This window comes from Paenibacillus alkalitolerans (genome assembly GCF_016482785.1).
Classification (GTDB): domain Bacteria; phylum Bacillota; class Bacilli; order Paenibacillales; family YIM-B00363; genus Paenibacillus_AE; species Paenibacillus_AE alkalitolerans.
In genome coordinates this window covers 115,344-343,224 of sequence record NZ_JAEMXM010000004.1, presented here as the reverse complement: position 1 = coordinate 343,224, position 227,881 = coordinate 115,344, and the positions used below count along the sequence as shown (strand labels likewise).

Annotated in this window: 242 protein-coding genes, 1 tRNA gene, 4 pseudogenes and 4 riboswitches (2 of these 251 only partly in view); of the genes and pseudogenes, 59 read left to right on the top strand and 188 right to left on the bottom strand. The window is 52.5% G+C overall.

The annotated features are described in order from the left end of the window. The 6 genes from JET16_RS10220 to JET16_RS10195 form a co-directional block, all read right to left on the bottom strand. Nucleotides 1-1,009: the 5' portion of a tripartite tricarboxylate transporter permease gene (locus tag JET16_RS10220; RefSeq protein ID WP_199615724.1), read on the bottom strand. Its footprint begins 518 nt before the window's first position; only the first 1,009 of its 1,527 coding nucleotides appear in the window; the start codon lies at nt 1,007-1,009; the stop codon falls past the left edge of the window. Nucleotides 1,010-1,039: 30 nt separating this feature from the next. Beyond that, the gene (locus JET16_RS10215) at nt 1,040-1,495 is read right to left on the bottom strand and encodes a tripartite tricarboxylate transporter TctB family protein (RefSeq protein WP_199615723.1); all 456 of its coding nucleotides are present in this window, start codon (nt 1,493-1,495) and stop codon (nt 1,040-1,042) included. 63 nt (nt 1,496-1,558) lie between these two features. Then, nucleotides 1,559-2,584 (bottom strand): Bug family tripartite tricarboxylate transporter substrate binding protein, encoded by a 1,026-nt coding sequence (locus tag JET16_RS10210; protein ID WP_199615722.1) that lies wholly within the window; start codon nt 2,582-2,584, stop codon nt 1,559-1,561. Between the two features lie 263 nt (nt 2,585-2,847). Then, nucleotides 2,848-4,341: a cardiolipin synthase gene (gene cls / locus JET16_RS10205; protein WP_325176662.1), complete on the bottom strand. Its 1,494-nt coding sequence runs from the start codon at nt 4,339-4,341 to the stop codon at nt 2,848-2,850. Nucleotides 4,342-4,432: 91 nt separating this feature from the next. Then, nucleotides 4,433-4,909 (bottom strand): DinB family protein, encoded by a 477-nt coding sequence (locus JET16_RS10200; RefSeq protein ID WP_199615721.1) that lies wholly within the window; start codon nt 4,907-4,909, stop codon nt 4,433-4,435. Between the two features lie 524 nt (nt 4,910-5,433). After that, nucleotides 5,434-7,029 (bottom strand): alkaline phosphatase family protein, encoded by a 1,596-nt coding sequence (locus JET16_RS10195; RefSeq protein WP_325176661.1) that lies wholly within the window; start codon nt 7,027-7,029, stop codon nt 5,434-5,436. Nucleotides 7,030-7,130: 101 nt separating this feature from the next. Beyond that, a riboswitch (cyclic di-AMP (ydaO/yuaA leader) is annotated at nt 7,131-7,298 on the top strand. A gap of 5 nt (nt 7,299-7,303) precedes the next feature. Between JET16_RS10195 and JET16_RS10190 the strand changes: the two genes are divergently transcribed. Further along, nucleotides 7,304-7,840, top strand: a complete 537-nt coding sequence (locus tag JET16_RS10190; RefSeq protein WP_407673114.1) for a C40 family peptidase — start codon at nt 7,304-7,306, stop codon at nt 7,838-7,840. Between the two features lie 29 nt (nt 7,841-7,869). Here JET16_RS10190 and JET16_RS10185 read toward each other — a convergent pair whose 3' ends face one another. From JET16_RS10185 to JET16_RS10170, 4 genes are all read right to left on the bottom strand, one after another. Then, nucleotides 7,870-8,958, bottom strand: coding sequence for a GerAB/ArcD/ProY family transporter (locus JET16_RS10185; protein ID WP_199615720.1), 1,089 nt, complete (start codon nt 8,956-8,958; stop codon nt 7,870-7,872). A gap of 60 nt (nt 8,959-9,018) precedes the next feature. Next, nucleotides 9,019-10,233 (bottom strand): Ger(x)C family spore germination protein, encoded by a 1,215-nt coding sequence (locus JET16_RS10180; protein WP_199615719.1) that lies wholly within the window; start codon nt 10,231-10,233, stop codon nt 9,019-9,021. 44 nt (nt 10,234-10,277) lie between these two features. Next, nucleotides 10,278-11,813: a spore germination protein gene (locus JET16_RS10175; RefSeq protein ID WP_199615718.1), complete on the bottom strand. Its 1,536-nt coding sequence runs from the start codon at nt 11,811-11,813 to the stop codon at nt 10,278-10,280. A 120-nt stretch (nt 11,814-11,933) separates the two neighbouring features. Then, nucleotides 11,934-13,430 carry a DHA2 family efflux MFS transporter permease subunit gene (locus JET16_RS10170; RefSeq protein ID WP_233531323.1) on the bottom strand — a complete coding sequence of 499 codons (1,497 nt, stop codon included), beginning with the start codon at nt 13,428-13,430 and terminating at the stop codon, nt 11,934-11,936. Nucleotides 13,431-13,627: 197 nt separating this feature from the next. On the opposite strand from JET16_RS10170, the gene JET16_RS10165 reads away from it, so the two are divergent. The 3 genes from JET16_RS10165 (at nt 13,628) to JET16_RS10155 (ending at nt 16,549) form a co-directional block, all read left to right on the top strand. Further along, nucleotides 13,628-14,230 carry a TetR/AcrR family transcriptional regulator gene (locus JET16_RS10165; RefSeq protein WP_233531321.1) on the top strand — a complete coding sequence of 201 codons (603 nt, stop codon included), beginning with the start codon at nt 13,628-13,630 and terminating at the stop codon, nt 14,228-14,230. A gap of 109 nt (nt 14,231-14,339) precedes the next feature. Further along, nucleotides 14,340-15,596: a methyl-accepting chemotaxis protein gene (locus tag JET16_RS10160; protein ID WP_199615717.1), complete on the top strand. Its 1,257-nt coding sequence runs from the start codon at nt 14,340-14,342 to the stop codon at nt 15,594-15,596. Nucleotides 15,597-16,084: 488 nt separating this feature from the next. After that, a complete protein-coding gene (locus JET16_RS10155; RefSeq protein WP_199615716.1) occupies nt 16,085-16,549 on the top strand; it encodes a DUF6147 family protein in 465 nt (154 codons plus the stop codon). 37 nt (nt 16,550-16,586) lie between these two features. Here the strand turns inward: JET16_RS10155 and JET16_RS10150 are convergent, their stop codons facing one another. Together JET16_RS10150 and JET16_RS10145 are read right to left on the bottom strand one after the other, a co-directional pair. Further along, nucleotides 16,587-17,345, bottom strand: a complete 759-nt coding sequence (locus JET16_RS10150) for a DUF4367 domain-containing protein (protein ID WP_199615715.1) — start codon at nt 17,343-17,345, stop codon at nt 16,587-16,589. Next, nucleotides 17,338-17,916, bottom strand: coding sequence for an RNA polymerase sigma factor (locus JET16_RS10145; RefSeq protein ID WP_199615714.1), 579 nt, complete (start codon nt 17,914-17,916; stop codon nt 17,338-17,340). Before JET16_RS10145 ends, JET16_RS10150 begins: the two co-directional genes overlap by 8 nt. A 177-nt stretch (nt 17,917-18,093) precedes the next feature. Between JET16_RS10145 and JET16_RS10140 the strand changes: the two genes are divergently transcribed. From JET16_RS10140 to JET16_RS10125, 4 genes are read left to right on the top strand one after another with little or no spacing between them, the layout of a single operon-like run. After that, complete coding sequence (locus tag JET16_RS10140; RefSeq protein ID WP_199615713.1) at nt 18,094-19,149, top strand: SIS domain-containing protein; 1,056 nt, start codon at nt 18,094-18,096, stop codon at nt 19,147-19,149. Continuing rightward, nucleotides 19,149-19,928 carry a DeoR/GlpR family DNA-binding transcription regulator gene (locus tag JET16_RS10135; RefSeq protein WP_325176660.1) on the top strand — a complete coding sequence of 260 codons (780 nt, stop codon included), beginning with the start codon at nt 19,149-19,151 and terminating at the stop codon, nt 19,926-19,928. Before JET16_RS10140 ends, JET16_RS10135 begins: the two co-directional genes overlap by 1 nt. Before the next feature lie 39 nt (nt 19,929-19,967). Continuing rightward, a complete protein-coding gene (gene fba, locus JET16_RS10130) occupies nt 19,968-20,834 on the top strand; it encodes a class II fructose-1,6-bisphosphate aldolase (protein WP_199615712.1) in 867 nt (288 codons plus the stop codon). 4 nt (nt 20,835-20,838) lie between these two features. Then, complete coding sequence (locus tag JET16_RS10125; protein ID WP_199615711.1) at nt 20,839-21,771, top strand: 1-phosphofructokinase family hexose kinase; 933 nt, start codon at nt 20,839-20,841, stop codon at nt 21,769-21,771. Here the strand turns inward: JET16_RS10125 and JET16_RS10120 are convergent. The 6 genes from JET16_RS10120 to JET16_RS10095 form a co-directional block, all read right to left on the bottom strand. After that, on the bottom strand, nt 21,739-22,611 hold the full coding sequence (locus tag JET16_RS10120; RefSeq protein WP_199615710.1) for an alpha/beta hydrolase: 873 nt from the start codon (nt 22,609-22,611) through the stop codon (nt 21,739-21,741). The genes JET16_RS10125 and JET16_RS10120 overlap by 33 nt on opposite strands. 112 nt (nt 22,612-22,723) lie before the next feature. Next, on the bottom strand, nt 22,724-22,972 hold the full coding sequence (locus tag JET16_RS10115) for a hypothetical protein (RefSeq protein WP_199615709.1): 249 nt from the start codon (nt 22,970-22,972) through the stop codon (nt 22,724-22,726). A 69-nt stretch (nt 22,973-23,041) separates the two neighbouring features. Further along, a complete protein-coding gene (locus JET16_RS10110) occupies nt 23,042-23,455 on the bottom strand; it encodes an EamA family transporter (protein WP_199615708.1) in 414 nt (137 codons plus the stop codon). Between the two features lie 388 nt (nt 23,456-23,843). After that, nucleotides 23,844-24,554: a response regulator transcription factor gene (locus JET16_RS10105; RefSeq protein WP_199615707.1), complete on the bottom strand. Its 711-nt coding sequence runs from the start codon at nt 24,552-24,554 to the stop codon at nt 23,844-23,846. Between the two features lie 65 nt (nt 24,555-24,619). Next, nucleotides 24,620-26,431, bottom strand: a complete 1,812-nt coding sequence (pnpS, locus tag JET16_RS10100; RefSeq protein ID WP_199615706.1) for a two-component system histidine kinase PnpS — start codon at nt 26,429-26,431, stop codon at nt 24,620-24,622. A gap of 1 nt (nt 26,432) precedes the next feature. Then, complete coding sequence (locus JET16_RS10095; protein WP_199615705.1) at nt 26,433-27,971, bottom strand: fumarate hydratase; 1,539 nt, start codon at nt 27,969-27,971, stop codon at nt 26,433-26,435. A 129-nt stretch (nt 27,972-28,100) separates the two neighbouring features. Here JET16_RS10095 and yfbR point away from each other — a divergent pair, with 129 nt between their 5' ends. After that, nucleotides 28,101-28,688, top strand: a complete 588-nt coding sequence (gene yfbR / locus JET16_RS10090) for a 5'-deoxynucleotidase (RefSeq protein ID WP_199615704.1) — start codon at nt 28,101-28,103, stop codon at nt 28,686-28,688. A gap of 338 nt (nt 28,689-29,026) precedes the next feature. On the opposite strand, the gene JET16_RS10085 is transcribed toward yfbR, so the two are convergent. From JET16_RS10085 to citZ, 4 genes are all read right to left on the bottom strand, one after another. After that, the gene (locus tag JET16_RS10085) at nt 29,027-29,455 is read right to left on the bottom strand and encodes a hypothetical protein (RefSeq protein WP_199615703.1); all 429 of its coding nucleotides are present in this window, start codon (nt 29,453-29,455) and stop codon (nt 29,027-29,029) included. 852 nt (nt 29,456-30,307) lie between these two features. Next, complete coding sequence (gene mdh, locus JET16_RS10080) at nt 30,308-31,249, bottom strand: malate dehydrogenase (RefSeq protein ID WP_199615702.1); 942 nt, start codon at nt 31,247-31,249, stop codon at nt 30,308-30,310. 38 nt (nt 31,250-31,287) lie between these two features. Beyond that, the gene (gene icd / locus JET16_RS10075; protein ID WP_199615701.1) at nt 31,288-32,589 is read right to left on the bottom strand and encodes an NADP-dependent isocitrate dehydrogenase; all 1,302 of its coding nucleotides are present in this window, start codon (nt 32,587-32,589) and stop codon (nt 31,288-31,290) included. 169 nt (nt 32,590-32,758) lie between these two features. Next, a complete protein-coding gene (gene citZ / locus JET16_RS10070) occupies nt 32,759-33,874 on the bottom strand; it encodes a citrate synthase (RefSeq protein WP_199615700.1) in 1,116 nt (371 codons plus the stop codon). A 208-nt stretch (nt 33,875-34,082) separates the two neighbouring features. Between citZ and JET16_RS10065 the strand changes: the two genes are divergently transcribed. Next, on the top strand, nt 34,083-35,606 hold the full coding sequence (locus tag JET16_RS10065) for a Ppx/GppA phosphatase family protein (protein ID WP_199615699.1): 1,524 nt from the start codon (nt 34,083-34,085) through the stop codon (nt 35,604-35,606). A 61-nt stretch (nt 35,607-35,667) separates the two neighbouring features. After that, on the top strand, nt 35,668-36,342 hold the full coding sequence (locus JET16_RS10060) for a BsuPI-related putative proteinase inhibitor (RefSeq protein WP_199615698.1): 675 nt from the start codon (nt 35,668-35,670) through the stop codon (nt 36,340-36,342). Between the two features lie 72 nt (nt 36,343-36,414). Here JET16_RS10060 and ppk1 read toward each other — a convergent pair whose 3' ends face one another. The 9 genes from ppk1 to JET16_RS10015 form a co-directional block, all read right to left on the bottom strand. Further along, the gene (gene ppk1, locus JET16_RS10055) at nt 36,415-38,514 is read right to left on the bottom strand and encodes a polyphosphate kinase 1 (protein WP_199615697.1); all 2,100 of its coding nucleotides are present in this window, start codon (nt 38,512-38,514) and stop codon (nt 36,415-36,417) included. Between the two features lie 103 nt (nt 38,515-38,617). Further along, a complete protein-coding gene (locus JET16_RS10050) occupies nt 38,618-39,013 on the bottom strand; it encodes an FxsA family protein (protein WP_199615696.1) in 396 nt (131 codons plus the stop codon). 22 nt (nt 39,014-39,035) lie between these two features. Continuing rightward, nucleotides 39,036-39,476, bottom strand: coding sequence for an acyl-CoA thioesterase (locus JET16_RS10045; RefSeq protein ID WP_199615695.1), 441 nt, complete (start codon nt 39,474-39,476; stop codon nt 39,036-39,038). A gap of 77 nt (nt 39,477-39,553) precedes the next feature. Further along, a complete protein-coding gene (pyk, locus tag JET16_RS10040; protein ID WP_199615694.1) occupies nt 39,554-41,308 on the bottom strand; it encodes a pyruvate kinase in 1,755 nt (584 codons plus the stop codon). A gap of 116 nt (nt 41,309-41,424) precedes the next feature. Next, nucleotides 41,425-42,390, bottom strand: coding sequence for an acetyl-CoA carboxylase carboxyltransferase subunit alpha (locus tag JET16_RS10035; RefSeq protein WP_199615693.1), 966 nt, complete (start codon nt 42,388-42,390; stop codon nt 41,425-41,427). Further along, nucleotides 42,353-43,249, bottom strand: a complete 897-nt coding sequence (accD, locus tag JET16_RS10030) for an acetyl-CoA carboxylase, carboxyltransferase subunit beta (RefSeq protein WP_199615692.1) — start codon at nt 43,247-43,249, stop codon at nt 42,353-42,355. Before accD ends, JET16_RS10035 begins: the two co-directional genes overlap by 38 nt. A 93-nt stretch (nt 43,250-43,342) precedes the next feature. Continuing rightward, on the bottom strand, nt 43,343-43,531 hold the full coding sequence (locus JET16_RS10025) for a glutamate decarboxylase (RefSeq protein ID WP_199615691.1): 189 nt from the start codon (nt 43,529-43,531) through the stop codon (nt 43,343-43,345). Nucleotides 43,532-43,723: 192 nt separating this feature from the next. Beyond that, the gene (locus tag JET16_RS10020) at nt 43,724-44,209 is read right to left on the bottom strand and encodes a phosphatidylglycerophosphatase A family protein (RefSeq protein ID WP_199615690.1); all 486 of its coding nucleotides are present in this window, start codon (nt 44,207-44,209) and stop codon (nt 43,724-43,726) included. Nucleotides 44,210-44,326: 117 nt separating this feature from the next. Then, entirely contained in the window at nt 44,327-47,941 is a 3,615-nt protein-coding gene (locus JET16_RS10015; protein WP_199615689.1) for a DNA polymerase III subunit alpha, read from the bottom strand. A 138-nt stretch (nt 47,942-48,079) separates the two neighbouring features. On the opposite strand from JET16_RS10015, the gene JET16_RS10010 reads away from it, so the two are divergent. The 3 genes from JET16_RS10010 (at nt 48,080) to JET16_RS10000 (ending at nt 49,267) form a co-directional block, all read left to right on the top strand. Beyond that, nucleotides 48,080-48,409 (top strand): YtrH family sporulation protein, encoded by a 330-nt coding sequence (locus tag JET16_RS10010; protein ID WP_199615757.1) that lies wholly within the window; start codon nt 48,080-48,082, stop codon nt 48,407-48,409. Between the two features lie 6 nt (nt 48,410-48,415). Beyond that, nucleotides 48,416-48,892, top strand: coding sequence for a hypothetical protein (locus tag JET16_RS10005; RefSeq protein ID WP_199615688.1), 477 nt, complete (start codon nt 48,416-48,418; stop codon nt 48,890-48,892). Nucleotides 48,893-48,958: 66 nt separating this feature from the next. Beyond that, a complete protein-coding gene (locus JET16_RS10000; RefSeq protein WP_199615687.1) occupies nt 48,959-49,267 on the top strand; it encodes a YtpI family protein in 309 nt (102 codons plus the stop codon). On the opposite strand, the gene JET16_RS09995 is transcribed toward JET16_RS10000, so the two are convergent. From JET16_RS09995 to JET16_RS09985, 3 genes are all read right to left on the bottom strand, one after another. Beyond that, nucleotides 49,251-50,588, bottom strand: coding sequence for a DRTGG domain-containing protein (locus JET16_RS09995; protein WP_199615686.1), 1,338 nt, complete (start codon nt 50,586-50,588; stop codon nt 49,251-49,253). The two genes, JET16_RS10000 and JET16_RS09995, sit on opposite strands and share 17 nt — an antisense overlap. 89 nt (nt 50,589-50,677) lie before the next feature. Continuing rightward, nucleotides 50,678-51,661: a hypothetical protein gene (locus JET16_RS09990; protein WP_199615685.1), complete on the bottom strand. Its 984-nt coding sequence runs from the start codon at nt 51,659-51,661 to the stop codon at nt 50,678-50,680. 383 nt (nt 51,662-52,044) lie between these two features. Continuing rightward, entirely contained in the window at nt 52,045-52,317 is a 273-nt protein-coding gene (locus tag JET16_RS09985) for a hypothetical protein (RefSeq protein WP_325176659.1), read from the bottom strand. A gap of 193 nt (nt 52,318-52,510) precedes the next feature. Between JET16_RS09985 and JET16_RS09980 the strand changes: the two genes are divergently transcribed. Genes JET16_RS09980 through JET16_RS09960 form a run of 5 tightly spaced genes read left to right on the top strand, consistent with a single transcriptional unit; the run spans nt 52,511 to nt 58,708 of the window. Then, nucleotides 52,511-53,881 carry a YheC/YheD family endospore coat-associated protein gene (locus tag JET16_RS09980; protein WP_199615684.1) on the top strand — a complete coding sequence of 457 codons (1,371 nt, stop codon included), beginning with the start codon at nt 52,511-52,513 and terminating at the stop codon, nt 53,879-53,881. A gap of 23 nt (nt 53,882-53,904) precedes the next feature. Further along, nucleotides 53,905-55,035, top strand: a complete 1,131-nt coding sequence (locus JET16_RS09975) for a YheC/YheD family endospore coat-associated protein (protein WP_199615683.1) — start codon at nt 53,905-53,907, stop codon at nt 55,033-55,035. Beyond that, nucleotides 55,032-56,402, top strand: a complete 1,371-nt coding sequence (locus tag JET16_RS09970; protein ID WP_199615682.1) for a YheC/YheD family endospore coat-associated protein — start codon at nt 55,032-55,034, stop codon at nt 56,400-56,402. The genes JET16_RS09975 and JET16_RS09970 overlap by 4 nt, the downstream gene beginning before the upstream one ends. Further along, nucleotides 56,403-57,596 carry a YheC/YheD family endospore coat-associated protein gene (locus JET16_RS09965; RefSeq protein ID WP_199615681.1) on the top strand — a complete coding sequence of 398 codons (1,194 nt, stop codon included), beginning with the start codon at nt 56,403-56,405 and terminating at the stop codon, nt 57,594-57,596. Beyond that, a complete protein-coding gene (locus JET16_RS09960) occupies nt 57,596-58,708 on the top strand; it encodes a YheC/YheD family endospore coat-associated protein (RefSeq protein WP_199615680.1) in 1,113 nt (370 codons plus the stop codon). Before JET16_RS09965 ends, JET16_RS09960 begins: the two co-directional genes overlap by 1 nt. 13 nt (nt 58,709-58,721) lie before the next feature. Here JET16_RS09960 and JET16_RS09955 read toward each other — a convergent pair whose 3' ends face one another. Genes JET16_RS09955 through moaA form a run of 5 tightly spaced genes read right to left on the bottom strand, consistent with a single transcriptional unit; the run spans nt 58,722 to nt 64,145 of the window. Next, on the bottom strand, nt 58,722-59,423 hold the full coding sequence (locus tag JET16_RS09955; RefSeq protein WP_199615679.1) for an HAD family hydrolase: 702 nt from the start codon (nt 59,421-59,423) through the stop codon (nt 58,722-58,724). Nucleotides 59,424-59,440: 17 nt separating this feature from the next. After that, a complete protein-coding gene (gene ytvI, locus JET16_RS09950; RefSeq protein ID WP_199615678.1) occupies nt 59,441-60,466 on the bottom strand; it encodes a sporulation integral membrane protein YtvI in 1,026 nt (341 codons plus the stop codon). A gap of 12 nt (nt 60,467-60,478) precedes the next feature. Next, entirely contained in the window at nt 60,479-61,576 is a 1,098-nt protein-coding gene (gene yfkAB, locus JET16_RS09945; protein WP_199615677.1) for a radical SAM/CxCxxxxC motif protein YfkAB, read from the bottom strand. A 59-nt stretch (nt 61,577-61,635) separates the two neighbouring features. Beyond that, a complete protein-coding gene (locus JET16_RS09940) occupies nt 61,636-63,117 on the bottom strand; it encodes a bifunctional metallophosphatase/5'-nucleotidase (RefSeq protein ID WP_199615676.1) in 1,482 nt (493 codons plus the stop codon). Between the two features lie 23 nt (nt 63,118-63,140). Further along, complete coding sequence (gene moaA / locus JET16_RS09935) at nt 63,141-64,145, bottom strand: GTP 3',8-cyclase MoaA (RefSeq protein ID WP_199615675.1); 1,005 nt, start codon at nt 64,143-64,145, stop codon at nt 63,141-63,143. A gap of 176 nt (nt 64,146-64,321) precedes the next feature. Between moaA and JET16_RS09930 the strand changes: the two are divergent. Beyond that, a pseudogene (locus JET16_RS09930) lies at nt 64,322-64,753 on the top strand (molybdenum cofactor biosynthesis protein MoaE); the annotation flags it as partial. A 56-nt stretch (nt 64,754-64,809) separates the two neighbouring features. Here the strand turns inward: JET16_RS09930 and JET16_RS09925 are convergent. Then, nucleotides 64,810-65,985, bottom strand: a complete 1,176-nt coding sequence (locus JET16_RS09925) for a C40 family peptidase (RefSeq protein ID WP_233531319.1) — start codon at nt 65,983-65,985, stop codon at nt 64,810-64,812. Between the two features lie 147 nt (nt 65,986-66,132). On the opposite strand from JET16_RS09925, the gene JET16_RS09920 reads away from it, so the two are divergent. Together JET16_RS09920 and JET16_RS09915 are read left to right on the top strand one after the other, a co-directional pair. Further along, on the top strand, nt 66,133-66,387 hold the full coding sequence (locus tag JET16_RS09920) for a hypothetical protein (RefSeq protein ID WP_199615674.1): 255 nt from the start codon (nt 66,133-66,135) through the stop codon (nt 66,385-66,387). Nucleotides 66,388-66,426: 39 nt separating this feature from the next. Next, nucleotides 66,427-66,795, top strand: a complete 369-nt coding sequence (locus JET16_RS09915) for a hypothetical protein (RefSeq protein ID WP_199615673.1) — start codon at nt 66,427-66,429, stop codon at nt 66,793-66,795. A 114-nt stretch (nt 66,796-66,909) separates the two neighbouring features. Here the strand turns inward: JET16_RS09915 and sufB are convergent, their stop codons facing one another. The 7 genes from sufB to JET16_RS09880 all read right to left on the bottom strand — a co-directional run bounded on the left by sufB (nt 66,910) and on the right by JET16_RS09880 (nt 73,535). After that, the gene (gene sufB, locus JET16_RS09910; RefSeq protein ID WP_199615672.1) at nt 66,910-68,307 is read right to left on the bottom strand and encodes a Fe-S cluster assembly protein SufB; all 1,398 of its coding nucleotides are present in this window, start codon (nt 68,305-68,307) and stop codon (nt 66,910-66,912) included. 42 nt (nt 68,308-68,349) lie between these two features. After that, nucleotides 68,350-68,778, bottom strand: a complete 429-nt coding sequence (gene sufU, locus JET16_RS09905) for a Fe-S cluster assembly sulfur transfer protein SufU (RefSeq protein WP_199615671.1) — start codon at nt 68,776-68,778, stop codon at nt 68,350-68,352. Beyond that, nucleotides 68,765-69,997: a cysteine desulfurase gene (locus JET16_RS09900; protein WP_199615670.1), complete on the bottom strand. Its 1,233-nt coding sequence runs from the start codon at nt 69,995-69,997 to the stop codon at nt 68,765-68,767. The genes sufU and JET16_RS09900 overlap by 14 nt, the downstream gene beginning before the upstream one ends. After that, nucleotides 69,994-71,295 carry a Fe-S cluster assembly protein SufD gene (gene sufD, locus JET16_RS09895; RefSeq protein WP_199615669.1) on the bottom strand — a complete coding sequence of 434 codons (1,302 nt, stop codon included), beginning with the start codon at nt 71,293-71,295 and terminating at the stop codon, nt 69,994-69,996. Before sufD ends, JET16_RS09900 begins: the two co-directional genes overlap by 4 nt. A gap of 13 nt (nt 71,296-71,308) precedes the next feature. Continuing rightward, complete coding sequence (gene sufC, locus JET16_RS09890) at nt 71,309-72,145, bottom strand: Fe-S cluster assembly ATPase SufC (protein WP_199615668.1); 837 nt, start codon at nt 72,143-72,145, stop codon at nt 71,309-71,311. A gap of 141 nt (nt 72,146-72,286) precedes the next feature. Then, entirely contained in the window at nt 72,287-72,874 is a 588-nt protein-coding gene (locus tag JET16_RS09885; RefSeq protein WP_199615667.1) for a DUF1802 family protein, read from the bottom strand. Nucleotides 72,875-73,061: 187 nt separating this feature from the next. After that, the gene (locus JET16_RS09880) at nt 73,062-73,535 is read right to left on the bottom strand and encodes a Dps family protein (RefSeq protein ID WP_199615666.1); all 474 of its coding nucleotides are present in this window, start codon (nt 73,533-73,535) and stop codon (nt 73,062-73,064) included. A 211-nt stretch (nt 73,536-73,746) separates the two neighbouring features. On the opposite strand from JET16_RS09880, the gene mtnK reads away from it, so the two are divergent. Both mtnK and mtnA read left to right on the top strand, forming a co-directional pair. Beyond that, on the top strand, nt 73,747-74,967 hold the full coding sequence (mtnK, locus tag JET16_RS09875; protein ID WP_199615753.1) for an S-methyl-5-thioribose kinase: 1,221 nt from the start codon (nt 73,747-73,749) through the stop codon (nt 74,965-74,967). Nucleotides 74,968-74,971: 4 nt separating this feature from the next. Continuing rightward, nucleotides 74,972-76,021, top strand: a complete 1,050-nt coding sequence (mtnA, locus tag JET16_RS09870) for an S-methyl-5-thioribose-1-phosphate isomerase (protein WP_199615665.1) — start codon at nt 74,972-74,974, stop codon at nt 76,019-76,021. A gap of 50 nt (nt 76,022-76,071) precedes the next feature. Here mtnA and JET16_RS09865 read toward each other — a convergent pair whose 3' ends face one another. Then, nucleotides 76,072-76,374: a YunC family protein gene (locus JET16_RS09865; protein ID WP_199615752.1), complete on the bottom strand. Its 303-nt coding sequence runs from the start codon at nt 76,372-76,374 to the stop codon at nt 76,072-76,074. 203 nt (nt 76,375-76,577) lie between these two features. Between JET16_RS09865 and JET16_RS09860 the strand changes: the two genes are divergently transcribed. Next, the gene (locus JET16_RS09860; protein ID WP_199615664.1) at nt 76,578-76,883 is read left to right on the top strand and encodes a hypothetical protein; all 306 of its coding nucleotides are present in this window, start codon (nt 76,578-76,580) and stop codon (nt 76,881-76,883) included. A 56-nt stretch (nt 76,884-76,939) separates the two neighbouring features. Here the strand turns inward: JET16_RS09860 and JET16_RS09855 are convergent, their stop codons facing one another. Together JET16_RS09855 and JET16_RS09850 are read right to left on the bottom strand one after the other, a co-directional pair. After that, on the bottom strand, nt 76,940-78,829 hold the full coding sequence (locus JET16_RS09855) for a putative bifunctional diguanylate cyclase/phosphodiesterase (RefSeq protein WP_199615663.1): 1,890 nt from the start codon (nt 78,827-78,829) through the stop codon (nt 76,940-76,942). Nucleotides 78,830-78,975: 146 nt separating this feature from the next. Then, a complete protein-coding gene (locus tag JET16_RS09850; protein ID WP_199615751.1) occupies nt 78,976-79,338 on the bottom strand; it encodes a DUF423 domain-containing protein in 363 nt (120 codons plus the stop codon). A 116-nt stretch (nt 79,339-79,454) separates the two neighbouring features. Between JET16_RS09850 and JET16_RS09845 the strand changes: the two genes are divergently transcribed. The 4 genes from JET16_RS09845 to JET16_RS09830 all read left to right on the top strand — a co-directional run bounded on the left by JET16_RS09845 (nt 79,455) and on the right by JET16_RS09830 (nt 83,118). After that, a complete protein-coding gene (locus JET16_RS09845; RefSeq protein ID WP_199615662.1) occupies nt 79,455-79,916 on the top strand; it encodes a hypothetical protein in 462 nt (153 codons plus the stop codon). A 208-nt stretch (nt 79,917-80,124) separates the two neighbouring features. Further along, nucleotides 80,125-81,270 carry a sporulation protein YhbH gene (yhbH, locus tag JET16_RS09840; protein WP_199615661.1) on the top strand — a complete coding sequence of 382 codons (1,146 nt, stop codon included), beginning with the start codon at nt 80,125-80,127 and terminating at the stop codon, nt 81,268-81,270. Between the two features lie 19 nt (nt 81,271-81,289). Next, on the top strand, nt 81,290-82,669 hold the full coding sequence (locus JET16_RS09835) for a SpoVR family protein (RefSeq protein WP_199615660.1): 1,380 nt from the start codon (nt 81,290-81,292) through the stop codon (nt 82,667-82,669). Nucleotides 82,670-82,947: 278 nt separating this feature from the next. Beyond that, nucleotides 82,948-83,118: a hypothetical protein gene (locus JET16_RS09830; protein WP_199615659.1), complete on the top strand. Its 171-nt coding sequence runs from the start codon at nt 82,948-82,950 to the stop codon at nt 83,116-83,118. A 429-nt stretch (nt 83,119-83,547) separates the two neighbouring features. Here JET16_RS09830 and JET16_RS09825 read toward each other — a convergent pair whose 3' ends face one another. The 4 genes from JET16_RS09825 to JET16_RS09810 all read right to left on the bottom strand — a co-directional run bounded on the left by JET16_RS09825 (nt 83,548) and on the right by JET16_RS09810 (nt 91,172). After that, nucleotides 83,548-85,182 (bottom strand): 2-hydroxyglutaryl-CoA dehydratase, encoded by a 1,635-nt coding sequence (locus tag JET16_RS09825; RefSeq protein WP_199615658.1) that lies wholly within the window; start codon nt 85,180-85,182, stop codon nt 83,548-83,550. Nucleotides 85,183-85,208: 26 nt separating this feature from the next. Next, on the bottom strand, nt 85,209-88,682 hold the full coding sequence (locus tag JET16_RS09820) for a BadF/BadG/BcrA/BcrD ATPase family protein (protein WP_199615657.1): 3,474 nt from the start codon (nt 88,680-88,682) through the stop codon (nt 85,209-85,211). Nucleotides 88,683-88,885: 203 nt separating this feature from the next. Then, entirely contained in the window at nt 88,886-90,367 is a 1,482-nt protein-coding gene (locus JET16_RS09815) for an alkaline phosphatase family protein (RefSeq protein ID WP_199615656.1), read from the bottom strand. Nucleotides 90,368-90,431: 64 nt separating this feature from the next. After that, nucleotides 90,432-91,172 carry an endonuclease/exonuclease/phosphatase family protein gene (locus tag JET16_RS09810; RefSeq protein ID WP_199615655.1) on the bottom strand — a complete coding sequence of 247 codons (741 nt, stop codon included), beginning with the start codon at nt 91,170-91,172 and terminating at the stop codon, nt 90,432-90,434. Nucleotides 91,173-91,332: 160 nt separating this feature from the next. Here JET16_RS09810 and speD point away from each other — a divergent pair, with 160 nt between their 5' ends. Then, on the top strand, nt 91,333-91,722 hold the full coding sequence (speD, locus tag JET16_RS09805; RefSeq protein WP_199615654.1) for an adenosylmethionine decarboxylase: 390 nt from the start codon (nt 91,333-91,335) through the stop codon (nt 91,720-91,722). 413 nt (nt 91,723-92,135) lie between these two features. On the opposite strand, the gene JET16_RS09800 is transcribed toward speD, so the two are convergent. The 4 genes from JET16_RS09800 to JET16_RS09785 all read right to left on the bottom strand — a co-directional run bounded on the left by JET16_RS09800 (nt 92,136) and on the right by JET16_RS09785 (nt 96,040). Further along, complete coding sequence (locus JET16_RS09800) at nt 92,136-92,858, bottom strand: amino acid ABC transporter ATP-binding protein (protein ID WP_199615653.1); 723 nt, start codon at nt 92,856-92,858, stop codon at nt 92,136-92,138. Further along, nucleotides 92,851-93,537: an amino acid ABC transporter permease gene (locus JET16_RS09795; RefSeq protein ID WP_233531311.1), complete on the bottom strand. Its 687-nt coding sequence runs from the start codon at nt 93,535-93,537 to the stop codon at nt 92,851-92,853. The genes JET16_RS09800 and JET16_RS09795 overlap by 8 nt, the downstream gene beginning before the upstream one ends. A 126-nt stretch (nt 93,538-93,663) precedes the next feature. After that, nucleotides 93,664-94,563, bottom strand: a complete 900-nt coding sequence (locus JET16_RS09790; protein ID WP_325176658.1) for an ABC transporter substrate-binding protein — start codon at nt 94,561-94,563, stop codon at nt 93,664-93,666. 118 nt (nt 94,564-94,681) lie between these two features. Further along, a complete protein-coding gene (locus JET16_RS09785; protein WP_199615652.1) occupies nt 94,682-96,040 on the bottom strand; it encodes an MATE family efflux transporter in 1,359 nt (452 codons plus the stop codon). 116 nt (nt 96,041-96,156) lie between these two features. Here JET16_RS09785 and JET16_RS09780 point away from each other — a divergent pair, with 116 nt between their 5' ends. Together JET16_RS09780 and JET16_RS09775 are read left to right on the top strand one after the other, a co-directional pair. Continuing rightward, the gene (locus JET16_RS09780; protein ID WP_199615651.1) at nt 96,157-96,909 is read left to right on the top strand and encodes a M15 family metallopeptidase; all 753 of its coding nucleotides are present in this window, start codon (nt 96,157-96,159) and stop codon (nt 96,907-96,909) included. Nucleotides 96,910-96,993: 84 nt separating this feature from the next. Next, nucleotides 96,994-97,368 (top strand): hypothetical protein, encoded by a 375-nt coding sequence (locus JET16_RS09775; RefSeq protein WP_199615650.1) that lies wholly within the window; start codon nt 96,994-96,996, stop codon nt 97,366-97,368. A 74-nt stretch (nt 97,369-97,442) separates the two neighbouring features. On the opposite strand, the gene JET16_RS09770 is transcribed toward JET16_RS09775, so the two are convergent. Continuing rightward, the gene (locus tag JET16_RS09770) at nt 97,443-99,338 is read right to left on the bottom strand and encodes a PrkA family serine protein kinase (protein ID WP_199615649.1); all 1,896 of its coding nucleotides are present in this window, start codon (nt 99,336-99,338) and stop codon (nt 97,443-97,445) included. 407 nt (nt 99,339-99,745) lie between these two features. On the opposite strand from JET16_RS09770, the gene JET16_RS09765 reads away from it, so the two are divergent. Further along, nucleotides 99,746-100,522: a DUF2161 family putative PD-(D/E)XK-type phosphodiesterase gene (locus tag JET16_RS09765; protein WP_233531310.1), complete on the top strand. Its 777-nt coding sequence runs from the start codon at nt 99,746-99,748 to the stop codon at nt 100,520-100,522. Nucleotides 100,523-100,532: 10 nt separating this feature from the next. Here JET16_RS09765 and JET16_RS09760 read toward each other — a convergent pair whose 3' ends face one another. The 3 genes from JET16_RS09760 to JET16_RS09750 are packed head-to-tail and all read right to left on the bottom strand — an operon-like array spanning nt 100,533 to nt 102,499. Beyond that, on the bottom strand, nt 100,533-100,706 hold the full coding sequence (locus JET16_RS09760) for a hypothetical protein (protein WP_199615648.1): 174 nt from the start codon (nt 100,704-100,706) through the stop codon (nt 100,533-100,535). A 57-nt stretch (nt 100,707-100,763) separates the two neighbouring features. Next, complete coding sequence (locus JET16_RS09755; RefSeq protein WP_199615647.1) at nt 100,764-101,687, bottom strand: NAD(P)/FAD-dependent oxidoreductase; 924 nt, start codon at nt 101,685-101,687, stop codon at nt 100,764-100,766. A gap of 47 nt (nt 101,688-101,734) precedes the next feature. Beyond that, a complete protein-coding gene (locus JET16_RS09750; RefSeq protein ID WP_199615646.1) occupies nt 101,735-102,499 on the bottom strand; it encodes a sulfite exporter TauE/SafE family protein in 765 nt (254 codons plus the stop codon). Nucleotides 102,500-102,975: 476 nt separating this feature from the next. Here JET16_RS09750 and JET16_RS09745 point away from each other — a divergent pair, with 476 nt between their 5' ends. Next, entirely contained in the window at nt 102,976-104,307 is a 1,332-nt protein-coding gene (locus JET16_RS09745; protein WP_199615645.1) for an FAD-binding oxidoreductase, read from the top strand. Between the two features lie 52 nt (nt 104,308-104,359). On the opposite strand, the gene JET16_RS09740 is transcribed toward JET16_RS09745, so the two are convergent. Continuing rightward, a complete protein-coding gene (locus JET16_RS09740) occupies nt 104,360-104,650 on the bottom strand; it encodes a nucleoside phosphorylase-I family protein (protein ID WP_199615644.1) in 291 nt (96 codons plus the stop codon). A gap of 42 nt (nt 104,651-104,692) precedes the next feature. Beyond that, nucleotides 104,693-105,157, bottom strand: a complete 465-nt coding sequence (trmL, locus tag JET16_RS09735; protein WP_199615643.1) for a tRNA (uridine(34)/cytosine(34)/5-carboxymethylaminomethyluridine(34)-2'-O)-methyltransferase TrmL — start codon at nt 105,155-105,157, stop codon at nt 104,693-104,695. Nucleotides 105,158-105,286: 129 nt separating this feature from the next. Here trmL and JET16_RS09730 point away from each other — a divergent pair, with 129 nt between their 5' ends. After that, entirely contained in the window at nt 105,287-106,003 is a 717-nt protein-coding gene (locus tag JET16_RS09730; protein ID WP_199615642.1) for a response regulator transcription factor, read from the top strand. A 135-nt stretch (nt 106,004-106,138) separates the two neighbouring features. Here JET16_RS09730 and serC read toward each other — a convergent pair whose 3' ends face one another. The 18 genes and pseudogenes from serC to metA all read right to left on the bottom strand — a co-directional run bounded on the left by serC (nt 106,139) and on the right by metA (nt 127,282). Further along, a complete protein-coding gene (gene serC / locus JET16_RS09725; protein ID WP_199615641.1) occupies nt 106,139-107,227 on the bottom strand; it encodes a 3-phosphoserine/phosphohydroxythreonine transaminase in 1,089 nt (362 codons plus the stop codon). A gap of 61 nt (nt 107,228-107,288) precedes the next feature. Next, a complete protein-coding gene (locus JET16_RS09720) occupies nt 107,289-108,095 on the bottom strand; it encodes a pyruvate, water dikinase regulatory protein (protein ID WP_199615640.1) in 807 nt (268 codons plus the stop codon). A 148-nt stretch (nt 108,096-108,243) separates the two neighbouring features. Continuing rightward, on the bottom strand, nt 108,244-109,668 hold the full coding sequence (gene glnA, locus JET16_RS09715) for a type I glutamate--ammonia ligase (protein WP_199615639.1): 1,425 nt from the start codon (nt 109,666-109,668) through the stop codon (nt 108,244-108,246). A 225-nt stretch (nt 109,669-109,893) separates the two neighbouring features. Beyond that, on the bottom strand, nt 109,894-110,940 hold the full coding sequence (aroF, locus tag JET16_RS09710) for a 3-deoxy-7-phosphoheptulonate synthase (protein WP_199615638.1): 1,047 nt from the start codon (nt 110,938-110,940) through the stop codon (nt 109,894-109,896). Nucleotides 110,941-112,579: 1,639 nt separating this feature from the next. Beyond that, a complete protein-coding gene (locus JET16_RS09705; protein ID WP_199615637.1) occupies nt 112,580-113,524 on the bottom strand; it encodes a 4-hydroxy-3-methylbut-2-enyl diphosphate reductase in 945 nt (314 codons plus the stop codon). A 74-nt stretch (nt 113,525-113,598) separates the two neighbouring features. Beyond that, nucleotides 113,599-115,050: a sensor histidine kinase gene (locus JET16_RS09700; RefSeq protein ID WP_199615636.1), complete on the bottom strand. Its 1,452-nt coding sequence runs from the start codon at nt 115,048-115,050 to the stop codon at nt 113,599-113,601. Beyond that, a complete protein-coding gene (locus JET16_RS09695; RefSeq protein WP_199615747.1) occupies nt 115,047-115,751 on the bottom strand; it encodes a response regulator transcription factor in 705 nt (234 codons plus the stop codon). Before JET16_RS09695 ends, JET16_RS09700 begins: the two co-directional genes overlap by 4 nt. Nucleotides 115,752-115,889: 138 nt before the next feature. Then, nucleotides 115,890-117,359 (bottom strand): S1C family serine protease, encoded by a 1,470-nt coding sequence (locus JET16_RS09690; protein WP_199615635.1) that lies wholly within the window; start codon nt 117,357-117,359, stop codon nt 115,890-115,892. 95 nt (nt 117,360-117,454) lie between these two features. Beyond that, on the bottom strand, nt 117,455-117,880 hold the full coding sequence (locus JET16_RS09685) for a YugN family protein (protein ID WP_199615634.1): 426 nt from the start codon (nt 117,878-117,880) through the stop codon (nt 117,455-117,457). A 104-nt stretch (nt 117,881-117,984) separates the two neighbouring features. Continuing rightward, nucleotides 117,985-118,164: a hypothetical protein gene (locus JET16_RS09680; protein ID WP_199615633.1), complete on the bottom strand. Its 180-nt coding sequence runs from the start codon at nt 118,162-118,164 to the stop codon at nt 117,985-117,987. Nucleotides 118,165-118,200: 36 nt separating this feature from the next. Then, nucleotides 118,201-118,584, bottom strand: a pseudogene (locus tag JET16_RS31095) (3D domain-containing protein); the annotation flags it as partial. A gap of 481 nt (nt 118,585-119,065) precedes the next feature. Then, the gene (thrS, locus tag JET16_RS09670; RefSeq protein WP_199615632.1) at nt 119,066-121,006 is read right to left on the bottom strand and encodes a threonine--tRNA ligase; all 1,941 of its coding nucleotides are present in this window, start codon (nt 121,004-121,006) and stop codon (nt 119,066-119,068) included. Between the two features lie 444 nt (nt 121,007-121,450). Further along, nucleotides 121,451-122,350 carry a putative sporulation protein YtxC gene (gene ytxC, locus JET16_RS09665; protein WP_199615631.1) on the bottom strand — a complete coding sequence of 300 codons (900 nt, stop codon included), beginning with the start codon at nt 122,348-122,350 and terminating at the stop codon, nt 121,451-121,453. 222 nt (nt 122,351-122,572) lie between these two features. After that, nucleotides 122,573-123,235 carry a nitroreductase family protein gene (locus JET16_RS09660; RefSeq protein ID WP_199615630.1) on the bottom strand — a complete coding sequence of 221 codons (663 nt, stop codon included), beginning with the start codon at nt 123,233-123,235 and terminating at the stop codon, nt 122,573-122,575. Between the two features lie 183 nt (nt 123,236-123,418). After that, a complete protein-coding gene (locus tag JET16_RS09655; RefSeq protein ID WP_199615629.1) occupies nt 123,419-123,877 on the bottom strand; it encodes an RrF2 family transcriptional regulator in 459 nt (152 codons plus the stop codon). A gap of 42 nt (nt 123,878-123,919) precedes the next feature. Further along, nucleotides 123,920-125,056, bottom strand: a complete 1,137-nt coding sequence (mqnC, locus tag JET16_RS09650; protein ID WP_199615628.1) for a cyclic dehypoxanthinyl futalosine synthase — start codon at nt 125,054-125,056, stop codon at nt 123,920-123,922. Nucleotides 125,057-125,146: 90 nt separating this feature from the next. Then, nucleotides 125,147-126,307, bottom strand: a complete 1,161-nt coding sequence (locus JET16_RS09645) for a PLP-dependent transferase (RefSeq protein ID WP_199615627.1) — start codon at nt 126,305-126,307, stop codon at nt 125,147-125,149. A gap of 21 nt (nt 126,308-126,328) precedes the next feature. After that, nucleotides 126,329-127,282, bottom strand: coding sequence for a homoserine O-acetyltransferase MetA (metA, locus tag JET16_RS09640; protein WP_199615626.1), 954 nt, complete (start codon nt 127,280-127,282; stop codon nt 126,329-126,331). Nucleotides 127,283-127,372: 90 nt separating this feature from the next. After that, nucleotides 127,373-127,491: riboswitch (SAM riboswitch) on the bottom strand. A gap of 332 nt (nt 127,492-127,823) precedes the next feature. Between metA and corA the strand changes: the two genes are divergently transcribed. After that, on the top strand, nt 127,824-128,759 hold the full coding sequence (corA, locus tag JET16_RS09635) for a magnesium/cobalt transporter CorA (RefSeq protein WP_199615625.1): 936 nt from the start codon (nt 127,824-127,826) through the stop codon (nt 128,757-128,759). Nucleotides 128,760-128,816: 57 nt separating this feature from the next. Here the strand turns inward: corA and JET16_RS09630 are convergent, their stop codons facing one another. Both JET16_RS09630 and JET16_RS09625 read right to left on the bottom strand, forming a co-directional pair. Next, on the bottom strand, nt 128,817-129,815 hold the full coding sequence (locus JET16_RS09630; RefSeq protein ID WP_325176665.1) for an HRDC domain-containing protein: 999 nt from the start codon (nt 129,813-129,815) through the stop codon (nt 128,817-128,819). Between the two features lie 161 nt (nt 129,816-129,976). Beyond that, the gene (locus JET16_RS09625; RefSeq protein ID WP_199615623.1) at nt 129,977-130,189 is read right to left on the bottom strand and encodes a hypothetical protein; all 213 of its coding nucleotides are present in this window, start codon (nt 130,187-130,189) and stop codon (nt 129,977-129,979) included. Nucleotides 130,190-130,342: 153 nt separating this feature from the next. Here JET16_RS09625 and JET16_RS09620 point away from each other — a divergent pair, with 153 nt between their 5' ends. Next, nucleotides 130,343-130,639, top strand: coding sequence for a DUF3055 domain-containing protein (locus JET16_RS09620; protein ID WP_199615622.1), 297 nt, complete (start codon nt 130,343-130,345; stop codon nt 130,637-130,639). Between the two features lie 63 nt (nt 130,640-130,702). Beyond that, on the top strand, nt 130,703-130,978 hold the full coding sequence (locus JET16_RS09615) for a hypothetical protein (protein WP_233531308.1): 276 nt from the start codon (nt 130,703-130,705) through the stop codon (nt 130,976-130,978). 6 nt (nt 130,979-130,984) lie between these two features. On the opposite strand, the gene JET16_RS09610 is transcribed toward JET16_RS09615, so the two are convergent. The 19 genes from JET16_RS09610 to JET16_RS09520 form a co-directional block, all read right to left on the bottom strand. Then, the gene (locus JET16_RS09610; protein ID WP_199615744.1) at nt 130,985-131,833 is read right to left on the bottom strand and encodes a 5'-3' exonuclease; all 849 of its coding nucleotides are present in this window, start codon (nt 131,831-131,833) and stop codon (nt 130,985-130,987) included. A 371-nt stretch (nt 131,834-132,204) separates the two neighbouring features. After that, nucleotides 132,205-132,645, bottom strand: coding sequence for a hypothetical protein (locus JET16_RS09605; protein ID WP_199615621.1), 441 nt, complete (start codon nt 132,643-132,645; stop codon nt 132,205-132,207). A 71-nt stretch (nt 132,646-132,716) separates the two neighbouring features. Continuing rightward, nucleotides 132,717-133,907 (bottom strand): aminotransferase class I/II-fold pyridoxal phosphate-dependent enzyme, encoded by a 1,191-nt coding sequence (locus JET16_RS09600; RefSeq protein ID WP_199615620.1) that lies wholly within the window; start codon nt 133,905-133,907, stop codon nt 132,717-132,719. Next, on the bottom strand, nt 133,907-134,260 hold the full coding sequence (locus tag JET16_RS09595) for an arsenate reductase family protein (RefSeq protein WP_199615619.1): 354 nt from the start codon (nt 134,258-134,260) through the stop codon (nt 133,907-133,909). Before JET16_RS09595 ends, JET16_RS09600 begins: the two co-directional genes overlap by 1 nt. 85 nt (nt 134,261-134,345) lie before the next feature. Continuing rightward, nucleotides 134,346-135,290 carry an RluA family pseudouridine synthase gene (locus tag JET16_RS09590; RefSeq protein ID WP_199615618.1) on the bottom strand — a complete coding sequence of 315 codons (945 nt, stop codon included), beginning with the start codon at nt 135,288-135,290 and terminating at the stop codon, nt 134,346-134,348. Then, the gene (locus JET16_RS09585) at nt 135,287-135,862 is read right to left on the bottom strand and encodes a cob(I)yrinic acid a,c-diamide adenosyltransferase (protein ID WP_199615617.1); all 576 of its coding nucleotides are present in this window, start codon (nt 135,860-135,862) and stop codon (nt 135,287-135,289) included. The genes JET16_RS09590 and JET16_RS09585 overlap by 4 nt, the downstream gene beginning before the upstream one ends. A gap of 26 nt (nt 135,863-135,888) precedes the next feature. Next, nucleotides 135,889-137,445, bottom strand: coding sequence for a cobyric acid synthase (locus JET16_RS09580; RefSeq protein ID WP_199615616.1), 1,557 nt, complete (start codon nt 137,443-137,445; stop codon nt 135,889-135,891). Beyond that, nucleotides 137,429-138,532 (bottom strand): threonine-phosphate decarboxylase CobD, encoded by a 1,104-nt coding sequence (gene cobD, locus JET16_RS09575; protein WP_199615615.1) that lies wholly within the window; start codon nt 138,530-138,532, stop codon nt 137,429-137,431. Before cobD ends, JET16_RS09580 begins: the two co-directional genes overlap by 17 nt. A 97-nt stretch (nt 138,533-138,629) precedes the next feature. Beyond that, entirely contained in the window at nt 138,630-139,457 is an 828-nt protein-coding gene (cobS, locus tag JET16_RS09570; protein ID WP_233531305.1) for an adenosylcobinamide-GDP ribazoletransferase, read from the bottom strand. Continuing rightward, entirely contained in the window at nt 139,418-140,404 is a 987-nt protein-coding gene (gene cbiB, locus JET16_RS09565; protein WP_199615614.1) for an adenosylcobinamide-phosphate synthase CbiB, read from the bottom strand. Before cbiB ends, cobS begins: the two co-directional genes overlap by 40 nt. 6 nt (nt 140,405-140,410) lie before the next feature. Further along, nucleotides 140,411-140,983: a bifunctional adenosylcobinamide kinase/adenosylcobinamide-phosphate guanylyltransferase gene (gene cobU, locus JET16_RS09560; RefSeq protein WP_199615613.1), complete on the bottom strand. Its 573-nt coding sequence runs from the start codon at nt 140,981-140,983 to the stop codon at nt 140,411-140,413. After that, entirely contained in the window at nt 140,980-142,050 is a 1,071-nt protein-coding gene (gene cobT, locus JET16_RS09555; protein ID WP_199615612.1) for a nicotinate-nucleotide--dimethylbenzimidazole phosphoribosyltransferase, read from the bottom strand. The genes cobU and cobT overlap by 4 nt, the downstream gene beginning before the upstream one ends. Nucleotides 142,051-142,102: 52 nt before the next feature. Beyond that, nucleotides 142,103-142,897 carry an ABC transporter ATP-binding protein gene (locus JET16_RS09550; RefSeq protein ID WP_199615611.1) on the bottom strand — a complete coding sequence of 265 codons (795 nt, stop codon included), beginning with the start codon at nt 142,895-142,897 and terminating at the stop codon, nt 142,103-142,105. Continuing rightward, a complete protein-coding gene (locus JET16_RS09545) occupies nt 142,894-143,940 on the bottom strand; it encodes a FecCD family ABC transporter permease (RefSeq protein ID WP_199615610.1) in 1,047 nt (348 codons plus the stop codon). Before JET16_RS09545 ends, JET16_RS09550 begins: the two co-directional genes overlap by 4 nt. Before the next feature lie 3 nt (nt 143,941-143,943). Then, a complete protein-coding gene (locus tag JET16_RS09540) occupies nt 143,944-144,972 on the bottom strand; it encodes an ABC transporter substrate-binding protein (protein WP_199615609.1) in 1,029 nt (342 codons plus the stop codon). 209 nt (nt 144,973-145,181) lie between these two features. Continuing rightward, nucleotides 145,182-145,392, bottom strand: a riboswitch (cobalamin riboswitch). 392 nt (nt 145,393-145,784) lie between these two features. Then, nucleotides 145,785-146,339, bottom strand: a complete 555-nt coding sequence (locus JET16_RS09535) for a hypothetical protein (RefSeq protein WP_199615608.1) — start codon at nt 146,337-146,339, stop codon at nt 145,785-145,787. A gap of 23 nt (nt 146,340-146,362) precedes the next feature. Beyond that, nucleotides 146,363-147,529 carry an aminotransferase class I/II-fold pyridoxal phosphate-dependent enzyme gene (locus JET16_RS09530; RefSeq protein WP_199615607.1) on the bottom strand — a complete coding sequence of 389 codons (1,167 nt, stop codon included), beginning with the start codon at nt 147,527-147,529 and terminating at the stop codon, nt 146,363-146,365. 24 nt (nt 147,530-147,553) lie between these two features. Further along, nucleotides 147,554-148,045, bottom strand: coding sequence for an Lrp/AsnC family transcriptional regulator (locus tag JET16_RS09525; RefSeq protein ID WP_199615606.1), 492 nt, complete (start codon nt 148,043-148,045; stop codon nt 147,554-147,556). A 210-nt stretch (nt 148,046-148,255) separates the two neighbouring features. Beyond that, complete coding sequence (locus JET16_RS09520) at nt 148,256-148,696, bottom strand: hypothetical protein (RefSeq protein WP_199615605.1); 441 nt, start codon at nt 148,694-148,696, stop codon at nt 148,256-148,258. A 243-nt stretch (nt 148,697-148,939) separates the two neighbouring features. Here JET16_RS09520 and JET16_RS09515 point away from each other — a divergent pair, with 243 nt between their 5' ends. Next, nucleotides 148,940-149,287 carry a winged helix-turn-helix transcriptional regulator gene (locus tag JET16_RS09515; RefSeq protein WP_199615742.1) on the top strand — a complete coding sequence of 116 codons (348 nt, stop codon included), beginning with the start codon at nt 148,940-148,942 and terminating at the stop codon, nt 149,285-149,287. Between the two features lie 87 nt (nt 149,288-149,374). Here JET16_RS09515 and JET16_RS09510 read toward each other — a convergent pair whose 3' ends face one another. The 4 genes from JET16_RS09510 to JET16_RS09495 all read right to left on the bottom strand — a co-directional run bounded on the left by JET16_RS09510 (nt 149,375) and on the right by JET16_RS09495 (nt 152,492). After that, a complete protein-coding gene (locus tag JET16_RS09510; RefSeq protein ID WP_199615604.1) occupies nt 149,375-149,653 on the bottom strand; it encodes a hypothetical protein in 279 nt (92 codons plus the stop codon). Between the two features lie 87 nt (nt 149,654-149,740). Continuing rightward, a complete protein-coding gene (gene cysK, locus JET16_RS09505; RefSeq protein WP_199615603.1) occupies nt 149,741-150,664 on the bottom strand; it encodes a cysteine synthase A in 924 nt (307 codons plus the stop codon). 37 nt (nt 150,665-150,701) lie between these two features. Then, entirely contained in the window at nt 150,702-151,931 is a 1,230-nt protein-coding gene (locus JET16_RS09500; RefSeq protein ID WP_199615602.1) for an MFS transporter, read from the bottom strand. A 102-nt stretch (nt 151,932-152,033) separates the two neighbouring features. Beyond that, a complete protein-coding gene (locus JET16_RS09495) occupies nt 152,034-152,492 on the bottom strand; it encodes a hypothetical protein (protein WP_199615601.1) in 459 nt (152 codons plus the stop codon). 203 nt (nt 152,493-152,695) lie between these two features. On the opposite strand from JET16_RS09495, the gene JET16_RS09490 reads away from it, so the two are divergent. Continuing rightward, entirely contained in the window at nt 152,696-153,619 is a 924-nt protein-coding gene (locus tag JET16_RS09490; RefSeq protein ID WP_199615600.1) for an NAD-dependent epimerase/dehydratase family protein, read from the top strand. Here the strand turns inward: JET16_RS09490 and JET16_RS09485 are convergent. Further along, nucleotides 153,612-155,966, bottom strand: a complete 2,355-nt coding sequence (locus JET16_RS09485; protein WP_199615599.1) for an endonuclease MutS2 — start codon at nt 155,964-155,966, stop codon at nt 153,612-153,614. The two genes, JET16_RS09490 and JET16_RS09485, sit on opposite strands and share 8 nt — an antisense overlap. A 181-nt stretch (nt 155,967-156,147) precedes the next feature. On the opposite strand from JET16_RS09485, the gene JET16_RS09480 reads away from it, so the two are divergent. The 3 genes from JET16_RS09480 (at nt 156,148) to JET16_RS09470 (ending at nt 157,890) form a co-directional block, all read left to right on the top strand. Continuing rightward, nucleotides 156,148-156,510: a phage holin family protein gene (locus tag JET16_RS09480; protein WP_199615598.1), complete on the top strand. Its 363-nt coding sequence runs from the start codon at nt 156,148-156,150 to the stop codon at nt 156,508-156,510. Nucleotides 156,511-156,690: 180 nt separating this feature from the next. Further along, complete coding sequence (locus tag JET16_RS09475) at nt 156,691-157,089, top strand: cupredoxin domain-containing protein (protein WP_199615597.1); 399 nt, start codon at nt 156,691-156,693, stop codon at nt 157,087-157,089. A gap of 162 nt (nt 157,090-157,251) precedes the next feature. After that, entirely contained in the window at nt 157,252-157,890 is a 639-nt protein-coding gene (locus JET16_RS09470) for an SDR family NAD(P)-dependent oxidoreductase (protein WP_199615596.1), read from the top strand. Nucleotides 157,891-157,911: 21 nt separating this feature from the next. On the opposite strand, the gene zapA is transcribed toward JET16_RS09470, so the two are convergent. From zapA to JET16_RS09440, 6 genes are all read right to left on the bottom strand, one after another. Then, on the bottom strand, nt 157,912-158,628 hold the full coding sequence (gene zapA, locus JET16_RS09465; protein WP_199615595.1) for a cell division protein ZapA: 717 nt from the start codon (nt 158,626-158,628) through the stop codon (nt 157,912-157,914). A 122-nt stretch (nt 158,629-158,750) separates the two neighbouring features. Then, the gene (gene pheT / locus JET16_RS09460; protein WP_199615594.1) at nt 158,751-161,198 is read right to left on the bottom strand and encodes a phenylalanine--tRNA ligase subunit beta; all 2,448 of its coding nucleotides are present in this window, start codon (nt 161,196-161,198) and stop codon (nt 158,751-158,753) included. Between the two features lie 16 nt (nt 161,199-161,214). After that, nucleotides 161,215-162,249: a phenylalanine--tRNA ligase subunit alpha gene (pheS, locus tag JET16_RS09455; protein ID WP_199615593.1), complete on the bottom strand. Its 1,035-nt coding sequence runs from the start codon at nt 162,247-162,249 to the stop codon at nt 161,215-161,217. Nucleotides 162,250-162,335: 86 nt separating this feature from the next. After that, on the bottom strand, nt 162,336-162,548 hold the full coding sequence (locus JET16_RS09450; protein ID WP_199615592.1) for a hypothetical protein: 213 nt from the start codon (nt 162,546-162,548) through the stop codon (nt 162,336-162,338). Between the two features lie 55 nt (nt 162,549-162,603). Beyond that, a complete protein-coding gene (locus JET16_RS09445) occupies nt 162,604-163,365 on the bottom strand; it encodes a sulfite exporter TauE/SafE family protein (protein ID WP_199615591.1) in 762 nt (253 codons plus the stop codon). A gap of 248 nt (nt 163,366-163,613) precedes the next feature. Continuing rightward, nucleotides 163,614-164,471, bottom strand: coding sequence for an ATP-dependent DNA ligase (locus JET16_RS09440; protein ID WP_199615590.1), 858 nt, complete (start codon nt 164,469-164,471; stop codon nt 163,614-163,616). A gap of 139 nt (nt 164,472-164,610) precedes the next feature. Here JET16_RS09440 and JET16_RS09435 point away from each other — a divergent pair, with 139 nt between their 5' ends. After that, a complete protein-coding gene (locus JET16_RS09435) occupies nt 164,611-164,823 on the top strand; it encodes an alpha/beta-type small acid-soluble spore protein (RefSeq protein WP_199615589.1) in 213 nt (70 codons plus the stop codon). Nucleotides 164,824-165,007: 184 nt separating this feature from the next. Here the strand turns inward: JET16_RS09435 and JET16_RS09430 are convergent, their stop codons facing one another. Further along, a complete protein-coding gene (locus tag JET16_RS09430; protein WP_199615588.1) occupies nt 165,008-165,295 on the bottom strand; it encodes a hypothetical protein in 288 nt (95 codons plus the stop codon). Nucleotides 165,296-165,355: 60 nt separating this feature from the next. Beyond that, nucleotides 165,356-165,586 (bottom strand): hypothetical protein, encoded by a 231-nt coding sequence (locus JET16_RS09425; protein WP_199615587.1) that lies wholly within the window; start codon nt 165,584-165,586, stop codon nt 165,356-165,358. Nucleotides 165,587-165,822: 236 nt separating this feature from the next. Between JET16_RS09425 and JET16_RS09420 the strand changes: the two genes are divergently transcribed. Further along, nucleotides 165,823-166,272 carry a hypothetical protein gene (locus JET16_RS09420; RefSeq protein ID WP_199615586.1) on the top strand — a complete coding sequence of 150 codons (450 nt, stop codon included), beginning with the start codon at nt 165,823-165,825 and terminating at the stop codon, nt 166,270-166,272. Nucleotides 166,273-166,506: 234 nt separating this feature from the next. Here the strand turns inward: JET16_RS09420 and JET16_RS31090 are convergent, their stop codons facing one another. Beyond that, nucleotides 166,507-166,755, bottom strand: coding sequence for a S24 family peptidase (locus tag JET16_RS31090; protein WP_199615585.1), 249 nt, complete (start codon nt 166,753-166,755; stop codon nt 166,507-166,509). Nucleotides 166,756-166,846: 91 nt separating this feature from the next. Between JET16_RS31090 and JET16_RS31085 the strand changes: the two genes are divergently transcribed. Beyond that, nucleotides 166,847-167,056: a helix-turn-helix transcriptional regulator gene (locus JET16_RS31085; protein WP_199615584.1), complete on the top strand. Its 210-nt coding sequence runs from the start codon at nt 166,847-166,849 to the stop codon at nt 167,054-167,056. A 104-nt stretch (nt 167,057-167,160) separates the two neighbouring features. Further along, nucleotides 167,161-167,243: riboswitch (cyclic di-GMP riboswitch) on the bottom strand. A 92-nt stretch (nt 167,244-167,335) separates the two neighbouring features. Here the strand turns inward: JET16_RS31085 and JET16_RS09405 are convergent. Continuing rightward, nucleotides 167,336-167,635 (bottom strand): DUF7667 family protein, encoded by a 300-nt coding sequence (locus JET16_RS09405; protein WP_199615583.1) that lies wholly within the window; start codon nt 167,633-167,635, stop codon nt 167,336-167,338. Then, on the bottom strand, nt 167,626-167,748 hold the full coding sequence (locus JET16_RS30545) for a hypothetical protein (protein ID WP_267908674.1): 123 nt from the start codon (nt 167,746-167,748) through the stop codon (nt 167,626-167,628). Before JET16_RS30545 ends, JET16_RS09405 begins: the two co-directional genes overlap by 10 nt. 441 nt (nt 167,749-168,189) lie before the next feature. On the opposite strand from JET16_RS30545, the gene JET16_RS09400 reads away from it, so the two are divergent. Beyond that, nucleotides 168,190-168,450: a hypothetical protein gene (locus JET16_RS09400; protein ID WP_199615582.1), complete on the top strand. Its 261-nt coding sequence runs from the start codon at nt 168,190-168,192 to the stop codon at nt 168,448-168,450. Between the two features lie 20 nt (nt 168,451-168,470). Here the strand turns inward: JET16_RS09400 and JET16_RS09395 are convergent, their stop codons facing one another. The 5 genes from JET16_RS09395 to JET16_RS09375 form a co-directional block, all read right to left on the bottom strand. Beyond that, a complete protein-coding gene (locus JET16_RS09395) occupies nt 168,471-168,755 on the bottom strand; it encodes a YolD-like family protein (RefSeq protein ID WP_199615581.1) in 285 nt (94 codons plus the stop codon). Nucleotides 168,756-168,805: 50 nt separating this feature from the next. Beyond that, complete coding sequence (locus tag JET16_RS09390; protein WP_199615580.1) at nt 168,806-169,015, bottom strand: WYL domain-containing protein; 210 nt, start codon at nt 169,013-169,015, stop codon at nt 168,806-168,808. Between the two features lie 161 nt (nt 169,016-169,176). After that, entirely contained in the window at nt 169,177-169,959 is a 783-nt protein-coding gene (locus tag JET16_RS09385) for a hypothetical protein (RefSeq protein ID WP_199615579.1), read from the bottom strand. Between the two features lie 255 nt (nt 169,960-170,214). Next, nucleotides 170,215-171,477: a hypothetical protein gene (locus JET16_RS09380; protein WP_199615577.1), complete on the bottom strand. Its 1,263-nt coding sequence runs from the start codon at nt 171,475-171,477 to the stop codon at nt 170,215-170,217. Between the two features lie 137 nt (nt 171,478-171,614). Then, nucleotides 171,615-171,830, bottom strand: a complete 216-nt coding sequence (locus JET16_RS09375; RefSeq protein WP_199615575.1) for a helix-turn-helix domain-containing protein — start codon at nt 171,828-171,830, stop codon at nt 171,615-171,617. Nucleotides 171,831-171,976: 146 nt separating this feature from the next. Here JET16_RS09375 and JET16_RS09370 point away from each other — a divergent pair, with 146 nt between their 5' ends. From JET16_RS09370 to JET16_RS09350, 6 genes and pseudogenes are all read left to right on the top strand, one after another. Beyond that, nucleotides 171,977-172,429, top strand: a complete 453-nt coding sequence (locus tag JET16_RS09370; RefSeq protein ID WP_199615573.1) for a JAB domain-containing protein — start codon at nt 171,977-171,979, stop codon at nt 172,427-172,429. Nucleotides 172,430-172,523: 94 nt separating this feature from the next. Beyond that, on the top strand, nt 172,524-172,805 hold the full coding sequence (locus JET16_RS09365) for a hypothetical protein (protein ID WP_199615571.1): 282 nt from the start codon (nt 172,524-172,526) through the stop codon (nt 172,803-172,805). A gap of 19 nt (nt 172,806-172,824) precedes the next feature. Beyond that, a complete protein-coding gene (locus tag JET16_RS09360; RefSeq protein WP_199615570.1) occupies nt 172,825-173,040 on the top strand; it encodes a hypothetical protein in 216 nt (71 codons plus the stop codon). A gap of 146 nt (nt 173,041-173,186) precedes the next feature. After that, nucleotides 173,187-173,933: pseudogene (locus tag JET16_RS31080) on the top strand (stalk domain-containing protein); the annotation flags it as partial. Further along, nucleotides 173,928-174,125, top strand: a complete 198-nt coding sequence (locus JET16_RS30800; RefSeq protein ID WP_325176664.1) for an excalibur calcium-binding domain-containing protein — start codon at nt 173,928-173,930, stop codon at nt 174,123-174,125. The pseudogene JET16_RS31080 and the gene JET16_RS30800, both read left to right, overlap by 6 nt. Nucleotides 174,126-174,157: 32 nt before the next feature. Continuing rightward, nucleotides 174,158-174,742: a YHYH domain-containing protein gene (locus JET16_RS09350; protein ID WP_325176656.1), complete on the top strand. Its 585-nt coding sequence runs from the start codon at nt 174,158-174,160 to the stop codon at nt 174,740-174,742. A gap of 58 nt (nt 174,743-174,800) precedes the next feature. On the opposite strand, the gene JET16_RS09345 is transcribed toward JET16_RS09350, so the two are convergent. The 35 genes from JET16_RS09345 to JET16_RS09175 all read right to left on the bottom strand — a co-directional run bounded on the left by JET16_RS09345 (nt 174,801) and on the right by JET16_RS09175 (nt 203,896). Further along, nucleotides 174,801-175,511 carry a peptidoglycan recognition protein family protein gene (locus JET16_RS09345; protein WP_199615566.1) on the bottom strand — a complete coding sequence of 237 codons (711 nt, stop codon included), beginning with the start codon at nt 175,509-175,511 and terminating at the stop codon, nt 174,801-174,803. Then, nucleotides 175,495-175,911 carry a phage holin family protein gene (locus tag JET16_RS09340; protein WP_199615565.1) on the bottom strand — a complete coding sequence of 139 codons (417 nt, stop codon included), beginning with the start codon at nt 175,909-175,911 and terminating at the stop codon, nt 175,495-175,497. Before JET16_RS09340 ends, JET16_RS09345 begins: the two co-directional genes overlap by 17 nt. Before the next feature lie 114 nt (nt 175,912-176,025). Further along, nucleotides 176,026-177,543: a hypothetical protein gene (locus tag JET16_RS09335; protein WP_199615564.1), complete on the bottom strand. Its 1,518-nt coding sequence runs from the start codon at nt 177,541-177,543 to the stop codon at nt 176,026-176,028. A 179-nt stretch (nt 177,544-177,722) separates the two neighbouring features. After that, on the bottom strand, nt 177,723-178,979 hold the full coding sequence (locus JET16_RS09330; RefSeq protein WP_199615563.1) for an SGNH/GDSL hydrolase family protein: 1,257 nt from the start codon (nt 178,977-178,979) through the stop codon (nt 177,723-177,725). A gap of 104 nt (nt 178,980-179,083) precedes the next feature. After that, on the bottom strand, nt 179,084-180,577 hold the full coding sequence (locus JET16_RS09325; RefSeq protein ID WP_199615562.1) for a GDSL-type esterase/lipase family protein: 1,494 nt from the start codon (nt 180,575-180,577) through the stop codon (nt 179,084-179,086). Nucleotides 180,578-180,706: 129 nt separating this feature from the next. Then, a complete protein-coding gene (locus tag JET16_RS09320; protein ID WP_199615561.1) occupies nt 180,707-181,591 on the bottom strand; it encodes a hypothetical protein in 885 nt (294 codons plus the stop codon). Next, nucleotides 181,591-182,160: a YmfQ family protein gene (locus JET16_RS09315; protein ID WP_199615559.1), complete on the bottom strand. Its 570-nt coding sequence runs from the start codon at nt 182,158-182,160 to the stop codon at nt 181,591-181,593. Before JET16_RS09315 ends, JET16_RS09320 begins: the two co-directional genes overlap by 1 nt. After that, nucleotides 182,157-183,671, bottom strand: a complete 1,515-nt coding sequence (locus JET16_RS09310; RefSeq protein WP_199615557.1) for a baseplate J/gp47 family protein — start codon at nt 183,669-183,671, stop codon at nt 182,157-182,159. Before JET16_RS09310 ends, JET16_RS09315 begins: the two co-directional genes overlap by 4 nt. A 64-nt stretch (nt 183,672-183,735) precedes the next feature. Then, nucleotides 183,736-184,173, bottom strand: a complete 438-nt coding sequence (locus JET16_RS09305) for a DUF2634 domain-containing protein (RefSeq protein WP_199615555.1) — start codon at nt 184,171-184,173, stop codon at nt 183,736-183,738. A 1-nt stretch (nt 184,174) separates the two neighbouring features. Beyond that, nucleotides 184,175-184,411: a hypothetical protein gene (locus JET16_RS09300; protein WP_199615554.1), complete on the bottom strand. Its 237-nt coding sequence runs from the start codon at nt 184,409-184,411 to the stop codon at nt 184,175-184,177. Nucleotides 184,412-184,509: 98 nt separating this feature from the next. Further along, nucleotides 184,510-185,499: an XkdQ/YqbQ family protein gene (locus JET16_RS09295; protein ID WP_199615552.1), complete on the bottom strand. Its 990-nt coding sequence runs from the start codon at nt 185,497-185,499 to the stop codon at nt 184,510-184,512. Further along, entirely contained in the window at nt 185,496-186,149 is a 654-nt protein-coding gene (locus JET16_RS09290) for a LysM peptidoglycan-binding domain-containing protein (RefSeq protein ID WP_199615551.1), read from the bottom strand. Before JET16_RS09290 ends, JET16_RS09295 begins: the two co-directional genes overlap by 4 nt. A 28-nt stretch (nt 186,150-186,177) precedes the next feature. Beyond that, a complete protein-coding gene (locus JET16_RS09285; RefSeq protein WP_199615550.1) occupies nt 186,178-188,508 on the bottom strand; it encodes a tape measure protein in 2,331 nt (776 codons plus the stop codon). 156 nt (nt 188,509-188,664) lie between these two features. After that, the gene (locus JET16_RS09280; protein ID WP_199615549.1) at nt 188,665-189,135 is read right to left on the bottom strand and encodes a phage tail assembly chaperone; all 471 of its coding nucleotides are present in this window, start codon (nt 189,133-189,135) and stop codon (nt 188,665-188,667) included. Between the two features lie 41 nt (nt 189,136-189,176). Continuing rightward, entirely contained in the window at nt 189,177-189,614 is a 438-nt protein-coding gene (locus JET16_RS09275; protein WP_199615548.1) for an endoglucanase, read from the bottom strand. A gap of 19 nt (nt 189,615-189,633) precedes the next feature. Continuing rightward, entirely contained in the window at nt 189,634-191,052 is a 1,419-nt protein-coding gene (locus JET16_RS09270; protein ID WP_199615547.1) for a phage tail sheath subtilisin-like domain-containing protein, read from the bottom strand. A gap of 14 nt (nt 191,053-191,066) precedes the next feature. Further along, the gene (locus JET16_RS09265) at nt 191,067-191,252 is read right to left on the bottom strand and encodes an oligoribonuclease (RefSeq protein WP_233531304.1); all 186 of its coding nucleotides are present in this window, start codon (nt 191,250-191,252) and stop codon (nt 191,067-191,069) included. A gap of 14 nt (nt 191,253-191,266) precedes the next feature. After that, on the bottom strand, nt 191,267-192,190 hold the full coding sequence (locus JET16_RS09260; protein ID WP_199615541.1) for a hypothetical protein: 924 nt from the start codon (nt 192,188-192,190) through the stop codon (nt 191,267-191,269). Nucleotides 192,191-192,515: 325 nt separating this feature from the next. Next, on the bottom strand, nt 192,516-192,851 hold the full coding sequence (locus JET16_RS09255; RefSeq protein WP_199615540.1) for a phage head closure protein: 336 nt from the start codon (nt 192,849-192,851) through the stop codon (nt 192,516-192,518). A 12-nt stretch (nt 192,852-192,863) separates the two neighbouring features. Beyond that, nucleotides 192,864-193,388: a head-tail connector protein gene (locus tag JET16_RS09250; protein WP_199615539.1), complete on the bottom strand. Its 525-nt coding sequence runs from the start codon at nt 193,386-193,388 to the stop codon at nt 192,864-192,866. A gap of 45 nt (nt 193,389-193,433) precedes the next feature. Beyond that, nucleotides 193,434-193,880 (bottom strand): hypothetical protein, encoded by a 447-nt coding sequence (locus JET16_RS09245; protein WP_199615538.1) that lies wholly within the window; start codon nt 193,878-193,880, stop codon nt 193,434-193,436. Between the two features lie 115 nt (nt 193,881-193,995). After that, on the bottom strand, nt 193,996-195,315 hold the full coding sequence (locus JET16_RS09240) for a phage major capsid protein (protein WP_199615537.1): 1,320 nt from the start codon (nt 195,313-195,315) through the stop codon (nt 193,996-193,998). Between the two features lie 12 nt (nt 195,316-195,327). Further along, the gene (locus JET16_RS09235; RefSeq protein WP_199615536.1) at nt 195,328-195,984 is read right to left on the bottom strand and encodes an HK97 family phage prohead protease; all 657 of its coding nucleotides are present in this window, start codon (nt 195,982-195,984) and stop codon (nt 195,328-195,330) included. After that, the gene (locus JET16_RS09230; protein ID WP_199615535.1) at nt 195,968-197,206 is read right to left on the bottom strand and encodes a phage portal protein; all 1,239 of its coding nucleotides are present in this window, start codon (nt 197,204-197,206) and stop codon (nt 195,968-195,970) included. The genes JET16_RS09235 and JET16_RS09230 overlap by 17 nt, the downstream gene beginning before the upstream one ends. Nucleotides 197,207-197,210: 4 nt before the next feature. Then, a complete protein-coding gene (locus JET16_RS09225) occupies nt 197,211-198,923 on the bottom strand; it encodes a terminase large subunit (RefSeq protein ID WP_199615534.1) in 1,713 nt (570 codons plus the stop codon). After that, entirely contained in the window at nt 198,920-199,276 is a 357-nt protein-coding gene (locus JET16_RS09220; RefSeq protein ID WP_199615533.1) for a hypothetical protein, read from the bottom strand. The genes JET16_RS09225 and JET16_RS09220 overlap by 4 nt, the downstream gene beginning before the upstream one ends. A gap of 212 nt (nt 199,277-199,488) precedes the next feature. Continuing rightward, the gene (locus JET16_RS30035; RefSeq protein WP_233531303.1) at nt 199,489-199,980 is read right to left on the bottom strand and encodes an Acb2/Tad1 domain-containing protein; all 492 of its coding nucleotides are present in this window, start codon (nt 199,978-199,980) and stop codon (nt 199,489-199,491) included. Between the two features lie 219 nt (nt 199,981-200,199). Then, the gene (locus tag JET16_RS09210) at nt 200,200-200,556 is read right to left on the bottom strand and encodes a hypothetical protein (protein WP_199615532.1); all 357 of its coding nucleotides are present in this window, start codon (nt 200,554-200,556) and stop codon (nt 200,200-200,202) included. Between the two features lie 64 nt (nt 200,557-200,620). Then, on the bottom strand, nt 200,621-200,767 hold the full coding sequence (locus tag JET16_RS09205) for a hypothetical protein (RefSeq protein ID WP_199615531.1): 147 nt from the start codon (nt 200,765-200,767) through the stop codon (nt 200,621-200,623). 215 nt (nt 200,768-200,982) lie between these two features. Beyond that, nucleotides 200,983-201,663, bottom strand: a complete 681-nt coding sequence (locus tag JET16_RS09200) for a hypothetical protein (RefSeq protein ID WP_199615530.1) — start codon at nt 201,661-201,663, stop codon at nt 200,983-200,985. Between the two features lie 2 nt (nt 201,664-201,665). Further along, nucleotides 201,666-201,983: a phBC6A51 family helix-turn-helix protein gene (locus JET16_RS09195; protein ID WP_325176655.1), complete on the bottom strand. Its 318-nt coding sequence runs from the start codon at nt 201,981-201,983 to the stop codon at nt 201,666-201,668. Next, nucleotides 201,973-202,539, bottom strand: coding sequence for a putative metallopeptidase (locus tag JET16_RS09190; RefSeq protein WP_199615528.1), 567 nt, complete (start codon nt 202,537-202,539; stop codon nt 201,973-201,975). Before JET16_RS09190 ends, JET16_RS09195 begins: the two co-directional genes overlap by 11 nt. Beyond that, nucleotides 202,511-202,831, bottom strand: a complete 321-nt coding sequence (locus tag JET16_RS09185) for a hypothetical protein (protein WP_199615527.1) — start codon at nt 202,829-202,831, stop codon at nt 202,511-202,513. The genes JET16_RS09190 and JET16_RS09185 overlap by 29 nt, the downstream gene beginning before the upstream one ends. 66 nt (nt 202,832-202,897) lie before the next feature. Beyond that, complete coding sequence (locus JET16_RS09180; protein WP_199615526.1) at nt 202,898-203,122, bottom strand: hypothetical protein; 225 nt, start codon at nt 203,120-203,122, stop codon at nt 202,898-202,900. Nucleotides 203,123-203,290: 168 nt separating this feature from the next. Beyond that, entirely contained in the window at nt 203,291-203,896 is a 606-nt protein-coding gene (locus JET16_RS09175; protein ID WP_325176654.1) for a sigma factor-like helix-turn-helix DNA-binding protein, read from the bottom strand. Between the two features lie 45 nt (nt 203,897-203,941). Here JET16_RS09175 and JET16_RS09170 point away from each other — a divergent pair, with 45 nt between their 5' ends. Next, entirely contained in the window at nt 203,942-204,151 is a 210-nt protein-coding gene (locus JET16_RS09170) for a hypothetical protein (protein WP_199615525.1), read from the top strand. On the opposite strand, the gene JET16_RS09165 is transcribed toward JET16_RS09170, so the two are convergent. The 23 genes and pseudogenes from JET16_RS09165 to JET16_RS09065 form a co-directional block, all read right to left on the bottom strand. Further along, a complete protein-coding gene (locus JET16_RS09165; protein WP_199615524.1) occupies nt 204,145-204,423 on the bottom strand; it encodes a hypothetical protein in 279 nt (92 codons plus the stop codon). The genes JET16_RS09170 and JET16_RS09165 overlap by 7 nt on opposite strands. A gap of 18 nt (nt 204,424-204,441) precedes the next feature. Beyond that, a complete protein-coding gene (locus JET16_RS30540) occupies nt 204,442-204,564 on the bottom strand; it encodes a hypothetical protein (protein ID WP_267908673.1) in 123 nt (40 codons plus the stop codon). After that, complete coding sequence (locus tag JET16_RS09160) at nt 204,542-205,219, bottom strand: hypothetical protein (RefSeq protein WP_199615523.1); 678 nt, start codon at nt 205,217-205,219, stop codon at nt 204,542-204,544. Before JET16_RS09160 ends, JET16_RS30540 begins: the two co-directional genes overlap by 23 nt. Beyond that, nucleotides 205,216-205,893 (bottom strand): hypothetical protein, encoded by a 678-nt coding sequence (locus tag JET16_RS09155; RefSeq protein ID WP_233531302.1) that lies wholly within the window; start codon nt 205,891-205,893, stop codon nt 205,216-205,218. The genes JET16_RS09160 and JET16_RS09155 overlap by 4 nt, the downstream gene beginning before the upstream one ends. Nucleotides 205,894-205,986: 93 nt before the next feature. Further along, nucleotides 205,987-206,142: pseudogene (locus JET16_RS31075) on the bottom strand (zinc-finger domain-containing protein); the annotation flags it as partial. A 231-nt stretch (nt 206,143-206,373) separates the two neighbouring features. After that, nucleotides 206,374-208,368 (bottom strand): phage/plasmid primase, P4 family, encoded by a 1,995-nt coding sequence (locus JET16_RS09150; protein ID WP_199615521.1) that lies wholly within the window; start codon nt 208,366-208,368, stop codon nt 206,374-206,376. 226 nt (nt 208,369-208,594) lie between these two features. Next, nucleotides 208,595-209,077, bottom strand: a complete 483-nt coding sequence (locus JET16_RS09145) for a hypothetical protein (protein ID WP_199615520.1) — start codon at nt 209,075-209,077, stop codon at nt 208,595-208,597. Continuing rightward, a complete protein-coding gene (locus JET16_RS09140) occupies nt 209,074-210,132 on the bottom strand; it encodes a hypothetical protein (protein ID WP_199615519.1) in 1,059 nt (352 codons plus the stop codon). The genes JET16_RS09145 and JET16_RS09140 overlap by 4 nt, the downstream gene beginning before the upstream one ends. Before the next feature lie 8 nt (nt 210,133-210,140). Continuing rightward, on the bottom strand, nt 210,141-212,651 hold the full coding sequence (locus tag JET16_RS09135) for an ERF family protein (RefSeq protein ID WP_199615518.1): 2,511 nt from the start codon (nt 212,649-212,651) through the stop codon (nt 210,141-210,143). Then, entirely contained in the window at nt 212,644-213,543 is a 900-nt protein-coding gene (locus JET16_RS09130; protein WP_199615517.1) for a hypothetical protein, read from the bottom strand. The genes JET16_RS09135 and JET16_RS09130 overlap by 8 nt, the downstream gene beginning before the upstream one ends. A gap of 334 nt (nt 213,544-213,877) precedes the next feature. Next, nucleotides 213,878-215,194 carry a DEAD/DEAH box helicase gene (locus tag JET16_RS09125; RefSeq protein ID WP_199615516.1) on the bottom strand — a complete coding sequence of 439 codons (1,317 nt, stop codon included), beginning with the start codon at nt 215,192-215,194 and terminating at the stop codon, nt 213,878-213,880. Nucleotides 215,195-215,198: 4 nt separating this feature from the next. Then, a complete protein-coding gene (locus JET16_RS09120) occupies nt 215,199-215,492 on the bottom strand; it encodes a hypothetical protein (RefSeq protein ID WP_199615515.1) in 294 nt (97 codons plus the stop codon). A 558-nt stretch (nt 215,493-216,050) separates the two neighbouring features. Next, nucleotides 216,051-216,311: a hypothetical protein gene (locus JET16_RS09115; RefSeq protein ID WP_199615514.1), complete on the bottom strand. Its 261-nt coding sequence runs from the start codon at nt 216,309-216,311 to the stop codon at nt 216,051-216,053. Nucleotides 216,312-216,468: 157 nt separating this feature from the next. Continuing rightward, nucleotides 216,469-216,732, bottom strand: coding sequence for an AbrB/MazE/SpoVT family DNA-binding domain-containing protein (locus tag JET16_RS09110; protein ID WP_199615513.1), 264 nt, complete (start codon nt 216,730-216,732; stop codon nt 216,469-216,471). Nucleotides 216,733-216,781: 49 nt separating this feature from the next. After that, on the bottom strand, nt 216,782-217,078 hold the full coding sequence (locus JET16_RS09105; RefSeq protein WP_199615512.1) for a hypothetical protein: 297 nt from the start codon (nt 217,076-217,078) through the stop codon (nt 216,782-216,784). Nucleotides 217,079-217,192: 114 nt separating this feature from the next. After that, nucleotides 217,193-217,360 (bottom strand): hypothetical protein, encoded by a 168-nt coding sequence (locus JET16_RS09100; RefSeq protein ID WP_199615511.1) that lies wholly within the window; start codon nt 217,358-217,360, stop codon nt 217,193-217,195. Between the two features lie 6 nt (nt 217,361-217,366). Further along, nucleotides 217,367-217,870, bottom strand: a complete 504-nt coding sequence (locus JET16_RS09095; protein WP_199615510.1) for a hypothetical protein — start codon at nt 217,868-217,870, stop codon at nt 217,367-217,369. Continuing rightward, nucleotides 217,867-218,106 (bottom strand): hypothetical protein, encoded by a 240-nt coding sequence (locus tag JET16_RS09090; protein WP_199615509.1) that lies wholly within the window; start codon nt 218,104-218,106, stop codon nt 217,867-217,869. The genes JET16_RS09095 and JET16_RS09090 overlap by 4 nt, the downstream gene beginning before the upstream one ends. Next, entirely contained in the window at nt 218,103-218,279 is a 177-nt protein-coding gene (locus JET16_RS09085) for a hypothetical protein (RefSeq protein WP_199615508.1), read from the bottom strand. Before JET16_RS09085 ends, JET16_RS09090 begins: the two co-directional genes overlap by 4 nt. Continuing rightward, on the bottom strand, nt 218,272-218,466 hold the full coding sequence (locus JET16_RS09080) for a hypothetical protein (RefSeq protein ID WP_199615507.1): 195 nt from the start codon (nt 218,464-218,466) through the stop codon (nt 218,272-218,274). The genes JET16_RS09085 and JET16_RS09080 overlap by 8 nt, the downstream gene beginning before the upstream one ends. 147 nt (nt 218,467-218,613) lie before the next feature. Next, a complete protein-coding gene (locus JET16_RS09075; RefSeq protein ID WP_199615506.1) occupies nt 218,614-218,967 on the bottom strand; it encodes a hypothetical protein in 354 nt (117 codons plus the stop codon). Continuing rightward, nucleotides 218,964-219,260, bottom strand: coding sequence for a helix-turn-helix domain-containing protein (locus JET16_RS09070; protein ID WP_199615505.1), 297 nt, complete (start codon nt 219,258-219,260; stop codon nt 218,964-218,966). The genes JET16_RS09075 and JET16_RS09070 overlap by 4 nt, the downstream gene beginning before the upstream one ends. A 15-nt stretch (nt 219,261-219,275) precedes the next feature. Further along, complete coding sequence (locus JET16_RS09065) at nt 219,276-219,524, bottom strand: helix-turn-helix domain-containing protein (RefSeq protein ID WP_199615504.1); 249 nt, start codon at nt 219,522-219,524, stop codon at nt 219,276-219,278. 170 nt (nt 219,525-219,694) lie between these two features. On the opposite strand from JET16_RS09065, the gene JET16_RS09060 reads away from it, so the two are divergent. The 3 genes from JET16_RS09060 to JET16_RS09050 all read left to right on the top strand — a co-directional run bounded on the left by JET16_RS09060 (nt 219,695) and on the right by JET16_RS09050 (nt 222,006). Beyond that, a complete protein-coding gene (locus tag JET16_RS09060; RefSeq protein ID WP_233531301.1) occupies nt 219,695-220,354 on the top strand; it encodes a LexA family protein in 660 nt (219 codons plus the stop codon). A gap of 210 nt (nt 220,355-220,564) precedes the next feature. Continuing rightward, nucleotides 220,565-220,741: a hypothetical protein gene (locus JET16_RS09055; protein WP_199615503.1), complete on the top strand. Its 177-nt coding sequence runs from the start codon at nt 220,565-220,567 to the stop codon at nt 220,739-220,741. 23 nt (nt 220,742-220,764) lie between these two features. Then, nucleotides 220,765-222,006 (top strand): tyrosine-type recombinase/integrase, encoded by a 1,242-nt coding sequence (locus JET16_RS09050; protein ID WP_199615502.1) that lies wholly within the window; start codon nt 220,765-220,767, stop codon nt 222,004-222,006. 53 nt (nt 222,007-222,059) lie between these two features. Here the strand turns inward: JET16_RS09050 and JET16_RS09045 are convergent. Continuing rightward, a tRNA-Gly gene (locus JET16_RS09045) sits at nt 222,060-222,130 on the bottom strand. 163 nt (nt 222,131-222,293) lie between these two features. On the opposite strand from JET16_RS09045, the gene JET16_RS09040 reads away from it, so the two are divergent. Beyond that, nucleotides 222,294-223,226: an aldo/keto reductase gene (locus JET16_RS09040; RefSeq protein ID WP_199615737.1), complete on the top strand. Its 933-nt coding sequence runs from the start codon at nt 222,294-222,296 to the stop codon at nt 223,224-223,226. A 35-nt stretch (nt 223,227-223,261) separates the two neighbouring features. Here JET16_RS09040 and JET16_RS09035 read toward each other — a convergent pair whose 3' ends face one another. The 3 genes from JET16_RS09035 to JET16_RS09025 all read right to left on the bottom strand — a co-directional run bounded on the left by JET16_RS09035 (nt 223,262) and on the right by JET16_RS09025 (nt 226,431). After that, a complete protein-coding gene (locus JET16_RS09035) occupies nt 223,262-224,158 on the bottom strand; it encodes an SDR family oxidoreductase (RefSeq protein ID WP_199615736.1) in 897 nt (298 codons plus the stop codon). A gap of 141 nt (nt 224,159-224,299) precedes the next feature. Beyond that, a complete protein-coding gene (locus JET16_RS09030; RefSeq protein ID WP_199615501.1) occupies nt 224,300-226,021 on the bottom strand; it encodes a copper resistance CopC/CopD family protein in 1,722 nt (573 codons plus the stop codon). Beyond that, the gene (locus JET16_RS09025; protein WP_199615500.1) at nt 226,018-226,431 is read right to left on the bottom strand and encodes a DUF2203 domain-containing protein; all 414 of its coding nucleotides are present in this window, start codon (nt 226,429-226,431) and stop codon (nt 226,018-226,020) included. The genes JET16_RS09030 and JET16_RS09025 overlap by 4 nt, the downstream gene beginning before the upstream one ends. Nucleotides 226,432-226,571: 140 nt before the next feature. Here JET16_RS09025 and JET16_RS09020 point away from each other — a divergent pair, with 140 nt between their 5' ends. After that, nucleotides 226,572-227,456 carry a PhzF family phenazine biosynthesis protein gene (locus tag JET16_RS09020; protein ID WP_199615499.1) on the top strand — a complete coding sequence of 295 codons (885 nt, stop codon included), beginning with the start codon at nt 226,572-226,574 and terminating at the stop codon, nt 227,454-227,456. 2 nt (nt 227,457-227,458) lie between these two features. Here JET16_RS09020 and JET16_RS09015 read toward each other — a convergent pair whose 3' ends face one another. Both JET16_RS09015 and JET16_RS09010 read right to left on the bottom strand, forming a co-directional pair. Continuing rightward, nucleotides 227,459-227,839 (bottom strand): gamma-glutamylcyclotransferase family protein, encoded by a 381-nt coding sequence (locus JET16_RS09015; protein ID WP_199615498.1) that lies wholly within the window; start codon nt 227,837-227,839, stop codon nt 227,459-227,461. Nucleotides 227,840-227,852: 13 nt separating this feature from the next. Further along, a protein-coding gene (locus JET16_RS09010; RefSeq protein WP_199615497.1) for a WYL domain-containing protein crosses the window boundary here: on the bottom strand, nt 227,853-227,881 show its end. The gene runs 190 nt beyond the window's last position; only the last 29 of its 219 coding nucleotides appear in the window; its start codon lies off the right edge, out of view — the gene reads right to left on this strand; the stop codon is at nt 227,853-227,855.

The following is a 227,881-nucleotide window of genomic DNA, read 5'->3' as shown; positions in this document are numbered from 1 at the left end:
TCGTTCCCGATCCCGGGATGCCCAAGGTCAGCAGCGGAATCATCGCTCCGCCCGATGCGCCGTTGTTTGCCGATTCCGGACCGGCAACGCCCTCAATCGCACCTTGACCGAACTTGCTTGGATTTTTGTTGATTTTCTTCTCCATGATATAGGAAAAGAATGACGCGAGCGTCGCTCCCGCTCCCGGCAAAACGCCGATAAGAAAACCGAACAGCGAGCCTCTCATAATGGGACCCGAGCTTTCTTTCAAATCTTTCTTTGTGGGCAAAATGCGTCCGACTTTCGCAATCGATCCGCCTTCCGCATCCTTATCTAAAATCGTCTTGAACACTTCCCCAAGCGCGAACAAACCTACAGCCACAGTTAAAAATTCCAAACCGGAATACAACACCGGAATATCGTAAGTAAACCGCGCTACGCCGGATACGTTATCGATACCGATGGTAGCGAGCAGCAATCCGAATACGGTCATCATCAACGCCTTCGTCATCGACTTTCCGGCCAGCCCGCTAACCGCGCATAATCCCAATATCATTAATGAAAAATATTCCGCGGGACCAAAGGAAAGAGCTACTTCCGCCAGCGGATTGGCAAGCAAAACGAGCCCGATCAACGAGATGATGCCCGCTACGAAAGATCCGATCGCGGCTATCGAAAGCGCAGCTCCGGCACGCCCTTGCCGCGCCATCTGATACCCGTCCAAAGCGGTTACCACCGACGACGATTCGCCCGGCGTATTCAACAGAATCGATGTCGTGGAGCCTCCGTACATGGCGCCGTAATATACCCCGGCGAGCAGAATAATTGCGCTTACCGCAGCCGATTCCGGATCTTGTCCGCCCGTCATCGAGGCCGTCACCGGGATCAACAGCGCTACGCCGCTCATCGGCCCGATGCCCGGCAGCACGCCGACGGCCGTTCCGATCAATACGCCGACAAATGCGAAAGCCAAGTTATGCCACTGCAGCGCCTCCGCAAAGCCGTTCATCAAAAATTGCAACGTTTCCATGATGTATTAACTCACCTCCCGCTGTCTGTTTTATCGAAACCATACCGGCAGCCCCGGAAGCGATCCTTGGAGCACTTCTACGAACAAATAGTATACTCCGATGGAAAAGGCGCCGGAGATAACAAGCGTTTTCCACCACCCGCCTCGTTCCATAACTTGAAACGACAATGCGAGGAAAGCAAATGTAGTAATGACATAACCGATCGGTTCGAGCAGCAGAGCATATGCGACGGCGGCGCCGAGAATGATGAAGAACCGTTTATAATCAAGCCCTTCCTTCTTATTAGCCTTATCGGGGTAACGGAATGTTTCGTAGAATAACCTTGCGCTTAGCAGCAGCAAAATGATCCCAAGCCCCAGCGGAAATATATTCGGACCGACGTTGCTGCCGTAAGCGCTCGTGGAGATATTTCTGCTCTCCATAACGAACGCCGCCCCAACGATGAACATCGCCACGCTGGCGTATCTGTCGAATGTTTTGTTCATACGTGGTCCTCCTTTCTAGTGAACGAGGGAGAAGAGACTTCTCTTCTCCCCGCTGTCAAATCATTATTTCGCCATTCCCAGCGCAGTCAGCAATTCGATAATCAACTTGTCTTGCTCAGCCAAGAATGCGCTGAACTGCTCCGAAGCCTTATACTCGCTTTCCCAAGCGTTCGCTTGAAGCTCGGTTTTCCACGCGTCGTTCTCCGAAAGCTCCTTCAACTTCGCATCCCAAAATTTCTTCGCGTCTTCAGACATTTCTTTCGGACCGAACACGCCGCGCCAAATCGTGAATTCCGCATCGACGTCTTGCTCTTTGAACGTCGGAAGGTCTTTGAAATCGCCGCTCAGACGTTCGCTTGCGCTAATTCCGAGAACCTTCACTTTGCCCGCTTTGAGGAATTCGCCAACACCGGAAACGTCCGTCGCGATGACGTCGGCCGATCCGCCGAGCAGAGCGGCTACCGCTTCCCCGCCTCCGTCATACGATACGTACTTCACTTGTTTCGGATCGATCCCGTATTTAAATGCGGGAAGAACGGCCAGCAAGTGGTCCATGGAACCCGGAGCGGAACCGCCGGCTACCGTAATCTTGGAAGGGTCGGCTTTGATCGCATCCAACAAGCTCTTTAAATCGTTGTATTGAGAGTCCGCTTTTACGACGATCGCGCCGTAGTCTTTCGTCAATTGCGCAAGCGGCGTAGTGTCTTTGTACCCGTAAGGGCTGTTGCCTTCTTTCTTGCCGTTGTTGATCAGAATCGGAGGAGAGCTGACGAACAATTTGTAATCGTTCTTCTTATCCTGAGTTACATACTCGGCCAAAAATACCGCCCCGCCGCCGCCCGGTTTATTCTCCACAGTGATGGACTTCTCCACCAGCTTCGTCTCGCTCATCACCTTCGCAAGCGATCTGGCGGTCTTATCCCAGCCGCCGCCCGCTCCGGACGGAGCCACTACCGTAATCGCTTTCTCCGGATACGACGATGCGGCGGCTTCCGGCTCGCTTCCGCCGGCGCTTTGCTTCCCGGTCGAACATGCAGCCAATGAAACGGCTAGAACGCTTGCAAGGATTACTGCCGAAATCTTTTTCATATTTTTGAAATCCCCCTATGAGCTAAAATGATTGCGCTTTCTTGTAAGCGCTATCTCACTGTAACAAAAAAAAAAGACCGCTCCTAGTTTGCGGTCATAAATTGACTAAACGTTATATTAATCATTTTGTTCATAAAATTTACGGCCGTTATAAGAAAAACTTCTTCGAAGTAATTCAAGGAAGCCAGACCGCGATTAGAGGAAGTTTTTCTTGAAACATAAGAATTTACCTTTTCATTCCTGAAAAATTACAAATTCTTATGTTATAAAATCGGCGAGAGCAGCCGGGTGCACGATTCCCTGAATTTATGAATCCGGGGTCTCGCTTGATAATCTTTATACGTCAGTTGACGGCTGTCCGCCATATCCGCTTCGAAAACCGACTTCAATCGGGCGGCGGTCTCCGTATTGTAAATTACGGCGTTCACTTCGAAATCCAGTCTAAAACTGCGAATATCGATATTGGCCGTTCCGACGGAAGCCGCTTTGCCGTCCACTACAATCGTCTTCGCGTGAAGGAAGCCTTTTTCATACAAATAACATTTCATTCCGACGCGCAGCAATTCGCCGAGATAAGAATACGACGCCCAATACACCAGCTTGTAATCCGGTTTCTTCGGGATCATCAACCGAACGTCCACACCCGACAGCACAGCCATCTTCAAAGCCGTCAACACGCTGTCATCCGGAATAAAATAAGGCGTCTGTATATAGATGCTTTCTTTGGCGGAATGAATCAACTTGATATACGCGTTCCGGATATGCTCCACCGGATCGTTAGGGCCGCTCGATATGATTTGGACACCCACATTCCCGATAAAATCTTCCGCAGGAAACAAGCTCGGATCCCATTCCATCATAACAGTCGACGCCAAATTCCAATCCGACATAAATCGCATCTGCATCTGATGAACCGCACGACCCGTGATCCGAAGATGCGTGTCCCTCCAATAGCCGAACCTTGGGCTCAATCCGAGATATTCGTCTCCGACATTAAACCCGCCCACATATCCGTATTTTCCGTCAACAATGACTAATTTACGATGGTTCCGGTAGTTCAGCCGCATGTTCAAATACCGGATTTTGGACGGAAAGAAGGCGGCGGCTTGGCCGCCCGCTTCAATGAAATTTTTGAAGAAGCTTTTATCCAGCGAGGAGCTTCCGATATGGTCGTATAGAAACCGGACCTGTACCCCTTCTCTTGCCTTCTCGGTCAACACCCGCATCAGACGGTTCCCCAGACGGTCGTTCCGGACAATGAAATACATCAGATGAACGTGCCGTTCCGCCTGAATTATCGTTCGGATCAGCGATTCGAACTTTTCATTCCCGTCCGTAAATATTTCAACATCGTTGTCCTGCGTAAAGAGCGCGGAGCCGCTCGTCAAATTCATATAGATCATGTCCCGGTATTGAACGGTGGAGGGGTCGTTGAATCGAATGTTTCCGCGACGGAGCTCGAATCTTTGCGTATCGATCAAACCGGCGAGCATTGTTTCGCTTTCTTTGTTGATGTTGTATAGCTTCCTCTTGCTCAAGTTTTGTCCGAGAATAAGGTACAGTAAAAATCCGGCCACGGGGAGGAAGAAGAGCACCATCAACCACGCCCACGTCGCAGCTACATTTCTTCTTTCCAGGAAAATGACCGCGACGGCGAGCCCCAAGTTCAGGACCGTAATGACGGTGAACAAATTTTGCAAATATGACATTGCCTGCGCTTTAATCGCTTTGTCGGGATTTCGAACGTACGGTTTCATGATGGAGTTTCAAATGTAACCTCTCCCTTTAACGGACCTAAGATTACATTCTCCCTATTCCATGAAGATCATTCGCTCCCAACTTCTCATTTCAATCCCAGATTTTGGGCCGTTCAATACCCGCCATCCGCATGTATTGAAGAAATTGGCCCGCATGCACTGAGTCGTGGTATGCAATGCGAAGCAGCATATCTCCGAGTCCGCGGCGGTAGCCGGCATCGCTGCGGTCGATAATCCTTGTTTCCATATCTTCATCGGTCAAGGAAGACACATAACGAATAAAGTCGTCGAAATATGTTTGCGCTCGTTCGGTTTCTTGTTCAACGCTTTCGATGGGATCGTTCTCAAACGGCACAGACGGATATTCTTTAAGCGAACCGTTGTTAATCACGATCAAATGATACAAATAAGTCGATGTCCCGACGTGCCTGATCATCTCGCCGAAGGACATTGCTTCCTCGTCGGGCCTCCAGGACAACCGCTCGTCCGGAAGCGACCTCCAGAGCTTAATCGAGCGCCGCCGCGTCTCTTGCAAATTAAACACAATTGCGTCTACTGCCGTTTTCATTGAACATCTCCTTTTACATAAAGACATTCCGTGCCTATCTGTTATAAGAAAAACTTTTATCGAAGTACATTCAAGGATGAGCGACCGCGAGTAAGAGGAAGTTTTTCTTGGTAAAGAATTTACTCATTTCCTGCTAAAGCAGAAAACTTATAAATTCTTTATCGTTAAGAAAAACTTCTTCGAAGTAACTTCAAGGAAGCAAGACCGCGATTAGAGGAAGTTTTTCTTGGTAAAGAATTTACTCATTTCCTGCTAAAGCAGAAAACTTATAAATTCTTTATCGTTAAGAAACACTTCTTCGAAGTAACTTCAAGGAAGCAAGACCGCGAGTAGAGGAAGTTTTTCTTGAAACATAAGAATTTACCTTTTCATTAACTGAAAACTTTTAATTCTTATGTTATAACAAAGTGTTCCAGGAGAGGTCAATGCCGGAAGCATATACGCCACAAGAACCGATCACTTTAATTCAGAAAATATCTTACGAAAAAGAGCGCCGGATTTCGCCGGCGCCTCAGTTTTCGTCATTATTTGATTAGAAGCTTCTCGATGTAATTTTTAATGTCCACGATTCGATGATGCTCCAGATCTTGGTTAGTTCCGCAAATAATGATCGGAACGAGCGATTCCGTCCGGTGCAAAGAACCGTGTCCACCGCCCCCACGGTGTTTCGGGGAGCTTCGGTCCGCAAATTCGTATCCTTCTTTGGGGGTCACGGCAAGAAACCGTCCTTCATGGGAGTTCAGCGCGCCGAATAATCTTTGAAGCGCATCCGGATAATCGCCGTATTTCAACCGGTTGCGGTCGTCAAACTCCACATCGGCAACGTCCGGATTCCCGTCCAATGTCCATCTTTGACCGTATATGTCGGGCACCGGGCCGTTCTTCTTGTAACGAAAAGCTCCGGAGACGCCGTTGCGGACTACATGGATCCAGTCTCCTTCCTTCCATGCCGCGAGATCGATCCGCGGTTCTTTCATCAATTGTGCGCTCAACTGGCGCAGCGAGCGCTTCGGATCCAATTGATACACATAAGCCATCGTTTCATTCACCGCGAGCACGATTTTCGTATTCTCGTCGGCGGAAGCTCCCGGTCGAAGAATCCCGTCATCTCCAAGCAGCTTGTGCAGCTCGATGACCGGCTGCCGGCCCGTCGGCCGCAATTGCGACATGCCGCTGTCGCCGGCGATGATGATAACCGCTTCTTGCAGCGCCTTATCGATTGAACCGAACGATTGAAGGAACGAATTCAACTGCTCGTCCAGCTTGGCCGGTCCTCCCAAATCTCCCGGTCCTCTTCGGTGCAGCCGCTTATCGAGATCCGGCAAATACATGAACAGAAAATCGGGCAATTGACCGGTTTCAATCAGGTGGCTTGCAACCTCGAAGGAATAATCGCTATTTAATCCGAGCTTCGCCGTCATGCCGTCGGGCAGTTGTCTTATTCCTTCGAGCGGATTGGCAAAGACGCCCAAAGAAAGCAATGCGGGGCCGTTGACATTCAAATGCTTCGGCAAAGCAGTCGTCGTATGCATCCATGGGGGGATCGTCAATGTATGCTCCGTACTTCCCCGAAAAATGAGCCCGTTGATGGAGCCTGATGTCAGACCGTGTTTAGCCAGCGTTTCGTGAATCGTTTCCGTACTTGGATTCAAATGTTTTCCGTTCAGGTTGATAAATGCGTCGGTAAGCACCGTATTCAAGCCTTGTCTGATCTCTTCCATGAAGCCGGTGCCGTAATTTACGAGCCGTTTTTCATCCGATGAATACCATATCAGTCCCGGAACCCTGTGTTTATCGGGATAAGTTCCGGTGAGCATCGAGCTGTCGATCGTCACCGACATTGTCGGAAATGAACTGACCACGTCCTTGTGGTAAATTCCGTTGTCGATCAAGTATTTGAAAGTCGGCAGTATATTTTGCTTCAAGCCTTGGTCAACCGCTTGATACATCAACGAATCCGCAACGATCAAAATCACTTTCTTCGAGGCATTGCCGCGTTTGGACTTGGCTTCCAACAAATCGCCGTTGTGTTCCGTTCCTCTTCCCAGACAGCCGGAAACCAAAGCGATCATTATGAAAAATATGAGAGTTTGCGCCATCTTCCGCATCGTGAAGTTCACCCCGTATCCTCCGCAGATATGTAGATTATTCCTCGGCGGCAGTAAATATTATACGCAATTTCCAACAATCATATATTTTCTTATAAAAAGGAGCATGTTAGGGTTTTTATAGGCCGAAACTTCACAAACAAATTCTGAAGTGCGGGGGACTTATTTATTACGGCTGCGTCAAGTTTGACGCTCCGTACGGGGTGAATCGCAATCGCGAAGGGTTGTCTCCTCAATCCGAACCCGGCAACTAACCTCGCAGGCTGACAAAAGGAGGAAGAAGCAATTGAATATTAGAAAGATGATTGTCGCGGCAGCACTGGTCGCGCTCATTGCCGGCTTTGCCTTGCCCTTCCAAGACGGACAAGCCTTTGCGCATTCAAATAAAGTAGAGAAAGTTATTGACGCCGGCTTAAAATATTGGGGTACGCCTTATGAGTTCGGCTCCGACCGTTCGAGCACAAGAACGTTCGACTGTTCGGATTTCACCCAACAAGCCTTCCTGGAAGGCGCTGGTGTTAAGATACCAAGCGATTCCAGAAAGCAAGCCGGTTACGTCAAAGACATCGGCGACACTTCAACGAACTGGAAAAATCTCGAGCGCGGAGACCTGATGTTCTTTATGTCGTATAAGGGCTCTGACAAATCGGATTACAGCCGATATAACAAGTCCGCACAGCGGATTACCCACGTGGGCATCTACTTGGGTAACGGAAAAATATTGCACACGTATTCGAATGATGCAGGCGGCGTAACCATTAGCGAGATTGAAGGAACGCATTGGGAGTACCGGTTTATTTTCGGCGGGAGCGCGTTGAAATAAGCAAGAAAGCGGGGCTTGAACACAACCGTTCAAGTGCCTCGCTTGCTTCCTCTGATCAACATTACAACAAAGAGAAAAGCGGGGATAGCCGCTAAAAATATCGGATTGCTCCTGTATTTTACCGCAACGATGTCCGCAACCTCCAAATGAGTCTGCCATCTGGCCGGAAAGAACGACGCGGCATAGATGACGGCGCCGACAGGCAAAATAAATTTTCTGTAATCCGCGTGAAATAACTGTCCGAGTCCAAGGATCGCCGCCAAATACCATAAAGCCGCTTTGAAAAATATCCCCACAAAAAACAGCATAATAATTACAGCGTCAAACCGTTCGAATACTTCTGCAATCTGTATCAATTGTACGGTTTGGAGCAAAGGTACCGTGCTGATTGCCGCGTAATGAGGACCCAAAACGGCAATATTAATGATGTTCATAATGAGAATGACTGTCCCGGATACAAAATAAGCTCGAATCGACGTTTTCGCCATCGCCTTTTTCTCGTCCAACCGGCTCCAGAACATGAGAAACACGATCATTTGCCCGAACGGAAACCAAATCGTTTCATCAACAGCCTCCTTCAATATCGGGTTGATTCCGTTTTCCAGGATGGGAAGAAGTCGTTCCATGTGCACATTTCCCGATGTGAAGTTCATTACAATCAACAATGCATAAAAACCGACTACCCCAGCCACTACAAATTCGGCCACCCGAAAAAAAACTTCGATCCCTTGGAAAAACGAATAAACCGCCAACGCCATCACGATCAACATAATAAGAGAAATGGGCGTGTCGGGAAGAACGGTCATGACCGTAAGATCGCCGAAGTCCCGCACATTTCGGTAAGATTCGTAAGAGAAAAAGATCACATACATAACTGCGAAAATTGTTCCTATTACAGATCCGAAATAGCGGATAAAGATTTGAGTCAAATTTTTGTCCGGTTCCCGGTGCTGAATTTCCATCAAGAGCAGCAGCAGAAATAATCCGGAGAGGAGACCGGCAAGAACCGTCAGCCATGAGTCTTGTTTTGCTTTAATTCCCAATTGAAATAAAGGAGTACTCCCGATTTGAAACAAGACGATCATTGCTCCCAGCTGATATTTGCTTAACCTCTCCATTCCGGACCTCCATTGCTGCATATTTTCGTTATCGCGGACAACCTTCAGTTGCCTATTTTCTCATTCTTTATTGCCGGACAATTTGGACGCCGAGTTATTGATCATTCCGGTTCGGCGAATCGTTACCTTTACGGCAACGTCCAATTGAATTTCCATGAACTCTTGTTCCCACTCCTTGCTGAGCTTCTTCCACGCTCGCGGATATGCTTTGTGAAATGCGTCGCCGAAGCCCAACGCATCGGCTTTCAGCTTTTTCGCCGCATTGAACGTTTGCTCCACATCGTCTTTGATTTGCGTGCGGATCTGTTTCTCCAGCTTCCCCAAATTTTTGGCCTTCGTTAAATCGAGTTTGCACGTCGTTTCAATTAAAGTGCCTTTCGCGGCAATATCAACGGACATAAACAGCTTTCCGTCCGATATTTTCGGCTTTAATCTCGTTTCTGCCTGTTCGACCATGAATGATGACAGCTCTTCCATTCGCTCTCTTTCTTTGCAAGGGAACGCCAGAACCGTGTTTTCCATGCGATTCGTTATCCAAGCCAAGCCTATGCTTTCATTCCGGGAAAACCAGCCCGCAAGCTTATCTTTCTTGAATACTCCCGTTCGATCCAACTTCAATGCAGCGGCTTTTCGGGTTACTTTCAGCGCGTCCAAAGACTTTTGCCGTTCCCAATCCCCTGAAATTTTGATTTCGGGCAATGTGGCGTTGGCGGCAGGGTTCGCAAGAGTGGTGATAAACTCATGCAGTCTCGATTGGACAATATTCGTTTGCCGTTCCGCCACCCCTTCAATCAAATTGTCCATCGCGTTGCCAGGGAATTTCTCCAATGGCAATAAAACTTCCAACACCCTTCTCGCTTCTCCGTCATGAAGGAGAAGATGCACGGTTTCCCTGTTTTCGTTATCCCTTAAGAAAGCGTCCACAAGCTCGCGCACTCCCCTTTTTGCGGCACGCTCCCCGATAACGACAACGCGGTTATGCGGAAAAAACAGAGCGCGAGGCAGCTCGAATCTGGCTTTCTGGGCCGACACCGCTAACGTCTTCCCCGTCGTGGAAAAAGTCATGACGGGAGTTTGGGCGCCTCCGCCTCCGGCTTTCGCATTGATCGACTCCGGTATGATCACTTGAAAGGAGGTTACCCATTCGTTCTTATCGTTCAGATCGACGGCCATCGCGTTAATAATGGCAAGCTCGTTCATTTCCTTTCGGTTCCAGCAGCCGCTCGCGGCCAGTGAAACGATAAGAAACAAAAGCGGAACGAACCGTCGTCTCATATATCGATCCCCCCGTTTTATTCAGTCATTTTCCGGATTCGTTCTCATTTCTTCTTTTCCCTGTCGGAAGGGGCAGGCTGCACGTTCGGGCCTTGGCGGACGATGTTATTATCGGAAAAAAGGCGCGGTCTCGTTGACATCATCGGCCAAGGCACCCTGACGAAGATGTCTTTCCAATTGCCAGGCACGAAAGGAGCCACAGGAGTCAAATAAGGAACGCCGAACGAGCGGATCCCCGCCATGTGAATCAGCAGAAAGAAGAGGCCCGACATAATTCCGAACAAACCTAAGGTGGCGGCAAGAAACATCAAACAGAAACGAATCAAACGGGCGGCAATCGCGATATTGACCGATGGGGCAATGAAGTTGGAGATGGCCGTGAAAGATACCACGATCACCATGGCTGCGGAAACGAGCCCGGCTTCCACTGCCGCTTGTCCCAATACTAGAGCTCCGACAATGGAAATCGCCGGGCCGATCGCTCTGGGCATGCGGATGCCCGCTTCTCTTAAAACTTCGAACGTAATTTCCATCAGTAACGCTTCAAACAAAGCCGGAAAGGGAACCCCTTCCCTCTGAGAAGCCAAACTGATCAGCAGCGTCGTGGGCAGCATTTCCTGATGGAAAGTCGTAATTGCAATGTACAAGGAGGGCAGCAGCATGGACACTGTAAAGGCGCCGAAACGCAAAACGCGCAGAAATGTAGAAATATCGAATCTTTGATAATAGTCCTCGCTGGCAAGAAGAAATTTGAAGAAGGTGACGGGAAGGATAAGAACGAACGGCGTTCCGTCGACAAACACCGCCACTTGTCCTTCCAACAGGGCGGCTGCCGCAGTGTCGGGACGTTCCGTGTTTATCATCGTCGGAAACGGAGTAAATGTCTTATCCTGGATCAATTCTTCCAAGTAGCCGCTCTCGAGAACGCTGTCCGTTTCAATTCGATCCAACCTTAGAAGTACTTCTTGTACAACCGCTTCATCGGCAATGCCCTTCATATACATAACGCTTACATCGGTCCGGGTTTGCCTGCCGATAATCCGGTCGATTTTCCATAGATCCGGACTCTTGATTTTCCGCCGCAGCAATGCGACATTGGTGCTTATATTTTCTGTGAAGCCTTCTTTGGGACCTCGGACAACGGTTTGGGAAGACGGTTCCTCGACGCCTCTTTGTTCCCATTTGGAACAACCGACCGAAATGGCCTTCTCCCAACCTTCCGCAAGAATAACGGCATTGCCGTCGTATAAAGCGGAGATGAGGCCGCCAATGTCGCTGACGGTTGTGATTGCGCCGACGGTAATAATTTTCTCTTTTATAGCTGCAAAAGACTCGGAAGCATCCTTCTCAAGCGGTACATTCAATCCGGTGCCGTTCATGATCGGTTTGAGGACGTTTTCGTTAATGACCGCCTCATCCGATAAACCGTTAATATACACAATAGACAAATCGGAACCGTCGGCTCTTTGAAACGATCGAATGACGACATCGGAGCTGTTCCCGGTTACCTCGGCAATCGTATGTATGTTTTGTTGAAGGCTGGAGGATAACGGTTCATCCCGTTTCGTATCGTTGAACATGGCAGTCCACCCGAATCTGACATCAGTATCCTCATTTTCCCCTCTCCCTATGGCGTTATGCGCGAAAAAGAAAAAACGAACAGGGCGGTTGATCCCTGTTCGTTTTGTTGTCTGCATTAATCAATGTCCCATCATCATGCCGGCTTCCGCTTGGCCATCCGCTTTGCGTTCTCCGGCGGGCTTCGGCTTAGGCCTCGGCCTTCGGAGCATAAATCCGAGCGCAGCGCCGGCGATTGCGATGCCCGCCATTACTAGGAACGTATCGCCAAACGAGGAATATAGCATTTGAGGACCGCGCTCCGCAGCGGAATAATGTTCGATCCGGTTCGCCAAGATGGTCGACAACCCTGCCACCGCGAACGAAACCATAACTTGCTGCGCCGCACCGGTAAGCGACGTGACGCGGCTGACCAGATGCGCCGGAGACGACTGAATGATATGAGTGTTCAACGGCATCATGGACAAACCCATTCCCGATCCGAGCATGGCAAGCGGGAGCATGATCATGGCGAGGGAAGTGTCGGGAGCGAGCCTTGAGAGCAAGAATCCCGCCACGGTGACGATCGAAAGTCCCGCGATAACTACCGGACGCGCGCCGATGCGGTCGTACAGACGCCCGCCGATCGGCATGAATATGGCGGCGGACAGCGCTTGCGGCAGCATGATCAAGCCTGTGGTGAAGGCGCTGTAGCCTTTAGCCTGCTGAAGAAGCAGCGGAACGAGAAACATCGTCCCGAACAAAGCGATCGTCGCAATCCATTGCACGACGATGCCCCGCGTAAAATTGCCCGAACCGAACACGCGCAACTCCAACAACGGATGCGACCGGCGAAGCTCGACGAATATAAACACAATCAGGGCGATAACCCCCACAGTGATTCCTGTAACAGTTTGCGTCGAAGTCCAGCCGTTTCCTTGCCCCGCTTCCCCTCCGGCCGAACTGACGCCGTACGCCAGCATGGCGAACGCGAGCGGAGCGAAGAACATGCCGAGATAGTCCAATGCAGGCACGGTTTGCCGTTCAATATTCGGAAGCGTGCGCAAAGCGATGATCACTGCGATCACGCCAACCGGAACATTGATGAGAAAAATCCAATGCCAAGTCGCAAAATCGACGAGCCAACCCGAGAGGACCGGTCCGAGCGCAGGAGCCAGCAGCATCGGTATGCCGATCATCCCCATTACTGCGCCAACCTTTCCGGGAGGGCTGAGCCGGTAAGTGAACGCCATCGCGATCGGCGACACCATGCCGCCGCCAAGTCCTTGAATGATCCGGTACACGATCAATTGCTCCGCGCTTGCAGCCAAGGCGCATAGCGCTGAGCCGATCGTAAACATGATCACGGAAAACAAAAATATCCGCTTCGCGCCGAACCGGTCCGACAGCCATCCCGCCAACGGAATGACCGCGGACTGCGCAAGCGCGTAACCTGTAACCGTCCACTGCACGACGGAAATCGGGCTTTGGAAGTCGTTGATCAATCGGGGCATCGCAACATTCATCGCCGTGCCGTCGAGAATGACCATAAACATCCCCACAATAATAGCGACAAGCGGCGCGATAATGCTTTTGATCGACGCCTGTTCGTCAGCCGCATTCAATGAAGCTTGAGTCAAGTGTACTCCTCCTATCCTTTGAGCCGGTCTTTTTTATGTATTGACCTCCGATTTTACAAAGGCTACAATACAAAAAATCGCGCTTCTATATGCGGACAATTGTCCGAAAAGAAATATTACCGGACAATTGTCCGGAAGTCAATGTACTTTTTTGTGACTTTCGATTGACGCAAACTTCAGATAAGGAGCAACGGAGGATGAACATGCATGGAAGCCGGAAAGACTCGCAAGAATTAAGCAAATCGATTTTGCAAACCGCCAAAGCTTTGTTTGAAGAACATGGCGTTGAGGCCGTCAGCATGCACCAAATCGCCAAGGCGGCCGGAATCGGCCAAGGAACCCTGTACCGCCGTTACGCCAACAAGGGCGACCTCTGCATGATGCTGCTCAAAGAAAACTTCAGTGAGCTGATCGAAGAGCTGAAGAGCGATTTGCAGCAATCGGCGCATTTGCCGCCTTGTGAACGGTTGTGCTGCGTGTTCCGCAAATTGTTCCTTTTTCATGAGAAAAGGTCGAAATTGTTGGGAGAAATTCATGCTCACAGAAAAATGGAGCACAAGAAGACGGATTTTTTTCAGTCCCCGCCATACACCTTTCTGCACCATACGATCTCGGATCTGCTGGAGGAAGCGAACCGATCGCGGAAGTCGCCGATTGCGGATCCGGCGGTGACGGCCCATTTTTTCATATCCGCATTGTCTCCCCATACGTATATGCATTTACGGGACACGTACGAATATACCCCTGAGCGGATTGCGGACCTTTTTTGCGAGTCCTTTGTGAAGCCGTTGTGCGGGTAAGACAAAATACCCATTAATTCGCCATTAAACTACAAATTTCGATTTCGTTCGAGCAAGTCGGATGCTATAATGGGAGACAAACACATCTTCCAATTAAAGGGGAAACTTCATGGACCGATTCAATGCCGCTTCGTTTCAGACGAAATTGCGCGTCGGATGCTGCGCCGTCGCCGGATTGTTTTTCATCGCATCGATTTTGATCAGCGCTTTCGGTATTGCTTTACTCCCGGCTATTATTATTTTGTGCGTGCTGGCAGCTATCGCTTATCCTTTAATCAATTTGCTTGAGAAAGCGCTTACCGGTTCTCTTGACGATATTTCCGGCGTCGCCATGAATATCGCCAAGGGAGACTTCACGCAGAAGGTTAATGTGCAATCCGACGATGCGCTCGGACAGCTGGGCAACGCCTTCAACAAAATGATGGACAAGCTTCGCGATATTTTAAGCGAAACGAGCAGCATCACGAGACAGGTTTCGGAATCGGGCAAAGATATTTTCTTTCGCAACCAGAACCTGAAAGAAGCGCTCAATCAGGTGGGCCACTCTTCCGTTGAACTGGCGGCGGGGGCGAGCCGTATTTCCGAAGACGTCGGCAGCATCTCGTCTTCCATACGCGACATCGAGCAGATGGTCGTCAATTATGCCTACTCGACCCGGGCGATGAACGACCGGTCGGAACAGACGGTTGAGCTGGTAGAGAAAGGGCGCAGCGCGGTCGAACGGCAAAGCGAAGGCATGAAGCTGAACGTGCAGGCAACCGAAACGGTCGCTCAAACGATCGAGCAGCTGAATCAACAAGCGCAAGGCATCAGCAAAATCACTCGCTCGATCTCCGAAATCGCGGAGCAGACCAACTTGCTTTCGCTGAACGCCTCGATCGAAGCTGCGAGAGCCGGGGAACACGGCAAAGGCTTCGCCGTCGTCGCTCAAGAAGTGCGCAAGCTGGCGGAAGAATCCACCGCGTCTACAAGAGAAGTGTTCGGTCTGGTGCGCAGCATCGAACAAGGCATCCGGCAAGCGATCGATAACATGAACGCCAACAAAGAAATCGTCGATGCGCAGAACGAGCTGATCCGGGAAACGGAGAAGGTATTTCGTGAAATCGTCGGCAGCGTCACCTTCATTACGGAGCGGATCGCCGACTTCGCCCAGGAAAGCGACTCGATGCTGGAGAGCGCGAAACGGATATCCGCAGCAATGGAAAGCATTGCAGCCGTCACTCAGCAATCAGCGGCCGGCACGGAAGAAGTGTCCGCGTCGATGACGGAGCAAATCGACACCGTGCAAGCGATCGTCGCTCAGACGGAGCAAATGCAGCAGACGGTCAATCAGCTGCAGAAGACGATCTCCATCTTCAAGCTGTAAACGGGGCGTCAAAGAATCTTATTGGAATAAGTTGCTATGCCTTCGAAAGCCGGTGCAAATGCACCGGCTTTCGAGTTTCAAAATCTATGCTCACCGGGTACAGGCGGTAAATCATCGGCTCTTCTCTTCAATATCCCTTTCGAACTGTACCGGTACAGATGCTTCAACTTGAGCATAATTGGGAATGATTATCGGAATCTGTACCGGCACAATAATGACGAATGTTGTCGAATTATCGGCAATTTTTTATATCTGTACCGGTACAGTTTAAAAGGAAGATTAAAATAGAACTGAACGTTAAAACATCAATTCACTCCATTTCATCTTCATGTTTCTAATATCTGACTACTCAACATCACATGTTGTTGCGCTACGATTGATGTCAGCGCTCTTTCGTTTGCAAAAAATTTATTTTAAAACGCGAAACATTACAGAAGTTTGATACGTCAATTTTATTGAATCATATCCAAAAAAAGGGAGTGTTTCTATTGAAAAAAAGTTTGTTTTTAGTAGTTTCCGTAATTCTTGTACTCATCTTCTCTTCATCTGCGGCGTATTCGAAAGGAAACACCGGCGCGCTCACCTCTCCTCCGCCCGTAGAATTCCAACTGTATGGCGTCTTCGACCCTGACCACAAATACTTAGATGACGGAGCAAATACAATATCGAGTTCTTCCGCCGGCGAGGTCCGTTACAGTGGAACCACTTATGCCTCCCAGATCGTGGATTCGATAGGAGTGTCCCTCACATTGCAGCGTTGGACAGGCGGTACGTGGGAGACTGTAGGCAATGGCAGCGGATCAAGCGGCAGCGATAAAAGTTGGTTTAGCCATGCTTCCGGGCAGAAGGTGACCGGCGGATACTATTACCGGATCAAATCGGTGCATTGGGTAAATGAAAATGGAACTTACGAGCAAGGAGTGCGTTATTCGAGTTCTTTGCTCGTCAAATGAACGAGAAACGGGTTGGTTTAGGAACCAACCCGTTTCCTTATTTTAACCCTTCGGCGATCCGCATGATTTCCTCTTCCGATATGCCGCCGGCGACTCTGACAAACAGGTCCTGCTTCATATACTCCAGCTTTCGATAACGATTCCCATCGTATGAAAGATAACCGGTTCCGGAGCCTTTAACTTGAATTTCCTTGACGCTTCCCTCTTTTGTGTTCATCTGAGTGCCAACAGATGTGTTTCCGTTTAATTGGATGAAGAGCACGATAAGTATATTTCCTTCCGTATCGATAAAAGACAAGGAGGCTTGATGATACGGCAGACCCGTTTCGTACGTCAACAGTTCCGCATCAGTAAACGTATATCCCGATGGAATATATGTCACTTCCGGCATCTCCGGGAACAAATTTTTGGTTTCATCCAGTGAATATGCCGTCATTGTCAAATCTCCCGTTGGCGGCGGAGGGGGCGTCTTTGCTTCGGCATCCGATGGGGCATCCGTACTTCCGAAGAACATTTGCACAACATCTCCGGGTATTTCCTTCATATATTGAAAAAACGGGTTAAACGCTTGAATCGGCTGGGCGCCGCTAAATAATGTCGCGCCGATCAGCATGGAGACGGCGACCGTCGCGACGAGTTGGAATCTGCGCCGGAGCATTGCAGCTCTTCTTCTCTTGGCCAGTTTCGCGCGAACCTTTTGCCAAGATGGTTCCGGGTCCGGCGTATTCACATATTTATTCTGTACGGCAGAGTCAAACGCCTCGTCGAACAGCGCATCAAAATCCGCCTTATTCATCTCCCCACCCTCCCATCTTCTTAATTCGTTTTTTTAATGCCGTTCTTGCCCGGTACAGCTTTTGTTTGATAACCGCTTCGGTCGTGTCCAGTTCTTCGGCGATCTCTCTGTATGACATCCCTCGCCTCCAGCGCATTTCGACAATGACCGCGAATTCGGGCTTCAGGTGAGTAAGGCAATTTTCAATCATGCTCGTGAAAAATTTTAACTCCACTTTCTTTTCCACGTTATCGTCGGCTGACGTCGCCGAAAGCTCCTCACTAATGAAGACACTTTCCGAGTCAAGTTCGTTACGGTACCTTTTTTGTTTTCGCAAAAAGGTGAACGTCGTATTTTTGGTCGTCTTTTTGATCCAAGCCAGCATTTGTGGTTCAGTGAGGTCCTTCGGAATTTTGTTGATGCTTTTGAAGAAAGCTTCTTGTATTATATCTTCCGTCAAGCCGTGGTCGCGCACGAAATACATCACCAAATGATAGACGGTTTTGTAAAATTCATAATAGAGTTCCTTTTGGAGCTTTTCATTTAACGAATAATAATCCGCGCAAAATAAAAGAAGTATGTCCGACTTCATCCGGTTTGAAAAACCCCCTAATGAAAGCAAATATTTACTCTTAAGTATACTAGATGGCGGGTAAAGATGGTATTCGACCATTATTTTCGTTTCAGTCAAAATAATGATTGATTCAATCATTTTATCATATATAATCTAGTTGTAACGATCATAATATATGCAAGGAGTGAACCGCACATGACCGTGCCCGGCGCGTTAACGTATCCCGAAATCTCCTCCCAGCATGAAGCGATTGCGAAAGCATGGGAGCAGCTTCTAGCGCGGCAAGATTGGATTCGAAACTATTTCATGAATCCGAAATATGACGAAACGATTTTCATCGGTTCCGGCTCCTCTTATTATCAAGCGTTAACGATGGCTTCCACCTTCCGCAAGTGGACGGGCAAAGCGGCGGCGGCGCATCCGTCGTCCGAAATCTTCTTGTTTCGGGACGCCGCGGCGGCGCGAAACAAGAAGATGTTGCTAGTAGGAGTATCCCGGTCCGGCGAATCGAGCGAAGCGGTCTTGGCGTTGGAATCCGTTAAAGCTTCGCCCGATTGGGACGTATGCGGCGTCACATGCTATGAACAAAGCTCGATGGCGCAGATCGCGGAATGCCTCGTCTCTCCGCTGGGCAAAGAGAAGAGCACGGTCATGACTAAATCGTTCAGCTCCATGACCTATATGATGCAAACCGCGATCGCTTATGCGTCCGCCAAGCCGGAACTCATCGATGAAATGTCGCAATTGCCGGGCTTGTGCGAATCGAATGTGAAGCGTGCGGATGAATTCGTACAACCTTTCGTGCAGCGACATGACTTCAATAAATTCATTTTCCTTGGAATGGGCTCCTATTTCGGTTTGGCTCAAGAAGCCAGCCTCAAATTGAAGGAAATGTCCTATTCCTGGACGGAGAGCTTCGGCACGCTGGAATTCAGGCACGGCCCGAAATCCGTTGTGGATGAAGGGACGCTCGTCTGTTTGATTTTGTCGGAGCAAGCGAGAGGTTACGAGCTGAAGGTAGCCAGGGAAATGAAAGACTACGGGGCTGCGGTCATGATCGTGACGGCTAAAGCAAGCGACGACACGGCGTTTGCCGATGCGGTGTTTCAAACCGGGGGAGAACTGCTCAGCGACGAAGCCCGTGCCGTCTTGAATCTTCCCGCGCTCCAGTATTTCGGGTTGTACACCGCTATCAAGAAAAATATCGACCCGGACCATCCGCGGAATTTGACGCAAGTGGTGAAAATCTAGTGATCAACGAGAAGGATACGAAAGGCAATCGCCGCCGCAGCCAAATTTTCGAGGCGATGAAGCGGGAAGGCGAGATTTCCATCGACGAAATTATGCGGAGGTTCGGCTGCTCCGAGGCGACCGCCCGCAGAGATTTGAACATGCTCGCCGAAACCGGGAAGATCATCCGCACGCTCGGCGGGGCGTATTTCGAGCGTGCATCCTCTTTGGAGGTCCCGTTCCAGGACAAGAAGAGCGTGCTGCTCAGCGAAAAGCTGGCTATTGCGGCAAAAGCGGTCTCCCTCATTGAAGAAGGCGATGTGATCGGATTGACGGGCGGATCGACGACTTTCCTGATCGCCAAGGAAATTAAGCATCTGAACAATATCACGGTTGTGACGAATGCGGTTAATATCGCGATGGAGCTTGCGGAAAGCGATACGGTTCAGACCGTCTTGACGGGGGGCGTGCTGCGCGGCAAGAGCTACGAGCTGTGCGGCCCGTTGGCGGAAGGCGTCTTGGCAAAGCTGAATATCGGCAAAATGTTCGCCGGCATCGACGGTATTAATTTGGAACAAGGGCTGATGACGTATTCCGAACTGGAAGCCCATATCGGCAGGCTTATGATAGAACGCTCCAAACAAGCGGTTGCCGTCTTCGACCATACGAAAGTGAACCGCACCTCCCTGTTTACGATGGCGCCGCTGTCATCCGTTCAAGCATGCATTACGGATAAGAAGCTTGAACCGGCTTGGGAATCGCATTTGCAAGCTTTGCGGATTGAAATGCATTATACGTAAATCCGCGAAGCTAATATACCGAAGCAAGGAGGTAGTATTATGGCATTGGTGTCATCGACGCCTTTTCTTCAGCATGCCAGACAGAACGGTTATTGTGTCGGCGCTTTCAACGTGCACACTTTGGAAATGCTGCAGGCCGTCGTCGAAGCGGCGGTTGAAACGGAATCCCCGCTTATCCTGCAATCTACGGTCGGCACGGTGAAACATCTGGGAGCGGATTATATCGCCGCCGCCGCGCAAACCGCCGCGAAGCTTAACCGGATTCCGATTGCGCTGCACCTTGACCATTGCGCCGATTTCGATCTCATCGTCAAGTGTATTCGGGCCGGCTATACTTCCGTCATGATTGACGCTTCCCACTCGCCTTTCGAAGAGAATGTAGCGCAAACACGGAAAGTTGTCGAAGTCGGGCGCGCCGCGGGTGTAAACGTCGAAGCCGAGCTCGGCAAAGTAGGAGGGGTGGAAGACGAGATCGCGGTAGGAGAGGAGGACGCAACGCTCGCCGATCCGCAGGAATGCAAAGCATTCGTCGAATTGACAGGGGTCAGTACGCTTGCGCCGGCCATCGGCACCGCGCACGGCATATATAAGGGCGATCCGAATATCGACTTTGACCGAATCCAAGCGATAGCCGGCGTTGTGTCCGTGCCGCTTGTGCTTCACGGAGGATCCGGCATACCGGACGATCAAGTGCGCCGCGCCGTGTCGCTCGGCATGAGCAAGATGAACGTTGCGACGGAGCTCCGCATCGCTTTCTCCGATGCGATCAAGAACGTATTCAAAGCCAACCCGTCGGAAAACGATCCGCGAAAATATATGGTGCCCGCCAAGCAAGCTCTGAGAGAAATGGCAATCGAAAAGATGATCGTGTGCGGCTCGGTCGGCAAGGCCAAGCACTTCAGGTGAGAACATGATTACGACGGTCACACTGAACGCCGCGATCGACAAAACTTATTATGTGGATACGTTTGTCCCCGGACGGGTGAGCCGGGCCGACCGGGTGTTGGCCGTTCCCGGCGGCAAAGGTTTGAACGTTGCTCGCGTCATTCGAACGTTAGGCTATGAAACGTTGGCAACCGGAATTGTAGGAGGAAATAACGGAAATTTCATTCGTACCGGGCTCGACCGAATCGGGATCGCTCATGATTTCGTTACCACAATAGGCGGAGAATCCCGGTTATGTTTAAACATCATATCTCAACACCCCTGCCTCTCGACCGAGATTCTCGAGCCCGGCCCGAAGGTCTCGGAAGAAGAGACGAAGGCTGTGTTTGCCAAGGTATCGATGTTGGCGGCCGTTTCCGATATTGTCGTTCTGTCCGGCAGCCTTCCCGCGGGAATGCCTTCGGACACATATAAGCTGCTTATTGAGCGTATAAGAGAGCAAGGTGCGCTTCCTTTTCTCGACAGCAGCACAGCCGCACTGCGTAACGGGTTGGAAGCCAAGCCGTTCTTGGTCAAGCCTAACGAGGACGAGGCGGAATCATTGCTTGGCGTCGACGTCCGCAACGAGGAATCATTGGTCAAGGCGCTGCGGCATCGAATGACCGAGGGGATCGATTGCATTGTCGTAACGCGCGGCGCAGCCGGCTCCATTGCCGGATTCCGCGGCCAATGTTATCGCGTCCACGCGCCTGTTATTACTCCGCTTAACACTGTCGGCTGCGGCGACTCTTTCGTGGCGGGAATGGCGGTCGGGTTTCAACGGCAATGGGAGATCGAGCAAATCTTGACCTTTGCGACCGCCGTGAGCGCGGCCAACGCTTTGACCGAGCATGCGGGAGAGGTGTACGGAGCGGATGTGGAGAGGTTAAGCAAGGAAATCCGGATCGAACGTATTTGATTTCATTAGTGCACTTATGAAAAATCGCACCATCTCGTTCCAATGCCCGGCAAACGACTGTCCTGTGATATCCCCTTTGTAACGAGATATGCATTCGACTCCTAATGTTTCTAACTTGCGTTTCAAGCACTCGCCGAACAGAGGATGATGGATGATGAACGACCAATCCATATCATCGGTTATGGGAGCCATTTCACGACTGTAGATTAGAAATGCTGGAGGGGCATATTTGCTCACATGTCTAATCGGCGAAGCCTTTTCGTAAATTCGGTAAGCTTTAGGCGTATCCATTTCTTCCGGTGTAATGCCGAAAAAATCGACGGCAAAGTTTTCTCGAACTCGTCCAAACACATTCTTCAATTCTCTTGGATCGAAAATGGTTTGCGCGTCTTCCCCGCCAACCGCCGCAACGCGTGTCGACTGCCTTGCAATCGGATCTGCGCTTGAACGGTCGGCCAAATCCATATGAAATGCGAGCCAGAGAGCCATATGTCCGCCTGCCGAATTTCCGGCCAACGCCACCTTTTCCGGATTAAGTCCCCAAGTGTTCGCATGATGTCTCAAGTATTGGATCGCTCTGGCACCGTCTAACATGGGTTCCGGAAAAGATACATGCGGACAAAGCCGGTAGTTAACGGATGCAAACGATATGCCCGCATTCAAGAAAAGCTTCGGATCCGGCAAACCTTCGGTCTTGTCACCAAACCAGTACCCCCCGCCGTGAAACCAGATGACCAATGGCGAAGGTTTCACTTCTTCGGCAAGCCAAAGATCAAGAACGTTGCGCTCATGGGAACCGTAACGGATATTTTGAAAGTCGGGTTTCATTACTTCGGACAAGCAGTTCACCCCTACCTAAACATAAACCGAAACCGGGCGCTCATCAATACATCTTTTTCCAAACAAAATGCCGCGTCCCTTATTTGGGTGCGCGGCATTCCCGTTTCGTGTGTTATTGATTTTGATTTTGGTTTTGATTTTGTTGATTCTGTTCCGTCATTTGATTCCCCAGGTTTTGGGCAACCTCTCCGGCTTGCCGGAAAGCGTTCCGGGTAGCATTGACAGTCGCTTCGACCCCGTTTTCTACGGCATCCGCCGCAGCTTCGGCACCGTTCTCCAAAGCGTCCGCCGTTGCGTCAACACCGTTCTGCACCGCGTCGCCGGCGGCTTCCATACCGGTCCGGTTTTGTCTGTTGTCCACTTCACATGCCTCCTATATTTGGAATACATGTTTATGTTTCGATTATTACCTGAAAATTATTCCATAACATTATCTTACAAATATATAAAGTCCGGCGACCACCATAATAATGCCCACGATTTTATTGAAGGAAACCGGCTCGTTCAACAGCAAGACCGCAAAGAGGAACGTAATGATCGGATACGTCGCCGTAATGGATACGACGGTGGTCAATGAACCGCGCGATAATGCGTATAAATATATCAAATACGCGGTTGGGATTAATATGCCGTTGGAAACGGCGAACGTCATCGAGCTCTTTGAAAACTGCATCGGGATACCCCACATTTTGGCCAGAGCAAAATAAATAAACGCCACGACTGTCATCGTTAACGTAACGATCAAATTGATCTCGACGGGATGCCCCTTTATAAGCGCCTGCCTGTCGATCACCCCGTTGATGCCCCATATGAACGTAACGGCGAAAATAATGACGTAGAGCATTATCCCAATTCCTTTCCAACCGCCTACTTCATTATATTGGAAAAGGAACCCGGACATGCCTAATGCGAATCGCTTGCAACACGATACATGACCAATCGCCAAGCGGATGCGGAATCCCGGTAACGCCGATGTTCCGGATAAGGTCAATTTTTGACCCTAATTGCACGAATAAGCTCAAGAATTGACCCTATAATTAGTTAGCGAAGTTGAAACTGCCAAAATAAGGTCAATTATTGAGCCTAACTGTTTCGTTCCCAGGAAAAATGCAGCACTCCGAAATGAAATAGGGTCAAAAATTGACCGTATTTTTGCTGATAAGGTCAATTTTTGCACCTAAAGGGTACACCACAAAAAAATACCCCGTGCAGTACGGGGCAATAGTAACCAGCTATTTCTTGGATATGACCAGCTTGTAACCGACGCCGCGAATCGAGTCGATTTGGACGCTTTGCTGGTTCATCTCCAGCTTCTTGCGAAGGGAGCTTACGTGGACGTCGACCGTCCGTTGGCCGCCGACATAGTCGAACCCCCATACGATGTTCATCAAGTCGTCCCGGGTGATGACCATACCCGGCCGCTGCACGAGATACAAGAGCACTTCGAATTCCTTGGGACGCAGAGAAATCAGCTCTCCGCCCGCCATCACTTCGTATTTCTCCGGGTATATCTTCAACTCGCCGGCGGTGATTACTTTGCCGTGCGAAGCTTCTTTGACGTCGTCCCCGTCTTCGGGCTTTGCCCGGCGGAGCACTGCGCTGACGCGGGCGAGCAGCTCGGCCACTCCGAACGGCTTCGTGATGTAATCGTCCGCTCCATGCTTCAAGCCCTGCACCACTTCATTCTCCGCATTGCGCGCCGTGAGAATAATAATCGGCGTCCGGTTGCCCTTCTGCCGAAGCTTGGACAGCACTTCGAAACCGTTCAATCCGGGAAGCATGATGTCCAAGATAATGAGGTCGTACGAATTTTGAAGCGCCTCCTGGAGACCGTCCGCACCGTCTTCCACCGTATTTACCGCGTACCCTTCTTGGCTTAAGTTATAGGACAAGAGACGCGACAGTGTCGGTTCGTCTTCTATGACCAATATTTTGTCAGGCATGGCAACCTCCGAACTTATAAAGTGGACAACTTTATCTTAACACAATACTTCCTAATAGAAACGCGTTATTGCAGTACGGGAAGCTCGATGACAAATTTGGAGCCCGCCCCGACAATGCTATCCACCCGGATCGTTCCTTTATGCAATTCAACGAGATGCTTCACGATGCTTAACCCGAGCCCCGTGCCGCCCGACGCGCGGGTCCGGGCTTTGTCGACGCGGTAAAACCGCTCAAAAATACGGGGCAGATCCTTTCTCGGGATTCCGATTCCGGTATCCTGCACAATGATCCTTATTTTTTCGTATTCCGCGTCGCTCCCCGTTTCCGTTCCCGACGCCGTCACCGGTTCGACCGTAATTTTTACGCTGCCGCCTTCATGGGTGTAGCTTATTCCGTTCGCCAGTAAATTGATTAAGATTTGCCGCAACCGGTCCTCGTCCGCTTCCACATATATGTCTTCTTCGACGTTCGACTCCAACTGAATATTTTTCTTCGCGGCTTCCGTCGACATCATGTTCAGGGTGCGTTCTATGAACGGTTTCATCTCAACCGGCGAGAAGTGCAGCTGCACCCGCTTGGATTCAATCTTGGACAAGTCCAGAATGTCGCCGATTAAGCGATCAAGCCGCTCGCTCTCGTCGTAAATGATTTGCAGAAACGATTTCGCAGTTTCAGGGTCGTTGACGGCTCCGCCGAGCAGCGTCTCCGCAAATCCTTTCACCGCGGCGATCGGCGTCTTGAGCTCGTGAGACACGTTGGCGACAAACTCGCTGCGCATACGCTCCAATCGCCGGATCGCGGAGATGTCGTGAAATACGATGACGATGCCCATGAACTCGCCGCCTGCGCCGGTCATCGGAACGAGATGAATGTCGAGCGTGCGCTCTTCCGGATAGTAAAACACAATCTCATCGCGAATGTGCTCGTGCTTTTCCTCGCATTCGCCGATCATCTTAATCAGCTCGTACTGCGCCTTCAACACATTGTATTTCTGGCCGAGCAGCTCGGCGGCCGACATGCCCAGCATTTCTTCGGCGGAGCGGTTGATGAGTACGATCCGCTCGTCCCGGTCGATCATCACGACACCGCTCAGCATGTTCTCCAATACGCTTTTCAACCGGCTCTCGTCCTCTTGAATACGGTTCATCTGGAACTGCAGGCTCTCCGCCATCGTATTAATAGCTTGTCCAAGCTGTCCGATTTCGTCCCGGTTTTGGATCGACACCCGTGCTTTGTAGTTCAAATTCGTAATTTGATAGGCGACTCGCGTAATTTTCTCAAGCGGGCCGGTTAGTCCTTGGGAAATTCGATAAGAAATGAGCGCCGTCATCAGCAGCAGAACCAACAGCCCGACAAGCAAATACGAAGTGATTCGAAACGTTTCCGCGTCCAGATGGTTCATGCTCGCTCCGAACCGGACGAAGCCGACGCCCGAGTCCCCGAATGAAGCGGGCAGGGCGACGTACATAATTTTCTCCGAATCGTTGCCGGATGCGCGAATGTCGGTGCCGAAACCTTGTGAGCCCGCAAGGACAATCTCTTTGGGGACCTGCCCCGGCTCCTCCCCGGGACCGGTTCCTTTCGCCGAATCTCCCAACACGGCGCCGTCCCTGTCGAAGAATGTGACCCGGGCGCCCGCTTTTCTTGCGATTCGGGCGGCTTCATGGCCGTACGCCTCTCCGCGGACGGATCTTTCGAACACCGTCTCCCAATCGACAGTCGCAAGATACAGCTTCAGCTGCTCCTCCAAGCTGTCCTCCAACGACCGGACTTGAGAATCGCGAAGCACCGAAACGGTAAAAATGCCTGCCGCTAAATTCGACAGGCCGATAAACAGTATAAAAATCAAAGTGAGACGGTTGCGAACCTTGTTCATATTATTTGAATACCGGCTCTTTAAATTGCTCGAGCTTCTCCATTGAACTCTTCTCGACGTCCGCGTGCAGCGAATTTCCGTGAGCGTCCATCGTCACGATGGCGGCGAAGCCTTCCACATTCAGATGCCACATCGCTTCGGGAATGCCGAATTCAAGGAAGTCGACGCCGTCTACTCCCTTGATTGTTTCCGCATAGTACTGGGCGGCGCCGCCGATCGCGTTCAAATATACGGCTCCGTGCTCTTGGAGCGCCTTCAAGGTCTTCGGTCCCATGCCGCCCTTGCCGATGACGGCCCGGATCCCGAATTTCTTGATGATGTCGCCCTGATACGGTTCCTCCCGAATGGACGTCGTCGGACCCGCAGCTTTCACGTGCCACCCTTCGTCGTCTTTCATCATAACAGGTCCGCAATGGTACAAGGCGGCGCCGTTCAAATCTACCGGCGCGTCATGGTCCATAAGGTGTTTATGGATCGCGTCGCGTCCGGTAAACATGCGGCCGTTCAAGATGACGACGTCGCCGACGCGAAGCTGCCGCACTTGTTCCTCCGTAATCGGCGTTGTCAGCACCACTTCGCGGCGGTCGGAATCGGCCGCAGCTTGCGCTGCCGCTTCTTGCTCGTCCTTCATGGATACGGCCGAACCGCGCTCATATACCCATTCCTTCACTTCTCCGGAGGATGCGTCGATCAACACGCCTTGACGGCGGAACGCCCAGCAATTGTACGCTACCGAAACGAAGAAGCTCGCCGGGAGACGGTTCATTACGCCGATTTTGCAGCCGAGCAGCGTCACTTCTCCGCCGAAGCCCATCGTGCCGATACCGAGCTTGTTGGCGTTCTCTATCACGTACTCCTCAAGCTTGCGAAGATCTTCGTTCGGGTTCACGTCGTCCACCGTACGGAACAGTTGCTGTTTAGCAAGCTCGTATCCCGTGGTGCGGTCTCCGCCGATGCCGACGCCGATGAAGCCGGCGCTGCAGCCTTGCCCCTGCGCTTGATAGACGGAATGCATAATGCACTTGCGGATGCCGTCGAGATCGCGTCCCGCCTTGCCGAGTCCGGGAAGCTCCGCCGGAAGGCTGTATTGAATGTTTTTGTTCTCGCAGCCTCCGCCTTTCAGAATGAGCTTGACTTCAATGTCGTCGCGCTCCCATTGCTCGAAATGTATGACAGGCGTCCCAGGTCCGAGGTTGTCGCCGCTGTTTGCTCCGGTAAGCGAATCGACGGAATTTTCGCGAAGCTTCCCGTCCTTGGTCGCTCTGGCAACCGCGCTGCGTATGTTGCGTTTCATCTCGATTTGATTGGCCCCGATCGGCGTGTGCACGATGAATGTCGGCATCCCGGTGTCTTGGCAAATCGGTGATACGCCGATGTCCGCCATTGTGATGTTGTTTGCAATCGTCGCCATCGACAATGCGGCGCGAGTGCCCGCGTTCTCGCGTTTCGCTCCCGCCTTGATCGCGCGGCGCACGTCCGCAGGCAAGTTCGTCGACGTTTCCACAATCAAATCGTATATGCTTTGCTCGAACTGTTTCATTTGCGCAAAATCTCCTCTCCGAAGATAACGAATTCTATTATATCTGTTATATTTATAATATCACAAAACACCCAACAATATCTTGCCCGCTTTGCGCCAAACTATCGATTTGCCGTGGAGGAAACTTGAATGGGGAATCATTTTATCGCTTATATTTACCGTCTTCGTTACATTGAGCGCTGGAGCCTGATGCGCAATGTCGTCCGCGAGAATGTGGCGGAGCATTCGTTTCATGTGGCGGTGCTTGCGCATACGCTCGGCACGATCGCCCGCGATGTGTACGGGAAGCCGGTCGAGCCGCAGCGGTTTGCAACCCGCGCTCTGTTTCACGATGCGACGGAAGTGTTCACCGGGGACATACCGACGCCTGTAAAACACCATAATCCGGATATATCGCACAATTTCCGCGAGATCGAGCGGTTGGCGGCCGAGCGGCTGACCGGATTGGTGCCGGACGCGCTGAAGGGCGCCTACGCGCCATTGCTTGAAAGCAAGTCGGTGCACGATGAGGAATACAAGTACGTGAAAGCGGCGGATTTGCTTGATGCATATTTGAAATGCACGACGGAGCTGTCAGCCGGGAACCGGGAATTTGCCGTTGCGAAGAAGCAGATCGAGGCTTCCATGCATGCATTGGATATGGAAGAGATTCGATATTTCCTGGAGCAGCTTGCTCCCAGCATGGAGAAGCCGTTGGACGAGCTTACGGGACCGTAAGGCCGGCTGATATGCGCACACAAACCAAAAGCGGAACCGTCGTCGCCGTGGCAACCGTTCCGCCTTTTCTTATGCTTCATATCCAGTTTGCGCAATTGCTCCGACTTCGTCGGCGTCACCTTCGTTACGGGATTCACGCCGTACCATCCGACCCGGCTCTCATCCGGATTCCGTCTGCCTTCGCGCTCCGCTTTCTTGCGAAGCTTCCGCGCTTTGCTCATCGCCATGTTCGCCATCGCTCCTTATATGTGGTCTTCTCCCATTATACACGACAGGCTGCCCTTCCGGTAACATTCACGTTGCCTGGAGGACAGCCCTTTTTCACTTTCGTCTGTCTATCAAGCCAACCATTGAGGGTAGTACATCAGCAGCAGCAGAACGAAAACAAGCACCGCCGCAATGCCGCTGAACATTACGACTCGGGAAGCGTCCCGCTGTGCCGCTTGCTTCCCTTCGCCTCCCGAGGCGATGACCCGCTTCAACGGCCCGCCCAGCATTCCCGTCATCGCGCCAAGCGCAACGAACAGTACGATGACCACGACCATCCAAAGCACCGACAAATCATATTGGCTAATCAAGTAACCGCCGGTCAAGAATTGAACGATCAACAACCACTGCCCTACACGGTTTAAATTATGCAATCCCTTGGCATATCCGACTTGCGCCGCCGGCTCCAACGTACCCATGCGAGCGGCCACAAACGGGAGCAACAAGTAAAACCCGACGGCCAACGACCCCAATACGTGCAGAAAGAGTACAATTTGCAAGACCCACAACCTCCATATCGTGTAAAAAATGTTCCAGCATTAAGTATACAGAAGTCGGGAGACCAGTACAATTTACATTGCTCTCCACCTGTGACGGGCGATTGAATTTTTGCAGGGAGAGTGTACTCGCGGCCGGCCGGTGCACTCGCGAAAAGCGTTAGCCCGCTATTCCCAAGCCTCAGTGGGGCTTCCGGACGCTGTTCCAAAACCCGGATGAACTTGTGCACGCTAATCACACTTCTATATCTTTAGCGCATCGGTTGGGAGTCAAACCCGTTGCATTTTCTTTCTGACTGAACGGGAGAATGAACGCAAGGTTTTTGTAAAATGTCCGGCATCCCCGTTGCAAGCGCCTTTGTGCGTCTTCGCGATCGTTTTCACTCAGTGTCTGCTGTCCATGTGAATACTCGGTTTAACGATAAGGGATTTCAAAGTACTTATTTCTCCAAGGCTCCCTTCATTTACAATACGATAGGGGACTCCAAGGTTCTTATTTTATCGCATGGACCGGCAATCAGGTAGGTTTATCGACGAATAAGTACTCGAGAATCCCCTATATGCCTGAAAGCTGCCGAATATATAGAAAATAAGAACTTCAAAATCCCCTATTCATGACGGGTCGAGCTAAGTGTTCTTCTCCCGACGGGTCGAGCTAAGTGTTCTTCTCCCGACGGGTCGAGCAAAGTGTTCTTCTCCCGATGGCTCGAGTCCAGTGCTGCTTCCCCCGATAGCTCGAGTCCAGTCGTGCCCCGTGCACTTGTCGCTGTGGGTTCGCGTCCAGTGTACTCTCGCGGCGCGATTGCAGCGCACAAAAAAAACCTCCCGGGTTCAAACCCCGGGAGGTTATAACAATTAGCCGTTGACGATTTTGATGACGTTGCGCACCGATTCCGCGGATTTATCAAGCGCAACGCGCTCTTCGGCCGTCAGCTCGATTTCAACGATCTTCTCGATGCCGTCGCCGCCGAGAACGGTCAGCACGCCCATGAACAGGTCTTGGTAACCGTACTCGCCTTGGAGAAGAGCGATCGTCGGAAGGATCCGCTTCTTATCCTTAAGGATCGCTTCCGTCATCTGCACGAGCGACGCCGCAGGCGCGTAGTAGGCGCTGCCGTTGCCGAGCAGGTTGACGATTTCGCCGCCGCCCGTACGGGTACGCTGAACGATAGCGTCGATGCGGTCCTTCGGAATCAAGTTTTCGATCGGCACGCCGCCGGCCGAAGTATAGCGCACGAGCGGAACCATATCGTCGCCGTGTCCGCCGAGCACGACGCCGACAACGTCTTCAACGGAAACGTTCAGCTCTTGCGCGATGAACGTGCGGTAACGCGCGGAGTCGAGTACGCCGGATTGGCCGATGACGCGGTTTTTCGGGAAACCGAGCGTCTTGTACGCCACGTATGTCATAGCGTCGACCGGGTTGCTCAATATGATCACATATGCGTTCGGGCACTTGTCTTTCACTTGTTCGCAGACGGATTTCACGATACCCGCGTTCGTATTTACGAGGTCGTCGCGGCTCATGCCGGGTTTGCGGGCGATACCGGCCGTTATGATGACTACGTCGGAGCCTGCCGCATCTTCATAGCTGGAAGTGCCGACGATGTTGCTGTCGAATCCTTGAACCGGGGACGCTTCGAGCATGTCCAGCGCCTTGCCCTTCGTCGGATTTTCAAGCTGCGGAATGTCAACCAACACCACATCGCCAAGTTCCTTCTGAGCAAGCATGAGTGCTGTAGTAGCGCCGGTGAAGCCGGCACCGACGACGGTGATCTTATTGCGGCGGATTGCCATTGTTCTTACCTCCTAGGCCATATTCGTATCGGACTGAACTAGTCCATATTCTTGATCAACAAGTTGGCGAACTCGGATGTCTTCACTTCGGTCGCGCCTTCCATGAGGCGGGCGAAATCGTAAGTTACGGTCTTGTCCGCAATCGTGCGTTCCATGCCTTTGTAAATCAAGTCCGCCGCTTCCAGCCAGCCGAGATGCTCGAGCATCATTACGCCGGACAGCGTCACGGAGCCAGGGTTGACAACGTCGAGTCCCGCGTATTTCGGAGCCGTGCCGTGCGTCGCTTCGAAAATCGCGTGGCCCGTTACATAGTTGATGTTCGCGCCCGGCGCTATGCCGATGCCGCCGACTTGCGCCGCAAGCGCGTCGGACAAGTAGTCGCCGTTCAGGTTGAGCGTCGCGATGACGTCGAAATCGGTCGGGCGAGTCAATACTTGCTGCAATGCGATGTCCGCGATGGCGTCCTTGACGATGATCTTGCCTGCCGCTTCCGCTGCTTTCTGAGCCGCGTTTGCCGCGTCTGCGCCTTCCTGCTCCTTAATGCGGTCGTATTGCGCCCAAGTGAAAGTCTTGTCTCCGAATTCTTTCTCCGCAAGCTCATAGCCCCAATTCTTGAACGCGCCTTCGGTGTACTTCATGATGTTGCCCTTGTGCACGAGCGTTACGCTCTTGCGGCCGTGCTCGAGCGCATATTCGATCGCGGCGCGAATAAGGCGGGTCGAGCCTTCGGACGATACGGGCTTAATGCCGATGCCGGACGTTTCCGGGAAACGGATTTTCTTGACGCCCATCTCCTTCTGAAGGAACTCGATCACTTTCTTCACTTCGTCGGACCCGGACTGATACTCAATGCCCGCGTAGATGTCTTCCGTGTTCTCGCGGAAAATAACCATATCGACAAGCTCCGGACGCTTCACCGGCGAAGGAACGCCTTGGAAATAGCGAACCGGACGCAAGCATACGTACAGATCAAGCTCTTGACGGAGCGCCACGTTCAAAGAACGGATGCCGCCGCCTACCGGTGTCGTAAGAGGGCCTTTGATCGCTACGATATATTCGCGGATCGCCGTCAACGTGTCGGCCGGCAGCCAGCTGTTAAATTGGTTGAACGCTTTCTCCCCTGCAAATACTTCGTACCATGCGATTTTCTTCTCGCCTTTGTATGCTTTTTCGACCGCCGCGTCGAGAATGCGTTTGGAAGCCGCCCATATGTCCGGGCCGGTGCCGTCCCCTTCAATGAACGGGATGATCGGGTTATTCGGTACGTTCAACTTGCCGTTCGCGCCGATCGTAATGCGTTCGCCTTCGGTCGGTAAAGAGTATTGCTCGAAATTCGCCATCGTGGAAACTCTCCTTCTAAACAATAATGGGATATGGGCCAAAAGGGAGCGGGATATCCGAACTGCCGTCAGTCCGAACGTCCCGCTTTTATAAACAAGTGTTATTGATTGTGCTGCGTTCGCCTCTTACGCGCCTCGTTAGGCTTGTGAACGACCTGCGGTCGCCTCGTTACGCCCGTTGAGCGATCGGAACGACCTTCTGGTCCGTCGGCCCGACATATTCCGCACGAGGACGGATAAGGCGGTTGTTCTCGTACTGCTCAAGGATGTGCGCCGTCCAACCGGATACGCGCGAAATCGCGAAAATCGGCGTGAACAAGTCCCGTGGAATCTCAAGAGCCGTGTACACGGAAGCTGAGTAGAAGTCGACGTTCGGCTTCAAGCCCTTCATGCCCGTCACCATCTCTTCGATCTTCACGGACATTTCGTACCACTTCATGTTGTTCGTCAGCTTGCCGAGCTCATAGGACATCTTCTGAAGATGCTTCGCGCGCGGGTCCCCGTTCTTGTATACGCGATGGCCGAAGCCCATGATTTTCTCTTTGTTGTCGAGCTTGTCCTGAATGTATCTTTCAACGTTGTCCATGTCTCCGATTTCCTCGAGCATGGCCATGACCTCTTCGTTCGCTCCGCCGTGCAGCGGCCCTCTCAGCGCGCCGATCGCTGACGTTACTCCGGAGTACATGTCGGAAAGCGTCGCCACGGTGACCCGCGCTGCGAACGTGGATGCGTTCAACTCATGGTCCGCGTGCAGAACGAGCGCCTTGTCGAGCGCTTCGATCGCCACTTTATCGGGAGCTTTGCCCGTCAACATGTATAAGAAGTTCTCGGCAACGGCGGCGTTCAATTTAGGGGCAACCGGCTCCAGGCCTTGACGAATGCGCGCGAAAGCCGCTACGATCGTCGGAAGCTGCGCTTGAAGACGAATCGCCTTGCGGTAATTCGCTTCGAGGCTCATGTCGTTCGCCTCTTCGTCAAACAGCGCGAGCGCCGATACCGCCGTACGCAATACGGCCATGGAGTTGGCGTCCTTCGGATATGCCCGCAGCTGGTCGATGACTTGCTGCGAAACGGCCGCATTCGCGCTCAGCTCGGTATGAAGCTTGTCTAGCTCGGCTTTGTTCGGGAGTTTACCGTACCAAAGCAAATGCACGACCTCTTCGTAAGTCGCGTTCACTGCTAGGTCGTCAATGTCGTAACCGCGGTATGTCAACACTCCGTCAATGATGGAACTGACCGAAGATGTCGTGGCGACAATGCCTTCAAGCCCTTTGGTGACCGTCATGAGATACACGCTCCTTTACTCAAATCTTGATCATTGGAATCATTAACTATCTTCATGATACCTCAATTGCAGCCAATAAAGAAACAAATTCAGGCATAAAACTTCATTATCACGTTTATAAAGCATTTTTCACGAACATTTCCTTATCGCTCAAACTCAGGTACAATAATTCTGTTTATATCTCTTTCTCACTCATTTAGGAGGGATTATGGACAGCTGGGAACGTATAGGGATTATCGACATCGGCTCAAACTCCATCCGCCTTGCGATCTACGAAATCAATTCCGCCGGCGCTTACCGGATTATCGACGAAAGTAAAGAAGGGGCCCGTCTGAGCGAACGCGTGGACGGCAACGGCCGGATTTCGGACAACGATCTCGATTATATCGCGGAAACGCTTCAACGCTTCAAATTATTATGCGCGGTACAAGGCGCCGGCCGGATCCGGGCCGTCGCCACCGCGGCGCTGCGCAACGCCGCGCACTCGGCGGCCGTGACGGCCGCATTGCGCGAGCGCACCGGACTGGCCATCGACGTATTGCCAGGCGAGGAAGAAGGCCGGCTCGGCTTCCTCGGAATGATCAATACGATTGATATCAGCGACGGCTTGTTAGTCGATATCGGGGGCGGCAGCACGGAAGTCACTCTGTTTCGCAACCGCCGTCTCGTCAAGAGCGTATCTTTCCCGTTCGGCGCGGTAAATACAATGAAGCGCTTCGGCAGCAACGGCGAGATTGAAGACGAAGGAGCGAAGGCGATTCGCGCCATGGTCGACGGCGCCGTTGCATCGGAGCCTTGGATTGCCGAAACTCCCGGACTTCCGTTGGTCGGACTGGGTGGAACGGTTAGAAGCCTATGTAAAATCGATCAAAAACGAAAGAAATATTCGCTTCCGCTTACTCACAATTACACAATGTCCGCGGAAGATATGGATGCCACCATGCAGCTGCTTCGAGAAACTCCGTATGAGAAGCGGAAGAAAATAGAAGGACTTTCCAAAGACCGCGCGGACATTATTGTGCCCGGGGCGGTTATTCTCCATACGCTGTTCCGGCGCACATCCGCTTCGCACTACGTCATCAGCGGCGCGGGCCTTCGCGACGGCCTGTTCTTCGAACAGCTCCGCCCGGAGGAGCCGCAGTTCACCGACGTGCTGGAGCATAGCGTGCACAATTTGCTGGCGCTGCATCCCGTTGTTTCTTTCAAGCATGTAAGCCAAGTGAACCGGCTTGCGCTGAAGCTGTTTGCCGATCTTCAACATTATCACGGATTAGGCGGACGCGCCGCCAAATACTTGCATGTCGCTTCGCTGCTGTACCGTGTCGGCATCTCCATACACTATTACAATTACTACAAGCACACATTCTATTTGCTTGCCCACTCGCGCGTCGACGGGTTGTCCCACCGCGAGATCATCATTTGCGCAATGATCGCCTCGTTCAAAAGCGAGAAGAGATCGAGGCCGTTCTTCGCGGAGCACCGCGATTTGTTGTCGGAAGCCGATTTCTCGCTCGTCGTCCGGCTCGGTTCGCTGCTTCAATTGGCGGCGGCGCTCGACCGGAGCGAAACGCAGCCGGTCGCTTCCGTATCCGCCCGAGTATTCGGCACGGAGATGTTCCTGACCGTTAATTGCGCATCCAACTGGGTGATCGAGCGGAAACAAGTCATGTCCCTGGCGAGAGATTTCGGCAAAATGTGGGGGTTCACGCTCAGGCTGTTCGAGAGCGGGTAAACATTCCCAACTGAAACAATTTCCCGTCACCGTTCGTCTAGATTTCATGAGGTGAGGCGCAATGAATGCAGGAAGAGTATGCAGAAGGCTTGTCCTTATTGCGGTAATTGCGGCCGGTTGTTCTAACGGTACGCCGGCCGGACCCGATGAAGAGCGAATCTCCCAATCCGGGCCGAAGGCTCCTATAGAGAATCATGAAGACGGCTCAAACCGCTTGAAAGACGAAAATAACCGCTTGGATGTGAATGCCGTGCCTGAATCAGGGGAACATGCGAAAAAATCCGGGGAAAGAGCGTTGGACAACCCGCACATACCGGAAAAGAAAGAACAATCGCCTCCGCGTGAAGGACTGTTTAAGACAACTTTGGAAACGGAAAGCATAGACGGCGATAAAATATCGCTGCGATTTACGCTTGAGAATATATCCGGCGTTGCTCAGCAAATTGTTTTCAACTCAGGGCAGCGTTACGATATCGATATTTTCGATCGGAACAATGAAGAGGTTTACAAGTGGTCCCGCGGCAGCTCGTTCATCATGGCCATTACGGAAGAGACGTTGGAAAAAGGCGATAAACTGACCTTTTCAGAGGAATGGGACTTGAAGGACAACAACGGAAATTCAGTTGGTCCAGGCGTTTATACGATAAAAGTCAGCATAACGGCTAAATTGAAAAACGGCAAGGCAAGTGCGGACGAGTTATCGGATCAGTCGATCGTCGAAATATCCGCCGAATGAGAAAAGAGATCGAAGCGCTTCTCGCTCCGGTCTCTTTTCGCGTTAACCGTTCTTCACCGTGCCGGCTTAACTTCAGAACACTTTCCAATTGTCGACCGTCATCGCGGAAAACTGGCTTCGCTTCGCCGCCTTATCAGGCTGCAGACGGATGTACGTGCCGTTCGACTTCAGCTCGCGCGCTTTCACATTATCCTCCAAACACAGATGAAGAATGTTCACCAAGCTTTGCTGCAGCTTCTTATCGAACACCGGGCACATCAGTTCGATGCGGCGGGTCAAATTTCGCGTCATCCAATCCGCGCTTGAAATGTACACCTTCGGATCGCCGGCATTTTCGAAATAAAAAATTCTGGAATGCTCCAAAAACCGGTCCACAATCGAGATCACGCGAATATTTTCACTCAAGCCCGGAACTCCCGGACGCAAGCAACAGACGCCGCGAACGATCAAATCGATCCTTACTCCCGCCTGGGAAGCGGCATACAGCTCGTCCAGCATCTCCTGATGGGAAAGGGAATTGATCTTGACGATAATTTTCGCCGGTTTTCCCGCCTTCGCGTTCTCCGCTTCATTCCGGATCAATTCGAACAGCTTGTCCCGCAAATCTGCGGGCGCCACGCCGAACGACTTCCAATGCCGCGGAGCCGAGTAACCCGTCATCTCGTTAAATAGAGCGGAGGCGTCCTCGCCGATGACCGGATGGCTCGTAAACAACCCGACATCGGTGTACAGCTTCGCCGTCGCATCGTTATAATTGCCTGTGCCCACATGCACATACCGCTGCAAACCTCCTTGTTCCTGACGGACGACGAGCGTGATTTTGCAATGCGTCTTCAAGCCGACCAACCCGTAAACCACATGGCAGCCCGCTTTCTCCAACCTCCGCGCCCACGCGATGTTCCGCTCTTCGTCGAACCTCGCTTTCAACTCCACGACAACGGTCACTTGCTTTCCCGCCTCCGCCGCCCTTGCGAGCGATTGAACGAGGACCGAGTTTCCGCTCACGCGATACAACGTAATCTTTATGGCCAGCACCTTCGGGTCGTGCGCCGCTTGAACGATAAAATCGGTAACCGCGTCGAACGATTCGAACGGATGCTGGACGAGCACGTCCTGCTTGGCAAGCACGGGGAACAAATCCACATGCTCGTCGTCGTCCGCGGTAAACTCTTTCGGGTACACCGGTTTGATGTCGCGATACCGCAAATGGTCGTATCCCTGCAAACTTACCGAAAACTTCATCAGAAAGCTTAAATCGAGCGGCCCGTCGAAATCGAATATGTTGTCGCCGACCTCAAACTCGCCCGTTAACATCTCGAGCGCGAAAGGATGCATCCCCCGCTCCACTTCGAGCCGGACCGGCGAACCCCACCTGCGCTTGCGGAGCTCTTTCTCGATCTCTTCCAATAAATCTTCGGCGCCTTCTTCGTTCAACGTTAAGTCCGCATTGCGCGTCAACCGGAATGCATGAACCGAAACCGGAACGTAACCGGAGAACAGCGTGCGAATGTGGCGCTTGATAACGGACTCTATCAGCATCATTTCCGTTTTCTTGCTGTTCAACCGGAGCGGAAGCTCGATATACCGCGGCAATATGGACGGCACCTGCACAATTGCGAAATACGGCTCGTCCTCCGGATCGTCGCCTTCCCGGCGCAGAACTACTGCCAAGTACACGCCTAAAGTGTGCACCAGCGGAAATGGCCGGCTCTGGTCGACGGCCATCGGCGTTAACACCGGAAATACAATTTCGTGGAAAAACTGATCCATCGCTTTTTGTTGAGATGCATTCAAATCATCGTATGAGTGGACGAAACAGATGCCTTCTTTGGCAAGCTGCCGCATCACATCCCGGTAAGTGCGGTATTGGTCGTCGACGAGCTCTTCGGCCAGTTTCATAATTCGTTTAACCAATACGGAAGGAGTGTAGCCCGAAAAATCTTTCTTCTGGTACCCGGCCTTGATTTGATCGATAATGCCCGCCACGCGGACGCTCATAAATTCGTCCAAATTAGTCGACACGATCGACAAAAATTTGATGCGCTCCAAGAGAGGAATTTCCGGATCCTGCGCCTCCTCAAGCACCCGGCGGTTGAATTGAATCCAGCTCAACTCCCGGTTCACATACCTGTTGCTGACGTCGCGCGCCGCTTTTTCTTCATTTTTCGCCATTATGCCTCACCTCTTGAGCCGATACATCCGCGACCCATGGATACACGGATCATGTACTGTAATATTCTGCCCGCGCCCGCGCCAATCCTTCCCGCACCCGCCTCTAACGCCGAAAAAAGAATGAGATTTGGCCTCTGTCGATCCGTCTGCGAAGCCATTTTGCCAACCATGCTTTGAAAATGACCCGCGTAACCGGAAACAGCAGCAGAAAGCCGATCGTATCGGTCAAAAACCCGGGAGTGAGCAGCAGCAAACCGCCTGCAAAAATCGAAATGCCGTCCAATATCGTTTCCGTCGGAATATGCCCTCTGGACAGCTCGTTGCGGGCATACGCCAATACGCGCCGGGATTCGCTCTTTGCAAGGAATGCGCCGATAAATCCCGTCAGCAAAATAAGCAAGAACGTTTGCCAACCGCCGATCAATTGTCCGAGCTCGAGCATGAACCATATTTCCAGCGCGGGAATTACAACCATAAGGATGACAATGATTCGAAACACGTTTGCGTTCCTCCTTTTGTCGTCAATTCGTTTCACGAGCCGTTTCAAGCAGCACCCGGTAAATTTCGGGCGCCGCTTTGGCCAAGCGAACCGGCTTCCAATCTTTGCCGACCCAGACGTGTTCGGTGCGGCCGGTCGCAAGAATCGCGCCGGATTGCACGGCATTCCGGATCTCATATTCGAATCTCATCCGGATCGCGCCGAGCTCCGCGATTCGGGTCCGCACTTCTACAACATCGTCGTAACGTGCCGGATGAAGGTAGCGAATTTGTACGTCGACCACGGGCATCAACAAACCTAACGATTCCGCTTCCTTGTACGCCATACCCTTCTCCCGGATAAATTCGGTTCTTCCGATTTCAAACCATGTCAAATAGTTGGCATGGTATACGACGCCCATCTGGTCCGTTTCCGAATAACGAACGCGCAGTGAACACGTATGCCAATCTCTCTCTCGCTTCATTGCGCTACTCCTTTCCTCTTGAAAAAAAGGCAGCGCTATGTATGCGCCGCCAAACAGGTTAGATTGATATGAATGACTTACAAAACTTTCGCTTTTCCGGAATAAATGACGCCGAGCTCGGCATACACGGATACTTCCGATCCTTCCGCCAACAATTCGGTAGCGTTGGCCACGCCTACGATGACCGGTTTGCCTAGGCTTAATCCGACTACCGCGGCATGGGACGTAATGCCCCCGGTTTCAGTAATGACGGCTGCCGCTTTCTCGAACGCCGGAACATAGTCTCTGTCCGTCGCAATCGTAACGAGAACGGATCCTTCAGTGGTCTTGTCCAGCGCTTCCTTCGCCGTACGCGCGACGACAACGCGGCCTGTGGCGCTTTGCGTGCCGATGCCTTGGCCTCTGGCCATCAGTTCTCCAACATGATGAACCTTGAGCAAATTCGTCGTGCCGGAACGCCCGACGGGAACGCCGGCGGTTATGACAACGAGATCTCCAAGCTTGACATGGCCCATCTGTTGCGCGGCTTGTACCGCTTGTTCGAACATCTCGTCCGTGTTCCCCGCTTCCACGCCTTTCACCGGAATGACGCCGAATACGAGGGCGAGACGGCGCATTACCGATTCGTGGGGAGTGACGGCGATGATCGGCGCCCTCGGACGGTATTTCGATACCATTCTCGCCGTATATCCGCTTTCGGTAGCCGTGATGATCGCTTTCGCGTCAAGATCGAGAGCGGAGTTCGCAACAGCCTGGGAAATCGCCTCCGTGACGCTTATTTGCTGCGCGTTGCTTTGTTTCAAGAAAATTTCCCTATATTGCAAAGCCGCTTCCGCGCGCTCGGCGATCCGGGCCATCGTAAGCACAGACTCGACAGGATATTTGCCGGCAGCCGTCTCTCCGGACAGCATCGTCGCGTCGGTGCCGTCAAAGATGGCGTTCGCGACGTCGCTCGCTTCCGCACGCGACGGACGCGGGTTGCGCTGCATCGAGTCGAGCATTTGTGTCGCCGTGATGACCGGCTTTCCGGCACGGTTGCACATCTCGATCATCCGCTTTTGCACGAGGGGCACTTCTTCGGCCGGAATTTCCACGCCGAGGTCGCCGCGGGCAACCATCAGCCCGTCGGAAACCTCAAGAATTTCCGCGAGGTTGTCCACGCCTTCTTGGTTCTCGATTTTTGAGATGATTTGTATATGCGTTGCGTTATGTTGTTCAAGAATCGCGCGAATTTCCATAACGTCGCTCGCTTTGCGGACGAACGAAGCGGCGATGAAATCGATGCCTTGTTCGATGCCGAAGCGGATATCCGCGGCGTCTTTCTCCGTAATTCCCGGCAAGTTGATGCGCACGCCCGGTACGTTCACGCCTTTGCGGCTTTTAATCGGTCCGGCGTTGATGACGCTGCAATGAATTTCCGTTCCTTCGATATTATTGACGCGCAAGCCGATGAGGCCGTCGTCGACCAATATCGTCGAACCGACATGCACGTCTTGCGGCAGCTGCTTATAGCTTACCGGCACGCGGTTCTTGTCTCCCAAAATTTCTTCCGTCGTCAACGTGATCGAATCGCCTTGCTGAAGCTCGATCGGCTCTTCTTTCAGCTTGCCCAGACGAATTTCCGGACCTTTCGTGTCCAACAGTATGGCTACCGTTGTGCCCATTTCTTCCCGGGTCTTCTTGATGGTGGCGATGCGGCCCCCGTGTTCTTCGAAATCGCCGTGCGAGAAATTCAAGCGGGCGACATTCATGCCGGCTTCGATCAATTTTCTGATGTTATCCGGTGATTCGGATGACGGACCGATGGTGCAGACGATTTTTGTTTTACGCATGAGTATGGTCTCCTCCCTTTGCCTTACGTGCTAATATTTATACAACCCGTTAGGGTCCTTTACGCACAAAGAACGCCGGGAGCGAATATGGCTTCCGCGCCGGCGAGTCGGAAAATTCAGGAATGTTGAATGGATGTAAACTTTCCTATTTTCCTAAATTTATGATAACGGTCTTGACGAAGCTGCTCCGAAGACATGCCGCGCAGCTGCTGCAAATGATTCCACAACGACGTCTTGATCGCGGCGGCTTGCATTTCCCCGTCGCGGTGCGCTCCGCCCTTCGGCTCCGGAATGATTTCTTCCACAATTTCGAAATTGAGCATGTCCTTAGCCGTAATTTTCATCGCTTCGGCCGCTTGGTCCGCTTTCGAGGCATCCTTCCAAAGAATAGAGGCTGCGCCGTTCGGAGAAATAACGGAGTAAATCGAATTTTCCAGCATGAGCACGCGGTTTGCGACACCTAGCGCGAGCGCCCCGCCGCTGCCTCCCTCGCCGATAACGACGGCGACGACCGGCACTCCGAATCCGGCCATCTCAAGCAAATTGCGGGCGATCGCTTCGGACTGTCCCCGCTCTTCGGCCGCATTGCCGGGAAACGCTCCGGGCGTGTCGATGAACGTTACGATCGGCCGCTTAAACTTATCCGCTTGCCTCATAAGACGGAGCGCTTTGCGGAATCCCTCGGGATGCGGCATGCCGAAGTTGCGGGCGATGTTGTCTTTCGTGTCTTTGCCTTTCTGATGACCGACGACGGTAACCGGAATTCCGTTCAATTTCGCGATGCCGCCGACGATCGCCAAGTCGTCTCCGAACAGCCGGTCCCCGTGAAATTCTATGAAATCGGTGAATATATGCTGGATATAATCGAGTGTGGTGGGCCGCTGCGGATGACGCGCCACCTGCATGCGCTGGGCAGGCGTGATCGACGCGTACACCTCTTCTTCGAGCTTAGCATAGCGCTCTTCCAACCGGGCAATTTCGTCGGCAAAATCGATATTTCGTTCCTGGCCGAATGTTTTCAGTTCGTCGATCTTTTTGCGCAGCTCAATAAGAGGTTGTTCGAACGGCATCTCGCCCGCCATACGCCGGTTCCTCCTTTACTGCGTGAAGATCGAGAATTTGGATGAGCGTCGTGCGCATGTCTTTGCGTTCCACGACTTTATCAATCTGCCCGTGCTTCAAATTAAACTCGGCCGTTTGGAAAGATTCGGGAAGCTTTTGGCGAATCGTCTGCTCGATAACGATCGGGCCTGCGAAACCGAGTTTAGCCCCCGGTTCGGACAAGATAATATCGCCTAACATCGAGAAGCTTGCCGTAACGCCGCCGTACGTCGGGTCCGTCAACACGGATATGTACAAACCGCCGTTATCGCTGTAATTTTTAATAGCTGCCGATGTTTTTCCCATTTGCATTAAACTTAGGATACTCTCTTGCATCCGCGCTCCGCTGGACGTTGAAACGATGATCAAGGGGTAGCCTTTCTGCATGGCCCGTTCAATCGCTCTTGTAATCTTTTCCCCGACAACCGATCCCATGCTGCCCGTAAAAAAGTCGAAGCTCATTGCCGCCAGGACGACGGGAAATCCGCCTATAGTGCCTTCTCCGGTAACAACGGCATCCGGCAGACCGCTCTTGTCCCGCTCACGCTCGAGCTTTTGCTCGTACCCCGTAAACTCAAGCGGATTTTCCGATATCATATCGGCGTCGTATTCGAATATTCTTCCCTCGTCCATCAACATTTGAATCCGTTCATACGCATTCAATTTCATGTGATATCCACAGGAAGAACAAACCTTCAAGTTTTTCTCCAGTTCTTTGCTAAAAAGTATTGCGCCGCATTTCGGACATTTGATCATTAAACCTTCGGGTATGTCGCGCTTCGAGTTGGGTGAAGGGACGGTGGCGTATTTCCTTTTATGTGTAAACCAATCTCTTAACACGGGTACACCTCACAAAAGCGAATTCGCTTTAAAAGTCCGACAGGCGCCGTCGGGCGCCCTCTTCCTGGTGCTGCTGCTAACAAAAAGCGGAGCTTACAAGTGGAGTATCGTGCTGAGTACTTCCTGCACTTCGTCCAGCTCGCCTTCCGGAACAAGTATTTCGTATTGTTGTTTGGTCAAATTGATCGCACGGACTTGCACGAGAAATCCTTCTTCGGTTAGTTTCGTCCGAATCCGCTCCGCTATTTTTGCCGTGGGGGCGATATATATGACCGTCCACATCGTGGAAACCTCCAAACGCCGATAAGCCTGTACAAATTGTGCGGCCTCCTTCGGCCTTGCCTCGCTATAAATCAAGGCAATAGTTTCATAATAGCATATCCGCCGAAATTAGGGCAAGGAAGCCGTAAGTCAAAGCCGCCGGGAGCTGCCGAGCCGCGGGGTTCCGGGGCTTAGTTCGCACAGGAAAGGCGCCTATTCGCCGTACACCTTCGCCTTCGGATCGTTGTGCGCGATCCGCGCGGAAGCGGCGGCGGCCAGCCCCGCCACAAGATCGTCCAAAAACACATGTATGCCGTTCTTTCGGTTGTTTAGCTCGCCGATGATGCCCGGCTTCACTTTGTCCAAATAACCGAAGCTTGTCAGCCCGATCATGCCGTACACGTTCGTAATGCCGAGGGCGAGCGTTTCGTCCACGCCGTAAAGCGATTCATCGCAGTCCATAATGCTTTGCAAAGGCTGGGGAAGCAGCTTCTTCTCCGCGAGCTCGTCTAAAGCGATACCCGTACAAAGCACGTACTGCACCTCCCGCTTGCCCAGCACTATCTTCACGCTCTCCATGCAATCTTCCATCTTCAAATCGGCGTTGTACGGCTTCTGAAGCTTGTACACAATATCGCCGATCATTGAAAGCTCGATACCTCGCTTTCGCAGCGTCTCCACAACCCATTCCGGGAGCATGAGCCATCCTCCTTTAAGCCATCAGACGGCAAGTTCTGTCTGACTAAAAATGTATGCGGCCATGGAGGAAATTGTTCTGCTTCTTTGAAAATACTTCGTAAAGTTTTTCTTCCAAATCTATTTAATTTTCGTAGTACCTTCCCCTAACAACCGCTCAATCAGCGTCAACAAGGCGGGCTCCGCATCCACCCGGTAATCCACGCTCAACTCCAGCAGACGCGATGCCCTTTCATAGAACAGAACCACGTTCACCCGGCCGGGATGTTTCTTCAACAGCGCCTGCAGGCGCTGGAGCGTGCGCGGCGTTTCCTTGTCGGGCCTGATTTTGACGAAGAGCGTTCCGTCATCGGTGGTGCGGCGCGCGCGCTCAGGAGCAGCCGTACTCGCCTTAGGCTGCTTTGGCGGCGCCGGGCGGACAATCGAGCGTTCTCCCGCCGCCCTTGCGGCGCGAACGGGACGTCTCACCCCGCCGGCACGCAAGCGAACGGCAAGCGCCGGATCGTCCATGGCGTACACATGCGACGCGAGCAGCTTCACGTCTTCGTCCCCATGCTGAATTTTGGCGGTCACGGCTGCGATCACACCTTTGCCAAGAAGCGCGCTCGCCTCCTTCCACACATCGGGGAACAAGACGACTTCCACCTTGTGAATCCGGTCCTCCATCTCCACGAATGCCATTTGCTGTCCTTTGCGGGTAACGATCGGCTTGACCGACAGCACCATGCCGAAGACGAGCGCCTCCGTCCCCTCTTCTAGCTCGTGCAGCTGATGGATAGGCACCAAATCCCACTTCTCGTACCAATCGGAATACGAATCCAGCGGATGCCCCGTGACATACAGGCCGAGCAATTCGCGCTCGTTCTCCAACTGCTCCATCCGGGTCATCGGCCGGATATCCGGCATCTCCACCGTCCAGTTCGTATGCTCGGACAAGCCGAACAGCTGGATCTGGATGTCTTCGCGCTCCTTTTTCCATTTGGCCGCCGCTTCCACCGCTTCGTCCAATACGGCAAGCAGCTGCGCGCGGTGGCCCGGAAGTCCGTCCGCCGCGCCGGCCGCTATGAGCGATTCGAGCACGCGCTTGTTGCAGACACGCAAATCGACCCTGCGGCACAAGTCGACCAAGTCGGAGAACGGCCCGCCTTCGGCGCGGGCGGACAAGATCGCTTCAATGGCCTGCGTGCCGACATTCTTCACGGCGGCGAGGCCGAACCGGATCGCATTCGGCGCAGCCGCATCGTCTTCCGACCCGGTGCTCCCACCGTCCCCTCTGGAAACTACAGGAGAAAACAGCACCCCGCTTTCGTTCACATCCGGCGGAAGCACAGGCACGCCCGCCCGGCGGCATTCGTCGACGTATTCCGCCACCTTCCTGTGGCTGCCCATATTCGCCGTCAACAGCGACGCCATAAACTCGACGGGATAATGCGCCTTTAAATACGCTGTTTGGAAAGCAAGCACCGCATACGCCGTCGCATGCGCGCGGGGAAAGCCGTAATCGGCAAACCGTACGATCATGTCGTACACCGCATTCGCATCCCGCTCCGAATACCCTTGCCGCAAGCTTCCCGCAACGAAGGCGGCCCGCTGTTCGTCGAGCACCTCCCGCTTCTTCTTCGAAACCGCGCGACGGAGCAAATCGGCTTCCCCTAGCGTGAATCCGGCCATTAACGATGCAATTTGCATGATCTGCTCCTGGTACACGATGATGCCGTACGTATCCCCGAGGATCGGCTCGAGCGACGGATGCGGATATTCGACGGCTGAGCGCCCGTGCTTTCCAGCAATGTACTTCGGAATAAACTCCATCGGACCGGGCCGGTAGAGCGCCCCGACGGAAACGATATCTTCAAACCGCGAAGGCTTCAGCTCGCGCAGCAACCGGCGAATCCCGGCAGACTCCAGTTGGAATACGCCGGCCGCATCGCCTTGTCCCAACATCTCATAGGTCGCAGGATCGTCGTCCGGAACTTCCCGGAAATCCAGCTCGATGCCCCGGAGCTCCCGAATCGACGTCAATGTGCGCTCGATAATCGACAGCGTTCTTAAACCGAGAAAGTCCATCTTCAGCAATCCGACGGCTTCCAAATTTTCCATAGAAAACTGAGTTAGCGGCGTCGTGGCCGTACCTTCTTGCAAAGCGACGACGTTGGTCAACGGATCGCGCGAAATGACGACGCCCGCGGCGTGAGTCGAAGCGTGGCGCGGCAGCCCCTCCACCTTGAGCGCCATCTTGACGAGCACGCCGATCTTCGCGTCTCTCTCGGCCCATTCCTTCAGCTCGGGAGAAACGCGCAGCGCCTCTTCTATCGTCATGCCCAACGAGTTGGGGATCAGCTTCGCGACGCGGTCGACGTCCCCGTACGGCAAGTTCAATGCGCGGCCGACGTCCCGAACTGCCGCCCTCGCGGCCATCGTGCCGAACGTAATAATTTGCGCGACGCGGTCGCGTCCGTATTTGGAAACGACGTAATCGATCACTTCATCGCGCCGCTCGTCGTTAAAGTCGATGTCGATATCGGGCATGGAGACGCGGGCCGGATTTAAGAAGCGCTCGAAGAGCAGCCCGTACCGGATCGGATCCACATCCGTTATGCCGAGGACGTAAGAGACCAAACTCCCGGCCGCCGACCCCCTGCCCGGACCGGTCGTAATGCCTTGCTCATGCGCATACCGAATAAAATCCCATGTGATCAAAAAATAGTCGGCATAACCCATCCGTTCAATCGTATCCAATTCGAACGAGAGCCTCCGTTCGGCCTCGTCCCGGAATGCCGGATCCGACCAGCGCTCGTCGCCGCCGTACCGCCGAAGCAAGCCGCTGCGGCACAGCTCCCGCAAATATGAAGGAGCGTCGGAGCCTTCGGGCAGCGGTGAATACTCCGGCAAAATGCTGCGCCCCAACTCCAGCTTCACATTGCACCGCTCGGCGATCAGCAGCGTATTTGCGATCGCTTCGGGAGCGTGAGGAAACAGCCTCGCCATCTCTTCCGCGTTCTTCATATACAATTGGTCCGTGTTATACCGGAATCGCGCAGGGTCATCGACCGTGTTCCCCATTCCGATGCACATCAATATGTCCTGCACCGCGGCGTCTTCCCGTTCCACGTAGTGAACGTCGTTCGTGGCGACCAAAGGAACGCTGCTTTCCCGGGAAATTTCGACGAGTTGCGACAGCAATTTCCGCTGGTCCAGAAGCCCGTGGTCCTGTAATTCGATAAAAAAGTCGCCGCCGAACAGCTTCTTATACCGCAATGCGGCAGAAAGCGCTTCTTCCTTCTTCCCGGCAAGCAGCTGTTGCGGAATTTCCCCTTTCAAGCAAGCGCTTAAACAGATCAGTCCTTCCGCATGGCGCGACAGCAATTCAAAATCGATTCGAGGCTTGTAATGGAAGCCTTCCAGATGGGCGGCGGAGCATAACCGGAGCAAATTCCGGTAACCTTCATTCGACTTGGCGAGCAGCACGAGATGATAGGTAGGGTTTTCCTCTCTCGGGCTTTTGTCGTGCATCGACTTCCCGGCCACGTAAAATTCGCAGCCGAGGATCGGCTTGATTCCCGCTTCCACGCACGCTTTATAAAAAGGCACCATTCCGTAAACGACGCCGTGATCCGTCAACGCAAGCGCAGGCATGCCCAAAGAAGCCGCGCGGCGCGCCAAATCTTTCACCCGGGCGGCGCCGTCCAGCAAACTGTACTCACTATGTACGTGCAAATGAACGAAAGAACTCATGTTCGCATCACCTTAAATCAATTGTAAACAATTATTCAACGGATGCCAAGTAACTTTGAAGTTATATCCCGAATCGTCATAATAGCAACCCCTTGTCCCATACATTAGTAAAGAGCATCTACTAAAGAGGTGGGAATGATGGGATCTTCCGTATTTTTAACGAAAGCGATACAAGATTTCTTCGTCGCCTTCGGCGTCGTGTTCGGAGCGTCGATGCTTGCGGGCGTCAGTTCCATCATCACTATGCAGCCCCCGTCTTCGACCATGAGGCTGCTCGCGGAAAACGTGAAAATATGGGCGGTAGTCGTCGCTGTGGGCGGAACGATCGATCCGCTGCGCGTGATCGACTGGAACATCAATGAAGGCCATCTGTCACCTGCTTTCAAACAAATACTGCTGATCTTCTGCGCGTTCGCCGGCGCCCACTCGGGAACGGAGCTTGTCAAATGGATATGCCGGGGCGGGTGACGGGATATGCGGGTGCCGAATATAGAACGCACGCCGGATTTTATGCAAGCGGTCGGGATGTTATTGGTTGGAGTCGTCATCGGCTGCATCTTGATGATGATTATCGAACATAACAATTTTCAAACGGTGCTGGAAGAGAACATAGACCTCCGGAGCGAGCGGGACAAGCTGCAGCAGAACGTTGCGTCTCTTGAAAAATTAAAAAACAGGCGCTATGTCATCAAGAAGACCAATGTCATCTTTGAGGGCAAAGCTTTGGAAAAAAACATACAGAGCGAGTTGGAAGCCCGGATACTCAAAGACCTGGAAGCCGCCGTCGGCAATCCGGCAAATATCGATCCGGGTGTATACAGATCCATGGTGGACGGACACGAGTACAGGGACATCAACGGCACGAATTACCGGATTCGCGTCACCATGCTGTCCGTCAACCAAACGGAGCTTAGCGTATTTGTGCTGGCGGAGGCGGTCGTGTCGAATTGATTTTGGGTTGGAAAAAGGGTACAGTGGTGTCGCAGCATCATTTCTGCCGAAAGACGGGTGTTTGTTGTGGTTACCGGTTTGACGTACGTGTTCTATGCGGCCATCGTGCTCACTTCCGCGCTGTCCGTATTTTTCAGCTTTCGCTCCCGCCGCGCGGCCGATCCGGTCCGGCGGGGGCTGAACGCCGCCAGAATGAATATTTCGATGGGAACACTCCTTATTTGCATGGCGCTCGTGCAATGGTTCCTGTTCGAACCCGATACGATTCGCATCGTAATCGGATCCGTATTCATCGTGATCGGGTTGTTCAACTTGTTTGCAGGTCTTCGCAGCTACGGACATTTCAGCCGGCTGTCGTCTAAGCCTGATCGATAAGCTGCGCCGTGAGAATCGCTTTTGCAACCAATGCTTGCCTGTAATGAATCTCCACGTCGACTTTGCCGAATTTCCGGCTCAATTCTATCACTTGAGGACGAATGACGATTTCATTGTCGATTTGCAACGGCTTTAGGAAAAACGCGGACATGCTGTCCAGCACGAGGTCGCCTTTTTTTATCAGCTTGATCGCCCGAAACGCCGCCTGGGACATGAGAGTGGTCAATACGCCCTCCGACACGGTACCGAGCGACGACGTCATTTGCGGAGTAATGATCCCCCGAAACGCAATGCCTCCGTCGGCTTCCCGTTCCTCTTGAAACGCCGACAAGATGATCTCTTCGATCGTCTCCCCGATTTGCGGCTGCTTCTGGATAAACTGCATTCCCTTCAGCACGTCTTGTCTGGATATGACTCCCGCCAATTTGCGGCCGGTGTCCGTAACCGGGAGCAGTTCAATGCCCTCCCATACCATCATGTGCGCGGCCGAAGCGACGGAAGTTCGGGGAGTGACGGTGATCGGATTTCTCGTCATCACTTTCTCGATTTTTTCGCCTATAGCCGCCCCGACCACGTCTTTGGACGTGACCATGCCGATAATCCGGTTCCATTCGTCGACGACGGGAAACCTGCTGTGGCCGCTTTCCTCGACGAGCGCGTTCCAGTCGGCCACCGTATTGCTCCCTTTGAGCACCGACGTATGGCTGCCGGAAACCATAATATCTTCCACAAGCAAAATCTTCTTCTTAATCAGCCGGTCGTAAATAGCGCGATTGATGAGGGAGGCCACCGTGAACGTATCGTAAGAGCTTGAAATGATCGGCAGCGCGAGTTGATCGGCCAGTTCCTTCACCTCGTCGCTGGCCGGGAATCCGCCCGTGATGAGTATGCCCGCGCCGAGCTCGAGCGCGATGCTGTGCGCCCTCACACGGTTGCCGACGATGAGCAGGCTTCCCGCATCGATATACTTGACCATCGCCTCCAGTTCCATCGCGCCGATGACGAATTTTCCCAAGCTTTTCTGAAGGCCTTCCGCGCCTCCGAGCACGGTCCCGTCCACGATGTTGACCACCTCGGCGAACGTCAGCTTGTCGATGTTGTTGCGCGCCTTCTGCTCGATTCTGACCGTGCCGATCCGTTCTTTCGTCGCCACAAGTCCGGACGCTTCCGCTTCTTTAATGGCGCGGTACGCCGTTCCTTCGCTCACGCCGACGTCTCTGGCGATTTTTCGCACGGATATTTTGCTGCCGGTTCTCAAGCTTTGAATATAACGGATAATTTGTTCGTGTTTTGTTAAAGACTCGTGCAACGTCGTATCCATAGCGCGTCTGTTTCACCCCGGTAGCTGTTCTGTATTAGTCTGTTATATTGTATTATACCTGCTGCCGGGACATTCCGCACGTTTTTCTACTAATCTGCAAGCTCCTTCAAACTGTATGTCTTGAACACGCCGCCTTTTATAAGGAAATTGATTGTTTCCGTGCCGTCATAAGTGTGCGATACCGCTTTGTCACCGGTTAAAACCGTCTTGGCCCATGCGTATAAAAGCTTCTCTCGCTGCGACGGTTCGGCGGGCAGGAAATCCTTCTTCAGTTGGATCCCGAACGTATACTTATCTCTGTTTTCCTCGGCTATGAGAGGGTTTGTCTCCCCAATGCTGTACGGGTCGATCTCTTCGCCGTTTTTGTCAAAATATCCCACAGCGTAATCTATATCATCTTCTGTGATACCGTACTTCCCCGCCTCAACCAACTCTTGTAAAAATGCTTGCGAAAAAAAATACACCACAAAAACATCCGTATGCTGATGGAAGTACTCCCCTTTGAACGATTCGGTCATATTTCCTTCCTTATCGGGAGTGAATATAACGAGGGCATGGTCTTCATAGTCCTGGTCTATTTTGAGAGGCTTCGTGAATAATGTTTCTTCGATCACCACATGCTGCTTATCCATATATTTCGGTGTGTATGTGCTTATCAATCTTGTCCCTGTCTTTGACGGGAATTCGATCATGATATCTATGCTTGATTTGCTGTCGAACGAATACCGTTCGATAACTTTGCCGCCCAAGCGCTTCGCTTCGTGTCTCAACCATTCGTTGATAGACGGCAAATAGTCTTCCGTCTCGTATTCGTAAAGAATGTAACTGCTATCTTCGCCGGCGGCGTGTACGAGCTTCCTCTTCAGCCGGTAACTCTCCGGGATGATGAAATCGTGGAATGCGACGTCTTCAACCTCGGTATCCCCCTGAGCTGTACCGCTGTCGTTCACGTTGTCGACGTCGCCGGCCGAAATCGCTCGATGAAGGTCGCTGCCGCAGCCGGCTATTAACGCAAACAAACAAATCGAAATAAACAGCAGAAAATTTCTGCTCTTGATGCTGGTTGACGGCACGTCCGGTTGCTCCTTATTTTTAGATTTAAGTTATAGACGCGCTTCGGTGCGTGCCGGTTGCGGTCGTTTAACGCACAAGGTCAATTTCTGACCCTATTTATGTGAATAAGGTCCATATCTGACCCTGTCATCCGGTCTTCGGGGACGGATTGAAGTATTAAGGTCAGAAATTGCGCCTATTCCGCAGTATTGGCCAAAGAACAAGCTGTCGGATTGGAAATAAGGTCAAATATTGGCCCTACTTCTACGAATAAGCTCAATTTTTGACCTTACTGCCCATCTTCAGGCGCAAAAAACCTCCGGTTCACAACGAACCGGAGGTAACCGCTTCGCGCGGCAACGAACGCAGGCCGCGACAGCGCCGCAGGCAAGCCGCACACGCGTTACTGCCCGCGGCGGACGAGGGCGCGCTCGATCGCTTGTGCCAGTTGGCGCCGGCGAAACTTCTTCACGCGCGTAAGCTGTGCGTCCGTCTCTTCGTCCACGCGCAAAATCGAGTGGAGGTGCGCGGCAATGATGATCAGCGCGAACGCGATCCAGGTGACGCTAAAGATCGTCGGCAGCGTGAAGCCTTGTCCGGCATACAGACGCGGCACGGCATAAATGAGCATCCCCAACGCGGCGCTCATGTAAATAACATTCTTCGTGGCATTCACAGCGGCTCATCTCCTTCGTACGGGAATATATATTCCAACTTATGAGACGGGCCTCCGAAATATGAACTTTTCCGCGATTTTACGGGAGGATGTGCGAACGCCCAACTTTCTCAGCCATTCACCTAAGACTTTTCGCCCTCATATGATGTTGTAGTTCTTTGCGTCGACGCCTCGCGGTCGGAAGGAGACCGAAATGACAAACAGTAAGGTGATCGTTCACATCTTGCGCTCCGGTTTGTTCGGCGACGAACAGACGGTGTGCATAAGCGAAAGTTTGATCAAGAAATGGAATATTCCGCACAACCAGTCCGTAAATTTCCGATTCGGCGCCTTCAAGACTTATGTGCGGGTCATTCCGATAAACCGTTCCGGTCAACTCCGTATGAGCGAGTCCTTGGTCGAAAAGATGGGGGTCCGCCCCGGCGCGCCGCTGCGGGTCGCATACCGGCCGGGCAGCCAATCGATTCAGGTCGGCCCCCTGATCGGCGTAATCGTCTCCCGAGCCTTCCCCCAAGAACCGGACCGTCCGTTCGGGAATATTACGGCGTTTTGCCGCGAGCTGGTCGACGCTTCCTTGCAGCAAGGTGCTTTCGTTTATTTTTTCCCGCCGGGCGGTATCGGAACAAGTCATGGGACGGTGGAAGGATGGACGTATGCGGGCGGATGGAGAAAAGGTGTTTTTCCCGCGCCGGACGTGCTTCACAATCGATTGACGACCCGAAAGCTCGAAAATCATCCGAAGGTGCAAAAGTTTTTTAAAGAAACGAAATCGAGGTACGGCACAAGTATTTTCAATGAAAAATATCTGGACAAAACGGAAGTGTTCGCCGCATTGCGGAAAGATGCCTCTCTTCACGCGCTATTGCCGGAATCCCACCCGTATTCGGGCGTCGATACGCTTAAATCGATGTGCGCCAAATACCGCACCGTATTTCTGAAGCCGATACGGGGATCGTTGGGCAAAGGCATCATCCGCGTCACGAAAACCGAGACCGGGACTTTCGCTTGCCACTTCAGCGAACTGAACGGGACCCGTAAAGTGGTGTTCCCGTCGCTCGCGAAATTGCATTCTACGGTGGCCCCACGTCTCAAAATGCAGAAGTTCCAGATCCAACAAGGACTTACCATCGCTTACGTCGGGGGGAGGCCCGTGGATTTCCGGGCTCTCGTGCAAAAAGGGCTTTCCGGCGCATGGGACGTTACGTCGATCGTGGGCCGCATTGCGGGACCGAATCATTTCGTATCCAACTTGGCAAAGGGCGGCACTATTATCCAAGCCAAGCAGGCCATACTCAAATCCAACATTCCCTCCGGAAGGCGAACCGTCGCTCTTGCGGCGTTGCGTACGGCGGCGCTTACGATCGCCAAAGGCGTGGAATCGACGATCAACGCCCATTTCGGCGAACTCGGAGTCGACTTGGCGCTGGACCGTTCGGGTAAAGTGTGGCTGCTTGAAGTGAATTCCAAACCGTCCAAAAACGACAACACGCAGTTATCCGAAGGGAAGATCAGACCGTCGGTCAAGCTGCTTGTGCAATACGCTCGCCATCTGACAAAACTGTGACGACGGGTAAGGAGGCATTAGAAGTGCGTTCCATTAAGGAATCGAAAGGCTATGTCGGCATTTTGGTGCGCCGCACCGGGGGCGCCGTTCCGTTCGCGGAAAGTGCGTTCTTCCGACGGCTTTCGGTTGCCGGACGGCGCATCGGCATAAAAGTATATGTGTTTTCGCCCGATTGGATCGATTGGAAAAGCCGGACGGTCCGCGCATTCGCATATAACCACGTCAATAAAACATGGATTCGCCGAAGCTTCCCATTGCCGTCCGTTATTTACGACCGGGCTTTCTTCCGCACCCGTCAACAATATCTGTGGTACAAATCGCAAATTTCCAAATTGTTATCCATTCCGGGAGTTAAGCTGCTAAACCTCGGACTCACCGGCAAGTGGGATGTGTATCAAATGCTTAAAGACGATGAAAAGATAGCCGAGGCGCTCCCCCGAACCGAGTTGTACCGAAGCCATTCGACAGCATTGTCTTGGTTGAATGAGTATGGAGCGTTTGTGTTGAAGCCTCACGGCGGCACTCACGGCAAAGGAGTGATGAGGGTGTCCTGCGTTCGCCCGGGTTTGTTCGAGGTATGCGGACGGGACGGATTCAACCGGCAGTTCCGACGCCGGTTCATAAGAACCAAAGATTTGTTTCAATGGATCGCCCGCGTCACCAGAGGACGCACTTACTTGATCCAGCAGTATTTGCAGCTCGCGACCGATGGAGGCATACCGTTCGATGTCCGGGCGCTTGCGCAAAAATCGGGAGACGGGAGCTGGACCGTAACCGGTACGGCCGTTCGCTTCGGACCGCCGGGCAGCCTCACTTCCAATTTGCACGGCGGAGGAAGCGCAGGCGACGCCATACCGTTCCTGATCCGGGAGTACGGCGAGGAGAAGGCGGCATCGGTGCTTGAATCCATTCACGAACTGGCATTGGCCATCCCTCCGGTACTGGAACAAAGACACGGTCCGCTTGTGGAGCTCGGTATCGATTTCGGCATCGACCGGCTCGGTCGCGTCTGGGTGCTAGAAGCAAACTCCAAACCGGGACGTTCGTCATTCAGACGAATCGGCGACAAGAACGTGCGGGTCGCAGCTGTAACATCGCCGATCCGTTACGCGCGGTATGTATTGGACCGGCAACTGGGAGGACATAAAACATGAGTGTGACGTTAAGTAAAATCCATTGGACCCGGAAGACCGAGAAAACCGTGTATGTCACTTCCGCTCTTGCCAAGCAATTGAGATTGCGGGGAAGACGCACGGTTGACGTACGCCTCGGCGGCAAATCGGTTACGGCGCAATGGAAGCCGCTAAGGCGCAGCGGGAAACATATGTATTTGCCGTTGATCATCAAGGATGCGATCCGCGCGCCGAAAATCGGAAGCTTATATTTAGCTTCCAACGACAACGGGAACTCGGTCAGGTTGGGGCCGTTGATCGGCATTTTGACGAGCGGAGGGTTCGGCGGCAACCGGCCTTTCGGTACCCGGACCGGCTTGATTCGCGCATATTTGCAAGCAGGCAATAAGAAAGCTTACTATTTCGCTTTTACCCCGCGCGACATCAATTGGGATAATGAAACGGTTTTCGGTTATTTCATCAACCCGGAAGGGGGCTGGACACGGCGGACGGTGCCTCTTCCCGATGTCGTATACAACCGTCTTGCGAGCCGCAGCGCGGATGTATCCTCCTCCATGGAATCGTTGAAATCGAAGTTTCTCCGCCGGAACATTCCCGTTTTCAACTGGAGCTTCTTTAATAAATGGGACGTCTACAGGCTGTTGGAAGACGATGACGCGTACAAACACGTTCCGGAATCGGTCATAAATCCGACGCCGGAAAAGCTGCAGGAGATGCTGGAACGCCACCGGTTCATATATTTGAAACCGACGCACGGTTCGCTCGGCAAAGGCATTTACCGGATTACGTACGCTCCCAGCAAAGGGTATTTCGCGCGATTCAGACGCAACGGCGGCAACGTGCTGCTCCGGTACCAGAAGTATTCGGCTCTCGTCAAGATGCTCGGATTGCGCAGGGGGCGGCTGCGCAATTACGTCGCGCAGCAGGGCGTACGCCTCGTTGAAATCGACGACAGCCCGATCGATTTCCGCTTTCACCTCGTCCGCAACGGTTTGAACGATTGGATTGTAGCCGGGATCGGCGCGAAGAAAGCGGGCAAAGGAAGCGTGACGACTCATATTAAGAACGGAGGCACGCTAATGACTCCTGAGCAGGCGCTGTCCCGGGTGTTCGGCGGGAGAAGCGGCGAAGTGTTGGCGCGCATGAAAGGCGTTTCCATTAAACTGGCGGAAGCGATTCAGCGCAATTACCGCCATCATATCGGCGAATTGGGTTTCGATCTGGGGATCGACACGGATGAGCACGTCTGGATGTTCGAGGCAAATTCCAAGCCCGGACGTTCGATATTCAAACACCCGTCTCTTAAAGAAGAAGGGCGAGATACTTTACATTTGCTGTTTCAACACTGCCTGTACCTGGCGAAATTTCGCAAGAGGGGGAATTCTTAGATGAATCCTCTTACTGGCGAAACGAAAATGCCGGTCGTCGCCATCTTGACGTATCGCGACAAATCGAGGATATTCCGCGGAAATCGTGATAATTTCGCCGATTTGCTGCGCACCGCTTCCAAAGAAGGAGTGACGGCTTACATCGTCGCTCACGACGACCTTCGATTGGATAGCGATAAAATAAAGGGATACAAATACGTCGGCGGCAAAAAGAAGTGGGCGACCGGCGAATATCCGTTCCCGAACGTCGTTTACAACCGGATTCCGTACCGGAAGTTCGAACAGCAGCCGGAGGTGCAGCGGCTCATCCAAGATTGTCTCAAGCGTCCCGACATTCAATTCTTTAACCCGTCATTTTTCAGCAAGTGGAGTTTGTTCCAATGGCTTCACGGCAGCAAGTCGACCCGGCAGCACATTCCGGAAACGGAGAAGCTGTCCGGGATCGGCGGATTGACGCGAATGCTGCGCAAACACCGGGTTGTTTATTTAAAGCCGGTGAAGGGCAAAGCCGGCAAGGGCATCATGAAGATTCAAAGGCTGCACACGCGCAAGGGCGCGACGGAATACCGTCTGACCTACTATCAAAGCGGAGAGAACACGGTATCGGACAGATACGCCAACATCAGCCGGTTATACGACGCGGTAACCCATCACATCAACGGGAAAGAATATATCGCCCAGCAAGGCATTGATTTAGTCAGTTCAGGAGGGCGCCCGTTCGATCTGCGCGCCCTCGTTCAAAAAAATTCAAAAGGCGTATGGAAAATTTCCGGGGTCGGAGCAAGAGTCGCAGGCGCTTCAAGCATCACGACGCACGTTCCGCGCGGCGGATCGATCGACAACCCCGAAAAGCTGTTGACCGGAGTGTTCGGCGCTTCAACAAGCAAGCGGATATTGAAGAAAGCGAAGGCGACCGCGCTGATGCTTGCTTCCCAGATCGAGAAGGGATCCGGACATCTTCTGGGTGAAATGTCGATGGACATAGGGGTGGATACTTCGGGGAAGCTGTGGTTTTTCGAGGCGAACTCCAAACCGATGAAATTCGACGAACCGCATATACGAAAGCTGTCGCTTCGCCGTCTTGTCCACTACTGGAAATACCTCGTGCATCAGCCAAGCTCCCGGGCGGACGTCCAATCGCAGTTTCCGTTTCAAGGACACTCCCACTTACGATCCAAGGGGAGGAATGGTTGATGTCGCAAATGACGCTCGGCGTCATGGCATTGTATTTAAACGGAAACCGAATCGAGGAGCGGGCGTTCTTCAGCAGGCTGTTGAGCGAAGCCAAGAAGATGGACATCGATGCCTATGTCTTCACTCCGGAAGACGTGAACGGGGCGGGAACCCGCATTTACGCTCATGTCTACGACACGAAACGGTCCGTTTGGACCCGAAGCTGGAGAGAGTTTCCCGACGTCGTGTTCGACCGCTGCCGGTACCAAAATACGCCGCGATTTAAGAAGCTTAGAGAATTTCGCGCGAAATACGGAAATCTGCTGTACATGAACCGCCCGCTTGCGAACAAGTGGGCGATTCATCAGCTTCTTTGGAAAGATGAAGCGATTCGCAAGTCTTTGCCGGTCACAGCCGCATATCGCGAGCAAGAGCTCGCCAAGTTTACCCGGACGCACCCGGTCGTGTTCGTGAAGCCGATCAACGGAACCGGCGGCCGGGGCGTCATCTGTATTAAACGGTTGGGCAAAGACATGTACTCGCTTCGGGGACGCGACAAAAGTAGGCGCATACTTCCGACGCGCCGGACATCTCTCTCCGGAGTGCAGGCCGCATTAAGACGATTGGGGTTGACGAACGGCTGCTTGATGCAGCAAGGCATCGACTTGACGCTGCCCAGCGGGAGGGTGCATGATTACCGGCTGCTGATGCAAAAAAACGGCGACGGCGCTTGGGAAGCGAGCGGATGCGCCGGCCGGATCGGAGCCGCCAGGAGCGTAACATCCAATTTGCATGGGGGCGGGAAAGCCGTAAGGGTGCAGCGTCTTCTTCGCGTAACGTTCCCTGACGCGAAAAGAGCGGCGGAGGTTGAGTCGGAAGTGCATTCGTTGGGAATGCGCGTCGTCAAACGGCTGGAGAGCCATTTTAAAGAGATGTGCGAACTGGCGCTGGACGTGGCGGTCGACCGGAACGGCCGCGCCTGGTTATTGGAAGTAAATCCGAAACCCGCCCGGGAAGTTTTTCGCATGATCGGCGAGAGGGAAACGTACCGAAAGGCGATCGTCCGCCCTCTGGAATACGCTCTCTATTTGTATCAGTCGTCTAAGAAGAAACAAAAAGAAGAAGAGGCGTAACCGTGCCGCCGGTTTACGCCCCTTCTTCTTCAATTTTAAGCAAAGCCAGCAATTCCGGAAACGTACGAATACGGATGTCGGCGCCGTCGAGCTCCGATGCCGAGACGCCGAATTCGGCATAGTCGCAGCCGATTACGGTAAGTCCGTTCCCCGCTCCGGCCTCCACGTCCGAGGAGCGGTCGCCTACCATCCACGCGGACGAAACCCCGTTGTGACGAAGCAGCAGTCTCACGAGATCGACCTTGGTGGCGGTTTTGTACTCGCCGGCGGAATACAGCCCTTCGAACAACGATGCAATGCCTTTCGCTTCCGCTACGCCTTTCACATACGCTTCCAACCCGTTGCTTGCGACGAAGAGGCGGTATCCGTGACCGCGCAGCTTCTCGAGCGTCTCCTTAACCCCCGGGTACAATTCGCCTATACCTTCTTGCAGCCCGAGCATCTGCTCCTCCAGCAGCAGGACGTCCGCACGGCGATGTACGGCTTCGTCGTGCTCCGGAAGCACTCTCTTCCAAATATCATTCAACAGCATGCCGAGAGCGCCGAGAATCGCTTGCTCCGGCGGCGTTTCCCCTTCGTACAAGCCTTCATCCCTCAACCGCCGGAACATCCGCTCATAAGCCGGAAGCAGCAGCTTCTCCGTACGGAACAACGTTCCGTCCATATCGAAAATGAGCGCTTCGGGCTTCCTAACCGCATCTGTATTTTTCTCCATGCTCCACCCCTGTGTTTTCATTCAAGTCGTATTTTTATCTTCAGCAATCCGACTTTTACCATCGCTTGATAAATGATGACGACAATCGGGCCGAGGATGAGGCCGATCGCGCCTACCAGTTCGAATCCGACGTACAGGCTGATAAGCGAAGGGAGCGCTCCGATGCCGATTTGCTCTCCGAGAATTTTCGGTTCTACGATGCGGCGGAATACCGTGATGAGGAGAAACAAGATCAGCAGCCCGAACGCAAGATGCGTATCGCCTGTTATATACGAGTAAGTCGCCCATGGCACAAGAACGGAACCGGTTCCGAGCACGGGCAAAATATCGACGACAATGATGAGGAACGAAATAGCCAAGACGAAGCGGACGTCCAATATGAGCAGCCCGGTGAAGGTGATCAGGAACGTGAGCGCGCTCAAGATCGCCTGCGCCCGGATAAATCCGAAGACTGCGCCTCTCAAATCAAGGAGCACTTTCTCCACTTTCCCGCGCGACTTTTCCTCAAAGAACGTCAGAAAGGAGTTTTTGATCGTATTCAAGCTGTAACTGAACAAGTACAACGCTACAAAGAAGACAAGCGACACGATTAGCAGACTGGGCAGCGCTGTTAACGCGCCCACAGTGAGTCCGGAAATTTGCCTTGTCAAACCTGAAAGAGATTGAATGCCATTCATGATGTAGTTTTTGATGTTGTACGCGACATCCGGCGGCAAGTTCGCCAGCACCGCGTCCAAACGATCCAGCGTGTCAGCGACGAGCCGGTTCAACTCGGCGAAATTAAGATTGCGCAGCAACGTTACAAGCTCGGAAAATATTTTCAGCAAAAGCAAATACAGCAATCCGAGCAGCACCGCGACGAACAAAGTGCAGGAAATCGTGGCGGCGACGAACCGGTTCAGCTTCAGGTACCGTACCATTAGCCCGTTCAACGGTTCCAAGAAGATTGCGAATAGAAGCGCAAGCAGAAACGGCGCCCCGATTGTAAACAGCGCGTATAGGAAGATGAGTCCAAATACGATGATCAGCGCATTTCTAAGCATGAAACACCTCGGTTATCCGTTTATGGCACTTCTATTCGTGAAATCCACATCTTTATAGTACATGTCGGCTACCAATAAATTCGGACCGCAACATGCGGCTTCAGGGCAATAGCAGTTCACCTTGCGCTGAAGTTCGGCCGACGACCATTTCTCAAACAAATCGTTCAGTTTGCAGTCCCGGATGTTGCCGACAGGGGGCACATCCGAGAAGTCCGTAACATATACGTCGCCTGTGAAAGTGTTCACGTTCAAGCGGTTTCTGCCGTCAGGGTCGTTGCGAACCGTTACGTTCCGCTCGTTCCTCAGCCGGCGGACAAGCTGCCGGTCCTCGAACTGTACGCTGCAAGAGAAGAAAGGGAGCGTGCCGAACAGCATCCATACGTCCGGAACGCGCGCGTCAAGCAAATCGGCGATGGATTTCCTTAGCGATTCCAGCGGCAGTTTAGGCAAGTGGGCGGCGAATGCGCTCGGATACATCGGATGCACCTCGTGCCGCTTGCATCCCATCTCTACAATGGTTTTATGGATGTCGGCGATCCGGCGGTGCGTGCGGTAATTAATCATCGATTCGGCCGACACGAACGCCCCGGCGTCCGCCAGTTTCTTCGCATTCGTGATCATCCGCTCGTACAAACGGGCTGTGGTGCCGCGGCCGGTTTTCCTTGCGGCTTGTGCAAAGCCGATCTCATGAAAGTCGTCCGGACCCGTGTAATTGAAAGATATATGAAACACATCGACAACCGGAGCCAGCACCTCGTAACGGTCGAAATCCAGCGTCAAATTCGTATTGATCTGCGTCCTGACGCCGCGCCGTTTCGCATATTCCAAGAGCGGAACCACATAGCCGCGCAGCGATTCAAGATCGTAAGAGGGCTCCCCGCCCGTAACGCTGACCGTCTGCAGATTATCGATTTCGTCCAAACGTTCTATCACCAGCGGCAGCGGCACACGAGGCCCTTCTTTCAGTACGAGCGCGTCACCTACCGCGCAGTGCTCGCACCGCATGTTGCATAACTGTGTGACCGTAAACTCAACGCTCGTCAATACGTGGCGCCCGTACCGCATTCTAGAATGAATCGGATCCCACGGATCCAATGCGTAGTCTTTCATAACCCACCTCTACGCTTATTGTAACGTAATGAATGGCAAAACGAAAACTATTATCGCCGTTAAGCAAATGAATGATAATTTCCGGCTATCCAGCGGGGGATGCCAGCCTCATTAAGTTGTTCCGGGCTTAAGGAACGGATCCGGTCCGCCAAACAATCGCGAATAAATTCGGGCAAATGGTAGGTGATCCCGACGCCCGACGCGAGCGTCGGATAGCCGATCCGGAACGTAAACATATCGAGCGTTGCGAGCAAGTATTCGCGTTCGGGCTGCAGCGGATAATCGCCTACGAACGCCCGCTGCAGCTTTCGTCCTTCAGGAGCTGCCGGGTCATATTCGACGCGAATTCCGTCAAGGCACAACGTTCCGAGCGCCTTTCCGCGAAACCCGAAGCCGCGGATCGGCATATGAATGCGGTCGTCGAGCAGCGCTTCTTCCAGCGCTTGCAGCAAATATTCCCCGCGCAGCCGCATCGTGCACGGGTTGATCGGCGACGGGCACACGGCCAGCAGCCGTTCGGCGGTAACGGGGCCGGCTTCCAGCCCGTCGAGCAATTGGCCGGCGTTGACTACGCCGACCTCGGCTTTGTACCGCCGCCGCAAATCGGCGGCGAGCAAGTTCCCGAGCGGCGACTCCCGCTCGAGACTCGCGCGCAGCGGGACGTCGAGCGTTGCGACGACCCGCTGCAACGCGGCGCGCGCATCCTCCGCGCGCCGTTCTATGAGCGCCTCCAGTTCGGCGCTCGCTGCCGTGCGGGACATGTCGGCCGCATGTCCCTTAATAGAGACCGGACGGCGCGTCGCACGATCCACCGTAATCTCCGCGACCCCTGCATGGGTGCCGAATTTGCCGGCCGCTCCGATATGCGAGCCGCCGACAACCAGCGTCTCCTCAAGCAAATGATGCGTGTGCCCCCCGAGGATCAAATCGATCCCCGGCACTTCTTCCGCCAATCGCTTGTCCAGAGGCAGGCCAAGATGGCTCAGGGCAATGATCATGTCAGCCTTCTCCTCATTGCGCAAAGCTTGAACCCATGCGCGCGCGCAATCGATCGGATCTTCCGCCTTCCATCCGAGTTCCCGGTAGAAATCGTTGAAGGGGGCGGTCAAGCCGATAACGGCGATCCGCACCCCCTCACATTCGTGCATCAAAAACGGTCGTAACCATTCCGGCCGGATCAGCCGCTCATCGCCGCCGCCGGACAGCAGCGACATATTCGTGCCGATCACCGCAAACCGCGCCCGTTCCCCGAACGCTCTGTCCAACATGTCCTTGGTGAACGTCAAGCCTTCATTATTTCCGAGCACGCATGCGTCGTAACCCGTCGCATTCATCACGTCAATATTCGCCAGCCCGAACGTTCCTTCCGTCTCCGGCCGCATTCGATCCATATGATCTCCTATATCGAACTTCAGCAAGCGCCCGGGCGGAATGCGCCGCTGCCACGCTTCAAAGAACGTCCGAATGCTAGGCATGGCTTCGAAAGTGCTGTGAAGATCGTTCGTGTGCAGAACGACAAACGTTATCTTTTCGTCAGACATACCCGACCCCGCCACCGCCTCAGTTATCCCCCGATTTGCGACATGCGCCGGTTCGTCGGCACATGCGTCTGGACTTCTCCGGACAGCTTTGACGCCATCTCGTGGTTGAGAGGCTTTATAGCCATCGCTTTATAAAATATGTCGGTCAGCGCCTCTTCGTCGCCGACATACGGTTTCAAGTACAATTCGTCGACCCAATACAGACATGGTTTCAGATAACCGTCCGCGGTCAGCCTCAGCCTGTTGCAATTTTCACAGAAGCGGTCGCTGATCGGATGAATGAGTCCGAAGGAGCCGGCAGCGCCTTCAAAGCGCCAATCCTCCGAGGGGCCGTTCCCTTTCACATCGGGTATGCGTTCGAACGCCCACGGCATGCCTCCGGCAACCTCCAGCACTTTCGTAAGCGGCAAATACAAGCTCCGCCATCCCTCGTCAGCATGGCCGATCGGCATATATTCTATGAAACGGACGTGCAGCGGCTTCTCATGCGACATCCGTAAAAAATCGGCGATTTCGCTCTCGTTGATGCCCTTTAACAGCACGCAGTTCAGCTTGATCGGCGAAAACCCGGCCTCCGCCGCCGCGCGAATGCCTTCGGTCACTTTCGCGAGGTCGCCTCGGCGGGCGATCATGACGAATTTGGCCGGATCGAGCGTATCAAGAGAAATGTTGACGCGTCTTAAACCGGCCTTCTTTAAGGCTTCCGCTTTCGAGGCCAGCAGCAGGCCGTTCGTTGTAAGGGAAACGTCCTCGATCCCCGGCGCGGAAGCGACCGCTTCTACAATTTCTACAATATCTTTGCGCACGAGCGGTTCGCCGCCCGTGATTCGTATTTTGCGGATGCCGAGCTTGGCCGCGGCGGCGACGATGGATCTCATCTCGTCCGCCGTCAACAAACGGCTCTTCTCCATAAACTCCAAGCCTTCTTCAGGCATGCAGTAGAGGCAGCGCAAATTGCATTGATCCGTAACGGAAATACGCAAGTAATCGTGCACCCGGCCGAATCGGTCGGTGAGCGGCAACGGCATGGCTGACCCCTCCTATCTTTGCAGCGTTATTCCCATCAGTGTACCACATTTCAGGCAACGAATGTAGGAACAATCATGCGCTTCTTGGATCTAATATGGTATGCTTTCGTACATGGCAAACTTTTTTTGAAACGGGGAGACCAGAAGTGGAATCGAAACGCGATACGGGGAACGGCATGTATACTATCACAACCGGGAAAATCGATATAGAACAAGTGACCGCCAAGACGATCCGCCCGGAGCACGGTGCGACGCTCGCTTTTATCGGTACGACGCGGGAATGGACGCACGGGAAACGAACCGTGCTGCTTGAATATGAAGCATATGAGCCGATGGCGCTCAAGGCGATGGAGCAAATCGGCAACGAAATCGCCCAGAAGTGGGAGGGGGCGCGCTGCGCCATCACTCATCGAATCGGAAGGGTGAATGTCGAGGAAGCGAGCGTCGTCATCTCCGTGTCCGCGCCTCACAGGGAAACCTGCTATGAAGCGAGCAGGTACGCGATCGAGCGGCTCAAGCAAATCGTGCCGATCTGGAAGAAAGAGGTGTGGGAGGACGGATCCGAATGGAAAGGCGCGCAAACCGGCCCATGGAACCCACTTGAATAAGTCGGCTAACGGAGAGAAAGCCTTCAACCGCAATCGGTTGAAGGCTTTCTCCGCCGTCAATATGCAACTCGTTTTGCCCGGAGGAACGTTCTTTTCCAGTAGGCGCTATTGATGTTATGGATTTGAACTCCGTTCTTCGGTCCCGTATTCGCGTCGATCATTCTTCCGTTGCCCATATATATCCCCACGTGACCCGCGGTTTTATTCGACTTGAACCGTCCCGGCACATAGAAAAACAACAAATCGCCTCTGCGCAAACTTTTTCGCGACACCGTATTCCCTACTCTGATTTGTTGTCTTGCCGTGCGGGGAAGACTGACTCCATACTTTGCGAATACATACCGCGTATATGACGAACAGTCAAACCGGTTCGTTCTTGGGTAAGGACCTGCGCCGAACCGGTACTTAACGCCCAAATACCTCTTAGCCGTGCGAATCAAGCTGTTCATATTGATGTTTTTTAGAGCAGGCACGGCTTCTCCCGGCGGCAATTCGGATTCGTTGAGGAATACGCCCTCCGCATCTTCGTCGCCCTTGAAAGGATCGCTGGGATCGTCAGCGAAATCAAGCCCGTCATCAACGGTTTGACCTTGGGCATCTTCAGTGCCGCCTGCATCCGCACCGTCGGAAGGGTAGACAACGAGACCTTCCGGAGTAACGTCGAACACCATCTCTTCTTGGAACAAATCGATGACCGCCGATTTCGGGATCATCAATTTGCCTTCGACCATCTTCGGAGGCGCGGAGAGCGTAACTGGAGCGCCTGCAAGCTCGGCCTCCTTGGAGTTTGCGCGAAGCCGCAAAAACACGTCGGTGTCGCCTACTTGCATTTCATTCGTGTCGGCGTCAAACTGCGAGTTCTTATATTCGAGCAATTGCACAAGAGCTTCGGCAGCAATATACTGGCCGTCTTCCATATTGAAATAAGGAATGACGGTTCCCTGCTGCTGCATTCGCATCCCGGTTCCGCCGCCGTCCGGCGACGCTTGATTTAACGGACGGACCGATTGCCGCGGGTAGGGAGAACGCAAGCCGTTGCCCGGAAGCATGTCCCTATCCGGATTGTTGGCGCGGGTGTTCGGATCATATACGCCTTGTCCGGTGATTCCGCCCGCCATTTGACCCGATTGGGTTGCATCGTCGCGGTTGTTCGCGGTATTGCCTCCGGCGCACGAAGTCACGAATACGGCGGCAGCAAGAACGATTAATAACGATTTCGATATGCGGAACATGATTGATTGCCCCAGCTCCTTTTCATGAGTTGACGGGATTAGGTTTTGGAGCCGGAGGGGAAAATATGCAAGGGGAAAGGCAAGCGCAAACAACGTCCGTGTGGTAAAATGTACCTGTTTGCAACGTATGGAAGGAGAATGTCCGTCATGGAGCGGGTTCATCAATCTGCTGCGGCTTGGGGGCTCGGTCTCGCCGCATGTCTGTGCAATCTTCTGATTTTGTTTTTACCCGTCGGGCTCGTGCTCGGTCTCATCGCGTTCATTATCGGCGCGGTTCATTCCGGCCGCCGGCGCGGTTCCGGGAACGCCGGCATGCTGCTCGGCGGATTGTCGCTGCTCATCGCGGTCATTTGGGCGGCCACGGTCGGCGCAGTCTTTTGGTTCGATCCGACATTGTTATGACTCGAAAAATGGTCCTAATGTTAATTATGGCGTGCAGCGTTGGCAAAAGTTCCAAACGACATAAGGGAGGCTGTTGTAAAGGACTTTGAGAACTATAAGCAATCGGTGGGAGCGGAAAAACAAAATTTCGGGCTTGACGCCGGCGATGATGTAAGAAAAAATCAAACCTTGCAAGCCGACAAAGGTGTTAAACAGGGATTACAAGAGCTTGCCAATAAATATGAGAAATTTAAAGAAAAACATGGTCATGCTTCACCTGGCAGCGGAGGAGGATCAGCAAGTGTAAATGCGAGTATGGGTGGGTTGGCGCTCGCAGGTAATACACAATTAATCCTTGCAATACTTGTTATTTTAGCAATGTGCGGGGGCCTGTTCTTTATGATGAAGAGAGCCCGGAAAAGCCGGTAATTGTTCAATACCAACGCACACGTTGCAGCAGAATTTTTTTAAATTATAACGTTAAAAAATACGTGTCCGAGCGGCAAGAAGCCGCTGCGGACACGTATTTTTGTTCAACAAGCGTTAACCGATCGAGCCTTCCATCTCGAACTTGATGAGACGGTTCATCTCGACCGCGTATTCCATCGGCAGCTCTTTCGTGAACGGCTCGATGAAGCCCATTACGATCATTTGCGTCGCTTCGGCTTCCGACAATCCGCGGCTCATGAGGTAGAACAATTGGTCCTCAGACACCTTGGATACGGTAGCTTCGTGCTCGAGCGTAATGTTGTCGTTTAAGATTTCATTGTAAGGAATCGTATCCGACGTCGACTGATTATCCATGATCAGCGTGTCGCACTTGATGTTCGCCTTCGACCCTTGGGAATTTCGCCCGAAGGAAGCCAACCCGCGGTACGTAACCTTCCCGCCGTGCTTCGAGATCGACTTGGAAACGATGGTGGACGTCGTCTCGGGCGCGAGGTGGATCATCTTCGCTCCGGCGTCCTGGTGCTGGCCTTTGCCCGCCACCGCGATGGAGAGGACCATGCCTTTCGCGCCGCGGCCCTTGAGCACGACCGCCGGATACTTCATCGTCAACTTCGAGCCGATGTTTCCGTCGACCCATTCCATTGTGGCGTTCTCTTCTGCAACCGCGCGCTTCGTGACGAGGTTGAAGATGTTCGGAGCCCAATTTTGGATCGTCGTATATCGGCAGCGGGAATCCTTCAAGCAGAGGATTTCCACGACCGCGCTGTGCAGAGAGTTGGTGCTGTAGATCGGCGCCGTGCAGCCTTCGACGTAATGGACGAACGCACCTTCGTCGACGATGATGAGCGTGCGCTCGAACTGACCCATGTTTTCCGAGTTGATGCGGAAGTAAGCCTGCAGCGGAATTTCGCACTTGACGCCCTTCGGCACGTAGATGAAGCTGCCGCCGGACCATACGGCGCTGTTCAATGCCGCAAACTTATTGTCGGCAGGAGGGACGACGGTGCCGAAATATTTCTTGAACAGCTCCGGATGCTCGCGCAGCGCGGAATCCGTGTCCATGAAGATAACGCCTTGATCTTCGAGTTCCTTCTGCATGCTGTGGTAGACGACTTCGGATTCATACTGAGCCGAGACGCCGGCCAGAAATTTCTGTTCCGCTTCCGGAATGCCGAGCTTGTCGAACGTTTCCTTAATTTCCGTGGGAACCTCTTCCCAAGTCTTGCCCTGCTTCTCGGACGGCTTCACATAGTACTGGATGTCGTCGAAATCGAGCTCGTCAAGATTTCCGCCCCAACGCGGCATAGCCATCTTGTTGAATTGCTCGAGCGACTTCAAACGAAACTCCAACATCCATTCCGGTTCGTTCTTCATCTTGGAGATGCTTCGAACAATTTCCGGATTCAAACCTTTGCCTGATTGAAACACCGCTTTATGCTCGTCGCGAAAACCATATTTGTACTCGCCTATTTCCGGCATTTGCTTCGCCATTACCATTCAACCTCCTTATTTTGTACTCTATAAACCAAACCTTTACTCGTTCTTTCCGCTTTCTACGCCTTTGCGAAGCGCATTCCACGCCAGCGTCGCGCATTTGATGCGAGCGGGGAATTTATTGACGCCGCTAAGCGCTTCGATATCTTCGTATTCGTCAAACTCGACGGATTCGCCTTTCATAAGACCCGAGAACCGGTCCGCTAACTCGAGCGCTTCTGCCAGCGTCTTCCCCTTAACAGCTTCCGTCATCATCGATGCGGAGGCGATGGAGATGGAGCAGCCTTCGCCCTTGAACTTCGCATTCGCGACGACACCGTCTTGGAACTGCATCTGAAGCGAAATCCGGTCGCCGCACGTCGGATTGTTCAGGTCGACTGTAACGGTTCCGTCTTCGATGACGCCTTGGTTTCGCGGATTTTTATAGTGATCCATGATGACTCTGCGATACAGATCATCCAATTGCATGAGAGAAATACTCCTTTGCTCGTTGTAGGGATGCGACGAGCCGATCGATATCTTCCTCTGTGTTGTAGAGATAAAAGCTTGCCCGTGCGGTCGCCGTCACTTTAAGCCAGCGCATTAGCGGCTGGCAGCAATGATGGCCCGCACGCACCGCTACGCCTTCCGCATCGAGTACGGTGGCGACATCGTGAGGATGAACATCATCCAAGTTGAACGTGACGAGCGAGCTTCTGCCTTCCTTCGGGCCGTAGATCGTGACGCCCTCCATGCCGGACAACCGGTCGTAAGCGTAAGCCGCAAGCATCTTGTCATGCTTCTCGATGTCGTCGAGCCCGACTTCGTTGAGGAAATCGATAGCCGCCGACAGTCCTACCGCTCCGGCGATAATCGGCGTTCCCGCTTCGAATTTCCACGGGATCTCCTTCCAAGTCGCTTCGTATAAATCGACGTGATCGATCATTTCGCCGCCGAACTCGACAGGCTCCATCCGCTCAAGCAGCTCCCGCTTGCCATAGAGTGCCCCGATCCCGGTAGGTCCACACATCTTGTGGCCCGACAGCGTGTAGAAATCGCAATCGAGGTCCAGCATGTCAACCTTCATGTGCGGGGTGCTCTGCGCGCCGTCGATCAGCGCTTTGGCCCCGTTGCGATGCGCGATGGCGATAATCTCCTTCACCGGGTTGACGATACCGAGCACGTTGGACAAGTAGCTCAGCGCCACGATTTTCGTCCGCTGCGTGATTACTTTCTCCGCCTCGGCCAAATCGATGCTGCCGTCCTCCCGTAGAGGAATATATTTCAAGGTTGCTCCGGTCGCCTTGGCCGCTTGCTGCCACGGGATCAGGTTCGCATGATGTTCCATAGGGGTAAGAACGATTTCGTCGCCTTCCCCGCATACCGTCCGCGCGTAGCTCCAAGCAACCATATTGATAGCTGTCGTTGTCCCCCGGGTAAAGACGATTTCCGCCGGTTCCTTCGCATTGATGAAGCGGGCGAGCCTCTCTCGCGCCCCTTCATAAGCGTCGGTCGCCCGCGTCCCGAGCGTATGGACTCCCCGGTGAACGTTCGAATTGTATTCCTTATAGTAACGCTCGAGCTTTTCCAGTACGGCGAGCGGTTTTTGCGATGTGGCGGCGCTGTCCAGATACACAAGAGGATGGCCGTTCACTTGTTGATGGAGAATCGGAAACTGCCGCTTTAATTCGATGGCCGAAAGCGTCATTGTCCCAATTTCCTTTCCACTAATGTTCCGAATTGTTCGCGCAGCGCTTCAAGCGGAATCTCTTCGATGACCGGAGCCAAGAAGCCGTATATGATCAAGCGCTCCGCTTCCGCACGGGAAATGCCGCGCGACATCAAGTAATATACTTGCTCCGCGTTCACCTGCCCGACGCTTGCGGCATGGCCCGCTTTTACGTCGTCTTCGTCGATCAAGAGGATCGGATTGGCGTCGCCGCGCGCTTTCGGGCTTAGCATAAGCACCCGCTCCGTTTGCTGGCCGTTCGCCTTTGTCGCTCCGTGCTCGATTTTAGTTATCCCGTTAATTATCGCCGTAGCTTCTTCCCGCATAACCGCACGGGTGATCATGTCGCTTTCCGACGATTTGCCGAAGTGAACGGCGCGTGTCGTATAGTTGAGCTTTTGGTCTCCCTTGCCTACCGCGATCACTTTCGCATCGGAGAAGGAGCCGTTGCCCTTCAATATCGAATGCGTATCCGCCATGCCGTTGCCGTGACTTAACTCCCCGATGATCCATTCGATTTTTCCGTCGTTTTCGATGACGGCGCGGCGGTAATTGAGGTCGGTCACGTGCTGTTTGAGATCGTGCACCGTCGCCACTCTCACATGCGCCCCCGGCTTGACGAACACTTCGACGACGCCGTTATGCACGAGCGGCTGGCCGGAAGCCGATGACAAATAATTGTCAACGTACGTCACGGAGCTGTGGGATTCCGCCACGATCAGCACGTGCGGCGCGAATGTAGCCTCCGCCGATTCGGTATAGTAGATCGCTTGAACAGGCTCTTCCACAACGACGTTCTTCGGAACGTAGAGGAACAATCCTCCGTTCCATAGCGCCGCATGCAGCGCGGTCAATCGATTTTCGTCTTTCTTGACCGCCGTCATCAAATAGCTTTGAACGAGATCCGCGTGAGTGTCCGCCGCCTCTTCCAAGCTCTTCAGCACTACGCCTTGATCCTGGAGCTTCTGGGACAACCGGACGTACACGACGCCGGAATCGTGCTGAACGAGCAGGTTCGGACTCGGGTTGGCCCCGACAAGCGCCGCCAGCTCCTCCGGCAGCTGTTCCGCGCTGTTTACCGGATTGCCGGCGCGGTATTCGCCGTATCCGCTCAAATCCCAGCGGTCGATACGGGTTTTCTCCAACTTCGGCAATTCAAGCCTGGACGCCAATTGATATGCTTCCGAGCGAAATTGCGAAAGCCAAGCGGGCTCTTGTTTCCGAGCCGAGATGGAAGCAAATGTGCGTTGGTCGATTACTTGCGTTTCCGTCGTCAATCGCTCCACCCCCTTACGAAAATTTCGGTGCGGTGGTATTCATCGGCACGACGAATTCATCTTTGTCATTTCCGCCTACCGTCTCGTCTTCGATTCCGAGTTCTTCCTTCACCCAGTCGTAACCTTCCGCTTCAAGCCGTTCGGCAAGCTCCGCACCTCCGGATTTAACAATTCTTCCCTGCATCATGACATGAACGAAATCCGGCTTAATATAATTTAACAAGCGCTGATAGTGGGTGATGATCAAGAAGGTGCGCTCGGCCGAACGCATCGCGTTGACGCCAGCCGCTACGATCTTCAGGGCGTCGATGTCAAGGCCGGAATCGATTTCGTCCAGGATGACGATGCGCGGTTCAAGCATCATCATCTGCAAAATTTCATTGCGCTTCTTCTCCCCGCCGGAGAAGCCTTCATTAAGGTAGCGGTGCATGAATTGGGGATCCATATCCAGCTCTTTCATCTTGCTTTCCATCTGGCGGATAAACTTAATCAGCGAAACTTCGTTGCCTTCTCCGCGGCGCGCGTTGATCGCGCTGCGCAAGAAGTCGGCGTTCGTCACGCCCGTAATTTCGCTTGGATACTGCATCGCCAAGAACAACCCGGCCAGCGCCCGCTCGTCGACACCCATCTCAAGCACGTCCTCGCCGTCGAGCGTTACGCTTCCTCCGGTCACCTCATACTTCGGGTGTCCCATCAGCGCGGAAGCCAATGTGCTTTTGCCGGTTCCGTTCGGACCCATGATGGCGTGAATTTCGCCGCCCTTTATTTCCAAAGACAATCCTTTAAGGATTTCTTTGCCTTCGATCTCCGATCGAAGATTTTCTATTGTCAACACAGGCGCATTGCTCATTCTCATAAACCCCTTCCAGAATTCTTTTCTTCTTATAATCATTCTAAATTGATTCTCAGTGATTCTCAATACTTAATTTTATTATAATTGGAGGGTAACAATCAAGGAACCATTAACAGCGGACATTTTGGCCAAGCCGTTCTAGTTGCCGCTTTCGAATTCGCTCAGCTTCTTTTTTATGTCGGCAACCGTTCTGCTGAACGTTTCGCCGCTCATTGCGGGACGGCTGTCCGGCAAAACGGCGGGAAGCTCCAATCGAATCCACGATTTGCACCCCGTAAACGCGGCATCGTTATATACCGTTACCGGCCGCTCAAGCACATGAACGCGCAACAGCAAGCAGTGGAGGGGCTGCGTTCGTTTCCACCGCAAACGTTCTTGCGCATAATCGTCAGTCCATATATGAAAATCGTCGATCGCCTTCAACTGATTCTCATCGCGGATCGGAACGTCTTCGACGACTTCGGCCCACGCTCTGATCTCGAACGTCTGATCGTCAGGCGCCCTTCGGCGCATGACATCGGACACATAGTGCCGGTATTGCTCCTTAATCAAATGCTCCTTCTGATGCTCGTAAGCCGGAAAAAACAAGAACGAGTCGCTTTCGAGCTTGAACTCTCTCGTTTCCTCATGGATCCCGCCTTTGCGCAAAGCGATGATTTGGCGCCCGTCCGTGAACGCTTCGATCGCGGAAGCCCATTCCTTCAGGGCGATAAAGTTCGTATTCATCAATCGTTCCTCCCCGAAAAACAAGCTTTAAGAGCCTCTTACATTTCGGCGAATCTCCCATCTCGTTGTCTAGCGGCAGCCTTTGCCGCTGCATTATTTCATCTATCGGCTAAACGGCACTTTGAAGGACGTAGATGACCTGTTAAATAAAACACCTGCTTCGCGCGGAGGCAGGTGTTCTGTGCCGTTAAGATTCGTTAAAGGAAGTCAGCATCCAAACGTGCTTTTCAAGCGATGTATGGATAGCCAGCAGCATATCCGCCGTTGTTTCGTCCCCCGCGGCTTGCGCCGCTTCCATACCCTGTTTCAGTTCGCCGATCAAGGTTCGGAAGTCGGAGGCGACGGAGCTCACCATTCCCGAAGCGTTCTCGTTCCCGGACGCTTCTCTCACGGACGATTCCGCCAAATATTCCTTCATCGTGGCAAGCGGCCGTCCCCCGATCGCAAGAACGCGCTCAGCCAACTCGTCGATGTGCAGTGCGGCTTCGTTATACAATTCTTCAAACTTCAGATGCAGCGTGAAAAATTGCTGTCCTTTGACAAACCAATGAAAATTGTGAAGCTTCACATACAGGACGTTCCAATTCGCTATTTGCTTGTTTAATGCGGCAGCAACTTTATCGTTCGTTCCGATTGCCGTTCCCTCCTGAGCAATAACCATAACGTGCGCTTTCACCTTCCTTTTTCATCATACCATTATGTTGCGTCCCGCTTCAAATTTTTATGACAAAAACTTCTATCGATGCGCATTCAAGGAAGCCGGACCGCATATAGAGGAGGTTTTTCTTGTGAATGCATTATTTTCATCTGACGGAACGATGCCGTATACTATGGAGAAAATGTTTCAATATAGAAAAGGCAGGTTAAAGCTCATGGCACAGTACCATCCGTTATCGGAAGCCGAAGCGATCGAACGGGCGAGAGCGATTCCCGGGATGTTCGAACCGGGGGCGGCTCTTGTCAGCCGGGAAATCGGCGACGGCAATTTGAATCTTGTTTTTCATATCAGCGACAAACAATCCGGACGCAGCATCATTATGAAGCAGGCTCTTCCTTATGCAAAAGTTGTAGGCGAATCGTGGCCGTTGACGCTGGACCGGGCGCGCATCGAGAGCGAAGCGCTGATCATCCAAGGCCGATTGTGCCCGGGACTCGTCCCTGAAGTGTACGAATACGAGCCGGATTTGGCATTGACTGTGATGGAAGATTTAAGCGACCACGTCATTATGCGCCGGGGTTTAAGCGACGGCAATATGTATCCGCAGTTCGCTTCCGACATCGGGCAATTTTTGGCGAACACATTATTTTTCACGTCGGACTTCGGAATGAACCAGCAGGATAAGAAGGTTCAGGCCGCGCGTTTCACCAACCCGGAGCTGTGCAAAATAACGGAGGATTTAATTTTCGACCACCCGTATACCGATGCGGAAACGAACAACTTTGACGAGGCGGTCCGCGACGAAGTAAAGACGATTTGGGCGGATACTCAACTGCACGGCGAAGTCGCCCGCTTGCGCCATGGCTTCTTGACGAAGGCTCAGGCGCTCCTGCACGGAGATTTGCATACGGGCTCCATCTTTGTTACGCCTTCGTCGACGAAAGTGATCGATCCCGAATTTGCTTATTACGGCCCAATGGGCTTCGACATCGGCGCCGTGATTGCAAATCTGCTTCTGAACTACGCGGCTCAAGCCGGGAGAATGGCGGACGGTAACCGGCTCGACCAGTTCCGTTCCTATCTGTTGGACACGGTTGCCGGTGTGTGGACCGAGTTCGAAACCCGCTTCCGGCGGCTTTGGGCCGAGCATTGCGCGGACCGCATGCTTCGCGAATCCGGCTATTTGGATCTGTTTTTGCCGGAGCTGCTGAAGGACACATTCGGTTACGCCGGCTGCAAAATGGTTCGCCGCGTCATCGGACTGGCGCATGTGGCGGACATTGACGGCATTCAAGACCCGTCGCGGCGCGAACGGGCGCAGCGCACCGCTCTTGCGATCGGTAAAGCGCTCATCAAACATCATCGCTCGGCGTCTTCGATTGAAGAAATTCGGGATATCGCAAGGCGCGAAACAGCCATGAAGGAAGGCGTGTAAACAAATGAACGAAGGTTGGCTGCAGTCCGTCCGGTGGAACTCCGATCACTTGGAGCTGCTCGATCAACGGCTTTTGCCGGAGGAAGTCGTATACTTGAAATTATCGTCTTCCGTCGGCGTGTGGGAAGCGATCCGGGAGTTGAAGGTGCGGGGCGCTCCCGCAATCGGGATTGCCGCGGCATACGGTTTATATATGGGAGTGCGGGATCAGACGGGAGACGTGCCGGAGCTGCTTGACTCCATAAAGCGGCAGCGCGATTATTTGGCAACCTCGCGCCCGACGGCCGTCAATTTGTTTTGGGCGCTCGACCGTCTCGCAGCCAAAGCGCAGGAAGCCGCAGCTGCCGGCGTCTCTCCCGAGGCGTTAAAAGAAACGCTGCTGCAGGAAGCGATCCTCATCCAATCGGAAGACGAGGAGACGAACCGCCGAATCGGCGAATATGCGTTGGAATTGTTTGAGGAAGGTTACGGTGTTCTGACCCACTGCAACGCGGGCGGGTTGGCGACAGCCAAATACGGCACGGCGCTCGCGCCGCTGTATCTGGCCAAAGAACGCGGCTGGAACCTGCGCGTATTTGCGGATGAAACCCGGCCGGTGCTTCAAGGAGCCCGGTTAACCGCATTCGAGCTCATGCGCGCGGGAGTCGACGTAACGTTAATAACGGACAACATGGCCGGCATGGTGATGTCCAAAGGCTGGATCAATGCTGTGATCGTAGGTACGGACCGTGTCGCCGCGAACGGAGACGTAGCCAATAAAATCGGCACGTACGGCGTCGCCGTATTGGCTAAAGCGCACGGCATACCGTTCTATGTAGCGTGTCCGCTGTCGACCATCGATCTTGCGACGGCGACCGGCGCGGACATTCCGATAGAAGAGCGGCATGAAGGGGAAATTACCGAAGGCTTCGGCAAACGCACCGCCCCCATAGGCGTGAAGGTATACAATCCGGCGTTCGACGTTACTCCGAACGAATACGTTACAGCCATCATCACAGAGAAGGGGATCGTGCGGCCGCCGTTTCACATCAATCTGCCTAAGTTGTTTCAATAATATTTTAAGTTGGTGTAGCGGTTATGTTGAACCCGCTACACCTTTTTGTATTAAAGCATCCTTAATACAGCCTCGGAACCTTTCATCCCCGGTGTTACCCCTAGTTTTGTCGCTTCGTGCGTCACCGATTCCAAAGGCGCATCCAACAACTCCTCCAACGTCTTCACCCCTACAGCCCGGGCGGCGACGATGCCTCGGTCTTTCAATCGGTCGTTCAGCAGCGCGACATCAAGCGCTCCGCACATGATATAACCTTTATCGGTAGTCACGGCAACCAAATTTGTCTTAGGCAATTTCACTTCAATGCCGACTGCGGTGTGTCCTTGTATTTCAATCGGGACCATTCTTATCATGGCTTTGGAACCGACTCCTTTCCCGGCGATTTTGACGGTTTTCTTCATTGTATGGCGGTACGCCTTCGTCCGTGCGGAGTTTAGGACCGGCAGCATGAGCAATTTGTTCGCGACATAAACTTTCGCATTCGGGGACAGGCATCCACACAGCCGAAAAGTAGGAGAATACGCTAAATGGAGCTTACTTGAGGGAGGGATACATTTTGGAGAGAGGCGTTACGAAGCAGCAAGTCAAAAGTCTGGTAGGGAAGCATGTCATCGCACGTAAAAAGGACGGCACCCTTGTGTCGGGCAAGCTCGTCAAGATACAAGGCAATCAATTGCTGTTGCGGAGCGGGAAAGGAAAAACCGTGAAAACGAAAGCGTTGCTGCCGCTGGTGCTGTTCGACCTTGCCGCGATAGGCGCAAGCCCTTACGTCTACGGACCTTACGCGTACAGTTACGGCGGCGGATACCCGTGGTATGGATATCCGGGAACCGGTTACTACGGCGGTCCGTACTTCATCTAAAAAATTGAAGGAGCCCGACTCTGGGATTGAGCGGGCTCCTACTCATATGTACATAGTCAGACGCGGCCTGAGGCCGTTTCTTTCCAAGCCTGCAGAAGATTCCTGATCTTGTCCTCGGAAACCGGAGGACTCATCAAATATCCCTGAATCTCGTCACATGCGTACCGGCGCAAGAAACCGAGCTGTTCCTGGGTTTCGACTCCCTCTGCAATCACGGTTTGCTTCATGTGATGGGCCATCGTGATGATAGTGCGGACGATGGCGGCGTTATGCGGGTCTTCCAAAATATCGCGAACGAAGCTTCTGTCTATCTTAAGCTTGTCCACGGGAAAATTTTTCAAGTAATTCAAAGAACTATAGCCCGTTCCGAAATCATCGATGGATATCCGGATGCCCAGCCTCTTTAAACTCATTAACGCGGCTGTGGCGAATTCAACGTCCATCGTCATGCTTTCCGTTATTTCAAGCTCCAGGTATTGGGGACTGAGCGATGTTTCATCCAAGAACTCGGCGATTCTCTCGGTCAAATTCGGCTGCAAGAACTGTCTCATGGACAAGTTGACGGATACCGGAACCGCCGGAAATCCTTGATCTTGCCAAGCTTTATTTTGCCTGCACGCTTCTCGAAGAACCCACTCGCTTAATGGAACGATCAAACCCGTTTCTTCGGCAATGGGAATAAATTCGCCCGGAGAGACGACTCCGCGCTCCGGGTGGCGCCAACGAATCAATGCTTCGGTCCCGATCATTTCCCCCGTCTCGATCCGGAATTGAGGCTGATAGAGCAGGAAAAATTGTTCTTTCTGAATCGCTGTGCGCAAATCGTTCTCCAGGTTGAACTTTTTCACATACGTTTCGTTCATCTCCGGCTTGAACAGCTCGAAATGGTTTTTACCTTTCTCCTTCGCCTTGGAAAGAGCGATCCCCGCGTTCTTTAACACTTCCGTTTCGTCGAAATCGCCCGCTGTCCCGCACTCCGCGATCCCGACGCTGACGGTAATATGCAAAGTGTATTGCTGGATGGAGAAGGGCGACTCCAACTGGGCAAAAATCGCATTCGCTATGCCGGAAGGGTCGGTCTCTCCCGAATCGTCCATGTACAGCACGGCAAACTCGTCGCCCTCCATGCGTGCGGTCACGCCTTTGCCGCCGACGCTTTGATGAATTCGATCCGCCAGCTGCAAGAGCAGGACGTCTCCGAAATCTTGTCCCAAGGAACTGTTCACAAACTTGAACCTGTCAATGTTCAATAACAAAACATAGACGCTTCCGCTTCTGCGAGAGTAAAGCTGTTCGGTCAACAATTCCCGGAACAGTCTGCGGTTCGGCAAGCCCGTTAAATCGTCGTAGTATGCTAAGTGTTTGATTCGCTCTTCCGTTCTGCGTTTCGCGGTAACGTCATTATATATTGCGATGATTCCCGAAACGGACTCCCCGTCGGCCACCGGAACGCTGGTCACTTGAAGCTCCACCTTGTGACCGTCTTTATTCCGGATTACGGTATCGAACGTCAAAACTTCCCCTTTCAACGTCCGCCGGAACCGGTCGACCGTCAAGTCGAGATAATCCTCGTGAACGTAATCGGTGAACGGTTTGCCCGTGAAGTTATCGGGATTGTAGCCGGTAATCAAATAGGAAGCCGGATTCGTTCTTGCGAACGTTCCGTCGCGATTGACAACGGAAATCGCCATCGGCATGGAATCGAACAGTGAGGAGAACACTTCGTCTTTCGTTTGCAGTTGGCGCTCCATCTGCTTTTCCGCGTCGGCGCGCTCGTGAATGCGGATAATGAGTCTTCGACTCACAATTACGAAACATCCGATCGAAACCGCCAAAAACAAAATATCCGGCAAATTCCAGTCATCGGTTATTAACCAAAACGCCATTGCAGCGAAATAGATGGCCGAAACAGAGAACATTAGAGTATAGAAACGAGTATTTTTCACGGCCATCCCCCTTCCCAAGCTTGAATCAACGGTTGTGTCTGCTGCGATGGTCCGTTGCAATCGGTAAATCTATATCTAACTATGTAAGTATTTGTCGTAATTTGACGAATTCCTTCCTGCATAATGAAAATTTTGCAAAATATTTGCTATGGCTTATAAACAGAGACGCCAAGCAATGCCCATCCCGCCAAGAAAGCCGCCCCTCCGAGCGGTGTTATTGCCCCCAGCACGCCGATTTCCGTAATGCTGAGAACGTATAAACTGCCGGAAAACAACACAATCCCGAGGATGAACAGGCGACCTGCCCAGACAGCCAACCGTTTCTTGGACACGCGATCTCCCGCAAGCCCGACGATCAGCAGCGCAAGAGAGTGAGCCATATGGTATTCCGCGGCGGTTTGATACGTATCCGCGTATCGTTCTGGCAATTGCAATCCGTGTGCGCCGAACGCCCCCAACGCCACCGAGAGCAACGCGCTGAAGGCCCCTATTGTGAAAAATGTTCGCAGCATCAAAATCTTCTCCTTTCTTTTGGTGCAAACTACCCATTAGAATGATATATGATTATTCATAAAAAGGAAAACCTCAATTTCAATTACTTTCGCATCGCAAAGGAGTCTTTTATATGGAAAACGAGCACGGGTCGCACGAGATAAACAAATCAAACGAGACTCACGATAACCTCGGGAACCGTTCCGACGCCGACATTGCTTCCCCTGACAAAAAACATTCGGGCATCGGCATTGCTTCATTCATCATCTCCATCGTCTCCATCGTCGGTCTCGTGGCGTGCATGGTCGCCATAGCCGCGATGTTCGGGGGTGTTATGACCGATCCGGCAGCGTTGAATCCCGACGCGCCGCTTCCCGGCAATTTGGGGGCGATCGCAGCGGCGGGCTTCGGGATGTTCATCTTCGTCATCCTGTCTTTCGTCGGCGCGATCTTGGGAATCGTCGGGCTGTTTCAGAAGGATAGAGCCAAGCTATTCTCCATACTCGGCACCGTGTTTAACTCGCTGATCGTCGGCGTGTTTGCCGTCTTGTTCGTCATCGGGCTCATTGCCGGGTTGACAGGCGGCGCCATATAGACTCAGCGGCGCCGGAATTACCGCCTTCTTGCCTTGCCGATACTCCCGCCTCTTGCGCCGCCGAAAGGGGAGAGGCGGGAGGAGGAGGCGGCACGACATAAGGTCATAAGTTGACCGCCAACCGAATCGCTCCTATTATTTGCGTTAGTCAGCAATTCTTGCACCTCTCCCGAATATACTGTTAGTTAAAAGGAGGTGCTCCCGTTCCATGACAGAATCTTTGTTTATCGTCTCCCGTGAAGATTGGTCCCTCCATCGCAAAGGCTATCAAGATCAGACACGCCATCAAGAAAAAATCCGCGAAGCTTTGAAAAACAATCTGCCCGATCTCGTTTCCGACGAAAGCATCATTCTTTCCGACGGGCGCAAGCAAGTGCGGGTGCCGATGAAGAGCCTGGACGAATATCGCTTCCGCTACAACTATGGCAAAAGCAAACATGTAGGCCAAGGCGACGGCGATACGAAAGTAGGCGACGTGCTCGGCAGAGATCCGTCCGCCTCTGCCGACGGCAGCGGTTCAGGCAACGGAGCAGGCGATTCTCCCGGCGAGGACATATATGAAGCCGACGTCGATATCGAAGAGATGGAGAACGTGTTGTTCGAAGACTGGGAACTGCCGAATCTTCGCGAAACTCAAAAACAGGAACTCACCACCGAAAAAATCCGTTTCACCGACGTCCGGAAGAAGGGCATGATGGCCAACATCGACAAGAAGCGGACGCTGCTTGAAAATTTGCGCCGCAATACGACCCAAGGCATCGGCGGCTTCGGCAACATAACTCCCGACGACCTGCGGTTCAAGACGTGGGAAATCACGGTGAAGCCGGCTTCGAATGCGGCGATCATGGCGATGATGGACACATCCGGCTCCATGGGGGCGTTCGAGAAATACGTCGCTCGCAGCTTTTTCTTCTGGATGACCCGGTTTTTGCGCCGGAAGTATGAGCATGTGGACATCGTCTTTATCGCGCACCATACCGAAGCGAGAGAAGTTACAGAGGAAGAGTTTTTCACCAAGGGTGAGAGCGGCGGAACGATTTGTTCTTCCGCATACCAGAAGGCGCTTGATATTATCGAAAAGAGATTTCCCGTCGCGCAGTACAACATTTATCCGTTCCACTTCTCCGACGGCGACAACTTGACGAGCGACAACGACCGGTGCGTCAAGCTCATAGCCGAGCTGTTAAAGCACAGCAATATGTTCGGATACGGCGAAGTGAATCAATACAACCGCAACAGCACCCTGATGTCCGCTTATCGAAGCATGAATAATCCGGGGTTCAAATACTGCATTATCAGGGAAAAAGGAGAGGTGCATAAGGCGCTTCGAACGTTTTTTGCGAAAACCAGCTAACCGAGGTGAAGATCATCCGATGGACTCGCGTGAAATAAAGGCGTTGGAATCGGCCATTGCGGAAATAACCGATGTCGCCCGAAGCTTCGGGCTTGATTTTTATCCGATGCGCTACGAAATTTGTCCGGCCGACATTATTTACACATTCGGAGCGTACGGCATGCCGACGCGATTCAGCCATTGGAGCTTCGGCAAGACGTTTCACCGCATGAAGACGCATTACGACCTGGGATTATCGAAAATATACGAGCTTGTCATCAACTCCGATCCTTGTTACGCTTTTTTGCTTGAAGGCAACTCTCTAATCCAAAATAAACTGATCGTCGCCCACGTGCTCGCGCACTGCGATTTCTTCAAAAACAACGCCCACTTCTCCCGAACGAACCGGGACATGGTGGAACGAATGGCTTCGACCGCGGAAAGAATCCGGCAATACGAGATGGACTACGGCACGGACAATGTCGAGCGGTTCTTGGATGCGGCTTTATCCATCCAGGAGAACGTGGATCCCGGCAAGTTTCGTACGGAACGTTTCTTGATGCCGAAAGAGCAAGAACATTCGCAATCCCAGAAACGAAGGACGGCGCCTTTGTCCCCATACGACGACTTATGGCAGATGGACGCCGAAGCGGCTGCGGGCGGCGCGAACGAAACGCCGGAGAAGAGGAAGTTCCCGCCGAAGCCGGAGAAGGACTTGGTTTGGTTTATTGAGAGATACGCTCGGGACATGGAGGAGTGGCAGCGCGACATCTTGTCGGTGCTCCACGAAGAGATGCTTTACTTCTGGCCGCAAATCGAGACGAAAATCATGAACGAAGGCTGGGCTTCGTATTGGCATACCCGCATTATGCGGGAATTGGATCTTACGCCGGAAGAAACGATTGAATATTCCAAACTCAACTCGTCCGTCGTCGTGCCGTCCCGCGTTACCCTTAACCCTTACTATCTAGGATTCAAAATATTCGAAGACATCGAAAAGAGGTACGGCAGAGACCACATGTTCGAGGTTAGAGAGCTCGATAACGATGTTTCGTTTCTGCGAAACTTTCTTACCAAAGAATTGGTGGAAGACCTCGATCTGTTTGTTTTCGAACGCAAAGGCCAGGAGTGGGTGGTCACCGATAACGCATGGGAGAACGTCCGCAACCAGCTTGCCGCTTCCCGCATCAACGGAGGCATTCCGGTCATCTACGTCCAAGACGGAGATTATTTGCGCAACGGCGAATTGTACTTGAAGCATGCGTACGAAGGCGTCGAGCTTGATATGAAGCATCTCGAGCGGACGCTTCCCAACGTGTTCGAGCTCTGGCAGCGCACGGTTCATATGGAGACGGTCGTCGAAGGCAAAAGCATCGTGTTCACGTACGACGGCAAGAAGCATCACCGGCGGTTTTTATAAATAAACATTTGGCGGAAGGTTTTCTTGAAAGTTTAGAATTGCTGATAATTCGTGAAAACTTGTACGCTAAGCTAGTTACGGGTGTGGGAAGTGTCTCCGCATTACCCCGCACCCGTATATATCGTAGAACGGATAACCCCGCTGCGCGGCTGTAACTGTAACGAATATCCACCAATGTAAGGATAAGGGAAATAGATTGAATTTTCTGATTATTTGATGCGGATGATGGACATGCTATGGTAGTAACCTCAAAATACCACAACTGAAAGGAGACACACATGGAGTCTAACATGAGCATTTTGGATGTTCTTGAGGAGATCAGAAAATTGCGACAAGGCGGGGATGCGCTTAACAAGAAGAAAATAAAGCAGACACATCCTCAACTGTTAAAAAATGCGTTGTATTATTTTCCGAGTTGGGAACATGCAATCCAAAGCTCAGAGGCGTGAGAAGAGAACCGAGAACCAGCTTGCAGCGGTGAACGAGCCGAGGCGGTACATAGCCTTACAGATTTCAAGACGGAGTACGTGCCGCAACGGTGCGGCGCTCCGTTTTTTTCGTTAATAAATATAAATAAGTGCGATCCTTTTTTAACATTAAATATTGAACTTGTTAATATAAAGCAGGCTAGCGGTACAAATTGTGAACGGATATAAACTTGTTCGAACTACGTTCAAAGAAACCACCGCAATCAAAACTTATACTTTATGAGGTCAATTTTTTACCCTATTCCTACGTATAGGGTCAAAAATTGACCTTATTGCCATTCCGGAGGTGCATCACGGACTTGCATTCATTGTAGGAAGGTAATTGTCCCGCGAAGAAATGGCGACCCCACGGGTCGCCATTTGCGTTAAATCATTTGCATTGAATAAGAGTTATATCCCCTGAAGCTCCTGTTTGTTCCGGCGGAACGAAAGCTTGTTGAACAACCCCCGTGCGCCGTATACGAAGTTTGCCGCAGTGCACGCAACGACATGGCGGCTCGTCCGCAGCGGATGAGCAAATTTCGAACGCACCGACATTCTCTGCAGATGGTCCGCCGTTAACCCTTTTTTCCGCAAAGCCTCTTCAAATTCTTTCTGTGCAGCCTGCTTCGCTTTGAACAGCATCATCTGCACTCTGCTGTATACGTTAATCGCGCCGTCTCCCGTCGTTTCGATGGGCAGGAAGATGGCGTCCGGGTATTTCTCGGTGATCAGCGACTGCACTCCGTCCGACACGCCGGAAGACGGCATGCAGCCGAACGGCTTGACGGAGATCGTCATGTTGACTTTCCGTTTCTTCACGTTTAAGATGAGCTTCCCGACTTCCATGTGGCCTTCCCCGCCGCGAAGATGGTTGTTATAGTGCTGATGGGCTACGCGCGCAATTTCCTCCATGTCAGGCAAGTGATACCCTCGCAGGCCGATGGCTCTCGCGTATGTTTGGAACATGAGGCGAACGACGCGGTCGGCCGCCCACAGCATGCGCAGGCGCATGTGCGGATTTTTCCCTTGCAAGCCGTGTTTGCCGGAATCCGCTTCGCGAAGGTTCATGCGCCTCATCGTATCGTAGCGTCCCGACCAGATGAGGAACAAAATCCACGCCGTAACGGACTGCACTTCCACTTCCGCCCCTTCGTTTTCCAAAAACCGCTGCAGCTCGTAGTTGCCGTCTCCCTCGGTCGTCATCGCCCAAAACTCGCCGATAATACTCACTTTCGGTTTCACGCGCAGCCGGTCAACCTTAACGGCCAGCAGTTCTTTACGGCATTTGAGCAGCGCAGGCAACAAGAGCTTATTGCCGCTGAACGCGTCGTACAAATACTTCTTGCAGCGCTCAAGGGCGGCGTCCGTCGAACCGGCTTCCACTTCATATGGACGGATGCGGTAAGCCAACGCGTTCAATATGTCGCCGATCAGAACGGCTTTCAAGAAGCTCAAGAAGAACGACGTATCCAGCTTCAATGCCGATTCCCCGCCGGTCGCCTGCTTCAAGCCGTCCGTCTGCTGGAACAGCAGAACGCGAAACCCGTCAAAGCCCGCGTCGCGAAGCGCCTTCCGGTACTCCGTAACGTACGTGCCGAAGCGGCACGGACCGCAGGATCCGCTCGTAATGAAGAGATAGCTGCCGACAATCTCTTCTTTAGACTTGCCTTCGACGTCGCGGAGATGCGTCAAATATTTGATCAGATTGCCGACGGTGAAATATGTCGGGTTGCACTGCCCGCGGTTGCCGAACTCTTTGCCGTAGCGCAGCGAATCGTTGTCCGGGCAGTCCATATGCTTCACGCGGTAGCCGAGACCATGCAGCGCGCCTTCGACCAAGTAGTCGTGAGCCATCGTGAGACCGCCGAATAGAATGGTGGTCGACGCTTTGTCTTTGGCCAAAAACTGTCGTGGCACGGCGTCAAACCATTGATTTTTCTGATTCAATCCTAAAGCTTTCTCCTGTTCCTCTTGAAACAACTTCAGTTTTTCCTCAATGCCAATGACGACATCATCATCGATATCTCGTTTGTCAAGAGCCATCGTTCGCTTCCTCCTTATTTATGGTTTTAAATAATCCCGGCTTGCTCGTCCCGCTGCGTTGCGAGCAGTTCGGCGCGTTTTTGCTCGATGAGCTGCTGAAGCTCCGCCTTCTTCCGGGCCAAATCCTGCAGCCGCTCTTCATGCAGCCCGAGACTGTGGGCATACGTCTTGACGCGGATTTTTATCGAGCCGGTCGGCTTGTTCGCGTCGATGTCGTGCAGCGCGGAGAACGGCGTGCCCGCCGCCGTTATGATCGAGTCGATCAATCCGTACGTCGGAGCGTCGTGTCCGCATTTGAAGCTCGACAAATCCAGCACCGCCACGTTGGGGTGACGCGCGGCGAACTTGGCGGCCCATACCTTCTGCACGCTGTTCGAGCTGAAGTTTTCGGGCCATACGTCGCTAACTTCCAATGCGTATTCCACTCTTCCGCTCTTCAGGTCGTCGCTGAAAAACCGTCTCAGCCACGCTTCATCCTTGGGGATGGAGCGCATGGACAATATCGGGTACCCCAGCACCTGAAATTCTTCCAAAACGCCGTGATTCAGACCGGGATCGGAGTGATACGGGCGTCCGATCATCAAGATGGCGAGACGGTTCTCGGTTTCCATCTGCTCCAAGATTGTCCGGCCCTTCTCCTGCATCTCGGCGTCGAACAGATCCATCGCCTTCCATGCTTCATCGACGGCAAAGTCGCTTTCGTCTTCCGTAATTTGAAGATGATCGGCAAACGCCTCGAACAGCTGTTTCTTCATCATGTTCGGCTCCGTGAAGGTGACCGCCGGATCCAAATAGGTGATCCCTCTGTTCTCGAAGAAGTTCACTTCTTTCGTAAAAGCCGCCTTGATCACGTTCGGTGCGCCGGCCACGATCGGGCAGCTGGTGGAATCCATCACGTTGTGCAAGTGAGTCGGGATATGGGTAATGCACGGGAAAAAGATGTAATCGAGCGGCATTTTGTCATGATGCTTAAACAATAGATTGTGAACGTGCGCTTGAGCCACCTTGGACGGATAGCAAGGATCGATGGAGCCGTATTTGCCGCCCTCCTGCCACATTTCCTCGCTTGTATAGTCGCTGAACACTATGTTTTTCTGCCCTATGCCGAGCGTCTCGAAATACGTCCTCCAGAAGGGAGCGGTCGACCAAATGTTCAGCACTTTAGGAATTCCGACGCGAATGCGCTGCCGCCGCTCCACAGCATCGGCGGACGAACGTTGAAACTGCCGCCGGAATGCGACGCTGCGCGTCCCGCCTACACCGAACAAGCCCCTTTTCAATTGTTTGTCCGTGACGGCCGTCTCCGGTTCGGGCAGCGGTTCCGGATCGTAGAAATGCTGAAACATCCGGCGAGCCTCATAATCGACCAGATTGGGGTAATGCTTTTTCAGCTCCTGCCGCTCCCTCGTCAATTTGACGACGGCTTCTTTATCTTCGACCGTCCCTTTCTCGCAGGAAAAGCCGGAAATGTAACGCGCGGTATTCCCGTCCGGCGTTTCGGAGTCGATAAAGGTGCGGCTGCAGTTGTTGGGACAAAAATTGCAGCGCGTCGATTCGTCGTTTCTGGACACATAGCGCAGCCCGATCGCGGAATCGAGACCTAAGAACGTGGAATATCCCCGGCGCTTCACGACACGCAGCGTCTCCATCGCGGCGCCGATCGCTCCCGCTTCTCCCGGGTGCGGATGCACATACACTTCCGCGTCGGGAACACGCTGCTTGATGTAATCGACCTGCGCTTTGACGGCAGCCAAATTATACTGGGTTCCTCCCTGGAGCACGAACTTTCTTCCCAGCTCGGACATGCGCGGAATTTGCACGACATACTGCCATACGTTCTTCGGCAGGACAAGAGCAAGACCGGCCAAGAGCTCTTCTTTCGAATAACCTTCCTTCTGGAAGTTCACCCGGTCCGCATCCAAAAACACTGCGCATCCGTATGAAAATTTCGGACTGAGATCCGCGCTGAAGGCCGTATCCGCATATTCCTGAATCGGAATGCCGAATTGGTCCGCCATCGCTTGCAGCAGCATTCCGTTGCCGGCCGAGCATTGATTGGACAGCTTAAAGTTGCGGATATCCCCGTTCTTCATGAACAGCACTTTAATATCTTGGCCGCCGATATCGCAGATGACATCGATATCGCCGAATTGATGTACGGCGCTCATCATATGGGCGACGGTCTCCACAATGTTGACATCCGCCTTCAACGTCTTCTCGAGAACGTCCGCCGCATAACCGGTGGCGCCGAAACCCATGATTTCCAGCTCCGCGCCTTGCTGACGCACCTTATCTTGAATCCGCATTAACATCTCTTTCGTATCTTCCAGAGGGTTGCCTTTTGATAACTGATATTCTTTAAGAAGGATCGTTCCATCTTCATCGACTAATACCGCTTTCGACGATGTGGATCCCCCGTCCAGACCGATGGCCGCTCTAATTTTCTGACCTTCATGGAACGTTGCCGGCGTAAAGCGCGGAATGCTGTATTGCCGGCGGAAATCGTCCAATTCCGTCACATTGCTTGTCAGTGCGGGGCCCGCATTTTCTCCGAGCTTCGCTTTCCGGCCGTGCGCAATAAATTCTTTGAGGGCTTCCAGTCCCGTGTACACTCCTACTCCAGCCGGTTCGTGCATTCCGTAAAGCACGGCGCCGTAGGCCGCATAATACTGCGAATTTTCCGGAACGAAAATCAATTCCTCAATCGGCACGTCTTTCGGATACTCATATCCCCGGTCCGCCCAAGTTTGGGGAATACGCAGCCGCCAGCATTCCTGAAGGAAGGGCAGATACGTGTTCGGACCGCCAAGCAGCAAAACGCGATGGCGCAGCGTGTTTCCGCGCGTCAGAACGGAGAGATTTTGCATTACGATCGCGTCCGCAAGGGAACACATAATTTCCGGGGAGGGAATTCCGCTCTTTACGAGATTCACGATATCCGTTTCCGCAAACACGCCGCACTTGGCCGCTACGTGATGGAGCTTGCTGTCGTCAAAATGCAGCTTCCCGACCTCTTCCATCGGCATGCCGACTTTGATCATGCACTTGTCGATGGTGGCGCCGGTGCCGGATGCGCATTTATCATTCATCGAGGTGATTGCTTGCTTGTTGCCGGTCTCCTCGTTCTCTTTAAAAATGATGATTTTCGCGTCCTGTCCGCCAAGCTCGATCACGCTTCCCACATCGGGGTGCAGGTTTTCGACCGCCATCGAAACCGCATTCACTTCTTGGACGAACTTCGCGCCGATCTGCGGAGCGATCGGACCGCTGCCGGAGCCGGTCACAAAGACGCGGATATTTTCCTGCTTGACGTCGGGAAACTCGTTGCCGATCGTTATCAGAAATTCCAACACTTTCTCCGGCTGTTTCGTGTGGTGCCGTTGATAGTCCGACCAAAGAATTTGACTGCTTTCCGGGTCCACAACGGTGGCTTTCACGGTTGTCGAGCCTACGTCAATGCCGATAACCAGGGACTGTAACCCTTGTTTCTGGAATTCCATAACATTGCTCCCTTATTCCAATTGAAGTTCATGTTCATTTTGTGAATAATGGAAGAAATCTATGCATGAATTGTGAGAATTGTCACACACCACCGGTCACGAATAAGAAAAACTTCTATCGAAGCAACTCAGGAAGCGGGTTCGTCATTTAGCGGAAGTTTTTCTTGCGATTCTAGAATTTCCTTTCACTTCGTGAAAACTTGTTAAATTCTAGAATCTTCGAATAATTCGACGACAAAATGCTTCATATCGACCAAACGAGGCGGTTCATTGACAGGATGGTCGGTACCGGCCACGATGAGCGGAACGAGCGAATCGTACTTGTGAAGCGAACCGTGGCTCCCCCCGTTCAAGTGTGTCGGATAAAATTTGCTTTTCAGCTCATACCGCGGCCGGGTCGTCGTCACGATGACGGGAATGTTTTGTGAATACAGCGCGCCGTACAGCCTGGATAGAACGTCCGGATAATCGCCGTACTCCACACGCTCCTCCCCTTCCGTCAAATCCAGCACCTTCCATTCCCCGGAGATATTCCAATTTCTGCCGTACACATCCGAAACGCGACCGCCCGGCTCGAAATACATTTCCCTCGCCGATCCGCCCTCTTTCACCCGAACCCCTTTCCCGTCCTTCCAGGCAATGATGTCGAGCCGCGATTCCGCTACGAGGTGCCGTATGAGTTCCTGCTCTATGTCCGGTTTCAACGGATATATATACGCCATGCGTTCATTGTTCGCGACCGCCAGCTCTTGATCCCGCACCGGTTCCCCAAGCTGGAGTACGCGGAACGATTGCAGCAGCAAATCAAGATCGATGTTGTACTCCTTCCCGCTGCCGATTCGGGTTTGCCCATGGTCGCTGATAATGATGAACACGCATTGATCGATCGCGTCGTCCCACGTTCCGAACTCATTCAACAAATCCTGGATTTGCCGGTCGACTTTAATCAACGACCCTTCCCCATGAGCGGGATTTCGTATGTGTACCGTATGATCGTTGTCCGGCAAGTATACGAGCATAAAATCCGGCTGATCGCCGGATCGGACGAGCGCCTTAGCCGCGTGGACGGCGTAACTGTCGTTAACTCCCAAGTTGCGCCTGAATTTCGAATAACGCCGGGGGATATTGCCTTCCGATATGTGCTCCGATCCGGATTCGACCAATTTCCCCAACGTCAACACTTCGGGACCGGAAACGTCGCCGCGAAGCCGAAATCCGGTCGCAAGATCGACCGGAAACGGCAGCTTGACGGGATGCTTGTTTACACTGCGGTGAATCATCGCGTTGATGGCAGCCGACGTTTTCCCCCGGGCGGCGAGTTCCTCAAAGATCGTCGTTACTTGTTTGCTCAAGTGCTTCTCGTTCAAATTGTACAGAGCATTGCGGATGCAATTGTGGAATCCCAGCTGCTTGGCGCACCAGAAGCCATTTATGTAATTGACGATTTCTTTGCGCTCAGGGTCATACCATATTAAACCCGGCACCTTGTGTGCGTCCGGATATTCCCCCGTCAGCAGCGAGCTGTCGACCGACGCCGTCATTGTGGGAAACACCGTCACGCAGTTCGGCCAATACCTGCCCCGGTCTATTAGAAACTGCAAGGCGGGAACCGTTTTGTGCCGGAGGGCGTCGTCCAAAATATCGGGCATAAGCGAATCTACAAGCAGCATGATGACCTTTTTCATAAATATCGATCCCTCATTGGAATTTGGTTTACATAAAGTATGTCTCCAAGCCGCAGAAATGCATTCAAGCCTGCGGGCCTCTTACCGTTAACGCCGCTTTGACGGGCATATGGTCCGACGCTTTGCCGGCGTAATGAAAAACTTCGACCGATTCGATTCGAAAATGTTCGCTGACAAAAATATAGTCCAATTGTACTCTCGGCATGTGCGAAGGGAACGTGCGGCAGGGAGCGTCTAATGCGGCATGGCATACATCGACGAACGGACCGGACATCATCCTCCACATCCGCGTTCCCGGGCGCATGTTGCAGTCTCCCATAAGAACGGCCGGAAGATCGGTTTGTTTCCGCTTTTCCAATACGTACTCGACTTGCTTGATCCGTTTCCACGGACTGATGCTTAGATGGGTGACATACACTTTCAGGCGCTGCTCCGGCAACTGCACGTCGGCTTCGAGTAGCGCCCTGCCTTCAAATATCCCTCTGTTCGTCGGGAACGGATGATTCGAGTGAGTTACAATCGGGTAACGGGACAATAAAGCATTGCCGTATTGCCTGAGAAAAGCGTTATTTTTAGACTGTAATGAAACGGACGCCCCGAATGCGTAATCCATGTTCAATCGCTCCGACAGCCATAACGGTTGATCCAAGTAGCCGCTTCTTCTGGAGAAGGAGTTGTCCACTTCATTGAGTCCGATCAAATCCGCCTTGCTTTCTTGAATCACCTGTTCAATGCGGTCCAAATTCAATTTGCGGTCCGCTCCTCTTCCGTGGTGAATATTGAATGTCAGCATCTTGATTTGCAAATCAGACGACCTCCGCAATGAAGCGTTGCTATTTCTGTAGTATGACCAAAGGGGTGACGATCATGTGGATATGCCGAGGCTGGGTTTGTAACGATGAATAGCTTTCCGCGGGTTAAACCAAAATAAATGCAACCAATCTGACCCTTCGGGAGGGACTGTTATGGAGACGCAGGGCAGGCATTTGATCGTGGAATTGTGGGGGTGTCCTCCTGAACGGTTGTCTCTTCGGGAACCGGTGGAAAAAATAATGGTCGAGGCGGCGCTTGAATCAGGCGGCGATATTCGGGAAGTATCGTTCCATCAATTCGAACCTTTCGGTGTAAGCGGAGTCGTTGTCATTTCGGAGTCTCACTTGTCGATACACACGTTCCCCGAACACGGGTATGCGAGCCTGGACGTGTACACTTGCGGGGGACTGAATCCGCATACGGCGATGGAGAGCGTTCGCAGGGCGCTTGGCGGCGAACGCTACGAATGCTTGGAGGTTATCCGGGGGGAGCGGCAGCTGCGGATCGAAGCGCCGCAGCCGGTGCCGGTGATGGTGTTGTAGAGCGCTTGCCATGCCATCGCTTGGAATTTCGCCACGCAGTCGTCGCCGTACGCAGAGGTAACTTAGCCGCTGAGATCTGTCCAACCGCACTTTTGCACAGGATCCGGCGAATGCTGTGGTACTTTTTACCGCTGCATTTCAACGAAGATTCGAACTCGACACCTAGTGGCAAATTTTACCTCTGCATTCAATTCATCTCGGGGCTCGGCACTTTGTGTTAAACGCAATAAATGCGGAGTATGCATACCCCGCATTATAACCACACTCTAATCTATCCAATCAGCCGAGAGGACTCCCACTTCTATAAGTGGTGAGATGAATCAGCTCTTCTTGATCTACCTGAAAATGAGGTGTTGATGACTAGAAACCCCCACTTCAACTGGAGCATGAGCGAAAGTAAGTGGTGGTAGTATTCATAACACTTTACTAAGAAACTCTTTCGTCCGGGGATGCTCCGGAGAGGCGAACAACTGGGACGGGGGAGCCTCCTCCACAATTTTGCCGCCGTCCATAAACAACACGCGATCGCCCACTTCACGCGCGAATCCCATCTCGTGCGTGACGACGACCATCGTCATGCCGTCCTTCGCCAGCTTCTTCATCACATCGAGCACCTCTCCCACCATCTCGGGATCAAGCGCCGACGTCGGCTCGTCGAACAGCATCACCGCCGGCTGCATCGCAAGCGCGCGCGCAATCGCGATGCGCTGCTTTTGGCCACCGGACAATTGCGACGGATAAGCGTTCGCTTTGTCTTCGAGTCCGATGCGGCGAAGAAGTTCCAGAGCAATGTTTTCCGCTTCGTCGCGGGAAAGTCCCTTCAGCTTCATCGGGGCGATCGTAATGTTATCCATTACCTTCAGATGCGGGAACAGGTTGAACTGCTGGAACACCATCCCCATCCGCTGTCGGAGTTGATTGATGTCGGTTTTCTTCGAGGTCAGACGGACGCCGTCGAACTCGATCTCCCCGGAGGTCGGCGTCTCCAACAAGTTCAAGCAGCGCAGGAACGTGCTTTTGCCGGAGCCGCTCGGCCCGATGACGACGACGACTTCGCCTTTCGCTATTTCGGCGTGAATTCCGGTCAATACCGTATTTTTGCCGAAACGCTTGTGCAAATCGTTCACTTTAATCACTCGCGCGCATCCTCCTTTCAAGCAGTCCTACGAGCTTGGATAACGTAAAGACGATGACAAAGTAGAATACCATTACAATCAGGTACGGTTCCAACCCCCGGAACGTAATGCTGCGAACGATGCCCGCGGCGTACATGAGGTCGGCCACGCCGACGATGGAGACGACCGCCGTTTCCTTCGTTACGACGACGACTTCGTTCCCAAGTGCGGGGATGATATTCTTCACGGCCTGAGGGATAATGATATGTCTCATGGCCATTCGCTGGGGCATGCCTAGCGACCTAGCCGCCTCCATCTGCCCTTTGTCGACGGATTGGATGCCCGCCCGCATAATTTCAGCGACATAAGCCGAAGAGTTGATCCCGAGAGCAATCGCGCCGTAAAACAGCTGCGAAGGCAGCGCGCCGATATCGGGGATTTTCGGGAGCAGCGGAGCCAACCCAAAGTAGAAGAAAGAAACTTGAACGATCGCCGGCGTCGACCGGATGAAGTCGATATAAGCGCTGGCCGCGAACCTCAACGCTCGAAACCGCGATAACCGCACCAACGCCACCAGCAGTCCGAGAACCACGCCTAAAATAATAGCAACAACCGCTATCATGAGCGTAATTTTGATCGCGTCGTAATAAAACTGGTGGTAATCACGAAATATTTGCACGATCCATTGCCAAGTGGACAAAGCGCTCCTCACCTCCGAAAAATACACAAAAAAGGGGCGCAGCGGGTATTCGCTGCCCCCTCCTGACTCTTATTATAACATTGAAATTCATAAAGTTTCTTAACAGAACCGGCTGCAAAGAACTGCTTACTCCGGCTTTTCGTTTTCCATCGCGTTCGTCGCTTCCGTTACGAACTGAGCGATTTTGCCTTCGTCCGCAAGGCGCTTGAGCGTTGCGTTAACCGCTTCGACGAGCTCCGGCGAGTTTTTCGGCAAAGCGACCGCGGAACCCGCTTCGTCCTGCTGAAGCTGGATATCGGAAATGACGAGCTCCGGATTGGCGCCGATGTACGCCGCCGCAACCGGTTCTTCCACGACGACGGCTTCCACGTTCTTCGATTTCAAATCAAGAATCAGATCCGGAAGCTTGGTCAAGGAACGAAGCTTCGATTCCGGCATTTGTTCTTTCACAATGCCTTCTTGAATGGCGCCTAATTGCGCGCCTACTTGAAGACCCTTCAAATCGTCGATTGTTTTGTACTTGTCTTTATCCTCCGCCCGAACGATTACTTTCTGAACCGCCGTATAGTATACATCGGAGAAGTCGACGGCATTAGAGCGCTCTTCGTTCGGCGTCATGCCCGCGAGAACCATGTCGATGTTGCCGGACTGCAGCGCGGTGAGCAATCCGTCGAAGCCCATGTCGGTAATTTCAAGCTCGACGCCCAAATCGGCCGCAATCGCCTTTGCGATTTCAATATCGAAGCCGATGATCGTGTCTTTGCCTTCGATCAGCTTGTGAAATTCGTAAGGCGGGTAGTCGGCGCTCGTCCCGAGACGAAGCTTGCCGGATTCCTTAATTTTGTCAAGCAGCGTCGGCTCGGCCGCCGGCTCCTCGGCTTGCGGAGTTTCCGCGGCAGGCCCGGTGACTTCGCCCGATCCGTTGTTCTCGTCGGCGTCCTTGCTCCCGCACGCGCTCAATACGAGCATCATGCCGAGCAGCAATATAAAAGCGATAAAGCCTGTCTTTTTTACCGTAAATATCAAATGAAATACCCCCTAATGAAAAATAAGCAATAATGAATCGAATTATAATCGTTCCTCATCCCTTTGGCAATACTGAATTTGAAGGAAAAGGGCGTTGTTGGCAGGTTTGCTGACACGATTAATTCGGTTCCGCCTTCGATTCCGGCTGCGCTTCCTTCAATCGAATGTTCGCCCAATCCGCCCGGTAGTACCGGATCATCAACACGAGGGCGAATAACGTGAGGAACGTATAAAGCGCATACCAAGCACCGTAGCTGCCGAAATCAAAAACAAACATAAACACGTAAGCGAGCGGAACAAACACGAGCCAGTTCAATACGAGCGACGTCTTCAACAGAAATGACGTATCTCCGATCCCCCTTAATCCTCCGGCGTAAAAGTTATAGAGTCCGTCAAACAGCTGCAGAAAAGCGGAAGCGCGTATAAGATCCGAAGTCAGCTTGTACACCTCGGGGTCGTTCGAATACACTTTCGCGATCGGTTCCGCAAGAATAAACTCCACAACCCCAAGGACGAATATTAAAATGCTCCCCAGTTTGGCCGTCTCGGTCCCCAGCTTTCGCGCCAAGAAAGGCGCTCCTCTGCCGATCTCCTGACCTACCAGTATAGTGGCCGTCGCACCGAACGCGAAAGCAGGCATAAATCCAAACGACATGACATTAAGCGCAATCTCGTTCGCCGCAACCGCCGCCGTGCCAAGCTCCATGACGAACCTCGTAAAGATAAGCATCGCCGCGCTCATCGCAAATTCCTGCACGCCCAGCTTGCCGCTTTCCGCAGCAATTAAACGCAGCTCCGACGACTCCGGCCGCACGATTCGCAACGTGCCGAATCTCTTGCCTGCACGGATATAGTATACATACAAACAACCGAGAAGTCCGATCGCTTCACCGATCAGCATCGCCCAGCCGGCGCCGGCAAGACCAAGCTCGGGCATTCCCCAATGCCCGAAAGCCAAGCCGTAGGTCAACGCGACCATGACGGCGTTGCCGATGACGGTAAGCACCATCGGCGTTCTCGCGTCTCCAATGCCGCGAAGAAACCCGTGAAATACAAAGATAAGAATCGAAAAAGCCATCGCCACAAACCGAAGGCGCAAATAGCGCTCTCCCGTATCGACAAATTCGGCGGAGCCTCCCATCCACATAAGGATAGAACGGGCGCCGAACATGCCGGCGGCGATGACGATCAAGCCGACGGCAAGCCCGACGCCCAGCGCGATCTGAGTTCTCTCGACGGCTTTATCCATTCGGTTCGCTCCGAAGCTTTGCGCAACCAAGTAATTCACGGTATGACCGAGCCCTGAAAACAACGCCCAAGCGTTGTACATAATAATGTTGGAAACTCCGACGATCGCGATGATAAGCGCTCCCATCTCGCCGACGATAATAAGATTGAGCGTCCCGGAGGCGGTGATAGTGGCGAAAGACAAGATCGACGGCAGTGCGAGCGCCGTAATTTTTCTCCAATGCCGCATGTGTAACGGAATCCTTCCCGCTGTAATATGCATCCCATTCTATCATAGGGACAAGCGGCATACATTAGCTAGTAAATAAAAATACACTCAACGTTATACGGAGGATTATAGAATCTATGATCTATCGTAAAATTGCAATCATATTAACGGTTCCTGTCCTGGCAGCCGTTGTCGCGTTAACGATGAACCGGGCCTCCTCCGAATTGCCCGTATGGTCGCCAAGCGGCGGACAACAAGCTGCCGAAGCCGGAGCCCGCCAAGCGGACAGTGTGCTGATACTCGTTAACAAGCGGTTACCGCTGTCCGCGGACCACGAGCCGGGCGATCTCGTCGTTCCCGATATTCCGTTCACGTTCGAAGGGGACCACGAGAAGAAGCACCTTCGCCGCCCCGCCGCGCGCGCGGCAGAGTCGTTGTTTGCCGCCGCAAAGAAGGAAGGTATCGAACTGTTCGGAGTGTCCGGCTATCGCTCGTATAAAACCCAGAATTGGTTATGGAAATATAATGTAAAGAAGAAGGGTGAGTCCGCGGCATCCCGCTACAACGCTTTTCCGGGCATGAGCGAGCATCAAACGGGCCTTGCGCTGGATGTGACGTCCAAGAGCGCAGAATACTCTTTAACCGTGCGATTCGGCAACACGGAAGAAGGGATTTGGCTCGCCAACAACGCGCACCGATTCGGGTTTATCGTTCGTTATCCGCAAGGCAAAGAATCCATAACCGGCTACGCCTACGAGCCTTGGCATATCCGCTATGTCGGCGTTGAAGCGGCGCGCACGATTCACGATCGCAAGCTGACGCTTGAGGAATGGGCGGACAGCGCCGTACCGGCGGGGAATTTCGAATTTTTTCCCTTCAACCTCTTTTAATCTTGTGGTACATTGAAGCTATACATAATTCCGTACCGAGCCATTGCTTCCATAAACTGAGGGCTTGTTGGAGGGATCCTTCCCTTGTTTGATAACATGTTATCCAAAGAAGAGCTTGAAGCACTGCTGCACGACGATGATCATGGCAAAGAAACCTCCGTCGTCGAAGCCGGCTCCCGGTTGGAGACCGGCGAGAAGGACAAGCTTCTTCACGCCGTCGTGCGCAACCAATTGAGATTGTTAAGAATGATTGACGAGCTGCAAGCCGAAGTGCACTCCCTTCGCTCGCAAGTGATTTCGCTGGCGCAAGGAGGGGCCTCGTCCGAAGCAGTCGCTTCGGCGGAGCCTGTTGTTCCGCTGCCGTTCATGGACCGTCGTCAGGAAGAAGAGAAAACTCCGCAGCCGGCAACGGCGCAATTATCCCGAAAAGAGCGGCACAAGCGCAATTCGATTTGGTAGGTCGCACTTATTTTTGGAAAAACAAAACAATCCCTGGCTCACGTTGGGGGGCCAGGGATTTTTTCAAGCGGCGGCTACCGGTTCAGCAGGCTGCCGACATACCGGAGCAGCTCATTGGCGCATACCGGGCAATAGCCGTGTTCGTCGATCAACCTTTTGCTTACTTCGTTAATTCTCTTCAGCTGCGTTTCGTCCGGCGTCTTCGTTGAAGTAGTGATCTTCACGACGTCCTTCAAATCCGCGAACAGCTTCTTCTCGATCGCTTCGCGAAGCCGGTCGTGCGTGGCGTACTCGAACGTTTTCCCCTTCCGCGCGTAAGAGGACATGCGAATCAATATTTCTTCCCGGAACGCTTTCTTCGCGTTGTCGGAAATGCCGATTTGCTCCTCGATGGAACGCATCAGCCGTTCGTCCGGATCCATCTCCTCGCCGGTGAGCGGATCTTTGATCTTGTTCCAGTTGCAGTAAGCCTCGACGTTGTCGAGATAATTTTCAAACAGTGTGCGAGCCGATTCCTCGAATGAATAAACGAACGCTTTCTGGATTTCCTTCTTCGCCATCTCGTCGTATTCTTTACGCGCAAGCGAAATGAAGTTCAAGTTTCGCTCCCGTTCCTCTTTCGTAATGGACGCGTGCTGATCGAGACCGTCCTTGATCGCCCTCAGCACATCCAGCGCGTTGATGCACGGCAAATCTTGACGGATGAGCGCGGAAGAAATCCGGTTAATGACATATCGCGGATCGACTCCGCTCATTCCTTCATCCGTGAACTCGTTTTGCATCTCTTTCACGTCGGCCGGCTTGAACCCTTCAATGGATTCCCCGTCGTACATGCGCATCTTTTTGATAAGGTCCATACCCTGTTTCTTCGATTCCTTCAGCCGGGTGAGCACCGAGAAGATGGCTGCCGCGCGCAGCGCGTGGGGCGCGACATGGACGTGGCTCATATCGGATTGGCGGATGAGCTTGGCGTAAATTTTTTCTTCGTCGCTCATTCGCAAATTATATGGAATCGGCATGACGATCATGCGGGATTGCAGCGCTTCATTTTTCTTGTTGGCGATGAACGATTTGTACTCCGCTTCGTTCGTGTGCGCGACGATCAGTTCGTCCGCGGAAATAAGCGCAAACCGCCCCGCCTTGAAATTGCCTTCTTGCGTGAGCGAGAGCAAGTTCCACAGGAACTTCTCGTCGCACTTGAGCATCTCTTGAAACTCCATGATGCCGCGGTTCGCTTTGTTCAGTTCCCCGTCGAAGCGGTATGCGCGGGGATCGGATTCGGAACCGTACTCGGTAATGGTCGAGAAGTCGATACTGCCGGTCAAATCTGCGATGTCTTGCGATTTCGGATCGGAAGGCGAGAACGTGCCGATGCCGACGCGCTGATCTTCTGAGATGAGCACACGCTCTACGGGAAAATCCTCGACGCGTCCCCCGAATTCCGTCTTCAGCCGCATGCTGCAAGAAGGACATAAGTTTCCTTCGATCTTGATTCCGAACTGCTGCTCCACTTCCGGCCGAAGCTCCAACGGAACGAGGTGAAGCGGATCCTCGTGCATCGGACAACCTTGAATCGCATACACGGCGCCCATATCGGTTCGCGAAAATTTCTCCAAGCCGCGCTTCAACAACGTAACGATCGTCGACTTACCTCCGGAAACCGGCCCCATAAGAAGAAGTATACGTTTTCTCACATCCAAACGCCGCGCCGCCGAATGGAAATATTCTTCCACCAACTTTTCCAGCGCGCGTTCCAAACCGTATATTTCGGTTTCGAAAAACATATATCTTTTTTGGCCGTTTTCCTCATGAATTCCAGCGTGCTTGATCATTTCGTAGACCCGGGCATGGGCCGTCATCGCCAGGTGCGGTTTTTCTCGCAGCAGTTCAAGATAATCGGCGAACGTACCCGACCATGCAAGACGTTCCTCTTCTGTGCGATGCTCTGCAATGCGCTTTAAAATGTCCACGGAATAACCCCTCCCTCGATTGCTTGTGGCGACTGCCTGCCTTGTTAATGGAAGGTTATCTCACCAATTGGTATTGTATTTAAGTGTATGCGTCTGGGATGGATTAGTTTCCCGATAATTTCGGCGGACATGTTATAACCAAACCTCCATCGAAGTAACTTCAAAGAAGCCAGACCGCAATTAGAGGAAGGTTTCCTTGAAACATCAGTAAGCAAGAAATAAGAATTATTTCTTGTGCTTCCTGATGTTATAACCAAACCTCCATCGAAGAAATTCAAGGAAGCCAGACCGCGATTAGAGGGAGGTTTGGTTGAAACATTGAAATTTTCGAGTTCTGCAAGAAACATCATAAATTTCAATGTTATAATACGGGGTAGTGTGAAAATGAAGTCGGGAGCGTCACGGCATTGGGGAAACGAAAAAAAGCGGAAATGGCGGGTTATTCGAAGGAATCGGAACGGGTGAAAGCGGAGACGGATTTATACGTTCCTATTAAGACATGGCTGCAGGATCAAGGCTACACGGTACGTGGCGAGGTTCGCGGCTGCGATGTGGTTGCGGTGCGCGACGGCGAGGAGTGGCCTGTGGTTGTTGAGCTTAAGCGGAGGTTCAACTTGTCCTTGGTGCTGCAGGCCGTACAACGGCTGCAGTCGACTCCGAACGTGTTCATTGCCGCGGAACGGACGTCGGGGCGCGGCGGATTTGCGCTTGGCGAGGTGCGGCGCTTATGTCTAATGATCGGGGTCGGATTGATCACCGTCAAGCTGTATAAGCGGAAGCCGGCGCTCGTCGAAGTGCACTGCGAACCGGGGGACAGGCCGCCAAGAGCGGCCGCCGCGAAATCGCCCGGCGCCCGTACGGTCAAGCTGTTGACCGAGTTCAGGGAGCGCAGCGGCGACTACAATCCGGGCGGAGGGACACGCCGCAAGCTCGTCACCGCATATCGCGAGAAGGCGCTGAGGTGTGCGGATGCTCTTCGCGCGCACGGCCCTCTCTCTCCGCGCCGCTTAAGGGAATTGACCGGCAGCGAGAAAATCGCTTCGATACTGCAGAACAACGTATACGGGTGGTTCCGGCGGGTTTCCCGCGGCGTGTACGAGCTTACGCCCGGGGGAGAAGCGGCGCTTGACGAATTTGCCGAAGTCGTTGCCGGCTACAGGTCAAACAACCGCCTGCACGATTAACGCCAGGCCGCTAACACGTTCCTTCGGTTTGCCGATCGGCGTTCTCTTTCTTGTGCTGCGGCTCGCCGGTTCCAACATTCGCTTCGTGCACCTGGCCTCCGCTTATTTCTTCGATGACCCGGTCCGTCATATTATCGTTCGTTCGTCCGGATGGCGTGTCGGTGATTCCGTTTTTATTCTCCATGAATGATTTCTCCTTCTCTAGTTTATACCCAAGTAGGATTTGTCGTTTGCATACCCGTTATTCTTCCCGCTTGCGTTGTCGAAGAAGCCATTTGTGAATCCAGATCGCCGCTTGCTGCCCCTCGCCCATCGCGATGGTCAGCTGCTCCGAATGCACGGCGACGTCGCCGGCGGCCCAAACGCCCGGTACGCTTGTCATCTTGGATCGAGGGTCGGTAATGATATGCAGATTTTCCATTCGTTCCGCTCCGAGCTGCGATGCCAAATCCGACCTTACTTCATTGCCGCCGAAAGCGATGAACGCTCTGTCCGCCTCAAGCTTCTTTCCGTTCGCAAGTATTACTCCGGCGAAGCTTCCTTCCTCGGCGGCGCCTTCGTGGAACACTTCGCGAACCGGTTCCACCGTAATCGTTATCCCTGCATTGCGAAGTCTTTCGGCAATAGCGGCATCCACCGGCTTTTGCTCGTGATTCACATAAATAAGATGAGGCGTATAGTACTTGAGTGCAAGCGCCATTCTCGCTCCGGTATTTCCCGATCCTAGAACGAGCGTGTGTTTGTCCTTGATCTCGTACCCGTCGCAATCCGGGCAAATATATGCCGTTAAACCGAGACACGAGCGCAGCCCCGGCATGTCCGGAATCCGGTCCATAACGCCGGTGGCCAACAGCAAAGTTTTTCCCAGGTAAACGGAATCCGGCCTGCATTGCAAACGGAATGCGCCGTCCTCGCTTTTAGCGGCGCCTGTCGCGTCGGCTTCGGCGAACTCCGCTCCGTATTTAGCAGCTTGCTCTCGTCCGATGCGCCGCAGCGTTTCGCCGCTCACGCCATCCGGATATCCGAGCACGTTATGATAGCTTCTGCACAACGTTGACCGGCCGTCGCCCCGATCGACGACAAGGATTCTCCGTCCGTACCTGCCCAGTTGAATGGCGGCTTGCAGACCGGCGATGCCGCCGCCTACAATGATGCAATCGTACAAAAAAGGACACCCCCTATTTCGGTTAGAGTGTCCATGAACGTTTCGAATTATATAAGCTTGATGCCGCTGATCAAGATTAATGCCGCCATTACGGCCCGCAATGGGCGAGACGGGATTTTCGCGCTCAATCCGCTCCCCGCAAGAACGCCGGGAATCGAACCTGCAAGCAGGTTGAAGGCGAGACCGTAATTCACGTTGCCAAGGCCCGCGTGGAGAAGGCCGGCCACACTTACAAGGAAGAAAGCGTGCGCAATGTCGGTACCCACCACTTCGGAAGATGAGAGGCGGAACAAGAAGATCAATGCGATGGCGAACAGCGAGCCCGATCCGATCGACGTCAGCCCGACGACGAAGCCAAGCACGACTCCGATGCCGATCGTCATCCAGCGTTTCTCCTCGATCGTCTTTTTCTGCCATTTATTTTCCGCCGCACCCTTCAACACGAATTGCCGCACGAGAATGGACGCAGCAACGACGACAAGCATAATGCCGAGCGCCGTTCGAATAAGGTGTTCCTGCGAGTGTAAAAACACCTCGAACAGCTTCAACAGCCCGACGGCTGCCGCCGCGCCGGGGATGCTTCCCGCAGCCAGGTAACCTACCAGCTTCCAGTTCACCGTCTTCTGGCGCCAATGTTGAAACGTTCCGAACAATTTCGTTATTGAATTATAAAATAAGTCCGTACCTACCGCTAATGTCGGAGGAATTCCGATAAGGATGAGAATCGGCGTTAACAGCGCCGCGCCGCCGACGCCCGTCAACCCTACGAGAAATCCGACGGCCAGGCCGATGAGGGCAATTGAAATGTCCATTCTGAATGGCTCCCCGCTAATTCCAAGTAATTATATAGGAATTATAAGGTTGAGCGAGGACTTTGTAAAGGCATTTTTTGTTCACGACTTATACATTTCTTTTTCACTGTAGGTCGGGTATAATTTGGGTATACTTACTTATGGACGAACGGATCGAAAGGGGTTTTACTTTTGTTCAGCAGCGCGTTTTGGATCGTTATGGTCGTAATCGTATTGTTTCTAAGCGTCATCTTCACTTCGTCATACAACGACGACAAGACGAAAGGTTTGTAAACACGTAAACGGTAAAAACCTCAAGCATCGCTTCATGCCTGAATCCGGCGGAAGCGATGCTTTTTTGTGCCATAATGGAGCGGCGATTAGTAATATAATGAGGTTAGAAGGCAAAAAACTTCCAAGTAATTCGTGCCTCCAAGCCTTCTAACCGGAGAAATTCCGGTTATTCTCGGCTTACATGTTTAAGGAGGCGTCGTCTGATGTTAGACACGAGAGGATTAACCGGGCGAGTGATCGTGCAAAGCTCTCCAGGCTATGACGAAGCAAGACGCAATTTCAACGGGCGCTTTAACAAATTCCCCGAAGTGATCGTTTACTGTCAGATCGTACAGGACGTTGTCAACGCGATCCTATGGGCACGTAAGCAGCAGCTTCCGTTCCGGGTGCGCGCCGGCGGGCATAGCTATGAAGCATACTCCCTCGTCGACGGCGGTCTCATCATTGATGTCAGCGAGCTGTTGCAACTGCAAATCAATAAAGAGCGCGGCACGGCACGGATCGGCGCGGGGTTCCGATTGCTGCCTTTGTACGAAGCCCTTTGGAATAAAAGAGTGGCCATCCCGGGCGGGACCGGTCGAACGGTCGGTGTAACCGGATTAACCCTCGGAGGAGGATACGGGTTATTGTCCAGGCTTTTGGGAATGACGTGCGATAGCGTACTCGAGGTGGAAATGGTTACAGCGCAAGGCAAGATTATCCGTGCCAATGATTGCCAGCACAGAAACCTGTTTTGGGCTTGCCGTGGCGGGGGAGACGGAAGCTTTGGCGTGGTTACATCCTTTACCTTTCGTGTGCATCCGATCGAGAATGTCGCTCGGTACAGAATGACATGGGACTTTGTCGACCTCGAAAAAGTAGTTCGTTATTGGCAGACGTGGGCTCCCCATGCCGATGCTCGTCTGACATCCCTGTTATTGCTTCCTGCGCAGAACCAGGGCGATCTCCGTTCCAACGGCGTATTTGTCGGCTCGGAACAAGAGCTGAAAGAGATTATGCGCCCATTGCAAAAGGTCACTCGGCCCAAGACCGCTGATTTCTACTCTACCACTTGGATTGAAGCAGCCCGCATGTTTGCAGGACGACCAGTAAAGCAAGAGATATTTAAAAATTCTTCCGCCTATGCTTACGAACCTTTCCCGGATGCGGCACTTGACGTATTGATCCATAACTTGCAAACCGCCCCCGGCCCAAGTAATATGGTCGCTTTTGATGCCTATGGCGGTTCGATCAGCCAGGTACCCCCCGACGCAACGGCATTCGTTCATCGCAAAGCCTTGTTCGTGCTTCAATACCAATCGTATTGGAATCAGGACACGGAAGCCGATAAAAACATCCAATGGATCCGGCAATTCCGTAAATCTATGCTCCCCTATACTTGCGGCGCATTTCGCGACTACTGCGACTCCATGATCCCTGATTGGCCTGCCGCATACTTCGGAGAAAACTTCTCCAGGCTGAAAAAGGTCAAACAAATGTACGACCCCGAGAATCTATTCCGCTACGAACAAAGTATTCCGCCGCCCAGCGTATAACAAGGAAGTTTGAAAGATTCCGTGAACACCTTCTTGGCGGGTGGGTTTCGCCCTATCGCGCCTGCCCTAACACCCAGAACAATTGCTGCGACGCCACACCGCGCGTGACGACGTTCGGACGCCATCCGTGCATCCGCACGTGCAGCACTCTTCGTCCTCGATATAGAAACAGCTTGAATTCCGGACTATTCCCGTAGGGCGTTTCGAACGTCAACCCTGTCGCTTCCATCTCCACATCCGGATCGCCGGCGTCTTCCGGAAACGAAATCGAAAACCTGCTGGATCCCCCGATAATGGCGTATTCCGCTTGCGGGATCGTTGTAGAAACTTGATTAATCGACAAAATGCCTCCTCGCGGGCAACCTTTTTTTAACAGAAATAACGACTAATGCAAATCGACGAACGAAGTTTGCCGCAGCGCTTCGTACAACACGATGGCCGCCGAATTCGACAAGTTCAGCGACCGGATATGATCGTTTATCGGAATGCGGATCAACCGCTCCGGAAAGCGGCTCAGAATGGTGTCGGGAAGACCCGCCGTTTCTTTGCCGAACACGAACACATCCCCGTCCCGGTATTCAAAATCCGCGTACGATTGCTTCGCCTTCGTCGTCGCGAAGAAAAACCTGCTTCCGCGGCACGTTTCCAACACCTCTTCGAAAGAATCGTGCACATGGAGCAGCACATTCGGCCAATAATCCAGCCCGGCTCTCTTCAGCTCGCGGTCATCTATTGAAAATCCAAGCGGCCGCACTAGATGAAGATGCGTGCCCGTCCCCGCGCACGTCCGTGAAATGTTTCCCGTATTTGCCGGGATTTCCGGTTCCACGAGCACAATATGAAACGCCATCGATAGACACCTCTCAACCAGTTTTAACATGGAGTTTACTTTTCGTTAATATCGGCTTGATACGAATCGGTCATAATCGACGTATGCTGAGCAATTGTCGAAATTCGGACCGGGGAGAGATCATAGTTCATGATGAAAAAAATATTGGTTGTCGATGACGAACCGTCCATTTCCATGCTGATCGAATACAATTTGAAATCGTCCGGATTTAACGTGATGAGCGTCAGCGACGGGGAAGCGGTATTTGACGCCGTCAATACATTCCGCCCCGATCTTATCGTCCTCGATCTCATGCTCCCCAAAGTTGACGGGTTCCAAGTATGCAAGCAGCTGCGGACTTCCGGCAACATGGTGCCGATCATCATGTTGACCGCTCTTCACGACTTGTCCGATAAGATCGCAGGGCTTGATATCGGCGCGGACGATTACATGACAAAGCCGTTCTCGCCGCAGGAGCTGGTTTCCCGCATTCAGGCGATATTGCGCCGCGCCGCCGCGTTTCCGCCTTTGACTGAAAATGAGCCGCTTACGATCGGTTCGATCGAAATACAGCCCGAACAGCGCCAAGTCACTTTGGAAGGCCGTCCTGTAGAATTGACGCCGAAAGAATTCGACCTGCTTCTCTTTCTGCTGAAGCATCAAGGGAAAGTGTTATCCAGGCAACAATTGCTTCGCGGCGTGTGGGATTATCATTTCCTCGGAGATACCCGAATCGTCGATGTACACATCAGCCATCTCCGCGACAAAATCGAGAAGAACGCCCGCAATCCTGAGTATATTGTAACGATTCGAAATGTAGGGTACAAGTTGACCGACCCGTCGTCGCGGGAGGCGGCCGCCCGATAACCCGGCAAACGGCGAAAAAAACACCCGACCGGCCTGCAACAACAGGCAGTCGGGTGTTTGCGTTTGACTTATACTGTAATAACATAAGAATAGGACGTACCTGCTTCCTTGAATGTACTTCGATAGAAGTTTTTCTTACATATGGCGCCGGCGGAAATCGTTCATAAATTCAGCGAGCGCCGCGCACGCTTCATAAGGTACTGCGTTATATGTCGACGCCCTGCAGCCGCCTACGCTGCGGTGGCCTTTCAAACCGACGAAGCCCGCCGCCTCCGACTCCTTCAAAAACGCTTTCTCAAGCGCCTCGTCTTTCAGACGGAACGTAATGTTCATGCGCGAGCGATAAGCGGTATCCGCATGGCCCGCATACAAACCGTCGCTTTCATCGATCGCCTTGTAAATCAAATCCGTCTTCTCGCGGTTCCGCTGCTCCATTGCGGCCAAGCCGCCCCCGTCCCGAATCCAGCGAAGCACCAAATTCATGATATATACGGAGAAAGACGGCGGAGTGTTGTAGAGAGAGTTCGCGCTTACATGCGTATCGTACCGAAGCATTGTGGCCAAGTGATTGGGCGATTCCGCCACAAGATCGTCTCGAACGATGACGACCGTAACGCCGGACGGGCCGAGATTTTTTTGCGCGCCTGCATAAATCAATCCGAACCGGGTTACGTCGACCGGACGGCTCAAGATGTCGCTGGACATGTCCGCAATGAGAGTTACGCCGCCTGTTTCCGGAAACTCCATATACTGAACGCCCTCGATCGTTTCGTTCGAAGTCACGTGCAGGTAAGCTGTGTTTTCAGGCAATCGGAGAGCGCCGACATCCGGCACGCGTCTCCAGCCGGAATCCTTCGATGTGGCTGCCGCGAACGTATCGCCGAACAGCTGCGCCTCTTTATACGCCTTGACCGCCCACGCTCCCGTCAAGACGTAACCCGCCGTCTTTCCTTCGCCGAGCAGGTTCATCGGCACCATCGCAAACTGCGTGCTTGCGCCGCCTTGCAGGAACAACACTTTGTAATTGTCCGGAATCCCGAGCAGCTCGCGAAACAATGCTTGCGTGTCGTCGTTTAAACGCTCATAATGCTTGCTGCGGTGCGACATTTCCATAATGGACATGCCCGCGCCTTCATAATCGGTCATTTGTTCCGCCGCCGTGCGAAGCACCTCGACCGGCAGCGCCGCCGGACCCGCGTTGAAGTTATACGCTCGATTCGTCACGATCTCCACCCCTATAAGTATCTGAATATTACGGTAATCATAGCAGGGACGGCACTCTCCTTCAAGTTAAATATCCCATAATGATGCCCGCGGTTTCTTCTATTGCTTTGTCGGAAACGTCTATCACCCGGCAGCGCAATTTTTTCATGATTTCCTCGGCGTATTGCAGCTCCTCGCGGATCCGCTCCAAGGACGCATACTTGGCGCCGGCAGGAAGACCGACCGCCTTGAGGCGTTCGGTGCGTATTTTGTGTATCGCCTCGGCGTTCATCGTCAATCCGAACACCTGCTGCGGCTTCAACTGTTCGAACTCTCTGGGAAGCTTTACTTCAGGCAGCAGCGGCCAGTTTGCCGACTTGTAGCCTTTATGCGCCAGAAACATGCTGAGCGGTGTCTTGGACGTTCTCGACACGCCGATCAGAACGACTTGCGCTTGCGTCAAACCGGACGGATCCCGCCCGTCGTCGTACCGCACGGCAAATTCCACCGCTTCCACCCGGCGGAAGTAATCTTCGTCCATCTCGTGAAGCAGTCCCGGCTTCCGCATCGGCGCGTCGTGAAACGTATCGGTAAACGCCTGCAGCATAGGCCCCATAATATCGACCGCCTTGACGTTAAGCCGGACGGCTTCATCCTTCATCGCTTCCCTAAGCCTCGGCTGCACGAGCGTAAACGCAACAAAGCTGCCCTGGTCCTTCGCTTCTTGCAGCACGCGGCGAATTTCGGAGATGTGTTTAATATGGCCGATTCTCTTGATTCGAACGCTCTTTCCGCCGAACTGCCGAACCGTCGCACGCGCGACCGCCTCAGCCGTCTCTCCGACCGAGTCGGAACATATATAGATTACGTGTTCATCATGCTCCCTCACGTCCGGCACCCCTTCACTTATTTAAAAATGTTTCCTCCACCAATGTAACTCTGATGCGGCCCCATTTTCAACTTTGCGCTCCCTCCGAAAAAAACATCCCCGGCAGCAGCCGGGGACGTTATTACAATTATGAAGGAAAAGTCCGATATTACAAGTCGAAGTACAAGTTGTACTCGTACGGATGAACGCGGATGTTAACCGACTTCGCTTCCGCACGCTTGAATTCCACATAGTTGTCGATGAATTCCTTGGCGAATACGTCGCCTTGCGTAAGGAATTCGTAATCCGCTTCGAGTGCGTCAAGCGCTTCGTCCAAGGAGCCCGGAACGCTGCGAATTTCTTTCTTCTCGGTGTCCGACAGCTCGTAGATGTTCTTGTCGATCGGGCCGTAGCCGAGTTTGCGCGGGTCGATCTTGTTCTTGATACCGTCGAGGCCCGCCATAAGCATTGCTGCAAACGCAAGGTACGGGTTTGCCGTGGAGTCCGGAGTACGGAACTCGATACGCGCACCCTTCGGCGTAACCGCTGCGACCGGAATCCGGACCGCTGCGGAACGGTTACCCTTCGAGAACACGAGGTTAACCGGAGCTTCATAGCCTGGAACAAGACGCTTGAACGAATTCGTGCTCGGGTTCGTGAACGCGATCAACGCCGGAGCGTGATACAAGATTCCGCCGATGTAGTAAATCGCGAGTTCGCTCATGTTTGCATAAGCGCCCTTCTCATAGAACAAAGGAGTGTCGCCGTTGAAGATCGATTGATGAACGTGCATTCCGCTTCCGTTGTCCCCGAAGAGCGGCTTCGGCATGAATGTTGCTGTTTTGCCGTATTGGCGCGCCGTGTTTTGCACGATATATTTGTATTTCATAAGGTTGTCCGCAGTTTTCGTAAGCGTATCGAAACGGAAGTTGATCTCGCCTTGGCCCGCTGTCGCCACTTCGTGGTGATGACGGTCGATGCGGATGCCCGCTTCCATCATCAGACGGCACATTTCGCTGCGAATGTCTTGCTGCGTGTCAACCGGCTGTACAGGGACGTAGCCGCCTTTGTGCGGGATTTTAAAGCTCAGGTTGCCGCCTTCTTCTTTGCGTCCGGTATTCCATGCCGCTTCCTCGGAATCCACTTCGTAGAAAGACCTGTTCGCGCTCGTGTCGAAGCGAACGTCGTCGAAGATGAAGAACTCGGACTCAGGTCCGAAATATGCGGCTGTGCCGACTCCGGACGTTTGCAAGAATTCCTCCGCTTTCTGAGCGATACCGCGCGGATCGCGATCGTAACGTTCGCCTTCCGGAGTGAAGATGTCACACATGATGATAAGCGTCGGATGAGCCGTGAACGGGTCGACATACGCCGTCTCCGGAACCGGCATCATGACCATGTCGGAATTTTCAATTCCGCGGAAGCCTGGGATCGAGGAACCGTCGAACGCGACGCCGTTTACGAACGTCTCTGCTTCAACTTCCACCGCAGGCAAAGAAATGTGCTGCTGACGGCCGGATAATCCGATAAAACGGAAATCCACCCATTCAATCTTTTTCTCTTGAATCAAATCTAAAACGCTTTGTACCGACATGCTTGATATACCTCCCCAAATCCGAACATTTATATTGTTGAAGGTGCGAATCGTTCAGTTATTCGCCCCGAACCTTGTGGTTAATTATAATAGGCCAAAGTAACACCGTCAATAGTTATGTAAGGTATTTTTAATAGATGTGTAAGGTATACTCACATGAACGTGAAAAAGCCCGCTTCGCCGATCGTTATCGGACGCGGGCTTAATTTTCCGTTATCGTCTCGGTCAATCCGCCAATACCGGTTGTTTGCTTGCATCAAACTTCTTGCCGACCAGCGGAGCAAGCTTCTCCAAGTCTTGCAGCAGCCGCTCGAACTGATCCGGGAACAACGACTGCACTCCGTCGCCGGTCATGGAGTTGTCGGGATCGGTGTGCATCTCCACGATCAAGCCGTCGGCTCCCGCCGCAACAGAAGCTTTCGACATCGTGTCCACCAGCTCGCGTCGGCCCGTACCGTGGCTCGGATCCGAAATTACCGGCAGATGACTGAGCTGGTGCATGACCGGAATCGCCGAAAGGTCGAGCGTGTTGCGCGTATACGACTCGAAAGTGCGGATGCCGCGCTCGCACAGCATAACGTTCGGGTTTCCTCCGGCCAAAATGTATTCGGCGGCATTCAGCCACTCGTCATATGTCGAACTGAAGCCGCGCTTGAGCAAGACGGCCTTATTGACGGTACCGAGCTTGCGCAGAAGATCGAAGTTCTGCATGTTGCGCGTGCCGACTTGGAGAATGTCCGCGTATTGTGCGCACACATCCGCATACTCCGGCGTCATCACTTCCGTAATCGTGAGCAATCCGTACTTCTCCCCGGCTTCGGCCATCCACTCCAGGCCTTCGACGCCCACGCCTTGGAAGCTGTACGGACCCGTGCGGGGTTTGAACGCGCCTCCGCGCAGCACTTGCGCGCCGGCCGCTTTCACATGCTTGGCGATTTCCATAATTTGCTCGCGGGATTCCACGGCGCAAGGACCGCCCATTATGACGAGCTCATCGGCGCCGATGCGCACGCCTTTTATTTCAATCACTGTGTCCTCCGGATGGAATTCGCGGCTCGCCAATTTGTAAGACTTCGAGATTTTAATGACGCTCTCGACGTCTTTCATTTGCCGAAGCTGCTCCGCAAGCGTCGGTACGGCGTTGCCGATAATGCCCACGACGGTGCGGTCCGTTCCTCTCGACACATGCGCTTGCAGCCCGTGCTTCTCAATGTGATGAACGATCTCGCGAATGCGCTCTTCGCCGGCTTTATTCGATAGGATCGCGATCATTTCCCCACTCCCTTTTACTGCGCCTGTCACTTTCGTACTTCGACGCTTATACGCTTTTAAGTGCTAAAGTAAATATAAGCGATGAAGCGGCCACCGTCAAGAGAAAATTGATCTTAATGGTGACCGATGACGGGATCCGAATGCATTATGGCAATGTTTGATCATATTATGGAAAAAATATTGCTTTATTTGAACAAATGTTGCCATAATCATGTTCGTCGCTCGCACTTGGCCCTCGTGGATAATAATTTCGGAACGGGATCCCATTACGCACTCAGTACTTCCCGCCGCCGTAACTGGAAATTCCCCTTACCCCGCTCATTCTCTACCAAGTACAACGAGAAGTGACCAACACGCATCATATGAGGCTTTGGCAATCCTAAAGGATTACTAAGTATGTTTGAAGTACGATACTCGTCCAAGAGAAGTTCTAACGAGACTATTGTCGAAGAAGCAGCTTGCGCCCCCCTCCCGCGCCTTCGCTTAACCGGAGTTCTCCGGTTAGGACGGCGTAAAAGGCCGAAAGCGAGCGCTGTAACCGGACTTTCTCCGGTTAGGACGGCGTAAAGGGCCGGTAGTGAGCCCTGTAACCGGACTTTCTCCGGTTAGGACGGCGTAAAAGGCCGATAGCGAGCGCTGTAACCGGACTTTCTCCGCTTAGGACGGCGCAAAGGGCCGAAAATAGCGCTGTAACCGGAGTTTCTCCGGTTAGGACAGCGCAAAAGGCCGAAAGCGAGCGCCGTAACCGGACTTTCTCCGGTTAGAAAGGCGTAAAGGGCCGAAAGCGAGCGCCGTAACCGGACTTTCTCCGGTTAGAAAGGCGGAAAGGGCCGAAAGCGAGCGCCGTAACCGGACTTTCTCCGGTTAGAAAGGCGGAAAGGGCCGAAAGCGAGCGCCGTAACCGGACTTTCTCCGGGTAGAAAGGCGTAAAGGGCCGAAAGCGAGCGCCGTAACCGGAGTTTCTCCGGTTAGGACGACGCCAAGGGCCGAAAATGTGCGCCGTAACCGGACTTTCTCCGGTTAGAAAGGCGTAAAGGGCCGAAAGCGAGCGCCGTAACCGGACTTTCTCCGGTTAGAAAGGCGGAAAGGGCCGAAAGCGAGCGCCGTAACCGGACTTTCTCCGGTTAGAAAGGCGGAAAGGGCCGAAAGCGAGCGCCGTAACCGGACTTTCTCCGGTTAGAAAGGCGGAAAGGGCCGAAAGCGAGCGCCGTAACCGGACTTTCTCCGGTTAGAAAGGCGGAAAGGGCCGAAAGCGAGCGCCGTAACCGGACTTTCTCCGGTTAGGACGGCGCAAAGGGCCGAAGATGTGCGCTGTAACCGGACTTTCTCCGGTTAGGACGGCGCAAAGGGCCGAAAGCGAGCGCTGTAACCAGACTTTCTCCGGTTAGAAAGGCGTTAAGGGCCGAAAGCGAGCGCCGTAACCCGACTTTCTCCGGTTAGGACGGCGTAAAGGGCCGAAAGCGAGCGCCATAACCGGACTTTCTCCGGTTAGGACGGCGCAAAGGGCCGAAAGCGAGCGCTGTAACCAGACTTTCTCCGGTTAGGACGGCGTAAAAGGCCGAAAGTGAGCCCTGTAACCGGACTTTCTCCGGTTAAAAGGGCGGCAGTGCAAGGAGTCCAAATTCCGTTCAGCCAGTAACTACCTCTCCTTCACCGACGGCAGCAGCCGTTCGAAGTTCACGGTACGCCGGATTTGCCATGTGGACGGCTGCTCCGGATCGAACGCCTCCAAATAAGCGATCACTTCCTTCGTGATCGGCGTCGGTGTGGACGCTCCCGAAGTGACGGCCACTTTGCGCAGCGGCTGCAGCCATTCCGGGCGAACCTCGGTCACATCCGACACGCGGTACGCCTTCACGCCGGCGATTTCCTCCGACACCTGGGCTAGACGGTTCGAGTTGTTGCTGCGCGGGTCGCCCACCACAATGACCAAATCCGCAAGCGAGGCCTGCTCCGCGACCGCCTCTTGCCGCACTTGCGTAGCGAGACAAATTTCGTTATGGATCTCGGCATGCGGATACCGATCTACGACACGCTTCATAATATTCCGGATATCCCACTGGCTCATCGTCGTCTGATTCGTCACAAGCACACGCGCCGAAAGAGGAACCGACAACGCTTCAACGTCCTCTTCCCGCTCGATCAGATGCACCTTCCCGGGTGCGACGCCGACGGCGCCTTCCGGCTCCGGATGCCCTTTCTTCCCGATATATATGATGTCGTAACCGTCAGCCGTCTTCTCTCTGATGAGATCGTGAGTCTTCGTAACGTCCGGGCAAGTCGCGTCGACAACGGTCAAACCTCTCCCCGACGCGCGCCGGCGCACCTCGGGCGACACCCCGTGCGCGGTAAAGATGACCGTCCCCCGGTCCACGTTATCCAATATGTCCAACCGGTTCGGGCCGTCCAGCGTAATGATTCCCTCCCGTTCGAAAGCTTCCGTCACGTGAGCATTATGCACGATCATACCCAAAATATATATCGGCCGCGGCAAATCGAGGTTGCGCGCCGTCTGCAGCGCCAGCACCATCGCATCCACCACTCCGTAGCAATATCCGCGAGGCGATATTTTTACGACTTCCATAGCTTCTTCCCCAACCTTTCGGTGTCCTGCACCCATTATAACTCTTTACAAAAGGAACCGCGAACACCAAACCGTCACCAATGAGCGACAGGAAGCCAAATAATGAACGATGAGCCTTCGCCCTTGCGCGTCAGCACTTCAATCGATCCGTTGTGCTCGTCGATAATCCAGCGGGCGATCGCCAGTCCCAAACCGGTGCCGCCGGTCTCGCCGCGGGACGGGTCGGCGCGGTAAAACCGCTCGAAAATATGCGGCACTTCTTCTTTATCCATACCGATGCCGGTGTCCCGGATGCGGATGCCGATATTTTTGCCTCTTTCCGGTGCCATCGCACTCATCTCAACTTCGCCGGCCGGAGTATATTTGAACGCATTTTCTATAAAGATGAACAGCAGCTGCCTCAAATAATCCGGATCTCCAAGCACCGTCACTCCCTCCAGCGCCGATAAATCGCCTGTCAACCACTGAGCGCGCCGGGGCAAATGCTGCGCCTTCCTCGCAACATCCTCCGCAAGCTCGTGCAAATCGACCGGCTCCTTGCGCATCTTTTGGCCTGCGTCCGCGCGCGCCAGCATAAGCAAATCGTTAACGAGACGGCTCATTCGCTCCGCTTCGTCGGCGATATCCCGCAGCGCCTCGAGTACGGTGTCGTTCCGTTCGGCAAGCTGCCAAGCTTCCCCTGCCTGGGTTTCGCTCTGCATCTTCGTCCACATCTTTTGCAGCAGTTCCACGTTCCCCCGAATGGTGGTCAGGGGCGTGCGCAGCTCATGGGACGCGTCCGATACGAAACGCCGCTGCGACCGCACCGCTTCCTCGAGCTCCCCGTACGCCGATTGTATGCGCGACAGCATGCCGTTAATTTTCACCGTCAACACGCCGATTTCGTCCTGCGGTCCCGCATAAGCGATCCGGTTGCTTAAATCGGAGCCCTGCTCGATCTTGTCGGTTGCTCCAATAATGAGTTCGATTGGCTGGAGCGCTTTCCTGGACAAAAACCATCCGAGCGTGGAAGCGGCCACCACCGCTCCAAGTGCGACCAGCGTGAGCACCGTCCGCAAATTGGCAAGCGCTTTCTCGATATCGTCGGTCATCGTGGCCACCTGCAGCACTCCCGCAAACTGCCCCCGCCAAACAATCGGTTTATTATAAATCAGCAACCGGAATCCGCCGACCTTTTCCTCGGTAAAAACGCCGTCTTTCAGCAGTTCCGGAGACTTGTACTCTTTCGGTATCGGAAGCGAGCCTCGAATGTTTTTTTCCTTTATGCTCCCTTCCTCATTGACGACTTGCAGGAAATAGCCCGAATACCCGAATTCGTTCAATTCGGGAAGCTCGATGTAAACGCTGAACAATCCCGGGCGAACACTCATTTGCTCGAGCACTTGCCCCGCCAATCGCTGCATATCGTTCTTCTCACCGGAGTACAGCACGTAAGACACAATCAAATACACCGCTATGCACAAACCGACGACCGTTACGGCCAATACGCCGGAATACCACAGCGTGAGCCTTAGGCGAATGCTCATGCCCGCTCCCCTTTCAGCACGTAACCTGCGCCTCGCACCGTTTGGATGATACGGGGTTCTCCGCCTTCCTCCAATTTCTGACGCAGCATGGCGACATACACTTCAAGCACGTTCGATTCGCCGCTGTAATCGATTCCCCAAATTTTGTCCATCAGCACATCGCGGGACAGCACGCGCCGTGGATTCGACATAAACAAGTGCAGAAGATCGAATTCTTTCGCGGTCAGCTCCATCGCCCTCTCTCCGCGAAACGCCTCCCGGCTGTCGAGGTCCAACGTCAAATCCTCGTAATGGAGACGATGTTTCGACGGCTCGGCTGAATCCGTCCCTGCGTCTTTATGGCGGCGTAATAGCGCTCTTACGCGAGCGAGCAATTCTTCCAACGCGAACGGTTTGACCAAATAATCGTCCGCGCCGGTATCCAGCCCCCGGACCCGGTCGCTGACCTCGTCCTTGGCGGTCAGCATGAGCACCGGCATGCGCAGATCCGCCTCGCGGAGCCTTCGGCACACCTCCCAACCGTCTAGAACAGGCATCATAATGTCCAATATAATAAGATCCGGATGCTCTTGTCCGGCCAATGCAAGCCCCTCTTGGCCATTGCGTGCCGACAGCACCCTGTACCCTTCGAATGCCAAACCCCGGCGCAGCATTGAAGTTATTTTTTCATCGTCGTCTACGACCAGTATTTTTTCCCGCACGGTTTTCATGCCCTCTTTCCCCATCCTATTGAGACCATTGTATGAAAAACAACTATCGAAGTAAATTCAAGAAGCCGTTGCGCCATTTGGCGGGTAATGCAAAGCGGAGCCTCTTCGGCTCCGCTCAATTTTTTTGCGTTATTGCTCGGTCTGATCGTTCCTGTCGCCGATCGTCACGTTCACCGTCATTTCTTTGCCGTCGCGCATCACTTTCAGAGCGACCTTGTCTCCCGGCTTCTTCTTGCTGATCACGTTCGATAAATCGTCGGCATTCTTGATTTCAGCTCCGTCTACGCCGAGAATGACGTCATACACCTTGATGCCTGCCTTGTGTGCCGGCGAACCGAACGTTACTTCCCGCACGAACGCTCCATCGGTGTTTTTCAATCCTAGATCGTCTATCCACTGCTGTTGAACATTCTCCATTGCAATACCGATAAACGGACGCGGTATTTTCTTATTCGCCTTAAGCGACTCCAACACGTCGGTAATCGTGCTTGTAGGAATGGCAAAACCGATGCCTTGCGCCTGCGCGTTGACGGCGGTGTTGATGCCGATCACTTCGCCGTTCAAATTCAACAGCGGCCCGCCGGAGTTGCCCGGATTGATCGACGCGTCCGTCTGGAGCAGCGCCTGATACTTCCGGGTTCCTTGGCTGTCCGGGATGTCAAAGGAGCGCTCCTTCGCCGACAATACCCCGACCGTGACCGAATGTTCGAACTCGTAAGGATTGCCGATCGCCACTACCCAATCGCCGACCTGAATGTTTTCGGAGCTGCCGAGCGGAAGCACCGGAAAGTTGCCGTCACCGTCAATCTTCAGCACCGCCAGATCAAGCTCGTATGCCGTACCCAACAGCTTCGCCGTATACGGCTCCTTCCGGCCCTCTACGGTCACTTTGATTTCGGAGGCGCCGTCCACAACGTGCTCGTTCGTAAGTATATACCCTTCTTTATCGAAGAAGAAGCCTGAACCCGCGCCTACTTTCACAGGTTGTTCTTGCGCGCTTCCCTGCTGCCGTTGAGATTGCGAGCCGTCACCGAAAAATTCCCGAAACAATGGGTCGTCAAAGAACGGCGAAAGCGAATTGCTCCCGCGTTGGGACGCGCTGGCGTACGTTTCGACCAGCACGACGGCCGGAGACGCCTTCTTCACCATCTCGGCGATCGTGTTCGGACGGACAACGTCGATTGATGCGGTTGAGAGGCTGCCCGTTCCGCTGCCGGTCGCCGTCGTCACTCCATTGGCTGCGCCGGACACCGTCGCGGAGCTGTTCGCCAATACGTCCGAGCCGGAAAATAAGTTCATCCTGTCGCTTGCGAACATTAAACTGCCGACCACAACGGCACCCGCAAGAAACGATGCGAACACGCTCTTGAACGCCGACCGGCGCGGGCGCGTTTGGGAGTACGACGACGGCTGCGGACGCTGCGTTTGCGGAGCGAGCGGATACATCTTAAGCTCGCGCGGGGGCGTCATCTCTGTATGGATGTCCTCGGTGCGCTCCTGGATCGCATCTTCTTCCCGTTGTTCGCGTTCATCGGGCAGCTTGCCGTATGAGTAATAATGGTAACCTCTTTGATTGTTGTTATTGTTATTGTTGTCCATCTGGCATGAACCTCCTTATCGGTTGCTTGTTTCCTATTTTGAACCTGAAACCTTAAAGCAACCTTAAAGGAGGGTAAAAAAGCGATAAAAACTAATCATTTCTTTATAGCCGCGAAAGCCTCTTCCACTTCCTTCACGATCATCGCCGCCTTATCCAAGTACGATTGCTCAACCGGCGCATCAACGTTTTCCGGAGTCTGGAATTGGTTGACCAAAGCGCCGGCAGTATTGAATCGCGGATTATCGTCCTCGCCGATATTGTACAAATGCCGCAATACGAAAGGAGTTCCAATTTTAACCCTCGTTACTTGTTTTGCAGTCTCCGGATCAAATACGCCTTTCGGGATATGGAACGGGATGCGCAGCCACACAGTCTGTTTCTCCCCGTCCAACCGGCGGTCGAAACATCCTTGTTGATAATCCCAATTGCCTCCGAGCGTGAATTCGTGCCTCTCGAGAGTGTCGCTCAACGTCGCGTAATCCATTTCGACTCCGGCGAGATTCGATTCTAATGCCATCATTTCCGGTTCCTCCCATGGCTTTTCTTTCTATAGTGCACGGTACCGGAACAATTTATGCCAAACAAAGGAGGGGCGCCGATGCGCCCCTCCCGCCAGTGAAAAAGTTATTTGTTTTCTTCTTGCTGAGCGCCGGCTGCTCCTGCTGCTCCGGCTGCTCCTGCTGCTCCGGCTCTTCCCGCTCGGCCGGCGGTACCCAAAGCACCTGCTTCTGCAGCGAACTCGGCGTTATAACGGTTGTTGTTTTGAGCTGGTACGTTTACTTTGTCCTTCTTGTTGTTTGCCATTTGGTATCTCACCTCCACAACCGCTATTATGCCCAGTTAGACGGAAGACTTGCGGAGGTTGTTTTCCAATATGAGGTTGTTCAACATCTCAAGCTCTTTTTCGTCGAGTTTTCCGTCTCCTTTGCGGATGACGGTCACTCTTACCTTTTTCTTGCCCCACTGACTGTACACTTGCTTTTTGGTTTCAAAATACAGATCGATTTTCTTTCCTTTAATTGCGGAGCCTGTATCGGCGACCACTCCGTAACCGTATCCCGGGATGTGCAGGATGGTGCCGATCGGAAACACTTTGCGGTCGGCGGCGATGGTGGAAAATAAATCGCGGCGCACTTTCACGCCTGAGAATGTGATGCCGTACTGCGGATGTCCCGGCGCCTTTCCCGTTGACTCCACGCCTGCGTAGTAACCGGTAGCCGTCACATCAACTGTTTTGTAACGCTTTAAGCTGCCCATGTGGAACAGCGGAGCGATCTTGGTAAGCTCCGATATTTGTTTTTCGGATAAGAGCGCCGTCTCCAGCCGGTCGACAATCGCAGTCCTCTCGCTTGTGCCGGACACGTTGCCGGTATCGTCCAGCGGGTTCGCCGGCGCGATTCCGTGCAGTTTGGGTATGGGCAGTCCCCGCTCAATCTCGCGGCCGGCAGGCTCGGCGATGCTGGCTTGCTCCACATGAGCCCCTAGTATTTTTCCGTTCTCTATCGGTCCAAGCGCCGCAAACAATAGAAATAACATCAGACTCAAACTCAGCCATTTTCGTTTTGAAGCGATTGACATCATTTGGTTACCTCCCCCTATACCACAGAGGTTCTCCACGATTGTCCAAATATATACATGGAAAATACCTGTTTAATGGAAGGGGGAGGCTAAAATAAGGATTATCGATAGAAAACGCTAGACTAGATTAGTAGACTTTTCCTCCGACATCTTCACGAATCAAAGCGATCGCTTCGTCGACCGTGCGGGCTCCAGTATCGCCTTCGCCGCGGATGCGTACCGATACCGAACCGCTCTGGCGTTCGTTCTCGCCTACGACAAACATATACGGAATGCGCTCCAGCTGCGCTTCGCGAATTTTATAGCCCAGCTTTTCGTTCCGGTTGTCAGCTTCCGCGCGAATACGTGCGGCGGCAAGCTTGTCGCGTACTTCGTTTGCGTAATCCGTAAACTTGTCCGACACCGGGATGACGACGGCTTGAATCGGCGCCAGCCAAGTCGGCAGTGCCCCGGCGAAGTTTTCCAGCAAGAACGCGGTCATCCGCTCCATCGTGGAAATAATTCCGCGGTGAATAACGACCGGACGGTGCTTTTGCCCGTCTTCGCCGACATATTCGAGCTCGAACCGCTGCGGCAGCAAGAAGTCGAGTTGAGCCGTGGAGAGCGTCTCTTCTTTCTTCAAAGCCGTCTTGATTTGTACGTCTAGCTTCGGACCATAAAACGCCGCTTCGCCTTCCGCTTCGAAATACGGCAAGCCGAGTTCCTCAACAACCTCCTTCAGCATACGCTGCGACATTTCCCACATTTGGTCGTCTTGGAAGTATTTTTCCGTATTATTGGGATCTCTATACGACAACCGGAAACGGTATTCTTTGATGCCGAAATCTTCGTAAACTCTCCTGATCAAATTGACGACGCGCGCGAACTCTTCTTTAATTTGATCCGGGCGGCAGAAGATGTGGGCGTCGTTCAACGTCATCGCGCGGACCCGGTGCAAACCGGTGAGCGCTCCGGACATTTCGTAGCGGTGCATCGTGCCGAGCTCCGCGATCCGAATCGGCAAATCGCGGTAGCTGCGCATATCGCTCTTGTACACCATCATGTGATGAGGGCAATTCATCGGCCGAAGCACGAGCTCCTCGTTATCCATGATCATCTTTGGGAACATGTCCTCATGGTAATGATCCCAGTGGCCCGATGTTTTATATAGCTCTACATTGGCAAGCACCGGCGTATACACATGGCTATAACCGAGCTGCTCCTCCAAATCGACGATGTAGCGCTCCATGATGCGGCGCAGCTTGGCTCCGCGCGGCAGCCATAGCGGCAAGCCTTGGCCGACTTCCCGGGAGAACGCAAACATCTTCAACTCGCGGCCGAGCTTTCGGTGATCGCGTTTCTTCGCCTCTTCCAGCATTTCCAAGTGCTCGTCAAGCTGCGCTTTCTTCGGGAACGCAGTGCCGTAAATACGCTGGAGCATCTTGTTCTTCGCGTCTCCGCGCCAATATGCGCCCGCCACGCTTAACAATTTAAACGCCTTGACACGCCCAGTGGAAGGCAAGTGCGGTCCGCGGCACAAGTCGAAAAATTCGCCTTGGTCGTAAATCGATATCGGCTCGTCCCCCGGAATCGCATCGATCAGCTCCAGCTTCAGCGGATCATTGATATCGCGGAAGATCGCCTTCGCTTCATCGCGGCTCACTTCGCGTCTTGTAATCGCCAAATTTTCGCCGGCGATTCTCTCCATCTCTTTCTCGATTTTGCCAAGATCCTCGGCCGAGATGGGCGTATCCAAATCAATATCGTAATAGAAGCCGTCCTCGATGACAGGCCCTACCCCGAGCTTCACTTTATCCGTACCGTATATTCGCTTTATCGCCTGGGCCATCAAGTGAGCCGTGCTGTGACGCAGCACCTCCAAGCCCGCGTCGGAATCAATCGTTACGATTTCCAAGGACGCATCTTGCGTCAACGGCTGAGTGAGGTCAACCGGTTTGCCGTCCATTTTCCCCGCCACAGCGTTCTTCTTCAGTCCGGGGCTGATCGACCCCGCAACTTCTTCCACCGTAGTTCCGCCCGCATACTCCCTTACGGAACCGTCGGGCAGCGTTACTCTTACCATAGACATGCTTGCTTCATCCTTCCAAGTTTTTCTTTAGTAAAACAAAAAAAAGCACCCATCCCCATAGGGACGAATGCTTTACATTCGCGGTTCCACCCTAGTTCGTCCGGTTTTGACGCCTCTTAATCGAGGCTGCCGAACGCACTTCATTGTCACTCGTTCTGTAACGGGAACGAATCCGGCGCCGCATACTAAATCGTGCACGATGTTCTTCGGCGCGGCTCTCAAAGCGGTAAACGCATGAACGCGAACCGGAGGAAATTACAGCCCGTGTTTCCTCTCTCTGGACGGAGCGTCTCGCGCGTTGTTGTCTTTGGTCAAAGCCGTTAAGCAAAGTAAGTTGCCATTTATTATAACACCGCAAGTAATAAGTTTCAAATGAAGCAACTTAGAATTGCGATTTTTCAAGAAAAACTTCCTCTGATCGCGGCCTGGCTTTCATCTAAACGGTTACCGTTTGCTTTCTTCCAACAATGGCATGCACACATGACAATCCTTACAAAGATCGGCCCTTCCTTCGAATATCGTCAGAATCGTTTTTATGACTTGCAGCTCGGGAGTTCTTGTGTGGATGAACAACTTGGCGGGGGAAACCGTAATGAGCGTGCTGACGATGACGTCCTCATAACTGATGTCTTTATCGATCAATTCAACGACAAATTGATCCATTTGCTTTGTATCGATCGGTTTCATCTGTTCGTTCAGGAGCGTAAATTCGTGATTTCCTTTATGAACGAGATGGGCAACCGGAATTTTCGCTTCTTGGATGTATACGAAATATTTCAACAGGGCGATAAATTCTTGATACTGCCGTTCCATCATCCATTCGTCAACGGCGTAAGATACCGTATCTCGAAGCTCCTCCACATACGGACCGGCGCGAAAACGGAGAAAGCCTTCAATGTGCAAATATTTTTCTTCTTTCAGGTATGCTTCCACAACCCCGGTCAGCTTTGCGCGGCGCTGCGAAAGCCCGTCCTTCGTTCCCCAATCCTCCATATCCATTGTCAACAATTGCTTGCAATGCACAGCTACCGAAGCGATATCTTCATCGGCGGTGGACACCATTTCTTTCTGAATAAGCCGGAATGTGACATCATCTTCGTAAGCGGTTATCATGTAACCGGCCAACACGTCGGCGGCCCGCTTCCGCGCTTCAGGTACGGCATCCGCAACGCGTTGTTCCGCAGATATATCGCATACGATGCCGGCACCCCCGGTTAACGGCACCAGCCGCAAATCGAGTGTGTCCGCCAACATATGTACGTTCCGCAACGACTCACGTAGATCATCCGTCAATTGTTTAGCATCCAATCGGGCGGGGTTGACTAGCAGCGTGAACAGCTCCATGGGTTCCCCTCCTTTCGTTTCTAAAAGTATATGGTCGCCGGGGAGGGGATATACAAACAAACGACTGGAAGAATGGGGCAATGCCGTTACAGCGGTAAAAGTCGGACTTCACTCCGTACAGTGGAGAAAATTCCCGTTAAATGGCGCTGTTGATATTAAAGAAAAAAAGACCCTCGATCAGCGCCGCTTTGTTGCGGACAACCGAAGGTCTTTGCATTTCCATTACTCCGCAGGGAATTCGTTGAAGAACGTCACGTCCTCGATCGCCAGCCTCGTCGTCGGATGTCCGGGCTTCGCGGCTTTCCCGAGAGCGATCAGCATAACTGATACGTAACGATCCGGGATGCCGAATGCTTCCGCGAACTTAGCCTTGTCGTATCCGCCCATCGGAACGGTATCATAGTCTTTGGCGCGTGCGATCAGCATGAGCTGCATGGAAATCAGTCCGCCGTCGGTAAATACAATTTGGCGGGCGACTTCACGGGGCAGGCTTGAGTACATAGATGTTGATTGTTTAATAAACGATTTCGCCGTATCTGCCGGCATGAATCCCGCTTCTACCGCTTCGCCGTATATCTTCTCCGCATTCCGATAGCTCTCCGTATCGCCTAGCACTGCAATGACGGCCGACGCTTCGACCACCTGCTGCTGGTTATAAGCGATAGGAAGCAGCTTCTCCTTCAGTTCCGGCGAGTCGATGACGAGAAACCGCCACGGCTGCAGGTTCGAAGACGATGGAGCCAACGTGGCTTGCTTCAGCATCTCGGTCAGCTCTTCCCTTGGAATCCGGACCGAAGGGTCGTAGCTGCGCACCGAACGGCGCTCCCGAATAACGTCGAAAAAGTTTTTCTGCTCCTGCTGTTGAACAGTTTGTGAAGTGGACATGATATTTCCTCCCTGATTTTAATCATACTGAGCAGTATTTTGCACAGTTAGAACAATAACGGATTTCAGCGACAGAGGCACTACCGGCGTTCCGAAAAATTCTGTGCAAATAATAACACAGTATAGATGAAAAAATAACGGCGGCTAACTGTTACCTGATAAATCACAGTATAATGCCGCAGACTATTTGCTGTCAACTACTTTTGCATGCAGCCTTTCCGCCAAATCCGCGATCGTGTACCGGCTGAGCACTTCGCGCATGCTCCGGTCCATTTCGTCCGTAATATCGGAAAAGGCCGCCTTCATCTCCACGCCGAACGGATGGGAGCCCGTCGCCTCCTTGATGCCGAAGCAAAGCGGGCCACCGACTTGGAAAGCGTCGTAAACATCCGCCAGCGTAATCGACTCCGGATTTTTCTGGAGCCGGTAGCCGCCGTCGCGGCCTTCCCGCGTTTCAAGAAACCCTTCCCGCGCAAGAACGGCCAACACCCGCCGGAGCAGCGTCGGCTCCGACTGCAAATAACTTGCTATCTCGACGCTCGGGCATGTCTGGATATTTTCCTTGGACAGAATGATCAAAGCCTGCACTGCCAATCCGAACCATCTCGGATGATAGTTGCCCGTGCATTTTTCCGCGTCCAAGTTATCCTCTCCTCTCGTTCCCCGGACGTAGCCGGCCGCTGATTAATTTTGCATTACGAAATCGCGCTCCACCCGGTCATTGGCATCGTCGAACGTGCGAAGTATGTCATACTTCGTGTTGCGCTGCGCCGGAATTTTGCCGGCTTCGCGAATGAGCTTCAAAATAAGACCGATGTTCACCTTATGCGTCGCTCCCGCAGCTGAAACGACATTTTCCTCGATCATCGTGCTGCCGAAATCGTTGCATCCGTACGATAAGGACAATTTGCCGACATCCGGCCCCATCGTCACCCAAGACGATTGGAAATTCGGAATGTTATCCAGCATAAGGCGGGCGATCGCCAGAGTCTTCAAGTACTCCTCCGGCGTGGCGCGCTCGGCTTTCAAATTCGTATTGTCCGGTTGGAACGTCCATACGATGAAAGCAAGAAAACCCGGAGAAGGATAGCGGTTGTTGACGCACTCGTCCTGCGCGTCGCGAATGCGCAGCAAGTGCAGCACGCGCTCTTCCATCGACTCGCCGAATCCGATGACCATTGTCGCCGTCGTATGCATTCCAAGCTTGTGCGCCGTCGTCATCACTTCGATCCAATCTTTCCAAGACCCTTTCAGGCGGGAAATCTTTTTGCGCGTGCGGTCGTCCAATATTTCCGCACCGCCGCCCGGCAGCGAATCGAGGCCGGCGTCCCGCAGCTCCCTGACCACCTGCTCGAGGGGCAGCCCGGAAACGTCCACCATCTTGCGAATTTCCGCGGGAGAGAAGGAGTGCATCTGAATACTCGGGAATCTCGCTTTAATGCCGCGCAGCAAATCCGTGTAATAGGAGAAAGGCAAATCCGGATTCGTTCCGCCCTGCATCAGAATTTCAGTGCCGCCCACGTCAACGGTTTCCTGAATTTTCTGGTACACCGTCTCGTTAGGCAGCACGTAGCCTTCGTTCGAGCCGGGAGGCCGGTAGAACGCGCAAAAGCGGCAGTACACGTCGCAAATATTCGTATAATTCACGTTTCTGCCGATAACGAACGTGGTGACCGGATCCGGATGAAATTTCTTCATGATTTGATCGGCCGCATGTCCGATTTTCTCAATTTCGTCGGACGCAAACAGCGCGAGTCCGTCCTCCATGTCCAAACGTTCGCCGCGCAGCGCTTTATCTAAAATAGCATCGATAGCCGCCATCGTTCTCCTCCTCACAAAACCCATGTTACCTTCTATCCTATCACAACACGTGATCCCGCTCCATTTTGAAGATTGTGGATTTTGTGAAGCTTACTTTAATTCTTCTCTCGCGTGCTCGAACGCTTGGGACAAATCGTCGATCAGATCGTCGGCATGCTCGATGCCTACGGAGAATCTCAACAAGCGTTCATCCACTCCGACCTTCCGCCGGATTTCTTCCGGAATGTCCGCATGGGTTTGCACCGCCGGATACGTCATGAGAGATTCTACGCCTCCCAAGCTTTCAGCGAAGGCGATCAATCGGATGTGCCTTAATATAGGTTCGATAGTGCGGGCGTCTTTCATCTTGAAGGAGAAAATGCCCGTATTCCCGGACGATTGACGCTGCTGGATATCGTGCCCCGGGTGAGTCGAAAGAGCCGGATAGAACACTTTCGACACCATATCGTGACCCTGCAGCCATTCGGCAATTCGCGTGGCGTTCGATTGGTGCCGTTCCATCCGAAGCGCCAGCGTCTTCATTCCGCGCATAAGAAGCCATGAATCTTGCGGTCCCAGCACCGCGCCGATCGAATTGTGGAGGAAGAACATGCGCTGCGAAAGCTCCGTCCCTTTCGTAACGATCAAGCCTGCAAGCACGTCATTGTGGCCCGCCAAATATTTAGTGGCGCTATGGACGACAATGTCCGCGCCAAGCTCGATCGGTCGCTGGAAGAACGGCGTCAGCAGCGTATTGTCGACGACCGTCGTCAAGCCTTTGCGCTTAGCCCAGCCGCAAACGCGTTCCACATCTGTAATCATCATCAACGGATTGGTCGGCGTCTCGATGAGCACCGCTTTCGTCGAGCCGGGGCGCAGGTTCGCTTCCAATTCGTCGATACTGTTCGTATCTACATAAGATGCGGTTACGCCGAACCGCGACATGATTTGTTCGATCAACCGGTACGTCCCGCCGTACAAATCAAGGCTCACGAGCAGATGGTCGCCGGATTGAAACATCGCGAACACGGTTTGCAGCGCGGCCATGCCCGAGCTGCAGGCGAAAGCGGCGTCGCCGCTCTCAAGCTCCGCGAACGCTTCCTCGAGTACTTTCCGCGTGGGCGACTTCGTGCGCGCATAGTCGAAGCCGGTGCTTTGGCCGAGCTTCGGATGACGGAACGCCGTCGATTGGTAGATAGGGTAACTAACCGCTCCGGTAACCGGATCCTCCAAGGAACCGATCTGGGCAAGCTTGCTCTCGATATGCTTCATCTTCTCGTACTCCCCTTTACTTTAGATATAAGCCCCTGCGTGCACGAACGTTTCGTCTTCCTCCGCCGCCCCCAACTCGTACGGCGTTTCCTGGTATACGTAATAGTTCAACCAGTTCGAGAAGAGCAGATTCGCGTGCGCTCTCCATGTGGAACGCGGCGCCAGAGACGGGTCGTCCTTCGGATAATAATTTTTCGGCAGCGGAACGTCCATTCCCTTCTGAATATCGCGGTCGTACTCCCACTTTAACGTCTCCGGATCGTATTCCGAATGGCCCGTAACGAAAATATGTCTTCCGTCTTTCGTCGCGACGATATATACGCCCGCTTCGTCGGATTCGGACAATATTTCCAGTTCCTCCACCTTCTCGATGTCTTCCCTGGCCACATCAGTATGACGCGATTGCGGCACGAAGAACAACTCGTCAAAGCCTCGCGTCAGCTTTATATTCGGTTTTGTAACATAATGCGGATACACACCAAATATTTTTTGAGGCATAGTATATTTGGGTACCCCGAAATGGTGATATAGCCCGGCTTGCGCCGCCCAACAGATGTGGAACGTGGACGTGACGTTTTGGTCCGCCCAATTCATGATTTCCTGCAATTCCCTCCAATAGTTTACCTGCTCGAAATCCATATGTTCCACGGGGGCGCCTGTAATGATCATTCCGTCAAAACGTTGATTGCGAATATCGCCGAAAGTTTTGTAAAAAGCTTCCAGATGGCGTAGGGGTGTGTTTTTGGACGTATATGTTTTCGGATGCAGAAGAGTCACTTCGAGCTGCAGCGGCGTGTTTCCAAGCAGCCGGAGCAGCTGTGTCTCCGTCGTTTCTTTGATCGGCATTAAATTTAATATGGCGATTCGCAGCGGTCGTATGTCTTGTTGAAACGCACGCGATTCGTCCATGATGAATATGTTTTCATTCGTCAAAATTTCTTTCGCCGGCAAATGGTCGGGAATTTTAATCGGCATATACGTTCGCTCCCTCTATAGGTTGTCGATTCTGAAGAAAAAACCTTTCTCGGCATATGAGAAAGGTTTTCGTTGCAAGCGAAAGGACCTCTCTCATCTCTCAGAAACGAAACGTTTCCGCAAGAATTAGCACCGTGCACGCGCGTCGCGCGTAATTGCCGGTTGCCGGGTTTCATCGGGCTAGTCCCTCCACCTGCTCTTGATAAGAGTGTGCCGGTATGAAGTTCTGAATAAGTGAAGCTATAACTTAATGTAAAGGATGCGGAGTATGACGTCAAGAGTTTCTTGACACAGTTTCTTGAAACCGATATGGGACAGGAGTATACTAATCAGGTATTAATCGCGTTAAAAGGCTTTCATGATTTTATAAATAGGCGGGGTGAATCAGGGAATGGACGGCGACCGACCGTGTTTATGCATTCGACATTGGTATTGCTTGACAATTGAATCGAAACATCGGGCGGACATCGTTCCCTAAGCCTCAACTGGGTCAATGACGCGTTCGTCCGGTGCTTCTTTACGTGCTAAGGAGGGGTAACGGATGAAGGTGCGATTGGTTCAAAACGGAATTTTCACTTTAATCGATAACGTCGCGGAAGCGCTCATTCCGCCGGTTAACGGCTTTTATTGGATTGACGCCAACCCGGAGGACTTGGAGAAGCTGCAGCCGATGTTCCACCTGCACGAGTTGGCGGTGGAAGATTGTCTTTCAGAGGAAGAGCAGCGTCCGAAGCTTGAAATTCACGAAGGTCACTACTTTGTGGTGGTGAATAGCATCCGCTTCGACGACGAGGAGTTTTTCCTTCGTGCGGTTAATATTTTTCTGGGGAAACATTTTATTATTACCGTGACTAAACAAAAGGTGAATGAAATTCGCGCGGTTAAACCGGTGTTATGGGAGGAAGAGGTCAACTCTCCCGACCGTCTGCTGTATCACCTCGTGGATTTGATCGTCGATAATTATTTCCATGTCGGAGACCGTATAGAAGAACGGATCGAAAAGCTTGAAGAAGACATTCTGATGCATACGAAAAAATCGCATTTGAATGAAATTGTCGGTTTGCGAAGCGAGATTTTGTGGTTGAAGAAAGTGCTCGGTCCACAAAAGGAAGTCATCGGCATGCTGGCGCGGAAAGAGCTGCGGCTCATTGACGGCAACCTGCAGAAGTATTTCGCGGATATGTATGAGAACTCCTTGAAAATAACGGAATCGTTTGACACGTTCCGCGATTTGATGGGCAACTTGCGCGAAGCTTATCAATCAAGTATTGCGAGCAGAGCCAATGAAATCATGCGAGTATTAACCGCCGTCACCGCAATCTTTATCCCGTTGACGTTCATCACCGGGGTATACGGGATGAATTTCGATTACCTCCCGGGGGCGGAATATCACTACTTCTCATTAGTGGTTATTCTTCTGATGGCCGCCATCGGTATCGGCATGTATTATTTCTTCCGGAGAAAAGATTGGTTGTGAGTTGAAGCAGGACCTCACTATTGCTGACGCAATAAGGTCCTGCTTTTTTCTTCTCTATTATCCGGCTTTCGCCGCACCGGTCTCCTTCTCGCGCCGGTACCTGATGCGCAGCAGCCGAAGCCATTCGTATGCGCGGTCCGCATTAATGTCTTTCAATGCTTCCTCGCCGTATACCGCATTCAATACCGGCTTTAAATAACGGTCGCCCACCGACAAGAATGCCGACATCGCCCGTTCCCGTTCTTCCTGAGAAACCGACTGCAGCTCCGCGTTAATAATCGGCTCGACGTCGTATCCTTCTTTATCCAATTCTTCAATGATCGCAACGGCGTCTCTGCGGGGGATGGAGCTTGCCTCCAATTCGGAAAGACCCGAGCCTTTAAGCGCTGCTTCCAATACGGCGAGTTTCCGATTTTTCCTTTCGGTTTCTCTTTGCTCGAAAGCTTGCTGCTGCCTGTGGAGCCACAGCTTGTATTGCACATAATCGATCTTGTCCGCCACCCAGTTGAGCGGGAACGACCACTCTCTCTTCACTTGGCCGGTGACGGCGAGAATTCCGCTGCCGTACTGGTTTAGTTTATACTGGCCGAACCCGGGCAGCTGCATAAGCTCTTCATGGGTTTGCGGCAGGAACGTGCTGATGACCTGAAGCAAGCGGTTTGTCGCAATCATATACGGCGCTTTCCCTTCCTTCCCCGCTTGCGTCCTCCGCCATGCGCGAAGCTGGTCGAACACCGCATCGTTCCTGTTGATGTCGCTGTAATAGTGTAATTTCTGGATAAACTCTGCGCGTCCGTTCATCGATTGCAAGTCACCCGTAACGCCGTCCAGAAGAGGAGCATAGCCTTCCGACATCTTCTCAAGAACATTCCCCCGGAACGACGTTAACATTTCGCTCCAACCGCTGCCCTCGAACCATTGGTGCTGCTCCGGTTCTCCCATCCCGTTCGGCTCCGTCCAATACACCTGCCAGATGCCGTTCAGTTCGCAAATCGACACCTTCGCGGTCAGCACGCGATCTTCCTCCGTCTTCTTCTCGAAACTGTTCATAAACACGAGATTCAATGCGCAAAACTCCTTTCGATAAATAAAATATTGAATGGACGAAAAAAAGCACCCCTCCTACATTTCGTAAGAGAGGTGCTTCCTCCGTCCAATCAGTTGTGTAAATCATAGCATGTCCTTATGTATATGGCAAGAACGATTTTCCAACCTGTTCAAACCGTTGAATTCGACCAGCGGTTGATTACTGTATATAGCACAATCGCTATCAATGTGAAGCCTCCGAGCGCGAACGCGTATTTTTTTCTTTGCTCTTCAGTGCCTTTGCCCGTCGTCCCGCGATCGTCGTCCCGGCGCACCGGACCGATAAAGACGGCAACGATGACGTCAAGAATCCAAATTATTGTGTTTTTAGCGGTTTGACGCATGCTCCGTCCTCCTTTTTTTTGCCGCAATGGAGCGACTCCGGTTATCGATGTTATAAGGACCATGAAACTTGATGAATTTCAATGTTATAATGTGCTTGGTTACATTTTTATACGCACACATTTAGGAAAAGTTCCTAATTTTGGGAGGAAAATTTGGTGACATACGAGTTTGATTTTTTATCCGACAGCACCGAGCAAACGACGACAAGATTTGTAACGTTCGTTTCTCCGAATTTGAACCGGTTTGATTTGGCGGTTACGACGACGAATCGTTTCTACGGAAAGAAGCTGGTTACCGACATGCAAAAGGGAATCACCGCCATTATCGGACCGGACGACCTGGAAGAAGAAGGGTATCTGGAGCACGTCTTCAAACTGGACGAAGAAGCGGCGAACGACTTGTACCAGTTCCTGCAAGAAGTGATCGGCCCGGTCTCCTTCCCGGAATGAAACAAATAGAAAACCTCCCTCTCGGCAACAATAACTGCAAGCCGAGAAGGGAGGTTTTTGATAATGCCGTTTCTTGAAGAAGACCGCAGGGAATATACGGATGTAGCTTCGGTCGAATCGCAGCGCAATGATCTGACCGCGGAGGAATTCCCCGAAGGGCCGTACGGATCCAGCTTGCCGGTGGAATCTTTGGGCAAAAGCACGCCGTGGCGGGAGGATCAACGATCTCCAAACACTTACAGTTATGAAAACCGCGAGCTGCACGAAGGGATGCCCCGTCAATTTCCGCCTTCCCACAAAACGCACGACGAGGAAGGCAACGAATCGATTGCCGACTAGTGAGTTTTACACGATTTCCTTCATTAAGCTGCGAAATTCAAGCTCTTCGAACTTTTGGCGGACTGTTTCCGCATCCGGCGTCCAACGGCACTCATCCAATGAGCATTCGAGCGGAACGTCGCAGCGGATCGTCGCAAGCTCGCGGCACAAATGCAGCATATCCAAGTCCGCTTCAATTTTGGTGCGGACCGATGCGGGCGTGCGTTCCAGATTGTTAAGAATTCCATCGATGGAGCCGAATTCGGCCAGCAGTTTGACGGCGGTTTTATCGCCGACGCCTTTTACTCCCGGATAGTTGTCGCTGCTGTCGCCTATCAAGCCTTTTAAGTCGATCATTTGAGCGGGGGTAACTCCCTTCTCGCTTAAGAGAAGTTCAGCGTCGTACACTATGTAATTGCCGAATCCTTTCTTCAGCATCATGACCCTCACGCGGTCCGACACTAACTGAAGCAAATCGTGGTCGCCCGTGAAAATAAGAACGTCCATCTCTTCGCCGAATTTTCTGGCCAACGTTCCGATGCAGTCATCGGCTTCAAAGCCGGGAACCCCGATGTTCGGCACTCCCATGCTTTCCACAACTTCCTTCACCAAGTCAAATTGCGGCAGCATATCGTCCGGCGCCTCCGGACGATTCGCCTTGTACTGGGGGAATTGTTCCGTCCGGAACGTCCGGCTCCCCAAATCCCAGCAGCATGCTACGTGAGTAGGATTATAAGTTCGTACCGCGTCGAATAAATAACGTACGAATCCATATACCGCGTTTACGGGCAAACCCGCCTTCGTCCTTCGCACCGAACCTCCGAACACGGAACCGTAATAGGCGCGAAACAGCAGCGCCATACCGTCAACTAGCATGATCGATTGAGACACGAAAAAATCCCCTTTACTGCATAATGGAACCAATCTTTCTAGCATTATACCAAAATTTCGATAGGGTTACATTGAAAAAGATGATAGGGTCGGGGAGGGCATGGTATGCCCGGCTGTTGTTTCACATCGGTACTACGCGGTTTATCCGTGCACCACCGTGTTTCACTCTGAAACACGACGGCGGCTTTGCCCGGCAGTTGTTTCACATCGGTACGACGCGGTTTATCCGTGCACCACCGTGTGTCACTATGAAACAAGACGCCGGCTTTGCCCGGCTATTGTTGCACATCGGCACTACGCGGTTCATTCATGCACCACCGTGTTTCACTATGAAACAAGACGGCGGCTTTGCCCGGCTATTGTTTCACATCGGCACTACGCGGTTCATTTGTGCACCACCGTGTTTCACTATGAAACAAGACGGCGGCTTTGCGCGGCTGTTGTTCCACCTCGGGACTACGCGGTTCATACAAGCACCACCGTGTTTCACTATGAAACACGACGGCGCCGTTGCGCGGCTGTTGTTCCACCTCGGGACTACGCGGTTCATACAAGCACCACCGTGTTTCACTATGAAACACGACGGCGCCGTTGCGCGGCTGTTGTTCCACCTCGGGACTACGCGGTTCATACAAGCACCACCGTGTTTCACTATGAAACAAGACGGCGGCTTTGCGCGGCTGTTGTTCCACATCGGGACTACGCGGTTCATTCATGCACCACCGTGTTTCACTATGAAACACGACGGCGCCTTTGCGCGGCTGTTGTTTCAAATCGGCACTACGCGGTTCATTCATGCACCACCGTGTTTCACTATGAAACAAGTTAGGTTCGACCGATCTAGCGAACGTCCGCACCGCAAACTTTGCTACCCAAACGAAATTCCGCTTTCCCGGAAAAACATTCCAAGCCGTTCCGCAGCTTCGAGCAATATGTGTTCCTCTTGAACGAGCGCAATGCGCACATACCCTTCTCCCTGCGCGCCAAAAGCGTTCCCCGGAACGACAACAACTCCTGCACGCCGACAAATTTCCTGGGAAATTTGTCGAGACGTCCAACCTTTTGGCGAAGGAGCCCATATGAACATTGTCGCCCTAGGCTTCGGAACAGGCCATCCGATACGGTGCAACGCATCTACAAAAACATCGCGCCGATGCTCGTATACGGAAACCGCTTTGCCGCCTTGGTTCGACATATCGCGCTGCAGCGCCGCGATTCCGGCCTCCTGCACCGCAGTAAACACACCGTAATCCAAATTCGCTTTCAACTGCCGCAGCGCTAGCACCGCAGCGCGGTGTCCCACGGCAAATCCGATCCGGCAGCCCGCCATATTGAAGCTTTTAGACAACGAGTGAAACTCTACGGCGACCTCTTTTGCACCGGGTATTTCAAGAATGCTCATCGGCCGAAAACCGTCAAACGCCAACTCCGAATACGCCGCATCGTGCACAATGAGCACCTGATAACGTTTCGCGAACTCGACCAGTCCGAGATAGAAATCCCGATCGGCAACGGCACTCAACGGATTGCTTGGATAGTTAACGACGATAAATTTCGCGCGGCGCGCGACCTCCGCAGGAATCGAATCCAACGCAAACAAATACCCGTTCTCGGCAGACAACGGCGCCGGATAAGCTTCCACACCCGCAACTGCAAGTCCTGCACCGTAAATCGGATATCCCGGATCGGGCACGATCGCCAAGTCGCCGGGTTCGGTGACGGCAAGCGCCAAATGTCCCAATCCGTCTTGCGACCCCATGAGCACAGTAATTTCATCCGCAGGATCGATGTCCACTCCAAAACGCCAATGCATCCACTCGCCCGCCGCCTGGCGAAACGCGATGCTCCCTTCCGACGAAGGATAGCCGTACGAATCGGTTCGCGCCGCAGCCGCCGCCAATGCCAAGCGCACCGACTCATCAGGCGGACGGTCCGGACTCCCGATCCCCAGATCAATGACGCGATGGCCGGCGGAGGCCGCTTCCCGCTTCCATTCCGCCACTTCTGCGAAGATGGCCGAGCCAAGCCTATGAAGACGCGAAGAAGGTTGTACGATCATCACCACACCTCGACATATGTATCTTCCTTAAACCCGACCGTCACTTTCTTCCCGTCCGTAACGATCGGCCGCTTAATCAATCTGCCGTTAGAGGAAAGCAACTCGAGCAGCTCGTCCTCCGTCATATGAGGCACTTTGTCTTTTAACCCCATCTCGCGATAAACTTCCCCGGAGGTGTTCAAAAATTTTCGAATATCCAATCCGCTAAGCTTCAACAGTTTCTTTAACCGGTCCTTCGACGGAGGAGTTTCAAAGATGTCTACGCTCTCCACTTCATGCCCCCGCGCGCGAAGCCATTTCAATGCGTCACGGCATGTGCTGCATTTCGGATAAAGATACGCTTTCAAGTTCATAAGCCGCACTCCCTGCCCTGTCAGCAAATATTTATGTCCAATCCGTTAATAGTTAACGAGCAATGACTGTTTACACAATAAACTACTAATCCCAATCATGCAATGGAGACGACAACGACCGAAGCAGCTCCGACATATCCGCAGGCATCGGGGCTTCGTACGTTACCCGCATACCTGTGCCGGGATGCTCGAACGACAAGTCCGCCGCATGCAGCGCCTGCCTTGCGATGCGTCCCTGCAAAGAGCTCGCCGCCAGTTCCCTTGCATACAGCGAATCCCCGACCAATGGATGGCCGATATGCTTCATATGTACCCGGATTTGATGCGTTCTCCCGGTGACCGGCCGCAGCCGGACAAGAGACGCCCCCGCCGGAACGAACCGCTCCACGGTCTCGTAATGCGTAACGGAGGGGTACCCGGACGGAGTGACGATGCGGACATGCGGCTCGTCAGGGTCCCGGTCGATCGGCCCATCGATCGTCCCGGCGTCGGCCTCCACGACGCCGTGAACGATTGCGAGATACGTTTTGCGAACGCGCCCTTGCTGAAACTGCTCCGAAACATATTGGTGCGCGTAGGCGTTCTTGGCAATCGCAAGCACGCCCGACGTATCTTGATCCAACCGGTGAATCGGCCGGAACCGGTATCGATCCCCCCGGCTTTGCCACAAATGAACGACGCCGTTCGCCACCGTATTGATGTAATGTCCCTTCGTCGGATGAACGATGCGGCCCGCTTCTTTGTTCACAATGAACAGATGCTCGTCTTCACGGATTATCTCGATCGGAATAGGCTGCGGCATAATGTCGTCGGACGCATCCTCCGGCAAACGAACGACGACCTCTTCGCCCGCACGCATCGGCGTATGAAGCGGGATTCGCTCCCCATTCACCAAAATACTTCCCTCCGTCAGCTTCAACCTCGAGAGCATTTTGCGGGAAATCCGCATTCCCGTCAGCAGTACGGACCGGAGCCGCCACCCTTCTTGTTCGGGCGCAACGACATGCTTTATCTCCAGCGGACGCGTCACTTCTTCGGATTCCGAAACACGTCCGGACTGCGGACGTATTCGACGTCGCCCACCCCGGCCCGGGCGTTTGCGGTGCGTGCCAGAGTGAAAAACAAATCCGACAACCGGTTCACATATTTGCGCACCGATTCGTTGCAAGCCTCCTGCGTCCGCATTAACGTCACGATGCGGCGTTCGGCCCGGCGGCACACGGTCCGGCACACGTGCAGCGCGGATGAAACCGGCGACCCGCCCGGAAGTATAAACCGCGTAATGTCGGGAGTTTCCGCATCGTATTTGTCGATCAGCGTTTCCAGCCGCTCTACCATATCATCCGTCACCTTATAAGGCCGAAGATCCGGTTTCAAAAGCGCCAAATCCGAGCCGCAGTCGAACAACTCATGCTGAATGCCGGCCAAATCTTCAATCATATCCGCAAACAACGGCTCCTCCATGAGACTGACCGCCGCGCCGACAAACGAATTCAGCTCGTCAACGGTGCCGTAAGCCTCTACGCGAACGTCGTCCTTCATGACCCGTCCGCCGATAACGCCGGTTTGGCCGGCATCGCCGGTGCGCGTATAAATTTTCATAATCTCATCCTCCGTTTCCGTTACCGCTAGATTCCCACAATATGGCGGATCGCATCCATGTCTGCGTGGCTCCTCACATGCGCCGCCAACCGGTCGAAAGCCGCTTCCCGTTTCTCCTTGTACCGGTAAACCGACTCTTCAGGATGCCAACCGTTGCGCGCGCGCAGCCGGTTTAACCAATGCCGCCGAAATTCGTCGTTGTCGAATACGCCGTGCACGTACGTCCCCCAAATCCGCCCTCGGTGAAGGGAAACTCCTTCGAGCAGAGGCGTCATCCCGTATTCCGCCACGCAGAACGGACGAACCGAATCGTCCGACAGCTTCGTCTCGCCCATATGAATCTCGTAGCCCTCGATCGGAATGGCCGTCTGTCCGCCCTCTTTCTCCCATCCTGCAAAATGCCCCGCCACCCGCACCGTCCTTTTTTCCCGCAAAAACACCGTTTCTATAGGCAGCAGCGCGAGGCCTCTCTCAATTCTCGCAATACCGCCGGACTCTACGCCGAACGGATCCGACAGCGCAAATCCCAATATTTGATATCCGCCGCATATGCCGGCAATGTGCCCGCCGCCGGCCGCATATTCCAACAGCTTTTGTTCCAAGCCCGAGGATCGGATCGCTTGCAAATCTTCCATCGTATTTTTCGTCCCGGGCAAAATGACCGCATCGGGCCTGCCCAAATCCTCGACTGTGGCGACATAGCGGATGCGCACGTCCGGCTCGCCTCTAAACGCGTCGAAATCGGAAAAGTTCGAGATACGGGAAAAGCGGATCACCGCAATGTCCAGCATATCCTCGCGGCCGTTATCCCTCAATGCGAGCCGCGTCCTTTCCCTTTCCTTCCAGCCCGCCGAATCTTCCTCCTCCAAACCGATATCCGCAAGGAACGGTATGACGCCGAGCACCGGCTTGCCCGTCCTTTCTTCCAGCCAATCGAGTCCCGGACGAAGCAGCGAAACGTCTCCCCGGAACTTATTGATAATAAACCCTTTGACGCGGTCCCTCTCTTCCGGTGAAAGTATGTCCATAGTACCTACAATGGATGCGAACACGCCGCCGCGGTCGATATCCGCCGCCAAAATAACGGGAGCGTCCGCCCAAGCCGCAGCGCGCATATTGACGATATCCCGGTCGCGCAGGTTCACTTCCGCCGGACTGCCCGCGCCTTCCATAACGACGATGTCGCTCGTCTGCCTCAGCCTTAGAAGCGATTGTTTGACAATCGACTCCGCCTTCGGCAAATAATGCTCTCTATATTCATATGCATCGTAATCCCGCAGCGGTTTTCCGTGAACGACCACTTGGGAGGTGCGGTCGCCGGAAGGCTTCAACAGAATCGGGTTCATGTCGGTCGTCGCGGGGATTCGGCATGCGTCCGCCTGCACTCCTTGTGCTCTGCCGATCTCCTTGCCGTCAGGGGTTACATAGGAGTTTAGGGACATATTTTGCGATTTAAAAGGAGCCATCCGCCAACCGTCTTCGGTAAAAATGCGGCAAAACGCCGCAGTCAGCATACTCTTTCCCACATCCGACGCAGTGCCTTGAACCATGACGGTTCGGGCAAGCTTACGCTCCTCTGCCATCTTGACCGCCCCCAGCTTCCATCCAGTTTCGCAGCGCTTCCACCAGACGTTCGTTGTCTTCTCTCCTCTTTACCGCGACACGGCAGTACGTGTCGTCCAGCCCCCGGAACAGCGAAGCGTCCCGGATCAACACTCCCGCCGCGCCAAGCGCGGATTGCGCTTGTTTAACTCTCCACGCTCCGTCCGGCGGAAATTGAAACAGCAGGAAGTTCGCATCGGACGGAAATACTTTGAGGCCGAGCCGGCTCAAGCTGCCTGACAGCCATGCCCGCTCCGGCGGAAGCCATGCCAACGTATGAGCGGCGAACGGTTCGTCTTGGAGCGCCGCAGCTCCGACGGCCATCGCGATCGCGTTCACGCTCCACGGAACCGCCAACTCCCGTATCCGGCCGATCGCCTCCGGGTGTGCGACAACATAACCGAGCCGCAGCCCGGGTATGGAATAAAACTTCGTTAGAGATCGGATGACGAATACGTTGCTGTGTGACGAGGCGTGCCGGATGACCGTACGCTGCCGTTCATCGGGAGCGAAATCCAGAAACGCTTCATCGAAGACGATCCGCCTAGCCGTATGTATCAACTCATCAATTACATCGTTTCGAAGCAGCCGTCCGGTCGGATTGTTCGGATTGCCGATCAATACGGCGCCGGTGCGTTTCGCCGAGCCGATCAGCGACGCCGGTTCGGGGAGAAAATCCCGTTCTGCAGTCAACGGAACAAATTCGGGCACCCCGCCCGCGCGCCGCACGGCCGTTTCATATTCGGCGAACCCGGGAGCAAGCAATGTGACCGTCTCCGGACGCATCGACCGCATGACCAAATCGATCAGCTCCGCCGCGCCGTTGCCGACCCAGATCGATTCAACCGGCACGCCGTGCCTCGCGCTCAAAGCCGTCCGAAGCTTGCGCGCCGCCGGGTCCGGGTATGCGGCGATCTCTTCCCATGCGGCCATCATCGCTTCCCGCGCCCCCGCCGGCGGACCCCACGGATTCATATTCGAGCTGAAATCGGCGAAAGCGCCGCGCGGCAGACCGTACAGTCGTTCCGCCGTAAGCATATCGCCCCCGTGACCGTAACGTTCGAGCATCTTTTTCACTCCCGTCTTTCAAACTTATTCACTCGCAAAGGAAAATAATTTCCGCTGCAGGCTGCGAAGACCGCAACGGGTGTAATCCGAGCCGCCACTAAGGCGCAAACCCGAGCGCAGCCAAGGCCGTCAGCAGCGCGAGCTCGATGCACTCGACCAACGCGCCGTACGTGTCGCCGGTCAACCCGCCGAGACGGCGGGCAATGCGCCAAGCGGCGAATGCTCCGACTGCGGCGGCAACGGCGAGGCCGCCCGCGAAGAGCGGCGCGGCAAATTCAATGTCGCCCGTGCCGAAGGCGGCAAACAGCACCGCCGCGCACATGGCGGCAACGGGCAAAGAAGCTGCGGCATGGCGGACGCCGGCGGATGCAAGCGACGCGCCCATGCCTGCGCTACCCCCCGCATACGGCCAACCGGCGACGGCCCAAGGCAGGAACGCGCGGCTCACTACCGGCACGATAGCGACCGCTGCCCCGATATTCGGAGCGCCGGCGCGCGCCGATTCCACCAGCGCCGACAACAGCGCAAACTTGAGCACGAGCGCCGAGCAGCCGGCGACGACGCCCATCGCTCCGACACGCGGATCCTTCATAATTTCCAGCATGCGCTCCCTCGGCCGGTTGCTCCAAAGCCCGTCCGCCGTATCCATCAACCCGTCCAGATGCAGCGCTCCCGTCACCCATATCCATAGGACAAGCAGCAGAGCCGCCGAGGGAGCATCGGGAAGCGCCCGGGGTAACAACATAAACCCGCAGCCCGCCAACGCGCCGACGACCGCGCCGGCGAGCGGATAAAACACAACGCTTCTCCGTCCCGTCGCATCGTTCCACGGGAGGGCGAACGGCAGCGGAAGCCTCGTCATCAATTGCAGTGCGGCTAAGGCGCCTACGCCCCAGTTAATAAGGTTACGAGCAGTGCGGCGCATACCAGTCCTCCCGTCAGCAGCGCGCCCGACCATTCAAGCAATGACACGGCGCGCATAATGTCCGTAATCCTAAGCGGCCGTTCCCCCCACCCCATCGATGCGCGGCGGGACGGCACACCGTTATATGTATTGACGCCGCCAAGGCGGATACCGAGCGCCCCGGCGACCGCGGACTCCGGTATGCCGCTGTTCGGGCTGGGATGCAGATGAGCGAATTCGGCCACCGCACGCAGCGCCCGCAAGCCCGATGCTCCGGCGCAGAAAGCCGCGGCGCAGCTAAGCAGCAAACCTGCCAGCCGCGCAGGTATGTAATTCAGCGCATCGTCCAACCGGGCGGACGCTTTCCCGAACCATTCATAGCGCGCATTCCGGTACCCGACCATCGAATCCAGCGTGTTCGCCGCGCGGTACAAGAAGGCGAGGGGAGCGCCCCCGATCAGCGCAAACACGACGGGCGAAACGACGGCGTCGACCGTATTTTCCGCCAACGTCTCCACCGCCGCCCGGGCGCATTCCGCTTCGTTCAACGAATGCGTGTCCCTTCCGACGATATAGCCGGTATACGTTCGCGCTTCCGGAAGATTGCCCCGCGACAAAGGGACATACACTTTCACGCCGGCGTCCCTCAAGCCTTTCCAAGCGATCGTTGTTGAAATGAGCCAAGTGTTGACCGCATAGCCCGCCCAAGGGTGCAGAACCGAAGCGGCGGAGACGATGCACCATGCCGCCGCGCCCGCCCCAACCGTCGTAGACGCGCAAAGCAACAAACCGCGCAGAAACGAATGCCGCGCGGTTGACTCCGTATACATACGGGTTTCGGCCCAACGAATCCAGCGGCCGAACAGCACGACCGGATGCACAAGACGTTCCGGATCCCCGACGATCCGATCGATCGCAAGCGCCGCGGCCGCCATCCACAACGTCTCTTCCAAGGAATAAATCAACAATGTATTTCACCACTTGAACTGACGGCTTTTCAACTCGATCGGGATGCCTGCCGTTACAAGAAACACCCGATCGCTCACATCCGCGATTGTCTGATTCATGCGCCCGCATACGTCCCGGAACTTCCGTCCGAGCGGCGTGGCCGGCACAATCCCGTAGCCCACTTCATTCGTGACGAGCAGGATGTCTCCTTGAAACCGGCGAAGCACTTCCGCCAGCATATCCACCCGCCCCATACAGCGAGTCTCCGCGTCTTCTTCGCACTCCCACTGCAGAAGCATGTTCGACAGCCACAACGTTAAGCAGTCGACCAGCACGACCGTATGGCCGGCGCGATACACGTTATATTCGAAATCCACCGATTCGAGCCGCTCCGGCAGCCGAAACGGCTCCTCCTGCGTTTTCCACCGGAAACCGGATTCCTGCCGTCTGACCCGATGCCGCTCGACCCGGTCTCTCATTTCGTCGTCCCGCGCTTCCGCGGTGGCGATGTAAATGCCGTCCGCACCGAGACGTTCCGCATACCGCTCGGCGAACGAGCTTTTGCCGCTGCGAGCCCCGCCGGTTACCATCACGATCAAGTGGCAACGCTCCCCGCATCCGATTGGCCGGAAACCCCGGCGGATTCGAACGTAGCCATCTCGTTCATGATCCGGACCGCCGATTCGATCAGCGACATGCACAGCACAGCCCCTGTACCTTCGCCAAGCCGCATGTCCAGCCGAAGCGGCGGCGACATGCCCAGTTGTTCCAGCAGCAGCGCATGACCGGGTTCTTGCGACAGGTGCGACGGAAACAAATAGTGCGCGGCATTGGGCGCGATCATCGTCGCGATCAATGCCGCAGCCGTCGAGATGAACCCGTCGATGACAACAGGCAGACGATGCATGCCTGCGCCTAAACAAACTCCCGCCATCCCCGCAATCTCAAGTCCTCCGACCTTCCCTAGTATGTCGAGCGGATCGTTCCGATCCGGCGCGTTGACTTGCAGCGCCTTTCGCACCGCTTCGCGCTTTCTGGCAAGACCGGCGTCGTCGATTCCCGTGCCCCGGCCGACCGACAACTCGGCGGCGGCGCCAGTTGCGGCGGACAAAATAGCGGCCGCCGCCGTCGTATTCCCGATACCCATCTCTCCGACCGCGAGCAAGCGGTACCCTTTGCCTTTCAACATTTCGACCGTATCGATACCCGCTTGAATCGCTTCGACGGCCATCTCAACGCTCATCGCGGGGCCTTTCGTCATGTTGGACGTGCCGCGAACCGTCTTCTTCACCAACAGTCGCGGGTGGTCAACGTCCGCCGCCACACCCATATCGACGCAAAATACATCCGCTCCCGCGCTTCTCGCCAACACGTTAACCGCCGCACCGCCGTTCAAGAAATTGCGAACCATCTGCTCCGTGACCGCTTGCGGGAATGCGCTTACCCCTTCCTCGCACACTCCGTGATCCGCCGCCATGACTATGACCGCCTTCGGGCCGGCAGGGGGCGTAAGCGTGCGGTGAATGCCCGCCATGCGCTCCGCTATGCTTTCCAGCTGCCCTAAACTTCCCTGTGGCTTCGTAAGCGAATTCAAGCGAGCTTTCGCTTGCGCCGTCCACCCGTCGTGAAGCGGCTCGATCGCTGCCGAAATTTCCCTCAATTTCAAGGTTGATCGCCCTCTTCCGCCTGCATTTTATCCCATTATACCCGATAGCGCTTCATTTTTCCGTACTAAATCGCTCTGAGGGATTCAACAAAACTTGCGGCGTTCCTGTCACAGGATGGGGCAATACCGTCGTCCTCGCTCCGTAAACCGGGTCGATCGTTTCCGGCACGATGACATCCTCGGGCTTGCCGATCCTCACAACGCGGCCTCCGTGAATGATCATGATCCGGTTGCAATACTGCGCGGCCAAATTCAAATCGTGAAGCACCGCTATAACCGTCAGATCGGCTTCCTTCTGCCACGACCGGATCGAGTCCATCAGCTGAATTTGGTAGCCGATGTCGAGATAAGTGGTCGGCTCGTCCAGAAGCAGCAGCTTCGGCTGCTGCACCATCACCTTCGCCAGCGCCGTGCGCTGCCGCTCTCCCCCGCTCAAGGATTCGACCGAATGTCCGGCTAACGGCGTCAAACCCAAGCGGGCCATTACCGACTCGATCAACTCCGACTTATCCTCCGGCTCCTCGCCCAACCAATTCTGATAAGGAAACCTTCCCATCTCGACGATTTCACGGACGGAGAAGCCGGTGGGCGGAAGCGCGTCTTGCTGCAGCACTGCAAGCCAGCGGGCGAGCTCCTTCCGCTTGTATGACGCAACGGGCCGCCCATCCACCGCAACGGTGCCGCCGGACGCCGGTTCCAATCCCGATAAGAGACGGAGCAGCGTAGACTTTCCGCTCCCGTTCGGGCCGATGACGCCGAACATCTCGCCGCGCCTCACATCGAACGAAACGTTGTCGAGCACCGCATATCCGCCGTATGACTTGCAGCAGGAAGAAACATGGATCATGAGCCGTTCCCTCCCAACGTCTTCTTATGCTTCAGCAACAAATACCCGAAGAAAGGCGCGCCGAGAAACGCCGTAACGACGCCGAGCGGGATTTCCGTCGGCGAGAGCAGCATGCGTGCCAGCGTATCCGCCCAAACAAGGTAGATGGCTCCTACGATGGCGGACAGCGGAATAATAAGCCGGTAATCCGGCCCGACGACGAGGCGGACAAGGTGCGGCACGATCAGGCCGACAAATCCGATAACCCCCGTCACCGAAACGGCGGCCGCCGTCATCAAGGTGGAAACGGACAATACGATCCATTTCGTCCGTTCCACGTTCACTCCGAGATGGGCGGCGCTTCGCTCCCCAAGCTCAAACAAATTCAGCGTTCTCCCGTATAGCAGCAGCACCGCAAGACCCGCGGCGACATACGGCGCCGTTGCGGCGGAGAACCCCCACCCCCGCAAATGCAAGCTGCCCATAAGCCAAAATACGATTGAGTTCACGACTTCGTCCGAAAGCGACACCATGAACGAAACGGCCGCCCCGAGAAACGCCTGCAAGACGACCCCTGCCAAAATAAGCGTCTCCTTCCGCATGCCGCCTTCCACGCGCGCAATCGAGTATACGGCGAACAGCGTAGCCATGCCGGTGCAAAATGCGACCGCAGGAATCGTCCAATTGCCGAATAAAGCATATTGCAAACCGGTTACTATGAGGAACGCCGCGCCTACCGACGCTCCGGAGGCAACGCCGAGCGTGAACGGGTCCGCCAGCGGGTTGCGCAGAACGCCCTGAAATCCGGCGCCCGACGCCGACAAAGCCGCGCCGATCAAGATTCCGAGCACAATGCGGGGCAGCCGGACTTGAATCACGATTTGTTCCGACGATGACGGCCATTCGGCTCTCACCCAATCCCCGGCCAGAGGAATATTGTGCACCAAAATCGCCCAAACCGTCGCCAGCGGCAGATGTGCGGACCCGATGGAAACGCTGATTACAATAGAGAGAAGGAGGAACAGAATGCCTGCCCCTCCCCAAACCGCCAGTTTACGTCTCATATGTTACTCAAACTTCTCCGGATAAATGGATTTCGCCACTTCCAACAGCCCTTGCGTTACGCGGGGGCCCGGACGGGAAAGCAGGTTGTCGTCGATTCCGAACACCCGCTGCTGCGCGATCGCTTCAACTTTGTCCCAACCGGCTCTCCCTTTAATCGTCGCTTCCAATCCGTCGACATTTTTACCGAATAAAATAACGTCCGGATTGCTTGCAATTATTTTTTCTTCGCTGATTTCATACCAACCGTCCTGATCCGCCACGTTAACGCCGCCGGACAACGTGATCAGTTCGTCCATAAATTCGCCCTTTCCCACCGTCCAGCCCGGGGAGAACTCGATATATACGGTCCGCTTCTCTTCTTCCGGCAATCCGGCCACGGCGTCAAGCACGGTCTGGCGTTCCGACTTCATCTTCTTCACGACTTCCGCGGCTTCCGCATTGCGGTTCGCGATTTGCCCGATTTGTTCGATATGCGCAATGACGTCGTCCAACGTCTTCAGTTCGCTCGCAAACACAGTGAGATCGAGCTCGCGCAGCTGCTCCACCGTCCCGCCGTTAAACGACAGTCCTCCGACCACGAGGTCCGGATTCGCCTCCAAGATCACTTCCGTGTTCGCTTCCATCCCGCCGACCTTCGGTTTCGACTTCGCTTCCTCGGGGTAATCGCTCCAATCGCTCACGCCGACGATTTGATCGCCTAACCCCAACGCGAACAACACCTCCGTCTCGCTCGGCGAAAGCGCAACGATGCGCTCCGGCGCCTTCTCGAACGTAATTTCCAGTCCCGAAGCATCCTTAACGGTGAGCGGATACTTCGTTTCGGCAGCTTCCGCGCCACCCGTTTCCTCTTGCTGAGCCGCCTTCTCCGTCTCCGTTGCCGACTCGTGCCCATCGTGGGACTGCTCTTCCCCGGCACCGGTCACGCCGTCCGATCCGGAATTCGTATTGCCGCCGGAAGCGCACGCCGCCGCTCCGAAAGCCAATAACACCGCTAGGATGACCGTCAACCATTGTTTCAACCATCTGTTCATCTCTGTTTCCCCTCTCTTTGTACCGCTCGTGTGGAGATGGGGCCCGCCCCCTCAAACCTTGACTAACGAAGAAAAAGCCCCCGTTTCCAAAGAAACGGAGGCAGTCAGCTTGTTCGCAGTCAATCCGAAGGACGCAGTCTTGCTTATTTAAGCGTCTTTCCTATTATCTTGAACGAACGGCTGCATCCTTTTCCTCGAAGGATTGATCGTCAGCTTGTCATATGCAGGCAGGTCTCCTGACTCATGGGTTGAAAGTGACGCTCCTCGCCTTCCCATCCGCGTCAAGGCGAACAGTGGCATGATGAGGGCATCCCCATTTACAGTGGCGGGACCGTGCCGGACTTGCACCGGCTTCCCTATTAACCTCTCTCTGCCGGTCAATGCGACCGTGGAGAAAGGACCTGCATACGTTCAGGCAATATTTCGGTCGAGCTTCATCTCATGTAGCTGATTATATGAGAAGCCTTTACCGCTGTCAATTCGGGGTATTGCTTCATGTACTGTTTCAAGCTAACAAGTGGATCATGCGACAATTATCGGCTCGGAACTCGTCGGATAATCCGTCCGAAATGCGGATAGAGTCAAAAATTGCGCCTATTTGTGTGAATAAGTTCAATTTTTGACCCTAACCACTCGGGCAGCAGGCAGTTAGAGTAAATTAAGGTCAAAAAGTGCGCTTATATCGCTGTGATGCCCATAAATACTGGATGCGAATTGCAAATAGGGTCAATTTTTGAGCTAATACCTGCGGGTAGGCTCAATAATTGACCCTATTGTCCATTTCAGGCGGATGTCTGCAAGCAGGACAGGCTTCATTCGGCCTGCGTTTTCCAGTCGACTATCGCTTTCAGTGCTTTCTTCGCAAGCTCCGGGTTCGGAGCGTTCACGGGCACATAAGCGTACGCCGTCTCTCCGTTGTAGCCGCCTAAGCGGAACCAATCCGTTTGATCGACCGGAATGACGTACAAGCCTGTAACCGTCTTTTCCGTTTCGCCTTCCGTGATCGTCATGTCGATGACGCCTTCCGGGTAATCCTCGGGCGAGAACGTATCGTCAAGCGGCAAGAACGCCCCCTGTGTCGCGAAATCTTTTACGGGCTTTTCGTTTAAGATAAACACCCCGTGAGTGGCTACCGCCGTTTCGACGATCAGCTTTTCAATAGAAAAAAGCGGACTCACGATCAGATCGACGGCCTTATCCCCCAGTTGCTTCTCCAGCTCGGCTTCCATCTTTTCGACCGCTTCCATATCGGGCGCCGGCTGCGTCATGACGAAGATCGACACGTCAGCCTCCGGTTCGCCGCAGCCGGTCAACGGGAGCAGCATAGCAGCTGCGAGCAAAACCGTTATCCACCACGTTTTACGCACTGTCTGCCTCTTCTCGTAATGCGTCAATTGCCGCGTATATTTTGCAAAAACGATCCGATCCTCCCCAAAGCTTCCTCCAACTTCGCTACGGACGTTGCATATGAGCAGCGGACGAAGCCTTCGCCGCCGAGCCCGAAGACGTGCCCCGGAACGACGGCGACTTTCCCTTCGCTTAACAGCTGCTGAGCGAACTCGTCCGACGACAATCCCGTGGATGCGATGGAGGGAAACGCATAGAACGCTCCTTGCGGTTCATGGCACCGGAGCCCCAGCTCGCGGAACCCTTTCACCACAAGTCGCCGGCGTTGGTTATACGACTCTATCATCCGGTCCTTCTCTTCCATGCCGTTGCGCAGCGCTTCGATCGCCGCCAGCTGCGCCATATGCGGCGCGCACATGACGGTATATTGGTGAATTTTCAGCATCGCCCCGATAATATCGGCATGTCCGCAAGCGTAACCCAAGCGCCAGCCGGTCATGGCGAACGCTTTGGAAAATCCGCTGACCAAGACGGTGCGGTCCCTCATGCCAGGCATCGACGCAAAGCTGACGTGCTTCAAGCCATATGTCAATTCGGCGTATATTTCATCGGAAATGACGATTAAATCGTGCTTCTCGACCAATCGCGCAATCGGTGTCCAATCTTCCCTCGTCATAATGCCGCCCGTCGGATTGCTCGGATAACTTAGAATAAGAACTTTCGACTTCGGCGTGATCGCCTTTTCCAACATATCGGCGCGCAGCTTGAAGTTGTCTTGCGCGAACGTTTCAATCCCTACCGGCACGCCGCCGCCGATGGCGGTGATCGGAGAGTAGGAAACATAACAAGGCTCGGGGATCAGCACTTCGTCGCCCGGTGAAACAAGCGCCCGAAGCGCCAGATCGATCGCTTCGCTGCCGCCGATCGTTACGATCACTTCGTTCTTCGGCTCATATCGGACTTCGAACCGGTCGAACAAGTACGAGGCGATTTCTTCCCTAAGCTCAGGCAAGCCCGCGTTATGCGTATATGTCGTGCGCCCCTGCTCCAAGCCGTATACGGCCGCCTCTCGCATGCGCCAAGGCGTGACGAAATCCGGCTCTCCGACACCGAGCGATATGATGTCCTTGCTTGCGCTGACCAGATCGAAAAATTTCCGAATCCCGGAAGGCGGTATTTTCTGAACGTAAGGCGTCAAATAACGTTGCATGGGACTCCCCTCTCCCTTCGCCCGTTACGGCGAGATGAGCATGCGGTGATCGCCCTCGTGCTCTTCGAAGATGATCCCGTCCTGCTTATATTTCTTTAGAATGAAAAATGTTTTCGTGGAAAGCACCCGTTCGAGCGTCGACAATTTGTTCGATACGAACGACGCGATTTCGCGCAGGCTCTTGCCTTCGATTTCGACCAACAGATCGTATGCTCCGGACATCAAATACACGCTTTTCACTTCCGGGTACAAGTAAATCCGCTCGGCGATGGCGTCAAACCCGTGGCCGCGCTCAGGCGTGATCTGAACTTCGATTAACGCCGTCACCTTCTCCTGATCCACTTTGCTCCAGTTGACGACCGTCGCGTATTTGACGATGATGTGGTTTTGTTCCATATCGTGAATGGCCTCTGTTACCGCTTCGACGCTGACATCGAGCAATGTCGCGATCAATTCCGGATTTCGGCGCGAATCTTCTTTCAGCAGCTCCAAGATTTTGTACTGCAGCTCTGTCATGTAAACCTCTCCCTACTTGCAACATATTTGATAATATGAAAATTTTATATACCATCCATATTACAGAATCCTTACCCGGTCTGCAAAAGAAAAAAACTGCCTGCCAGCATACCGGCCTGCTTAGACACCGAAAAGACGACCCTTACTCCAAAAATGGAGAATGGGGTCGTCTTTTATCTCGTACCTTGTAGTTGCTCCGTCATGTTCTTATTAAGAGTCGAGGGCAACATTTTGCCCATTAGGCACTCTCGGCCGCAGCAGATAAATTCCGATGGAGAGAACCAGTATGAACGGAATGTCAGTGAGGAATTTGCTGTGATACATATGAGAACCTTCCAAAGCCATTGGTACCATGACTAAGCCGTGAACCAGATTGGCCCACATGGTAAAATCAAGAAATGTCCTATACTTGAGCGGATTGTTGGCTGCCAGGAAGAAGAATACTCCCCACACTAAATAAATCACGAACAACATGGGCGCAACATGACCAGTAACATCATCCCATATGAGCCAGTGGAGCGGCCCTCCCGGATTCAAATGAGGGGTTTGGATGATAAAACCCGCTGAAAGGCTCCCAAATATGAGAAACGTCAAAACTCCATACACACGCAAAAAAGTTTTGAGCCATTTCAACTTCTTTTCTTCGTTCATGTGAATCTCTCCTCGTGTTTAGTCATGAAAACATAAAGAATCGGGATGGTTGATATCGATTCCCGTTTTACGCAAGTGCCGGTACCATCATTTCACTCTCCTGTTCGATAATTTTATAACAATACTGTTCTTGACCGCTGACAAGTGCTATTATGATTCATTAATAATCCGAATAATAGTACCCACTTTAAAGTTATATAGTCACTAATAAGTAATAATTGAATTTGAAAGGAGTTTATCGAACTGAAAACTTATTACACACAACTCGAAAAAACCTTGCAAGTAATTGGCGGAAAATGGAAAAGCCGTGTATTGTATCATATAATCACGGGGCCGCAGCGCACGGGGGAGTTAAAGCGGTTAGTACCGGACATCACTCAAAAAATGCTGGTACAAACGTTAAGAGAATTGGAGAATGACGGTTTAATTATGCGGAAAGTATTCAATCAAGTCCCTCCGAAAGTCGAATATTCACTTACGGAACTCGGGCACTCTCTTGAGCCCGTTTTGGAGGCTCTTTGTCATTGGGGCGGAGATTATATGGAAAAAACGTCCTCGAAAAGCGAAGTTCAAAATTTGGGCACTGAATAACGTGTGAACTCTAAGTGATCGACGGGATCATCCAGGCAACAAAAACAGCCCGCTTCTCGCGAAGGGGCTGTACGATTATTGTTCGACTTACATGTATACCAACAGCTTCTTCATGTTGGACTCCAGATCCCGTTTGGCGTAATCGGAACGCACCGTCGCCGACCATTCCCCGCCGAATTCGGCGTCTTGCGCGCCGACGGCAACCAGCACATCTCCGTCATATGCCGCAACGACCCGGTCCGAGTGCCGCTGCAGCAGGGCGTACCGCTTACCCGCTTCTTCCTGCCCGCTTCCTTCTCCGCACTCATTCACCAATTGAAAAAATAGCTCCGGATCCGGCAACCTTTTCTCAAATGCGATTTTCATGTCCGTTCACCGGCCACCTTTCTGTACCGCGTTTAGCTGTTACTAATAATAATACAGAAAAATGTATATTTATGCAATAGGCGCCGGTCACCAAATATCCATGCTTAAATAGCGTTCCCCCGTGTCCGGAGCGATGCAAAGAACCCGCTTGCCCGGTCCGAGACGTTGAGCGGCCATCAGAGCCGCCCATACGGACGCCCCCGAAGACGGGCCGACCAGCAGCCCTTCCAATCTCGCCAAATCGCGCATCACGGAGAGCGCATCGTCGTCCGACACCTGAACGATTTCATCATACAATTGCGTGTTCAATATTTTCGGAATAAATCCGGGACTCGTCCCTACGAGCTTATGCGGACCGGGCTGGCCGCCGGACAGCACCGGAGAACCTTTCGGTTCCGCCACATAGATGCGAAGTCCGGGCAGACGTTCGCGCAGCGCCTCTCCCGTTCCCGTAATTGTTCCGCCCGTGCCGGCCGTAGCGACGAACGCGTCCAGCTTCCCGTCCATCTGCTCCATAATTTCAACGGCGGTCGTGGCGCGATGAATGTCCGGATTCGCGGCATTTTCAAATTGCTGGGGAATGAAGCTGCCGGGAATGCTTTCCGCGAGCTCCTTCGCTTTGCGTATGGCTCCAGGCATTCGTTCGGCGGCCGGCGTCAATACGACTTCCGCACCGTAAGCTTTCAGGATATTGATTCGTTCCTTGCTCATATTGTCGGGCATGACGAGAATGGCGCGGTACCCTTTGGCCGCCGCGTTCATCGCGAGACCGATGCCGGTATTGCCGCTCGTAGGCTCAATAATCGTGGCGCCGGGACGAAGACGGCCGTCCTTCTCCGCTTGCGCGATCAAATTAAAAGCCGCACGGTCTTTGACGCTGCGGCTCGGATTGTAAAACTCCAGCTTGACATACACATCGGCGCATGCCGGACCGGCAAGCCGTTGGAGCAAGACGGCGGGCGTATCTCCGATCAGCTGAGTTATGTTATCGGCCATCTTTCTTCGAGCCATGAAAGGACCACCTCTCTAACCGCACTTCATGCATATTTTAGCGAATGCGGGAAGGGTCCGCAACGAGCAGCCGGCGCATAAACAGCCAAGACAGTATGGGAGAGCAGCCGATAAACAGCATGAAGCCGACGAGGACGGCCGGTTTCGTCGAGAACGATACGACCGCGATGAACATAATCGTTCCGGCGATTCTGCCGATATTGAGCGCCGTCTCCCTTAGGACCACGTATTCCACCCGATGCCGGGCGCTTTCCATGTTGGTTCCGATCAGATCGAAAACGGTTGACGTGATAGGAATCGAATACAGAGGATAGAAGAGCGAAACCGTAATGCCGAAGATGAGAAGCGTCGTGAAATTTATGTTCCAAAAGAACGGCAAGATCACGCCCGTCATCGCCAACGCCCCTATGAGCATGGAGACGCTTCTTCTGCGGGGCTTTATGAACTTGCCCGCCAAGTAATACGCTCCAAGGGACACCGCCGATGTGATTAATGAATAGTTTCCCAGAAGAAGCTCGTTTTTCGTCGCGATGTATACCAGTAGGCCGATCAGAAACACGAATACCCCTTCTCTTAGGCCTTGAGCAAGCAGCGCCGGAAACGCGAACCGCCACTCGTTGCCATGCTGCCTCAGCTGCTGCAAGCCGTATAACCATTCGTAATGCTTCTGAGCCGGTCTGCGCCGCAAGAAAAAGCTTGCAATAGCTCCGATAACAAAAATAGCCAACGAGATCGAGAAAATCAACCGGTACCCGGCCGTATCGTCCATGCGCGTAATAAGAAAACCGGATACCCACGGAGCGACCATTCCGGCGCCCGACCCTAGCAGTCCTTGCCATCCGTTGAATTCGTCGCGGTTGTCGCGGCTCGTCACTTCAAAGTAAATGATATTGAAAGCCAGCCAAAAAAACGCCGAAAACAGCCCCTGAACTCCGCCCAGCAATATGACCCATTCCGCGGCTTTCTTTCCGAACCAAAGAACGAGCAAATAAAAGACCGCCGCCAGAACGACTCCCAGACGCAGCGAATTCATCTTGTTATGCTCTTTGACCCATTTGCCCGCAAGCCAAAACGTGACCGCCATAACAATTTGATTGGATAAGGCGAAATAGCCGATCATCGCGTAATCCTGTTTCGCTTTCCATAAATACACGTTCACGAAAGCACCCGACAGCGCGTTGGCTGTTGCAAACAGAGCATTTACGAGGAGAAGCAGCCTATTTTGCCGGTCCAGGCTGCCTGCTTTGTGCTCTTTCGCATCCGGCATGGTTCGTGTCTCCTTTTTCCGCGTTTTCACGTAACACACTTTAACGTTCCCAAATGCGGAAAACGTAAAACACCTCGGAAAAAAGAGGAACCGTGGCTCCTCCTACGGCCGGCGGGCTTTTCGCCCGGCCAGCGTTCGGATGGTGCGCATGCGGTCCTCTTCGCTCAAACGATATTGAAATGTGAAGCAGTGGGAGCAAACGAACACGTCGGTACGGTACGGAGGCGTTAGAAACGGCACCGACCCGGCGGACGGAATATTCGGCGCGAGCTCCCGCTCCGTTACCGTCTGCTTGCCCGCCAACACCATATATTCCTGGCATAGCGGGCATTCCGGCACATCATCTTGTTCGTCCAGAACATCCTGCACCGCGTTCGCGTACTTGTTCCATTCGCCGTCCGAGTCGTCCTCGAACATGTCCCCCCGCTCGTTGCGTTTCACCGGAATCGACAGCGTCCGGTATTCCCCCAATTCGTTGTAGCAATGCGGGCAATTCGATTCCGGCCCGAATTCGTCGTCCCAGACGATTTCCATCTGGCACCAAGGGCATATTTGCGTCATGGTATACTTCCTTTCGTCGTCTACATCGCGTAATTAACGAAATAATAAATGCCTGCCGCAAGAAACATAAGCGCGATCGCCATGAGCGATCCCCATAAATATTTCATGCATACCTCCGCAAAAAGAATTACAATAAGAGTTACAAAAGCCGCTGTAACGGGAAGTGTTCCCGTTGCACGCACCGCGTAATGGAGGGATTATCGATGCGGGTATTCGTGACGGGCGCAGCCGGGTTTGTCGGTTCCGGCATCTTGGCCGGACTGTTGAGTAAAGATTATCACGTAACGTGCTTGGTTCGCAAAAAACCGCCTGTTGCCGGATCTTATGCCTCTAACGGCAGCGTCCGGTTTGTGGAAGGCAATCTGCTGCAGCCTGAAACGTACATATCCATGCTTGCCGAATGCGACGCCGTCATTCATCTTGTCGGAATAATCCGCGAGAACCAGGGTAAAGGCGTCACTTTCGAACGGGTACACACCGAAGGAACGAAGGCGATCGTAAACGCGTGCGTTCAGTCGGGCTATGCGGCCGCCGGCAAGCGGTTTATTCATATGAGCGCGTTGGGAGCGCGCCTTGAGACATCTTCCGGGTATTTCCGCACGAAGTGGGAAGCCGAACAATTAGTGCGGGCAAGCGGTATCCCGCACGTCATATTTCGCCCTTCCGTCATCTTCGGGCCTGGAGACGGATTTGTGAACATGCTCGCCGACCTCGTAAAGCTGCCTGTGACTCCGGTGATCGGCCACGGCAAATACCGTCTCCAGCCCGTATCTTTACGAACGGTCTCCGATGTGTTCGTGAAGGCGCTCACCCATCACGAGGTGAACGCCGCATTCGACATTGGGGGACCGGAGCAAATCAGTTATAACGACATACTGCGGGAAATCGGCCGGGCGATGAACCGCGGCGTCCGGCTCGCGCACGTGCCGCTTTCGCTCATGAAACCGGCGGTGTCGCTGTTCGAACGGTTCCCCTTCTTCCCGATCACCGGCACACAGCTGTCGATGCTTCTTGAGGAGAACATTTGCCGGGACGGGACTCCGTTCTACGACGTGTTTAAAACAGCGCCGATTCCGTTATCCGAAGGGATCCGGGAATACATCCGTCCGTCCGTGAAAATCACTTAAGCTCCGCCACGGTGACGCCGGTCCCGCCCTCGCCGTAATTGCCGAGGCGGTGAGCTTTGACATGCTTATGCCGTCGAAGGAAATCCTGGATTCCGGTGCGGAGCACCCCGGTTCCCTTGCCGTGAATGATATACACTTGCCCCAAATTGCTCATGATCGCTTCGTCCAAGAAGCGGTCCACCTCGATGAGCGCTTCCTCCAGGTTGGAGCCGCGCAAATCGAGCTCCGTGCGCACATTGTCGTCTCTCGTTCGCTTAACGGTCGGTCCCGCGGCGGCCGTCTTCTTCCGGTCCGCGGCGACGGGCTCCAAATCGTCGAGAGCGACTTTCATCTTGATAATGCCCAGTTGGACGATGGCGCCGTCCGCTTGTTTTTCAACGACGTGGCCTTTCTGTCCGAGCGAGAGCACACGCACTTCGTCCCCGGCCGAGACGGCCGCGGGCGAGGCCGTTCGAACGGCCGGCGCAGGCTTCTTCTTCAGCTTCGGAGCCGCCTCCTCCAGCTTGCGCTTTGCCTCGATCAGCTTGTGCTCTTTGATCGAAGCGCCTTCTTCAAGCGCCTGCCTGCGCAAATCGGCGATGATCGATTCCGCTTCGCGCCGCGCTTTCGCAATCGCTTCCGCGGCCTCCCGCTCCGCTTCCTCAAACAGCTTGGTCCGGCGTTCCTCCAGCTTCTTGCGCTCGTCCGCCAGCTCCTTGCGGATCTCTTCCGACTCTTGCCGCAGCCGCTCCGCCTCCGCACGTTCGCGCTCCGCCGCCAACCGGTGTTCTTCCAGCTTGGAGATCATTGCCTCGACGCGTTGGTCTTCCTCCGCGACTTCGCTGCGAGCCTCGTCAATGATGCGCTTGGACAGCCCGAGCCGTTCGGCGATGGCGAACGCGTTGCTTCGTCCCGGCACGCCGACAAGCAGCCGGTACGTCGGGCGCAGCGTCTCCACGTTGAACTCCATGCTTGCGTTCACGACGACGGGGCGGTCATAGGCGTATGCTTTCAACTCGCTGTAGTGCGTCGTCGCTACGAGACGGCAGCCCATCTCCCGTATATGTTCCAAGATCGCGATCGCAAGCGCAGAGCCTTCCGCCGGATCGGTACCTGCCCCTACCTCGTCAAGAAGCACGAGGCTGCGCGGCGTCATTCGCTTCAATATGGAGATAATGTTCGTCATATGGCTGGAAAACGTGCTCAAATTTTGTTCGATGCTTTGCTCGTCGCCGATGTCGGCAAACACCGCGTCGAACACGCAGCATTCGCTGCCGTCTTCCGCCGGAACGAACAATCCGCTTAATGCCATCAAACTCAACAAGCCGACCGTTTTTAACGTGACCGTTTTGCCCCCTGTGTTCGGTCCGGTCACAATAATGGCGGAGTAACCGGCGCCGAGTTCTACGTCAAGCGGCACGACGTCCTCCAACGGGATAAGCGGATGCCGGCCTTTGCGAATGCGTAAATACCCTTTGTCGTTCACCGCCGGCAAGCTGGCTTTCATGGATCGGGCAAGCCTCGCCTTCGCAAACATAAAATCGATTTGGCCCAACAGGTCCACGTTGATGCCAAGGGCCTCGGCTTCGCCGGCGACGGCTGCGGTCAGCTTTTGCAAAATCCGCTCGATTTCCCGCTCCTCTTGAATTTTCAGCTCCCGCAGCCTATTGTTTAACGTTACGACAGCCTCCGGCTCAATGAATAATGTAGCTCCCGAAGAAGACTGATCGTGCACGATTCCACCGAATGCTCCTCTGTATTCTTGCTTTACCGGGATGACGAACCGGTCGTTGCGCATCGTCACGATAGCATCCTGCAGCATCTTCTGGGCGGATGAGCTGCGTACGATCGATTCCAGCTTCTCGCGCACGCGCGCTTCCCCCGTCCGCAGCTCGCGCCGGATGCGCAGCAGGTCGTCGCTGGCCGTATCCACAACAACGCCGTTGTCGTCGATACAGCGCCGGATTTGATCCTCGACCTCCCTCAGCTCTTGAACCGCGTCGCATAGCGCTCCGAGAATAGGCGCTTCATGCTTCTCCCGGAACGAATCGACGAAACGCTTCACCCTTCTTCCGCCCAACACCGTATTGGCGATATCGAGCAGTTCCGAAGCGTTCAACGTCCCGCCGATGACGGACCGCTTTAATGAGGCCCGAATATCCGAAACGCCTCCCAGCGGAGCTTGTCCCTTCATGCGGTCGATCGTCACCGCCTCGTCGGTTCCCAGCAGCCTGTGCCGGACTTCCGCCAAATCGCCGCTCGGACGCAGCCCTTCCGCGAACGCTTTGCCGATCGACGTAGCGGCATGCTGCGCCAATGTATTTAAAATTTTATGATATTCCAGCTTTTCCAGTAACTTTTCGTCCAAGGCTTATGCGCCTCCCCTCAACAAAGTATTATATCCGAACGCAAACAGAGCAACAAACCCCCGAAGCAATCGAAGCTTGTCAGTCATTCTCATTCATATCGGTTTAGGCGCCGGGAATACTAAGATCGCACCGAAACGTGAAAGTGTCAGCCAAACCAAGAACTGAGAAGGAGTGTCAGCTATGCGCTTTCTAGGCCACGTGGTCAGATTCGTCGTCTCCGCACTCGTCTTGTTGTTAGTCGGCGCGCTCGTTCCGCAGTTTGCGGTCGGAGGTTTTTGGAGCGCATTGTTCCTAGCGCTTGTGATCGCTGTCTTCGGCTGGATCATCGAGGGAATTTTCGGAGCCCGAATCACTCCGTTCGGGCGCGGAATCGTCGGTTTTCTGGTAAGCGCGCTGGTCATTTATTTCGCGCAGTTCATCGTTGGAGGCGTCCGGGTGACGTTCATCGGAGCGATTCTCGCGGCGCTCGTCATCGGACTTATCGACCTGTTTCTTCCTGTGGCTACGCCGTTTAACCGCGGTGAACGACACAGGGAAAGGTAAGAGTTGAACGTGAGGTGCAAAAAATAATCAGACCGGCAGCTTGATCGCCGGCTGGTTATTTTTCTTCATGCGTTCAACATGTTGTCACACTTTCAACACCCTCCGGACACTGACATTTCCGCATGTATGCGGTATGATTGATGCATGCGGTTAAGAGGAAATTCGGAGGGGGAATAACGGATGAAAAAGCTTTTAATGCTGCTTCTTGCGGTTACCTTGGTCGGCGCATTGACTGCTTGCGGCGGCGGACAACCGTCTTCCGGCGAAGCGGCCGAGGATACGGCTGCAGCCGAAGGCGAAGGCGCGGAAGGATCCGGCGCAACGGTTGACGTAAATGTAACGGCGACGGACTTCAAATTTGACCAGCCGGAATACCGCGTCAAAGCCGGCGATACGGTAAACTTAACTTTTGCATCGAGCCAAGGCAATCACGGGTTGAAAATAAACGGTCTGGAGATCGAATTGGCGGACGGACAAAGCTCGACGTTCACTCCGGACAAAGGCGAATATGAGCTTGAGTGCAGCATTATGTGCGGCACGGGCCATAAAGACATGGTCGCTAAATTGATTGTCGAATAAGACAGAGACCGACAAACACGTCACCCGATGAATTTCGGGCGGCGTTTTTTTTGCGGTTATGAATCTCATCAAAACTTCTGATAAGTAAAACAAGCCGAATCCTCTGGCGGGTGGGCTGCGTTTTTGCTATAGTGAGAAAAACCAAGTTTGGAGGTAGGAATTATGGGCGGACTATATGGTGGCAAAACGGTACTCGTTACAGGTGGCGGCAGCGGTTTGGGACGGGCGATCGCAATTTCTTTTCTGCGCGACGGAGCAAAAGTTGCGATTTGCGGCCGGGCGCTGGAGCCGCTGCAGGAGACTATAGCGCTTGCGGGAGCGGATGTTGCCGGGAACGCGTTGGCAGTGGAAGCGGATGTTTCGAGCCCGCAGCAGGTGAGGCGATTCGTGGACGAGTCGATGAACAGGTTCCGTCGCGTTGACGTCATGATCAACAACGCCGCGGTGTTTGAAGCGGCCTCTCTCTTGCAAACGGATCTGGATGCGTGGAACGAACAGCTTGCGGTCAACGCGACCGGACCTCTGCTAATGATGCAGTCGGTCATTCCGATCATGCGCGCGCAGCGCGGCGGGACGATCGTGAACGTCACCTCGAGCATGGCCGCGAACGGATCGGGCGGCTTCGCCGCATACGGCGCCAGTAAAGCGGCACTGGAGTCGTTGAGCCGCACGGCGGCGGACGAAGAAAGCGAACACGGCATCAAGGTGGCGCTGTTTAATCCGGGAGCGATTAGTACCGGCATGCACGCCACAGGAGAAGACCCGGCAACCGTCATTCCGAAATTGCTGGCGTTGATTTAACCCGGCGGTATTTAAGCATCGTCACTGCGTCTCCGATTGAGTCAACTGAATCCATTCGTTGAATTCGTTCTGCAGCTTCAAATACTCTTCCTGCAATTTATTGTACTTCTCAAGAAGCGTTGCGTCGTCCGGCGACAGCTCGGAAGGCGCGGTAACGACAACTTGCGGCTGCTCTTCCGCCGGCTCCTTCGTATCCGCCGGCCCTCGGTTTGCGGCCCCGAGGGAAGCGGCGGCTTCTTCACGGGCGGCCGCGGCTTCGAGGACAAGCCGCTCGCGATCCTTGGCCAGCTCCTCGTATTTGATTTCCCATTCCATGACACGCTCGGCCCATGCGGCGCTTGCCAATTCGTTCTCTCGGGCGAGCCTGGCCAACTCCTCTTCAAGCTTGGCTGCGCGCTCTTCAAGACGCAGGCATTCGGCGCTTTTCGTGCGCTCCTTCTCTTCCGAAAGCTCGAACGCTTTGCGCAGCTCTTCGATATGTTGTTTCGTTTGCGCGCGTTCCGCCTCCACTTGGTCCAACTGCTGGCGGAGCTGATAATAGTCGTCAGCCATATGCACGAGCGCCAAGATCGCGACCTTCTGAGTATCCAGCCGCGGATTGCTCTTGGCGATCGCATTCATATGCTCATTGACGTACGTCGAAATTTGCTTCATATATTTTTCGCTGAAGCTGCCAACCATCTTATAACTGTTTCCGAATATGTCCACCGTAAGGCGCACTTTGTCTTCGCCGTTCATAGACGCAGCTCCTTAGATTTTTTTCGACAAAAAAACCGGCCTATCGTCATACTTCGTTAGTATTCGATAAGGCCGGTTGCCTTTCCTGCTTTGTTCAGACAATATTCATTTTTTTCTTATGCTTACTTTCGAAGCTCGGCGCCGTGACGTTCGGTCAGCGCATCGGTTACGCGGCCGTGCACTTCCGCCACTTCTTCGTCGGTCATCGTTCGCTCCGCATGGCGGTATACGAGGGCCAGCGCCACACTCTTCTTTCCAGCGCCGAGACGCTCGCCGGTATACACGTCGAATACGCGAACGGACTCAAGGTAGTCCGAAGACGCCGAGCGAATCGTCTCGATGAGCGCGCCCGCCGGAACGTCAGTCCCGACGACGACCGCGATATCCCTGGAAGCGGCCGGATATTTCGGCAGCGGAACGTAAACGCCCGCGTCTCCCGCTGCCTCGACCAGCGCGGCGAAATCAAGCTCGAATGCGTACGTGTCGCCGAGCTCCCATTGAGCTTGCAGCTCGGGATGCAGTTGGCCGATTCGGCCGAGCTTGATCCGCGCATGATCGCGCGTCGCGTACAGCTCTGCGGTGCGCCCCGGATGAAAGCCTGCCGGTGCGGCCGGCACGTACTCGACCTCGCCGATGCCGAGACGCGACGTCAATTTCTCCAAGATCCCCTTGAGATCGTAGAAGTCCGCCGCGCGGCTTTTGCCGATCCAGTGCGCTTCGCTGATCGAGCCGGTCATTATTGCGGACACCGTCTTCCGCTCTTCCGGGAGCGTCGTAAGATTGTCTTCGTCGGTAAGGAACACGCTGCCGATCTCGAACAAGGCGACATCGTCGACGTTGCGGTTGCGGTTGTGCACCGCCGATTCCGCCAGGTTCGGCAGCAGACAAGTGCGCAGCACGGCGCGCTCTTCGCTCATCGGCATCGACAGCCGGACCGTGCCGCTGCTTCCGAACAAACCGGGAAGCTGATTGACCCGGTCCGTATGCGTCAGCGAATACGTCACCGCTTCGTGGAGGCCGGACTGGGTAAGCACTGTACGAATTTCCCGCGCGATTCGCTGCGGTCTCGTTAAAGAACCCGGGGTCGTCTCCCCGCGAACGAGCGTCGTCGGGATATTGTCGTAGCCGTAAAGACGGGCGATTTCCTCAATCAGATCGACATCGCGCGTAATGTCGCCGCGGCGAAGCGGCACATGCACCTCGAACGAAGCGCCCGAGCTCTCGACTCCGAACCCGAGGCGGGCAAATATCGTCTTCACTTCGAGCGTCGTTAATTGCGTGCCTAAATAATCGTTGATCCGGTCCAACGAAAGTGCGATACGCTGCGGTTCGGCTTTGCGCGCCTCGGCTTCCGCCCTTCCTTCCGCCGCAAGCCCGCCCGCGTAACGGCAAATGAGCGCCGTCGCGCGTTCAAGCGCCGGGATGACACCCTCCGGATTCACTTCCTTCTCGAAGCGAAGGCTTGCTTCGGAACGAAGGCCGAGCTCCCGCGAAGTGCGCCGCACCGCGCCGCCGGAGAAATGTGCCGCTTCCAAAAGAATACGTGTCGTAGACGGCGAAACCTCCGAATTCGCGCCGCCCATAACGCCTGCGATACCGACCGGCTTTTCCCCGTCGGTGATCAGGAGCATGTGCGGCTGCAGTTCACGGTCGCTGCCGTCCAGCGTCGTAAGACGCTCGCCTTCTCTTGCGAGCCTTACCTCAATCGTCTTGCCGCCGCCCGCGAGCGTGTCCGCATCGTATGCATGAAGCGGCTGACCGTATTCAAGCATCACAAAGTTGGTAATATCGACAACGTTGTTGATCGGACGGATCCCAGCAGCCATCAGCCGGTTTTGGATCCAAAGCGGCGAAGGGCCGATCGTCGCATTCTCGATCAAACGCGCCCCGAAATACCGGCAATGGTCCGGCGCATGAATAGCAACCCGGACGTAATCGGAAACCGGCTTATCGGACACGGCTTGGCCCGCCGTTACATCCGGCGGCTTCACGGGACTTCCGACCAAAGCGCCGACCTCGTAGGCAACGCCGATCATGCTAAGGCAGTCTGACCGGTTCGGCGTCAGATCGAGCTCCAGCACCTCGTCGTCAATGCCGAGCACCTTCAACGCGTCGGCGCCGATCTCCGTATCCGCCGGCAATACGAGGATGCCTTCTTGAATTTCCTTCGGCAGCAGCTTATCGTTCAAGCCGAGCTCCTTCGCGGAGCAAATCATGCCTTGCGACTCAACGCCGCGCAGCTTCGCTCTCTTGATATGCAGATCGCCCGGAAGGTTTGCGCCGACAAGCGCCACCGGCACCTTCTGGCCCTCGTCGACGTTTTTCGCTCCGCAAACGATTTGCAGCATTTCTCCCGTGCCGACGTCTACCTTACATACGCTCAGTTTGTCCGCATCCGGATGCTTCTCCCTCGATACGACGTGTCCGACGACTACCTTCTCCACGCCTTTATTCCGCGACTCCACGCCATCCACTTCAATGCCGCCGCGCGTCAACAATTCCGCAAGCTCCTTGGCGGAAACGTTGTTTACGTCCACATATTCCGATAACCATCTATAAGAAACGTTCATGCGTTTGCCCCCCTCCTTACGTCCGTGCGAACTGCCGCAGGAAGCGGACGTCGTTCGTGTAGAAATGGCGAATATCTTCAATACCGTAGCGCAGCATCGCAATGCGTTCGACGCCCATGCCGAACGCGAAGCCGCTCACCTTCTCCGGATCGTAGCCGCTCATGGAAAGCACTCGCGGGTGCACCATGCCCGATCCCAATATCTCGAGCCAACCGGAATGTTTGCACACACGGCAACCTTTGCCGCCGCAAATGACGCACGACACGTCGACTTCCGCGCTCGGCTCCGTGAACGGGAAGAAGCTCGGCCGCAAGCGGATTTGCACGTTAGGCCCAAACATCTCGCGGGCGAATTGCAGCAGTGTTCCCTTCAAGTCGCTAATCCGGATGCCCTTGTCGACGACGAGGCCCTCGATTTGCATGAATTGATGCGAATGCGTCGGATCGTCGTCGTCGCGGCGGTATACTTTGCCTGGGCAAATGATTTTGAGCGGCGTTTCGCCTTTCCGCGCTTCCATGGAGCGCGCTTGAACCGGAGACGTGTGGGTGCGAAGCAGTATATCGTCCGTAATGTAGAACGAGTCCTGCATGTCCCGGGCCGGGTGACCTTTGGGCAGGTTCATCGCCTCGAAGTTGTAGTAGTCGGTCTCCACTTCGGGTCCTTCCGCAACGGCGAAACCCATCCCGATGAAAATATCCTCTATCTCCTGCACAATCTTCGTCAGCGGATGAAGCGCGCCGTTGGGCGCCGGCCTGCCCGGCAGCGTCACGTCGATCGTCTCCGTCGCGAGCCGCCGCGCCGTTTCGGCGCGGGCGAACTCCGCCGATTTCTCGTCGATTACCGCTTCAATCGCCGCGCGCACATCATTGGCGACTTGGCCGATCACCGGCCGTTCTTCGGCGGACAACGAGCCCATGCCGCGAAGAATTTCCGTGAGCAGCCCTTTCTTGCCGAGATACTTTACGCGCAACTCGTTCAATACGCCCGGATCGCCGGCGGCGCCAAGCTCTTTCAGCGCATCATCGCGAAGCGCCACTAACCGTTCTTTCATCTGATGCTCATCCTCCCGAAACGATTGTTCAACCAATAAAAAAGACCTTACCTCCCGTAAGGGACGATAAGGTCGTGGTACCACCCTCATTCGCGGCAGGCATGCTCCATGCCGACCGCGCACTCGAAAGGCGCGTAACGTGCGCCGGAACGGTTCGCCCTACTGCCGGCCGCAATAAGCGGACCGCCTTCAGGAGACGGCTCAAGAGTGAATTCGGCACGCGACTCATACGAAGCGGCTCTCAATCTCCGGCCTGCTTCTCCCTGTGAAGCGTCGATGTGCTTACTGTTCTCTTTCATAGCCTTTGTGTCGTTATTTGCGAATCATTTGTTCAATTATAGCGTCCCGCTGTTCTCAAATCAACCTCAATCCGCTGAATAGAATGATCGCCGCCATCACCGTGCGAAGCGGCCTGGACGGAACCCGGGCGGATAGCCGGCTTCCGATCATAACGCCGGGCACCGAGCCGAGCAGAAGATTGAGCGCCAGCATATAGTCGATGTTGCCGTACACCGCGTGCATGGCCCCGGCCGCCGAAACGAGCAGGAACGCATGCAAAATGTCGGTGCCGACCAATGTCGACGATTTTAACCGGTACAAGTAAATCATTGCGAGCGCAAATAACGAACCCGAACCGATCGACGTCAAGCCGACGATGAAGCCGAGAACGCAGCCGATGACGATCGTCAGGCTCCGCTTCTCATGCAAAGGCTTTTCCTGCCAGCGGTTGGACCCGAGCTTCTCGTAAAATTGCTTCGCGATCGTGGCGAGCGCGACGATCACGAGAACGACGCCCAGAGCATGCTTGATAATGGAATCTTGATGGCCGGCGAGCGGCGGATACGCCTGCAGAACCAATACGGCGATCAGAGCGCTCGGCACGCTGCCGATGGCCAAATATTTAACAAGCGCCAGATCGATCGTCTTTTGCCGGATGTGCTGAATGCTTCCGAACAATTTTGTCACGGAGTTGTAGAACAGGTCGGTCGCCACCGCCACGCTCGGACTGATGCCGATCCACATCAACACGGGAGTCAGCAGCGCGGCGCCGCCCACACCGGTCAATCCGACAAGCGCTCCCACCAGAAAACCCATGACAACAATCTCGGCTTCCACTGCAAAAACACCTCAATCATAAGAAATATTGATGATTCGGATAAGGAGATATGATAGTGTATTCGAAGCAGGTAGACGCGTGCCGGGTACGGCACTTAAAGTCTTTTCGAAAGAAAGACAGGAGTCTTGCGCTTGGCAAAACTCCTGCGGCATGGGATGCTGCAGTGTACTAATTTTCAATTTGATTCAAAGTGCGGGGTGGTCGGCTTCCGGTCATCGAGTCTTACGGTTAAGCACACGACTTTCCGCTAAGCGATGAAATCCACAAATACCGCGTCGCGAAGCATGCCGCTTCGAGTAAAGTTTCTTGTCTTAACTTTGGCTTTGAGAATCGGCTCCAAATGTACAAACTCTTTATAAGATCCGGTTTCTATGGATTTGCAGACCGCATAAAATGTGTTCTTATGGCTCGGCTTCACACCAAATTCTATCATCCCTGCAGGACGCAGGCCGCTGCCGTCCCGAATCGAGGCCAGCCAACCGAATTTGGTTCGACGATATCCCGTGATAACGACTTCGACATTCATCCAGTTAATGATTTTTTGCCATTTCACGGCACGGCGGCCCGTAGCGTAACGGCTCGACTTTTCTTTCGCCACGATTCCTTCCATATTGCGCTCTTGTATCGAACGGAACAACTCGATGCCCTTCTCTTCTACATAAGGAATAATCGATATGTTCGGATTGCGCGGTTCGATCCCGGCAAGGATTTCTTTGCGGCGCATAAGCGGCAAATGCCGCAAGTCTTTGCCTCGGTATCGTAGAATATCGAACGCAATGAAATTGACGGGATTGCTTGCCGCGGCGGCGGCGATCTTATCGGTACGCCGAAGCTGAAACCGGTCGTTAAGCGCCTCAATGGAGATGAGTCCGGTTTTAGGGTCCACTTGGGCCACTTCGCCGTCAAGCACTATGTCTTCCTCGATACCGGTCAGCAGCTCCGGGTACTTGGTTGTCACATCGTTCGCATGACGTGTGAACAGCCGAACTTCACCGCCCTCTTGGGCGAAAATCATTCTATGTCCGTCGATCTTCGGTTCGAAGATATGATGGGAGCTGTCGAAGGGCTCTTTAGCCGTCTCAAGCAGCATTGGGGAAATAAACATGAGGCATCACCTTGGGCACATTGTAGCCGTTACCAGAGACGGTGTGGAGTGGGAATTAGAGGAAAGACAATGGAAATGGAAGTGAATAAAAAATTAAACGCGGCAAATAATACGCTTAACATCACTGGAGGTGACAATCATGGCTCGAAGCAGAAAACCGCCGGTCGTGCCGCAAGCAGGCGCGGCGTTGGATCAATTGAAGTATGATATAGCCAGGGAACTGGGGATCCAAACTCCGGACGGCTACTGGGGACATATGGCGACACGCGACACCGGCGCAATCGGCGGCAATATGGTTCGCAGAATGGTACAAATCGCCGAACAATCGTTGGGCGGCGGCCGGCAAATCTAAGAAGACAGCTGTTTTCCTCCTGTAAAAAAGAACCAACCGTCATTGGGCGGTTGGTTCTTCGCGTCGAATATTGTCCGGATTGTTGGATATGAGGAATGCGCAAACCGACTTGATTTTGTCCTAACATTCGCTTACATCGTTCAAAACCGCCCTGTGGGCGGTTTTCGTATTGGAATGAGCAGTTTTAATGAGTGAATTGATCCTCATTATTATTGAAGTCCGCCTCGACCGACTCATTCGTAGCTTTTTCCGCCTTTTGGGCGGATAAGGCTGTTTTCCAGCGTCGGTTCGCTTCATAAAGTTCATTTTCGAGGTACTGCGCTTGTTCATGGGAGAGAGCGAATGCAACTTCATTATTTTGTTCATCCGAAGCCTTCAAAAGCACGTAACTGTCCTCGGCATTAGGAAGGGTTACATTGCTGATTCTCAAGTTTACGTCAGATATTTCGTATCTCACTTTCATATTAATCATTCTAAGGCACCTCCTCTTTGCGCGGATTACAGAAATCGGTCTATTCCAATCTGAGGCCGATTACGATCTCTCTTGATTTTGTTCTGTCTCGTTTGTGTTGCGCCCGTTGTTGCCGGCACCCTCACCTGCCTGATTATCCAATGTGCCGCCGGCAAGACCGCCCGCAACCGGACCCAAAGGGCCAAATGCGGTACCCGCAGCCGCACCGGGAATTCCGCCGCCTACAATTCCCGCGGTTTCATCAAATGTTTTATCGGCACCGTTTCGATTACGCTCCTTGTTTTCAGCCACAGTTCTCGCTCCTTGTATTGTGAATGAAGGTATTGCCGCTTGTTGATTAACGCAACCCAACATATCTTGTCCGTTTGTCATGGATAAAATTCCAACAACATCCTTGAACTGCCAACAAATCGAAAAACATGCACCTGCCAGAAATTATTGAAAAAATCATTTGTCAAAAGTTATAGAACCCGCATGCAGCCATAAATTTTAAAGGGAGGATATTAATCAAAAAAGGAGTGTTTGCAATGAGCAAAATAAGAGTGTTGCGTAAAACCGAACGTGGCGATAAAGACTTTAAGTATCTTTACATAAAGATGGTTGACGAATCGTTCGAGCCGGCGAAAGAATACTTCATTATTACTGAGGGGGCCGGTTTTGGCGGCGATGCCGAGATGAGCGAAAAATTGTTTGAGGAGACGCGAGAGATGTTCGCCGCTTTCATAAAGGCCTATATTTGCGAGGATAATTATCTTGTTCTTCAGGACCAAGACGGAAACGAAATGCACTTATCCGGTTGTACATCGGGATTTCCGGGTACGGGACCGAAAGGCACTCTTAACATTTTGCGAAAACTTGAATTTGATATTGATCTTTTGAACTTGATATTCATGTCTCCGACGTTTAGCATTCGAAACTTGAGACATGGCCGATATGTCGACAACCCTCCGGGATATGTAACCGGTACTGCTACATAAAGAAAAAAGCCTTGTTCGACAAGGCTTTTTAAATAAGCGGGTGATGGGAATCGAACCCACGCCGCCAGCTTGGGAAGCTGATAAATGGGTTATTCAAGATTGATCAAAAAACCGGAAAACCGTTATGTAACAATGGTTCTCCGGTTTTTGCTTTGTCAACTTTAGTCATGATTTTCCATCGTTTATCAGGGTTTCGTTCCCAATCCGTTCCCAAGATGTTCCCAGGAATCATGCTTAAAAATCAATGCAACCCCTGACTGCTTTGCCAATGATCGTGACCTCTTGCGTCGATAACCTGATGTCAGAAGTAATATATACGCAATTATCTTTAAGTCGTCGGATGAAGTGTTTGCCACTATGAAGAATAACCAAAACATCGCCCTCAGAATACGAATCCACTTGCTTGACCATAATGCGATCCCCTGGCCGTATTCTCTCCCTCATTAAAGAGTCGTCGGACACTTCGATGATTTGCAAACCCATAATAAGCATCTCTCCATTTACGTGGAATGTTGATGAGTGTATAATCTTTCCATGTTAAAAAATAAATAAAAATAAATATCGAGGTGAAACATTGGCTCCCCTAATCGGGAGGAGCCGGTTACCAGAGCTGCTCGCGGCTAAAGGATGGTCGCAAGCAGAATTTGCTCGTCGCCTTGGTGTATCAGAAGGATTTCTATCGCAAGTTATATCCGGGAAGCGATATTTTTCTTATCCAACGGCTTCCGATGCAGCTTGGCTGCTTGGTTGCTCAATGGAGGACTTGCACGAGCGAATTATTTAAGGTAACCGGCACGGGTGCGAAAGCCCCCTCCTACGGAGAGCCTTTGCTCACAGCTAAGATTTACTGCGCAAATCACCCTGTATCAATCATCATCACGTCACCTCTTCGGCAGCTCGGCTATCGTAGCTTTCACCTTAGACCCGCAGCTTTGCGTCACCGGCTTTCGCCGGCTTTGCCTTTATCGTTGGTTGGTAATTCTGTATTATAATGTATCGGCAATTGTTAGCTAATTCGTTAGTGTTATATTTTTACAGTCGAGCATAACATGACTTAGAGAGTTTAATTGTCGGTGTTCCGCTTCTTGGAACCCGGCTTTTTTGTTTTTCCGAAGTAAATGATGCTGCTGTCGTACTTTGATTCCAGTTCATCAATCTGTTTACAGATGGAATGCAACCAATCCCAGTCCTCCACCTCATGTGCCAGGAACGATTGACTTTGGAGCGCGATAAGATCCCAGCAATAGGACGCATTTGCAATGTGGCAATGGACCATTTCAATAACTTCACTTTCAGTCAATGGCCGCTGCCGTTGCGTCCAGAAAATCTCGGCCATGCGGACGTGAAACGGCATCACGGCCATAGCGACAGCCACCCCTTCACGGCCAGCACACCGAGCGTTACAACATATGCGGCCGGAAGATTGTCTTTCAGTTTCCGGCGGGGTGTGGCCAGATCAATCACGATAACTCTCATACCATCAGTCCTTTTCAGTTTGATGGTTTAGTTTATGCACCACTGGTTGTCCACGTTTCCTATGCTTTGAATAAAATTTTCAAAGTTCGTCCACCCTGCTAAGGGAGGGTGATTCGAATGTTTGGAATAGGGAAACCGAGGACTAAATTTGGAAGTTTCATGGATAAGCATGGGTATATGCAGGGTGATTTGCCGGTCAATAAGAACACAGCAACGAGGCTATGTGGAGATGAGGAGTATGATCCGACTCCCGAGGTAAGGTCAAAAGCTATTGGCTTTCTTCGGAGGAAAGGGCACGATGTTCGCCCGGATGATTTTTGGCCGGAATAAAAAAGATAAATGAGGGAGCACTGTTCGTTGTCTATGACTGTGGTTTTCAAAACGTGTATTATTAAGTTAACCATAATAAAAAAGGTCGTGACAGAAATGAAGTCCCTCGAGATGGAGTTAATCGAATTTTTTGAAGTTGATGAGAGAGATATTGTTTTTAATAATGGTAAGCCATATGTTGAACTTGCGGATGCTTTTGAGCGGAAGTTCTGGGACTTATCTAAAAATGAACTGGAGAGAGCAATAAACTTTATAAAAGATAACGGTAATGACGGAGTTATGAAAAAGATGCTTCAAATTGCAGAAAAGGTTCTGACACAGCGACAATTTATGAAAAAGCAAAAACCGCTTAGAACCGCGCTGCGGCCTTAGCGAACGGCTTGTTAGCCCGATCACTCTGACCGGGCTTTTTCGGCGTTCAATATATCCTGGAACATTATATACTCCTCCCCGATCCGCAGCCGCCGCGTAAGCGGATCGATGCGCTCGACGACTCCGGTGACTTCCCGGTCGCAATATTCACCATACACGGTGACCATGACCGACTCCCGCATCTCAGCTGCCTCCCCAATGACCCGCTCGATCTCCTCGATCGCATCGTGGTCCAGCTCCGGTTTCGGCCGCACCTTCAGTCCGGTGCGGTGCCGGCGGATCTCGTCTCTATGTTGAGGTAGCATAATCCTAGAGGATTCCCAGAGGCCATTGCCACGTAATTTCTTTCCGCGCATCAAACCACCGCTCTCCGGCGGGGAACCGGTTCCACGGCGAGTATGGAATCGAGAAGGAATGTACGGGGAGCTCGGCGGTCATGGCAAAATGCCCTGACTTTATCGCCGTCAACAGCCAAAATCTTGATCCGACGTTTTGTGAATCCGTTCTGTCGGTTCATGTAGATGATCGTAACCGTTCGTCCAGTATATTTTTCGAGTTTAATCATGTTGTTCGCCTCCGTTATACGAACGCATGTTTGTAACACAATTATATACCGAACATTAGTTCTGTATGCAAGAAAAAAAAACCACTGCGGCGACAGCCAGCACTGGTTTTTTAAATTATTCTTTGTAGAAATAATTAATGCGAAGCGGATGATCCTTAAAACTAACATTCATAAGTTCCATATCGTTCAATAATTCTTTTGATCATTTGATCAGAAACTTGATCATCATCAATGATATTACATTTTCTAAAATGATGAACGAGTTCAATCATACGTTTCGTATACTCAATATGACCTGCTTCAGGGACATCTGGTGACTCATCGTCCACTTCATCGAACAATCTCTGAAGTTTTTCCTTTACCATGGTATAGAAATTTTTACCTGATCGCAGTTGAATTAATTCATCGACCTTGAAGGATATTATCGGAAGATTGGTTCTAATAAATAATTTTTTTCTTTTTCCTTCGCCATACCTCCACCCACTACCGCTGATACCTAATAATGAAATGAATATTCCAGCTCTTGAACCACGGGTAGGCAATATCTCTACGAGCTTCGATACCATACCCACATCAACTGATGAGGTCGTTTTATTCTTACATTCACATATTATCCGTGGGGAAAGATACAAACGCATAAACTCGGGAAGCGCCCGATCACTTAAATTAATCTCAATGTCCGTTTCGTTATCACCCGGACGTCTGTTTTTTAACACTTCTGAACCGACAAAGCGGTTAAAGATAAAAACAGCAAAATCTTCTAACAAATCTCCCTTCGCCTTGTTCCTTTTTGGCGGCCATGATTTCGAGTCATCAATTTTTATAATGTATTCATCAAAAATCCTAATTTCCTCATCATGACTGAGGGGTTTCCAGAACATGTTGTCATCCAGCTTGTCAATAATATCCATTAACTGAGTAAAGTCTGTTATGTCATAACTCATTGAAAAGACCTTCGAAAACCGACCTTTGCGTTTGCAAAATCTATACAGGATCCACATTCTGGACAATCATGTGATGCTTTTGAGTACTCATCAAGTGAGTTGTACAAAAATTGATGCTGATATTCTTCATTTTGACATTCAACAACTATGATCATGGTCAAGATGCCGTCATTCACAAGGTCAATTAATATGTCTTCTGCTGACGTAACATCAAGCTTAGCTCCTTTCGCTAATCTTGACTTTGTAATCACATCACTAGGTCGAAGAGATAACAGTTCCTTCTCCACTCCTGTCAACACTGAAGGCGGCATTTTGTATTTCATCGCGATATTGGTTAAGTTTACGGATGACAATGTTTACCACCTCTTCCTCTATAAACGTATTCGTCCCTCTGACAAGATAAGCATCAGCTCCTTGCTCGACAAGGAACTTATAACTCCTATCTTCCCTTTTATAATTTATGCCCAACAAGTCGATGTCGCTATCCGCTCTTGATCGTTTCGCTGCTTGAGCGGCTGCTCCAGCGCGTAATCCAGCTTCCCTGGAAGCAACATCAATAGTATGTGTGACTCCATCCGATCTTTGCCTAAAGATTTCAAAAACCTCATTTTCGTGGATTACACCATATTTTTCAATAAGCTGTGCTTCAAATGAGAGTTGTATGTCTTGAACAAACTTCATTAAGATCGCTTGGTCTTTTTCGGGATCTAAATTAACTTCTTTCATTAGTTCTGTGGCAAAATCATAAATTTTATCCTGATGATTAAATGAATGCTGGGTTATAACAGGATTATTATGATTTGTTGCTTCTTCAACAAAACGACTTAAAGCTTCCGGAATCCAAAGTGGTGCCTTAATTTTAATATCACCTATATACGTTTTCAACCTGAAAAAGAACATATTTGCAATGGGTGACCAATCTGTTCTTCTATCCTTTTGAGTATTATTAACACTCACTAAGTGGGCTGTAGGGTTGAAGATGACTTTACAGTCATTGTTATCACTTGAAATAACACAATGTGCAAAGAATATTTTCTTAAATAATCTTTGTGCTCCGTCCTCCATTTTGCCATTCACAAGACAAGGGGCTATAAATGAGAAAACGTATCTCATATCTTGTTTATGTATATTAACTAACTTGATGTCGTCTAGATTAGGCATGACAGATGATAAATCCTCAGATTCATTATCACAATTTATTTCCCACAATTTTATGTCGATTAATTCTTCTCTGTTATCATATAAATTTTTAAGTAGTCCTTCGACAGGCTTTTCCTGAAGATTATAAACAAACGTATAATTATTTCCATCAATTTGATGGTATGTTAACCAATCATAAAATGCCTCGCGGGATATTATGGAATACAAAACCCCTTTATCATTCACCGCATTGTATAAAGTTTCAGCCATCAGCTTACTGGAACCTTTTCTGGGAAGCCTGTACTTATCAAAAATAATATGGTAGTGCTTGTGCTGAGTATAGGAATCCAGCAGTCTATTTATATTATCCCAGTTCATGAATTACCCCCTGCAAAATTATGTTAAAGTAATTATACACTCCATTCCATATATTTACTATTGGATTTTTCCAACCGAAACAAAAACCCCCACCCACCAGCGAACACCGTAGCGCATACAAAAAAAGAGCAGCGAGGTCATCCCTTCTGCTCTTTTTTATATTCGATCAATTCCCCTATATCCTCTAAATCGAGCGCCTTCATAATCTTCTCCAAATTCTCCGGTGACCAGTGCTTTGCTTTATTCTTGGCCATATCATCAATCGTGTTCCAACGAATGCCGGTCATTTCGCTAAGTTGCCTTGTATTCACTCGCTTTTCCACCATAAGCTGATCCAGTTTCAATCTCAGCATTCGTTTCACCTCACCCTTAATATACACTTTGTGCGAATAAATATCAACGTATTTCGTTAAATTTTACAACCATTTTCGTTGACATTCAACGAATATCGTTGTATAATAAAGACATAAGGTTGATACATAACAAGGGAGAGGAAAACATGAAACGAATCAACATCTACTCACTCAGACAAGTAAAAGAAAAAAGCGGACTGTATGAGCTCGACACCAAGAGAATCCTAAGCCCGGATACGGCGGCGGAGATCATCCGGAAGGTTCTTGAGCTCGATCAAATGGATGTTGAGTACTTCGGCATCCTGACGCTAAACAACAAGAACGAGGTAGCCGGAGCCCACATCCTCGGGAAAGGAACAATAAACACGGTAATCGCAACACCGAGAGATATCTTCAAGGCGGCGCTCATGAATAACGCGATCAGCGTAATACTCTTCCATAACCACCCGAGTGGCGACCCGACACCAAGCCCGGAAGACATCCAGATGACAAAGCGAGTCGAAGAAGCCGGGCAGATAATCGGAATCGACGTTCTGGACCATATCATCATCGGTCACGAGGGAAGATTCTACAGCTTGAAAGCAAACGGCCTCATCTAACACGAGGGGCTTTCGGCCCCTCTTTTATTGAACTTGTCAGAGCGAGTAAGGTAAAGATTCGTTATAATAAAAATGAATGAGGCGGTGGTACAAAGTGAAGTTACAATACAAAGGCGTCAATAACCGCAGCGGACGTGTCGAGTGGGTAGAACTGGATTTAGCCAGCCCCTTTCATCCGGAAGGAGTAGTTATGGAAGAATGGCACGTTAATCAATACAGGACGTTCGTGGAAGGAATCCAATCTTGTATCGGTCGTGATTTGACGAAGGAAGAACTTAAGACAGTTCAGTGGTTGGCCGGGTATGAGAAAAGCACAACTAGCAAAATCATGGGCATTATTAAATCCGCTTATGATAACGGCAAACAAAATCATTAAGGAGAGTGTGAATTCAATCATGAATATCCCAAAAACTGTGCTGCAGGCTCTTTATGAGTTGCGTGAGAAGTACGATTTTCACCGGCTAACCAACCCGGGAGCCCTTCTTTATGATCTCAATGCAAGAGGAAAGACCGAAGCTGCGGAGTATCTTTTCGATTCAGACGGGGAGCTGCTGACAGATCGACTTAAAGCAGCTGTCACTGCTCTGGTATCTTGGAATGTTCCAGAATGAGTTTGAATTGAACATGTTATTTAAATGAGGGCCAAAAAGTAATAACAACCCTGCCGACCAAAAAGTCCCTTTGAAAAAATTCTTCCAGTACATTCCTCCTAAGTGTATACTACCAATGATTATCTACTATATTTGGGAGGAAGATCATGCGAAAATTTTTATCGGCCTTATTAACGATAGCTCTACTACTAGGAGCGAGCAGTGTAACGGCAGCGAATGAAATCACCGTTAAGATCGACGGAAAGACGCAAACCTACGATCAACCGCCGAAAGTGATCAACGGGAGTGTTATGGTTCCGCTGCGGGGAATCTTCGAAGCGCTAGATTCAACGCTTACGTTAAACGGCAAAGATATCGAGGCTGTACGTGGGGACATCATCGTTAAGCTGACGATTGGTGCTGACTCAGCAACAGTCAATGGTAAGACCATAAAGCTGGCACAGAAATCGCAGGTCATCAATGGGCGGACACTCGTTCCTTTGCGTTTCGTTAGCGAAGCGCTCGGCGCGTCGGTAAATTATGACGGATCTAAGAGAATTGTTACGGTCATATCGACAGGCTCTACTACTGTAGCCTACGATGTAAAGCTAGAGTTTTCAGCGGACCGATTCCCGCAAACAGCGGCGCACATTAAAACGGCGATTGCCGCAGGAGAGTCGCCGGTGTGTACTATTGACCGAGACGGAGCAGATGAGAATCGCGAAGAGTCTCTTAAAGGTATACCGACAAAGGATGGATACGATCGGGACGAGTGGCCGATGGCCATGTGTGCAGAGGGCGGCGCCGGTGCAGATGTGGCATACGTCGAATCTTCTGATAACCGTGGATCCGGAGCGTGGGTAGGAAATCAACTTGAGGACTATCCAGATGGAACGAGAGTATTATTTGTGGTCGTAGGTACCGTTAGTGATAAAGTTGATCCGGCAACGTCTGAAACTGAGACAGAATCCACATCACCAGAATCAACGATCACTTTCGCAAGCTGCGCTGAGGCAAAAGCAGCAGGTAAAGCACCATTGCGTAAAGGCGATCCAGGATACAGCACGAAATTAGATCGCGATGGTGACGGAATCGCGTGTGAGTAAATTTTTACAGTTAAAATGATTGAGGGCTGATTGTGAGAATATTACTTTTTGTTGTTATATTCCTTTATTTTGTACCCTCAGCTGCAGCTCACCCCGGTAGGCAAAACCCCGACGGTGGACATGTATGCCGTACGAATTGTCCTGATTGGGGGCTGGACTATGGAGAATACCATTTTCATAGTTACTTTAATGATGGTAAAAGTAACCGCGCTGAACCTCAAAGTAGTTCTTGGTCAATCCCAAGTTGGTTGATTTGGGGCATTATTATTTTTGCCATTCTGATTTATTGGGTGTATAAATCGAATTCAAATGCAGTATATAGCAGAGGACCACGCAATGTAATTAATGTACCACCTCAATATATACCTCCTACTGAACCGATTATTTATCCACCGGATGAAGAGGTAGAATTGACAGGAATGCTTACCCGAACGACTTATCGAAAAACACCGTTTTTTGTGGCTAAATTTATGGATGATGGGGGTAACTTCCACACCATTGTCGGCAGATATCCAGGTAGACTTATGACAAACAAAAGATATTCGATTCATGGAACAAACACTTATGACAGGCGGTATGGCCAACAGATTAAGGTTAAGTCAATTGAAAGAATATGAGGTGACAGAATAAGCGGTTTAAGAATCCCCGCCAGCCAATCAGCCAGCGGGGATTTTCTCATTTTTCTTTTTTCATCCTGTATAACATTGTCCACGCCTCTTCCCTCGTCAGCGGATCGCGCGGCCGGTCGCCGTCCGTAATTCCCATCGCGACGGCCCAATCCCGTGCCTCCCTTGCCCACGCCGAAACATCATCCTCCGCTGGCGCCGTCGGCTCTTGATTACTCATCTTGGGCTTCGTCACTTGATCCAGGAACCATGTCTTTTCAATGCCAGATCCCGGGCACGTTTTTTGATTTGTATATTCCCGGTGGAAGTGGATCGCATCCTGGCCGAGATTCCACAGCTTCATGATCGCCGAGCATAGACCTGAGGTGGTGAGGAGCTGCGGACCTTCCAAGCGCTCGCAACCCCGATCAAAATTCCCGATCATCTCGAACATGAACGGATGAACGCCATCGGCATCGGGATCATTATTTCCTGTCGCAGACGCCGGCGGAAGGAGCAGCGAACGGCCATCCCAAATATAGCCGTCCGGATCGACGGTCGCGTGCTGCGCAATGTCGAAGAACCCGCGTGCCAAGTGTGCGCGGTACATGGCCTGCATGTAATATTCGCCTGGCCGCTTCCGAAAGTCCGCGATCGTCGGCTTCCATGTCCCGTGAACGTGGATCTCGCTGAAGCGGACCCGACCGACAATCGGCCTTAGTACCTGCTCGATGTACTCGACCAAAGTGTAGCGGCGGAAGGACTTAGGAGCGGCCGACATCTTTACCATCCCCTTTTCCGCGCAAAACCTCTATTGCATCCTTAAGCTTCGGCGGCAAATCCAATCCAGCTCGGCCGGCGTTCTCTAGGATCGACAAAGCTTCGTTAGCGGCGTAGAAGAAAATTGTGGCGTCACGGAACACATGCGACTGACCCAGAAGCAGATCCACCTGATGCGCTACGGCAACGATGACAAAAATGAACACCTTTTTTGCGATGCCGATCAGCCCGACAGTGCTTTTGAGTTTCCCTTCCTTGGCAGCTGCGACGAATCCGGAGAGATAATCGGCAATGACCAAAAATAGCAGGATTCCCAACACCTGCGACCACCCCCCGTATAAGTAAGACGTCACAGTCCCGAATAAAGCTACACCGGTTTTGATTACTGTTTCAAATTTCATGTCGTTGTCATCCTCCTAAAATAAAATAGCCCCAGATCGGCTCCGGGGCTTTATTGCTCATATGAAGCTAACGAACTTCGTTAGCGTTAGATCGCGGGCGAACCCAATTGTACTTTATGATTTGGGAACGAATTTCACCCGCACAGTTATTGTTTTATTTTGTCCTGTGATTCCGCTAGCTTTAGTATCAATTATAATTGTAGTCCGTTCATCGAATGCCGATTCACGAGGATAATCAGTCCCGAATAATTTTACCATTCTCACTTCGCTACCAGGAATGAGGCCTGTACTCTGGTTCGCTCCAGGTCCTGCTGATTCTCTTCCGATATAAAACCCATCAAAGTCATTTGCAACAACGACGTTAGATGATAAGGATACGAAGTGATCAATCCAAATTCCAGCAGGCATGTAGAATGTAGCAAACATATTGTCCGTCAGTGTAACGGTTATATCGCGCTCGGTGTATTTGTCCAAATTAAATAGACTGACCGTGCCGGTGCTGGAGATGTAACGCAAGATGCCGGAAATTCGTTGCGTGTGTAACCCGCCTTTGATGTTTCCGGTTAGCTTCAGCGTTAGGTTTTTAATCGTGTAATTATTCCCTGTTGTGCCACCGTAGTCTACGAGTGCGAAGCCCCCATTACCTTCAATGTACAAATCATCGAAATGAGTTTCACTTCCTTGCAACACTGAGAATAGTGGTGTCGCTTCGTTTGCGCGAGTAGGGTGGCTGTTGATGACCCGAATGTTTCTCAAAGTACAGCCTTCGCAATAGCTTTCAATAAATGCGAACGTACCCTCGAAATTCGCACCGTACACATTTTCGAACACGCATTTCTTACTGTTCCACATCCCGAACACTCGGCCTTTAGCGGTATGCCCGTTTTGCTTGATGGATTCTCGCACCCCGACGTTCGAGCCGGTCACGTTGTAACAGTAGGCCAACGTGACCACGCCCGCTCCCACGTTGTCACCTATGATGTTTTCAATGCGAACGTTCCTAGCATAGCGCAAGTCGATGCCGCTTTCCGCGTTACCGCCGTTGGGTATGTCGTTGATCAGTTCAAACCCTCGGATGAACGTATTCTCGTATTGATTGTCGAACGTGTACACTTGCTTATTGTTTGCCGACGTAGTGGCTACGGTCATAGAGGTGAATATAGGTCGGTCAAGGGTAATAACGTTCCCGTTAATCTCGGTAACGACGGCGTAATCGAAATATTTCGTTTCTACTTCGTCCCATGCGTTATCCCCGATACGAAATCCGACTGTACCTTCGACTGTAAAAATGCCCGGCGCGTCAACGGTTAGCGTTTTCGAGCCATAAGCTACGTCCGCCGTAATATTGCAACTACTGCCCCGTCCATAATTGTTAGCCTCATTTCCAATGAATGCACAGTTATCTCGGAGGAAGATTTTAGCCCCATTTCCTTCAAGGCTAACTCCTTTTTTTAGATTGACCGATGGAGCTTTTTGGTTAGCAGGATCTGACCGTTTGACATAATAAGATTTACCTGCTACCGTGCATACTGTTCCTCCTCCTGCGGCATAAGCTGCATCAACAGCCCGATTGAAAGCCATGGTGTCATGAGCTTCAAGAGCAAATTTGTAATTATCAACTATATACCTCATAACTCCATTACCCCTTTAGCTGTATATCGGCATTGCACGAGTTTCTTTCCGGTAGTTCCTAAATGAGAGAAAACTAAAGAGCCGGAACGAAGCAATTCGCGAGTTCCTTGACCATAAAAAGTAGGCCGCTCTTGGACTTTCCAAGAACGGCCATTGTTGACGACTTCTTTTGCATTTGATCACTTGTTGTCTTTGAAAATGCGAATAATTTCGTACGCCAAGCGTTCTCCTAAATATGCATGACCTTCTTTTGTAGGGTGTGTTCCATCTGCTGAAATATATTTCGTAGCATTGCCGGTCTTTTGAGGATTTCCAGCGTTACCTTCTCCGACGATCCAAGCACCTTTTACGATTAAAACAGTTCCCTCTTCATTGTAGGTTATGCCGTCAATAACATCGATGAAAGGCAATTTGCACTCAAGTGCCGCTTGTTTTAAAGCATCCCTTATTTCTAACCTGGCTTTTGGCGGGTTCCCTTTATTACTCCAACCACTTACGACGAACACCTTCGTATCAGGTGATTCTGTTTGGATCGTTTTGTACAGTTTAACGGCTGCTGCTTTCACATCATTCGCAGGGAAACTTTCGTCATTTATTCCGCCAGCGATAACAAGAATATCCGGTTTGTATGTGAGAATGTCGTGCTTAATTCTCTTTTGGAATGTTACTCTTCCTTTTGGGCCGCTGTTCAGGTAGCCTGTACCACCTACGCCACTATACCAACCTTGCAATCCAAGTGATGCGGCGGTTATGGGAGCGTATCCCTGAATACTTCCGGCACCCGCTGAACCGCCCTCAGTGAATGAGTCACCAAAGAACATAATCTTGCCTTTGATCGGCGTTGATGGTGCAAGAATCTTATCATTAAGCCCTATTATGACGCCGCCAAAATAAGTTTCGTTGTACTCAATTCGAATTTTTCTCAGTTTAGCCGACTCGAATTTAACAAGCCTGTGGTACAGACCTCCATCGGATGGAGCGGCGTTTTGAGCATCGGCAGTTACAAATTGATACCCATTCCCCTCATCCACAGATAGGCGATACTTGCCACCCTGCCCTTTTTCATAAAGTTCAAACTGGGCGCCTTTGAAATCAAATTCCACTGTTAAACTACCATTGCTATGCGTGGTTGTGACGGCTATGTTCTTGACAAAACCGTTGTTCGGAAATGAAGTTCCTGCCTGTTGTGCATCCCCATTGTACCTAAAGATATTATTGACTTTTCCTTTAGCATCAACTGGTGTAATATGGATGCTTTTTTCGATGGAACTTTTTGCACTTCGAGCGCTGAGTTTTACAATTGGAGGCTTTGCCATTACCTTTAGCTGATTTTTAATTGTTTCAGGTAAAGATGGCGTCTTGCTCGAAGCAGTCACCGCAGGTGAAAAGGAAATAAACAAACTTGCTACTAAAAAGATTACCAGTAATTTGCGCAACTTTAAGCCCTCCTGCAACGATATTGTATCAATCATGATACTAATTGTATCGTAGAGGTTTCAACGAGAGCAAGGTTAAGAATTATAAATTTTATTCGTTAGCTTTAAAGGCGTCGATATATCTTTAAAATTTCTGTAGCCAATCTCTCACCTAAATAGCTGTGACCATCGGGCGTTGGGTGGGTACCGTCACTGCTCGTGAAGAGAAATGAGTTGCCGGTTGCAGGACGATCATACGCCCATATTGCTGTCCCATCGACAATGCCCGTACCTGTACCTGTTGGTCCTCCAGACGTAGCAGATGTCCCTGCCGTAGTACATTTATACACATTTCCAACATTTGTAACGGTTTGGTTTAACGAGTATGCAGTACTTGCTGCCCACGGTGTTAGTGATATTCCTGCATTTCCGGAACCTGTTACCCATTCACCAAAAGCATTATTTATGGCATTTCCTTGGCAATAGGTAATTCCGGCAATTGGATCAATGAATGGTAACCCATATTTTAAAGCAGAAACTTGCAACGCATCTCTAACGCTCTTTCTGGCTGCGGTAGCTGTACCGGGAGACCAAGGGCCAACCACGTAGATTTCCGTATTAGGAAGCCCCTCCCTGACCGTTTTAAATAACAAATCACTTGCGCTCAATACATCCGCATACGTATAACTTTCATCATTGATTCCACCGGCGATAACAACAACATCAGGGTTGTATCCAATCACGTCATGTTGTACTCGGTCTTGGAATTTCACCCGACCGGCAGGGCCAGGGTTTATATATCCAGTAGCGCCAACTCCGCTATTCCAGAACTCCCACCCTAATAATACGGAAGTAATTGCACCATAACTCAAACCCTGTGGAAAACCGGATGAACCTCCTTCAGTGAAGGAATCACCCATAAAAATAGCCCTTTTACCCGCCGGTCTTGACGGAGGGAATAGAGTGTCGTTTGGCCCTATTCTAATTCCGCCAAAATATCCTAAATAATACTCAATTCGAATCCTACGAAGTTTCGCAACACCAAAATCGACCCATCGCAAATACAATCCGCCATCTGCTGGTCCGCCACTCAATGTTCCGCTATGCGCTAACTCATACCCATAACCTTCATCGATCAATATGCGGCATTTATTATTTAATCCTTTTTCAAGTATTTCAAATTCTGATCCGTAATGATCAAAATCGATGGTAATGTCCCATTGTTGGTTGTTAATTGTTTTTGCTATATTTTTAACAAAATTGGGGTCAGGGTACGTCGTTCCAGCTTTAATCATGTCACCATGATAACGGAATAAATTGCTTACAACATCTCCGCTTATTGACGCTTTTAGAACACTATTTGTAATTTGACTTGCTCCACCATTTGCCCCCAACTGGATTGTAGGTGTAGTAGTCATAACGGAAGGCAAGCGCAACAACGCGGAAGGAACGAGTTGTCTCGGTACAAATTCGCGCGTTGCTTTCTCCGCCAAATCATATTCGATCGCACCTTGATCAAGCAACCATTTCGCAGATTCGTCCGATACAGGAACGTAACGTTGCCCAGCTACATATGTTTTTTGCGTATACGGATCGAAGAAGTGTTTTTTCGCCTGCATTTACAGCCGCCTCCTAAAATAAAATAACCCCGATCAGCTCGGGGCGAATTACTCTATATACGGTTCTTCGGTTATCGTCTGTGCGTTGCCCAGTCCGATCGCAGTAATGCTTAATTCGCTCGAAATCGCTTATTGTAAGATAAAAGCGCCCGCACCTGAATTCGCCGTAGCGCTGTAACGAAGAGTATAAATTGCGTCTAACATAAAATCAAAATTATTTAAATCACTACCGTCTTGCTTTTTGATAGGTTTTGCACCTAAACCATTTACGTTCAAAGTCGATGCTCCAGTGTTTGTAGCGTTGGGTTTAATTGCAACGCCCATTCCATCAACGTAAGATGTGGGTGCGGGGTTAAGTGTAATTGCATATATATTAGATGAGCCGGTAGTGACTGCGTATCCAGGTTGCCTAACATAGTCGGCGATGTGGTTGTCCAACTCCGCCTGCGTCGCCACGTCTGCAGCTACTTTAGCGGCGGTGACCGCTCCATTGGCGATCTTTGAAGTCGTGACGCTGCCATCCGGATGGTCGAGCGTGGCTGCGGCTTTGTGGGCGTCCAATTGATCTTTCACTGTCTGCGCCGCCGCTCCCGGAAGTTGTCCACGCAAGTCCTGCTTCGTCAGTGTATCAACCGTTGCACCGGTGGATACCTTCCAAATCAGTACCGCTCCGTCGACTTCTGCCCCTGTGGTGTTATTCGTGTATGTCCCATCAGACTTTAGGTACACATGATAGTTTGTATTTGCAGCCGGGGAGTTGATGCTGTATGTGCTGTCCGCCGCTTTGGAAACCAATGTTCCGAGGAAAGAAGCGCGGCCTGGGCCAAAGGTTAAATCGATTGTATTTGTTCCGCTAGTATACACAGCCGTTTTAAGAAAGAATGGTTGATCGGCCTGCGCTTGCGATGCGGCGTTTTGCTCAAGCGCGTCGACAAGCGCACTATGGTTTGCTCTATTGACCGTCTCGTTCCCCAATGGTTTCGGTAAATTGAGCTTCGACGTATAGTCAGGCATTAATTAAGCACCTCCCATTGATCCCAGGTGTAGGCGAAGGAATCCACCTGGTCCCAAGTCCAGTTTTTCGCGTCCAGCTCGTCATAGATGAAATAATTGAACTCGTACTCCAAGGCCAGGTGCGCTGGAAGCACCGCGCGAACTGCCGCTTTCAGATCTTCCAGGTTCGGTGGAATACCTGTCGTATCCACGAATCGAACTGTCACGATATATGCAGCGTAATCCTCAATGACGTCGATCTCCCCGTTGTCGTAGCTCTCCGCCACATCCTTGACAACTCTGATCGTTGCCGTTCCCGTTCCGCGTATCCGGGAGACGATCCGGTCCCGCCTTTCCGAATCCGGCTGATCCGTTGCAGGTGCAAGCCCGAGCTCTTCTTCCCAGTCGTTCAACCCCCACGTCGCAGTTCGAGCAAAAAACTGGTCGAGCGTTTCGTTGAGCGCTTGACGGATCTTGTCCACTTCCGCTCCTTCAGCTTGGAGCAGCGAGCGCATGACTCGGCTTGCCTCGTAGTATCGGGGCAAATACGTCAGCATGGTTTGCCCGCGCGGGCTTGTTAACTCGGTCATGTGAGCGTCACACTCCCCGTTACCGCGACTTCTTGATCGCCAATCGTGACGTTTGCGGTACTTCCGTTCACGGTCAAGTTTTGATAATCCTGCACCCCGGCCGTGTCGAGAATCGCCTGACCGATCCGTACATACCGAACATCGTTATCATCGGAAAATGCCAGAGATTTAATATAATCCGTTATGGCCTGTCGGGCAGCAGCCTTCACGCTGTCCGCGTTGTAACCGGTAGCGATGATGAGTGTTGCTGAAACGGTGATCGTCACCGCTGTCGCCGATTGCACCGTTACACGGGCGCCGATTGGCGCTTTGCCACTGCCCGTGTCTTTGCTGAATGTGGAGCGATACTCGACCTGATCAATCCAAACAATCGTTGTGGTATCGGCTTGCAAGCGCGTAACCCGCAGCTCGATCATATCCTGTCCGTTCCAGTAAAACGCTTGAATTATGTTACCGAACGCGGTCGTCAAATCGTTTGCTTGAAGCGTTTGTACGGCATCTGTCGAGCTGGACACCGATATCTTCGCCCATGCGCCGGCGGATACGTTCCATATCCCAATCTGAAGCAGATCGTTTGCACCCGCTATACTGTCCGCTTTGACCCGAACCCGCGCCTGCCAAATACCCGGCTGCTGCAATAGCGTGTTCAAACTCGTATGCGTAAGCGTCCCGGTCCCATTTGCATCATAGACCATCTTCACACTGTCCCCGGTGTCATCCGTTTGCGTATTATCAACGGACGTTCCGAAGCCGCCGAGCGTCATCGTCTCAGCTTCCTTTTCGTTCAACCAAGGTGGAGCGATATAATTCTGCACGGAATCGACCAACGTCTGACTTGCCGGTTCTTTGTTGGTGCTGATGATTGCAACGCTCACCGTTCCCGGACCGTCCCGGACCGGTACGACGGATACGCCGCCAACACCCGTTACTTCAAGCGCCCAGTTCACATAATCCGCTTTATTCCCGCCGGCGGAAGGGGATCGGACTTTGGTTAAATACCGGGAGAGGAGATCGGTATCGTTCTCTTCGTCCGTTCCTCCTGTTGTTGCGGCAGCGTTGGTGACAGCAGTGATACCGGCAATCGGCTCTGCAAGGAATTGGATCGTGTCTGTTGCAACATTCCCCGATATTCCGGCGTCCTCCGCCGTGATAGCCACATTGACCGTTGTTTGCCCTGCCGCGATCGTAACCGCTGCATCCGTCGTAAACATGATCGCCGGAACGGTCTCCGTGCTGGCCGTGCTCACTCTTGTTCCCGCCGGAATCGTCGTACCTTCCGTGCCGGTGAACGTCACAGTACCCGTCGCCTTGACCGCTGCGCGACGTATTAAGCCATGCTCATCAGCTCGAAAATCAAGATACGCGCCGAACGTCGTGCTGGCAAAACCGCGTTCAAGGACCTGCTGTGCCAATATCGCAGCAAGCGCCATTTCAATGGCAGCCGGTGAAAGCATGTCGTATATTGTGCTGCCCTCGGACGTATCAAAATCCGCCGGCAGAGACTCGAGCATTCGCGATATAATTCCTTCAAATGAAAAGTCATCATCCGGAAAAGATGGTAATGTAACGGGCATATCAGACATTCACCTCCAGTCTTGCAGGATCTCCGATCACGGGGAGTACAGTAAAGGAAATTGTCAATTGATCACCAGACCAAGAAAACGCAAAGTCTCGGACGGCCTCGGTCCTGGGGTCAATGAGGAGCGCTTCCGTAATTTCGCGTTCGACATACGATTGAACAGCTGCACGGTTCGGCTCGTTCTTTGCTTGGGACAGCTCTGAACCGAAATCAGTTCCGTATACTAGGAATGCAAAGCGTTCGGTGAGAACGGCTTTTTCGCACCATTGCACCCAAGCGGTATGTCCGTCAGTTTCAACCAGTCGGCCGGCGCCGTCCAAAACAAAATCCCCGCTTTCGAAATCGAACAGCAGGGATTTAGGATACTCCGGCGTATTCTGTTGTTCGTCCTCCACGATCTCCGGCGGTTCAAAAGTTGGAAATAATTGAGGCATTTTACGTCACCACCACATCGATGATTACGGGATCTGTACCACCATTAACCCAAGCGACCAATACACGGTCGCCTACCTCGAGCGCTTTTAATTGAGTTGGAGGCTTGACTTGATGGCTGTGCATATCGGTGCCTGCCGGCTCGGTCGTTACCATCGGGTCAGAGATCGTTAAAGCTCTGCATACGAGATATTGACCTGGAGGAAATGGAATCGGAAACCGATCCAACTTCAGACTCATGTCCCCCTCGATGTTCCCGAGCTCAAGCGGATCGGGGGCCTGCATTCCACGGTTTATCCGATTACCTATTGTCCGGGCCAGGCGGTTGTACCCGTTATTCACTCATCCTCCACCTCCACTCTCATCGTTCGCTTGGTTGCATTATGGCTGATTCCGGACACGATATAATACCCATTAAGCGTGCCGCGGCGAACGTAAATCTTATCGCCGCGGCGCAGAAAAGGAAGGTCCGGATGTTCGAACGCTTGTTGTTTTTCCGGCTTTCCCCTCTCGTCAAGAAGCTCTTTCGCTCCTGTCTTCGCTGCGGCTGGGGTGTCGTATTGGTCTTCGTATACGAGCTCCTGGAGGATGCCAAATTCCGTCCTGCCGTCCATCGTGGCGATGATTGGGCGCCGCTCACCGTCAGAAGCCGCACCGACAACCTTAACCCGAGTGATAAGATTTTCGATACTTTGAATCTCTCTTGGGTTGCTGACTCCTTCAACAAAAGAATAAACCGGGGTGTTTTTCCCCGGTCGAATGACATCGATTTTATCTTGTTTTGATCGAACAATGTACTTCCCATCGCCCCGCTTTTTGGATTCCTTTATGACGGTATCATACATCTGGGAAAGCCGTTGCGATCGATACACCTGCTTGGATAACCCCACATTCGGCCCTTCAATGGTACCGATCGGGATTTTCCACGCTTTGGCGATATCTTCGATAATCGTCTTTCCTTTGGTCCCGCTTGCGTACAATCGATCGTCCTGGCTTTTTGCCAAGTAAATCAATGAATCGTATGCAGTAATGGTGACGTTTCGTAACGGGTCCTCAAGATTCTCGGGGCGGAAGATGGTTCCGCGGAATATCTCTTGCCAGCCTTCGCCCCAATCCGAGAATAGAAACACTTTCCCGCCAAGAGGGAGCAACTGATGGAGATGTCCGCTCCCGTAAGGGGCATTGTGCAGCTCGGCCGTCAGCCTAACGGCCAATTCCTCCGGTTGTTCTTCCCATTCAAGAGACTTAAGCGCGTCGTTCAGGGATAAGCGTTGACCGGCTGGAGAGTACACAACCAAATCATATTCAACGTCTTTAACGTCAATCATCCCGCAACACCGCCAGGGATTCGAAGCGATTGTCCGGGAACAATGGTATCCGGGTTCGGTCCAATTAAAGCTTTATTTGCATTATAGATTTCCTTCCAGCGTGATCCGTCCTGCAGCGTCTTCTTCGCAATCGTCCAAAGAGTGTCACCGCTCCGTACCGTGTACGTGCGCGGCGGCTCCGGGGTCATACGGGATGATTTCGGGGAGCTTGCCGTCTGCTGCTGCGCCTCTTGGACGGTATAGATGCGCAAAGGAATATCTTGCACCAGATCGATACGGTATGAGATATCCCCGTGCCCGCCGGTATATGTGTGATCGAACGTGTCGATGAATACGTCTAAATTCAAAGGTGTTTCAGTAACCAATAAGCGGAGCTGCTCCCCGTTATCTCTCCACTTCTGGAGAATGTCCACATAGTATCTCGGTTCTTTCCAGTCCTTGGTGATCCCAAGACTCTGACGGGATGCCCCCGGGAAGATCCCCTCCAGCGGAATTCTAGCGGCCTTCTTCCCCTTTGGCTTAGAGATTTCGCCTAACGCGATCGTCTCGAATGATATGACCCTCGCGCCGGTATTCGCTGTAATCTCTTTTGGATTCATTGGCAGTTGAAGCCGCTGATTTTGCTTGATCGACGTCAGGTAGAAGTCCATCCAATCTACTCCTTAACCGTCAATTTATTTAAGGCATGTTGTTGTTTGATTCTTCCATCTTGATCGCGATCTCCTCAGAAATCACATTGCCGATCTCTCTGGAATTTGAGCGAATCACGCTCAACACCTCATCTGATGTTGCAGCAGACTGGATGCTAAATTGCGGGCTCGCATTCACTTCAATGGATATCTTTTGCTCGGACTTCGCTATAGGGACTCCTTCGACGCTTATACCGCCTTTAAACAGCTCTGTCCAAGCATTTTTTGTCCCTTCCATTACAGCAGCTAAGCTGAAAGATTGAAACGATCCCGGGTCCATCAGCGTATTCCCGACTCTGCCGAGCGAGGCTTGCATATCTTTACCGCCGAGCCTGTGTTCGTTCATCCATTGTTGAGTTTCATACATCGAATAACCCATACCCGCTGCCCCGAGAAATCTTCCTCCGGTTTTCAACCATCCGGGTATCCTGATCGTGTTTAACCAATTCTCAAGCCCTTTCGGTATCCGATATATCGACTGAGCCGATTGGGTTTTTACTGTGGCGTCCGCAAGACTTTTTGTCGGGGAAAAGAAATTCCGAACCCTCCCCCAGAATCCAGTGGGTTTAGTGGGCGGTGTTTTCAAGTTCGGCGGACGGTATTGGTAATTGCTTATGGACCTACCGTCGGGTCCAAGAATCGTAGAAGGGCTGGGCGTTGGTGTCGGTGTCGTAGGTACTGTTGGGACTGGTGACTTGCCGCCAAACCATTTTGCATTCTTGAAGCCCTTGAACCAGCTGCCGATGCCTTTTCCCATATTCCATAATCTTTTTGGTCCAGCGAGAAGAAGTCCGCCTACCCCCATCAAGGCATTCAAAGCCAGCAAATCAACTCCAACACCCAATGCATTCTCACCGGGGCTTTTATCGAAACCCGGTTGGAGATTTTTGAAGACTTCCCCCATTCGGCTTGCGATTTCGCCGACATCAAGCTCCGCAAAAAAGCCATCAATAAACGACTTCCCGGCATTGTGTCCAGCGGTTACGAATGTGGATTCATCCATGCTGCCCGATGGATCGATAAGTCCAAGAGCCGCCATAATACCACCTTTGAGCGCACCGCCTAAGAATCCACCAGCATTACGAAAGCTGCTCTCGACGATCCCTTGATTCTGGCTCCACCAATCATCGAAGCCGGTTTTCAGGAAATTCCATGTTACATTCATTTTTTCCCCGAGCGTGGTGGCGTTTTTCCATTCTGGGCTCGTTGTCAATTCTCGAACTTTGTTCCCGACCCAATCGATCCCGTTGACAACGCTGGTTCCAAGCATTCGACCGGCTTCCTCCAAGGCTTTGCCCCAACGCTCGACCGTTTCCTCGTTTTGATCAAACCAAGCATTCATGTTTTTAAGAGCTGGGATCGCTACACTTTCCAACCCTTTGCCCCAGCGCTCAACGAATTTTATCTGAAGCGTATCCCGTAGGATAGAGGTCTGCTGCAGGAGCGTTTCCATGATCGCCGCCATACCGCCGGCAAAACCGCCTTTGCTAACGGGACGTTCCAAGGCCCGAAGGATTGCGTCCATTGCCTTCGCAGAATCAATCCCGAGTCCGCCCAAGTCGGACAAGTCCTCTTTGGCGATCCCGAGCTCCTCGATAATTGGGTCGAGAGGCACCAACAAGTTTTCAGTTACTTGCCGAAGCTCTTCCATCGTAAGCTTGCCAATCGCGCCGATTTGTCTAAAGCCTCGAAGTGAGAGTTTCATCCCTTCCGTGCCGGCTCCGGTCAGAGAAGACGCATCCCCGAACGCCGTCAATGTGCGGAAGATCATGCTCGGGTCGTCCTTGAATGTCGGTAAGAGTTGTATCGCCATTTCCCTTGTTTCTCTCTCGCCGAACGGGGTATTTACTGCGAACTGTCGAACGTCTTGCATAAACTCCGGACCCCGTTCGGCTCCGAGGAAGGTATTAAAACCGATCTTTGCCCTTGTAAGTTCATCGGCCATTTTCATAGGATTAAGAACACCTTGTTGTACCGCCAATCCGGTACCAAGCGCTGCGATTAATGTCGGAAAGCTCAACAGCGTGTTTTTGATATTGTTGAGCATCTGCAAGGGGGCGCCGATAATGCCGACCGAAATGTTCCATGTCCGGCCGACCAAACCGAACAGCGAAGAACGAACCCGGTTGATGACTCGATGGGTATTGTCTACTGCTGACAGCAGCAATTGCCACCTTGTTTTGTTCATTTCATCCAGTTGCTTTTTCGTGCGGCGGGCCGCCTTCTCAAAGCCGGTTACTTTCTTCGTTGCATTGTCGAGCCCCGGGTTGGTTTGGTCCTGAACGTGAACCGGTATTTCAATGCGAAACACTTCAGCCATTCGGTTTGCCACCCCCTTGCGGTTGTTTCAAAGTAATAAGGGTATACATCATAACGAGTGCACGCTCGCCGGGCGGCAGCTCCATGATTTCTCCTGGAAGTTTCTTAAAACGATCGCAAGCATTCATTAAAAGCGTCGTCCTGCCGCCGGCTTCAATTAGTTTTTTGCTAGGGCTTCCAGATCCTCGTCGTCATCTTCATTCTCGTTATATCCGCTGATTTCGTTAATCTTCTTGATCACGGCCTCTTTTTCCCCGGGAAGCAGAACTTTCTCGATGACGTCGATTCCGCTGAGAACGTTTAGTTGTTCCCAAAGCTTTTTATTGTCCCACACTTTCGCTCGATCCTCGTCCACCGTAGCCGTGTGAATCAGCAGGGAGCGGTACTTCGCCGTGTCGACGTCGACCGGAATCCTTATGCCTCGCTTCCGCTCGTATTTCGTTGCCAAATCATTGCAACGGTTTGATTCTTTTTCATCCACAGGGCGGACTCTGAATTTGAAATACACTTTACCTTTGCGGGCAATTTCGATTTCCACAACTTCACTGTTACGGTCTTCAGCTGCTTCGAGCAGGCCACGAAGTAATGCGTCCTCATGAAGCAAAATATCGTCTTTTTTCTCATTCATATCAATCGCTCCTTTCTGCATAAAAAGAAAGCTACGCGGCATTAATGACCGCGTAGCACTCCTTGGAAATTAAATATGGCATCCGGCTGACGAGCCTGTATGCCGGCGATCGCTTTAGCCAGCAACCGCGCATCCTTGACGACCGTTTCCGTGAACGTGAGCGTTACGGTGTAGCTTTGCGGGATCGCCCAAGTAATCTTTTGCCCCGCCGCCTGGTAGTCGGTATTCGTGAAGTTGATCTGCGCCTGCCACGTGTTCACTTCGGCAAGGAAGTTTCCGTCGCCGTCGAGTAGCTCGCCGTCATGGCCGCGAAGGATGTTCCTCGGGTCAAATACTCCGCTGTCAAGCTGACTTTGCAGTTCCGGGGGTAAGTTCACACGGAACGACCAGGCGCGATTGATGATGTCCCCGGGCGTTACGTTCGCTATATCGATTGCGCCATCAGGAACGCAGTTTCGAAAGATGTACCTTCCATCCATTGGTTATCCGCCCTCCTTATTAGGCTGCCGGGCTGAATCTAAACCCGAACGTAATGTAAAGCTTCTCAGCGCTGTCGACATCGTCCACGTTCACAACAAACCAAGCCGAATCTCCCGCAGCCGGTTTCGCAGGGTCTTCGATAATGGTGCCACCAAGTAGAGCTCCAATGCTGATCATTTCGTTGATGATGCCCTGTCCAGCCGCGATCAGCGTCGCACGTCCGTCTGGTGTGTTGTTCACCTTCCCGATCAGCGGGTCCCAAGTACGAACGATCGAATCAATCAGGAAATCCCGAGTCCGTACACGGCGGATCTTCTTCCATCCAGCGTCTTGATCAGCTGCCGGAGTAACCAACGTGTTGATGCCGTATTCGATCTGCACTTGCTTCGACGCATTGAACGTGAATACAAGCATCCCGGAATTTATCGCCTGCTCCACTTCGGCATTCGTCAGCGCCCCAACGATGTCGGTACCTCCTGATACAACCGTGTGCGTCAGGCTGTCCGTAATGGCGCCGGAGGCGACCATGCCGGCTACGCGCGCTGCGGCTTTATAACCCTCGATGTTTCCGTTCGCTGACTTGAAACCGTTGCCGGCATACACGATTGCGGCGTCATTAAATGCCTTGGAATTGGTAATTCGAGTAGCGAGGGCTACGGAAGTTGGTTCGCCGACCACCCCGAGAGTTCGTTTACCTTCGTTACGTACGCGGTCGACGTATGTTTGGACTGTTGCATGAATGGCGGCGCTTTCCGAGTCGGTTACCAACACATTGAATTCGAGCGCCTCAACCGCCGTTAGCCCGGCAGAATATTCCGTACCTGACACTGTCGGATCTGAACCCCCGGTCAAAGCCTGATTTGTCACGGTAGCCAAAGATCCGTCACCAACCGCGAGTTTCGAGGCAGTGATCCAGTTAGAATTCGCGACCGCGTCAACAAGTGCCTGCGCTTCGTATGCTCCGGCAGTATAGGTGAACCGCTCGCGCAACGTCGTGTCCTGATATACCAGAATCTCACGCTTACCCGTTTCCGACAGGCTGTCCCGGACCGTGATTTTGATTTGGTTGCCGACCGTGCCGACATATTTCGCGTCTACCTTCACGATGTTGACAGGGGTGGTAGCGCCGTCATTCAGAGTAACGGTTGCCTTCGCGCCGCCGGTTCCCAAGCGGAATGCGAGCACGCGAAGGGCGTTACCGCGGAACACCTCTTTCGGCGTTTCGATCGTACCTCCGGAGATATAGAGCGATTCAACTTCCTCGACGCCGCCCTCGAGCGTCTGAACCGTCGCCAACGGCCCCCAAGACGCGGTAAACAAAACAGCCACAATTCCTTGAGGAACTGAGGCCGCTGGCGGACTGCCCGTATTCGTCGTACGAACATATACGCCCGGTCGAATCTTCGTTTGACCGGGTAAAAAGATTTCTCCTGGCATCTACTCCAGCCTCCTTAAAATGTTTGTGCCAAAAAGCGTTTGACGGCTGCTTCGGCTTCTGAGATGGTCATGGAATCCTTCCCTGCAAGCTTCAACGCCCCGGCGATGACTTCAGGCTTCACACCAAAACGCGCGGCGCCCTCCATCAATTCCGCCCGAGTATACACGGCTTCTTGCTTGGTTGCTTTTTTATCGGCCAATGCTTTCACGCTCCTTATTTTACATATGCATTATTCAACAGCGTACCTGTTGGGAGACTCAACACGCCGAAACGAGCCGTCAGTTGGATCTGCCCGGTACGCAGCGGATCGGCGTCACTGTTCGCCGAAACAGACTCGATGAACAGTAGTGAATTGTCTTCCAGCAGGACCGAACGATCGATCGCAACTCCTTCGGCGATGCGGCGCAACCATTCGACGCGTACATTCGGCGTATTCGCTAGGATATGCCCTACGAATCTGCCGGTGATCCAAGCCCCCCAGGACATCATCTCAGCATTCTGTACCTGCGAGAACCGCCAATAAAGCGCCGGGGTCGTATCATTAGGCGCCCACGTCTGCGGATCGACCTGTAAGCCGGTCCATCGGGTAGCCGCCCAATCGCGCAACGCTTTGACAGGGTCAGGTGCATAGGTCAACCCGACTGGCCAAGCGATAAGGTCGAAAATTAGCTCAATCCCGCGGAAATCCGGATCATCGTCAAAGGGTTGTGCATCTCGCCATTGGAGCATGATTGTTCCTTCGTCCGGCCGGAACGTTGCCCCATCGAGAAGCCGTCGGACTTCGGTTTCGATACTTGCCGCCGTCTCGTTTGACGTATCCTCGTGCAATATCGACACCGCTACCTGCCCGGATACCCGGCGTTCTGGGTCCTCTTCCCGGTTTACAACGAATTCAATTCTTGGTGATTGCCGTCCATTCCACTCTGGAGCATCCGATGGAGGCGCGAGCATTTCAAACACGGCCGGGGCAGAAGCAAACTTCGACAGCAAGGCCGTAAGCGCAAGATCAGCAGTCAACCTTTGATAGATCAAAGCTTCTAGGTTCATTGCAAATACGGCCTCCTGTAGATTTGTCTCAAGCTTCGGCGGGATCGCTTCCGGATTTTCTTCACAAATGGCCGGCGTTTCAAAAGCCAATTCCCTTTCTTCGCGCCCTTCGTCAGGATCCGAGCAATGTCACTTTTATTCGTATCGATTCCCGGAGAAACCCCCTTGGGATTCGTATACCAAGAGTTTCGGAACTTCTTCAGGCGCCATGCCGGGGACTCGCCCGGTGCTGAGGCCGTATAGCTTCGGCGGGTGCCGGGTATCTTGTACCTTCGCCCGGTCCGGCGACCTCCCAGGACATTGTAAGCTGACTTTTGCATAACCTGAGAAGCTTCACGTGCCCGACTCCGAGCTTGTACGCTGACCTTCGCCATCAAATCCAGCCGTTTCATGTGCTGTTCAAAGTTCATGGCGGTCACTCATTTCGTTCTTCGCATTCCATCGTGAGCCAGCGGCGCATGCCGTCGGGATCGTAAGGATTTTTCATGATGTAATACTTTCTCCCGTCGATCACGGCGCGCATATCCGCCGTAATGTCGTTCCGGTATCGGATAGTAAGCAGGTACGTCATATGGGTCTGCTTTTGCTGGGTTTCAACCCGTTCACGGTCCTGCATTTTGGTCTGCGGCTTTAATCCAGCCCATAAGGTTACGAACGGAGCATATCCGATCTTCCAACCGCCGCGGCCGTCGGATTGACGGGAAGGTTTTTGGAATTCCGCTCGTTTGTTCAATTCCTCCAACCTGGTCAATCTCAACACCCCCTATGTTGTAGGCGTAACCCTGACAGCCGTCGAAAGCGTAGACTCGTTACCGGAGTTGTCCACGGCGGACACCTGGAATGTGTAAGTTACACCATTGATTAATCCGGTCACTTGGTAACTGGCATTGGTAAGCAAAGTCGAGGTGATCTTCGCCCCGCCTTGATACACGTTATATCCGGCCAGATCACCTTCTGCGTTCGGATTCCAAGTCAGGTTAACAAGCTGGTTTCCAGCCGTTGCAGCGAGTCCTTTGGGCGCATCTGGTGGCGTGACATCCCCGCGTAAGGCTAATTGTGTGATAAAATTCCGAATGACCGGTGGAACATCGACTTTATCTTCAGCAGGGTTTCGATTCTCGTAAAATAACGCGACGAGCATCTTGACGACAAGATCGTATAATTCACCTTTAACTTTAACTCCGGCATTGGCAAGATAATTCTCAGCTGCGAGGATAAACCCTTGAATCAGGAGGTCCTCGGCAGTGGAATCAACCCGCAAAAAGTCCTTCACTTCCTGAAGGTCCAATCCGGTCACCTGCTTTCACTATGTGGCTGTAATCGCCGTCGGCCTCTATTCCTCACTCGGTTTCGGCTTCTTACGCCGCCGCTCTCCTTGCTGAGTTTCAGCCGGCGTAGTTTGTTCCTCCGGCGCCTCTTCCGGATTTTGCTGAACTTCATGAGCCGCTTCAATCTCCGTAGAGGCCTGCTGCGGCAGTGTAGCTTCCATCTCCTGTTTCACATCATCCGGATTCTGGGGAGTTTCATCGGTCGGTTCTACATCCGGTGAGGATGGATTCTGCTGCGCTTCCGGCCCCTGCTGCCCTCGGACTGTCTCTTCACTCGCGGGAGGATCCACTTCACCGGGTTGTTGCGGCAAGTTTTCTGCGCCGTTCTGAAGGTTCTCCACATTAACCGTACCGGTACCGACATTCGGCGGCACATCGCCTTCTATTAAGCCGTGTTTCAGCAACCATTCCACAGACTCATCCGATACCGGTGTGTATTTTTGTCCTGCCATATATGCTCGCCCCGTATAAGGGTCGAAAAAAGATTTCGTTGCGCGCAATACCATCGCCGCCTTTCAAAAATGTAAAGAGAGCGACGATTGCCGCTCTCTTTTGTACAAGCAATTATTAGGCCTTCTTCACGCGATTGAAGCCTTTATACATCGTGACGTTCCCGCCAGCCCATACCGCGCCGCGGTAAGCGATTTGCCCCGTCTTAAATTTGAAGTCTCTGCTCTCTTCGACTGTGATCTGCGAGAACATCGGGAGTTCATATGCGAACGGGAATCCGTATGCCATGGAATACGTACCGGAGAGTGTACCAGCGGCAGACAGTTGCGGCGCTGCCGAGTTGATGATAAACGGAACCTTGTACGAATGCGATGCGGAAATCGTGCCGACGTTTCCGTTCAGTTCAATCTCATAAAGCTTCTCGCCCGTCGTGCTGCGGATTGCGGCGAAAGCTGCGAGGTCGTTTTTGTTCAAAATCAGATAAGCGCCGCCCTCGATATCTTCCGCGCCACCGTAACCGAACACGATTTTGTCAAGGGTGTCTGCGTCGATCGCGCTGATCGTGACATCCGTTGCGACCGGAATAACGCCAGCCGGAGCATTGAAGATACCTGTAAGCGCGTTTGCTCCACCGGGGCCGACGAGGATTTGTCTCGTGATTTTCTTCCGCAACGCGCGACCAATGCTCGTAGCTACTCGGGATTGATAATCCACATTCGGGAGTTTCTTCGCTTCATCCGTGATCTCGGAATACGCCGTAATTTTCGCTTTGTTCAACGCGACATATCCGAAAGTCGGATCCGCGTCCGTATAGTTGCCTTCTTCCAGCGTGTAGTCGCCTTCGCCGTCGGATACTTCATATCCGGCAGTGTAGCTTTCGCCGCCGATCAACGGAACGGCGTTAACAACGTCGATCAAAGACGAAACTTCGTTGAATTTCGGAGCCAAATCCGGCTTATACTTTTTCTCCGTGACGAGCGTACCGCCGCCTACCGTCACCGCCCGGAATTCTGGAAACTCGTCGACGGTAAACGTTACTTCGCGACCTTCCTTCAGATATGCCCCACGCTGCTCATACTTCTCTTTGAGTTCTTTGTCGCGTTGCGCTTCCGTGTTATGGTCGCCGTAAGCAAATGTGCCCATGGAACGCAGCGGATTAAACTGTTGGGAACCACGCTGCTCGTCGCCGTCGTGCGCTTCTTGGCCGCGCTGCTCGTTTTGTCCGTCTTTGCCGGACTCTTGTTTGCTGCGGGCTTCTTCAGCTTCAGCTTCAGCAATCAGGCTGCGGAGTTCGGTGATTTCATCGTTCAGATCGGATAGTTCCGTGTTGATCGAGCGGAGTTCCGCAACGTCCTCGGATGCAGCTGCGCGTTGCGACAATTGTTGCTTACGTGCTTCTTTCTTTGCCAGCATTTCTTTCAATTTTTTCAAGTTCACTTTGGATCACCCTTATTTAGATAGTATTTGAGCCTTGAACTTCAAAATTTCTAATTCTTGCTGCTCGTTTTTGGAACTATCCAGTCCCGCTGAGCGGCGCGCACTCTCCAGTGCGGCCTGATCCGCGCTATCCAGCGCTTCACTCCGAGCCTGTATCGAAGTCGCCAGGTATGCAGGCGAATGTACAGCTGATATTTCGTGGATCTTGCTAAACTTCAAGATGTCGCGCTTCGGATAATCTGTATCCTGGTCCCGCCAAACTTGGTCTTTGACGCTGAACGAGAAGCTCATAGCGTCGAGGTCGCCGCGGCTCACGGCAGAATGCAGCGCTGCGGCGTCTGGATTCTTCTCAACATCCAGTTCGGCGCGGAAGTACAACCCCTTGTCGTCGACACGGAGCTGTAGCGTGGAATTCGCATTGTTGTTTCGGCTGCGGGCCAACGGGATCTGCAGCGTGTTGTGTTGCACAAAAAAAGGAACGTCCCTTAGGTCCGCTCCATCTAATGCGCCTCTTTTGATCGTCTCTTCAAACCACCCGCCGATATCGGCTTTCGACTCATAGATAATGGCGTAGCCTTCAATGGCCGCGCCGCTGCTCTCGGTCGGCTCTACTGCTCGAAATTCCTGCACTTCAAAATAGCGTTTGATGGTGTCAGTCTTTTTTGACATCCTGCATCCCGCCTTTCAATTGATACTGGTTGATGATGGACCTATCGATATAGTTCAACGACTGTGTGATTCGCTCGCCGCCTTCGATCGGAGGATACCCGAGCAGCGCCAGCTTTTGATTATCCTGGAGAAGCCCTTGCTCGCCTGCAATTTTGAGCAATTCAAGTTTCGACTTCATACTGAGGTACATCATGTCACGCTGATATGCGACGATTTCATTGCCTACGTCAAGCTCACGCTGTGTGAACAACGTTTTACTGAATGCCTGACCCAGCGAAATGACAATCGTCTCAAGCGCGCGTTCATAGAACGCCTGATACTCTTCATCCGTATAGTTGCCGGTCAAAATCGGCAAGGAAACACCATACCACCGCAAGATACGGCTCTCGATGAACACTAATGTATCCTTGTCGATCAGTTTCGGATCCGGCTTTAGATCGATGTAATCACCTTTCAGATCCAGCGGAAGGATTCCTGATTCGCTCTTCTTCATTGCTTCTTCAAAACGTTTTCTTTCCGCTTGCTGCGCGGGGTCATCCAACATGGTGTTTATCTTTATGATACCGCGGAGCGTCATGCTAGTTTTGACACCAACGCTCAGTCCTTGTACAACATCGTGGTCAATCTCAAGCATCTTCAGTAATGCTTCATTGTCCGGCCCGCCGTTCAACCCGCCGCCCATGATCTCATTGAGAGAGAATTTTTTGCGAAGATGAATGACATTCGCGTACGGGATGATAAAGTTGTCGCCGCTTCGGAACCAAAACTGAGCAAACAATTTCCCTGCAGCATCCTCTAGGAACTCCACCCGGGTCGGTTGCAATGGGTACAAACCGGTATAAATGCGCCGGCTGTTTCCGTTCCCGTCCGTCGTCAGATCGAATGTTGGATAGATAAACGCATTGTAATTGAGAAACAGCAGCCACGTGATTTTCTCCAAGAAATCCCGCGTCGTCATGATCGGGTTCGGCGCAAACTTAAACAGTCGGTTTAATTCGCTTGCCGGTGTGGATTGCATTCCGTATGCCGTCCGGATATGCTTCGGCTGCAACTTCGATATCTCAGTAGCGATGCAGTCTATGGCCATTTGAACCAAGTCACTGGCATAAATGTTTTCGCCGAACTGTTGAAACACCGGGATCTGGCCGTTCATCATCTGCGCGTACGTGTAGCTTTTATCAGTTCTTCGGAATAAGTTCCGGAACACATCGAATAGTGTCAATCTATCACCCCGCTCTCTCAACCAACTGCAAGAATTCTGTCCGGTTGTCAATGTAGACCTTATATGTGAATATTATCGATACCGCACCGTCGATCTTCTTCTCGTCTTTGCCCTTTACCTTAACCGGCATCTGCTCCATCTTGTTGTTGACGGCCAGTGCCGTGTTTTCAAGGCAAAACTTATCGATCGGATGGTCATTATAGATAAGGAGCTTGGATTCCAGATCCGCCTCAACCAGCTTCATCGGCTCGCTCATGGAGCCGAAGTTTTGATCGATGCGCTGCAGATCAAACCCTAATTCCTCCATCTCCTTAATCCAATAGGTTGCTGACCACCTGTCATATCCGATCTTATAAAACCGGATACCGTAATCCTTATATAGGTTCACGAACCATGCTGTCACAAGGCGGAAGTCGTTTTCGTTGCCCGGCGATATCGTTAATAGTCCGGCTTCTTTCCACTCTTCGTAACGCTTCTTCTCGTCTCCGATCAATTTGTCAAGCTTGGACTGCGGTATGAAATAGTGCTGATGCGTGTATTTCTTACCGTTCCTCATCATGAGCGCCCGTGCAGAAGCAAGGTCGCCGGATCGGGCCAAGTCCACGCCTCCGATAGCGAAGGCTCCCCGGAATTCTTCCAAGTTGAACGTTGCTTTATTTTCGATGACGTCAGTGGATAGCCAAGCCGCGGCATTGTTCTGCTTGATATTGAAATCCTTCGCCAATACGAAGACGCGCGTCGCCTTGTTCGTTTTGGCTTCTTCAACCATCCCGCGAAGGAAGCTCCACTTCTTGATCGTCCCGAGGCCGGGGTTCGATTTCAGCCATGTTCGCTCATCCTGCCAAATTTCCTGTTCGCTGTCTTGGGTATACAGCCAGATCAGCCAGCGCCGCCGCTCAAGTTCGCCGGCCAGTACCTGACGTGCTTCTCGCATGCGACCATCTAAATATCCATCGTTCGTGAATCCCTCGGTTGTAAGCTCATAATAAAGAGGCTCATCCTGAGTGGATAGAGCCTGGCGGATTGGCATCGTGCTGCTGTTGTCTTCCATTTCATGGACTTCGTCAACGGAACCGACGCCAATATTCCGGCCTTCCTTCGCGCCGGTCTTTGCCGATATCTTACGAATCTGCCCTTTGTTGCGATAGCTGAATTTCCCTTTTTTTGTCCGGTTCTTCGGGTTGCCGAAAAATATGCCCTTTAGGTTTTTCCGCGTGACTCGCTCAAGCGCTTTGCTTTCCTCGCGCATCGCGTTGATCGCTTGGAACATTAAATCAGCCTGCTCGTAATCGTTACTGGAGCAGAGAATTCTCAAGCCTTCCGGTCCGCAAAACCATTCAGACAGGTTAAGAGCCGAAATGAATGGCGTTTTCCCGTTTTTCCTGCCCACAAGTAAAAGGGCTTCCTGGTACAGCCGCACCCAACGTCCGAGCTCTGGGTCGAATATTTTAAATCCGTACAGTGCCTCAGTGAACGCCTTCTGGAACAGCTCAAGTAAAAAAGGCTTCCCTGCATAGGGAGCCTCAAAATGCTTGCACTGTGTTTCGATGAACTTGATTCGCCTATGAGCTTCATCCAATTCGAACCTGATGTCCGGATTTCGAAAGTGTTCATCAAGGATGTCGAACATCTGGAGCAGCTCGCGTCCGACGACGATCTGACCGGACCGGCATTTAGCCATATACTCATGAAGGTACGATGCATAAGGAGCACTCATTCAAACTCATCCAGACCATCGTCCGGTTCGATCATATCCTTGTTCAGCACGCCATTCAGCGTCTTGATGACGACGGCGTAGCTGTTTACATTCTTGAGATACTGTCGGGCTGCTTCAACCGGCTTTTGCAGATTCGGATTGCTCGGATGGATCAGCACCATGCCAGACTGCTCCATGACTCGCTTCAGTTCAGCATTTTGTACCCGAAGGAATGCCGCCTCTTCAATCAACCCATCGACGAGCTGCACCTTAGCTGGATCGACATCTTTGAAAAGCTCTCGGAGTTTCTCCAATTCTCTTTGATACTCAATCGACTTCGGCGGATCTACACCGCGCTTGTCACCTTTCGACATGTTACGGAACACCTCCAGCCGATTTCAAAATTTTTGGTATGCACCAAAATTGGGTCGGGGGCGCGGTTATTTTGGTCGACCCGGCGAACTTGACCGGGGGGGCTTTCGCGCTTTACCCGACTAAAGGATTTTGAAAATTTCATGAAAATCGATGAAATCGCGCCCTCACACGCCCTCGTGTCGCTCCCTCTTCCGATATATTTCCAATTCCCTTACTCGTTTACGGCAATGCTCTGGTTCGCTCGCATCATCGCTTCTTCGATGGCACGAATTGCGAGCGTCAGTTCAGGTGAAGGGCATCCGTTGATGACGACTGTATCCGCAAAATCCTTTGCAGCCCGACGAATACGCTCATATCTCTCAGCTTGGCCTTCCTTCGGCGGATGGTAGACGAACAATTCCTTGTTTCTCTCCAGCATCTTTACCCGCGGTTCTCCGAGCATCGCAATCCGCCCTTGTTCCCGCGTCTTCGCGACTCCTCCCGGACGAGTCGTAGCGCCGTATGCGGATGGCTGACACTCCGACTTAATATCGTACATCGAGAATGGGTATTCATCATGATCCTGGGACGGTTCGATTTCCCCGAGCAGAACGCGACTGCACACCCACGCATTATTTTTTCCAATATTCGTCTCGTCGTAGGCAAGACCAGCACCGCATCTGCAACGTGCAGTTGCGGAGTAAAGCAGATGTAAGTTTTCCATGATTTTGTTCCTCCTCACGGCTGATATTGTTCAAAATTCTCAAGCGCTTGGGAATTCTAATTAATCATCCGGTTCGACATCATACCTGATATCGTTTGAATGAATAGCACCGATTACTGCAAACAAGACAGCAAACAGTAAGCAAACAAATACTGAAATCATACGCCCAAATCCCTCTCGATGCTGCGCAGACCCTCACGATCCGCTTCATAGCAGGAATCATCCCGTGGCCAGCATAACCCTCGTCGACAACGTCGCCGCACTTGCTGTCCCGTTAGTTACGGTTACATTCAAGTACTTTGCCCCCTTCACATTAACAACATAAGCGCGTTTTCCTGCGGCCTGCGCTGTCTTTTGATCCAGTTCATACGAATCGGTATTATTGTTGGACAGGTGAAACGTAACGGTAAAGTTTTGATTCATGTCAATCAGTACAACCGCTTGAGAGAACCTCTCGACATCTACAAATGCATTAGCGCTTGTTGCACTGGCTGCTAAAGCAACGGCGTTATGCACCAGTTCTTCATCTGTTATAGGTACGCCGCCACCGGAATAATTTTTGATCTTTTCACGCATTTCCTTTCCCTCCGTTTCATTCCCGATATTGTTCAAACAAAAAAGCCGCTCATTGAGCGACTCATCAGTAATTTATTTCAACAAAGCTTTCATTATTATCTTCGGACACAGTTGCATTTGTTGCATCATAGTATGATCCGTCATACTCTATCTTAACATGCAACTCAAAATCTAACTGATTCAGTTTCTCTATTAATTCTCTAACCGTCATATTCACACCACCTTCATAGCAATTATAAATCACTCTCGATAGTGCGTCCCGGTTTCTCCGTTCCCTTTGGGCTCTTCTTCTTCATCTTCCTGCATCTTTCCTATGTTTAGCGTCTTACATTCGGGACAACGATTCAAATATCCCTTTGAAAACGGAGTTTCAAATTGATGGCAGCAATCATTGCAAATGTACATCCATTCCACCCCTTCAAGTCGCTATTCCCGATATTGCTCGAACCATTTATCGATATACCCTCGCCACTCAACCTGCCGATACTGCAGCCGTTCGTCTACCGCCAACCGTGAGTAACATTCCTCTCGACTAGCGTTGATGAATACCAGTTCTGCTCCCAATTCGTCCGCCGTTCGTTCCCGCTTGAACTTGTCCGCATATCCACCAACGATCCAAGCATTCGACCACTTACCCATTCGGGTCTTTACGTTGTCGATCAGTTGGTTATGTAGCCCGATGACGTTCTGAAACAAATTGTCCGGCTTATCAAATTCGGGTAAACCCGACATTGCGGCATACAACAAGTCCATGCTGACGATCAGATCGCCGCGGCGCATCTGCTGCCTGACGAATGTCTTCTTCCCGGCCAATGGCGGACCGTACACAAGGTAGACGGTTTTTGCTTTCCTCTTTCCAAAACGGTCATGTTCCTCGTCGTGGCATCGACGACATATGATCTCGATCTTTTCCGGGTTAAGGCTGATCGTATGGTCATGCACATTCTCCGGAGTCAGCTCGATCTTATGATGACCGACGATATCCTCCGGCTTCGAGATCGTGAAACAACGTTCGCACCGGCCTTCTCGTTCCAAGATCAGGGTCATCCGTAAATTCCGCCACACAGCGGAAGCATAGAACGTTTGGAGAATGCTAAACTTCGCCACCGTTACCAGCCTCCGTCCTTGACGCTCGGATGCATCATTTTCATCTCAAAGAACAACTTGATCGCCTGCACATTGCCTCGCTTACATTGCATTAACAACGCTCTCCAGACTTCGGCCAGCTCAGCATTAGTATACTTATCAAGTTGCTCATTGACGTAGTTGACGAAGCGCTCATCTTGCATCCATTTCCAGAGTGTTTTCATGGTAACGCCGACTTCCTTGCATTTCTCTGTTTTAGTGCGTCGATCCTCTGGATTTAACAAGAGTTCGGCCATTTTGATTTGTCTCGCATTGGGTCGCCATACTTTACTATTTCGCACCTCGCTCACCCTCTAAAATGTCCGGTACGTCCTGATCAAAACTGCTCCAATTCAGACCGTACCGAGTCAATATACTTTCAAAATCCTCAACATCATGCGGTTCGATTCGATACCCCTTCTCACCGACTCCGATGTGTTTCAACTCATGCAGCATCAAGATTTTCTTCTGATTCTCCGTCATGTGGCCGATGTTCGGCTCGTAGAACGTTATCAAGAAATCGAACGGCAAATAGGCGCCGTATACTTTGCCAACCTTACGGCAATCTGCATGTACGATGCGCCCTTTATCCATTTTCTTTTCCCAGCTGCGAACGTACCCGATTTTAATTCCGAAATCCGATATGAAATGCAGTTCCGGCATTTGCGATATGATTGCAACGGCCAACTTTTGGAGGTCTTCAGCAACTTCACTGTCACGAATATCTAGAATCGGCCGTAAATCGCGAATGATGTTATACCGTTGCTCATCTCGAAGATGGCCATAGACGCCGTGAAGCGCCTGTAAAGCCGGACACGGAAGATTGCAATCAATATCCACTTTCTCGCATTTCAACAAGGGTGTTCACCCCCAAATCAATCCGGTCGTTATTTCGCTTCGCCCAGGCGATAGCGGCAGGAAGATCCATATGATGCCGGCCGTAACAGGTATGGATTATCATGGACATGCCGTTATCTTCGAACCTCCACCATATTCCGTCCAGCTGGATATAATTTTGCTTCCGTCGATCCGGTCTGGCAATTTGCTGCAGAAGCTGTGAAGCCAGTTCGTCGCGGTCCATATATCCGACACGCTGACAATAACGCTCATAAGCATGATCTTTCAGGATGAGTTGCTTTTCATGTGTCATGGATCTCCTCTCCTTGATGAAAATAAAAATAGTCTAAAACTACGGAAAGACCCACGCTTCAGTTTACTAAAGCACGTCGGCCGCCCCAGCTACGATCCGCAACACTTCCTCAGCCTTCACCCTGTACTTCTTCTCGTACCAGCGGGCGAACTGTTCATTTGTCAGCTGCGGATGAAGCGGCCTCAAATCCAGGATCGATTGTTTGATATCCACGTACTTCGGTGAATCATCAAATGTGCGTTGGATTTTTCTTCTGTGCTCTCTTTGGTGTCGGTTGTTCGTTAGGTTCAATCCAATCACCTCGCAAGAAAAGCCGCCCTTGGAACGCAAAAAGAGCCGCTCGATGATCGAACGACTCTTGGATACAATTATTGCACACTATCATATTAGCACGGAAAATTTGACTTGTCCGGCACATCGGCGGCATTATTTCGGCATAATTCCGGCATAGTTTCGGCATTAACTCGAAATCCGATTGAACTCTCGTTCAGCTCGGGTTTTCCAGACCCTGTACGTTCTTTCCGCGATGTTCAGTTCAGCAGCAACATCTGCAGGCGACATTCCGTCAACGTACCGGTACCGCAATAGCTTCGCATAAGTTGGTTTGTAATCTTCCAACGCACTCAGTACCGCGTCAACCTGACTCAATCCGGCTTTCAAGTCCTGGTATTCGGCTAGCCGCTCCAGCACTTCATCGATGTCGCTTCGCATCTCCCAGCCGCGAGCTTCGATAATTTTCTTGATTTTGTCCCGCAGCTCCCGCAGCAGTATGTCATCCTCCGGATCGGCGCCTTGTTTCGGCACCGCGGCTAACTGCGCCTGGGTTCCGACCGGGTAGCGGCGAAGATAAGCGTGGGCGATCGTCTCCAGCTTCTGCTCGTGTTTATTCAGGTATAAATAGCTCGGCAACCCCCGCAATCTTTGGTGTAGCTCCTGCAGCTGGTCTTCTTCGTTTAGCCGGCTGACGGTGATCCCTGCGCCGACGCTGTATGTAGACAGCACCTGCAGTCGGGCTTTCATCTGCCGGTATTGCGATAATATCTCAAGAGTGTTTTGCTCGGTCACGTACGATTCACCGCCTTATGTTATAATTTGTCCAGGTGATGTATTGTGAAACTCGAAACTCTCGATCAGCTCGGCGAAGCCAAACGTTTGAGCCGACGCGTCAAAGTTTACTTCCGTGAAGACGGCACGCTTGCGGCCGATGGTGTCATATTGTCGTTTGATGCCGATACGGTCAGTATTCTGGATTACTCCATCGGTGTTGTTCACTTTTTCCGTGAAGTCGTCGATGTGTATGACGATGCGTCGGTTCAATGACGACGCCGCTTTGCCTGAGTTCTCTTTTTCCGGAAAGAGAGCTGTTTTATTCTCCGTTGTCGCTTTTTATACTGGTCGATCAACGGACCAAGGGTCTTCATGATTTCGGACGCCATTAGCCGTACTTGTTTCATGACCGCATCTACTTGCCATACAAATGTCTCGCATAGCTTGCGGGAATACTCTATCAATTCTTCGTCTGTTAATCCTTCCGTCTCGATGCCAAAACGTTGAAGCGTTTCGCGCAATTTCTTCACATCCGGCTCTGTCATCTCCATGACCTCCCTGATTCAATATCTCACCAGACACACAATCATTCCGATAATCATCAACCACGCCACAGCGCCGATCGGCAAGGCGTACCATAGGCCGGTTATGAGATTGCCGTCGTCATCGTCCGGGAATAGTTTCATCGGGACCAGCTCCTTTGATGGATTGGCGCACTTCATTCGCGTACCTAATCGCCCACACGTCGGTCGAAGAATGTTCGATCTTCTCCAACACTTCAACCGCTTGGTTTAGCAGTGTTTCCCATTGTCGTACTTCCGAAGGCAGGAGACATACGAGTTGCTCTCGCTCTTTCGCTAACCTCTCCACTTCCGCTTCCTTCTCTGCTAACTTGGTGAGGAGTTGGCGAATCCATCTTTCGGATTCAATGGTGTATTTCCCGTACCATGCGATTTGTCTATGGACTATGTCAACGCTAACGAATTTGTTCAACGCTTCCTCGACCTCTTTTACATCTACGTCCGTACCTGTCGGTTCGAATATCCAATCATTCTCAAATCCGCATCGCTTGCACGGTTCGCTCGGCTTCTCCTGATAAGTCACGTTGGTTCTTTGTTCATGCCCGCAATTACCACAAAAGAATATCCCGATTTCTACGTCCGTAGGGAGAAGGTCGAATGTGCCAGATTCGATTCTATGTGTAATGTCAACCAAAATACTGTGTTGTCCCGCTAGATGCCTCTTTTGCATTTCTGTTGCTTTCGGAATTTCTTGGTCAATGTGCTTCAGTTGGGTATGTGTATACTCCAACAACTTCGCTTTACTTATTGCTTCGCTCATCTCCCCGACACCTCCACCTCGATGAAATACATTCCGTTCTCTGATCTTAACGGGTATCGTCTCCGCTTGATATTTTTCTTCGTCAACCAGGAAGCCAACTTTCTGCTCTGCACCGTTACGCTGTGACTGGTCGCCTGCTTCACCTTCACCCCGCGGCTGTCTTTCTTCAGGACCAACTTATTGCCGGCGACGCCGATCATCAGCGCGTCGTCCACTTGCAGTCCAAGCTTCGCGGTTGCCGTATCGTTGAACGTGAAACCTGATTTATTTAGCGAGACGACCGGACCAGCAATGACTAATTCCGGCGTGAACCATTCGATGTCGTTCAGGACGTACTCATCGATAAGTTTCGGGTTCGCTTTGATGACCGCTTCGGGAAGATCGGCCTGCGGTTTATAATTGCTCGGCCCCGCTGCCGTACCGACTCCGCTTACTCCCGGTTTCGTGATGATGCCTTTCGGTTGTGCAGGCTCTTCTCCCGTCTGCTCCAACAACTTGCGCGCCTTCTCCGGCGTGATTCCCTTGAGTTCCCACTTTTTGACCCAATTGTGGATCGTGTTGTATTTCATGCCCCAAGCTTTCTCGATACTCGACATCGTTTCTCCGTTCGCGATACCTTCCAGAAAAATTTTCTTTGTCAGTCCGCAAGCCGGACCGTCTTTGAGTGGTTTCATATCGTCATTACCTCCAGTTTTTATTTCCGGTTTTATCGTCTTCTTTGGCGCTGCAGCCTTTCTCGCCGTGATGGTCTGATTCAGTGCATTACCTAACTGCTGCAGCTGCTTGCCGATATCACATTCATGAATGCAATACTGAGAGGATTGCCTCTGTTTCATACCGTGCCTTTTCTGACAACCTTCGCAATGCTCTATTCGAAGTTCATCAACCTTTTTCAATATTTGAACTCGGTTCAATATCCTCACCCCGTTCCCGGTGTATGTCAAAATCTGATTTGTCCCTCTGTCCCTTGTCCCGCTTTGTTTTTAAATCGCTTATATGCGCGTGTATATATGTGCGCGTTATATTACATAGAGGTAAAGTGAAGGGACAGCGGGACATATATACGATTTTTCTTTATGTGATGCGGGTTTAAGGCTGTCCCGCTTATGTCCCGCGTTGTCCCTTCGGAATTTCATGCGGGACAAGATTTTTATTCATTTGTCCCTCTGTCCCGCTGTCCCACTTACTTTTACGAAATATCTGCATTTCTTTCCTGTTCCTTGTTCCCGACGTTGCTCAGAAACTTCCAATCCAAATTTCTTTTTGACGTCCAACGTGAACGATTGCTGCTTCGGAATATGATCGATACCTTCCTGTTCACACCACACTTTGAACTCGTAATACAGCTCGCCCGTATGTTTCGACAAAAGATACGTCTCGTCGATCTCGTTCTCGATAACCCACTTCAATGCATGCGAGCTCTCGATCCGGTACGTTTCCAATGCCTTCTCCACCTTGTCCGACTCCGTGAAACCTTTTTTCGAAAGCCGCCGATACCCCCGGATCGCCATGTTCAGCAGATACGACATCGCCTGCTCGGACTTCATATCATCCTCGATATTCGGGTTAAAGTCCGGATCCGTTTTCGAGAAAACCGCGTCGAACGGCAGCAATGTTAGTGTTCGATAAAAGCCATGCGACTTGTCGGCCACCGGCGGGATTTTGTTCGTTGAGAAAATGAGCTTCGCATAATTGATCAGGTCAAAGGGGTTTTTGTTCTTCCGCTCGACCGTGACCGGCTCTCCGCGGGACAGCTTCTTGAGCATGCTGGAGTCCTTGATCTGAGTTGCCGGGATATCATCGCCGACGTTGACGAGCTTGTTCTCGAGCTCTGCCGGCCGGAACGTCGTCTCCAGATCCTGCAGCGATAACGTCGAGTAATTACCCGATCCAATGAAATGACGAATCATTCGCAACACGGTACTCTTGCCGTTGCTGCCCTCGCCGAAGAAAATGAAAATCTTCTGCCGCCGGCAGTTCTTCACCAGACAATACCCCATGATTTCCTCGAAGAGCTTGTAAAGCTGATAATCCCCGCAAAATACTTTCCAGAGCATTGCATCAAGCGGCTCGAAGTAGGCTGTCGGGTCATATTTCGCATTCACTTGCTGGAAGTCGATCGCCTCCGGCGTGTGCGGCAGTAGCTCCATTGTCTTCAGATTCAGGCGGCCATTTTTAAGGTTGATCGTATATTCGTCCATATCCGGATGATCGACGTGCTGCTGGATACGTATGTAGTCCATGACTTCTTCGCGTTCACGCTTGATCGATTCCGGGTGCAATTCAATGATTTTCTGTAACACCGTATTGTCGGCCAACCGATAGCAGCCGTCCTTGTAAACATAAAGCCGTTGATGATACGAAATCAGTGCCATTTCCCGGATCAGGTAATCGCCGAGGACATGATGCAGGAACTTTCCTTTCTCCGTGAACCAAGGCATATCAATGTCGACACGCTTCCCCGGCGCCGATTCCGTTACCTCCGGATAAGCTTCCTCCCGGCAGATCGTCGCGATCTCTCGATCCGGCAGCGGCTCCTTGAGAATGTATTGATTGATGAGGCGAATGACCTGGGCGGCTTCCTGCTGAGTGTAGTCGCGCTTGGCAAGCTCGATCTGATACTCGTAAAGCGCCTGGTTACGCCCATCGCCTTCCCCCATCTCATAGAAGCGCCATTTTGTCTGCCGCAGCGGCCGGAGCCACCGGGGCAGCTCGTCAAGTTCGTTCCAGTCGTAATCAGTCAGCCATTCCCGCCATTCGCCTTGAAATTTCACAGCAACTTGCGACTGCTTCCCCCAGCTGCGGTAGTCCGCAACGAGGCCGATCCCGGTCGTCGACTTGACGCTGTTCTTCACCGGCTCCGCGACGGCGAACCAAAAATGAAGCCCGCGCGTTGTCTGCATGACCTGACATTTGATACCCTGCTCGGCGACCAAAAGCATCAGCTTGGCGGCTTGCTCCGCATCGTCGATGTCTACCGCAACGTAAGGAGTTGGGATCACAAGGCCCACGTTTGGCCAGTTACGCAGCTCCGCTCGAGAGAAGGTGTCCCAGCCGATGGGTGCTTTGTCTTCCCGCAGCTTTATAAAGGAGTCTTCGAATCCAGAGAGCAGAGCAGGTCCTTGAGCTCCTGTAAGGTTGTGATCCATACGCCAGTCCCTCCGCTTTGTCGAATTTCCCGAAGATGTTTAAGTTGAAGAGGGGAGGGACGATCCCCATCCCCTCTCTTCAGTTCACAACCAATGAAATGTCCGCGATAGCAGATAAATAGATCCGGACGCCCGCGGCGTTCCCAGGCGTTGCCGTGGGTCACTACATGATAGATTTCACGTTCGATCAAATACTGCACGCATTCGTCCTGAGAAGCCTTCTCTCTCATTTACCGGCAGCAGCCTTCTTGGCTCGCATTTCTTCCAAAATCTCAGCAGCCGTTTTCTTCTTCGGTTCGCCGGCCGGCGCCGTTGCAGAGCTCCCGCTGGATTGCTTCGGCGTGAACGGCTCGCCCGGTCCGATCCATTTCTTGATATTGCAGAATGTTCCGCCTTTATCGCTGGGCGTATGAACAATCTCGACAGTGACAAATTTTCCGATCAGTTCCTTCGTATCCACTTCATCGAGCGTTTGATCGTTCATCGCGGCACGGCACATGCGCGCATAAATGCCCTCGGCAACCTCGTTCGGCGTTTCATCGTTATTGACGAAATTGAAGTTCTCGCGAGCCTTCCCACCGTTTGCATCTTCCACATGTACGACGATCTTCTGGAATTTCGCATAATCGGACTCATCGATCTTGGCGATCCGCACCACCTGCTCGCCTTCCGGAATCAATTTGAAATCGCTGTTAAGTTTTCTTTTCATACTGCGTTCCTCCCGATAGTGATTTTGGTTGTAAATCCAGTTTTCTTGTATTGCTCATAAAGGCCGTCTTTCTTCAACCGGTCTGTATCGATCCCGCCGGCCGCGGCCTTGGTTACCTCAAAGCGATACGCTTGCCCGGCGACCTCGATCTTCTTGTCGCTTTCCTTCATCCGGCTCTCCAGTTCCGCTTTGAGCTGCTTTTTCAGTTGGTCGAGTGTTTTCTCATCCTCGGCAACCGTCTCGCTCAAGGCATCGAGTTTAGCTTGCAACGGCTCGATTTGCTGGATAAGTGCCGCTACGATATCCTGCTCCTCTCCCTCGGCTGGGAGACTTACATGCGCTGTCGTGAGCGCTTTAACGATCTCTTTGTCCTTTTTATCGTCCCACATCGGACTTACGCAGCCATCGATATGCTTTTCGTACCACGCGAGCGCAGCATCCAGCTTGTCGGAGAAATTGGGGTACTCCGCGGCGACGCTGTATTTCTTGACAATCGTATTCGTAGGGCTTGGTTCGAAGTTTTCCGGATTCGCATAATCCTTTTCTTCAAGGATCGTCAGGACCATACGGAATTCATCAAGCCCAAGCAGATACGCATACAGAGCGCCTTGTACCTTGTAATACTCCGGCGGAGAGAACTTGCCGCCCTTGTACCAATCCTCGACGCGTTTCGTCGTCTTGAGCTCGTAGAGTGCCGTTTTCGTCCGCGCGTCCCACATACCGCCGAAAATCGATTCATCCGGGAAATGGTCGAAGCGTAACTCCTTCGTCGTTTTCCCATACCAATCTTCAGCGCCTTTGAGGAGTCCCTTACCGAAGTAGTATTTCTTGTCCAGGTAGGCAATGACTTTTGGCTCGATCACCTTCCCGGCGATGGTGTAAATCGTGTCCTCGAAAGGAATCTTGTACGTACCGGTCATGTCGCACCATACTTCGAAATCGGTTGTCCACGGGGAGAGCCCCAAGATCGGGGCTAACCGTGTGCCGGTGATTTTCTTGATTTTCTTCGGTATTTGCGGCAATGTGATCGTCTTCGCTTGAAGGTTAATGTTCATAGGTCACCTCAGGACGCGGGCATGAGCTCATTGATTGCATCGAGCAGCTGCTCCGCATCCGCCTTCGAGAGCTCCGTCGCCAGCATTTCCGAGAACGATCCGATCACTTCCGCATCGACCTGCGCTTCTTCAAGCATCGTGATGCCGAGCGCGATTGCCTCGAGCTGTTCCTCCGTCGCCGGACCGTCCTGGTTCACTGCAGCTTGCTTGATTTCCTCCCGGCGTTCCGGAGGGGTGTATTTCGGTTTGTTCTGGCGAACCTCTTCTTCGTCGCTTTCCGGATCCGTGTCCTCTGCCACAAGGAAGTTGGATGCGAGGAAGTATTTCAACCCGCCCGTGTACGCTTTGTACAGCGCTTTGTCACCGTTATCGGCGCCGGAACCGGAGAATAGGTATTCTTCAAACTCGCCTGTATCCGGGTCGATCAACCTTCCCCTGAATTTGGTAAGGATTAAGTGCATCTTATCGCTGATCGTACCCAGGTACTCGTGGCCGATCTCTTCCATCTTCCAAAGGAGCCCTGCTTGTGACCTGGCCTGCTTGAAGTTGTTTTTGTATTGCTTTTCGGTAATGTATTCATAGGATTGATGCCGGTTTTTACCGTCCTTGCTCCAGTTGAAGCTATCCATAATGCTTTGAAGCATCAACAGCTTCGCGTATAATCCTTTGGGTGCCTCCGGCGTTGCCGCGGCGGTCGATTCTTCCGTCGTTTTGGTTGTCCGTGGAGCCATGTCCTTTTTCCTCCTCGATTTCTTCTCTGGTTTGATGCCCAAGTAATCGTTAATGCGCTTTTGCGCGAGATCGATATAAAATTGCTTGTCGACCATACCAATTTTGTAGCCGGCGCGGTTCGCAATAAAGCAGTGGTCCGGTAAATTCGCGATCTTGTCGCGGCGCTCTTTCTCGCCTTCGGCTTTCGGCAGCTTCACCTTATACAGCGTGCCGTGCTCCTTATTGATCGAAGCGAACACCCGGTTCGTGTTCTGCACTTCAACCTCGCCGGCGGAACCCTTCCAAACCACTTTGTCATACGTGCTGCCGGCTTTGCAGACGATTTGAAACTGCTCCATGTCGTCGCAAGAGTTGATCGTCTCCTCCAGGGGCACACCGTCAAGTAGGTGAGCAACGACCGCCTTCGAGACGATGACCATGCTGTACTGCTTGAAATCGCCACCTTCGTAGTTGCTGACGTAGCCGCCTTTGACTTTGACTTTACCGTTCACGCTGCGCTGTACGTAGTTGTTGACGTCCTTCTGGAATATCCGCTCGATTTCTTCGGATTCCATCTGAAAGCCGGTCCGCTGCTCCCAGGCGGCGATTACCGCCTTAATTTCCGGCTCGCAGGCGCTGTCGTAGGAGACGATCAACCCGTCCGTGTTGGACTGAATGAGCTCGAACGATGGCACGTCCTCCAATTTCTCAATCAAGTCGATCAGATAGAGCTGACCGGACACGCAGACGGCCAGCGCCATTCGGGGGTCATACAGCTTGTTATACTGGTTATTCATGGCGCCGAACGTAGTGTTCAGGACCAGCTTCAGCGCGTCGGCCGTCGCCTTATCTCCAGCCTTCTTTGCCGCAAGACGCCGCTCGTACACCCGCTTGAACTCTGCCGGATCCGGCACGTTACGACTCATGTACTCGTTGACGATCATGAGAGACGGGTAATAAGAGACAACGTCAATGCTTGCGATTTTGCGGGATTCCGACCGTATTGCGCTGTAGCATTCCCGTGCCCCGTGGAGACCACCCCATGCCAGCTTGTGCGGCACACCGGCGATTTCCGTCTTGAGCTCCCGTTTTCGCGCCGGATCGATGTCGGCAAAGAACTCTACCACTTGCGGATATTTCGTGATGATCAAGTTTTCCGGAAATTCGTAGAAATCTCGGTCCGGCTGATTCATGTTCGGAGGTTTTGCCCCGAGAAACTCCGCCGTCAACTTGGCGTTGGTAAGCCGCAAGCTATCAGCTGCTGAGAGGCCGCACATCGCGCCGACAGCGATCTTTGAATTCAGGTAATCCTTCCGCTCCGCAAACAGTCGGACCGTGGCGTCAACATCGTACGAACAATACCGAACCGATTCTGTCAGCTCTGCTTCCGTTAAAGGACGATCAATGTGGAAAGAAACGCTGCTTTCCTCGATATCCATCCCGAGGTTACCTTCGATCTCTTTCAATCGGAGCGGAACGGGAATGTCGTCCATTAAGTCGAAGTTGATGAACGGATGACTTTTTCGGTTCAAGAACGGGAAGTTCCAGGCGTCGTTGTCTGCAAATATGAAGTCGTTGAGCTCTTTGACCGTCGCATTGTCGGCTCCGTGGTAGATCGCCTTTAAAATCCATTGGTCGTAATGCTTCGAGTTGTAGCCGCCGAGCACCGGTTGCCGCATATCGATCCATTCAGCTACTTTGTAATTGTCATTATGAAAGACAAGCTTTTCGCCGCTCTCCAGGTGATGCGCGACGACAATCCAGTCGTGGGAAAAGACTTCAATATCGTAAATCCAAATATTATCCATTCAATTCACCGTATTCTCGCTCGACCGCATCCCAATTCTCCGAGACGTTCTGCAGCGTGCGCTTTGCTTCAGCTTCACGCTGCTTAGCTTTTTCGAATCGATCCATATCGCAATACTCTAGGACCGTTTCACGAATCAAGGACTCTATGATTTCCGGCTTCAACGCATCTAGCTCCCAACATTCATACCCAAACTCGTTGATATATCCTGTCGCGCGACTGTCAGAAAGCTTCGTCGGGTTCGGCGGTGGATTATACTCCTCGATTTGGTTCATATTCAGCGCGATGCGTGTAAACTCCGGAAAAACCTCGAATACGTTCAGTCGGTCTACGATATCACGACTCATGTCCTTACCGGACGGATCATGGTCGCCTAGATGAATAATGACTGGCGTTTTGTCTCCCACGCCTCTTAATCGTTCGGCGGCAACCCACATTTCAGATTGGCTAACATACCCTCTGCACGAGAAGTACGGTACATCAAGGCGATTGCAAATCTGCCCTACTACGCCGACAAGAGCATCTTTCTCGACCCATACCTCTACGTAATAGTCCTGATCTTCCCACTTGTCGTAAGCAAATTGAAAGGCTGCGGACCGAATAATTTGCCTTGGGGTGTCCCAATGGCTGTTTTGTCTGAGATTTCGTGTGCGATCTTCAATTGCGTTCCAATCAATAAGTCCGGACATCCTGCCGTCGGAAATGAGATTCCCAAGATTCTTGTAACTTCTTTCGTTGTTCGGAATGACATCTCTCGCGACGAGCTGATAATAGACTTGCCGTAGAGTCAAAGAGTATCCTTTCCTCTGATACTCTTCGATGATGTCATTCACGCGTCGGATTAACGCAAGACTATCTGGACGGAAATTGATTTCCCGATAGCAAATCTTCATAAGAAGCGCTACCCCCTCCTCATAACACAGGCATGGGCCCGAGGTCTTTAAGCTCAAGCATCCCTCGCCCACCGTACCTTGTTGTGTATTCGATAACCAACCAGCCGCCGGCGCCGCCGACAACCTTCGAGGAAACCACATCAAGCTTTTTGCCAAACTGTTTCGTGAACCGTCGAGCACGCGCTTATGAACATGAATAGATTCACCGGCGTACGCACTTGGTACTTCAGTGCGCGGCCGCTCCCTAACGAGCCAAAACAACTCGATTCGTCGTTTCTCCTGCTTAATTTCTTCTTCAGACCTGCGTTTTCGCTTCGCCAATCTGATCAGTCCTTTACTTCTTGATTTCCTTCACAAACGCCCGCAGCTCCGTCTCGTTAAAGTCCCGATGCTGCATAAGCGCGTTCCAAATCTTCACTTCAATCGTCCCTTCGGTCTCAAAGAGGATGTAGCTGCATTTCGACTGCTGCCCTGTCCGGTGGATGCGATCGCACGCCTGCTCGAACGTTTGGCTACTGAGTGTTGGCTCGTAGAAGAGGATCGTATCCGCCGCAAAGAGGTCAATGCCGGCCGCCGCCGTCTGGTACTGGCAAACGATCACCTGCAGCTCGGGCTCCGCCTGGAACCTCCGCCAGATGTTCTTGTCCTTTTGCGCACCATCCAGGACGACGAAAGAGAGCTTCATCTTTCCAAGGACTTTCACGATATCCTCGATCGACTGTTTGTAATGCGCGAAGATAACTAGCTTTTTACTCCAGTTCTCCAGGACTTCCTGAAGTGCCGCGGGCTTTTCACATTTAAGCAGGTGGACGTTCTTCTGCTCGTCGACGATTGCGCCGCTACACATTTGCCTGAGTTTCGTCATGCGAGCAAGCGGATTCTTCGCTTCGATGTCGAGCTCGGCGATGTAGTTTTTGAGCATTTCCTTGTACAACTTCTTCTCAAGCAGCTCCACCGTGTACCGTTCCGGCGGCAGTTTCTCCGGCAGGTCCATGCAGTCCTTCTTCCAGATCCAGATCGAATGCTCTGCGATCTTCGCCTTGAGCTCCTCCACGTTGATATAGCGCCACGGCTTGTAGAATTGGTTCAGGATGCAATACCGCTTCTCGAACGCCGAATAGGGTCCCAGGATTTCAGGATTAAGAAAGTCGAATTGCGCCCAGATTTCTTCCCAATGGCTGTTACCGATCGGCGTGCCGGTCATGATGTACCGATACTTGGATGCGCGGGAAATTTGTTTGATTCCATTCGTAACTCTTGTACGCTTCCCGTTCACCTTTTTGATTTGCCCGTTGTAGCGGTTTGATGTACGGTTCTTGATGAAGTGGGATTCGTCCAGGCATATTAGATCCCATTGCCGGTCAAGCTCTTTGCGTCTCCAGATCAGGTCGTATGTGGTCACGGTCAGAAACTTCTCGAAGATGCGACGCTCGAGCGGTGAGAAGAACAGCTGGATGTCACGGCTCCAGCTCCCCCGGACTGAGTTCGGACAAACGACAAGGGCGTTCCGGATCAATCCCGACTTAAACAGTTGCAGCATATGGAAGAGCATCGGCAGAGTCTTCGACATCCCCTGCTCTGCGAAGACGGCGAAAAAATATCGCCATCCAAGCTCTCCAAGGATCGTCTTCTGATGTTCAAAAAATTGCATGGGATCAGTCCCGGCAACGGTTTTGCTGTAACTGCTCTTGAAGAATTTCCAACTCATTGCGAAGCCGGTCGATCTCCTTTTCGGCATCGATCGCACGCTGAATTGCATACGGCCAACCAGTGTGGGCTTCGGCGATGAACTGAGCGTCTTCAGGAGATAGTCGACCGTCACTGTGCCTAATCTTTTGGATGAAGACTAAATTACAAGCAGGGTGGCCGCATTGGCACGATTCAATAACATAAGGTCCCGGTGTCGCCGCCTCGCAAATCTCTAAATCTTTTTCCAAATCTCTTACCATCGAAATCCCTCCGATAAATTGTTGAGGGTGTCTCCCTCTCACTTACTCAGCGAAGAGGGAGAACGAATAATACCCGCTTTACGCCGCCATGGGTTTCGTGCTATCATGGCGGCAACACATATGTTTTCTATTTCGAGCCCCAGGCTGCAGTCCTGCGGCTCTTTTTCTATGTCAACGGGAGCTACCCGGTGATTTATAGGTTGGGTAGGAACACCGCCTACCCTCTGCCGGAAAATCCACAAAGCACTACATAGCGAATTCTCCTTTCGTATGTATTGGGCGGTCCATCAATGGGGAGAGGGCACCCGTTCTCTCCCGGATTGGTTTCCCGCGAACGCGGCATCTCACGACGCGACGGTTTCGGCCGGTTACCATCCGGCTCTCATTCAGGCGGGTTTAATAACGAATTTGCCTTTTTTGATTTTCTCTTCAATGTCTTCCAAAGCTTGAAGATATCCGTGTGAATATCCGCCGGCACTAGATCTATGAGAAGACAAGAAGGCCCATAATCTATGCTTTCGCTTTTCAGAGTCAATATGTTTTAGGAGAGCGCTGCAATCAATCGTCATCATTGATTTCGTAGTCATCGCATTCGACTTCGCCGTCGGCTGGCGAGTCAAAATCATCGTCGTAATGACCAATCTTGAATCCTTTTTCGCGCAGATTGTGGACAAAATCACCCACCGACTCCACTACTCCACTCTGCGCCCAATCAAGGATTCGATTCAGATCGTTCTCCTCAATTTCTTCCGGCATTTCAGCATCGATTTCCCTTCGATACGTTAGTTTCTCGGTAACAAAAAGCTTTACTTTTGGCATTCGTTAGAGCTCCTTTGCGTTAAGTTCCTTAGCTTTTGCCTCTGCCTCGTAATAATGCTCGTATAGTCGTCCAACTCTGCACTTCTTCTGCTTATCCCAAACCATGTGGAAGAGCTTCTGTTTTAGAACTTGTTGAGAGACAACGTAGCGCATACCCCTACCTTCCCGGCTCCTTACCGGCAAGCCTCGCTGTCAACTCAACACACGCCCGGCAGACCGGCTTTCCCTTGACGTAAGACAAATCCTCAACCGTTCCGCACAATGTGCACCCCGGCGCGTACTTCTTGAGTACGATCTGATCGCCGTTCGTGAATATCTCTAGCGGATCTCCTTCCGCTATCCCGAACGTTTGCCGTAGTTCTTTCGGGAGTACAATGCGGCCCAGGTTATCAACTTTCCGTACAATTCCCGTAGCTTTCATATGTGAATCTCCTTTCCCTCGTCGGGTCGTTATGGTAAGATAAGTCCAATCAATGTTTTCCTAAGCGCTCGTTCCCGCGAGCGTTTTTCATTTGTTCTTCATCCTTGAAATCGAAAATAATTTCGTTCTTTTCAAATGGCACTTCGGGAATACCCAGATGGAGATGAGGACCGAATATCTCGAATAGGATCCACAGTTGAAATTCTTGAAAGCCTTCTTCATTAGGAGTTAAGCAACTTGGAACGTAATCCGGACCGTATCCCGGCAACTCTTTAAGAAACGCATAATGATCCATCACAACCTGCCTACCGAAGTCGTTCAGCTTCACCTTAACCGAATAGTTCATATTAAAGTGAACCCTCATCCTCGCCACCCATACTGCCGAGCAAGCTTCCGCAAGTTATCCCAATCAAGCAAAACCAACGTCTCCCGACGAAATCCCTTTCCCTTAAGAATCGAATCATCCAATCGCCCTCCCTTTGTGCGCCTCGCTAATCTCGCGCTCCAGCTCCTCGATCTCCGCCCATAACGCCCAGCAAGCCATTTCGTCGCCCGCGTGTTTCGCGCGCCGGTACATAAACGTGAGCTCTTGGATACGTTGGCGAGTTTGCTTAAAATTGAATGCCATCCGCTGTCACCTCCATACACCTCTCCAACTTCGTTTCCACAGGTGATTGACATGACTTAATCTCGCTGCATCTGCAGGGTCCATCGGCGGAACTGTTGCGGCCTTTTCCATGTCCCAGCCGTAGTCCGAAACACGATGACGGAACGTGTCATAACAAATTCCGTTTTCGCGAGCTCTTGCTACAATTTCCGCCGGATACTTCCGACCGCACTCATGGGCATAGTGGGCTTGAGCAATTCGATCCTGTAGCGGCTGAGTCGCGGCACGTTCCGGTTCCCACCCGAGCTGATTGATTCGGTACTTGTATGTGCTAATGCAAATCCCGTTCTTCTCGGCAATTTTCACCCATTTGCTGTTGTGGAATGTCCGTTTCCTGGGCGGTGTTGTCATTGCCTTTTCTTTAGACCATCCCAGCTGACGGATCCGGTTGTAGAACGTAACCTCGCTGATACCGTTTTCGGCAGCCTGTGCAAATTCCTCCGGTGTGATGTAGTAATCGTATGGAATCATCGCCCTGACACCACCTTCGGAACTGCTTTCAACTTTAACCGGCCATCTTCGAAAACCACTTCCATTTCGTCTGTGTGCCCGAATTCGTCCATCCGGACGATCCGTTTGATCTCCATCTTCGTATTACCGGCCAGATCCCCAACGTGTTGTAATAGTGTCATTTCACCGGGCCAATTGTCGAAGTTAATTACTCTGTTACTGGTGTCCTTCGTAATGATCGTGTATTGATAGTTCACCCCACATTCACCACGCTTTCCCACGTCCCGATTTCGTTCATCCGGACAAACGGCGCAAACTCGATACCGTACTTTTCCTTAATCCCTAACCTGACGAACTTCTCACCTAGCTGCTCGATGAGATCTTCCGGATTGGCGTATCCGTCATCCCCCGGCCGTGGTTCATTAAGCATGCTCCTTCGCCTCCGTCAACCGCTCCAAAGCGATCTCAATATGCTCCCGAGCGTCTTCGATGTCCATCACTTTTTCGCGGTTCTCGTCGTTGGTCATGACGTACAGCAATACACGATCAGCGTCTGCTTTAGCTTGAAGCAGACTTGCGATCAGCTTGTTCTTGCGTTCCTGATCGTATTTGTTCATCTCTTTCATCCCTCCATGTCAGATCAATGACAGCGCCGAACAGAAAGATTACGGCCGTCACAATCAACGCCACGATATTGAAATACACACCCAGCATAAAAAGTACGATGATACAAGCGATGGTGAGTGTGGTTTGTGTTCTCTCGCTCATCGGCCAAGCACTTCCCGCTCAACGGCTTCCCATGCCGTGCGGCCGTCTTTGATTCCTTGAAGTTTCAGTGGATTATGAATCCTGGGATTTGGGGTGCAACTACCATCAAATCCCCGCGTAAAGCCCCAAGCATAGTCCTTCTCCAATCCGAGCCGCTCTGCCACAGCGCCGTAATGGCCTACTACCCATCGTTCATCGAATAAATCGTGAATATCATTGCCGATTAACACCCCTATCCCGCAACCACAAGGCTTGCCGTTCGGTAAGACATCCGCCCATATTTCCTGCCGCGGCACCCAACCGCGTTCCAGGTACGCCTCCACAACTTGTTCCGGTGTGATTCGTTTCATCGTGTGTTCACCTCCCTCATGTTCTCGGCAACTTGTCGGTCTATCCATCGATCGATATCCGTCTGCCGGAAGAAATACTGGCCGCGTTGAACAAAAAATGGAACTTCGCGATCTGCTACCATTCGTCGGAGCGTACTTTCAGAAACGCCGAGATACTTCGTTGCCTCTTTGATGTCGAAAATGTTGCCATACAAGCGCTTCTCGATGATCGGTGTTAAGCGATCAAGTAATTGTTTCTCCAAGCCCTCGGCAATCTCGGCGCGAAGGGCTTGGATAAGATCGGTTGTAGACATTCGTCTCCACCGCCTTTAAGCAGGTTGTCGCGGACGGGATCTTAATAATCCGTGAAAACTGGATTCTTTGCCGAAAAAAATATGCTCATCGGGAACTTGATACAGGGCAATTAATTCAACCATGAGATCCCTAGGGATGTTCGTTGAATCGATTTCATACTTGCTAATCGTTTCAGTGCTTCTCCCCGTTTGATGAGCTACTTCTTTGAGCGTAAATCCGCAGTTTACCCGAGCCGCTCTAAGCGTAATTTGCAATCCACGCATTGTACACTTCAACTCCTTTTTGTCAATTTCGTCATTGGTGTCGCTCGGTGCCTTTATATTAATCCGGTTAAACTGGATTGTCAACCGTGAAAATTGAATTTTGCTCTTTTAATTTTCTGAAAATCCGGTTATAATGGATAAAATCCTATTTAAAGTGGAAGGTGTGCCAGTTGAGAAAGAAATATTCCGATGTAGAGCGGCAATTGATGAAGGAGATGGCTCATAACTTAAAAAGAATTCTGACTCAAAACAATGTTTCACAAAAGGAACTTGCGGAGATGACCGACTATTCCACGAGCGCCATTTCAGATTATCTCAACGCTAAAACGTTGATGTCCCCAGGAGTGGTCCAAACGATTTCCGATGCACTCCAGGTAAAGAAAAGCGATATTGACCCAACATTTCGTGGAACAGTGGTAGCCGAATCGAATGCAATGTATGAAGTATCGGAGGTCGTGAACCTCCCAATCGTTGGCCGAATTAGTTGCGGGAATGGTGTAATTGCTTATGAGGATATTCAGGGTTACGAACCCATACCAAAACAATGGCTAAACGGCGGTGACTATTTTCTGATTCGTGCCAAAGGCGACAGCATGATCAATGCCCGCATCAATCACGGGGATATTCTCTTGATCCGCAGACAGCCCGAGGTCGAGAACGGCCAAATTGCGGCGGTGCTGATCGGAGAGGAAGCCGTGCTGAAAAGAGTGTATCGGGATGGGGATCAATTGAGACTCCACAGCGAAAACCCGGCTTACCCGACAATTTTCTGCCCTCCGTCGGAGGCGAAGATTGTCGGAAAATTAAGCCGTGTCTTAATAGAATTCTAAGTATCTTAATGAATAGAGGTGTTCGTATGAAATGGGTTATGATTAGCAGCTTGCCTTATACGCATGAATTTGAGTTGGAAGGTGACGATCGAGTCGTGCTCAAATTGTCATGCCGTGAATCGGAGATTATGCACAAAATGCGACTAATCTTCGGACGTGATGTTGAAGTAGAACTATTCGAGGGTGAATCATAATGAATAGGCGGTGAACATGGTGCTAAATCGTAAAGATATCGAGGAGTATAGAGGTTACTGGATTTTGCAGTATGAATCTGAGGATGGCTTGCGCGTTGATTTTGGCACAATAAGGTCTAAGCTAGTTGCAACCATAGAAGAAGCAAGGCAGTTGGTAGATTATTATCTGTCGCCTGATAAATGGGATAAGTAATTTGATTTTAGGAGGTCAAAGTCATGCCGCACATTGAGCAGCGCGGGCCGAGGTCTTGGCGATTGCACGTTGAAGATCCTGCCAACTCCGCAGGGAAACGACTACCGACAATAAAGAAGCCGATCCGAGTCGACGACGAAAAGTTATTGAAGGCGCCCACCAAGTTGAATCAGTTTCTTCAAGCCGAACTCCATAGTTTCATTAGGGAGGTTGAAGCCGGCGAGTATGTGAAACCGAATAAGATGACCTTCACAGAATTCGTTCCGGAGTGGAAAAAGAATTATGCTAATATGAACCTCGGACAGTATACAAGAAAGATGTACATGGAAAACATCAATACACATCTCATTCCTGAGTTTGGCGAAATGCAAATAGGTCAAATCAAAACCATTCACATCGTTAAACTGATGACCAAGCTTCGAACACCAGAAGGTCGTAAGGACGGAAAAAACAAACCTCTCGCGACGAACACGATCCTCAATATTTTCAAAGCTTTAAAATCGATTCTAGACGCTGCAAAGCAGTGGGGATTCATCGCCAAGAATCCGATTGATGGAGTGGACCGTCCAGTGGCCGACAAGAAAGAAAAGCGCGAAATTAAGAGTCGAAAGAAGGCATACAGCGCATCCGAAGCTGAGAAAGCTATCCTCGCGCTTTATGCTGAGCCTGAGCGTTGGAAATTGTATTTCATCGGCGTGTTACTCGGCGGTTTCCGGCGCGGCGAGATGTTGGGTGTGGAGTGGCCGAGCGTAGACTTTGAAGTTTGCGGCTTATGGATCGAAAAACAAATATCGCTCGACGAGGCCGGAAAGAAAACTGAGGCAGAGCTCAAAACGGAAGAGTCGGAAGCGTTTGTTCCCATGCCACGATGGTACATGGACGAGCTCAAACAATATCAGCATGAATGGAAGAAAGAAAAACTCCAGTGCAAGAAATGGAAAGGCGGGGACAAGCAGTATGTATTCCATCGCGGATACGGCGAAATGTATTTCCCGAGCTCCCCAACAAAAGTGTGGCGGGAATTCTTGGACAAGCATAACCTCCCCCGGATCCGCCTTCACGACCTAAGACACACCACGGCAATGCTGCTCCGGGAAGATGGTGCGGATGTAAAAGCAATCCAAGAACGACTTCGACATGCGAGGGCAGCGACTACCCAAGACATGTATATGCATGAATCCAAACTCGTCAGCCGCAACACTGCGGACCGCCTCGAAAAATTCAATCCCAAACAACTTCGTTCCCAATCCGTTCCCAACGCATAAACCCGTTCCCAAGACAAAAAGAAAAATCCCTTTGCTACAAGGGATTTCAGGTAAGCGGGTGATGGGAATCGAACCCACGCTACCAGCTTGGGAAGCTGGAGTTCTGCCATTGAACTACACCCGCACATCAATTATGTGAACAACAATATATCATGAACTTGAATGCTTTGCAATTCCTCGCGCTCCATTCCGTTCACAAAAAATCGGACAATGACTGGAGTTCGATGCATGAAAAATGGTAACCTATTGGCAACACCGTTTTTCGTGAAAAGGAGGCGTTGCAGATGATGAAATACAGACGTTTGGGCCGGACAGGCATGAAGGTTTCCGTCGTCGGCGTAGGCACATGGCAGTTCGGCGGCGAATGGGGCCTTACCTATACGCAGGAAGAGGCCGACGCGGTGCTGACGCGCGCGAAAGAAGCGGGCATCAATTTAATAGACACGGCGGAATGTTACGGTGACCACTTGTCGGAACGGCTGATCGGCGGATTTTTGCAAAAGGACCGCAGGGAAGATTGGATCGTCGCCACGAAATTCGGCCATCATTTCAACCAATTGTTCGACCGCGACCAGCGCTGGTCCGCAGCCGATGTGAAAGCGCAATTGGAAGAATCGCTGCGCTCGCTCCGAACCGATTATATCGATCTGTATCAGTTCCACTCCGGCAGCGACGAGGTGTTCGACAACGACGATTTATGGACGATGCTGGATAAAGAAGTACAAGCCGGCAAGATACGTCATCTCGGCATCTCCATCGGCAGCAACGACAACCTTCATCAGACGGCCGCCTCCACCAAATTGGGCTCATCCGCCATACAGGTCGTGTACAACAGGCTGGACCGCGCACCGGAAAAGCGCGTGTTCCCGTCATGCATCGAACAGGATTTGGGAGTGTTGGCCCGCGTTCCGCTTGCGAGCGGATACTTAAGCGGCAAATATAAACCGGATGCGGTGTTTGGCGAAACCGACGTCCGACATCGCCATGACGCGGAACAACGGCGCGCGAAGCTGGAGGAAGTCGAAGCGATCCGGAGGAACGAAGTGCCGGAAGGAATGGATATGGCGGTATGGGCGCTGGCGTGGTGCCTGAAGCACGATGCCGTCACCACCGTTATCCCCGGCTGCAAGACGCCGGAGCAGGTCGACGCCAATGCGGCTGCGGCCCGTTATGTGAGCGACCAGCACCCGCAAGCTTGGAAAGAAACAAGGGACTCATAAGATGAAAAACCCGCCCTTCCGGCGGGTTTTCTTTTTCATTCGTCGGCATATATCAAACCGTGCTTCTTGGCATATTTCCCCCAATGAGGCTTTCTTCCGTCCACATCGGAAAAACCGTATTCGTCCGACAAATGCCAGCTGGCCAATACTTTGCCCCCTTTGCTAGAGACGCTCGGATCGGCGGCCAGAGCGGCCACCCCTTGTCCAAGAAAATAAGGCGTTTCCGATTCGATGAAATGCTCCGCGTGCGGAAGCCCGCTGTGAACCGCATCCTGCCAGTTGTCCGCCTTCACCCCGAAATAATCCAACATTTCCTCGGAGCGGAGAAACCCCGGAGTAACGGCAAGCGCCGTGACATTATGCGGCTTAAGCTCCTCCGCCATCGACGCTGCCAGGTGGATTACGGAAATTTTCGCCAAGCTGTAGTATAAATTCCCCCGGTATCTGTAGTCGATTCCGTCCGTCACTTCAATGATCAATCCTTCTTTCCGCGCCACCATTAACGGCGAGCCGTAATAGCTCGTGATCATATGCGAATGTACGGCGCGCTGCTGCATAAGAAGACCGTTCGACAGCGAATGCTCCCAAAACGGCGTATCCCATTGCGTTAGCTTTTCTCCTCCCCATATGTCGTTGACGAGCACATCCAAGCCGCCGTTCTGTTCTTCCTTCACCCGCTCGAACAGCGCCTTCACTTCATCCTCCACGGTATGATCGACTCTTACGGCAATCCCGGTCCCCCCTCTAGCCGTTACCATTTCCGCCGTTTCTTCAATCGTTTCCGGCCGGTTCAAGTCCGACGGATTGCCGCGAACGCTGCGTCCCGTGCAATATACGGTTGCTCCCGCAGCCCCAAGCATTACGGCGATCGCCCTCCCTGCTCCGCGTGTGGAACCTGCTACGACTGCAACTTTTCCCTTCAAAGAATTCATCATTCACTCGCCCCCTTGTGGTTTGTAATAATAATACATGAACTTATATGACATCTATTGTCATATTAATAAAACAAAAATGGCACACCAATTGGCATGCCAGCTTTCATGTTCATTTGTATTTAATGCGAACCCGAAAAGTCATTCCGACGATAACGGTTTCTCGTATTCCGCTTTCTCACCGTCAACCCGCTCAACCGAAATAATGAGCGTTTCCCGGTCGGGCTGCTCAAGACGAAGCTGTCCCTCGTAATCGTACCGTTCAAAACCGGGGAACGCGACGGTCTCCTCATCATCTTCACTCAAGCGCAGCGTAACGGCCGACTCGCCGCCCCCGGCGACCCGGATTCCGGCTTTCACCGAAACCGGCTTCTCTTCGCCTTCGGGAAGCCAAACCGACACCGTCAGCTCGTTTCGTCCGATCAAATTAGGCGTAATTTCGGCGGTCATATGAATCGTCTCGCCCATGACGTGCCAGTGCAGCGGCTCCCGCTCGGGGAGCGGGCTTACATGCGTAAATATGCCCGTAACGGTAATTATGCCGGCCATACAGGCGGCATCCGCCCGCAGCCATCCTTTGAACCCGCCGCTCCTCTCGGCCGCCTTAAACGTTCTCCGAAGCATGAAAGCGACGGGGATCAGAATAACGGCGAGCGCAATCTTTACAAGCAGCAGCCGGCCCCAGACCGTGGTGACAATTACGGACAAGTGACCGCCGGCAATCCATAAAGAATTCGCAGCGCCAGTTACGACGAGCACGGCAAACGCCCAAAGAGCAACCGTCGAGAATGTCGGAGTAAACGCTCTTAACAATTCGCGGTCCCGGCGGAACGCGATAAGAAGCGCAAGCAAGCCACCGACCCAAAGCGAAGCGGCTGCGATGTGGATGCCGTCGGCAAGCCTGGCGGCCGCTACCTGTTCTACTATGCCCGTATGGCCCCGCAGCGTCTTCGCGGCGATCAACAGCACCGCCCATATTCCGTCCACATAGCGGTAACGAAACAGCAACGCGAACCCTGCGGCGGACAGCAATAGCGTGAACAGCCATGACCGTCCGGCGTCCGTGTTTCGAATGAAGTCCAAGACATCTCCAACACCCGCTCCACGGAGCACATCCGCCGATTGCAGGACGGCAAGCAGCAGGAATGCCGCCAGGTGGATCCCCTGCAGTACGAATCCGATCGCCGTTCTTCGTCTTCTCCATTCCTCGTTCCACGAGAAAAGGAGTCCCCAAAGCACCCACCCCGTCAAAGTGAGCAGGGAGAAATAATAGAGCACGCTTGCGACGTACATGGAGCCCGAATAAAAGACGTTAGTCTGCACGCCTTGATCATGACTCTCTTCGTGACCCGCATGCTCCTCGTGCTCTTGATGCTCCTCATGCCCGGCATGTTCCTCTTCCGGCGTGTCCCCGCCCGCCCCGGGCTCGACCTGTTCGACCGGTTCGGCTTGCTCAACCGGCTCCTGCCGGGCAGGCGCCTTGACTTGAAAACCGTACGAACCTTCGATCGGATGCCCGTCGGCCGATATTACGCGGTATATTACCGTATATTTGCCGTCCGGTAACGCCGGCAGTGCGGCGGTAAGCACTTTCCCGCTCTCGTCCAGCACCGGCTCTGCCGGCGCAACAGTCTCCCCCGCCTCGTTCCGAACTTCAATGCTATGCAGCGCGTCTTCAAGCTTACCGCTGAAGACGAGGCGAATTTCCGCAGGCGGCGACTCCAGCGCCGCTCCCCGCTCCGGAACCGATTCGGACAATTTCGTATGCGCGAGCGCCGTTGGAACCGAAACGAGCAAAACAGCGGCCAGCGCAAACATAATGACGCACCACTTGCGCAGCGGCGGCATGTTTGCACGCCTCATACGTCACCCTCCGGAATCGGTTTACGCCCCCGGTAGCCGTCGTCCATACCGTGATAAAATGTGATTCGCTCTTCGCCCATCTTCCAGCACAGCAACACCTCTTCACCGTCAATCGTCGCGGGAAAATCGACGAGCCCCATATCGATGTCTTTTAACTCCGCTCCTTTAAGCTTAATGCTGTCTACGAGCGTCTTCGCTTCCAACTGTAAAAATTCCATCTCCGTCTCGACCTGAAAAATCTTGTCGTCCAGAGGCTCGCCGCCCGACGCTCGCGCTTGTATCCGGAGCTCCCTCAATTCGACAGATTTCGTCACGAACGCTTGCTTCGCTTCCTGCAGCCTCCGTATATCCTCAATGACGAAAGGCAGCAGTTCGTTCGCCTCACGCGGGGTAAAATATCGTCTGTTCATCGTGTCCCCCTCCTGCTCGTGTTTGAGCACTGCGCGCCAATCTTACGATTGGCTTGTATTCCATATTGTACCTGAACGGCAAACCGAGATACAATCGAAGTGATTACAAATCGCCGACAATACGATGAGGGGGAGTGTACATGAGCGGAACGACGTTCTATATCGTCGACGTGTTTGCGGAGCGGAAATATGCGGGAAACCAGCTGGCCGTCGTGCTGGACGGGCAGCGCTTCACCACGGAGGAAATGCAGCGCATCGCCAAAGAGATGAACTATTCGGAAACGACCTTCGTCATGAGCGAAGAGCCGGCGGACGGCGCGTTTCCCGTGCGGATCTTTACGCCTGAGGAAGAACTGCCGTTCGCCGGACACCCGACATTAGGAACCGCTTATATCATTCAGAAGGAAATATTGCGGCAGAGAGTCTCCACAGTAACGCTCCAATTGGGCGTCGGGCCGATCACCGTATCGTTCACGTACAACGGGGATGAACCGGACAAGCTGTCGATGCGCCAGAACGAGCCTTCCTTCGGTCCGGTTTACGATCATCGGCTCTTCGCCGAAATGCTGAGTCTGGAAATCGATGACGTCGACCAATTGCTGCCGGTGGAAACGGTGTCGACCGGAGTCCCGGCCGTCGTCATTCCAATCAACTCATTGCCGGCATTAAAAACATGTAAAGTAAACGCGGAATTGTACTGGAAATTCACAGAGAACTCGATGGCGAAGATGCTGCTCGCCTTCTGCCGGGAGCCGCAGGAAGAGGGGAACGATTTGCACATGCGGGTGTTTGTCGATTATTTCGGTATTCCCGAAGATCCGGCCACCGGAAGCGCGGCAGGCGATTTGACCGGCTATTTATTGAAGCACGGCCTGTACGGTGATGCCTTCCGGCTTCGGGCCGAGCAAGGATACAGCATCGGGCGCCCTTCCATACTGGAGCTGGGCGGAACGAAGGAAGTCAACCGGTTCCGTATCGACGTCGGCGGAAGATGCTTTCTCGTCGCGAAAGGCGAGCTGCTGTAACTCTATAGCTCCCCCGCAAGAAATGCCGGCCAAGAACCGCCCGGTATGCGGGGGCAGCCCCTTTCGTCTTGCCAGACGTAAGCCCATCCCTCTTTCAAGCCGCCGGCATCGGTCACCCACACTCTCTCATACTCGTTGCGCGGATCGCCAGGTCCGAAGAACTCCTCCCATTCATCCATCACGGGAAGCGCCGCTTCCTCCGCTTCGAGCCATTCTCCGCGCACCAGATTGCCACCCGTCTGCAGAATCAGCGCGGGATATGCACCCGCAGACACCATGATGCCTCTTACCGTTCCCGGACTTACCGAACGTACGAACCGGGCGATCTTGCCGTGAGCGGATCCGCCCGTTAACAGCGTGCCGTATACAAACACATTGATCATAGCCGAGCCTCCGTTACATACCGGACGCGCGCTTGCGAAGCA

What these genes read in the sequence shown, in the direction of transcription:
- JET16_RS10215 (WP_199615723.1), bottom strand. Translation starts at nt 1,495, where the DNA reads ATGAACAAAACATTCGACAGATACGCCAGCGTGGCGATGTTCATCGTT.
- JET16_RS10210 (WP_199615722.1), bottom strand. Translation starts at nt 2,584, where the DNA reads ATGAAAAAGATTTCGGCAGTAATCCTTGCAAGCGTTCTAGCCGTTTCA.
- cls (WP_325176662.1), bottom strand. Translation starts at nt 4,341, where the DNA reads ATGAAACCGTACGTTCGAAATCCCGACAAAGCGATTAAAGCGCAGGCA.
- JET16_RS10200 (WP_199615721.1), bottom strand. Translation starts at nt 4,909, where the DNA reads ATGAAAACGGCAGTAGACGCAATTGTGTTTAATTTGCAAGAGACGCGG.
- JET16_RS10185 (WP_199615720.1), bottom strand. Translation starts at nt 8,958, where the DNA reads ATGGAGAGGTTAAGCAAATATCAGCTGGGAGCAATGATCGTCTTGTTT.
- JET16_RS10180 (WP_199615719.1), bottom strand. Translation starts at nt 10,233, where the DNA reads ATGAGACGACGGTTCGTTCCGCTTTTGTTTCTTATCGTTTCACTGGCC.
- JET16_RS10175 (WP_199615718.1), bottom strand. Translation starts at nt 11,813, where the DNA reads ATGTTCAACGATACGAAACGGGATGAACCGTTATCCTCCAGCCTTCAA.
- JET16_RS10165 (WP_233531321.1), top strand. Translation starts at nt 13,628, where the DNA reads ATGAACATGCATGGAAGCCGGAAAGACTCGCAAGAATTAAGCAAATCG.
- JET16_RS10160 (WP_199615717.1), top strand. Translation starts at nt 14,340, where the DNA reads ATGGACCGATTCAATGCCGCTTCGTTTCAGACGAAATTGCGCGTCGGA.
- JET16_RS10150 (WP_199615715.1), bottom strand. Translation starts at nt 17,345, where the DNA reads ATGAATAAGGCGGATTTTGATGCGCTGTTCGACGAGGCGTTTGACTCT.
- JET16_RS10145 (WP_199615714.1), bottom strand. Translation starts at nt 17,916, where the DNA reads ATGAAGTCGGACATACTTCTTTTATTTTGCGCGGATTATTATTCGTTA.
- JET16_RS10140 (WP_199615713.1), top strand. Translation starts at nt 18,094, where the DNA reads ATGACCGTGCCCGGCGCGTTAACGTATCCCGAAATCTCCTCCCAGCAT.
- fba (WP_199615712.1), top strand. Translation starts at nt 19,968, where the DNA reads ATGGCATTGGTGTCATCGACGCCTTTTCTTCAGCATGCCAGACAGAAC.
- JET16_RS10125 (WP_199615711.1), top strand. Translation starts at nt 20,839, where the DNA reads ATGATTACGACGGTCACACTGAACGCCGCGATCGACAAAACTTATTAT.
- JET16_RS10110 (WP_199615708.1), bottom strand. Translation starts at nt 23,455, where the DNA reads ATGCTCTACGTCATTATTTTCGCCGTTACGTTCATATGGGGCATCAAC.
- JET16_RS10105 (WP_199615707.1), bottom strand. Translation starts at nt 24,554, where the DNA reads ATGCCTGACAAAATATTGGTCATAGAAGACGAACCGACACTGTCGCGT.
- pnpS (WP_199615706.1), bottom strand. Translation starts at nt 26,431, where the DNA reads ATGAACAAGGTTCGCAACCGTCTCACTTTGATTTTTATACTGTTTATC.
- JET16_RS10095 (WP_199615705.1), bottom strand. Translation starts at nt 27,971, where the DNA reads ATGAAACAGTTCGAGCAAAGCATATACGATTTGATTGTGGAAACGTCG.
- yfbR (WP_199615704.1), top strand. Translation starts at nt 28,101, where the DNA reads ATGGGGAATCATTTTATCGCTTATATTTACCGTCTTCGTTACATTGAG.
- mdh (WP_199615702.1), bottom strand. Translation starts at nt 31,249, where the DNA reads ATGGCAATCCGCCGCAATAAGATCACCGTCGTCGGTGCCGGCTTCACC.
- icd (WP_199615701.1), bottom strand. Translation starts at nt 32,589, where the DNA reads ATGGCGAATTTCGAGCAATACTCTTTACCGACCGAAGGCGAACGCATT.
- citZ (WP_199615700.1), bottom strand. Translation starts at nt 33,874, where the DNA reads ATGACGGTCACCAAAGGGCTTGAAGGCATTGTCGCCACGACATCTTCG.
- JET16_RS10065 (WP_199615699.1), top strand. Translation starts at nt 34,083, where the DNA reads ATGGACAGCTGGGAACGTATAGGGATTATCGACATCGGCTCAAACTCC.
- JET16_RS10060 (WP_199615698.1), top strand. Translation starts at nt 35,668, where the DNA reads ATGAATGCAGGAAGAGTATGCAGAAGGCTTGTCCTTATTGCGGTAATT.
- ppk1 (WP_199615697.1), bottom strand. Translation starts at nt 38,514, where the DNA reads ATGGCGAAAAATGAAGAAAAAGCGGCGCGCGACGTCAGCAACAGGTAT.
- JET16_RS10045 (WP_199615695.1), bottom strand. Translation starts at nt 39,476, where the DNA reads ATGAAGCGAGAGAGAGATTGGCATACGTGTTCACTGCGCGTTCGTTAT.
- pyk (WP_199615694.1), bottom strand. Translation starts at nt 41,308, where the DNA reads ATGCGTAAAACAAAAATCGTCTGCACCATCGGTCCGTCATCCGAATCA.
- JET16_RS10035 (WP_199615693.1), bottom strand. Translation starts at nt 42,390, where the DNA reads ATGGCGGGCGAGATGCCGTTCGAACAACCTCTTATTGAGCTGCGCAAA.
- JET16_RS10025 (WP_199615691.1), bottom strand. Translation starts at nt 43,531, where the DNA reads ATGTGGACGGTCATATATATCGCCCCCACGGCAAAAATAGCGGAGCGG.
- JET16_RS10020 (WP_199615690.1), bottom strand. Translation starts at nt 44,209, where the DNA reads ATGCTCCCGGAATGGGTTGTGGAGACGCTGCGAAAGCGAGGTATCGAG.
- JET16_RS10015 (WP_199615689.1), bottom strand. Translation starts at nt 47,941, where the DNA reads ATGAGTTCTTTCGTTCATTTGCACGTACATAGTGAGTACAGTTTGCTG.
- JET16_RS10010 (WP_199615757.1), top strand. Translation starts at nt 48,080, where the DNA reads ATGGGATCTTCCGTATTTTTAACGAAAGCGATACAAGATTTCTTCGTC.
- JET16_RS10005 (WP_199615688.1), top strand. Translation starts at nt 48,416, where the DNA reads ATGCGGGTGCCGAATATAGAACGCACGCCGGATTTTATGCAAGCGGTC.
- JET16_RS09995 (WP_199615686.1), bottom strand. Translation starts at nt 50,588, where the DNA reads ATGGATACGACGTTGCACGAGTCTTTAACAAAACACGAACAAATTATC.
- JET16_RS09980 (WP_199615684.1), top strand. Translation starts at nt 52,511, where the DNA reads ATGACAAACAGTAAGGTGATCGTTCACATCTTGCGCTCCGGTTTGTTC.
- JET16_RS09970 (WP_199615682.1), top strand. Translation starts at nt 55,032, where the DNA reads ATGAGTGTGACGTTAAGTAAAATCCATTGGACCCGGAAGACCGAGAAA.
- JET16_RS09965 (WP_199615681.1), top strand. Translation starts at nt 56,403, where the DNA reads ATGAATCCTCTTACTGGCGAAACGAAAATGCCGGTCGTCGCCATCTTG.
- JET16_RS09960 (WP_199615680.1), top strand. Translation starts at nt 57,596, where the DNA reads ATGTCGCAAATGACGCTCGGCGTCATGGCATTGTATTTAAACGGAAAC.
- JET16_RS09955 (WP_199615679.1), bottom strand. Translation starts at nt 59,423, where the DNA reads ATGGAGAAAAATACAGATGCGGTTAGGAAGCCCGAAGCGCTCATTTTC.
- ytvI (WP_199615678.1), bottom strand. Translation starts at nt 60,466, where the DNA reads ATGCTTAGAAATGCGCTGATCATCGTATTTGGACTCATCTTCCTATAC.
- yfkAB (WP_199615677.1), bottom strand. Translation starts at nt 61,576, where the DNA reads ATGAAAGACTACGCATTGGATCCGTGGGATCCGATTCATTCTAGAATG.
- JET16_RS09940 (WP_199615676.1), bottom strand. Translation starts at nt 63,117, where the DNA reads ATGTCTGACGAAAAGATAACGTTTGTCGTTCTGCACACGAACGATCTT.
- moaA (WP_199615675.1), bottom strand. Translation starts at nt 64,145, where the DNA reads ATGCCGTTGCCGCTCACCGACCGATTCGGCCGGGTGCACGATTACTTG.
- JET16_RS09925 (WP_233531319.1), bottom strand. Translation starts at nt 65,985, where the DNA reads ATGTTCCGCATATCGAAATCGTTATTAATCGTTCTTGCTGCCGCCGTA.
- JET16_RS09920 (WP_199615674.1), top strand. Translation starts at nt 66,133, where the DNA reads ATGGAGCGGGTTCATCAATCTGCTGCGGCTTGGGGGCTCGGTCTCGCC.
- sufB (WP_199615672.1), bottom strand. Translation starts at nt 68,307, where the DNA reads ATGGCGAAGCAAATGCCGGAAATAGGCGAGTACAAATATGGTTTTCGC.
- sufU (WP_199615671.1), bottom strand. Translation starts at nt 68,778, where the DNA reads ATGCAATTGGATGATCTGTATCGCAGAGTCATCATGGATCACTATAAA.
- JET16_RS09900 (WP_199615670.1), bottom strand. Translation starts at nt 69,997, where the DNA reads ATGACGCTTTCGGCCATCGAATTAAAGCGGCAGTTTCCGATTCTCCAT.
- sufC (WP_199615668.1), bottom strand. Translation starts at nt 72,145, where the DNA reads ATGAGCAATGCGCCTGTGTTGACAATAGAAAATCTTCGATCGGAGATC.
- JET16_RS09885 (WP_199615667.1), bottom strand. Translation starts at nt 72,874, where the DNA reads ATGAATACGAACTTTATCGCCCTGAAGGAATGGGCTTCCGCGATCGAA.
- JET16_RS09880 (WP_199615666.1), bottom strand. Translation starts at nt 73,535, where the DNA reads ATGGTTATTGCTCAGGAGGGAACGGCAATCGGAACGAACGATAAAGTT.
- mtnK (WP_199615753.1), top strand. Translation starts at nt 73,747, where the DNA reads ATGGCACAGTACCATCCGTTATCGGAAGCCGAAGCGATCGAACGGGCG.
- mtnA (WP_199615665.1), top strand. Translation starts at nt 74,972, where the DNA reads ATGAACGAAGGTTGGCTGCAGTCCGTCCGGTGGAACTCCGATCACTTG.
- JET16_RS09865 (WP_199615752.1), bottom strand. Translation starts at nt 76,374, where the DNA reads ATGATAAGAATGGTCCCGATTGAAATACAAGGACACACCGCAGTCGGC.
- JET16_RS09845 (WP_199615662.1), top strand. Translation starts at nt 79,455, where the DNA reads ATGGAAAACGAGCACGGGTCGCACGAGATAAACAAATCAAACGAGACT.
- yhbH (WP_199615661.1), top strand. Translation starts at nt 80,125, where the DNA reads ATGACAGAATCTTTGTTTATCGTCTCCCGTGAAGATTGGTCCCTCCAT.
- JET16_RS09835 (WP_199615660.1), top strand. Translation starts at nt 81,290, where the DNA reads ATGGACTCGCGTGAAATAAAGGCGTTGGAATCGGCCATTGCGGAAATA.
- JET16_RS09830 (WP_199615659.1), top strand. Translation starts at nt 82,948, where the DNA reads ATGGAGTCTAACATGAGCATTTTGGATGTTCTTGAGGAGATCAGAAAA.
- JET16_RS09825 (WP_199615658.1), bottom strand. Translation starts at nt 85,182, where the DNA reads ATGGCTCTTGACAAACGAGATATCGATGATGATGTCGTCATTGGCATT.
- JET16_RS09820 (WP_199615657.1), bottom strand. Translation starts at nt 88,682, where the DNA reads ATGGAATTCCAGAAACAAGGGTTACAGTCCCTGGTTATCGGCATTGAC.
- JET16_RS09815 (WP_199615656.1), bottom strand. Translation starts at nt 90,367, where the DNA reads ATGAAAAAGGTCATCATGCTGCTTGTAGATTCGCTTATGCCCGATATT.
- speD (WP_199615654.1), top strand. Translation starts at nt 91,333, where the DNA reads ATGGAGACGCAGGGCAGGCATTTGATCGTGGAATTGTGGGGGTGTCCT.
- JET16_RS09785 (WP_199615652.1), bottom strand. Translation starts at nt 96,040, where the DNA reads ATGCGGCATTGGAGAAAAATTACGGCGCTCGCACTGCCGTCGATCTTG.
- JET16_RS09780 (WP_199615651.1), top strand. Translation starts at nt 96,157, where the DNA reads ATGATCTATCGTAAAATTGCAATCATATTAACGGTTCCTGTCCTGGCA.
- JET16_RS09760 (WP_199615648.1), bottom strand. Translation starts at nt 100,706, where the DNA reads ATGGAGAATAAAAACGGAATCACCGACACGCCATCCGGACGAACGAAC.
- JET16_RS09750 (WP_199615646.1), bottom strand. Translation starts at nt 102,499, where the DNA reads ATGGACATTTCAATTGCCCTCATCGGCCTGGCCGTCGGATTTCTCGTA.
- JET16_RS09745 (WP_199615645.1), top strand. Translation starts at nt 102,976, where the DNA reads ATGTTAGACACGAGAGGATTAACCGGGCGAGTGATCGTGCAAAGCTCT.
- trmL (WP_199615643.1), bottom strand. Translation starts at nt 105,157, where the DNA reads ATGGCGTTTCATATTGTGCTCGTGGAACCGGAAATCCCGGCAAATACG.
- JET16_RS09730 (WP_199615642.1), top strand. Translation starts at nt 105,287, where the DNA reads ATGATGAAAAAAATATTGGTTGTCGATGACGAACCGTCCATTTCCATG.
- glnA (WP_199615639.1), bottom strand. Translation starts at nt 109,668, where the DNA reads ATGTCGGTACAAAGCGTTTTAGATTTGATTCAAGAGAAAAAGATTGAA.
- aroF (WP_199615638.1), bottom strand. Translation starts at nt 110,940, where the DNA reads ATGATCGCGATCCTATCGAATAAAGCCGGCGAAGAGCGCATTCGCGAG.
- JET16_RS09705 (WP_199615637.1), bottom strand. Translation starts at nt 113,524, where the DNA reads ATGGAAGTCGTAAAAATATCGCCTCGCGGATATTGCTACGGAGTGGTG.
- JET16_RS09700 (WP_199615636.1), bottom strand. Translation starts at nt 115,050, where the DNA reads ATGAGCATTCGCCTAAGGCTCACGCTGTGGTATTCCGGCGTATTGGCC.
- JET16_RS09690 (WP_199615635.1), bottom strand. Translation starts at nt 117,359, where the DNA reads ATGGACAACAATAACAATAACAACAATCAAAGAGGTTACCATTATTAC.
- JET16_RS09685 (WP_199615634.1), bottom strand. Translation starts at nt 117,880, where the DNA reads ATGATGGCATTAGAATCGAATCTCGCCGGAGTCGAAATGGATTACGCG.
- JET16_RS09680 (WP_199615633.1), bottom strand. Translation starts at nt 118,164, where the DNA reads ATGGCAAACAACAAGAAGGACAAAGTAAACGTACCAGCTCAAAACAAC.
- thrS (WP_199615632.1), bottom strand. Translation starts at nt 121,006, where the DNA reads ATGTCTATGGTAAGAGTAACGCTGCCCGACGGTTCCGTAAGGGAGTAT.
- ytxC (WP_199615631.1), bottom strand. Translation starts at nt 122,350, where the DNA reads ATGGAGCTGTTCACGCTGCTAGTCAACCCCGCCCGATTGGATGCTAAA.
- JET16_RS09660 (WP_199615630.1), bottom strand. Translation starts at nt 123,235, where the DNA reads ATGTCCACTTCACAAACTGTTCAACAGCAGGAGCAGAAAAACTTTTTC.
- mqnC (WP_199615628.1), bottom strand. Translation starts at nt 125,056, where the DNA reads ATGGCGGCTATCGATGCTATTTTAGATAAAGCGCTGCGCGGCGAACGT.
- JET16_RS09645 (WP_199615627.1), bottom strand. Translation starts at nt 126,307, where the DNA reads ATGAAGCATATCGAGAGCAAGCTTGCCCAGATCGGTTCCTTGGAGGAT.
- metA (WP_199615626.1), bottom strand. Translation starts at nt 127,282, where the DNA reads ATGCCGATTAAAATTCCCGACCATTTGCCGGCGAAAGAAATTTTGACG.
- corA (WP_199615625.1), top strand. Translation starts at nt 127,824, where the DNA reads ATGAAGGTGCGATTGGTTCAAAACGGAATTTTCACTTTAATCGATAAC.
- JET16_RS09625 (WP_199615623.1), bottom strand. Translation starts at nt 130,189, where the DNA reads ATGCGTCAAACCGCTAAAAACACAATAATTTGGATTCTTGACGTCATC.
- JET16_RS09615 (WP_233531308.1), top strand. Translation starts at nt 130,703, where the DNA reads ATGCCGTTTCTTGAAGAAGACCGCAGGGAATATACGGATGTAGCTTCG.
- JET16_RS09610 (WP_199615744.1), bottom strand. Translation starts at nt 131,833, where the DNA reads ATGCTAGTTGACGGTATGGCGCTGCTGTTTCGCGCCTATTACGGTTCC.
- JET16_RS09605 (WP_199615621.1), bottom strand. Translation starts at nt 132,645, where the DNA reads ATGAATGAACCGCGTAGTGCCGATTTGAAACAACAGCCGCGCAAAGGC.
- JET16_RS09600 (WP_199615620.1), bottom strand. Translation starts at nt 133,907, where the DNA reads ATGATCGTACAACCTTCTTCGCGTCTTCATAGGCTTGGCTCGGCCATC.
- JET16_RS09595 (WP_199615619.1), bottom strand. Translation starts at nt 134,260, where the DNA reads ATGAACTTGAAAGCGTATCTTTATCCGAAATGCAGCACATGCCGTGAC.
- JET16_RS09585 (WP_199615617.1), bottom strand. Translation starts at nt 135,862, where the DNA reads ATGAAAATTTATACGCGCACCGGCGATGCCGGCCAAACCGGCGTTATC.
- JET16_RS09580 (WP_199615616.1), bottom strand. Translation starts at nt 137,445, where the DNA reads ATGGCAGAGGAGCGTAAGCTTGCCCGAACCGTCATGGTTCAAGGCACT.
- cobD (WP_199615615.1), bottom strand. Translation starts at nt 138,532, where the DNA reads ATGCTCGAACGTTACGGTCACGGGGGCGATATGCTTACGGCGGAACGA.
- cobS (WP_233531305.1), bottom strand. Translation starts at nt 139,457, where the DNA reads ATGCGCCGCACTGCTCGTAACCTTATTAACTGGGGCGTAGGCGCCTTA.
- JET16_RS09550 (WP_199615611.1), bottom strand. Translation starts at nt 142,897, where the DNA reads ATGATCCATGTTTCTTCCTGCTGCAAGTCATACGGCGGATATGCGGTG.
- JET16_RS09545 (WP_199615610.1), bottom strand. Translation starts at nt 143,940, where the DNA reads ATGAGACGTAAACTGGCGGTTTGGGGAGGGGCAGGCATTCTGTTCCTC.
- JET16_RS09540 (WP_199615609.1), bottom strand. Translation starts at nt 144,972, where the DNA reads ATGAACAGATGGTTGAAACAATGGTTGACGGTCATCCTAGCGGTGTTA.
- JET16_RS09530 (WP_199615607.1), bottom strand. Translation starts at nt 147,529, where the DNA reads ATGCAACGTTATTTGACGCCTTACGTTCAGAAAATACCGCCTTCCGGG.
- JET16_RS09525 (WP_199615606.1), bottom strand. Translation starts at nt 148,045, where the DNA reads ATGACAGAGCTGCAGTACAAAATCTTGGAGCTGCTGAAAGAAGATTCG.
- JET16_RS09520 (WP_199615605.1), bottom strand. Translation starts at nt 148,696, where the DNA reads ATGAACGAAGAAAAGAAGTTGAAATGGCTCAAAACTTTTTTGCGTGTG.
- JET16_RS09510 (WP_199615604.1), bottom strand. Translation starts at nt 149,653, where the DNA reads ATGAAAATCGCATTTGAGAAAAGGTTGCCGGATCCGGAGCTATTTTTT.
- cysK (WP_199615603.1), bottom strand. Translation starts at nt 150,664, where the DNA reads ATGGCTCGAAGAAAGATGGCCGATAACATAACTCAGCTGATCGGAGAT.
- JET16_RS09500 (WP_199615602.1), bottom strand. Translation starts at nt 151,931, where the DNA reads ATGCCGGATGCGAAAGAGCACAAAGCAGGCAGCCTGGACCGGCAAAAT.
- JET16_RS09495 (WP_199615601.1), bottom strand. Translation starts at nt 152,492, where the DNA reads ATGACGCAAATATGCCCTTGGTGCCAGATGGAAATCGTCTGGGACGAC.
- JET16_RS09490 (WP_199615600.1), top strand. Translation starts at nt 152,696, where the DNA reads ATGCGGGTATTCGTGACGGGCGCAGCCGGGTTTGTCGGTTCCGGCATC.
- JET16_RS09480 (WP_199615598.1), top strand. Translation starts at nt 156,148, where the DNA reads ATGCGCTTTCTAGGCCACGTGGTCAGATTCGTCGTCTCCGCACTCGTC.
- JET16_RS09475 (WP_199615597.1), top strand. Translation starts at nt 156,691, where the DNA reads ATGAAAAAGCTTTTAATGCTGCTTCTTGCGGTTACCTTGGTCGGCGCA.
- JET16_RS09470 (WP_199615596.1), top strand. Translation starts at nt 157,252, where the DNA reads ATGGGCGGACTATATGGTGGCAAAACGGTACTCGTTACAGGTGGCGGC.
- zapA (WP_199615595.1), bottom strand. Translation starts at nt 158,628, where the DNA reads ATGAACGGCGAAGACAAAGTGCGCCTTACGGTGGACATATTCGGAAAC.
- pheT (WP_199615594.1), bottom strand. Translation starts at nt 161,198, where the DNA reads ATGAACGTTTCTTATAGATGGTTATCGGAATATGTGGACGTAAACAAC.
- pheS (WP_199615593.1), bottom strand. Translation starts at nt 162,249, where the DNA reads ATGAAAGAACGGTTAGTGGCGCTTCGCGATGATGCGCTGAAAGAGCTT.
- JET16_RS09450 (WP_199615592.1), bottom strand. Translation starts at nt 162,548, where the DNA reads ATGAAAGAGAACAGTAAGCACATCGACGCTTCACAGGGAGAAGCAGGC.
- JET16_RS09440 (WP_199615590.1), bottom strand. Translation starts at nt 164,471, where the DNA reads ATGTTTATTTCCCCAATGCTGCTTGAGACGGCTAAAGAGCCCTTCGAC.
- JET16_RS09435 (WP_199615589.1), top strand. Translation starts at nt 164,611, where the DNA reads ATGGCTCGAAGCAGAAAACCGCCGGTCGTGCCGCAAGCAGGCGCGGCG.
- JET16_RS09430 (WP_199615588.1), bottom strand. Translation starts at nt 165,295, where the DNA reads ATGATTAATATGAAAGTGAGATACGAAATATCTGACGTAAACTTGAGA.
- JET16_RS09420 (WP_199615586.1), top strand. Translation starts at nt 165,823, where the DNA reads ATGAGCAAAATAAGAGTGTTGCGTAAAACCGAACGTGGCGATAAAGAC.
- JET16_RS31090 (WP_199615585.1), bottom strand. Translation starts at nt 166,755, where the DNA reads ATGGGTTTGCAAATCATCGAAGTGTCCGACGACTCTTTAATGAGGGAG.
- JET16_RS09405 (WP_199615583.1), bottom strand. Translation starts at nt 167,635, where the DNA reads ATGGCCGTGATGCCGTTTCACGTCCGCATGGCCGAGATTTTCTGGACG.
- JET16_RS30545 (WP_267908674.1), bottom strand. Translation starts at nt 167,748, where the DNA reads ATGAGAGTTATCGTGATTGATCTGGCCACACCCCGCCGGAAACTGAAA.
- JET16_RS09400 (WP_199615582.1), top strand. Translation starts at nt 168,190, where the DNA reads ATGGAGTTAATCGAATTTTTTGAAGTTGATGAGAGAGATATTGTTTTT.
- JET16_RS09395 (WP_199615581.1), bottom strand. Translation starts at nt 168,755, where the DNA reads ATGCTACCTCAACATAGAGACGAGATCCGCCGGCACCGCACCGGACTG.
- JET16_RS09390 (WP_199615580.1), bottom strand. Translation starts at nt 169,015, where the DNA reads ATGATTAAACTCGAAAAATATACTGGACGAACGGTTACGATCATCTAC.
- JET16_RS09385 (WP_199615579.1), bottom strand. Translation starts at nt 169,959, where the DNA reads ATGAGTTATGACATAACAGACTTTACTCAGTTAATGGATATTATTGAC.
- JET16_RS09380 (WP_199615577.1), bottom strand. Translation starts at nt 171,477, where the DNA reads ATGAACTGGGATAATATAAATAGACTGCTGGATTCCTATACTCAGCAC.
- JET16_RS09375 (WP_199615575.1), bottom strand. Translation starts at nt 171,830, where the DNA reads ATGCTGAGATTGAAACTGGATCAGCTTATGGTGGAAAAGCGAGTGAAT.
- JET16_RS09370 (WP_199615573.1), top strand. Translation starts at nt 171,977, where the DNA reads ATGAAACGAATCAACATCTACTCACTCAGACAAGTAAAAGAAAAAAGC.
- JET16_RS09360 (WP_199615570.1), top strand. Translation starts at nt 172,825, where the DNA reads ATGAATATCCCAAAAACTGTGCTGCAGGCTCTTTATGAGTTGCGTGAG.
- JET16_RS09345 (WP_199615566.1), bottom strand. Translation starts at nt 175,511, where the DNA reads ATGTCGGCCGCTCCTAAGTCCTTCCGCCGCTACACTTTGGTCGAGTAC.
- JET16_RS09340 (WP_199615565.1), bottom strand. Translation starts at nt 175,911, where the DNA reads ATGAAATTTGAAACAGTAATCAAAACCGGTGTAGCTTTATTCGGGACT.
- JET16_RS09335 (WP_199615564.1), bottom strand. Translation starts at nt 177,543, where the DNA reads ATGAGGTATATAGTTGATAATTACAAATTTGCTCTTGAAGCTCATGAC.
- JET16_RS09325 (WP_199615562.1), bottom strand. Translation starts at nt 180,577, where the DNA reads ATGCAGGCGAAAAAACACTTCTTCGATCCGTATACGCAAAAAACATAT.
- JET16_RS09320 (WP_199615561.1), bottom strand. Translation starts at nt 181,591, where the DNA reads ATGCCTGACTATACGTCGAAGCTCAATTTACCGAAACCATTGGGGAAC.
- JET16_RS09315 (WP_199615559.1), bottom strand. Translation starts at nt 182,160, where the DNA reads ATGACCGAGTTAACAAGCCCGCGCGGGCAAACCATGCTGACGTATTTG.
- JET16_RS09310 (WP_199615557.1), bottom strand. Translation starts at nt 183,671, where the DNA reads ATGCTCGAGTCTCTGCCGGCGGATTTTGATACGTCCGAGGGCAGCACA.
- JET16_RS09305 (WP_199615555.1), bottom strand. Translation starts at nt 184,173, where the DNA reads ATGCCTCAATTATTTCCAACTTTTGAACCGCCGGAGATCGTGGAGGAC.
- JET16_RS09300 (WP_199615554.1), bottom strand. Translation starts at nt 184,411, where the DNA reads ATGAGTCTGAAGTTGGATCGGTTTCCGATTCCATTTCCTCCAGGTCAA.
- JET16_RS09295 (WP_199615552.1), bottom strand. Translation starts at nt 185,499, where the DNA reads ATGATTGACGTTAAAGACGTTGAATATGATTTGGTTGTGTACTCTCCA.
- JET16_RS09290 (WP_199615551.1), bottom strand. Translation starts at nt 186,149, where the DNA reads ATGGACTTCTACCTGACGTCGATCAAGCAAAATCAGCGGCTTCAACTG.
- JET16_RS09285 (WP_199615550.1), bottom strand. Translation starts at nt 188,508, where the DNA reads ATGGCTGAAGTGTTTCGCATTGAAATACCGGTTCACGTTCAGGACCAA.
- JET16_RS09280 (WP_199615549.1), bottom strand. Translation starts at nt 189,135, where the DNA reads ATGAATGAGAAAAAAGACGATATTTTGCTTCATGAGGACGCATTACTT.
- JET16_RS09275 (WP_199615548.1), bottom strand. Translation starts at nt 189,614, where the DNA reads ATGGATGGAAGGTACATCTTTCGAAACTGCGTTCCTGATGGCGCAATC.
- JET16_RS09270 (WP_199615547.1), bottom strand. Translation starts at nt 191,052, where the DNA reads ATGCCAGGAGAAATCTTTTTACCCGGTCAAACGAAGATTCGACCGGGC.
- JET16_RS09245 (WP_199615538.1), bottom strand. Translation starts at nt 193,880, where the DNA reads ATGGCAGGACAAAAATACACACCGGTATCGGATGAGTCTGTGGAATGG.
- JET16_RS09235 (WP_199615536.1), bottom strand. Translation starts at nt 195,984, where the DNA reads ATGTCAAAAAAGACTGACACCATCAAACGCTATTTTGAAGTGCAGGAA.
- JET16_RS09225 (WP_199615534.1), bottom strand. Translation starts at nt 198,923, where the DNA reads ATGAGTGCTCCTTATGCATCGTACCTTCATGAGTATATGGCTAAATGC.
- JET16_RS09220 (WP_199615533.1), bottom strand. Translation starts at nt 199,276, where the DNA reads ATGTCGAAAGGTGACAAGCGCGGTGTAGATCCGCCGAAGTCGATTGAG.
- JET16_RS30035 (WP_233531303.1), bottom strand. Translation starts at nt 199,980, where the DNA reads ATGGAAAACTTACATCTGCTTTACTCCGCAACTGCACGTTGCAGATGC.
- JET16_RS09210 (WP_199615532.1), bottom strand. Translation starts at nt 200,556, where the DNA reads ATGCGTGAAAAGATCAAAAATTATTCCGGTGGCGGCGTACCTATAACA.
- JET16_RS09205 (WP_199615531.1), bottom strand. Translation starts at nt 200,767, where the DNA reads ATGACGGTTAGAGAATTAATAGAGAAACTGAATCAGTTAGATTTTGAG.
- JET16_RS09185 (WP_199615527.1), bottom strand. Translation starts at nt 202,831, where the DNA reads ATGACACATGAAAAGCAACTCATCCTGAAAGATCATGCTTATGAGCGT.
- JET16_RS09165 (WP_199615524.1), bottom strand. Translation starts at nt 204,423, where the DNA reads ATGACAGAGCCGGATGTGAAGAAATTGCGCGAAACGCTTCAACGTTTT.
- JET16_RS30540 (WP_267908673.1), bottom strand. Translation starts at nt 204,564, where the DNA reads ATGAAACTATTCCCGGACGATGACGACGGCAATCTCATAACCGGCCTA.
- JET16_RS09160 (WP_199615523.1), bottom strand. Translation starts at nt 205,219, where the DNA reads ATGAGCGAAGCAATAAGTAAAGCGAAGTTGTTGGAGTATACACATACC.
- JET16_RS09155 (WP_233531302.1), bottom strand. Translation starts at nt 205,893, where the DNA reads ATGAAACCACTCAAAGACGGTCCGGCTTGCGGACTGACAAAGAAAATT.
- JET16_RS09150 (WP_199615521.1), bottom strand. Translation starts at nt 208,368, where the DNA reads ATGGATCACAACCTTACAGGAGCTCAAGGACCTGCTCTGCTCTCTGGA.
- JET16_RS09145 (WP_199615520.1), bottom strand. Translation starts at nt 209,077, where the DNA reads ATGAAAAGAAAACTTAACAGCGATTTCAAATTGATTCCGGAAGGCGAG.
- JET16_RS09140 (WP_199615519.1), bottom strand. Translation starts at nt 210,132, where the DNA reads ATGAACATTAACCTTCAAGCGAAGACGATCACATTGCCGCAAATACCG.
- JET16_RS09135 (WP_199615518.1), bottom strand. Translation starts at nt 212,651, where the DNA reads ATGGATAATATTTGGATTTACGATATTGAAGTCTTTTCCCACGACTGG.
- JET16_RS09130 (WP_199615517.1), bottom strand. Translation starts at nt 213,543, where the DNA reads ATGAAGATTTGCTATCGGGAAATCAATTTCCGTCCAGATAGTCTTGCG.
- JET16_RS09125 (WP_199615516.1), bottom strand. Translation starts at nt 215,194, where the DNA reads ATGCAATTTTTTGAACATCAGAAGACGATCCTTGGAGAGCTTGGATGG.
- JET16_RS09120 (WP_199615515.1), bottom strand. Translation starts at nt 215,492, where the DNA reads ATGGTAAGAGATTTGGAAAAAGATTTAGAGATTTGCGAGGCGGCGACA.
- JET16_RS09115 (WP_199615514.1), bottom strand. Translation starts at nt 216,311, where the DNA reads ATGCCAAAAGTAAAGCTTTTTGTTACCGAGAAACTAACGTATCGAAGG.
- JET16_RS09110 (WP_199615513.1), bottom strand. Translation starts at nt 216,732, where the DNA reads ATGAAAGCTACGGGAATTGTACGGAAAGTTGATAACCTGGGCCGCATT.
- JET16_RS09105 (WP_199615512.1), bottom strand. Translation starts at nt 217,078, where the DNA reads ATGAACTATTCGGTTAAGGTGAAGCTGAACGACTTCGGTAGGCAGGTT.
- JET16_RS09100 (WP_199615511.1), bottom strand. Translation starts at nt 217,360, where the DNA reads ATGGCATTCAATTTTAAGCAAACTCGCCAACGTATCCAAGAGCTCACG.
- JET16_RS09095 (WP_199615510.1), bottom strand. Translation starts at nt 217,870, where the DNA reads ATGATTCCATACGATTACTACATCACACCGGAGGAATTTGCACAGGCT.
- JET16_RS09085 (WP_199615508.1), bottom strand. Translation starts at nt 218,279, where the DNA reads ATGCTTAATGAACCACGGCCGGGGGATGACGGATACGCCAATCCGGAA.
- JET16_RS09080 (WP_199615507.1), bottom strand. Translation starts at nt 218,466, where the DNA reads ATGAACAAATACGATCAGGAACGCAAGAACAAGCTGATCGCAAGTCTG.
- JET16_RS09075 (WP_199615506.1), bottom strand. Translation starts at nt 218,967, where the DNA reads ATGAAACGAATCACACCGGAACAAGTTGTGGAGGCGTACCTGGAACGC.
- JET16_RS09070 (WP_199615505.1), bottom strand. Translation starts at nt 219,260, where the DNA reads ATGTCTACAACCGATCTTATCCAAGCCCTTCGCGCCGAGATTGCCGAG.
- JET16_RS09065 (WP_199615504.1), bottom strand. Translation starts at nt 219,524, where the DNA reads ATGCGTGGATTGCAAATTACGCTTAGAGCGGCTCGGGTAAACTGCGGA.
- JET16_RS09055 (WP_199615503.1), top strand. Translation starts at nt 220,565, where the DNA reads ATGGTGCTAAATCGTAAAGATATCGAGGAGTATAGAGGTTACTGGATT.
- JET16_RS09050 (WP_199615502.1), top strand. Translation starts at nt 220,765, where the DNA reads ATGCCGCACATTGAGCAGCGCGGGCCGAGGTCTTGGCGATTGCACGTT.
- JET16_RS09040 (WP_199615737.1), top strand. Translation starts at nt 222,294, where the DNA reads ATGAAATACAGACGTTTGGGCCGGACAGGCATGAAGGTTTCCGTCGTC.
- JET16_RS09035 (WP_199615736.1), bottom strand. Translation starts at nt 224,158, where the DNA reads ATGAATTCTTTGAAGGGAAAAGTTGCAGTCGTAGCAGGTTCCACACGC.
- JET16_RS09030 (WP_199615501.1), bottom strand. Translation starts at nt 226,021, where the DNA reads ATGAGGCGTGCAAACATGCCGCCGCTGCGCAAGTGGTGCGTCATTATG.
- JET16_RS09025 (WP_199615500.1), bottom strand. Translation starts at nt 226,431, where the DNA reads ATGAACAGACGATATTTTACCCCGCGTGAGGCGAACGAACTGCTGCCT.
- JET16_RS09020 (WP_199615499.1), top strand. Translation starts at nt 226,572, where the DNA reads ATGAGCGGAACGACGTTCTATATCGTCGACGTGTTTGCGGAGCGGAAA.
- JET16_RS09015 (WP_199615498.1), bottom strand. Translation starts at nt 227,839, where the DNA reads ATGATCAATGTGTTTGTATACGGCACGCTGTTAACGGGCGGATCCGCT.